General features: G+C 54.5%; 138 protein-coding genes. 68 read left to right on the top strand and 70 right to left on the bottom strand.

The genetic code is table 11. The features are described from left to right. Positions 1-178: 178 nt before the first annotated feature. The 4 genes from OEL83_18325 to OEL83_18310 form a co-directional block, all read right to left on the bottom strand. Complete coding sequence (locus tag OEL83_18325) at positions 179-463, bottom strand: lasso peptide biosynthesis PqqD family chaperone (GenBank protein ID MDK9709005.1); 285 nt, start codon at positions 461-463, stop codon at positions 179-181. A 256-nt stretch (positions 464-719) separates the two neighbouring features. Continuing rightward, on the bottom strand, positions 720-1682 hold the full coding sequence (locus OEL83_18320; GenBank protein ID MDK9709004.1) for a divergent polysaccharide deacetylase family protein: 963 nt from the start codon (positions 1680-1682) through the stop codon (positions 720-722). A gap of 21 nt (positions 1683-1703) precedes the next feature. Beyond that, a complete protein-coding gene (locus tag OEL83_18315) occupies positions 1704-2702 on the bottom strand; it encodes a polyprenyl synthetase family protein (GenBank protein MDK9709003.1) in 999 nt (332 codons plus the stop codon). 83 nt (positions 2703-2785) lie between these two features. Next, positions 2786-4765: an ATP-dependent DNA helicase gene (locus tag OEL83_18310; GenBank protein ID MDK9709002.1), complete on the bottom strand. Its 1980-nt coding sequence runs from the start codon at positions 4763-4765 to the stop codon at positions 2786-2788. 264 nt (positions 4766-5029) lie between these two features. Here OEL83_18310 and OEL83_18305 point away from each other — a divergent pair, with 264 nt between their 5' ends. Beyond that, entirely contained in the window at positions 5030-6883 is a 1854-nt protein-coding gene (locus OEL83_18305; GenBank protein MDK9709001.1) for a response regulator, read from the top strand. Here the strand turns inward: OEL83_18305 and OEL83_18300 are convergent. From OEL83_18300 to OEL83_18290, 3 genes are all read right to left on the bottom strand, one after another. After that, the gene (locus tag OEL83_18300; protein ID MDK9709000.1) at positions 6863-8260 is read right to left on the bottom strand and encodes an MFS transporter; all 1398 of its coding nucleotides are present in this window, start codon (positions 8258-8260) and stop codon (positions 6863-6865) included. The two genes, OEL83_18305 and OEL83_18300, sit on opposite strands and share 21 nt — an antisense overlap. A 104-nt stretch (positions 8261-8364) precedes the next feature. Then, on the bottom strand, positions 8365-9654 hold the full coding sequence (locus OEL83_18295) for a hypothetical protein (GenBank protein MDK9708999.1): 1290 nt from the start codon (positions 9652-9654) through the stop codon (positions 8365-8367). 218 nt (positions 9655-9872) lie between these two features. After that, positions 9873-11615 (bottom strand): FG-GAP-like repeat-containing protein, encoded by a 1743-nt coding sequence (locus OEL83_18290; GenBank protein MDK9708998.1) that lies wholly within the window; start codon positions 11613-11615, stop codon positions 9873-9875. A gap of 369 nt (positions 11616-11984) precedes the next feature. Between OEL83_18290 and OEL83_18285 the strand changes: the two genes are divergently transcribed. Then, the gene (locus OEL83_18285) at positions 11985-12536 is read left to right on the top strand and encodes a hypothetical protein (GenBank protein MDK9708997.1); all 552 of its coding nucleotides are present in this window, start codon (positions 11985-11987) and stop codon (positions 12534-12536) included. 96 nt (positions 12537-12632) lie between these two features. On the opposite strand, the gene OEL83_18280 is transcribed toward OEL83_18285, so the two are convergent. Together OEL83_18280 and OEL83_18275 are read right to left on the bottom strand one after the other, a co-directional pair. After that, on the bottom strand, positions 12633-13427 hold the full coding sequence (locus OEL83_18280) for a uracil-DNA glycosylase (GenBank protein ID MDK9708996.1): 795 nt from the start codon (positions 13425-13427) through the stop codon (positions 12633-12635). Positions 13428-13452: 25 nt separating this feature from the next. Then, positions 13453-13959, bottom strand: a complete 507-nt coding sequence (locus OEL83_18275) for a hypothetical protein (GenBank protein MDK9708995.1) — start codon at positions 13957-13959, stop codon at positions 13453-13455. Between the two features lie 860 nt (positions 13960-14819). Here OEL83_18275 and OEL83_18270 point away from each other — a divergent pair. After that, positions 14820-15266, top strand: coding sequence for a DUF523 domain-containing protein (locus OEL83_18270; GenBank protein MDK9708994.1), 447 nt, complete (start codon positions 14820-14822; stop codon positions 15264-15266). A 6-nt stretch (positions 15267-15272) separates the two neighbouring features. Here OEL83_18270 and OEL83_18265 read toward each other — a convergent pair whose 3' ends face one another. Further along, on the bottom strand, positions 15273-15974 hold the full coding sequence (locus OEL83_18265) for a twin-arginine translocase subunit TatC (protein ID MDK9708993.1): 702 nt from the start codon (positions 15972-15974) through the stop codon (positions 15273-15275). Between the two features lie 299 nt (positions 15975-16273). Here OEL83_18265 and serS point away from each other — a divergent pair, with 299 nt between their 5' ends. Next, a complete protein-coding gene (serS, locus tag OEL83_18260; GenBank protein MDK9708992.1) occupies positions 16274-17551 on the top strand; it encodes a serine--tRNA ligase in 1278 nt (425 codons plus the stop codon). 154 nt (positions 17552-17705) lie between these two features. On the opposite strand, the gene mobB is transcribed toward serS, so the two are convergent. The 4 genes from mobB to OEL83_18240 form a co-directional block, all read right to left on the bottom strand. Then, the gene (gene mobB / locus OEL83_18255) at positions 17706-18359 is read right to left on the bottom strand and encodes a molybdopterin-guanine dinucleotide biosynthesis protein B (protein ID MDK9708991.1); all 654 of its coding nucleotides are present in this window, start codon (positions 18357-18359) and stop codon (positions 17706-17708) included. 706 nt (positions 18360-19065) lie between these two features. After that, positions 19066-19746 (bottom strand): response regulator transcription factor, encoded by a 681-nt coding sequence (locus OEL83_18250; protein ID MDK9708990.1) that lies wholly within the window; start codon positions 19744-19746, stop codon positions 19066-19068. Beyond that, positions 19743-22166 (bottom strand): cache domain-containing protein, encoded by a 2424-nt coding sequence (locus tag OEL83_18245; GenBank protein MDK9708989.1) that lies wholly within the window; start codon positions 22164-22166, stop codon positions 19743-19745. Before OEL83_18245 ends, OEL83_18250 begins: the two co-directional genes overlap by 4 nt. 34 nt (positions 22167-22200) lie before the next feature. Then, entirely contained in the window at positions 22201-23391 is a 1191-nt protein-coding gene (locus OEL83_18240; protein ID MDK9708988.1) for an ABC transporter substrate-binding protein, read from the bottom strand. Positions 23392-23809: 418 nt separating this feature from the next. Here OEL83_18240 and fdhD point away from each other — a divergent pair, with 418 nt between their 5' ends. Continuing rightward, a complete protein-coding gene (gene fdhD / locus OEL83_18235; GenBank protein ID MDK9708987.1) occupies positions 23810-24592 on the top strand; it encodes a formate dehydrogenase accessory sulfurtransferase FdhD in 783 nt (260 codons plus the stop codon). Positions 24593-24612: 20 nt separating this feature from the next. Here the strand turns inward: fdhD and OEL83_18230 are convergent, their stop codons facing one another. Continuing rightward, positions 24613-25563, bottom strand: coding sequence for a D-alanine--D-alanine ligase (locus OEL83_18230; GenBank protein MDK9708986.1), 951 nt, complete (start codon positions 25561-25563; stop codon positions 24613-24615). A 339-nt stretch (positions 25564-25902) separates the two neighbouring features. Between OEL83_18230 and rpsU the strand changes: the two genes are divergently transcribed. The 4 genes from rpsU (at position 25903) to OEL83_18210 (ending at position 30683) form a co-directional block, all read left to right on the top strand. Then, positions 25903-26097 (top strand): 30S ribosomal protein S21, encoded by a 195-nt coding sequence (rpsU, locus tag OEL83_18225; protein MDK9708985.1) that lies wholly within the window; start codon positions 25903-25905, stop codon positions 26095-26097. A 78-nt stretch (positions 26098-26175) separates the two neighbouring features. Then, positions 26176-27111, top strand: a complete 936-nt coding sequence (gene xerD, locus OEL83_18220; protein MDK9708984.1) for a site-specific tyrosine recombinase XerD — start codon at positions 26176-26178, stop codon at positions 27109-27111. Between the two features lie 193 nt (positions 27112-27304). After that, positions 27305-29977, top strand: coding sequence for a CBS domain-containing protein (locus tag OEL83_18215; GenBank protein MDK9708983.1), 2673 nt, complete (start codon positions 27305-27307; stop codon positions 29975-29977). 73 nt (positions 29978-30050) lie between these two features. Further along, positions 30051-30683 (top strand): site-2 protease family protein, encoded by a 633-nt coding sequence (locus OEL83_18210; protein MDK9708982.1) that lies wholly within the window; start codon positions 30051-30053, stop codon positions 30681-30683. A 111-nt stretch (positions 30684-30794) separates the two neighbouring features. Here OEL83_18210 and OEL83_18205 read toward each other — a convergent pair whose 3' ends face one another. The 8 genes from OEL83_18205 to lexA all read right to left on the bottom strand — a co-directional run bounded on the left by OEL83_18205 (position 30795) and on the right by lexA (position 41383). Then, positions 30795-30956: a hypothetical protein gene (locus tag OEL83_18205; GenBank protein MDK9708981.1), complete on the bottom strand. Its 162-nt coding sequence runs from the start codon at positions 30954-30956 to the stop codon at positions 30795-30797. 208 nt (positions 30957-31164) lie between these two features. Then, positions 31165-33207: a molybdopterin-dependent oxidoreductase gene (locus tag OEL83_18200; GenBank protein MDK9708980.1), complete on the bottom strand. Its 2043-nt coding sequence runs from the start codon at positions 33205-33207 to the stop codon at positions 31165-31167. Positions 33208-33327: 120 nt separating this feature from the next. After that, complete coding sequence (locus tag OEL83_18195) at positions 33328-35025, bottom strand: AMP-binding protein (protein MDK9708979.1); 1698 nt, start codon at positions 35023-35025, stop codon at positions 33328-33330. A 97-nt stretch (positions 35026-35122) separates the two neighbouring features. Then, positions 35123-35533 (bottom strand): response regulator, encoded by a 411-nt coding sequence (locus OEL83_18190; GenBank protein MDK9708978.1) that lies wholly within the window; start codon positions 35531-35533, stop codon positions 35123-35125. Between the two features lie 84 nt (positions 35534-35617). Beyond that, complete coding sequence (locus OEL83_18185) at positions 35618-38614, bottom strand: DNA polymerase III subunit alpha (GenBank protein MDK9708977.1); 2997 nt, start codon at positions 38612-38614, stop codon at positions 35618-35620. 36 nt (positions 38615-38650) lie between these two features. After that, positions 38651-39862 carry a hypothetical protein gene (locus OEL83_18180; protein ID MDK9708976.1) on the bottom strand — a complete coding sequence of 404 codons (1212 nt, stop codon included), beginning with the start codon at positions 39860-39862 and terminating at the stop codon, positions 38651-38653. Beyond that, positions 39862-40737: a DUF72 domain-containing protein gene (locus OEL83_18175; protein MDK9708975.1), complete on the bottom strand. Its 876-nt coding sequence runs from the start codon at positions 40735-40737 to the stop codon at positions 39862-39864. The genes OEL83_18180 and OEL83_18175 overlap by 1 nt, the downstream gene beginning before the upstream one ends. Further along, the gene (gene lexA, locus OEL83_18170) at positions 40721-41383 is read right to left on the bottom strand and encodes a transcriptional repressor LexA (GenBank protein ID MDK9708974.1); all 663 of its coding nucleotides are present in this window, start codon (positions 41381-41383) and stop codon (positions 40721-40723) included. Before lexA ends, OEL83_18175 begins: the two co-directional genes overlap by 17 nt. Before the next feature lie 268 nt (positions 41384-41651). On the opposite strand from lexA, the gene OEL83_18165 reads away from it, so the two are divergent. Continuing rightward, positions 41652-42908 carry an HDOD domain-containing protein gene (locus tag OEL83_18165; protein MDK9708973.1) on the top strand — a complete coding sequence of 419 codons (1257 nt, stop codon included), beginning with the start codon at positions 41652-41654 and terminating at the stop codon, positions 42906-42908. Positions 42909-42936: 28 nt separating this feature from the next. Here OEL83_18165 and OEL83_18160 read toward each other — a convergent pair whose 3' ends face one another. From OEL83_18160 to OEL83_18145, 4 genes are all read right to left on the bottom strand, one after another. Continuing rightward, entirely contained in the window at positions 42937-44874 is a 1938-nt protein-coding gene (locus OEL83_18160) for a transglycosylase SLT domain-containing protein (GenBank protein ID MDK9708972.1), read from the bottom strand. Positions 44875-44952: 78 nt separating this feature from the next. Beyond that, entirely contained in the window at positions 44953-45792 is an 840-nt protein-coding gene (locus tag OEL83_18155) for an HDOD domain-containing protein (GenBank protein MDK9708971.1), read from the bottom strand. Between the two features lie 4 nt (positions 45793-45796). Continuing rightward, positions 45797-47665, bottom strand: coding sequence for an ATPase, T2SS/T4P/T4SS family (locus OEL83_18150; GenBank protein MDK9708970.1), 1869 nt, complete (start codon positions 47663-47665; stop codon positions 45797-45799). A 369-nt stretch (positions 47666-48034) separates the two neighbouring features. Next, positions 48035-48979, bottom strand: coding sequence for a DUF1566 domain-containing protein (locus OEL83_18145; protein MDK9708969.1), 945 nt, complete (start codon positions 48977-48979; stop codon positions 48035-48037). Between the two features lie 164 nt (positions 48980-49143). On the opposite strand from OEL83_18145, the gene OEL83_18140 reads away from it, so the two are divergent. From OEL83_18140 to OEL83_18115, 6 genes are all read left to right on the top strand, one after another. Then, positions 49144-51303, top strand: a complete 2160-nt coding sequence (locus OEL83_18140) for an isoamylase (GenBank protein MDK9708968.1) — start codon at positions 49144-49146, stop codon at positions 51301-51303. A 300-nt stretch (positions 51304-51603) separates the two neighbouring features. Then, entirely contained in the window at positions 51604-52125 is a 522-nt protein-coding gene (locus tag OEL83_18135; GenBank protein ID MDK9708967.1) for a GDSL-type esterase/lipase family protein, read from the top strand. 124 nt (positions 52126-52249) lie between these two features. Then, the gene (locus OEL83_18130) at positions 52250-53053 is read left to right on the top strand and encodes a DNA-binding protein (protein MDK9708966.1); all 804 of its coding nucleotides are present in this window, start codon (positions 52250-52252) and stop codon (positions 53051-53053) included. Between the two features lie 74 nt (positions 53054-53127). Beyond that, positions 53128-54063 (top strand): 2-dehydropantoate 2-reductase, encoded by a 936-nt coding sequence (locus OEL83_18125; protein MDK9708965.1) that lies wholly within the window; start codon positions 53128-53130, stop codon positions 54061-54063. A 13-nt stretch (positions 54064-54076) separates the two neighbouring features. Then, on the top strand, positions 54077-54697 hold the full coding sequence (locus OEL83_18120; protein MDK9708964.1) for a hypothetical protein: 621 nt from the start codon (positions 54077-54079) through the stop codon (positions 54695-54697). Then, positions 54694-55122 (top strand): NUDIX hydrolase, encoded by a 429-nt coding sequence (locus OEL83_18115; GenBank protein MDK9708963.1) that lies wholly within the window; start codon positions 54694-54696, stop codon positions 55120-55122. Before OEL83_18120 ends, OEL83_18115 begins: the two co-directional genes overlap by 4 nt. A gap of 232 nt (positions 55123-55354) precedes the next feature. Here the strand turns inward: OEL83_18115 and typA are convergent, their stop codons facing one another. Further along, positions 55355-57154: a translational GTPase TypA gene (gene typA / locus OEL83_18110; protein MDK9708962.1), complete on the bottom strand. Its 1800-nt coding sequence runs from the start codon at positions 57152-57154 to the stop codon at positions 55355-55357. A gap of 219 nt (positions 57155-57373) precedes the next feature. Next, positions 57374-58732 carry a DEAD/DEAH box helicase gene (locus tag OEL83_18105; protein MDK9708961.1) on the bottom strand — a complete coding sequence of 453 codons (1359 nt, stop codon included), beginning with the start codon at positions 58730-58732 and terminating at the stop codon, positions 57374-57376. 168 nt (positions 58733-58900) lie between these two features. Here OEL83_18105 and OEL83_18100 point away from each other — a divergent pair, with 168 nt between their 5' ends. After that, complete coding sequence (locus tag OEL83_18100) at positions 58901-59809, top strand: hypothetical protein (GenBank protein ID MDK9708960.1); 909 nt, start codon at positions 58901-58903, stop codon at positions 59807-59809. Next, positions 59806-60417, top strand: a complete 612-nt coding sequence (locus OEL83_18095) for a hypothetical protein (GenBank protein ID MDK9708959.1) — start codon at positions 59806-59808, stop codon at positions 60415-60417. The genes OEL83_18100 and OEL83_18095 overlap by 4 nt, the downstream gene beginning before the upstream one ends. Before the next feature lie 4 nt (positions 60418-60421). Here the strand turns inward: OEL83_18095 and OEL83_18090 are convergent, their stop codons facing one another. Further along, a complete protein-coding gene (locus OEL83_18090) occupies positions 60422-60967 on the bottom strand; it encodes a DUF2058 domain-containing protein (GenBank protein MDK9708958.1) in 546 nt (181 codons plus the stop codon). Positions 60968-61328: 361 nt separating this feature from the next. Here OEL83_18090 and hisC point away from each other — a divergent pair, with 361 nt between their 5' ends. Then, a complete protein-coding gene (gene hisC, locus OEL83_18085) occupies positions 61329-62390 on the top strand; it encodes a histidinol-phosphate transaminase (GenBank protein MDK9708957.1) in 1062 nt (353 codons plus the stop codon). A 33-nt stretch (positions 62391-62423) separates the two neighbouring features. On the opposite strand, the gene OEL83_18080 is transcribed toward hisC, so the two are convergent. Then, positions 62424-63833, bottom strand: coding sequence for a PLP-dependent decarboxylase (locus OEL83_18080; GenBank protein ID MDK9708956.1), 1410 nt, complete (start codon positions 63831-63833; stop codon positions 62424-62426). Between the two features lie 392 nt (positions 63834-64225). Between OEL83_18080 and OEL83_18075 the strand changes: the two genes are divergently transcribed. Further along, positions 64226-64576 carry a DsrE family protein gene (locus tag OEL83_18075; GenBank protein MDK9708955.1) on the top strand — a complete coding sequence of 117 codons (351 nt, stop codon included), beginning with the start codon at positions 64226-64228 and terminating at the stop codon, positions 64574-64576. Positions 64577-64837: 261 nt separating this feature from the next. Here OEL83_18075 and OEL83_18070 read toward each other — a convergent pair whose 3' ends face one another. After that, complete coding sequence (locus OEL83_18070; protein MDK9708954.1) at positions 64838-65035, bottom strand: hypothetical protein; 198 nt, start codon at positions 65033-65035, stop codon at positions 64838-64840. A 310-nt stretch (positions 65036-65345) separates the two neighbouring features. On the opposite strand from OEL83_18070, the gene OEL83_18065 reads away from it, so the two are divergent. Then, positions 65346-66713 (top strand): sigma-54 dependent transcriptional regulator, encoded by a 1368-nt coding sequence (locus OEL83_18065; protein MDK9708953.1) that lies wholly within the window; start codon positions 65346-65348, stop codon positions 66711-66713. A gap of 59 nt (positions 66714-66772) precedes the next feature. Here OEL83_18065 and OEL83_18060 read toward each other — a convergent pair whose 3' ends face one another. Both OEL83_18060 and trkA read right to left on the bottom strand, forming a co-directional pair. Next, positions 66773-68227, bottom strand: a complete 1455-nt coding sequence (locus OEL83_18060; protein MDK9708952.1) for a TrkH family potassium uptake protein — start codon at positions 68225-68227, stop codon at positions 66773-66775. Then, on the bottom strand, positions 68224-69561 hold the full coding sequence (gene trkA, locus OEL83_18055; protein ID MDK9708951.1) for a Trk system potassium transporter TrkA: 1338 nt from the start codon (positions 69559-69561) through the stop codon (positions 68224-68226). Before trkA ends, OEL83_18060 begins: the two co-directional genes overlap by 4 nt. Positions 69562-69867: 306 nt before the next feature. Here trkA and OEL83_18050 point away from each other — a divergent pair, with 306 nt between their 5' ends. The 5 genes from OEL83_18050 to OEL83_18030 are packed head-to-tail and all read left to right on the top strand — an operon-like array spanning position 69868 to position 74173. Further along, complete coding sequence (locus tag OEL83_18050) at positions 69868-71079, top strand: MBOAT family protein (protein MDK9708950.1); 1212 nt, start codon at positions 69868-69870, stop codon at positions 71077-71079. A 19-nt stretch (positions 71080-71098) separates the two neighbouring features. Then, positions 71099-72679, top strand: coding sequence for an AMP-binding protein (locus OEL83_18045; GenBank protein ID MDK9708949.1), 1581 nt, complete (start codon positions 71099-71101; stop codon positions 72677-72679). Between the two features lie 24 nt (positions 72680-72703). Then, positions 72704-72958, top strand: coding sequence for an acyl carrier protein (locus OEL83_18040; protein MDK9708948.1), 255 nt, complete (start codon positions 72704-72706; stop codon positions 72956-72958). Between the two features lies 1 nt (position 72959). Beyond that, positions 72960-74027 (top strand): hypothetical protein, encoded by a 1068-nt coding sequence (locus OEL83_18035; GenBank protein ID MDK9708947.1) that lies wholly within the window; start codon positions 72960-72962, stop codon positions 74025-74027. Continuing rightward, positions 74024-74173, top strand: a complete 150-nt coding sequence (locus OEL83_18030; GenBank protein MDK9708946.1) for a hypothetical protein — start codon at positions 74024-74026, stop codon at positions 74171-74173. Before OEL83_18035 ends, OEL83_18030 begins: the two co-directional genes overlap by 4 nt. Positions 74174-74395: 222 nt before the next feature. On the opposite strand, the gene OEL83_18025 is transcribed toward OEL83_18030, so the two are convergent. From OEL83_18025 to OEL83_17995, 7 genes are all read right to left on the bottom strand, one after another. Further along, positions 74396-75340 carry a biotin-dependent carboxyltransferase family protein gene (locus OEL83_18025; protein ID MDK9708945.1) on the bottom strand — a complete coding sequence of 315 codons (945 nt, stop codon included), beginning with the start codon at positions 75338-75340 and terminating at the stop codon, positions 74396-74398. Continuing rightward, positions 75337-76026 carry a 5-oxoprolinase subunit PxpB gene (gene pxpB, locus OEL83_18020; protein MDK9708944.1) on the bottom strand — a complete coding sequence of 230 codons (690 nt, stop codon included), beginning with the start codon at positions 76024-76026 and terminating at the stop codon, positions 75337-75339. The genes OEL83_18025 and pxpB overlap by 4 nt, the downstream gene beginning before the upstream one ends. A 13-nt stretch (positions 76027-76039) precedes the next feature. Next, positions 76040-76825, bottom strand: a complete 786-nt coding sequence (locus OEL83_18015; protein MDK9708943.1) for a LamB/YcsF family protein — start codon at positions 76823-76825, stop codon at positions 76040-76042. A 3-nt stretch (positions 76826-76828) separates the two neighbouring features. After that, a complete protein-coding gene (locus OEL83_18010; protein ID MDK9708942.1) occupies positions 76829-78130 on the bottom strand; it encodes a TRAP transporter large permease subunit in 1302 nt (433 codons plus the stop codon). Between the two features lie 18 nt (positions 78131-78148). Continuing rightward, complete coding sequence (locus tag OEL83_18005) at positions 78149-78685, bottom strand: TRAP transporter small permease (protein ID MDK9708941.1); 537 nt, start codon at positions 78683-78685, stop codon at positions 78149-78151. A gap of 85 nt (positions 78686-78770) precedes the next feature. Next, on the bottom strand, positions 78771-79760 hold the full coding sequence (locus OEL83_18000; GenBank protein MDK9708940.1) for a TRAP transporter substrate-binding protein: 990 nt from the start codon (positions 79758-79760) through the stop codon (positions 78771-78773). 110 nt (positions 79761-79870) lie between these two features. Further along, positions 79871-80569 carry a GntR family transcriptional regulator gene (locus tag OEL83_17995; GenBank protein MDK9708939.1) on the bottom strand — a complete coding sequence of 233 codons (699 nt, stop codon included), beginning with the start codon at positions 80567-80569 and terminating at the stop codon, positions 79871-79873. Between the two features lie 292 nt (positions 80570-80861). Here OEL83_17995 and OEL83_17990 point away from each other — a divergent pair, with 292 nt between their 5' ends. From OEL83_17990 to OEL83_17975, 4 genes are read left to right on the top strand one after another with little or no spacing between them, the layout of a single operon-like run. Continuing rightward, positions 80862-81887: an alpha-hydroxy-acid oxidizing protein gene (locus OEL83_17990; GenBank protein ID MDK9708938.1), complete on the top strand. Its 1026-nt coding sequence runs from the start codon at positions 80862-80864 to the stop codon at positions 81885-81887. A 50-nt stretch (positions 81888-81937) separates the two neighbouring features. After that, a complete protein-coding gene (locus tag OEL83_17985; GenBank protein ID MDK9708937.1) occupies positions 81938-83395 on the top strand; it encodes an NAD(P)/FAD-dependent oxidoreductase in 1458 nt (485 codons plus the stop codon). Next, positions 83392-84651, top strand: coding sequence for an NAD(P)/FAD-dependent oxidoreductase (locus OEL83_17980; protein MDK9708936.1), 1260 nt, complete (start codon positions 83392-83394; stop codon positions 84649-84651). The genes OEL83_17985 and OEL83_17980 overlap by 4 nt, the downstream gene beginning before the upstream one ends. Continuing rightward, entirely contained in the window at positions 84651-85040 is a 390-nt protein-coding gene (locus OEL83_17975) for a DUF1667 domain-containing protein (protein MDK9708935.1), read from the top strand. The genes OEL83_17980 and OEL83_17975 overlap by 1 nt, the downstream gene beginning before the upstream one ends. Before the next feature lie 127 nt (positions 85041-85167). Here OEL83_17975 and OEL83_17970 read toward each other — a convergent pair whose 3' ends face one another. The 3 genes from OEL83_17970 to OEL83_17960 form a co-directional block, all read right to left on the bottom strand. After that, positions 85168-88401, bottom strand: a complete 3234-nt coding sequence (locus OEL83_17970; GenBank protein ID MDK9708934.1) for an EAL domain-containing protein — start codon at positions 88399-88401, stop codon at positions 85168-85170. Between the two features lie 236 nt (positions 88402-88637). Next, complete coding sequence (locus OEL83_17965) at positions 88638-89984, bottom strand: hypothetical protein (GenBank protein MDK9708933.1); 1347 nt, start codon at positions 89982-89984, stop codon at positions 88638-88640. A gap of 14 nt (positions 89985-89998) precedes the next feature. Beyond that, positions 89999-90544: a septation protein A gene (locus OEL83_17960; GenBank protein MDK9708932.1), complete on the bottom strand. Its 546-nt coding sequence runs from the start codon at positions 90542-90544 to the stop codon at positions 89999-90001. Between the two features lie 304 nt (positions 90545-90848). On the opposite strand from OEL83_17960, the gene OEL83_17955 reads away from it, so the two are divergent. Both OEL83_17955 and OEL83_17950 read left to right on the top strand, forming a co-directional pair. Then, positions 90849-91403 (top strand): TIGR00730 family Rossman fold protein, encoded by a 555-nt coding sequence (locus OEL83_17955; GenBank protein MDK9708931.1) that lies wholly within the window; start codon positions 90849-90851, stop codon positions 91401-91403. A gap of 294 nt (positions 91404-91697) precedes the next feature. Further along, complete coding sequence (locus tag OEL83_17950) at positions 91698-93578, top strand: ATP-binding protein (protein MDK9708930.1); 1881 nt, start codon at positions 91698-91700, stop codon at positions 93576-93578. Between the two features lie 287 nt (positions 93579-93865). Here OEL83_17950 and OEL83_17945 read toward each other — a convergent pair whose 3' ends face one another. Further along, a complete protein-coding gene (locus OEL83_17945) occupies positions 93866-94966 on the bottom strand; it encodes a pentapeptide repeat-containing protein (protein MDK9708929.1) in 1101 nt (366 codons plus the stop codon). A gap of 694 nt (positions 94967-95660) precedes the next feature. On the opposite strand from OEL83_17945, the gene OEL83_17940 reads away from it, so the two are divergent. Both OEL83_17940 and OEL83_17935 read left to right on the top strand, forming a co-directional pair. Beyond that, positions 95661-95996 (top strand): PadR family transcriptional regulator, encoded by a 336-nt coding sequence (locus tag OEL83_17940; protein MDK9708928.1) that lies wholly within the window; start codon positions 95661-95663, stop codon positions 95994-95996. A 29-nt stretch (positions 95997-96025) separates the two neighbouring features. Continuing rightward, positions 96026-96817, top strand: a complete 792-nt coding sequence (locus OEL83_17935) for a TSUP family transporter (GenBank protein MDK9708927.1) — start codon at positions 96026-96028, stop codon at positions 96815-96817. 55 nt (positions 96818-96872) lie between these two features. On the opposite strand, the gene OEL83_17930 is transcribed toward OEL83_17935, so the two are convergent. Beyond that, positions 96873-97358 (bottom strand): VOC family protein, encoded by a 486-nt coding sequence (locus OEL83_17930; GenBank protein MDK9708926.1) that lies wholly within the window; start codon positions 97356-97358, stop codon positions 96873-96875. A gap of 310 nt (positions 97359-97668) precedes the next feature. Between OEL83_17930 and OEL83_17925 the strand changes: the two genes are divergently transcribed. Further along, positions 97669-98415: an N-acyl homoserine lactonase family protein gene (locus OEL83_17925; protein MDK9708925.1), complete on the top strand. Its 747-nt coding sequence runs from the start codon at positions 97669-97671 to the stop codon at positions 98413-98415. Between the two features lie 197 nt (positions 98416-98612). On the opposite strand, the gene OEL83_17920 is transcribed toward OEL83_17925, so the two are convergent. After that, positions 98613-98921 (bottom strand): hypothetical protein, encoded by a 309-nt coding sequence (locus tag OEL83_17920; GenBank protein MDK9708924.1) that lies wholly within the window; start codon positions 98919-98921, stop codon positions 98613-98615. 385 nt (positions 98922-99306) lie between these two features. Here OEL83_17920 and OEL83_17915 point away from each other — a divergent pair, with 385 nt between their 5' ends. Next, positions 99307-100470 (top strand): MFS transporter, encoded by a 1164-nt coding sequence (locus tag OEL83_17915; protein ID MDK9708923.1) that lies wholly within the window; start codon positions 99307-99309, stop codon positions 100468-100470. 316 nt (positions 100471-100786) lie between these two features. Here the strand turns inward: OEL83_17915 and OEL83_17910 are convergent, their stop codons facing one another. Both OEL83_17910 and OEL83_17905 read right to left on the bottom strand, forming a co-directional pair. Further along, complete coding sequence (locus OEL83_17910) at positions 100787-101875, bottom strand: cache and HAMP domain-containing protein (protein MDK9708922.1); 1089 nt, start codon at positions 101873-101875, stop codon at positions 100787-100789. A gap of 210 nt (positions 101876-102085) precedes the next feature. Then, complete coding sequence (locus OEL83_17905; GenBank protein ID MDK9708921.1) at positions 102086-102856, bottom strand: alpha/beta hydrolase; 771 nt, start codon at positions 102854-102856, stop codon at positions 102086-102088. Positions 102857-104082: 1226 nt separating this feature from the next. On the opposite strand from OEL83_17905, the gene OEL83_17900 reads away from it, so the two are divergent. The 12 genes from OEL83_17900 to OEL83_17845 all read left to right on the top strand — a co-directional run bounded on the left by OEL83_17900 (position 104083) and on the right by OEL83_17845 (position 115958). Beyond that, positions 104083-104658, top strand: coding sequence for a hypothetical protein (locus OEL83_17900; protein MDK9708920.1), 576 nt, complete (start codon positions 104083-104085; stop codon positions 104656-104658). Positions 104659-104672: 14 nt separating this feature from the next. Then, on the top strand, positions 104673-105824 hold the full coding sequence (locus tag OEL83_17895) for a HAMP domain-containing protein (protein MDK9708919.1): 1152 nt from the start codon (positions 104673-104675) through the stop codon (positions 105822-105824). A gap of 52 nt (positions 105825-105876) precedes the next feature. Continuing rightward, entirely contained in the window at positions 105877-106017 is a 141-nt protein-coding gene (locus tag OEL83_17890) for a hypothetical protein (protein MDK9708918.1), read from the top strand. 6 nt (positions 106018-106023) lie between these two features. After that, a complete protein-coding gene (locus OEL83_17885; GenBank protein MDK9708917.1) occupies positions 106024-106959 on the top strand; it encodes a DUF1848 domain-containing protein in 936 nt (311 codons plus the stop codon). Positions 106960-107621: 662 nt separating this feature from the next. After that, positions 107622-110747, top strand: a complete 3126-nt coding sequence (gene fdnG, locus OEL83_17880) for a formate dehydrogenase-N subunit alpha (GenBank protein MDK9708916.1) — start codon at positions 107622-107624, stop codon at positions 110745-110747. Positions 110748-110758: 11 nt separating this feature from the next. Next, positions 110759-111529, top strand: coding sequence for a 4Fe-4S dicluster domain-containing protein (locus OEL83_17875; GenBank protein MDK9708915.1), 771 nt, complete (start codon positions 110759-110761; stop codon positions 111527-111529). Between the two features lies 1 nt (position 111530). After that, positions 111531-112136, top strand: a complete 606-nt coding sequence (locus OEL83_17870) for a cytochrome b/b6 domain-containing protein (GenBank protein MDK9708914.1) — start codon at positions 111531-111533, stop codon at positions 112134-112136. Between the two features lie 193 nt (positions 112137-112329). Next, on the top strand, positions 112330-112485 hold the full coding sequence (locus tag OEL83_17865) for a hypothetical protein (protein MDK9708913.1): 156 nt from the start codon (positions 112330-112332) through the stop codon (positions 112483-112485). A 9-nt stretch (positions 112486-112494) separates the two neighbouring features. After that, on the top strand, positions 112495-112923 hold the full coding sequence (locus tag OEL83_17860; protein MDK9708912.1) for a thioredoxin domain-containing protein: 429 nt from the start codon (positions 112495-112497) through the stop codon (positions 112921-112923). A 4-nt stretch (positions 112924-112927) separates the two neighbouring features. After that, on the top strand, positions 112928-113986 hold the full coding sequence (locus OEL83_17855) for a hypothetical protein (GenBank protein MDK9708911.1): 1059 nt from the start codon (positions 112928-112930) through the stop codon (positions 113984-113986). A gap of 8 nt (positions 113987-113994) precedes the next feature. Continuing rightward, complete coding sequence (locus OEL83_17850) at positions 113995-114762, top strand: formate dehydrogenase accessory protein FdhE (protein MDK9708910.1); 768 nt, start codon at positions 113995-113997, stop codon at positions 114760-114762. 227 nt (positions 114763-114989) lie between these two features. Further along, positions 114990-115958, top strand: coding sequence for an undecaprenyl-diphosphate phosphatase (locus OEL83_17845; protein MDK9708909.1), 969 nt, complete (start codon positions 114990-114992; stop codon positions 115956-115958). A 73-nt stretch (positions 115959-116031) separates the two neighbouring features. Here OEL83_17845 and OEL83_17840 read toward each other — a convergent pair whose 3' ends face one another. The 3 genes from OEL83_17840 to OEL83_17830 are packed head-to-tail and all read right to left on the bottom strand — an operon-like array spanning position 116032 to position 119910. Continuing rightward, positions 116032-116697 carry an arylesterase gene (locus OEL83_17840; GenBank protein MDK9708908.1) on the bottom strand — a complete coding sequence of 222 codons (666 nt, stop codon included), beginning with the start codon at positions 116695-116697 and terminating at the stop codon, positions 116032-116034. Between the two features lie 28 nt (positions 116698-116725). Next, positions 116726-119224, bottom strand: a complete 2499-nt coding sequence (locus tag OEL83_17835) for an ABC transporter permease (GenBank protein ID MDK9708907.1) — start codon at positions 119222-119224, stop codon at positions 116726-116728. Then, positions 119221-119910, bottom strand: a complete 690-nt coding sequence (locus OEL83_17830; protein MDK9708906.1) for an ABC transporter ATP-binding protein — start codon at positions 119908-119910, stop codon at positions 119221-119223. The genes OEL83_17835 and OEL83_17830 overlap by 4 nt, the downstream gene beginning before the upstream one ends. 229 nt (positions 119911-120139) lie before the next feature. Here OEL83_17830 and OEL83_17825 point away from each other — a divergent pair, with 229 nt between their 5' ends. The 6 genes from OEL83_17825 (at position 120140) to OEL83_17800 (ending at position 126467) form a co-directional block, all read left to right on the top strand. Beyond that, positions 120140-121315, top strand: coding sequence for a BMP family ABC transporter substrate-binding protein (locus OEL83_17825; GenBank protein MDK9708905.1), 1176 nt, complete (start codon positions 120140-120142; stop codon positions 121313-121315). Between the two features lie 621 nt (positions 121316-121936). Beyond that, positions 121937-122326, top strand: a complete 390-nt coding sequence (locus OEL83_17820; protein MDK9708904.1) for a PaaI family thioesterase — start codon at positions 121937-121939, stop codon at positions 122324-122326. An 81-nt stretch (positions 122327-122407) separates the two neighbouring features. Further along, entirely contained in the window at positions 122408-122878 is a 471-nt protein-coding gene (locus OEL83_17815) for a GNAT family N-acetyltransferase (GenBank protein MDK9708903.1), read from the top strand. A gap of 93 nt (positions 122879-122971) precedes the next feature. Then, on the top strand, positions 122972-124432 hold the full coding sequence (locus tag OEL83_17810; GenBank protein MDK9708902.1) for a sugar ABC transporter ATP-binding protein: 1461 nt from the start codon (positions 122972-122974) through the stop codon (positions 124430-124432). Between the two features lie 38 nt (positions 124433-124470). Further along, positions 124471-125523: an ABC transporter permease gene (locus tag OEL83_17805; protein MDK9708901.1), complete on the top strand. Its 1053-nt coding sequence runs from the start codon at positions 124471-124473 to the stop codon at positions 125521-125523. Then, on the top strand, positions 125523-126467 hold the full coding sequence (locus tag OEL83_17800) for an ABC transporter permease (protein MDK9708900.1): 945 nt from the start codon (positions 125523-125525) through the stop codon (positions 126465-126467). The genes OEL83_17805 and OEL83_17800 overlap by 1 nt, the downstream gene beginning before the upstream one ends. Before the next feature lie 45 nt (positions 126468-126512). Here OEL83_17800 and OEL83_17795 read toward each other — a convergent pair whose 3' ends face one another. After that, the gene (locus OEL83_17795) at positions 126513-127460 is read right to left on the bottom strand and encodes a DMT family transporter (GenBank protein ID MDK9708899.1); all 948 of its coding nucleotides are present in this window, start codon (positions 127458-127460) and stop codon (positions 126513-126515) included. 16 nt (positions 127461-127476) lie between these two features. Further along, the gene (locus OEL83_17790; protein ID MDK9708898.1) at positions 127477-128154 is read right to left on the bottom strand and encodes a metal-dependent hydrolase; all 678 of its coding nucleotides are present in this window, start codon (positions 128152-128154) and stop codon (positions 127477-127479) included. Positions 128155-128444: 290 nt separating this feature from the next. On the opposite strand from OEL83_17790, the gene OEL83_17785 reads away from it, so the two are divergent. From OEL83_17785 to OEL83_17770, 4 genes are all read left to right on the top strand, one after another. Then, positions 128445-129311 (top strand): zinc ABC transporter substrate-binding protein, encoded by an 867-nt coding sequence (locus OEL83_17785; protein ID MDK9708897.1) that lies wholly within the window; start codon positions 128445-128447, stop codon positions 129309-129311. 105 nt (positions 129312-129416) lie between these two features. Further along, positions 129417-129599 (top strand): hypothetical protein, encoded by a 183-nt coding sequence (locus OEL83_17780; protein MDK9708896.1) that lies wholly within the window; start codon positions 129417-129419, stop codon positions 129597-129599. Positions 129600-129648: 49 nt separating this feature from the next. Further along, positions 129649-130221: a hypothetical protein gene (locus tag OEL83_17775; protein ID MDK9708895.1), complete on the top strand. Its 573-nt coding sequence runs from the start codon at positions 129649-129651 to the stop codon at positions 130219-130221. A 79-nt stretch (positions 130222-130300) separates the two neighbouring features. Then, positions 130301-130918: a DUF2799 domain-containing protein gene (locus OEL83_17770; protein ID MDK9708894.1), complete on the top strand. Its 618-nt coding sequence runs from the start codon at positions 130301-130303 to the stop codon at positions 130916-130918. Positions 130919-131008: 90 nt separating this feature from the next. Here the strand turns inward: OEL83_17770 and sodC are convergent, their stop codons facing one another. Next, the gene (gene sodC, locus OEL83_17765; GenBank protein ID MDK9708893.1) at positions 131009-131542 is read right to left on the bottom strand and encodes a superoxide dismutase [Cu-Zn] SodC; all 534 of its coding nucleotides are present in this window, start codon (positions 131540-131542) and stop codon (positions 131009-131011) included. A gap of 364 nt (positions 131543-131906) precedes the next feature. Here sodC and OEL83_17760 point away from each other — a divergent pair, with 364 nt between their 5' ends. Beyond that, complete coding sequence (locus OEL83_17760; GenBank protein MDK9708892.1) at positions 131907-134990, top strand: PocR ligand-binding domain-containing protein; 3084 nt, start codon at positions 131907-131909, stop codon at positions 134988-134990. 55 nt (positions 134991-135045) lie between these two features. Here OEL83_17760 and OEL83_17755 read toward each other — a convergent pair whose 3' ends face one another. After that, positions 135046-135948 (bottom strand): sensor domain-containing diguanylate cyclase, encoded by a 903-nt coding sequence (locus OEL83_17755; GenBank protein MDK9708891.1) that lies wholly within the window; start codon positions 135946-135948, stop codon positions 135046-135048. Between the two features lie 149 nt (positions 135949-136097). Then, the gene (locus OEL83_17750; protein MDK9708890.1) at positions 136098-138302 is read right to left on the bottom strand and encodes a methyl-accepting chemotaxis protein; all 2205 of its coding nucleotides are present in this window, start codon (positions 138300-138302) and stop codon (positions 136098-136100) included. A gap of 511 nt (positions 138303-138813) precedes the next feature. Between OEL83_17750 and OEL83_17745 the strand changes: the two genes are divergently transcribed. Then, positions 138814-138960 carry a hypothetical protein gene (locus OEL83_17745; protein MDK9708889.1) on the top strand — a complete coding sequence of 49 codons (147 nt, stop codon included), beginning with the start codon at positions 138814-138816 and terminating at the stop codon, positions 138958-138960. 12 nt (positions 138961-138972) lie between these two features. After that, positions 138973-140211, top strand: coding sequence for a multiheme c-type cytochrome (locus OEL83_17740; GenBank protein ID MDK9708888.1), 1239 nt, complete (start codon positions 138973-138975; stop codon positions 140209-140211). A gap of 39 nt (positions 140212-140250) precedes the next feature. Here OEL83_17740 and OEL83_17735 read toward each other — a convergent pair whose 3' ends face one another. Both OEL83_17735 and OEL83_17730 read right to left on the bottom strand, forming a co-directional pair. Further along, positions 140251-141261: an inorganic phosphate transporter gene (locus OEL83_17735; GenBank protein MDK9708887.1), complete on the bottom strand. Its 1011-nt coding sequence runs from the start codon at positions 141259-141261 to the stop codon at positions 140251-140253. Continuing rightward, on the bottom strand, positions 141254-141883 hold the full coding sequence (locus OEL83_17730) for a DUF47 family protein (GenBank protein ID MDK9708886.1): 630 nt from the start codon (positions 141881-141883) through the stop codon (positions 141254-141256). The genes OEL83_17735 and OEL83_17730 overlap by 8 nt, the downstream gene beginning before the upstream one ends. Positions 141884-142489: 606 nt before the next feature. Here OEL83_17730 and OEL83_17725 point away from each other — a divergent pair. Together OEL83_17725 and OEL83_17720 are read left to right on the top strand one after the other, a co-directional pair. After that, the gene (locus OEL83_17725) at positions 142490-143431 is read left to right on the top strand and encodes a universal stress protein (protein MDK9708885.1); all 942 of its coding nucleotides are present in this window, start codon (positions 142490-142492) and stop codon (positions 143429-143431) included. A 275-nt stretch (positions 143432-143706) separates the two neighbouring features. Further along, on the top strand, positions 143707-145728 hold the full coding sequence (locus OEL83_17720) for a glycosyltransferase (GenBank protein MDK9708884.1): 2022 nt from the start codon (positions 143707-143709) through the stop codon (positions 145726-145728). A gap of 74 nt (positions 145729-145802) precedes the next feature. Here the strand turns inward: OEL83_17720 and OEL83_17715 are convergent, their stop codons facing one another. From OEL83_17715 to OEL83_17680, 8 genes are all read right to left on the bottom strand, one after another. After that, positions 145803-147101, bottom strand: a complete 1299-nt coding sequence (locus OEL83_17715; GenBank protein MDK9708883.1) for a phenylacetate--CoA ligase — start codon at positions 147099-147101, stop codon at positions 145803-145805. A gap of 152 nt (positions 147102-147253) precedes the next feature. Then, positions 147254-147979 carry an ABC transporter ATP-binding protein gene (locus OEL83_17710; GenBank protein ID MDK9708882.1) on the bottom strand — a complete coding sequence of 242 codons (726 nt, stop codon included), beginning with the start codon at positions 147977-147979 and terminating at the stop codon, positions 147254-147256. 30 nt (positions 147980-148009) lie between these two features. Then, on the bottom strand, positions 148010-148768 hold the full coding sequence (locus OEL83_17705) for an ABC transporter ATP-binding protein (protein ID MDK9708881.1): 759 nt from the start codon (positions 148766-148768) through the stop codon (positions 148010-148012). After that, positions 148769-149848 (bottom strand): branched-chain amino acid ABC transporter permease, encoded by a 1080-nt coding sequence (locus OEL83_17700; GenBank protein ID MDK9708880.1) that lies wholly within the window; start codon positions 149846-149848, stop codon positions 148769-148771. Between the two features lie 5 nt (positions 149849-149853). Continuing rightward, positions 149854-150744: a branched-chain amino acid ABC transporter permease gene (locus OEL83_17695; protein ID MDK9708879.1), complete on the bottom strand. Its 891-nt coding sequence runs from the start codon at positions 150742-150744 to the stop codon at positions 149854-149856. A 93-nt stretch (positions 150745-150837) separates the two neighbouring features. Further along, positions 150838-151989 (bottom strand): ABC transporter substrate-binding protein, encoded by a 1152-nt coding sequence (locus OEL83_17690; GenBank protein ID MDK9708878.1) that lies wholly within the window; start codon positions 151987-151989, stop codon positions 150838-150840. A gap of 234 nt (positions 151990-152223) precedes the next feature. After that, on the bottom strand, positions 152224-153318 hold the full coding sequence (locus OEL83_17685) for a DUF4388 domain-containing protein (GenBank protein MDK9708877.1): 1095 nt from the start codon (positions 153316-153318) through the stop codon (positions 152224-152226). 253 nt (positions 153319-153571) lie between these two features. Continuing rightward, positions 153572-154222, bottom strand: a complete 651-nt coding sequence (locus OEL83_17680; GenBank protein MDK9708876.1) for a VTT domain-containing protein — start codon at positions 154220-154222, stop codon at positions 153572-153574. A gap of 325 nt (positions 154223-154547) precedes the next feature. Here OEL83_17680 and hoxE point away from each other — a divergent pair, with 325 nt between their 5' ends. Genes hoxE through OEL83_17655 form a run of 5 tightly spaced genes read left to right on the top strand, consistent with a single transcriptional unit; the run spans position 154548 to position 159504 of the window. Next, a complete protein-coding gene (hoxE, locus tag OEL83_17675) occupies positions 154548-155066 on the top strand; it encodes a bidirectional hydrogenase complex protein HoxE (protein ID MDK9708875.1) in 519 nt (172 codons plus the stop codon). Then, on the top strand, positions 155063-156709 hold the full coding sequence (locus OEL83_17670; protein ID MDK9708874.1) for an NAD(P)H-dependent oxidoreductase subunit E: 1647 nt from the start codon (positions 155063-155065) through the stop codon (positions 156707-156709). The genes hoxE and OEL83_17670 overlap by 4 nt, the downstream gene beginning before the upstream one ends. Further along, positions 156706-157473 carry a bidirectional hydrogenase complex protein HoxU gene (hoxU, locus tag OEL83_17665; GenBank protein ID MDK9708873.1) on the top strand — a complete coding sequence of 256 codons (768 nt, stop codon included), beginning with the start codon at positions 156706-156708 and terminating at the stop codon, positions 157471-157473. Before OEL83_17670 ends, hoxU begins: the two co-directional genes overlap by 4 nt. Further along, a complete protein-coding gene (locus OEL83_17660) occupies positions 157461-158027 on the top strand; it encodes an NADP oxidoreductase (protein MDK9708872.1) in 567 nt (188 codons plus the stop codon). Before hoxU ends, OEL83_17660 begins: the two co-directional genes overlap by 13 nt. A gap of 43 nt (positions 158028-158070) precedes the next feature. Then, complete coding sequence (locus tag OEL83_17655; protein ID MDK9708871.1) at positions 158071-159504, top strand: Ni/Fe hydrogenase subunit alpha; 1434 nt, start codon at positions 158071-158073, stop codon at positions 159502-159504. A 25-nt stretch (positions 159505-159529) separates the two neighbouring features. On the opposite strand, the gene OEL83_17650 is transcribed toward OEL83_17655, so the two are convergent. The 3 genes from OEL83_17650 to OEL83_17640 form a co-directional block, all read right to left on the bottom strand. After that, positions 159530-159955, bottom strand: coding sequence for a bacteriohemerythrin (locus OEL83_17650; protein MDK9708870.1), 426 nt, complete (start codon positions 159953-159955; stop codon positions 159530-159532). Between the two features lie 156 nt (positions 159956-160111). Continuing rightward, positions 160112-161392 carry an OmpA family protein gene (locus OEL83_17645; protein MDK9708869.1) on the bottom strand — a complete coding sequence of 427 codons (1281 nt, stop codon included), beginning with the start codon at positions 161390-161392 and terminating at the stop codon, positions 160112-160114. Beyond that, positions 161389-162465: a hypothetical protein gene (locus tag OEL83_17640; GenBank protein MDK9708868.1), complete on the bottom strand. Its 1077-nt coding sequence runs from the start codon at positions 162463-162465 to the stop codon at positions 161389-161391. Before OEL83_17640 ends, OEL83_17645 begins: the two co-directional genes overlap by 4 nt. Positions 162466-162482: the final 17 nt, after the last annotated feature.

Here is a 162482-nt window from a genome sequence, read left to right as displayed (position 1 = left end):
GGCGAACTCCGATGGAAACCCTTGTGGATGGAAAGACAGTATGGCAGGATAAAAACTTGAACTGAATTTGATCTGACAGACACCTGCAAAAAACTGGTAACTGTCAGATCAAGTCGTAACTACTACAAATCAAATTTCCCAAAACTAAATATTCTTTAAAATTTAGTATCTCTAGTATCTACTCTTCAATCAGTAACAACCCTTTTTTATAAAGATCTTCTAGAAAATCCAACACATCTCTTTCGCAATCTCCTCTTTCGACATCATATTTCGTACGGACTGCATCAATCAGAGATGACACCTGAATAGTTTTTCCTATAAGATCATATATATGACTCCCAACAGAATTAAGACCATAATACAGGCCCTTTTCTATGCTCATCATTACCTTTTCTTCATCAATATTGCTGGCTAAAATATCCTTATTTTGCCTGACTCGAGTTTCTATAGTAATTCTTTTCATTTTATCACCGATCAAAGAACTCACTTTTAAAAGATGTCTATGAGATGGTGCCTTATCAAGATCCTTGCCAAATTGTGACGTGTCCGTCCCACTTTCGCAAATGTTTGTTATGCTCCTTTGGATCTGTGGATTACAGGGAATTTTGAGAGTGAGCCTACTTCAATACCTAACACCATTCAACCATCCCTTCTTTCAAATGTGTTAGCATTTCAGCATGATTTCGCTTTCCAAATGTTGTAACTTGCCATAGGCATCCTTACAAAACCTCCCTAACGCTTACATATTTGACCTTCCTGCGATATTTGTCGCCACACGTCAAAAGAGCATTAACAGTAGCACGGCGGGGATGGGCTATACCGATAGCCCATCCATTTCTCTCCGACATTCTAACCAAGCTGTCAAGCTGAACGCAAATCTTTGTCTCTTCCAGGTCATTATCAAGGAAAACACCTCTTCCAGCGCTTTTAATCTCCACCGCCCGAGCAGTCCGCAAACCTTCGCTCTTAGGAGTAGTGATACTGTCTACAAACAGCAAAGACCGACCTTTTATCATTTCCATGATATTGGCCATAGCCAATGTGTTCTCAGTAAAAGCTGATCCCATATGGTTATTAATACCAACCGCATGCGGGACTTCTTGTAAGCATTTTACGAGCTTGTCCTTTTGGGTTTCCACAGAATCTTCAAGAAATAAAGCACCTGGGCCTGGGTTGAATGCACTATCCTTTGGCTCAAGAGGCAAATGGAGAAATACCGTTTTCCCAGCCCGATGCGCAAGCCTTTCGAGCTTTCTGGTATATGGAGCAAAGGGGAGGAATGAGTAAGTCAACTCGATGGGGAATTTCAATAATTGGAGCCCTATCGCCTCATCATATCCAAGGTCATCGATAATGATCGCCACCTTCGGTAGTTCCAGCTTTGGGATAGAGGGCTGTCCTTCGTCAACTTCGACAACATTCCCAACGGCAACCTTTGTTTTGACGCCATCTCTGTTCAGCGATGATTCGGGTTCTTCGAAGGCCAGGGTACTGTTATTATCTGTCGGAATCTCCTGGGCCAAAACCGTACGAAAGAAAACCACATAGCCTACGGCGCACAATGAAAAAACAAGAAAACACAGCAAAGCTATGATGGATACAATCCGCGGGAGCATGGAAAACATAGTGCTGTCACGCTTCGCAGTCTTCTTGATCTGGCGTTTCTGGTTGAAACTATTCATGTGCCGAAAGCTATAGCCCTTTTATTTGTCTCTTGTCAGGACATACCGAGCAACACCTTCAAGGACATTTCGTTCAAAAAGGGTTTTGGGCGATTGGAATTCTTGCAAGCTGGCTATGGCATTTTCAACAGCGGCCTTCGCTTTTTCCCTCGCTGCTGTAAATCCACCTGATCTCGCTATAATATCAGAAACTTCCTGGACACACTCTGAGCGTTCCTCTTTGTTCGCGAGAATTGCCAACAGCCTTTCTCGGTCGCCCGCAGCAGCGCTGTTCATTGCTAAAATAAGCGGCAGGGTAATCTTGCCCTCCACCAGATCGTTGCCTACCGTCTTGCCGGTTCTTGCCGGGTCGCCAAGGTAGTCAAGCAAATCATCGATGATCTGAAAGGCGCAGCCAAGGTTGACACCGTAGTCACGCAAGGCCTTGACCTGTCCAGGGGTTCCACCTCCATAGATTGCCCCTATCTCGCAGGCGGCGGCTATAAGAAGCCCGGTCTTCATCATAATTGCATCATAGTACTCCAATTCGGAGAGATTATGCTTTGATGCATTGCGGAGCTGCATGAATTCACCATCGACCATGCCGGTCGTAGCGCCACAAAAAATCGCCAGGCCCTTATCCCCCGCGTATTTACCAACCGTCGACATAGCGAGCGCCAGAAGGAAATCTCCTGCGAGAATGGCCGGAACGGTTCCAAACTGTTTGCATACCGACTTCTTTCCCCTACGCGTTACCGAATTATCGATAATATCATCGTGAAACAGGGTGGCGGCGTGCAGATACTCGAAGGCACAGCCTAGGCGATATGCCTCTTCACCGCAACTACCGCAGAGTCTCGCGGCAAGTACTGCCAGAAGTGGCCTGATGCGTTTGCCGCCGGTAAATAAGCCATAATCGAGAACCTCAAACAACAGGCCATCGGTAGTCGATTGCAAATCGGCGAGATCCGCTCGCATATATTCATTAATCTTTGTTGCCTCCGACCTGACAGCAGCAAGAACCACATCCATCTGATCCATACCTTACTCTTCTTATATCTGCCGCAAGGGCATAAGTTTCGTTTGAGCCAATTAATCGATCAATTCAATTATATACTGACGCATTAACCAGTTTCAGTCGTTTGAAAAAATGCCTCTACATCACTCAGGTCTCTTGTCACCGGCGAAGGAGGCAGGCTTTTCAAAAACGTCCGTCCATAGCCTTTGGTAACTAGACGAACATCCATGATAGCGATAACCCCTCTATCGGCCGATGAGCGCATAAGCCTCCCTACCCCTTGGCGCAGAGCCAGTATCGCCCTCGGCACCTGAAAATCGAAAAAAGGGTTGCCGCCTCCTTCTTTAATCTGGGCAATCCGAGCTTGGATGACCGGATCGCTGGGAACCTCAAATGGCAGCTTATCGATAATAACACAACTCAGTGATTCGCCAACGACATCAACACCTTCCCAAAAACTTGCCGTGGCGAGCAATACCGAATGCGTCTCCTCCCGAAAGCTTCGCAATAACGAATTTCGCGATGCAGTCCCCTGAAGAAGAATGGGGTAATCAAGGCGCTCTTCAAGAAACGCTGCCAGAGCATCCATCCCTTTGTAGCTGGTACAAAGAATGAGCGCTCGCCCCCTACTGAGCTGTAGCAGTTCAAAAATTCGGGCACAAACACTTTTCAGAAATCCTTCACCCGTCGGTTCTGGAAAGCCAGTTTCCGGTATATACAGCAAAGTCCTATTTTCATAATCAAAAGGCGAACGGAACTGCAGAAACTCGGCAGAATCATTTAAGCCAAGCCGCTCTTTGATATAGCCGAACGAGCCACCGGACGAGAGTGTTGCCGAGGTCAAGACACAGGATGTAACCGCGGCATAAAGCTGCTCTCTCAGTTCATCAGCAACCTTGATTGGGGTGGCTGAAAGGGTTACAGAGCGCTCTCTTTTTTCATACCAATATACAAAGTCCTGACTCTTGATGCCGTCAAATAGGGCAATCTCCCGCAATATGCAATTCAGGTCGTTCGCCCTGCCCGCCAGATGCAACCAGCCCTCGCCATACCCTTCGATGGCCTTGAGACAGTCGATGAGCCCTGTCATCCCAGTGGACAACAGTTCGACCTCCTCATGCCAGCGCTCTTTGGATATTTCCTCAATCAAGGGTTCAAGAGGAAACCTTCCCAAATGGACCGGGAAAATTTGGGCAAAAGCATCTGCTCGCACTTTCAGGCCACTCTGCGCCGACAACAAACGATCGGCAATTGCCGGAAGAAGATCTGTTTTCGCTTGGATTTCGATATCATTAAGTAAGTCCACCAGCTGATACTGGCTAAAACTCTTACCAAAAAACATCGAGGCAATATTTTCCAGGTGGTGTGCCTCATCAAAAATCACCACTTCATAACGGGGTAAAACCTCTCCAAAACCGGCCTTTCGCAGAGCCAGGTCAGAGAATAAAAGGTGATGATTGACAACTATCAACTGGCAAGAGCCCGCCTGTTTCCGCAGCAAGTTAATAAAACAACCTGTCGACTCCGGACAATCTCCACCAAGACACTGACTGCTGTGGCAGGATACTTTTGGCCAAAATCCCGATTTTTCGCCAAGCCAATCCAATTCGGCCCTGTCCCCGGTGCCGGTATCCTGCAGCCAGGTATCGATCTTTTCCACCCAAGGCTCAGCATACAGCGAGAGCTGGGGATTGCTCCGGTATTGATACCACCGGTACAAACAAAGGTAGTTTTGTCGGCCCTTAAGGCAAAGGGCGACTACATCCTGCCCCAGGATACGAGCAACAAGCGGAATATCTTTTTCAATAATTTGATCTTGCAGGTTGAGGGTAGCAGTCGACACCACGACTCTCTTTCCTGACAAGACAGCTGGAATGAGATACGCCAGGGTCTTGCCTATTCCGGTCTCCGCTTCGACTATGAGTATCTTCGAGGAAGGATCGGAGTTGTCCGCCCCAGCCATCGGTGGACATAAAACCGAGGCAACTGCTTTGGCCATGGCTTTTTGCCCTTCCCGGGGCTCGAAGTTCATAAGGCCCGCGGCCAACGTCCCTCCTTCCTTAAAAATGTCCTCAATATCGATCATCGTCAGCCTTGGTCAATTTTTATTTCCGGTGCGCACTATACAATAGAATCCCCAACAGGGTAATACGATTCTGAATCTATCCAAGTAAATGGGCAAAGCTGACGGGCAAATCCGGATTATTATACCGCAAGGGTATCGGTTTCGTTTGAGCAAACAAATTGCTCAACTCAGCTTTATTTTTGCAGAAGAGGAGGTTTTTTGCTACAACAAGCCTAGATACTTTCTCATAATCCAAAGGATACTCAGCGATTTTCTGGAACGCCCATGGTCGAAATCCTCCAACCGCAAGACCCGCGATCACCGCTTGCAAATCCCGATTTGCTTGCACCTGAGGAATGTGTTGCTGTCGTCGATGACTCGCCGGAGATAGTTCTTCTGCTCTCCCACTATCTCGGCAGCAAGGGTTTCCCCGTAGTCCGTGCCAGTAACGCCAGTGAGTTTTACCAGCTTCTCGCGACGAAAAAGATCGCCCTGGCCCTCCTCGACATTGAGCTACCCGACCAAAACGGCAATGAGATCCTCAAAGATATCGCCCCAAAATATCCAGACCTTGGAATAATTATGGTCACTGGGACGACCGACATACAGATTGCTTTGGAGTGCCTGCGCCATGGGGCCGACGACTATCTCATTAAGCCTGTCAATATTAAGCAGTTTCTCCACACCGTTCAAAGCACACTGCAAAAAAGGCGCTTAGCAATAAACAGCCTTATCTTTCAACAAGAACTGCAGAAAACCAACACCCGGATGCGCTTTCTCCATCATCTCAACCTGAAAATGAACACGGCCTACCTGAACACCGTGGAGCTGCGCGGCATCCTGCAAGCGATCCTGGTGGGTATAACCTCTGAAGACGGCCTGCAGTTCAACCGCGCCTTCCTCACACTGTTTAATACTAGAAACGGTTTTCTTGAAGGGCAATTGGCGATCGGTCCTCCTTCACGCGAAGAGGCCGGCCGGGTTTGGAGTTCCATCAAAGAAAAGGGCCTGCAATTAGATGATATCCTCGAAGATATTCAAGACAAGACAATCAACGAGGACATCGCTGTCAATCAGATTATCAAAACATTACGGGTTTCACCGGACGCTCATGACCATGTTCTAATTTATGCCAGCCGCACCAACGAGACAATTCATGTCCAAAATGGCCAAGCCGACAACTGCCTGGTACCGGAGGAACTGATTAAAACTCTCGGAGAGAATTCCTTTGTAGTAGTTCCTTTGTACGCCCCGGGCAAGGCCCTGGGGGCAATGATCGTTGACAATTTTGTCACCGGTGCGCCAATAACCGACGAAGATATCAGCGGCCTGAAAATTTTTGCGAGTCAAGCCAGTCTTGCTATCGAGCACAGCCGGCTCTATGAGGCAATGACCGAGAAGATTGAGGCCTTGGAGATTGTCACACAAGAACTTGAAAAGAGCAAAGATCTATTAATTGAAGCAGAGCGGACAGCGGCTGTCGGTCATATGTCAGCACAACTCCTCCATGCCATCAGAAACCCCTTGACCTCAATCGGCGGCACGTCCCGATTATTGGCAAAAAAGGTGACTGATCAATATCTTATTAATTTTCTGAATATTATCACTCAGGAATCGAACAAGATTGAAGCCATTCTGGAGGATCTTTTCAGCTTTGTCGAAGGGAAGGAACTTGTCCTTGAACAGAAACCAATTTTCTCTATAATCCGCAAGAGTCTCATGATCTACTACATGGTCATGAAACAAAACAAAATCGAATATACCCTCGCTCTGGAGGGTACCGGACCATCAATTCCTGTTGATGAAAACAAGATTCGCCAGGTCTTTCTGCACCTTGTCAAGAACTGCATTGAGGCGATGCCAAGTGGTGGCACACTTCAAATTTCAGCCAAAGAAAACGATACGTTGGTAACCATCTTGGTTGCCGATTCCGGCCCCGGCATACCACCCGAGACACTCCCCCACGTCAAGGATCCCTTCTTCACAACCAAGACCTACGGCAACGGCTTAGGTCTTGCCCTCGTCGAACAAATTGTCCACAAACATGGAGGGTTCTTCACTATCCAAGATGGCCCGGAGGGCGGCACAGTCGCTACAGTTGCCCTGCCAAAGACCCGATCAACCGCGACGAGCGGATAACACACCGCCAATTAACGCACAACAGGCAGACATCAGGAAGGTAGTTTTTAAAGCCAGGATAAAGGCGTTCCGGTCAACAATCGTATAAGCGGCCAATTGCCCGCCACCACTATAGAAGGTAAACCACCAGGAGAAAAGGGCGGCAGCAAGAGTTGCACCGCTTACCATACCAAAATTCCGAGCAGTCGCCAGAATACCCGCAGTAACCCCGGCGTACTCTTCGCTGACTTGCGACAGCACAGAGGCACTGTTCGGCGAAAGGAAGACCGACTGCCCTGCCCCAAGAAGTACGAGCTTGGTCGTTACCTCCGTGATTGAACTATCGGCCGAGAGCGAGGCCAATCCCAACAAAGCCAGGCAGCAGAGCGAAAGCCCCGCAGTTGTCAGAAACCTTGCCCCTATCTTATCGTACATCCAGCCGGAAAATGGTGATAAAAGCATGAGGGCGGCCGGCACTGCCATCATCACCACACCGATTCGGCTAACTGGCAACTCAATCACATATTCAAGATAGAAAGGAACTAATACCAAAACTGTAAACAAGGTGGCGAAAGAAATTGCCGCAGTCAGCACCGCTATCCAATAGTACCTTTTTCGTAATAGACGAATCGGCAATATAGGGGCGCTGGCCTTTTTCTCAACCCGAATGAATACAACCACAAGCAGGCAAAATGCCAAAATGACCAGGAGATTTGCAAAGGTAATAAATCGATCCAGGCGGTGGAAAGTTGTTAATCCGAGGGCAACCATACCGGCCCAGCACAGGCTCCCTTTCCAGTCAAAATCGATAGCTTCACGGTTGGTTGCCCTTGGCAACATGGTAAAAATGTAAAACCGTCCAATAAGCAGCCCAGCGCAACTGACCGGAAGGGTAACAAGGAATATTGCCCTCCAGGAATACGTACTGAGCAACAATCCACTAACAAACGGCCCCGACAAAAGGCCACAGGCGGTGGCAATCCCGACGAGACCAAGGCTTCTGCCTAGATGATCGGCAGGAAAAACCATCTTTATGAGAGCCGGCCCGGAAGACATCATCATCGATGCACCAAGGGCCTGTAAAAATCTGCTCGCAAGTAATAGTTCATAACTTGAGGAAAAGTAACACGCCAGGGCACCGAGACTAAAGAACAGCATCCCTGCCAAATAGATATTGCCACGTCCCACTCGGTCAGCAAATCGCCCCCAAAAAACCAAGGTTACCGTTATCGTCAAGAGGTAAAGGGTCACTATGAATTCAGCGTATTCCAGACTGAGATTCAAGGAGCGCATCATCGTCGGCAGGGCAACATTGATCATACCGCTGTCCATGGTTGAGAGAAAAACTCCCGTCATTACCATGACCAGCACCAACCAACGCTTGGAATTGCTGTGCATCGAATCCATCGCAATACGAATACATATGAAAAAAAAAGCCCGGTGGAGTTTCCTCCACCGGGCTTTTTAAATTAACTACGAACTAACTCGGACAGAATCCCAAATTAGAACTTCAGAGACAAACGTACACCACCTTCCATGACGTCCTCGTCACCAGTTGCATCATCGGAGACCAAGTACGCAAAGATAGCCTCTGCGGTCAGGTTGTCATAGAGATTGTAACCAATTTTGCCATCGAATTCCAAACCAAGCGCTGCATCGCCAGCTGCATTATCCTCAGCAAGAGAAGCATACCAAACATCAACGTCAACTTTCAGTTTATCGATCGGTTTAACGGTCACACCAACATTACCAGCCCAGATATTGGTGATATCATCAGCAGGGGCTCCATTGGAAACATAGTTATCAAATACACCGAAGCCCATGATCTCTGCCCAGTAGTAGGAGCTACCAACGTTACCAGACTTTAACCCGGCGCTATTACCAGGAGCAGAAATGAATTGAGCGTTATCGCCATCGGTAGCATCATCATCGCCACTGGCATAGAAGAATTGTCCATGGACAATACCGGCGTCAACACCAACGGCACCGAGGTACCCTTTGTTGTCCAGACCGTTTATATCGCCACCGTTGTAAATAGCGGTTCCCCAAACACCCACTGAACCGAACTTCAGATCGACATCCGCACCGAGGTACCAGTTGTCGCTGTCCAGAATTGCAGCATTGTCAGTGATCGAATGATAAACAAAGTACGGAGTTACGGACATACCATCATTAATCTTAACCGCTGCCAGGGCTGCCCATACATTCTGATTAAAATCAGAAGCAACAGCCTGATCGAAACCATAAGTTTCGTCATTGCTGACATTGATCCAAACGAGAGGTACAGTAACATTCCCGAATTTGCCAGTTACCATCACGCCTGCTTCGTCATCAGCCCAAATGAAGCCACGAGCAACAACGAAGTTCTGGATACCAACCTTGGCATTGAACATAGGTCCAATATTGAAGTCAGCATAGGAGTTCTTAATTCTGAAGTTGCCTTTACCATCCGCGCCGAGATCGCCACCAGCACCAAGTCCAGAGGAGGTTACATTGTAGCTTGTACCATCAATGGTCACGGTTTGGGTCTTGCTGGTATCACCCCAGCCAGTGTTAAACTCAAACTTGTTAACGAATTTGAAATCATCGCTGAATTTGGCGGTATAGTACAAATGCGTACGGGTATCGACAAATTCCTTGCTTGAGGTATCGGTACCGCTGAAGTTATCCATATAGGTGAAACGAGTACGCCAGTAACCACCAAACTGATTCTCGAGCGCTGCAGAAGCGGAGGTGGCAGCGATTCCACCAGCAAGCATGAGACCTACAGCTGAAGCAATTATTTTCTTCATTTTCTATCTCTCCTGATTAGGTTTTACACCCTTCCTGCGAAGGGCCACTTTCCCTTTACCCGGCTGAACAAGCTGACCACCAGCTCTACCTTCCACACTTTCAGAAAGAAAACCGGAAAAGACACGAAGCTATGGACTAACGTTATACGCAGCCCAAACCTTTGTCAAGATTTTTTTACCTGAAGGTATAATTTTTTATACTCTGCCAATGTATTTTATCATCTGGTATTTCCTGAGGAAAATTCCAGGTCATAGACAGTTAACTGCGTTTCTCCGACTCCCGGCAAAAGACCGGCAAGAGTTCCGCTTTTGGGAAGATGGCCGACATACAAACCGGCTGATCTTTTCTTTTCACCACCTTTAATGGTTTGTCCCGAATTATCGTTTTGTGCCAGAATGGAGAATCCGAAACCTGCAATATATCCTCGAAAAGTACCGGTGCGCCAGGATTCATTTAATGCAGTGCCATCCCAGGATAATCCTACAATCACTCCATCATTATAAATTCGTATTTTTTCAAAAATACTTAGTGATGACAAGGTGTTTTCATTTATTATTATTTCCTGACGGCCGTCGGTGTCGACATCCGCCACAATCAATCTGCCGGGAACAAAGTTCATTTCTCGAAATGCATCCTCTTCTACGGTGAAGTTCTTCCTATCCTTATTATTCACGGCCTCACCACGGCTAGGGCCGATATAAATTTGACTTCCTCCAAAGGTTTTTTTGCTCACCCAAAGCAATTCGTTCGCTTGATTAAATACCTTCATTTTTTCTTTCTTGTCGATAGCTACAATTTCTTGTGTGCTATCACCATCGAGATCGGCGTACACAAAATCAAAGAGATTGACATCATCAGGCAATGGCAATCGCCCACTTTCCTTCGGCATGCCATTGCCGTCTAACGCCAAGACATAAACGCCTGGTTTCACAAGTGATATCCTATCATTTCCTCTTTTTTGCCCAGCTAATTGCCATCCTTTCTTCGGAATGGAAATCGGCCGGATGTACCAAGGGATATTGTCACTAACAATTCGGAATCCCTTTCCTTTATCCCAATCAACGATGAGAGAAGATACATCCAGTCCATGGGTAGCACTGATGTACAATTCCATCCGGCCATTGTTATCAAGATCAGCTACATTAATTGCATGACAATCTACTGTCGGCGGCAAATTGGTTGTGGATATTTTGTTAATTTTGTTTCCTTCAACCTTATAAAGCTCGAGGCTTCGTCCCATCAATACGACTATCTCGTCGGCGCTATCGCCATCCATGTCACCCACCGCAAACAGACGGATCTCACGAGGAATGGTAAGACTCTTTTTACCCTCTTTAGCAGATACCTTTATAGAGCCGCCAGGTGTGCCGGCCACAGTTCCAACATGCACACTTTTTTTATAGGCCATCTCCGGGTGAACAGTAACAAAACCTGAAGACCCCTCCTGTCCTTTGGATGTTGTAGCCCCACCAGATCCGATGTTTTTGTAGCCAAACGCCGATTGTGCGATTTCCTCAACCAGCTTGTCAATATCGCTGATCAAATTCTCCGGGTTCTTGGCTACAACCTCGAAGCGCAAGGTTTCCTTATCGGCGGAAAAAGGATAAAGAGCCACTTGAATATTAAGCCCGCCTTTTAAGGCATACAAAGACCCTGAAACGAGATATTCGGCGAGCGCAGCCTCGGTACCTCCCGAAGGAACAGATTTTTTGTTCTTCAAAGAGAGCAGTTCCTTTTCGGACAGATTACGATCCAGAATCACCACTTTATCCCTTGTTGCAAGACGACTGACCAGCATGCTCTGAATACCGTCTCTCAAATAGGCGTAGCTGCCTGCCGAGCTCGCATCAAAGGTTGTAAATATTACTCGATATTTCTCATTGCTCTCATTACCGAACACCGCCGTCGAACCAAGCACAAAAAAGCAAAGAAAAACCAGGACAATCCCACTTTTACACATAACATCTCCCACTTTTAGATCGCTTGCGGTCAACTCCACCAGCAATTTTAAAACGCAGCCAGAGACACCGGCTTCTTGATTAAAAAGCTATCTATATCTTAATTTTTCTGCACAAGCAAGCCATGTCTCAGGGCTTCAGCTGTCTCAGAAATCGGCCAATCAAAGGGTAGTACTTTTGTTTTATTCCACCGGTGCGGCAAGCTTTCTTCTCACTCCTGCCTGCTCGGGAATCGGCCCCTTGATTCTCCAACGCAATTTTCCCCTTGACTTTTCTTCGACATCGCAGAATTATTAAAGAGTATAGTTTTTTGAACTTTGCATAACCAGCCAGAGCAAGGTTCCCCACCCGCACAATTTAGTTGATGAAACATGAAGAAGTCCGTTCTCTCCGTATTGGCAATTTCCCTCTTGATACTGCAGTGTTCTCCTGCATTTGCAGAGGGACAATCCACCCACAGCGCTTACCGGGTTACCTCTTACAACCTTGGTGCCATCTCCGATCAACAAGAAACCGAAACCTCTCGCTATTCAAGAAATTTCAAGCCGTTGCTCATTACTAGCAACGCTGCAGATATCCTCAACAGCGAACACGAAGAAAAGGTTTCCTGGATTGAAATTATCCCGCACAGCTCCAATGCAAACGGCGTTGCACTGTCCGCCACCCTTGACGCCACCCAAAAGATATCCTTGCAGGGATCTTTCGGGATTACCAGAAATCTTTGGGCACCCGATTCACTGAACTACGAAAACGAGCCCAGCTGGGAAGCCAATCTTGGGATAATATACAAGCTCCTCGAAAATTTCTCATACGAACTCCATTTTGGCTACATGGATACGGGGACTCTTTTCAACGACCGAAGCAGCTATACCAACGTCGAAAGTATCATTATGGTCAGCAACCAGTTGACCATGAGTTTCTAAAGAACGCCCCCGCACAAGCACCCTCTTCTCCTCCACTCGCGTCCGGCCACAGTATGAAGTCGACACTTCTGCCTCTGCACACTGTGACGCACTATACTATTTTACCGAAAGCTCTTTGGCAAGCAATTGCAAATCGGCCCATGTTGCCACTTTCATCTCCGCGTTTTGCAAAAGATAGGTTGGATGATAAGTGGCAATGACCGGGATTTTCAATTCCTTGACCCCTTCATATTCATGCAATCTCCCCCTAAGGCGTGATAGGGGCAGAGACTTTTCCAAAACCGCCCTGGCTGCGACCATTCCCATGGCACAGATCGCTTCGGGCCTCAATACCGCAATCTGCCGGCGGAGAAATGACACGCAACTTTGCACATGAATGGCCTGAGGTTGGCAGGTGGCGGGGACAGCACATTTGATAACATTAGTGACAAATACTGAATTTAGAGGCAGTTGAATAGCGGCAAGCATCCTGGCAAGCATCAGATCCTGTTCAACCCCAAAAAGCTGATTGGGTGGCAACTGCCCGTTATTGTCACTTGCTAGCCAATCGCCAACGATCAGCAACCTGACTTTTTCGGGACCACGACCGGCAACGGGATAAAGCCTTTTGGTATGGAGATCACAAGAGTGGCAAGCGGCCACCTCTTCGGCAATATCGGCAAGGGTGAGCGGTGTTTTTTCTGGTGGCAGCAAACTGCGCTCTCCGGCCGGTGATCCGCCGGTTGATTTTTCCGTTTTATTATATGGCTGCGGATGTACAAGGGAAACCGGCTGAAAACGTAGAAAGCCTTCACAGTCAAGGTTGCGCGGATACCTCGTAATCCCCGTTACCTGGTGATATCGCAGCAGCGCATGAACCGCAGAAAGGAGATTTCTTTTATCTATACTCACTGATTGCCACGCCCCATTCCGTCGATCAGTTGAAGGGGAAATAGTGAATGTCCCACGAGCCATTCGACTCGCGTTGGTTATCAAAGAATCGGCCCTGATACGAAAAGACAATAGCACTGCTACCGGGGGGCCGAACAAAGGAAAGACGAATAGGGATCCTATCCGGAACCGTACCAAAGGTGTTTAATATCGGTGAGAGATCAAACGTTTCCACCACCTTTCCACCATCGTCTACAAAACTTAAATAGAAAATAAAATTAGCAACCTGAGGGTAGGTATAGGTGAGGCTGTCGGTAAAGGTGAGGATCCCAGTCAAGGTATAGGATTGATCTTTTTGCGCCAGGGAGTATTTAAAAATCAAGTCACCCGTTTCCCAAGACTTTGCGGGGACATCGCCGGCAAGAGCGATGCGAGCTCCTTTGCGGGCCACCGCCCCCACTTCGGGTTTTAAATAATTGCTGCAACCCGACCACAACAGAATGCCCAGACATAGGGTAAGGGTAGACAACCTTGCTGCCAATCGTTTAGCCATCGTTTTCACCTCCTGATCAACGATATAAAATACCATTTCTTTTAGGCAAGAGCAAAACCCAAACACCCGACAAGGCACAAATCCTTTAAGGCTAACCTGGCCAAACCTATCGCACTATGCCAAAAAATTGTGGTCACAACCATCAACAACTGGTTTTTCAGGTGGCATGTGCTTATCTTCTCGGACAATCGTAAGCAGATTTATAGACAACGTGGTTCCGCCAAATCCATGGCCCACTAAAAATAACAACTCTTGCACCAAGGAGAATTTCCAATGCCAATCTACGAATATTCCTGCTCATCCTGCGGAAACATCTTCGAACTCCTGACCACTTCAAATAGCAATACGGAAGCGGTGCACTGCAACAAATGCCAAAGCGAAAAGGTTCATAAAATTCTTTCAGCCGGCAGCTTCAGACGTGGCACCGGCACACCACTCCCATCGGCTGGACCATCAGCATGCGGTGGCAAATCCGGCTTTTCCTGAGCCTCATAGGCACGGGCTCAGGGTGATCCCTAAAACAATCATTTTTCCTTAGACTGGGTTTTCGGTGCGAATTCAAAGACCCGTTCGTTTTTTTTCAGGAGCTTATGCTCTCGTCTTGCGACATCTTCGAGGTAGGATGGATCGTTCTGCAACTTATCGATTTCCTGTTGCAATCGAGCGTTTTCCTCTTCAAGCTGAGCCGTTTGTTCTTGGAGAGTTTTGAGTTCGGAACGCTTTTTCCATAGGGCCAGAACTCCTGATCCGGGCGAAAACACAACCCACAACAAGGCCAAAACCACAAGGCAGATTGCAATTTTATAATAACGTTTCTCCTGCAGAGGAGAAAGTTTTTGCTTAGGCTTTGGTTTTTTCCTTTGAAACGACATAAATACCCTTTATTGACCATGCCAAACACAGTCCCCACTTACCTGGTCAGCGCCTGCCTTGTCGGTCTTTGTACCCGTTATGACGGGAAAATCAAAGAAAATCAAAACTGTATAGCCGAACTCAAAAACGCCCACTGGATCCCGGTCTGTCCAGAGCAGCTTGGCGGCCTGCCAACCCCGCGGGAGGCTGCCGACATCATCGGCGGCGACGGCGCTGATGTCCTGGCAGGAACAGCCAGGGTTATTACAAAATCAGGCGACGATATCACCCGGCAATTCATCCACGGCTCCGAACAGGTGCTGCACCTTGCCCGCATGCAAAATGTCCAGGCGGTATTTCTCAAGGCGCGCAGCCCCTCCTGCGCGGTAACAGGCAAGATCGGCGTTACTGCAGCCCTGCTCCGGGCCGCCGGCTTGCCATTACACGAATTCTAACCCCACTTAGTCCTTACCGATCCCTAAGACCCAAAGGACAACAATCCCCGACTCATACAAGAGGTACAGAGGACCACCCATAAACGCCATATTGACGATATCCGGAGTAGGAGTCAGGATCGCGGACAGAAGGGCAATTATCAGAAGGGCATAGCGACGATTTCTTTCATAGAAGCTCCTTTTGAAGATACCCACCTTAGAGAGAAACACCATAAAGATAGGTAATTCAAAGATCGCGCCGAAGGCAAAGATAAAGATCGTAAAAAAATTGACAAACTGGCTGACGGAAATCACCGGCTTCAACTCCTCCGAACTAAAACCAAGGAGAAACTTGATTCCAAACGGCAGGGTGATAAAATAGCAGAATGTCGCCCCGCAATAAAACAGCAAGCATGTAAAAAAAATAAAGAAGAACAGGTGTCCGCCGGTAACATGAAATGGTTTCCCCAAGGCACGCCAGACGACTATGGAAAACCAGGGCATAAGAAAAAACAGGGCGGCAAAGAAGGCCAGCGTAACATGGGCGATAAAGGGCCCGGCGACGGTGAAAAAATAGAGTTTGGTATCCAGGTGATGCTGCACAAACTGCAGCAGGTGAGGTGCCAGGAGAAAAATCGTCAGGGTGGTCAGGGCGAGAAACAGCACCAGATTACGGATGGACTTTCGTAGTTCAAGCAAAAAGACAACAATTGGCGGACGGTCGCTCATATGAAAAATTCTGTGCTGGACTGCTGACGGGCAGACCGCCATTTTGAGTAATTGCGCATAAAGGTGTCAACGTACTGGAACTGGCCACAATGCTCGCCATGCGGCAGTGTGTAAAGCCCTTCCCTTAAGATCCGTAAGCCGCATCAATTTGTGGATGAGCTGACGTCCAGCCAAATCTGCCGCACAAGGTAGCAGAAGCATGACAAAAATGCAATTTGATAGAAGTTGCTTTCCCCAATCAGCCATGCTAAACAATACACAGACGTTTTTAACCACTCAAATCAAACAGATAAAATACTATGCTGGAATTACGATTTATTCGCGAAAACCTTGATCTGGTAAAAGAGAAATCCCTCCGCCGGGGTATGGCGCCAACCCTCCTCGACGAATTTGCAGCCATCGATAAAAGGCGCCTGACTATTCTCGCCGAGGTGGAAGGGTTGAAAAACACCCGCAATACAGTCTCCGAGAAAATCGCCAAGCTCAAAAAGGGATCAGCCGAGATTCAGCAGAGCGCCGAGCCGTTGATTCTCGAAATGCGCGACACCAACCAGAGGATCAAGGAACTTGACGGCACCCTCGCCGAGGTTGAGGAAAGTTTGCAAAAAATCGTCATGAACATCCCCAACCTCTGCCACGACAGTGTCCCCACCGGAAACAGCGATGCCGACAATCTTGAGGTCAGACAATGGGGCGAAAAACCAGCCTTTACCTTTGTCCCAAAAGCCCACTGGGAGCTCGGCGAGGCATTGAACATCATCGACTTCGAACGAGCAGCCAAACTCTCCGGTGCCCGTTTCGCCCTGCTAAAGGGTTTCGCCTCCCGGCTGGAACGGGCGCTCATCAATTTCATGCTTGACCTGCACACCCAGAGGCACGGCTATACCGAGATTCTTCCGCCCTTTATGGTCAATACTCCGACCATGACGGCTACAGGGCAACTTCCCAAATTTACTGAAGATCTTTTCAAGATAGAGGGATGGGATCTCTTTCTCATCCCCACCGCCGAGGTGCCGGTAACCAACATCCATCGTGACGAAACCCTGAACGAAGGGGACCTGCCAATCAAGTACACCGCCTACACCCCATGTTTCCGGTCGGAGGCGGGAAGTCATGGCCGAGACACCCGTGGACTTATCAGACAGCACCAATTCGACAAAGTCGAGCTGGTGAAATTTACCACACCTGAGACATCCGACCGGGAGCTTGAGAGCCTGCTTGCCGATGCAGAAGCCGTCCTGCAACTCCTCGGCCTCCACTACCGGGTTGTTGCGCTGTGCACCGGTGATCTCGGTTTTTCCGCCACCAAAACCTACGACATCGAGGTCTGGCTGCCAGGACAAAACACCTACCGGGAGATCTCGTCCTGCTCCAATTTCCTCGATTTTCAAGCACGACGCGGCGGCATCCGCTATCGCCCGGAGGGACAGAAAAAGAGCAAATTGGTGCATACCTTGAATGGCTCCGGCCTGGCAGTCGGTCGCACCTTGCTGGCAATTCTCGAAAACTACCAGCAGGAGGACGGTTCTGTTCGGCTCCCGCCAGTTCTCGAACCCTATTTTCAAACCCGTTTTTAGTGTCTTACCCTTAAGAAAATGAGTTTGGGAGAATACGGGTGCCACAAGACACCACCAAGGCACTTATACCCGCGAGGGGGCACTAAACAGCGTCCCCTCTGTTGTTGGAGGGGAAATAGCACTTGGGTTGTGGGCGCTAACCCGCATTACTGCCTTATTCTTCGATTTTTATCCTCAACTCGATTTCCCGCATGTCCTGGTTGAGCTTAAGGGTTTTGATAAAACCGTGGATAGTTGAGGCAAGGGCCTCCTGAACAAAATCCTTCAGCGGGATTTTCTCGCCATTGACCAGGAGGGTGGTAATCTCGTTTCGCCCCTTCCTGCGCAGGTATCTTTTTTCAATAAATAAGGCAATATCCCGGGCTGCATCCAATCGGAAAACGTTTTCCCCGGCGACATCGGCAAGATCAGTTGCCACGGCCACCACACCATGCACCTCCTCGCGAAGTTTTTGATCAAGGTCTTTGAACACCTCTATCTTCGGCACCCTTCTCGCCGTCTTAAAACCTTCGCCAACCACCAGATCGACATCCGGGAAATATCTATGGGCAAGGGTTCTGAGCGACAGATCACAGTTTCTGGTTTGCAACACCATCTGATCGGGAGCCACCAGCATGACACTTTCCGCCCCGGCCAGTTTATGTTTGTACGTGTCAGTTCCGGGGGCATCGAATTGAATGCCTTCATCGCTCGTCGATTTAATGACGGCAATCCGGTATCCGAGATTTATCAGTTCGGTAACAACCTGTGTAGCCAGGGTGGTTTTCCCGCTGTCGTGCCAACCAATAAAGGTAATAATCGATGCCATATTTTCCCCTGCAAGATCACCAAAACGATTCCTATGGACAAGACAATCCTTGCCCTTCAGCTGCTCAGCCGCCCCAACGGTAGCATACCCAGGCTCGCTTGCCCAGAGAATAGTCCTGAGATTCCTGGTAGCTCGCCCCCTCCAGGCGCAGGAGTCCACCGGCACGAGCAGTAATCACTGAAAAAACATTACCTTCACAAAGAGAATGGGAGGAGTACGGACAATCGGCAGCCCCCATATGTTGCCCGGCAATGGCTCGGGCATGATCAGAGGCGTTGGTGACAGGGGGAATCCACTTTCCGGTAAACTTGAGGACAGCCCCCGGTGGAAAATTGGCTTTTCCTTGATCAGGGAAAAAACCACCACCGGGGAGGAGGTTGACCTCGACTTTTTAAACCCCGCAGAACAAAAAATCCGTTACAGGGTTTGCAGACGTGTGGGCGAGAATTGCTTGTAAAAACTCAACGAAACTACACAAACCGTTGGAGAATTCACCCCTGCCACCAACATTTTCGGGTTCAGAATCCACAAAGTCACAGCTTATCGACTCAAGGTGCTAACAACCTTCGGCCATCACAAGAAGTGTCTATTGTTTACAGACCTGTTGAATCTTTAAGAGTAGGTGGCAATATATAAGAATTACCTTCAGAAGAAAATCAGACGAACACCTTTAATTATGTAAGCCGGCACCAACGAATGGTGTAAGCTACCAGCCTACATCGTCACGATCGTCAGAATCAAAAAACTCCTGTTCGGTCCAGAGGACCGCCCGGCGAATGAGCTCGGCAGCTGTCTTTATGCCAAGCTTTTGTTTGACCCGGTCCCGATAGGTACCGATGGTTTTCACACCGAGATTCATTCTCTCGGCAATTTCCCTGGTGGACAACCCGGCGCCGATGAGCCGAAACACCTCGAGTTCCCGATCGGTGAGAAGATCGACAGTTGGTGCAGTGGAGGCATCCGGCTTCATCTGAAAGCGATCAAGCAACCGCTCCATGATACTGTTGCTGACGTGAATCTTCCCACCGAGAATATTCCGCAGGGCAAGGATCACCTTCTCGCTCGCCTCCCTCTTCATGATATAGCCACGGGCTCCGGCACGAATGGCCCTTTCGGCCCAGACCTGTTCGTCATGCATGGAAAGCACCAGAATCGGTAGACCGTTTTTATCGCCGGAAAGCTCCTTCACCAGATCAAGGCCATTTTCGCCGGCGAGAGTAATATCAATAATCGCCAGATCCGGATTATGTTGCTGAATGACCTTCCTTGCTCCGGGGATATCTTCAGCCAGGCCGCATACAATAAAATCGTCTTCCTGATTAAGCAACTCCGCCATACCCATCCGGAAAATAGGGTGATCATCGACAATTATTACCCGTGCTTTCATTCCAATCCCTCACCGGAAACCGAGATTATCGTCCCGCTCTTCTCACCGGAATTTATGACAAGAGTCGCCCCAATGGCCTTGGCCCGGTACTGCATGGTATGAAAACCCATCCCGGTTGCCGCTGGTGTCCCGGCAAAACCTTTGCCGTCATCGACGATCTTCACCGAGAAACCGGAATCGTCATGCCGCATATATACCCCGATATTGTTGGGTTTTCCATGCCGGGCCGCATTAAAGACCGCCTCCCGGATGATATAGTGTAAATGGGTGGCGGTGTTCTTGCCAAGGACCTTCCCCCCGTCTTGCCAAGACAGATCGAAGTGTATCTTAAACATCTTTTTCACCTCAGCAATCAGTTCTTCAATCGCTGCCTCTAAACCATACTCGACGACATGCACCGGGTACAGGCCTTGTGACAGGCGACGGGTTTTTTCAATGGCATCGAGAATAAGGCTGCGGATGGTCCCCAACTGTTCGGCTCTCTCCGGCGCCTCTTCCCGGAGGTTCTGCTGAAGTGCCTTACTGAGAAGCTCAACACCGGTGAGATGGGAACCGAGATCGTCGTGGAGGTCGCGGCCAATTTTGCTTCGCTCCTCCTCGCTGACGGCGATAATTTGCCGCTCCAGACGGGCAAGTTCTTCCTCTGCGGATTTTTTCTGACAGTGCATCCATAAGCCCTCAAGAAGCAGGGTGACTTGGCGGATATCTGCGTTGTCATAATTCTCGCGGTTATTGCAGACCCCGGCGACCATCACGATTACTCCATCATTGTAAATGGGCACATCAAGATGCCGTTTAATGTCAACCCGGTACGGATAGGTATTCTCCTTCATTTCCTCTGGAAAATCGTTTTCGACGAGCGCCGTCTTGCCGACAACTGCCTGTCCGGGAAAACCACTTTGATGAACAGGGGTGGAAACTTCGGGAACCTCGACAAGCTTGTAGCCTCCCTCATCGGAAACGAGGCGGGCACAGAGTGTGATGTGGGTCTGGTCCGGATTGACCACGGCCAGATAACCCTCCCGGCTTCTGGTAATCTGGGCAATTCGTTGCAAAATAAACCGGTATTTATCCTGCAAGGACTGCTTGTCCATCATCCCCAATTTCAGCAGGGAATCGAGGCGCAGCTCGTCACGGTGCAGAAGCATTTCATTGTTGATGCGATACTCCACCATCCTATTGGCCAAGCGGCCAAGGTCCTCAAACTCTCGGAACGTGAGGTTTTTCTTGCTGATTTTGACATTTGAATCGGCGGCTTTCTGAAAAAAATTGGTGAACAGGCTGATGCCCTGTTTGATTTTTAGGGAGTAATAAAAGGTGCTCGCCAAAAGAAAGACCACAGCGATGGCAAAAAGGACAATAAAGGTCAGGACATTCTTAAAGGCAATTCTCTGATAGGTCTCGGTTTCATAGGCTATCGCCTGCTCCATGCTGTCCATGAACATCGATGTGCCAACGACCCAACCCCAATTTTCATAGCCGGTAACATAAGCAAGCTTTTGATGCACGACGCCCTGCACACTATCAGCCACCGCATAATGAACGTATTCGGCTTGCTTTTTCTTCAATCCGGCCTCAAGAAAGGCCATGCCGTATTCCAGGCCGTTATGGTCGACAAGGTCTCGCACCGAGCGGCCGATGAGCCGCTCGTCCTGATTACTGATTATGGTGCCATCGGCCCGTAGACAAAAGACCTCGCCGTCGGCGCCGAACCGAATGTTCTGAATCCGCCCAAGAACCTCACGCTGCAGATTTTCTTCCAGGTCATTGCTGTAGATACCAGCCCCAATAAACCAATCAAGAGGCTGAAAATACTTAACAAAAGCAATCTTTGACAGCTGTTCTGTGGTAAACAGTGGTTTGGTCAGGTTATAGCGAACCAATCCGGCCTCCTTGTCCCGTACGACAGAGGTAATATTGCCAACCACGTCCTGGCCGATCAAGGCCTGGAATTCGGCCGCCGTCTTCCCTTCAAAAAAAGGCTCATCGGCGAAGAGATCAATTACCCCTTCATTGACCCTGCCGAGAAAATAATAGCCTCGACCGTTATTCCAGCGCATCGGCCGCAATAACTCAATGACCATAGAACGCAATTCGTCCGGGCTCTTGTCATCTTTATAGAGACGATAATTATGGGAAGCAATGGTGTAGGCCGCCTGAACCCGCTCCCGGAGATCATGCTCAACCCGCAAATTGTTTTGCATCTGCAGATGGCTGATCAGTTCAACCACCTTGCCAAGCTCCTCCTTGAGCCGGCTTTCGTATTGATGTTTATAATTGGATTTTATGACTTCAACACTTTCCTTATAGGCCTGATACTCATTGACGGCCCAAAAACTGCCGATAAAGGTGGCAAGTGAGGTAATTACCACAAGCGACGCATAAAAGGGCGCCGAGGAAAGGGTGATCTTTTTAAACATGTGTCTGATTATTCATTAAAAACAACTTTGAAGTTCATTCCCCATCCTGAAGCTTGCGTACTACCGGATAAATCCTGGTCAGATACACTGCATCCATGCCCTGGTGATCCTTCGGGCCAAACTGGAGGACCAGACCACCAAGGTCGAATCTGCCCACCGACTCCATGGTCGTGATAAATTTTTCCCGGGTCAGTTCACCTTCCACCGCCCGGGCGATCTCCCCGAACAGTTTACCGACGATATATCCCTCCAAGGAGACAAAGGTTAAGGGCGAGTCGTGTTGATACTTGCTCATGGCCCGCTTATATTCCCTGGTCAGTGCAATGTCCATTTCATGGGGATAGGGAACAACCTGGGAGACGATAACGTCCCGGCCATAGCCACCCAGCACCTCCTTCAGACTCTCGGTGCCGACAAAGGAAATATTGCAGAACAGGACATTGCCGCCGACCTTGTTTTTGCTGAGTTTGATAAATTCGGCACAAGCGGCGTAGGCACCGACAAGCACCACGACCTCCGGCTTGGCCTCGTAGATGTCCTGCAGGGCACCCATGACGGCAACCGTATTCCTTTCATAACTGCCCTGCGACACCAGCTTCATACCCCGTTTTGCCAGGGCGATCTCGATGCCGCGCAAGCCGTCATAGCCGTAGCTGTCGTTTTGGTAAAAGCAGGCGATACGGCGGATCTTCTTGCCGTCGACCAGGTAGGAAGCCAGCCGTTCCAGTTCCTCGTAGTAACTCGCCCGGACATTGATGATATACGGCTGAAAGGGGGAACGGAGAATCTCCGCGCCGGTAAAGGGGCCGAAAAAAGGGATCTGCGCCTCGTTGACGATGGGCACCACCGCTTTGGCGGTTGGCGTACCGACCGCCCCTATCAGGGCGAAGACCATATCGTCGGAAATCAGCTCTTTGGTGTTTCTGACCGCCTTATCCGGTTCGTAGCCGTCGTCCCGGCTGAGCAACACCACCTCCCGTCCTTTGATCCCGCCACTGTCGTTGATCAGGGAAAATGCCGCAAGGAGTCCTGCCCGCATCTCTAAACCAAGATTTTGCGCCGGGCCACTGAGAACAGCAGACTGGCCGAGCACCAGTGGACGGGATCCCTCGGCCGCCGCGGGCGAGGACTGACACCAGGAAAGACAAAGAGCCAAAAGGGCCAAAAGACACCTAGCCGTCATCTCTGCCCCCGGTCGGCCGACAATCCAGGGCAAAAGGCCCATGATCGGCGATTGATCCTCTGAGTGTGCTGTTGTATGCAATCATTGGCAAGATAGAACGTTGTCTGTTGCGAGTCTGTTTAGAAGCATCCTCAACCTTCCTCTTCATATAGTATTGCGGCACTGAAGACCATATTTTTTTCCGCCCCGCAGGGTATGGAGCAGGCAAAACCAAGACAAAGAACGAATGGACTCGCGGCCATTTCCGCAGTATTGACCTACAAACCGGCCAAGGGTCGTGTCCAGAAGCTGACAAAGGGCTTGCTTCCGCCCGCAGTGGATTTACCTATTGAGCGACCTCTTTGAACCTGCTATAACTGCCGGTGCAAACACCTCCCGAGGTATCCGGAAAATCCATGGCCTCTAAGGCTGGACCATCCCTCTTCACCACGTTTATCCCCATTACCGGAAAAAGAGCACCATGACCACTTCACCGTTGAGCACGCAACTCACTCTCAGCCAAACGACAACCGTCATAAGCCCCGACGGTATCACTATGCAGGAAGAAAGCCTGGCCATTGAAACCCCGTACAGCATCGCCCTCAACGACGAAACTATCGGTTCTTCAATGGTTCTGCCTATCGGTCTTGAAGAATTCGGTGCCGGCTTTCTTTTTGGTCAAGGCTATATCAAGACGCCGGAAGAGATTAAAGAAATCATCGTTTGTCCGGAAGGCCGGATCTCCGTCTATGCCGATGTCGTCAACACAGCGCCCAAAGAGGTCATCATCACCTCCGGCTGCGGCGGCACCGGCAGGATCTCCAAGGAAATGCTGGAAGGGGCCTTTGAACCCCTGCAGGAATGCACCATCACCTTTCCGGAAATCGCCAGCTTTATCCGCCAGGCCCTGCAATTTTCGCCCCTCGGACCGCAAACCCACTGCGTCCACGGCTGCGGCTTATGGCAGGACGGCCGGCTCCAGGTTTTCTTTGAAGATGTCGGCCGGCACAATGCCGTCGACAAGGTCCTCGGATCGATTCTCCTCCGCCGTGCCACTCCGCGGGCGGCCATCTACACCACCGGGCGGCTGACCTCCGACATGGTGCTGAAGTGTGCCCGCATCGGTATCCCGATCATCATGTCGCGGACCGCCCCCTCTTCCCTCGGCCTGGCCATCGCCCGGCGGGCCGGAGCAACACTCATTGCCTACGCCAAGCCGGAGCGGCTGAACGTCTTTAATGCCCCGGAACGCATCATCTGCTGACAACTCAGAAAGAACCCCGGCTATTTTTTCGACCGCCCCTCCAGACCAAGTTCGATAAGCCGTTCGAGAAATTGCGGAAAGGGCAACCCATACACGGCCGCCGCCTGGGGCATCAGGCTGGTTGCAGTCATGCCGGGAATGGTATTGGTCTCAAGGAGAAACAACCGGCCATTCGGCGCAAGAATCATATCGGTCCGCGAATAACCACGCAACCGGAGGGCCCGGTGGGCAGCCAGGCCGTATTGCTGGGCTTGGCCGGTTATCTCGTCGCTGATCTCCGCCGGGCAGATCTCCCTCGTGGCGCCCTGCTGGTACTTGGCTTCATAGTCGAAAAAGTCATAGCCCGGACCTGGTACGATCTCAATTACCGGTAGGGCAACAAGGTCGCTGTTGCCGAGTACACCGACGGTGAGCTCCCGGCCTTTGATATATCTCTCGACCATCACCTGGCTGTCATGGCGCAGGGCGCGGGCAAGCCCCTGGAGCATTTCTTCCTCGGTTTTGGCGAGGGTCAAACCAAGACTCGATCCTTCATGAACCGGCTTGATGACCACGGGCAGGCCAAAACTGCCGACCAATTCCGCGCCATCGACCTTGTCATCAGTGCAGACAATACGCCAGTCGGCAACGGGCAGGCCACTGAGGCGATACAGTTCCTTAGCCAGATGCTTGTCCATGGCAATGGCGCTGCCCAAGACACCAGATCCCTGATAGGGCACGTCAAGGAGATCGAGAAAGCCCTGCATGGTACCGTCCTCACCATGCAGACCGTGCAGGAGGATAAAGGCAAAATCGATCTCCGGGGCATCGATCGCCAGCCGCGCTAAATCGGTCGCCGGATCATAACGGCGCACCAGAAATTTCTCCGGATCGAGGGCCCTTTCAACGCCGACGGCGCCCTTGAGGGAAACCTCTCGCTCCCCTGATGTCCCGCCTGCCACCAAGGCTACGTGCAGTTTTTTGCTATGCATGGTCATCTCTATTAATGAAAAAGTTACCAACGATTTTGCCGTCAGAAAAAAACTTGATCAGCTTTAAAATCCCCCCTGACAATGACCGAACAACCGGCCCCACACCGCTGCCCCCACGAATCTCGGTGGCTTACGCCAATGTAACACAGGCCGGGAGAGGCTGCACGAAAAGGTGAGCAATCCCTCGCCCAGCTCCCAAGAAAAATCCATTGACAAGTGTTCCACGTCTTTAGTATATAAATCCGATTGTTGTCATGGAATTGCAGGTATTTCCTGAAAACTTGATAAGGGTTCAATTTTTCTACACATATTATATTAATTCGTTAAACGGAGTCGCAAATGATCGATGTTGAAGTCCGAGGGGATCTTGAGTACGCAATCCGCCAGCTGAAAAAAAAGCTGCAGATAGACGGCATTAAAAGAGAATTGAAGCGTCGTGAGTACTACGAGAAACCAAGCGTGAAAAAGCGCCGCAAGCAGGCTGAAGCCCGCCGCAAACTCCGCAAGTTCAACCGCATCAAGAAAACGATGTAATATGGCTGCCCCTTTAAAAGTCCGATCCCGGTCGGGCTTTTGAAACAGCCCGCCAGTACCCATTCCTAAAGAGCGGCCATGGTTTCCAACCGAGGCGCCAGCGAATCTGTTGATCTTCCGCACGAATTCTCGGCAGCTCGCGAGCTGTATCTGCATTATCTGATCTCCGAGAGACGCCTGGCCGAGAACAGCATTGAGGCCTACGCCGCCGATGTCTTTTTGTTCCTTAGCTTTCTTGTAACCGGCAAACATCCCCACCTGGGCGATGTCGATCTAGCGCTTATCCACGGTTTTCTTGAAGAACAGGGGCAGCAAAAAATCTCCAAACGCACCAATGCCAGACGTATCTCAGCCCTGAAATCTTTTTTTAATTTTTTGGTGCGCGAGGGCCTGGCAAAAGACAATCCCTTCCTCGCCCTCGACCTGCCGCGCAGTGGCAAAAGCCTGCCCAAGGCATTGTCGCAGGCCGAGGTTATGAGCCTGCTCGCCCCGCCGAATTGCCAGACCCCCATCGGCAAACGGGACAGTGCGATGTTTTTTATCCTCTATGCCACCGGGCTGCGGGTCTCTGAGCTGGTCGGTCTGCCGCTGTCGGCGTGCAACCTGAGCGCCGGTTTTATCCGGGTGCTTGGCAAGGGCAATAAGGAGCGTCTCATTCCCTTTGGCGAGCAGGCCCGCGATAAGATTACCGACTACCTGCAAACCGCCCGGCCCCTCATCCTCAAGAACAAGCGCAGCAACTATCTCTTTGTCACCCGCCGCGGCACCTGCATGACCCGTCTGCGCTTTTGGCAGATAGTTCGGAAGACTGCACTGGCCGTGGGCATTACCAAGGAAATTTCACCGCACATGCTCCGTCACTCCTTTGCCAGCCACCTTCTCAGCCACGGCGCCGACCTGCGGTCGGTACAGATGATGCTCGGCCATGCCGACATCGCCACAACCCAAATCTATACCCATATCGACCAGGACCGCCTGAAGAGCATCCACAAAAAGTTCCATCCCAGGGGCTAGGCTGAAATGTGCAGCCTGTCTGCTCAACCGAAACCTGCCCATACGTTATAGCGAAATATACACCCGCCGTGCGCCACCTTCTTCCCCGCCAAGAAAGAACGGGAAATTTCACTGCAATTGTAGATAATTCCTAAGAAATCGCCTACAATGGCGAATACTGCAATTCTAGCGAAAGGGGAATAAGCCGACAACCATGCGTGTAATAACCACCCACCAGAACGCCGACTTCGACGGCCTGGCAGCGATGATCGCCGCCCAAAAGATCTATCCCGATGCGCTCATGGCCTTTTCCGGCTCGCAGGAACGCAATGTCCGGGAATACATCGCGCAAACCCTGGTTTACAATTATGAATTTCACAAGATTAAGGATATCGACCTCCACGCCGTCGACACCCTCATCCTGGTTGATACCCGTTCTTCCGAAAGGATCGGTTCCTTCGCCGACTGCCTGAACAATCCTGGAATCGTTCTGCACATCTACGATCATCACCTGTACAACCCGGGCGACCTCAAGGGCGATATCGAGAAGGTAGAGGACTTTGGTTCGACCACCACCATCCTCACCAATATCCTCATGGAACGGCAGATTACCGTCACCCCGGCCGAGGCGACCATCTTTGCCCTGGGAATTTATGAGGACACCGGCTCACTCACCCATCTGACCACGACCCCCGAAGATCTCATGGCGGCCGCATGGCTCCTGCAAAAAGGCGCCAAACTCGACCAGGTGGCGCAGTTCCTCACCCACGAGCTGACCTCTTCCCAGATCGGTCTGCTCCACGAGCTGATGAAAAGCGCCAAGCAGTACACCATCCAGGATATCCCGGTGGTGGTCGTCACCCACTCGCTGCCGCATTATGTCGATGAATTCGCCCTGATTGTCCGGCGCTTCATGGCCATGGAAAATCTCAATGTGCTCTTTGCCCTGATTTCCATGGCCGGCCGTATCTACCTGATTGCCCGAAGCCGGATCGCCGATGTCAACGTCGGCAATATCGCCCGCGATCTCGACGGTGGTGGCCATGCCACCGCTGCTTCGGCAACCTTGAAGGACGTCAACCTCATTGAGGCGGAAGAAAAGCTCATTCTGACCCTCCACCGCCATATTCGCCCGCAGCCCATTGCCAGCGAGATGATGTCAACACCGGCTATTACCCTTCTCCCCGAAGCCACCATTACCGAGGCCAAGGCCCTGCTTACCCGCTACAACATCACCGCCGCGCCGGTCCGGGAAGACATTCGCACAGCCAAGAATCCCCTTCCGGCGATCCTCGGCATCATCACCCGGCGGGTTCTTGAGAAGGCGGCGCACCACAACCTGAGCAATCGGCCGATCAGCGAATATATGACCACCGAGGTAAAGACCCTGCCGCTGCATGCAACCCTTGCCGACATCCAGGAATTGATCATCGACAATCGCCAGCGCCTTATCCCCATTGTCGAGAAGCAGGAACTGATGGGGGTAATAACCCGGACCGACCTTCTTAACCGCCTGGTCAACGACCCGGCCCACCTGCCCACGGATCTGCTGCAGGAAGCGGAACACCCATCGCTTGCCAGGATGCGCAACCTCAGCGCCCTGCTGGTCGAATGCCTGAGTCGCGATATCGTGCAACTTCTCCAGGCCATCGGCGAGGTTGCCAAGAAACAGGGCTTCAACGCCTTCGCCGTCGGCGGCTTTGTCCGTGACCTGCTACTGAAAAAGGCCAACCTCGATCTTGATGTCGTAGTCGAGGGGGACGGTATTGATTTTGCCAAGGCCCTGGCCCAGCACCTGGGGGGCAGGTTCCGCACCCACGAGCGCTTCAAGACCGCCATGGTGCTCATGCCCAGTGGCTTTAAGATCGATATCGCCACGGCCCGCCTTGAATACTATGAATATCCGGCGGCCATGCCGACGGTTGAGCTGTCATCGATCAAGCTCGATCTATCGCGCCGCGATTTCACCATCAACGCCATGGCCATCCATCTCAACCCGGAACATTTCGGCACCCTGATCGATTTCTTCAACAGCCAGAACGATCTCAAGCAAAAGACCATCAAGGTCATGCATAACCTTAGCTTTGTTGAGGATCCCAGCCGAATCTTCCGGGCTGTGCGCTTTGAGAAACGCATGGAGTTTGAGATAGCCCCGCACACCAAGCGGCTGATCGTCAATGCCGTCAACATGAAGCTGTTCGGCAAGGCCAATGACTCCCGTTTCCTCGCCGAGCTGAAATATATCCTCTCCGAGGAGAACCCGCTGCCGGCAATCCAGCGCCTTGCCGAATTCGATCTTTTCCAGTTTCTTTGGCCAAACCTCAAGCCCCATTATAAAATCGACCGGCGCTTCATGCATGTCCTGGTCCAGGCCCAGCTGGCGATCTCCTGGTACAGGTTGCTGTATCTCAATGATTCCTGCCAAAACTGGATGGTCTACCTCCTGGCGATTATGTCTAGGTCCGGCCAGGAGGAATTAGCCGACTTTTGCCGGAGATTCGAGGAAACCGCCAAGATCACTGAATTCCTGCTCGACCAGAAGGACCTTGCCGACAATGCCGCCAACCAACTGGCCCGGGAATCGCATCTAAAAAACAGCCGGATCGTTGTACTGCTGGAGGAAATCAAGATCGAAGGCCTGCTGTATATCATGGCCATCGCCAGGAAAAATCACGTGAAAAAGGCCATTTCCCTCTATGTCACAAACCTTCAGCAGATTGAACCGACGACCACCGGCAATGACCTGATCCGCATGGGATACCGGCCCGGACCGCAATTCAAGAAAATCCTCACCTACCTGAAAAACGCCCGCCTCGACAACCTGGTCAGCGACAAAGAGGAAGAGGTAACACTCATCCACCGGTATTTTCCCCTGGGCACAACTTGATCGCCCCGGGGCGATGCTTATCGTTGTAGCTCAACCGACAGAAGTTGCTCATTTCTCCAACTGATGCCCCCCCATGGACAAATTCCTCACAGAACTGATCATCCTCGGCCCGCCGCTGCTCTTTGCCCTCACCCTGCATGAGCTTGCCCACGGCCTGGTTGCCAACCACCTCGGCGACCCAACCGCGCGCCTCGCCGGCCGCCTTACCCTCAACCCACTCAAGCACCTCGATCCGATCGGCACCATCGCCTTTTTCTTTATCAAGTTCGGCTGGGCCAAACCGGTTCCGGTCAACCCCGGCTATTTTCGTAACCCCAAGCAAGATATGCTCTGGGTGGCCCTGGCCGGACCCGCCACCAATCTCGGTCTGGCGGTGATCAGCGCCATCCTGGTCAAGGCCCTTTGGCTGCTTGGCGCCTTCCTCCCCGCTTCCCCCTTGGCGGAGGCGGTTTTCCGGCCTTTAATCGCCATGCTCATTGCCAGTGTATGGATCAACCTGGTGCTGGCGATTTTCAACATCCTGCCCATCCCACCGCTTGACGGCGGCAAAATTCTCGCAGGGCTTCTCCCCGACCACCTGGCCGGACCTTTCCGCCAGCTCGAACGCTACGGCTTTATCCTTGTCATCATCCTCGCCCTGACCGGAGTTCTGTCGGCGGTGATCCTGCCGATCATCAAAAACGTCAACAGCCTGTTGCTGTCATAGTGAGGATTTGCCGGGTGAAGGCTTTGGTGGAATAGCAACAGATTCTGCAGTCCTGTGATGCCGAAACATCAGGCAGAATGAATTATTTCGTCTAATCGGCTCGGGGTGGCCTTATTTGTCCGATGCCGCGCGAATATCCTTGATGAGCATAAAAAGGTGACGGTCATCTGTCGGGGACGGCACAAATCCGAAGTGCCGGTAGAATGCAGTTGCCGCAGGGTCTTTTGCATGCACGGCGAGTGCGCGCACCCCGATAATATCGGCAACTTGCAACGTACGTCCTAAGGCATCTAAAAGTAGTCCAGCACCGATACCAGGCCTTGCCATTTGTTGTGCACAGCAAGACGTGCCAGAACAAGAAGGGGTATCACCTAATTGGGGTCAGAGTAAATTAAAACCTCAATATTGTATTTTACTCTGCCCCTTTCATCCTCGCTCTGACAGGTATTCTTGGCGGTGATTCTGCCGATTATCAAAAGCGTCAACAGCCTGTTTTTGCCATAGGGTCTCCAGCATGGGTCCCAGAGTCAATGGCTACCAGGGTCTCATGAAATGTCCCCCCGCCACCGATATCGGTGTGCCTTTGCGAGGTGAGATCATTAATCGTAGAACCCGAGCCGTCCACCGGCCAGAACAGCCCCGGGGCGACAAGCACACCCTTGCGGGTGTCGCCGGTTATCCGGGCGATCCTCGTCACCCGGCCGCGGCGGTTGTAGAGAGTGACTTCCTCACCGTCAGCGACCTCGCAGCGCGCCGCGTCATCGGGGTGGATCTGCAGCTCGCCCTTCCGTCCCGGATACCTCTCGCCAAAAGTGGTGTTGAGCAGGTCGGGATGTGGTGGGGTAATGAGACGAAAGGGAAACCGGGCAAGGAGTTCGAGGTCGGCGAACTCGCCCATTGGGGTGAGCCGCGGCACATCCGATTCCCCTCCTTCCAGCCCTGCAGCAAAGGAGAACCTGCCGCAACCATTGACAAGCACCCGCCCGTCCCGGCAGCTGTTACTCGAATGCACCAGGCGGCCGTTAAGGATCTCGGAGAGAGTACAGCCCTCGGGGATGCCCTCCATACCGCGCAGATAGTCGGCGATCCTTTCAGTACAGCTCTGGTAAAAGGGCTGGTCGGTAAAGCCCATCCTCAGGGCAAGCTCTTGGAACAGTTGGAAATTACTCCTTGCCTCGGCATACGGCTCGATCACCGGCTGCGCCAGTCCGAGGTAAAAATGGCCGTATGCCGTATAGACATCATGGTTTTCAAGAAAGGTTGTCGCCGGCAACAGGAGGTCGGCGTACCGCGCCGTCGGCGTCAGCACCTGTTCATGAACGACCGTGAACAGGTCCACCCGCGCAAGACCCCGGCGAACCATGGCGGAATCGGGGCTTGCGCCAAGCGGATTGGCATTGTAGACGAACAGGGCGCGAACCGGCGGTTGCAGGGCGGTGAGGGCATGGCCGAGGTCAATCATATTCACCGTTCTGGTGGCAGCAGGAGCCAGGGACGGCCAAGTCAACCTTGCCTTGTCGCCACGAAAGGCGCCACTGGTCATAAAGACACCCCGGCCGGTGCCACCGCCAAAGAGGCCAAGGGCCCCTGCAAGGGCGGTTATCGCCCGCACCGCCATGCCGCCCCTGCTGTTGCGGGACAGGCCGATGCCGATGCGCAGAAAGGTTCTGGGTGACCGGGCGAGAAGTCTGGCCAGGTCCTCCATGGCCTGGCGCGACAGGCCGCTTTCCCGGGTCAGCTCGGACCAGTCCTGGCGGCGCAACTCCTCCTCAAGGGATGCAAAACCTTCCGTCTCTTCCTCAATATACCTCCGGTCGAGGAGATCGCCGTCGACGAGGGCCTTCAGCACCCCCAGGGCCAGGGCAAGGTCGCCGCCGGGCAGCACCGCCAGATGGCTGTCCGCCGCCCGCGCCGTGTCGTTGCGGCAGGGGTCGATGACCAGGAGCTTCCCGCCCTTTTTCCGGGCGGCGGCGACATAGGGCCAGAAATGGCTGTTGGTGACTTTAATATCGATGCCCCAGGCGACAATAAGCTCGGCATCGGCGGCGTTCTCCGGCGGACACCCCGGGGTATTGCCCAGCTGCCGTGACCATCCGGCACTTGCCGCCGCCGAGCAGATGGTCTGATCGAGCTGCGAGGCGCCCAGCCGGTGAAACAGGGGATATCCGGCAAAGCGGTTCACCGCGCCCATGTTGCCGGCGTAGGAGTAGGGAAGGATCGCCTCACCGCCATAGCGTGCGCGGATGTCAGCAAGGCGATCGGCCATGAGGTCGAGGGCCTCGTCCCAAGCAATTCGCTTAAACCTTCCCTGCCCCTTAGCACCGACCCGCAGCTGGGGATACAGGACACGGTCGGATCCGTAGAGACGCTCCGGATAACGGCGCATCTTCCGGCAGATGAAGCCCCTGGTATAGGGATGCCGGGCATCGCCCTTAAGGCTGGTGACCCGCCCGTCGACAACGGTGGCAATCATGGCGCAGCTGTCGGGACAATCGAGCGGACAGATAGTCTTCTTGTGTATCATGGTGCACACAGTTCTTGGGGCGCCGTCCCGGTCTCTATGAAGACGGCGGCCGCTGGTTGATGTGGCTGGTGAAGGAGGGCCGGACCGTAAAAGCACCCGGTCCGGCAAGTCCGCAGTCTCTTAGCCGACCATGGCGGTGCCATGGTAGAGATACCGCTTGATCTTATGGGTGGCGGTTTTGATGAAGGGTTCGCGGCGTTCAAAGACCTTCGACAGCCGCGATGATTTGGGAAGCTGCTCGTTTAATTCGATCCGCGTGTTTTCCAGGAGGCTTTCTATATACGACCTTCGGTCGATGCGGGAACCGCCCGCGGTCTGCTCGTCGATGAACTCATAATCGGGATAGACCCAGGCCTCGACCTGGCCGTTATTCTCAAGCACCAGGCTTTCAACGACCCAGTTGAAGGTGTTGATTTTGTGCTCGATGGCCTCCGGGTAGACGTTCTCGCCGCTTGCCAGGACAATGACGTTTTTCGAGCGACCGCGAACATGCAGATTGCCCTTTTCGTCAAAGACCCCGAGGTCGCCGGTGGAAAGCCAGCCGTCAACGGTGAGCACCGCCTGGGTCGCCTCGGCGTCGTTGTAGTAACCGCGCATAACATTTGCCCCGCAAACAGTGATCTCGCCGATCCCCGACTCCGCGTCGGCCCCGACGATCTTCACCTGTACCCCGGGGATGGGCTTGCCGGTCGAGCCAATGGTGATGGTCTTGTCGCCGGCCGGCCCGCCGGCGATGAGCGGTGCCGATTCGGTCATCCCGTAGCCGACCAGATAGGGGAATCTCGCCTCATAAAGAAACTTCTCCACATCCGGATTGAGCGCCGCCCCGCCGACCCCCATGAGCTGGAGATTGCCGCCGAAAAAGGCACACAATTTCGCGCCGATCTTCCGGTAGATCAACCTTCTCGTCAACCCGACCTTGCAGAGCATGCCAAGCAGTCGGCTCTTTTCTATCTGCGGCAGCACCCGTTTCTTATAGATCTTTTCGAGGACCAGGGGCACGGCGAAGATGGCAAAGGGCTTTTCATGTTCGCAGAGCTTTTGCAGGATCGCCGGGGTCGGCGTCTTGCCGGCGTAAGCTATACGGGCGCCGCACAGCAGGGGCAGAATAAAGCCGCAGGTAAATTCGTAGGTATGCGACATCGGCAGGATAGACAGCCACACCGCTCCCGGAGGGATCTCTTTCAGGCTGGACGCCGCATAGGCATTGGCGGTGAGATTTTTATGGCTGAGCATGACCGCCTTGGAATACCCGGATGTCCCCGAGGTATAGAGGATGGACGCCAGATCGTCCTCCATGACCTCCGGAAATACCGGCCGTTCAGGGTTGCCCCGCAAAAACGTCAGGGCCTCTTCCAGATAGGCGGACATGGTAATGACAGGGAGCACGCCGATCTCGGCGGCATAATCATCAAGGGTAATGACCGGCCCGGTGATTACCTGGCGCAGTTCATAGAGTTTTTCGATCTGCTTCTGGGTGGTAAAAATGACCTTGACCTGCATCTCACCCAGAATATGGTGGACATCGCTTTCCGGCAGATCAGGGAGAATGGGTACGGCAACGGCGCCCAAACGGGCAGTGGCCATGTAGGCGATCGCCCAGTTGTGAGAGTTCTCGGCGAGGATGGCGATGCGGTCGTCCTTTTTCACCCCTTCCCGGAGAAACCTGGCGGCAAGGGCGATGATCCGGTCGTGGAACTCGCCGTAGGTGAGCGGCGTTTCCATGGCCATGCCGATTGCCGGTGTGTCCCGGTATTTCGAACAGCTGGAATCGATCACATAGTTGAGGGTCATCCCGACTTTTGCCACCGCATTCATTGTCCACCTCTGTGGTTATGAGGGCCGCCCGACGACCTTTGGCACGGCCAATTTTTCCTGTTACGCTCCTACTCCCTTCTTCTTTGACGAAGCATTTTCAAACAACGTTCGTGTCGTCCGCCGGGGGATTATCTTGGAGAAGAAGCTCCGCCACCGCGGCGAGAATAACGTCAACGGCAAAAGGCTTGGCGATGGTGACGACTTTATCCAGATATCCGGCAACGGTGAGATACCGTTCCTTGGATATAGTCCCTCCCCCCGATATGGCAATAAACGGCAGCTCAGGCGCTTCTTTGCGCAGTTCGAGAATGGTCTGCAATCCGTCTTTTACCGGCATAACCATATCGGTTATGACCAGATCGCAGGGCTGGCTGCGAAAGAGCCTGATCCCCTCGGCGCCATTGCCTGCCAGAAGGACCTCATAACCCTCACTTTCGAGAATCCTTCTCAACAAATCCAGGGCCGTAGCCTCGTCATCTATAACAAGAATACGCTTTGTTTTTGTCATGTTATCACTATATATTTTGTCAGGAAACAACTCCCTAGTCCCTCTGTCCTTATACGCTACTTTGCAACATTTTCAAACACTATTTCACTGACGCATGGCGGTCACCTGCTCGACGGTAAAGGTCAGAGCGCCATAGTCCTCCTCGACCAGTCCCGCCAGGATATAGCCGCGGCCGCTGCGCAGCAGATGGGCATAGGTCCGGTAGGTCTCCGGAAAAAACGTTGTTTCCACCTGGCCGGTCTCGTCCTCGAAGGTGAGAAACTCCATGACCTCGCCGGTCTTCGTCGATACCATCTTGCCGGTGAGCAGCCAGGCAGCGAGGGACACCCGCCTTCCCACTTGGTGGGGCAGGTCCTCAACCTTCGTGCAGCCCCTCGCCGGCATCTTGAGAAATCGCAAGGGATGACCCTCGCAGAGAAAGCCGAGGGCGGCAAACTCCCGGCGCGCCTTAGCCAGGGCGTCCGGAGGCGGCAGGGGCGGCGGTGGCGGAAGACGGACAGCAAAGAGCGAAAGGCAGCCCTTGTCCTGGGTGGCCCGTTGAAAACTTGCCCATTGCCAGAGAAGAACCGTACGGTTGCTCCCCGGTGCAAGGCCATCCAGTGCCCCGGCATGGATGAGGGCGGCAGCCTCATTTTCGGCCGGCCTGGTGCGCTGAAAAAAATCGCCGACATCCTCGAACCGCCCCTTCTCCCGAGCCGCCAGCAGCCTTTCAAGAAAGCCCGCGGACAGCCCGTGCACGTTCTGCAGCCCGACCCGCATCTGCCGGCCCTTGCCGGTCCAGGCAACAAGGCTTCTCTGCACATCCGGGGGAAGGATCTGCAGACCCAGCCTTTTCGCTTCGGAGACATAGGCAAAGGTCGAATAATAGCCACCCTGGTTGGAGATCACCGCCGCCATGAACTCCGCCGGATAGTGCCGCTTCAGATAGGCCGCCTGAAAGGACACCCGGGCGTAGGAGGCGGAGTGGGGTTTGCAGAAGGAATAGCCATCAAAGCTCTCGATCATCCGCCACATATCGGCCACCGCCTCTGGCGCCACACCGCGGTCGGCGCAACCGGCAAAAAACATCGCCTTGTAATTGGCGAGTTTTACCGCCTTATCCTTTTTGGCCATGGCCTTGCGCAGGCCGTCGCCGTCGACATGGCTGAATCCGGCCAGGGCCACCGCCACCTTCGCCACGTCCTCCTGATAGACCATCAGGCCGAAGGTCTCGTCGAGGACGTCACCCTGCTCCGGGCAAAAGGGCTGCCAGGCGCCGCCGTGCAGGCGCCGGACATACTCGCGGACGAACTCGTTGGCCGCCGGACGGATGATCGACGACTGGATGACCAGCTGCTCGAAGTCGCCGGTTCCGGCCTTTTTCTCCAGAAGCCGCATGGCAGGACTCTCTATATAAAAGCAGCCCATGGTCGCCCCGGCGGCCACCGCCAGCTTTGTTGCCGGATCGTCTTCCGGCTGCCAGGTGATCTCGTCGACATGGCCGCCGCCGGCGTGCACTGCCGCGATGCAGTCGCGGATCACCCCGAGGCTGCGGTTGCCGAGGAGATCGATCTTGACAAGACCTGCCTCCTCGGCGCCGTCCTTTTCCCACTGGATGATCGGCACCCCTTTGGTCGCCCGTTCAACCGGCACATACTCGCTGATCGGCCGCGGGGTGATGACGACTCCGCCCGGATGCACCGACAGATAGCGCGGCAGGCCGATGAGCTTTTCGGCAAGGGCGAGGATCTCCGGCCAGGGCGGCGACAGATCCTGGTCGCGGAACACCGGCAGGCCGGCGAGGCTTTCTGCCAGGGTACCACCGCCGCTGTGCAGCCAGGGGATGCGTTTGGTCAGTTGGGAGATCTCAAAGCCCGGCAGGCCGAAGGCCTTGGCGGTTTCGCGAATGGCCATGCGCGGCTGAAAGAACACATGGTTAGAGACCATGGCGGCGTATCCCTGAAAATCGCCAAGGACATCGCGGAGTACTGCGTCCCGCTCGTCCCAGGAAAAATCGATGTCGATGTCCGGCGGATCAGTGCGGCCGGGGTTGAGAAAGCGCTCGAAGTAGAGATTGTACTTGATCGGACAGACATTGGTGATATCAAGGCAATAGGCGACCAGCGAGGCAGCCCCCGATCCGCGGCCGCAGATCCGCCGTTTTTGCCGTTTGCCATCCGGCCCCTTGCGATGGACGATGTCGCGGACCACCAGGAAATAGGTGGAAAAGCCCATGGTGTCGATGACTCGCAACTCGTGCTCCAGACGTTCGACGACCGGCTCGCCGAGGTCGTCGCCGTAGCGGCGCCGGGCCCCGAGATAGGCCTTTTCCCGCAGCACTGCCGCGGCATTCCGGCCGTCGCCACCGCGCCACGGCGGCATAACGATACCGAAATCCGGACCGGTAAAGGTGCAGGTGGCGGCCAGGTCGTCGGTGGCGGCAATCGCCTCCGGCCAGATCGCCAGTTTTTCTTGATAGTCCCCGGGACCGAGGAGAGAGTGGATAGTGTCGCTGGTCTTCTGCTGCATGCTCCGACTGATGGTGCTGCCGGTGCGGATCGCATGCAGCAGGCAGAAAAGCTGGCGGTCGCGGTCATCGCCCAGATCGCTGTCCGGGGTGATGACCGCCGGGAGGTCGTTTTGCCGGGCAAAGGTTCGCAGTGCGCGGGCGGCGGCACCTGCCCGGGGACCGAGATCGGCGACGGCGGCAAGGCCCTGGCTCTTAAAGCCTGCAAGCAACCCGACATCGCGGCAGAGAAGGAGGAGACCTGCGGCAAGGGGTGGCAGATCAACCGCCAGAGTGAAGGTCTTGGCCATGTGCCGCCTGGTCAGCAGCCGGCACAGGTTGGCGTAGCCCTCCGGGGACTGTACCAGGCAGACCACCACCAGGCCCGTCCCCGGTTCGGAGACCTCGGCGCCGACAATCGGTCGCAGTCCCTGGCGATGGCAAGCCTTCAAGAAATCCCAGAGCCCATAGAGATTATCACGGTCAGTGAGGGCAAGGCCCTGGTAGCCCAGCTCTTTTGCCCGGCGGCACAGGGCCTGCGGCGAGGCGGTGCCCTGCAGGAGGGAATAATACGACCTGACACGCAGCGGAAACATTATCGGTATCCTGAGAAATAAGGAGGATATGGTGCGTCAAACGCACCCTACCACATCCCCCAAACTCTGCTTCCCGGCGCCGATGACCGCATGACCGAAACGGCCGCGCAGCGCGTCCATGGCCGCCAGCACCCTCTTTTCCCGAAGCTCCCGGCCCTCCGGTTCGGAAAAGAGGAGGAGTTGAGGCGACTGGCGCTGCAGGCGGTCGCAGACCAGGCGGCAGCTGCGAATCCTCGTCCGCCGCGTCCAGGCCCGGTGCAGGGCGTCCATGGCCAGTTTCTGGAGATGAAAATCTCCGGCGGTGCCGCCCCGGCAGGGAGCTTGGCGGATGACATGGCCGCCGTCCGAGTAGCGCAGCCAGATGCCCACCCGGCGGGTCACCTGCCGCCTGCCCCGCAAACTGCTCCCCGCCCGGCCCACCAGAGCGGCGACAACCCCTTCCACCTCCTCCTGATCGTTGCTGTCACCGGCAAAGGTATGCTCGAAGTCGATGGTCTGGCTGGCCACGTTCGGCCGGCAGATAACGGTGTCGTCGATGCCGCGGCTGATATCGTGGAGATAATCGCAGCGGCTGCCGAAGGGCACCATGAGCTGCTGCCGGGAAAGTCCGGCCAGGGAGCCGATGGTGGCCAGGCGAAAATCTCGCAGCTGTTCAAGCTCCCGGCCGGTCAGGCCGGGCAGGACCGTCACCGGCAAAGGGGCAAGAAAGGCCGCCTCCTCCCCCGGGTTGACGATATATTCACCGACCGGTTTCACCAGCCGCGAAGCAACCTTTGCCACCAGTTTGCTGGTGCCAAGCGTCCAGATGGGATTGACGCCAAGGCCTGCGCGGGCCTGACGGCGGACCCGCCAGCCGATGTCCGGAGCCGGTCCGTGCAACCGGTGGGTACCGGTGACATCGGCAAAAAAATGGCCGTCGGCCTGGCCACATTCAATGAGCGGCGAATAGCCCTGCAGCTCCTTGTAAAAGGCCTGCATTGCCTTGTGATACAGACCTGCCCGGGGCGGCAGAACCGCCGCCCCCCGGCAGATCCTGGTCGCCTGGCGAAGCGGCATGCCCTTGCGCACCCCCTCCCGGTAGGCCTCCTCGCTCATATCGTAGACCACCGCCCGCGCCGCCTGCAGCGGGGCGATGAGCAGCGGCCTCTGGCGCAGGCGGCAGTCCTCCACCCGCTCGACGGCGACGGCGAAATCGGCGACATTGAAATGGAGGACGGCCCGCTCCCGTGCCCGAAACCCGCCGCCCATCACCCTTCTCCGTCGCCCAGTTCGCCAAGGATCGCCGCAAGCCTTGCGGCATTGCGCGGCGCCTGGGCCCGGACGTGGTTGTTAAAGACCAGGATGCCGCGGTCGGCGCGGGCGACCATGACCGGCAGATGCCCGGCGCACCAGGTGCGCAGCTCCTTGTCGGTATAGTCGTAATTAAATTTTTTCTGCATATTGCCGGACCGCCAGCCCTCCCGGTTGCGGCCGTGGAACCGTCCGTAAAAAAGACCCGGGTTGGTGACCACATCAAGGGCCGGAAAGAGCCCCGGCAGGTCCGGGGCATCAACTGTCACCAGACTCACCCGCCGCCGGGAAAGCTCGGCAAATACAGAGTCAACCGCCCAGGAGTGATGGCGGAACTCCACCGCCACCGGCAGGCCCTCAAGACCATCGAGGAGGGCGGCGAGATAGCCGCGGTTGGCGAGACTGCGGTCAAAATCCGGCGGCAGCTGAATCAGCACGGCAACCAGGCGCTTGCCGAGCGGGGCAATGCCCTGCCGGTACAAAACCAGCTGCTCGCGCCAGTTATCGTCGCGCTCATGGGTCATGGTCCGGGTCAGTTTGGCGGCAAAGAGCAGGTGCGGCGGGGCACCCTCGACCATGCGGGCAAGGGCCTCGGCCCGGGCCATCTGGTACCAGGTGTAGTTGAGCTCGACCACCGAGAAACAGCGGCCGTAGAGACCAAGCATCGCCGCACTCTTGGTGCCCTCCGGGTAAAAACCGCTGTCCACCCATTCGCTATAGGAATAGCCGCAGGTACCGACGTAGACCGGGCAGACCCTTTCCGGTCCGGCAGCGCTTGCCGGGCAACGGATCTCCACCCGGCCAGGCGCCCCGCCGCTAGTCCCGTTTGCCATTGAACTCAGCATGGTTCCCCCGAATCACCCCGACCACCTTGCCCTGAATGAGGACATCGCTAAACGGGTAGCACATGACCGCAAAGTCCTCGTTGGCCGGCCGCAGCTCAATATGGTCGCTGTAGAGAAAGAACCGTTTGACCGTCGCCTCCTCGCCCTTGATGAGCACCGCCACGACCTCGCCATTCTCGGCATACTGGCGCGGCTCGCAGACCACCAGATCGCCGTCGAGGATCCCGGCATCGCGCATCGATTGCCCTTTGATGTGCAGGCAAAAAAGGCTGTCGCCGGCAAAGATCGCCGGATCGACGACAACCGTTCCCGCCCACTCCTGCTGGGCATACATCGGCAGACCGGCGGTGACCTGACCGATGATCGGCAGCTCGCGGCCCCGACGGGCCGGGCGGTGCTCGCCGCCATCCGGACAGAGGCGGATGGCCCGGCCATAGCGGCCGGGGCGCTCCACCACTCCCTTCTTCTCCAGCTGGTTCATCAGCTGCGCCACCGCCGTATGGCTGACCCCGAGATCGGCGGCGGCCTGACGCAGGGTCGGCACCCGCCCCTCGCCGTCGACTCGCTCACTGAGATACTCAAAAAACTGCCGCTGTTTTGCCGTAAGCTCCATAAACGCCCTCGCTATGTACATATACATTCACCTTTTACGGTAATTATACATATACATATCCTGTTGTCAATACACTTTTCCCGGCCGACACCGCGTCACGGGCAGGGTTGAAAGGCGGAAGGAACTGAGTACAGAGAGGGGGAGAGGGCCGCCCGGGACCAGGGCGGAGGACAAAAAACTCCTTTTGACTTTCGCGGGCGGGGGACGCATACTGTACCAGAAGTCACCCAGCAACAGCGGCACGTCGGCCCAAGGCCACCTGGGAACACCCGCACCGGGAGAGACATCGATGATCACGCCCACCGGTTTCAGCGAATACTTCTACTACTATCTTGCCAGACAGCCGATTTTCGATCGCCGTGGCAACACCTACGGCTATGAGCTGCTGTTTCGTTCGGCCGCCGGCATGGATTCGGCGCTCATTGACGACGGCGATTTGGCCACCATGCGCATGGCCACCTCGGGTTTTATCAAGGCGCAGGAATCGATCGACCAGTCAAAACGGATCTTTGTCAACTTCACTGAAAAACTGATCCTCGACGGTGCGCCAAGAGCCCTGCCGCCGGCAGTAACGGTCGTCGAGGTTTTGGAGGACACCGTGCCGGTGCCGGCGGTGACCGCCGAACTCATCCGCCTCAAGCAGGACGGCTATTTTATCGCCATCGATGACTATACCGGCAACACCAGCCAGGACGTGCTGCTCGATCTCGCCGATATCATCAAGGTCGACGTATTGGCCAGGAGTTTTGCGGAAATAGAGACGATCTTCCACACCATCAGTTCGAAAAAGGCCCTGAAGGTCGCGGAAAAGGTGGAGGACCGCGCTACCTACAATTTTCTCCTGCAGCTCGGTTTTGATTTCTTTCAAGGCTACTTCTTCGCCAAACCGGAGAACCTCTCCGGCAAGACCCTGCACTCCTTCCAGGCCTCGCGGATGCGCATCCTCACCGCCCTCAACGACCCCAACCTCGACACCGAGAAAATCATCGACATCGTCAAGGTCGATCCGGCCATCACCTACCGCCTGCTCCGCCTCCTCAATTCGGCGGCCTTCGGTTTTTCGATGAAGATCGACTCAGTCCGCCATGCGGTGGTCCTGCTCGGCAACAACCGCATGCGCTACTGGCTGCGGATGATCGTCCTCTCCGACCTGGTGGCCCCCGGCAAGCCGCAGGAACTTCTCTTTCTCGCCCTCAGCCGCGGCCGGCTCTTTGAGGAACTGGCTCTGGCCGGCAAGATCCCGGCAATACCCCATGAGGAGATGTTCCTCTTCGGCATGCTCTCCCTCATCGATGTCATGCTCGACATGCCGTTTACTAAAATCCTCGATAATCTACCGCTCTCCGACAGGCTCAAGGAGGGATACACCACCGCCGGTTCGCGGATGGCCGGCTACCTCCACCTGGCGACGGCCCTGGAAATGGGCGACACCGAACAATTCGCCCAGTTCTGCAACTTTCTCGAACTGCCGAAGGGCAGCGTCGCCGAGGCGTCCCTCAAGGCCGGGGAGTGGGTACTGCAGGTTGCCAGCGCGCTAACACCTTAGCTTAATCCCCCGCAGTAGCCGATATTTCTCAGCTGCCGCTGCCTAAACATTCCCTGATCTGCTCCCAATCCCGCTTCTGGACCCATTTCAACTTTTCAGCGAAATACTGGTCGCTGGGGAAGGTCTTGCCGCTCTTTTGTCTTGCCAGGTATTTCTCGTGCTGGCCCGGCCCGCCGTTGTACATGGCGTAGACAATCGCCGGCAGGAGATCGGCCCGAGCGCCGGGCGCCAGAGCCTTGCCCTGGAGGGCGTAGCGGCGCAGATACAGATCGGCAATCTCGCATCCGGCCAGGGCATTGTAGCGGATATTCCAGCGCAGTTTATTGCGGTCGTACGTGCCGCGCCATACCCGTTCGTTGATCTGCATCACCCCGACCGAGGTCTGGTTGTAGGACAGCAGAAAGGTGAGCTTCTTGCCCTTTTCGATAAATTGGCGAAAGCAGCTTTCCTGCCAGGCCATGGCGACAATTGTCGTCCGGAACATAGAATGCAGGTTCTCGGGGATCTCCCCTTTAGCGAGAACGGTTGCCGAGGCCTCGGCGAGAACCGCCCTCACCCGCTCAACATAGCCGGCGATATCATCATCCGGCACCTTCCATTCGAGCAACTCAGCAACCTGCGGCATCTCGGCGGCATAGGCCGGGCCAAAGAAAAAGTTGGTGACCTTCGAGAAGGGATCGGGTTCTTCCTCCTCGGCCGGCAGATCGATTTCCAGAATTTCTTCTTCCTCTTCTCCCTGGGCCGGGGGCTCAACCGGTGGCAACATCAACAGCTTGCGCAGTCCCGGATCGACCTCGGAGGTGTAGGGCAGCTTCTCCGTCTCCTGGCCGGTCAGCATGCCGGCCAGACGCAATAAGCCCTGCTGACTGATCTCGATGCCGAGGGTCGGCCCCATCTGGTCAAGGACCAGCAGGGCGTCGGCGGCGGTGAAGAAGGCCAGGAAACCAAGGGTATTTGCCGAGGGTTTGGCGTACAGCTGCCTCCTGAAGAGCGGTGCCAGATTGCGCCAGGCCCAGATGAACTGCGTCCGGACGAAATCCTTTTCAAGATCGGGCTCTTCCAGCGCCGCCGCGAAGGCATACCGGGTATCAAGCAGGACATCGGCGAGAAGCAGCTGGTCCTCCGGCGTCAGTGGTTCCGAGGCGATAAGGCTGACCAGGCGGACGAGGAAGACGTCCCAGGTCTCCCACAATTGAATGAATTTCTTGCGCTCGGCAGGGCCCATGGTCTTGCCGAGATCTTTACCTTCCGGCATATAGACTTCTTCAACCTCGGCCTGCAGTTCGACGATAACCCCGTCTTTACCAACGGTCATCGGCCCGCCGCGCAGGCTTGCCAGCATGTTCTGCGTGGCCTGACGGGCCTTATCGTGGAACATCGGCGCCAGGAACTCGCGCATGTCGCGAACCGGCGGGGCCAGATCGAGGCGCACCCGGTTGAGGTGGTCATAGACCCGTGGTTTGGCAAATTCCCAGAGAAAACCGGCGATCTTCGCCGGCTGCCGGTTGAGGTTCGAAAGGCTGGAATCGATTGTCCGAAAACCGAGGGAGAAGGTCCGACCGTCAAAAACCGGCTGCTGGACCAGGGTCAGATAGCCCTGCCACTCAACCGGCACAAGACATTCCCCGCCCACTCCGGTACCGAGGCGAATGGCCAGGCGCATATCGAGGCGAACGTTCTTGCCGGCGGAAGAAAACTTCGGTTCGGAGATGCCCAGGTACATGCATTCTCCCGGCCGCCCGACGATTGCCGCAGTTTGATTCTTGCCGGGAAAGGCCTCGCGGACGATCAGCGAGGTGAGGAGCTTGAAGTCAAGGGTCAGGGGCAGGGTAACCTGTTCGGCCCGCGCTCCGGAAACAGAGAGCACAACAAAAAAACATGCGGACAGCAATACTTTCAGTACCTTGCCCATAGGTATTCCGGTCCTTCGGTCAGCCGGCCAACGCCGCTCCTGCCAATCTTTCACGAATTCTCTCCTCTCCCCGGCAAAGGGGTTCATATGCACATCCCCGACGGGATGCCCTGCGTACCTACTCCCTACCTGTCATCCCGCGAGGATGGCGGTATCTTCCAGCATGATCTCCAGCTCGGCAAGATCGACCTCGGACAGATTGAGAAGGCGGGCCTCTTCCCGTGTCGACAGCACGATGGACTCATCCTTGGTCACGCCAATTCCCAGTTTTATACAGGCCACATCAGCCAGACGCACCAGCACCAGCAAATAATTTTTATTGTCGTAGTCTTTGCGGTGGTGATCCCTGGTGACGACACAATACTCCTCCGGCAGATTCCACTGCCTCATGAGCTTATAGCCCTGGTCGCAATGCAGGCTGCCCATGGCTTCGAGGAGGAGGGCATGGGTGACCGGCAGCTGTTTGTTCTTTTCCTTCATCTGGTCAACGACCATAAGGACAAACAACTTGCCGATATCGTGAAAAAGGCCGGCAAAAAAGGCATGACTTTCCAGTTCATCAAATTTGCAGCGCCGCATCAACCACTTCACGCCAAGGGCGCAGCCGACCGCATGCTGCCATAACTGCTTCATGAGGACATTCAGCTCCGGATCTTTACTCCGGAATTGATTGCGGGTGGCCACCAGCAGAACCAGTCGTCCCACCTCCTGCATACCCAGGCGGACTATGGCCGACCGAACCGTGAGAATCTCAACAAGGCCTTGATAAAATGACGAATTCGCCATTTGCAGCACCTGGCTGGACAGCGACTGATCGCCGGACAACAAGGTCTCAAACACCTTCATGTCCGGATCTTTTTTAATCAGTTCCTGCTGAATCCGCAGCGCCGCCGCACTGAATACCGGTAACACCACATTGCCGGAGGCAATGCTTTCATTGATTACATCGAGAAACGAGGCGCTCTTCTGCATCCGATTATTCTCCCGAGATACGACGTATTTCCATAAGCGGCCGGGGTGGACAAAGTCTCGGCAAACAACGCAGGACCTCCTCAATACTGGTAATCCCCGCCGCTGCCTTCAACAGGCCATCCTCCAGGAGGGTTACCAGGCCGGCGTGATCGATGCTGATCTGGCGTATTTCATAGCTGGTTTTTTGCTCAAGGATGGCAGTCCGTACCAACTCATTGAGCACCAGCACCTCAAAGATCCCTACCCTGCCTTTATAGCCGGTTTGTTTGCAGAGCTCGCAGCCCCGGCCTTTCTTGAATTGCGCCCCCATCAGGTCCTGCGCCGAAACGCCAAGACGCTGCAGCTGGGTCGGGGTCACCTTGGTTTCAGTGGCACAGGCCTTGCACACCCGCCGCAAAAGCCGTTGCGCCAGGACACTTACCACCGTTGATGAGATCAAAAACGGGGCAATATCCATATTCAAGAGGCGGATAAGACCGCCGATACTGTCCTCGGTATGAAAGGTACTGAGCACCTTATGCCCGGTCAGCGCCGCCTGTACCGCCATTTCCGCCGAGACGCTGTCGCGAATTTCGCCGATGACGATGACATCCGGATCCTGGCGGACGATATGCCGCAGGGTTTCCTCAAAGGTGACGTTAATCGATGGATCAATGGAGCACTGGGCAATGCCGTCGATGAAATATTCCACCGGCTCTTCCGCCGTGATAATGCTTATCTGCGGGTTCTTGATGTGATTGATACAGCTGTAGACGGTGGAGGTCTTGCCCGAACCGGTGGGGCCGGTGACCAAGAGCACGCCACTCGGTGGATAGACCGCGTCCTCAAGGAATTTATGCAGCATCTTCGGGGCCATGCCGATTGTCTGGATGTCGAGGAGCTCCCGTTTCTGATTGAGGAGGCGAAGGACGATCTTTTCGCCGTGCACAGTAACGTAGAAGGAAACGCGGATATCAACGCTGCCTTCCTCATAGTTGAAGAGGATTCGCCCTCCTTGGTGGCGCCGCTTTTCAGCGATATCGGCATCACAGAGTATCTTCAGTCTGCTACTCAGCGGGGGAATGATATCCCGTGGGAAGTCCTTGTAATGGCAAAGGATACCATCCTCACGAAAACGTATCTGCAGGCGATCGGCCATCGGTTCGATATGAATATCCGAACAGTTCACCTTTATCGCCGCAATAATCATCGAATTGACAATACCGACGACAGTCTTGCCATCGACATCAACCCTCTTCCCGGCCTGCAGATTCGCCAGGAGCTTGAGGGTGTCGCCCAAGGCCTTCTTCTCGACAATGGCCGGTGCGATGGTACCGCCAAAGAACTTCTTGGCAACCTCGATGCTTTTCCGGTCAAGCGGATCGGCAAAGGCGACCAGTATAGTCTTATCGTTGGTTTTCAGGGGAAGGAATTGATGATCGACGAGGGTCTTCATCGGCACCCGGCTGGCAAGCGTCCGCTCTACCAGGGACATATTGACATCCACCAGGGGAAACCCCAGCTGAATGGAGAGAATCCTGTTAAAGAGCTTTTCATCGATAAAATTATGCTTTACCAAGACTTCGCCAAAGCGCAGCCCTTTTTCCCGCTCCTGTTGAATGCGGAAAGCGGCCTGCAGATCATCCTCGGACAGATGCCCCAACTCAACCAACAGTTCACCGATCCTGATGGTCGTGGCGGTATCCATCAAGGCCTTCCGCACCATTTCATCGGTGACAATCCCCAACTCTTTCAGGACATTGAGGAGCGAGGTCGGCGTTGCCAGCTTTTTGCGGATTCGATCAGCATGCTGCAGCTGCTTTTCGCTCACCAATCCCGACTGCAGCAGCAGAGAGGCAATTTCGCCGTATCCGGAACCCTTGTCGTTTGCCATGCAAACCCACTGGTAAATATCATTGGGACGAGTTGGCCGCTGTCCTGCCGCCCTACGTTATATGCCCATCCCGGAAAAAACTGCTGCCCATAAAGCTGCGTTGAGCAGCTCGTTTGCAGAAACGAAACCTACTTTTGCGGTATAATAACCAAATTACCCGGCAACAATCAAAACAATACTCCGGGGATTGGGGGATGTTGCTAAATTACTTGAGTTCTTTTCAACAACTTCGCCGCAACTCTCTAGCATCCGGCTCCAAAAGAGCCGTAACCCATTCGTTTCCAGACAACGACTTTTCAAAAAAATGCCCGCCTGAAAAAAACTTTTCAGGCGGGCATCGCATGCAACAACTCGCTAAGCATGCAGCAATCAGGGTAAAGATCGCACCAAACGGCCAAAACCTCCGGGGATGGTCCCCGAGGACCAAAAGGCCCGGCCCTGCTTGAAATCGACAAACCAGTAACCGCCGGGTTTGCGTTGCGCGGCAACGAAGATAAAGGGCTGCTCCTTGGAAAAACCTGGATGAAGATATATCCCCTTGGCGTTTCTCTCGGGTTCCATAAGCGACATCGCCTCCTCCATGGTCGGCAGGCGCCAATCGCTGAAACCGGCAAACTCGCTGCCATTTAACTCTTCAATAGCCCGCTGGATATGGCGGATGGAACCGATGTCTATGCCGCTGCTTTGCCACATCAAGCCGGTGCGCTGGTCGACGATGACGCCGGGGATGGCCGGGTCGGCCAGGGCATTGGCAAACCTGCCGGACGGATGCAACTCCGCCTCGAAAAAGTTCCATTTTTGCAGAACCGCGGCGATTTCGTCGTCGTTGATAATAGCCGGTTCGTGGGGCAGCTGAACCTTCTCCCCGGCAAAGGGATGCTGGTCAGCAAGCGGCAGCAGCGGCCCCATGTCCTCCTTACGAACCGCCTCAAGTTTTGGCACAACAAGGCTGGCATCGCCGTTGTCATCCAGGACCTTGGCGATCAGCCATTCCTTAATCTGGTCGTTGATGGCGTAACTCTTTTCAAAAACCGAGGATTTTCCTTGGTCGGCCACGCACTTTTTGACCATTTCCATGGGCGCTTTAATCTCGGCGACGATCCGTGCGTGCTTCACCGCCCTTTCCATCAGGCAAAGCTTCGGCTCGTCGCCCCAGTTGTCGATAAAGAAATAATAGACGCACTCCTTGTTGTTGCGCACCCTCTCCCGCCCTCCCCAGGACTCAAAGGTTCCGAAAGAGATATCCGGAGTCATCTCCCAATCGATAGGACTGATAGCCAAATCACCTATTTGTATCTTGTGATACATCCCCATGGGTACCTCCACGTTATGGGTAAAACACTGCACTCTTTGAGGTCACACATTGACCCGGTCCTGAACTCTATCTACGGTCGGCAAAATATTTCGCGGGAGAATACCCTTGAAAACAAATTTCCATGATACAAATTCCCCCACCTCGGGTAACATGGGATATCAGAATGCCACCGTCGTACCTTTCCCGCTATTTCTGTAACAGTAAACCAACAATACCTATTATCAATATGCCGACCGCAAAAAACCAACGTATCCGCAAAAGAGGCTACCCGCTGCCCGCCGGAGTCACCATCCTCAGGGAGGGTATCAATTTTTCCATATTTGCCCGGCATGCGACCAAGGTCACCCTGGTTATCGATCACCTGCCCAAGGACGCCACCCAGTTCATCCGCCACGAGTTTGTCCTTCATCCCCACGAGAATCGAACCGGTGACATGTGGCACATCCTTCTGCTCACCCAGCAGCAAAGTTTCCGGTACGGCTACAGGTTCGATGGCCCGGCGGAGGGAAACAGCGAAGGCCTTGCCTATGATTTCCGCAAGATTCTCATTGATCCCTACAGCCGTATGCTGGTACCGCGTGGCTGGGGGGAAGCGACCAAATACGGTATCAAGCCCTGTTGCGTAATCACCAATCAGGATTTCGACTGGCAGGAGGACCGCCCGCTGAAAACGCCGCTGGCCGAGACCATCATCTACGAGCTTCACGTTCGCGGTTTCACCAAGGATCCAAGCTCAGCGGTGGCCGCCCCCGGCACCTACCGGGGAATCATCGAAAAAATCCCCTATCTCCTTGACCTTGGAATCACCGCTGTCGAACTCATGCCGGTCATGGAATGCGATGAAAACGACGTCACCTTCACCAATCCGAAAACCGGTGAACGTTTGAAAAATTTCTGGGGCTACAACCCGGTGTCCTTTTTTGCCCTCCGCTCAGGCTACGCCAGCGATCCGTCCCGCGCTACAGTGGAGTTCAAAGAGATGGTCCGGGCCCTGCACCAGGCGGGGATCGAGGTTTTTCTCGACATGGTCTTCAACCATACCGGCGAAGGCGGCTATCAGGGGACAACCAGCAGTTTTCGGGGTATCGACAATCAGGTCTACTACCTTCTAGGCCCGGACCAGGAATACCTGAACTTCTCCGGTTGCGGCAATACCATGAACTGCAATCATCCGGTGGTTCGCGAGTTGATCCTTGAATCCCTGCGTTTCTGGGTGACCGAGATGCATATCGACGGCTTTCGTTTTGACCTTGCCTCCATCCTTGGCAGAGACCGGCAGGGCCATGTGCTTGCCAATCCGCCGATGATAGAAATCATCGGTGAAGACCCGGTGCTCCGCGACACCAAAATGATCGCCGAGGCCTGGGACGCAGCCGGCCTGTATCAGGTCGGGTCCTTTTCCTCCGATTCCCGCTGGGCCGAATGGAACGGCCGCTTTCGCGATGATGTCCGCAGTTTCATGCGTAGTGACGATAATACAGTGACCCACCTCGCCACCCGCATTGCCGGCAGCTCCGATCTCTACCAGCCAAGTGGCCGGGGACCGCTCTGCTCCATCAATTTTCTCACCAGCCACGACGGCTTCACCCTTGCCGACCTGGTGAGCTACGACCGGAAAAACAACCTCGCCAATGGCGAAGACGACCGGGACGGTGAAAAGCACAACCTGTCGTGGAACAGTGGCCATGAGGGCAGCGGCGCCCCGGAAGAGGTCGCCCAGTTGCGTCTGCGGCGGATGAAGACCTTTGCCGTTCTGCTTTTATTATCGCAAGGGGTGCCGATGATCTCCGCCGGTGACGAATTCGGCCGGAGCCAGGGGGGCAACAACAATGCCTGGTGCCAGGACAATGAAATCAGCTGGCTCGATTGGTCGCTTCTGCAAGAACATGCCGGATTCTTTCGCTTTTTCAAGGAATGCATCGCTCTCAGAAAACGCCACCGCGTTTTTCGCCGAGACGATTTTTTCCACCACGATCAAGGCCCTGACCAGGGGCAACTACCGGAGATTACCTGGCAATACCTGAACCCTTGCGAGCAGAACTGGGCAGCCGACAGCCACGGCCTGGCCTTTCTCCTCAGAGCCCCGGATGGCGACCGGTTTGGCGGCGACTTTTTTGTCATGGTCAACAGTGACCGGCAAAAAATACTCGAATTTACCGCCCCCCCACCGCGCGGCAAGGGGGCATCGTGGTATAAAATAATTGACAGTGCCGCAAATTCTCCCGGCGATTTCCAGCGGATCAGCGAGGCAAGGCGGCACCCGCACTCGGCACCCGCCGTTCTTTTGCCGTTTTCCTGCGTTGTCCTGCAATCCTTGGTATAAAAAGCTTGCGGGACCGACCCGGCCGGCAATAAAGATGGAGAAAAACTTTGGCACGGGTTTCGTCTTATGCTACTGTAAGAGAGGCATCGAGGAAATCATGCTGCGTCCCCCGGTGGCCATTCTTTGTTGTTCTAAGCCTAATGAGAATTCTTGGCTGTAGCCCTCTTGGGTGGGGCATTGTTTCCGTGCCCGCCTGAGGCGAACCATTCCTCAGGCATTCATCCTTCATAACTCATTCCGTAACCCGTATCGGGGTGGGGAATGCAATCATTTTCACTTACCAACTGACACCATAACACCATGATTAAACTTCTCTTTCTCGGCGATTCACTTGTTGCGGATCACAACTGGCAGGCCCATATGTCCGCCTGTAAGGTCGAAAATTTCGGCGTCCCCGGCGCCACCGCGGAGGATCTTCTCGCCTCCCTGCCAGCTATAAAGGCCAAGACACAAGGCCCTGAAGTCATTGTTATAATGGTTGGCACCAATGACCTGCTCGCCGGTAACAACGACTTCCATGCCAGCCTGAAAAATATCCTCATTGAACTGAGTAATGATTATCCTGCCGCGGAAATCCTGGTCACGAGTCTTCTGCCCATGCTCCTTCCGCATCTGCCGGAAAATGCAATCTCCAGTCTTAACGCACACATAGAAGCACTGACCATGGTTACCGGCAGTTGTTTTCTCGATATCCACAAACGCTTCGCCAGTTCCGACAAACAACTCTTCCAGGAAGATGGGGTGCATCTCACCGAAGCGGCATATGCCATCTGGACACGCAGTTTAATTGAGCATCTGGCCTTTCTAATTGAAAATGATTAGTCTTCAGGGGATTGTTTTTGTTGCCAAAAACCAAGAACAAAAATTCACCAGAAAAGCGGCCTGCGCCCGATCAATCCACTCACGGTGTCAACTGTCAATTTTCTTGATCTTTAGGAGTACCACAATGCTTCGCAGATGCATCCTATTCGCCATCACCTTGTTTTTTGCCACGAACCCGGCTTTCTTGCCAGGGCCGGCGGCGGCCATGCCACAGACAGCGGCAGCCGGAGAAGCCAAAACCGTAACCGGCACGGTAATCGACACCGTGAATGCCTCCGGCTACACCTATATGCTCGTTGCTACGGGGACCACGGAGACATGGGTGGCAATCCCCGAGACCGCAGTGAAAAAGGGCGGGATCGTCAGCTACTATGAGGGAATGGCCATGGCTAATTTCACCAGCAAGTCCCTCAACAAGACCTTTGAACGGATCATCTTCTCCGCTGGACTTGCCGAAACTGCCGGGACAGTGGCCGCTGCTCCGGCCTCCGGCGATTCCTTTGCCGCTGCCCTGCAGGCCGAACAAAAATCCGCAGGCCCCTCGGCACCGATTGCCGAGCAGGTTTCCGGCGGCAGTTCCATGGCCATTGCCCCTTTACAGGAAATCTCCGTTCCCAAGGCGGAAGGTGATAACGCCTACACCGTTGCCGAAATCTTTGCCGGCAGCAAGGACCTCGCCGGCAAGAAGGTTCGTCTGCGCGGCAAGGTCGTCAAATTCAGTCCGAGCATCATGGGCAAAAACTGGGCACACATCCAGGACGGCACCGGCGACCCGCTGCACAACACCCACGACCTGGTATTCACCACCGATGCCACCCTGGCAGTCGACACTATCGTCGTTATGGAAGGTATATTGGCGGCTGACAAAGACTTTGGCGCGGGCTACAAATATGCAGCGATTGTTGAACAGGCGACGCTGAGCAAATAGCGGGCTGCAGAGGCAAAGCACACGCCCACGGTATCCCACAGCCCACTATGGCACCAATTTAAAGAAGGCTTTTCATGCATATCCTCCTCGTTGGTCCCGGCGCCCTCGGTTGCCTGCTCAGCTCGGTCATCACCAGGGGCCTGGCCGCAACCGAAGACGTTTTGACGATCCTCGACCATAACGATGAACGCGCCAGCTACCTTACCGAACACGGTATTGTCTACCAGTTAGGCGATCGTTGCCAAACCGTCGCAATCAACGCAACCTCTGACCCCGCCCGACTGGGGCCGGTTGACGTGATACTGCTCTGCGTAAAATCCTACGATGTCGAGGCCAGCCTCACCTTCTGCCGCCCCTTACTGACCGCAACAACCCTGGTGGTCTTCCTGCAAAACGGCATCAGCCACCTGTCGATGCTTGATCTGCTCGGCGAAGCCACCGGTGCATTCGGCACTACCACGGAAGGGGCGACATTGCTGCAGCGCGGGCATGTCCGTCACGCCGGCAGCGGCGCAACATATCTTGGTTTTCTTGAAAAGCCAGGCGAGCACCAGGCGTATCTCCTCGAAAAACTGCAGGCGGTCTTTGCCGCCGGTGGCCTGCAGGTGGAAGGCTCCAGCAACGTCTTGGCAAGGATCTGGGCCAAACTGTTTATCAATGTCGGCATCAATGCCCTCACCGCCATTCTGGCCTGCAAGAACGGCGAACTACTGACCATTGCCGGCGCCGACCTGCGAATGCAGACCGCGGTCGATGAAGCGATGCGGGTTGCCAGGGCGGAAGGCGTCGACGTCATGGGCGACCCGTATCTCGCCACCCGCACGGTCTGCAGCAAGACCGCCGAGAACGTCTCTTCGATGCTTCAGGACGTACGCAATCGGCGGCGCACGGAAATCGAGGCGATCAACGGCGCGATTGTCGTCAAGGGACGCAATTATGGAATCCATACTCCGGAAAACGACCTCCTCTGCCGGCAGGTGAAGGCGATTGAAGCCGGCTACCTCAAGTAAGGCAATTTTTCCAATGACCACAGCCGTCTCCACCTCCCCCATCCCGCCCATCCAGGTAAGCGAACTCGGCTTCGACTTCGACGGGGTCATTGCCGACACCGCCGAGGCCTTTATCCGTCTGGCCTGCAGGGAACACGGCTACTGCACCTTCACCGCCGAGCAGATAACCAACTTTGAGCTGGAGAACTGCCTGAATATTCCCCAGCCGCTGGTGGAAAAGATCTTCACCGATATCCTCACCGACTCGGTAGCGGCCGAGCTGCAGCCCCTGCCCGGGGCGGTGGAATGCATCAGCCGCTTTACGGAGATTGGCCCGGTAACGATCATCACCGCCCGACCGATTACCAAACCGGTGTTCGCCTGGCTGGAGCAGTTCTTCACCGGCGAAACCCGGGAAAGAATCCGGGTTGTCGGCACCGGCGACCACAATGACAAAGTCCGCCATATCCACCAGCACGGCCTGAAATTCTTTATCGACGACCGGGCCGAGACCTGTATCCAACTCGCCAAAGAGGCCATTATCCCCTACGTCTTCAGCCAGCCCTGGAACAGAAATCGTCACGACCTGCAGACGGTTGCCGATTGGCATGAAATCAGGGCGCTGGTTGCCCTGCCCCCTGAGGAATTGTCATGAAATGCCCGAACTGCGGCCATGAAGTGGAAAAACACCGGAATCCCCTGCCCACCGTCGACATCATCATCGAGATAGGTGAGCGGATTGTTTTAATCGAAAGAAGAAACCCGCCCTTTGGCTGGGCCCTACCCGGTGGTTTTGTTGATTACGGCGAGTCGTTTGAGACGGCGGCGCTGCGTGAGGCCGAGGAGGAGACGGGACTTACGGTGACCGGCCTTCGGCAATTTCATACCTATTCCGATCCGGGAAGGGATGCCCGGCACCACACCGCCTCAACCGTCTTTATCGGCCAGGCGAAAGGCGCCCCGCGAGCGGGCGACGATGCCGCCCGAGCAGAGCTTTTTGGAAAGAACAACCTGCCCGATCTGGCCTTCGATCATGCCAAGATACTGGCCGATTATTACGCCGTTAAGGACAAGAGTTAGAACACGGTACTCAACAGCCAGTAACCTAAAAGACCCATACCTATGGATCCGTAGGCCATGACTCAGGGTGGGCAGCTGCCGCCGAACCTTTTGGCGACAAATCCGATAGTCGCCAGACCGATTACCACTGCCCCAAACAAAATCGCCCATTCTTTCATGTGGCACCTTATTTCATTTGTCAATCAAGATGGCCAAGCCGCAAGCGGAAGGTGCTTTTTGATTGACAATGAAATTACCCTTTAATCTTCACCTCTGGTCTCTTCCGCAGACGGATCGAGGCCGGTGTCACCTCGACCAGTTCGTCGTCATTGATATAGGCGATGCAATCTTCCAGGGTCATGGCCACCGGCGGCGTCAGAACCACCGCCTCATCGGTGCCCGAGGCCCGCATATTGGTGAGCTTTTTGCCTTTTCCCGGATTGACCACCATATCGACCGACCTGCTGTTTTCGCCGATTATCTGCCCTTGGTACAGGGGAGCGCCGGGATGAATGAAGAGTTTGCCGCGCTCCTGGAGATTAAATAAGGCGAAAGCCACCGCTGTGCAAGGGTCCTTGACCACCAAAACACCGTTGACCCGGTTGACGATGTCGCCGGCGTAAGGTCCGTATTCGGAAAAGACATAGGCCATCATGCCCATGCCCTTGGTATCGGTCATAAACTGTGAACGGTAGCCGAGCAGGCCGCGGGTCGGGATGGTGAAAACCAGGCGGACCATGCCGCGGCTGGTATCCATCTCTTCCATCTGGCCTTTCAGTTTGCCGAGCTTTTCGATTACCGCGCCCTGATACAGTTCATCAACATCGACGGTAAGCCGTTCGTAGGGCTCAAGCAATTTGCCGTCTTCCTCCTTCATGATGACCCGCGGCCTGGTGACCTGGAATTCATAGCCCTCACGGCGCATTTTCTCAATGAGGATGGATAGATGCAGCTCGCCGCGACCGGAAACCTTGAAGCCCACCGCATCGGTCAGCACCTCGTAGTGCAGGGCGACATCGGCCAGGACCTCGCGCTGCAGACGATCGCCGATATGCCGGGAGGTGACGAATTTCCCCTCCTTGCCGGCAAAGGGCGAATCGTTGGGGATGAAGTTCATGGAAATGGTCGGCGGATCGATGGTGATCAGCGGCAGCGGCTGGGGATTGTCGGGATCGGTAAAGGTGACTCCGACGGTCACATCGTCCATGCCGGCAACCGCGACAATCTCGCCGACACCCGCCGACTCGACCGCCACCTTGGCATCACACTCGAAACGGAAGATCTTGGAGATCCGCACCGGGCTGATGGAGCCGTCGCGCCGGGCGACAACGATGGGTTGATTGAGGCGCATCGTGCCGTTAACCACCTTGCCGATACCAAGGCGTCCCAGGTAGGGAGAATAATCGATGGTTCCGACCTGCATCTGCAGACTCGCCTCGCTGGAGCCACTGGGGGCGGGGGTGTGATCGACGATCATCTGGCTGATATGGGCCATACCGGTCGCCTTCTCCACCGGATCCTCGGGATTAAGGAGGGAGTAGCCATTCTTGGCCGAGGCGTACACCACCGGAAAATCAAGAACATCATCCGGGGCGTCAAGTTTGACGAAGAGATCGAAGACCTCGTTGACCACCCAGCTGCAGCGGGCGGCCGGTTTGTCGATCTTATTGATGACGACAATGACCGGCAGCTTGTTCTGCAGGGCCTTTTTTAGAACAAAATAGGTCTGCGGCATCGGCCCTTCCTGGGCATCGACGAGAAGCAGGGCGCCGTCGGCCATCTGCAATACACGCTCAACCTGACCGCCAAAGTCGGCATGGCCCGGGGTATCAATAATGTTGATCCAATAGTCTTTGTACTGGTAGGAACCGTTTTTGGCGGTAATGGTGATGCCGCGCTCCCGCTCCAGATCCATGGAGTCCATCAACCTTTCGGTGACCTCCTGGTTGTCGCGGAACATCCCGGATTGTTTAAAAAGCTGGTCTACCAGGGTTGTCTTGCCATGATCAACGTGGGCAATGATCGCCACGTTGCGAATCTTCTTCTGTTCCATCCTGCATCCTTCAAGGTCCGCCGAGAGCGATGACCTTGCACCGTTGCCACAAAGACTATAACAACTTGAAATTAGAAATAAAAAAAGCACTCTCCCTAACTAGCAGTGCCTTGAAAGTCCAAATATGATTGTTTGAAACTCGACAGGATACCTTATTCACACGAAAGATGCAAGAACAGTTTCATCGGCAACCGAGCATCGGGCTTTCCCGATAAGCCATTAAAGTTGCGACAAAACAAGGCTCCTGGCCTTGGCTGAACGGCGAAGGGCTGGAACATTTTCATCCAGATAATCAAAGACCCTGGCCCGCTTATTGGCGGCAGGGCGGAGGATGCGGCCAATGACCTGCAGCAGCCGCCCCTCAAAGCTGATGGGCGTGGTGAGAAACAGGCTTGACAGCCCCGGACAGTCAAAGCCCTCACCGATCAGCTGCAGGGTGGCGACCAGTACCGCAATCTCGCCACCCCGTACCGCCGCGACCACGGCATTGCGCTCATCGGGACTTATGCCGCCGTACAGTAGCGCCGCCTTCACCCCCCGCCCCTGCAATTTCTCGACGAAAAAGCGGCAATGGCTGATCCGGTCGGACACCACCAGCACCGTGCCGCCCTCCCCCTCGCCGACGATCTTGATGATATCGCCGAGGATCTGCATATTCCGACCTTCATGCTGCACCAGGGCCTTGATCAGCGCCTGGTAATCGCCGCGATAGCGATAGGTAAAGGCAGTCGGCGTCCGGATAACCAAGGGGGCGAGAATGGCCCCGGTCGATTTGAGTTCGTCGCGGTCGACCCGGTGCAGACAATCACCCATAAAGTAATAGATCAGCTTGGTGGTTTCCTCGTCGCTGCGAAAGGCGGTGGCCGACAGTCCAAGGAGATACTGGCAGTCAAACTGCGAAACCACATCGGTGAAGAGATTGGCGGGGACCCGGTGGCATTCATCGACGACCAGGTGACCGAAATGGGGGATGAGTTCGGCCAGATGGCTGCGCACACTATTGACGATACCGACCGTTACCGGCAGGAGTTCAAATTTACCGTCACCCACCAGGCCCGGCTCCTGACCGAGAAAGCTCTGCACCCGCTCCTGCCATTGATAAAACAGCTCCTTGGTATGAACGACCACCAGGGCAGGCTGCCGCCGCAGGGCAATGAGGGCAAGGGCCATGACCGTTTTGCCGCTGCCGGTACCGGCCTCGATGACCCCGAAGGATTTGCCGGTGGCCGCCGCCACCGCCGCCTGCTGGTAGGGGCGGAGTTCACCTAAAAAGGTAAAAGCGACCTCCGGCAGAAGCCGCCGCTTGTCGACGATCTGCGGATCGCTGCCACAGTGGTCCCGGCAAAGCAACACCGCCTGGTTGGCAAAGCCCCTGGGAAAACGCAGGCCCTCGGGCACCGGCTCGTAGTATTTCAACTGCGGTTTGAGCTTTTTGCCGATCCACCGGCCATAGCGTTTGGCCGCGGTATACTGTGGATTGGTGATGGTCAGACGGTCTTTAAGGGCCTCTTCAAGGGGGATATCAATGCCGGTTAAGAGACAATCGGCGGCGACGGTGAGGATCGGTGCCTGGCTCATGACCGGCACCTCACAGCAGAAATGCACACTTGCGGTAAAACAGAGGCCTTGTGCAGGCCGCGACGATGCACTAGAGTGTTGCCGTCAATGGCCGGGCAGGATACCTCCACGCAGGACCAATTTATTTTCCCCTTGCCCATATTCCACCCCCAAATTACCACGACAGCCTTGCCAAACACCCTTTGCCACATCGGCATCCAGGCCCCACTGAGCGGCCTGCTGCTGCGAAGAGACCAGCTGATCTGGGTGATCATTGCCTGCATCATCCCCGACCTGCCATGGATTGTCCTAAAATGCCTCATCCCCCTGGAGATCTTCGACCCCTACGACCTGCGGCTGTACTGCACCGCCCAGGCCAGCCTGTTCTTCTGCCTATTCGGCTCGGCGGCCCTCGCCTGCTATACTGCGCAAAGCGGCAGGATATTCATGATTCTCGGCAGCAACTGCCTTGTGCACCTGATCCTCGATAGCCTGGAGATAAAATGGGGCAACGGCGTCCACTTTATTGCCCCCTATTCCTGGACGATGCAACACCTCGACCGGGCCTGGCCGGAGCATCCGGTGATTCTCGGCCTCACTCTGGTGGGCATCGTTGTCCTTATCTGGTGCTGGAAAGGCAGCCTCCGCTGCAGCGCACCACTTTGTCAACCGGGCCCGGCAAAGGCCGCCAGTGGCCTTGTTCTCCTTGCCTGCTATCTCCTCGGACCGATCCTTTTCCTGCCACAACTGGAGGCAGCTGACACCTATTCCATCCACACCCTGCGCCTGAAAGAAGCGCGTCCGGGCAAACCCATCGCCTTTGATCGCGCCCATTATTTTGCCGAAAGCCAAACCTTACGAACATTTGCCGGAGAACAGATTCGCGTCATCGGCAGCCAACCGATGGACTCCGGCCGCGTTTCCTTTCGCGGCCATTTTCTCACGCCTACCAGCTTTTCCAGCACAAGCCATCATTATCACAGGGATTACCGGGACCAGGCCACCCTTGTCGGACTTTTTATGGCTTGCACTTTATTGCTGCAATCGTTATTACTACCGCATTTTCAAGCACGCAAAAACAACCAGGGACCGCCATGATTCGAAAACTCTCGCTTGTAATACTTACCATTTCATTGATCTTTTCCGCACAGATATCACGGGCGGCCGTCGAGGATGTTATCACCCTCATGCTGCCGGAATCGGTGATTGCCAAGGCAATCACCGCTATCCTGCCCCTGCGCGTCGATGCCCGCTCTAAAGTCGTGCAAGGGGACATTATCATCAAAAATATCCGCGACTTCCAGTTTGGCAACAATCAGCTGGCCTGCCGTCTGCAGTTGGCGGGCAGCAATCTCGGATTTGCCACCGAGATTTCCGGCCATGAAATAAAACTGAAGGTCGGGGCGGTGGAGATAGATGTGCAGGCCAATGCTACACTCCGTTACGACGCCGCCCAGCAGATCCTCTTTGTCAAACCGGTGGTAAAAAACCTCACCCCCGGGGGCAGAGATGCCAACGCCGACATCGGCCAGGCACTGGTTGCCATGCTCAACGGCCAGGAATTCCCCATCACCCTGCAGAATCTTGACCCAATCATTGCCAAGTCCGGGGCCAAGATCGTCACCATCAAAACCCGGATCACCGACATCAGCGCCCAGCCGCAGGCCCTGCGTTTGAGCCTTGTACCGCACGTCAGTGCCAAATAGCCGGTTACCACATAAGGTCGTCGGGGATTTTGTAGGCGGCGTAAGGGTCGTCCGGGTCCTGTTCGGTCCCGGCGGGTGGGGCATTAAGGATGATAAAGAGTGTGTCGTTGATCGTCTGTATCTTCTCGGCGATGGTCCGTGGAATGATCTCGCACCGGTCACCAAGGACAACAATGCCTAAACTGCCATTGCTTAAACGGTCGGCGACATCCTGGGCAACAAAGATCCGCTGGATTATCCCCCGGACATTGAAACGGTAGGCAACTCCCTTTTCGTCCCTTGCCAGCTTGTGCTCCTCGATAAGCTGACGGACCCTCGCCTCCTCCGCCCTTTTCTGCAGTTTTGCCTCACGCTCAAGATTCAGCTCCCGCGCCCTCGCCTTCTTTTTTTCCATCGCCTGTTGCGCCAGCAGGGCATTTTCATCAACAATCACCGCATTCTTGGCAACCTGCTGTTTTTTCTTTTGATGCTGCTCTTTCTTGGCCTCTTTCACCTGCTTCTTTTCGACCAGCCCAAGTTTCAGCAATTGTTCCTGAAATGACTTTCCCATATCGCTACACCGTGTACCAATTTATGAGTCCCCCACGGCAGCCGGCCGCTTACAGATCGACAGCCGGCCTCGGGATCTCTTGAATATACCCGCCTGCTTGAAAACACCTCATGGCCATTTCCACCGGCCATGACGGCGCTATTGTAGCTGACTCCCGGCAAATTTGCAAAACCCCTCGTTATGTTTTGCCAGATACCCTTATCCTTGCCGAGATAGCCGAAACTACCCAACCTGCCGTCGGAGCTTTGCCCATCACAAAATGCTTGCTGAAAAGCCGGGAGAGAGATAGTTTGCCGCACATGAGGCAATCCTTTCTCCGATAGTTTTTCGATAATGACTGGTGATTAACAAGGAACTTTTTATGAATAAGTTTTACAGCGATACCGTCAAAAACATCAAACCCTACGTGCCGGGCGAGCAGCCGAAAGACCGGCGTTTTATCAAACTGAACACCAACGAAAATCCCTATCCGGCCTCACAACGGGTCATCGAGGCGATGCATTCGGTGACCGGCCTGGAGGCGCGCTTGTACCCCGACCCAACCGCCGCCGCCCTGCGCGGCACCCTGGCCGATTACCACGACCTGGCGATAGAGCAGGTTTTTGTCGGCAATGGCTCCGACGAGGTCCTGGCCATGGCCTTCCCGGCCTTTTTTAATCGCACCGACACCATCGCCTTCCCGGACATCACCTATTCCTTTTATCCGGTCTACGCAGCGATGTTTGCCATTCCCCACCTGACCGTTCCCCTGACCGAAGATTTCACTATCGATTTCACCGCCTACCCTAACAACCTCAAGGGCTTTCTCCTCACTAATCCCAATGCCCCGACGGGTATTGCCGTCAGTGCGGAAAAGATTGAGGAACTGTTGCAGCACAGGCCGGACACCCTGATTATCGTTGATGAGGCCTATGTCGATTTCGGCGCCGAATCGGTCATCCCCCTCACCAGCCGCTACGACAACCTGCTGGTTATCCAGACCATGTCGAAGGCCCGGTCGCTGGCCGGTCTGCGGGTGGGTATGGCCTTTGCCGAGCCCGGTCTGATCAAGGGCCTTGAAGCGATCCGCGACTCCTTCAACTCCTACACCGTCGATGTCGTGGCCCAACGGGGGGCCAAGGCGGCCTACGAAGACAGGGAGCATTTCGAGACGACGCGGCGGGCGATCATCGCCACCCGGGACAGAACGGCCACGGAATTGAGTGCTCTTGGCATGCAGGTATTACCGTCGTCGGCGAATTTCGTCTTTTGCAGGATGACGGGAATGGCCGGAGCCGAGGTGCAACAGTATCTGCGCGACAACGGCGTGCTGGTACGCCGCTTCCCCATGGAGAGGATCAAGGATTGGCTGCGCATCACCATCGGTTTGGCTGACGAGATGGCGGAAGTCATCCGCCTGCTGCGGCTGCTGGCGGGGAAATAGCGGCAGGGCAAGCTGGGCTCAACGGCGAGACCCTCAGAGCCCCGCCAGCAGTTCCCGGCCCTTGACGATCAGGCGGTGGAAGAAGGTGTCAATGTCGGCCCGTTCCATCGCCGGATTGATCACCAGAAGGCGCATGACGGCTTTCTCTTCGAGATAGGCAATGCCGACCATGCTGGTCCCTTCTTCATAAAGCGCAGTGCGCAGGGCCAGATTTAAAGCGTTGCTGTTCTTTTCATCTACCTTGAAGCGAAAGCAGATATTAAAGGAGGTTCGCGGTACAACCAGCTCCAACTCCGGGCTCCTTGTAACCACTTCCTCGGCGTAGGCACACAGGTCGAGAGATCTTTCCACCCGGGCGGCAAGGCCTTCCCGGCCGAAAAATTTCCAATCAAGAAACCATTTCAGGCTGTCGACCCGCCGGCCGCATTGCAGCGACGATGGCCCAAGGTCTTCCATGCCGGCGGTGTTTTCGTGGCGGAACAGATAACTGCCATCGCCGGCGCTGAGTGCTGTCGCTAGGGCACGATCCCGATTGTTGATAAGCAGAACGTTGCACATCAGCGTCGACCCGAGCATCTTATGAAAATCCCAGGTAAAAGAGTCGGCATTCTCCAGCCCCTGCAGGTATTTCCGACGCAGCGACGGACTGAGAACGACCGAACCGCCCCAGGCCCCATCGACATGCAGCCAGAAGCCATAGGTATCGCGCAGCGGCAGCAGCTCCTCGATCGGATCGTAACTGCCACGGACGGTGGTTCCGGCGGTGGCGGCGACAAAAAACGGCTGGCCGCCGGCGGCAATAACCCGGCTTATCGCCCGCTCAAGCTCGTCCGGCAGCATTGCCCCAAAAGCGTCGAGGGGAATCTTGATCAGCTGATCGGCGCCAATCCCCAAAATATTGGCCGCCCGGTCCATGGAGTAATGGGCATCCGCGCCGACAAAGGCAAAGAGCTTCTGCTGGCCAAAGAGGCCGGCCTGCTTGACCGACCGGTTGGCGCAATTGCGTGCGGCCATCATGGCGATCATGTTGGCGTTACTCGAACCGGTAGTCATCTGGCCCTCACCTTTTTTGAAGCCGACCAGATCCAGCATCTCCCTAAACATGTATTTTTCCATGAGGGTTGACACCGGGGCCGACTCGAAGGTACAGGCCGAGGCGTTGGTGACGGCGGCAACAATCTCGCCGACAATAGCCGGAAGATTTGCTCCCACCCACATCCGGTTGACAAACATCGGATGGTTGGTCTTTACCGAGTAGGCGAGATACTTCTCCACCCAGGCAAAGATCTCAGACCAGTCACCGGTCTTCCCCGGTGCGTCCAGACCGAGGATCCGGCGCAACTCGCTTGGACTGTGGTAGTCAAGAAATTTGCCGTCCTGCTGCCCGGCGTAATACCTTTCTAGTATTTTGAACAGTTCGGCAAAGACCTTCGTATCATTCATAGCTGCCGGCTTTACTGGATGTGACCTGGTTGACTTGCGCCATTTCGCCAACAACGGCGCGCTCCTCTGTTTTGCCCCCTGTTACTGCGGAAACCGAAATTTATCAAGATAATTATCGGCCGCGGCACTCCCTTCCCTGTCAGATATCCGGCTCCAGGAACTCTTCCTCCGACACTTCAGCCCCTTGGCTAGTACGACAATGTGATAACAAAATGTTTGAGCGGAGACTGCCCCCTGAAAAACCCGCAAAATCCCCCTCATTCTCTCCGATAACATACTAAAATACCATTGAAAGAGCTAACTTATGGGGTATATTAATCTTAACCATTTCCACCCCTTCCGGGCAGGCGGCAAACCTGCCTCTTTCCCCCCATTCTACCGATGAGGATGCCATGGCAAATTTTCTCTTTGTACTCAGATCGAACGACAACGAAAAGGCCACCCGCTGCTTTCAATTTGCTAAAATCGCCCATGGCAAAGGTCACAAGGTGAATATCTTCCTGATCGACAGCGGCGTTGACTGGGCGGTGAAGGGCCGGGATGGCTCGGCAAAGACCACCACCGGCGACTGCGTCAGTGACTATCTCCCCTATCTTATAGAAAACGAAATACCAGTCGGGGTCTGCACACCCTGCGCGAAAAACCGCAAACTTGACGAAGCACAGTTCAACAACAACATGGTGCTCGACGGCGGGCCGCACCTTATCGATATGGCGGCGGAGGCAAAGATTTTTAATTTTTAGGATTCCACGTCCAACATCGCCGAGGGAGCGCAGGTTGCTTTCGGACTAATTTTTGAAAAAAACGCGCGGAAATTACTTCAGAAGGGATTCCTCCCATAAGAAAAGCCCGTGCGGTCCATTCGGAAATAGTTCTGGTGGAGAGGCGTGCCATAGTATTGTCGCCCAGATTAGCATGAGGGCTTTTGCTGTTGCCCTCATGCCGGGTAACGAATGAAGACGCAACAATCAAAGTTGCGTTCTTGAGCTGGTGTGTCCTGAAGTTCAGTTCCGTTCTGCAGATGACATATCCATTTCTTGAATAGGTTTGTTTATGTCCGGACAATTGTCGAGGGTTGCCACTTCCGGTAGACTCCTGTTTAACCAGGTCGGATCTCGATTTTCGTAGGCGTTAGCAGTGGCCAGACTGAGAACAACAGTCCCGGCAATAACAGCAATCATAGTCATTACGGTTGTTTTCATGACTTTGGTCTCCTTGTTCAATATTTTATTCGGATAGCTAATTATTTATTGGCAGCCATTGGCTGATGCCCAAGCTATCGCAACTCTCGTGCCACTAATCATAGTGTTCAACAACAACTGGTAATATTTGAATATATTTTGGATGTTTATTTTTCTGCCATGAACACCCGTACTCGTAACAATGATTACTGTCTAAAAACTGGACGGACGACATACGGCAGGTGATGTGTTTTTAATCACTGGTGACGCAGAGGGTAGTGAAAAAAGCAAGAAAAGCTGGAAGGGAAAACCAACAACCAGGGAGGGCATGATGAGAAAAGGCAAGATCCTCGTTGTTGACGATGATAGTGACCACCTGGGCATGCTTCGGGCCATGGCAAAAAGTCTCGGCCATACGGTGGATTGTGCCATCGATGGCCAGGATGCCGTGAAAAAGATACAAGTCAAACCCGTCGACCTGGTACTGATGGACGGGTGTATGGCCCATCTCGATACCCTTGAGGCCCTCCGGCGAATCAAGGACTATAACCCCACCGTGCCTATCATTATCATGACTGACTTTTCTTCCGTTGACACGGCTGTGGAGGCAATGAAAATGGGGGCCTACGATTACCTAACCAGGCCTCTCAATTTCGAAGAAATGGCACGCATCGTCAACCGGGCGATGAATCATCTCCAGTTTGCTTCCGAGAACCGTATTCTCAAGGAAAAAATTGCCACAGACAAGGGTTTCCACAATCTCATCGGCTCAAGCGCAGCCATTCTTCAGGTGGTGGAACTGGCGCGAACCGCCGCCCCCACCGAAGCCACGATCCTTATTACCGGCGAAAGCGGTACCGGTAAGGAGATTTTCGCCAAGGCCATTCACGCCAATAGTTCCCGAAAAAAAGGGAGCCTAATTACAGTGAACTGCGCCGCCTTAAGCGAGACCCTCCTTGAATCAGAATTGTTCGGCCACGAAAAAGGGACTTTCACTGGAGCCGACCGCCAACGGCATGGCCGGTTTATGCAGGCTAACCATGGCACAATATTCCTCGATGAAATCACCGAGATCCCTCTGCCGATGCAGAGCAAGATTCTTCGCGCTATCCAGGAACGGGAAATCCAGCGTCTGGGAAGCGACGAAGTACTGCATGTCGATATTCGAATCATCGCCGCCACCAATCGTAATCTCGAAGAAGAGGTGCGCCTTGGTCGCTTCCGCGAGGACCTCTATTACCGTCTGAACGTGGTGAACATCCACATCCCGCCCCTGCGCGCACGAATGGAGGATATCCCACCGCTCGCCAACCATTTCCTCCATAAATACATGGAAAAAAACCGTAAGGAGCTGAAGGGGTTCACACCCATGGCCATGGATATCCTCTGCAAGAGTCCTTGGCCCGGCAACGTCCGACAGCTTGAAAACGTCATCGAGCGGGCAGTGATTCTCTCCAATTCACCCTCTATTTCAGACAAGGAATTACCGGAGGCCTTGACCACCAGTTATCACCAACACAACGAAAATGAAGGAGAAATCCTCGGGCTGGGCGGAAAATCGCTTAAAGAGATTGAAAGCAAGGCCATCCAAGAAACGCTGGAGCAAACACGAGGCAATAAAAGTGAGGCGGCAAAACGCCTCAACATCACTCGAACAACCCTCAACAATAAACTGCGTAAATATAATCCTTACCGCTGAGCATTTTGCCAGAAGCCCGGTTGTAAATCATTGAACACGTATCATCCGCCATCGGGACATCAATTGCGGCCCATGGTCCAGAACTCGGGGCAGAGCATGGCGAGGAAGGGAATCAACTCCAGGCGGCCGACGATCATATCGACGATGAAAATGGTTTTCGAGGTCCAATGCAGCCCGGCAAAGCTGCCCATGGGACCGATTTCGCCAAAACCGGGGCCGATGTTGCCAAGGGTTGCCGCCGTGCCGACGAAGCCGGTGACGGCGTTCTGCTCGATCATGGTCACCACCAGGCCGGAGGCGAGGAGCAGGATTAAATAAAACAATAAGAAGCCAAGAATTTGTCGCTGAATATCATCCGGCACGGTGGCCTTGTCGATTCTTATCGGCAAAATTGCCTTCGGATGAACGATCCGATCGATCTCCCGCTTTAGGAACTTTGCGGTAAAAAGCACCCGCACCACCTTGACGCCGCCACCCGCCGAACCGGCACAGCCGCCGACCAGCATCACCGCAAAGAGCACCGTCTGCGCCGGTACCAGCCACAGCGCAAAATCCGCCGAACAAAAGCCGGTGGTGGTGAGGATCGACACCACCTGGAACATGCCGTCGCGAAGGCTGTCGTTGAGTGAAGACGCCTGCTGGCCCCAGAGGAAAGCCGCGCAGAGCAGTGAGGCGCTAGCTGTAATAGCCAGGTAAAAAAGAAACTCTTCGTTGGTGAAGAGAACCCGGAACTTCCCCTTGAGAAAGCATTTATACTGGAGGGCGAAGTTTGCCCCGGCAAGGACCATGAAGACCGTGGTAATCCAGGTGATGGTCGGGCTTTGATAGCCCATGATCGATTGCGGGTGGGGCGAAAAACCACCGGCCGCCATGGTGCCGAAGGCGTTGCAGACCGCGTCGAAAATCGGCATACCGGCCGCCACCAGGAGGACGACCTGGAGGATAGTGAGCAACAGGTAGATTAGCCAGAGGGCCTTGGCGGTATGGGCGACCCGGGGGGTGAACTTATCGTCGGTTGGCCCCGGGGCCTCGGTAAAGAAGATCTTCCGCCCGGCCACCCCCAGCTGCGGCAGGATGGCGACGAACAGAACGATGATCCCCATACCGCCCAACCATTGGGTGAGGTCGCGCCAGAAAAAGAAGGCCTTTGGGTAGGGGGCAAAATCGGCAAGGATAGTCGCCCCCGTCGTGGTAAAGCCGGATACCGACTCAAAATAGGCGTCAACCGGTGAAAGCCCGAAAAACAGATAGGGAATCGCCCCGATACCGGCGGTGACCACCCAGGTGAAGGTAACAATCAGCAGCCCTTCGGTATGCTTGATGGTATCGAAATTCCGGTTCAGCTTGCCGAACAAACGGCAGGCAAGGCCAAGAATGAACGACACCGCCGAGGCGGTGAGAAAAGGCAGGATGAGGCGATTATCGCCGCCGCTGAAAACAATCGGGATAAGGACAATGGCCCCAAAGGCGAGGAGAATGATGCCGAGGGCGCTGGCAACAAATGACGGCCTCATGCGAAGAAGAACTCCTTAATCTTTTCCGAATCTTCCTTCATGGTAAAGATCTGCAGGCTGTCCCCGGGCAGCAGATGGCTCTCACCGTTGGGGATAAGCACCTTATGCCCCCGGAGGATTACCCCGACCAGGGCATTGACGGGCAAATGCAGGTCTCGAAGCCGGACCTTGGTGAAGGTCTCCGGCAAGGTGAAGCGGAGCATTTCCCCCTTGCCACCCTCAATCAGGGCGACAACGTTGACATTAACTCCCTGCACCCGGTTTATCACCTCGGTCAGGGCCGAGGCCTTCGGCGATACCACCACATCTATTCCGACATGTTCAAAGAGATTGTAGTTCTGAATGTTGCCGACCCGAGTGACGATGCGTTTTGCACCGAGCTGCTTCATCAACAGGGAGCAGAGGAGATTTTTCTCATCGTTGTCGGTGATGCAGATGCAGGCGTCGGCCGCGGCAATCGCTTCGCTTTCGAGGAGTTCCAGATCGGTACCGTTGCCTTGCAGGACCAGGGTTTTTTTCAGTGAGTCGGCAAGAAAGGCACAACGTTCCGGACTATGTTCGATAATTTTAACCTTGATACCGGTGCGTTCCAGCATCTCCGCCAACATAAAACCGACGCTGCCGCCACCGATTATCGACACGCTCTTTACCTTGCGATCGTGCTTGAAAAAATCCGCCGCCAGATTATCCAGGGCAATGCTTGTGCCGATGAAAAAGATCTTGTCGTTTACCTTGATGGTTGTCGAACCATTGGGGATGAAGAGTTTGCCATCGCGGGTAATACCCGGGATCAGAACGTTGGTGGGGAATTTGCACTCCTTGATGGTCCTGTCGACGATCTGTGAATCCTCTTTGATCCGGTATTCAAAAAGCTTGGCCTTGCCGCCGGCCAGAAATTCCACATCAAGGGCCTCCGGCACTGAGATGATGCGGAAGATGTCCTGGGTCAGCAACTGTTCTGGCCAGATGATCGAGTCGATGTCGTAGCGGGTCTGATACTGGCTTTGCGTCTGTGAAGCAAAGGTCTTGTACAGTGAGGGTTTCGAGATAAAACAGATGGTTTCGGTGTCAGCCATCTTCTTCATGGTCCAGCAGGCAACGATATTGGCCTCATCGATTGCCGAGCTGGCGATAAACAGTTCGGCTTTTTGGGCCTCGATCTTTTCGAGGATGGCCAGGTCGCCACCGCTGCCCTCTACCACACTGACATCGAGGTTGGCGAATTTCTCTCCCAGCTCGCCAGGATTATGGAGGATGGTGATATTGTGATTGTGCTGCAGCCGCGAGGCCACCAGATAACTGATATCGGTGGTGCCGTAGATGAGTATTTCCATAAACACAGGCAAGGTTGAGTTAAGGAGAACTGGGAGTTTCCATTTCTCCCCGCATAGGCCGACTCTAAATCCTGCGATGGTACCAGTTTTCAGCCCATGCTGCATGGCATTTCTTCTTGCCGGGAAGCGACTTAGGTGGAGTTAGAGTCGATGTTGACCAAGCCGGTAAACCTGCTGCAAAATGTCTATAAGAAGAGGACTGGCTGGCCGAATTGATGGTTCTTGCAAAATAAAAGATAAATGGCTACCTTGACCTTCCAGTGCACCATACCCTAAGTAGCTTTTGATTTAGGTGTTATTTCCCTCATGATTACCTCCTATATATTTTGGTTGTTTGTGCTGATCGGCCCTTTTGTCTTCTGGTTCCTGCCGGCCGCGCTCAAATTCCCTCTGTTGGCATTGTTTTCGGTTGGTGTCATCGCTTTTTTTGATCTCACCAGCGCCGCTCTGCTCGTCGGTGCCATTATTTTCATCGATCTGGCCCTCAGGCTTGACCGGCACAACGCCCCAATGGGCAAAAGGGCTCTTCTGGCTCTCAGTGGATTGATCGCTTGCCATCTTATTATCTGGAAACTTGTTGCTGTCCGCGAGGGGGTATCGGCGGGCAACATCGACCACAATATTATTCTCCCGCTTGGCATCAGTTATTTTTCGTTTAAGTTGCTTCATTTCATTATTGATGCATACATCAGGCGGATATCCGGCTATCGACTTGATCTTTTCTCGGTGTACATTTTTTTACCCACCACCTTTTCAGCTGGACCAATCCAGCGCTACGACAGATTTCTTTCCGACATGCTGCCACGTTTCGATTGGTCGCATGTGTTGCACGGTGCTACTCGGGTCTGTTACGGAATAATTAAACAATTTGTGCTTGTCTCGATCATCCTCGGCGGCCTTCAGCCGGACCTTAGCGGCAAAGCATTGCTCACTGAAATCAATACCCTCAGTACAGGGGGGCTTTGGCTCTTTCTCTTCATCTTTTATCTCAAACTCTATCTCAACTTCAGCGCCTACACCGATATTGCCATCGGCACCAGCAGATTATTCGGGTTTGTTATTATGGAAAATTTCCATTTCCCGCTTCTTGCCACCTCAATTGACGAGTTCTGGCGCCGCTGGCATATGACCTTATCCGACTGGTGCCGTGAGTATATCTACCAACCCATTCTTGGCCTGTTCCGGCGGCCGGTTCTGGCAGCATATGCAACATTTGCCGTTATCGGTCTTTGGCATGCGCTTACCCTCAACCGATTGATCTGGGGACTCATGCACGGAACTGTTCTTGTGGTGTATTTTTACCTCAAGAGGAAAAACAGGCGAAACCGGCGAACTCCGCGGCAGGTTGGCAGCGAGCAAAACAGCTGGCTACACCCTCTCACCTCCCTCAAATCCGTATGGAACTGGGGTTTGACACAAAGCTTTGTCGTGTTGAGTATGACTGCCCTGGTCGTTGAGGGAAACGATCCGGTCGCTATCGGCAAGATTCTCTTGCGTCTTTTTTCAATAACATCCTAACCGGAAAAGAGATGTAAGGATGACAAACAACTCAAACCAATGCAACACCCTCTGGGATCTCCTGGCGCGCAATGTCGATGCCACTCCCCACCGGGTTTTTTTAAGGGATCGCGGCAACGATGTAACCTTTCAAGAAGTAGCTGCTCTTGCTGAACGGATGGCCGTGTGGTTGGCCGAACGGGGGGTACAACGAGGAGATCGGGTTGGTATCCATCTCCTGAAATCGACGGGCGAAATTGCCGCTATGTTTGCCGCTGCCCGACTGGGGGCAGTCTTCGTTAATATCAATGCCGGTTTGAGTCCACGTCAAGTCGCCCACATCGCCAGCGACTGCGGCCTGACTGCATTCATCAGTGATGCACCCAGGTTAAAGCGCCTGCACAATGCCGCCGTCACCGCCAACCTCACACCGCATATTCTCCAGGCCGATAATCGACCTACCGTTGGCTCGGCAACCGCCCTGCTGTCGCTGCAGGCGTCGGTGTGCCCACTGGCCTGTCCTGCCCTTGCCGGTGATCTGGCAGCGCTCATTTACACTTCCGGCTCGACGGGCAAACCAAAAGGCGTCATGCTCACCCACGAAAACATGTGCCAAGGGGCAATGTCAGTTGTCAGCTATCTTAAAAATACCAATGAAGACCGGGTCCTCAGCGTGTTGCCGTTCAGCTTTGATTACGGGCTCAATCAATTGACGACGATGCTCTTGATAGGGGGCACTCTCATACTCCAACCGGTTCCGATGGCAACCGAGATTATTCGAGCGATCCGTAGCGAACGGGTTACCGGGCTTGCCCTTGTTCCTACCCTCTGGGTCGATTTTATCCATACTCTTATGGCCGGACCGGTCCCCTTCCCCAAGCTGCGTTATATCACCAACAGTGGTGGCAAAATTCCGGCTGCAACACTCAAGAACATGGCACGCCTGCTGGCCGATGTAGAGATTGTACTGATGTATGGCCTGACCGAATGCTTCCGCTCAACCTGGCTCCCTCCCGGCTTGTTCCGCCAAAAACTCGGAGCCATCGGCATCGCCATCCCCAATGCCGAAATCTTCGTCGTTGACAGCCTCTCCGGCTTATGCGGCCCGAATGAGGTTGGCGAACTTCTCCACCGCGGGCCTTTGGTGTCGCAGGGCTATTGGCAACAACCCGAATTGACCGCCGAAAAAATCCATGCCAATCGACATCTCTCGCATCTTATCAGCGATGAGCCGGTTGTTCACAGCGGAGATCTGGTGCGCCGCGATGAGGACGGGATTCTCTGGTACGTCGGCCGCAATGATTGCCTTATCAAGACATGTGGTTACAGGGTCAGCCCGGATGAGATAGAGGAGGCCTTGCTCGCCTCCGGACTCTTGGCGGAGACCATCGTTTTCGGCTTACCGGACGACCGACTGGGACAATCTATTGTCGCCATTGTCAGGCCAAGGAGCGAAAAGGAGTTTAGCCGGGACGAGCTGCTACATTGGTGCCAGAAAAATATGCCTGGTTACCAGATTCCACAAACAATCAAAGTTCATCCCCAGCCCTTCCCCCGCACCCCCAACGGCAAGATTGACAGGAAACTGCTGCAGGAAAGTTTCATGCCGCCAACAACCTAAAATACTCAGACAGGGATACAGAAAATGACCGCAGCCCTTACATTTGATGCACTTCTTAGAAGGTATCTTGCATCCGAGTTCGCTTTACCGGTCGCTGAATTAGAGGCCACGACCGGCATCTTCAGTGAAGGCTATCTGGATAGTTTCAGCATGGTGGAACTTGTAGTATGGCTCGAAAAAACGTTCGGTGTGAAATTTGGTGTCCTGGATATCAATCTTGAAAATCTCGACACCATCGAGCGCATAAACACGTTCGTAACAAGCCGACAAAACGGATAATATGCAACAGATACGACTTTTTTTGCATGGATTGCGGCTTGGGCTTTTTTCCATGAACCCATATACAACCGTAATCATGTTCACCGTGTCGGCAGTACTGCTATATATCTTGCTCCTTTCGCCGCCGCGCATTTTAGTTGCCCTTTTACATGTTTATCCAGGTATTTCCCGAGCCCATGATAATCTCTATATATTCATGCGGGCGATCGACAGCAGGGAAAGGGCAACAACCAATCCTGTGCTGTTTTTCCTTGGCGCATCTACTCTCAAACGATCGATAGAAAGTGAAAAATACTTTGCCGATGCCCTGGCGGAGCGTGGATTTCCCTTTAACCCTGTCGATCTGACTTCACGGGGTCAACCATTTTGGTATGGCCAAAAAGTCATCGAGGCAGCGGCTCACGGCCGTGAAGGGCTTGTTCTTATATCCGTCAACTATGATCGCCTGCTAAACCATCCCGAAACTAACAAAAGGGCACAATTGTTCGATCCCCCTCTGTCGAACGAATGGTCTTTGGCCGGTCTAAAGAACCGGGCGGCCTTCCTGCGCCAACAAGTATCTGAAGCCACTCTTCGTGAAGATCTACGAAATGTGCGCAGGGACAAAAAATCCACGTTAGAGAGCAATTATGATTATGTCATAGGGCGACTTCGGTTAGACAATGGACCGGGTGATCCAATTTATCGTAACAAAAGGGTTACAAGCACTATTAACCGATTTCTTGCCAAGGGCGCGACAACCTATGAGAAAGAATTTACCGAGGCAATTGTTTCGCTAAAAAAGAATCTTAACAGCACTGGCAATTTCAAACTAATTCTGGTGGATACGCCAAGAAACCCGGCGATTGATTCCTTTCCGGAAATGCGGCCGATTTTAGCGCGACACAGGGAATGGCTGGTGACTCTCGCTGCTCAACTAGATGCCGGTCTTATTATCTTACCGGAACTTGTTGATTACCAGGAATCAGATTTTTCCGATCACAGTCACTTTCGAACAAGAGAAGCGGTAAAGCATACAAGTGATATCCTGATAGAAAAAATCGCCGGCGCATGGAGGAAGCACCCATGAACCTGCAATCACAACTCGCTCGATATGGTTTTTTCTGCGGATGTGTCATCACCGGCATCGTTCTCGGTATTTTATTATCAGTGGGAATTATCGAATTACTCTCCCTCTCCGAAGGAGTTCGTATTTTTAGGTACGAAGGGTTTTAAAACTTATACCTTGGAAAGCCGAGCCTGGAGTTGTAAGCCCTTTGCAATCCTGCCGTGATTAATAATGCGAGGAAATAACTTCCCATGAAAAATCTTATCCGTTTCCAGGGAAACAAAATCAGTACCGGGGGCCGGCGACCCGTTCCCTGTTGCATAAGGGCCACGACATGGCAAATGATTCCATGGCGTCATCCTGGAATAAGACATGACCACAGTCGGCAGCTAGCAACCGGCCAGTAAACTTTCTATCCCCGCCAGAAAAGCCTGCCAATCCCGGTACAATGCATGTGCTTCGTGCAAATCAATCCGCACAAAACGCACCTGATCGCCGGGTTTGGCCTGACCCATTCGCCAGATATCCGACGATACCACCGTGGCAATATTGGTGTATCCACCGATGGTCTGTTCCTTGAGGAGAACGATCGGCTGGCCACCGGCCGGAATCTGCACATTGCCAGGCGCTATCGGCTCGGACAGGATACTCTCCGGGGCATCGGCATCGCGCTCGATGGCGTCGCCGGCAAGTCGTACGCCCATGCGGTTGCATTGGCTGGAGACGGTGAAGGGAGTAGAAAAGAACCGTGCGAGTTGATTGCAGAAATAGCCGTCATGCGGCCCGGCGATCGCCCGGAGAAAGATGGTCTCGGGATACAGCGGAAACCACGGCAGGGTTTTCGGGGCTTTCTGTAGCGGCCCGGCCCCTCGCGCGAGAACGTCTCCCGCGGCAAGCATCCTGCCCTGAAAGCCGCCAAGCCGGCCGCCAAGATAGGTGGCCCGGCTGCCCAAGACCAGGGGGACATCAATGCCGCCGGTTATCGCCAGATAGGCACGGCATCCGTTGTCAGCCGCTCCGAGTTCAAGAATATCGCCCGGTTTAACAAAGAACGACGTCCATTGCCGGCAAGGCCTGCCATTCAGCTGCGGGTTCATGGCGGCGCCGGTGATGGCGATGTCGGAAGCGGCAAGGATTTCCATGCTTGCACCGATCATCGACATTTCCAGGGTCGCAGCCGTTGCCGGATTACCCACCAGCCAATTGGCCACCTGCCCGGCGTAGTCATCGAGCTCCCCGGAGGCTGGCACCCCCATGTGATAGGCATGAAACCGCCCGAGATCCTGAACGGTGGTACAGAGCCCCGGCGTCAATATGCGCAGTGCGGTGGTCATGGGTTGTCCAATTGGTAGATGTGCCGGAATTCATCCTCGGCAACCGGCCGGAAGCGAATGCTGTCGCCGGGTTGATACAGTATCGGCTGCTGCCGCTCGGGGGCAAAGAGGCGAAGCGGTGTCCGGCCGATCAGCTGCCAGCCGCCGGGGCTTGCCAGGGGATACACGCCGGTCTGGCTCGCGGCAATACCGACCGAACCGGCGGGGACATTCTGGCGGGGTGTCATCAGGCGCGGCGCGTGCAACCGTGGATCAAGACCACCCAAATAGCAAAAGCCCGGGGCAAAGCCGATCGCATAGATGTGGTAGCTCACCGCGCTGTGCAGGGCAATGACCTCGTTCGTGCCCATCCCTGCATGCTGGGCAACGAAGCTCAGATCGGGGCCGAATTCACCGCCGTAGCATACCGGGATTTCGACGGTTTTAGCCCCTTCGACAACAACCTCGCCAAGGGTCTTTTCCAGGTCGAGAAGGTGCCTGGTCAGTTCCTCAAAACCGATATGTAGGGGATTGTAGTGGAGCATGAGGGTGCAATACGACCCGACAGCCGCCTCGATGCCCGGATGCGAACGGCCGGACAAAAGGGCGGCCATCTGCCGCACCTTTTCATTTGCCGCCTGATCGACACCGCTGCCGTATACCGCCAGAAGAGAGCGATCACCGCTTGCACGAAACTCTGTTTTCATAGCAATTTCGCCGTTAAACTGCCTGGGGCAAGGCCATCGGTCTGACGACAACTCCGGCATCCTCCAGCCGGCTGCGGATAGTTGCCGCCAAGGCAACCCCGTTCGGGTTGTCGCCATGGACACACAGGGTATGAACTGCCAGAGGCACCCGCGTGCCGTCGATGGCGATAACCTCGCCGTCAACCACCATACGTACCGCCCGGTCGGCTGCCACTTCAGGGTCGTGGATAACCGCACCCGGCAGACGCCGGGACGCCAGTGCTCCCTCGGCGGTATAGGCCCGATCCGGAAAGGCCTCGAAAAGGGTGCGTACTCCTTCTTCTCCCGCGATGGCAGCCATCCGCGACGCCTTGCCGCCGGCCAGTATGACCATAACCAGGCTGGGGTCGACTTTAGCGATAGACCGGGCAATGGAACGAACCAGAATCTCGTTGCCGACAGCCATGTTATAAAGGGCGCCGTGCGGTTTAACATGGCCGAGACGGGTGCCGTGGGCGGTGCAAAAGGCTTGCAGCGCGCCTATCTGGTAGATCAGGTAGGCCTCAATTTCATCGCTACTGCAGTCCATATTGCGCCTGCCGAAACCAAGGAGATCGGGGAATCCCGGATGGGCACCGATACCAACCCCATGTTCTCGCGCGAGTTTTACGGTGCGGCTCATGACCTGGGGATCGCCGGCATGGAAGCCGCAGGCAATATTGGCGGAGGAAATCGAGGCGATGATCGCTTCATCCATCCCCAGGGTATAGGCCCCGAAGCTTTCCCCCATATCACAGTTGAGATCAATGTTCATCTTCATCTCTCACCCCTTCATTAGATTCGGCAAGAACAACACAATTTTGGGAAAGACGGTTATTATTGCGGTCATTAAGGCCATCAAGAGGAAAAACGGCATGGCATCCCGGGCAATTTTTAGAATGTCGTCGTTATTGAGCGAACTGATAACAAAAAGGTTGAAGCCGACGGGCGGGGTGATCTGCGCCAGTTCGATCATTAATACCAGATAGATACCAAACCACACCGTGTCAAAGCCGGCGGCGGTTACCATCGGCAAAACGATGGGAGTGGTCATGACGATCATTGAAAAGCCGTCGACGAGACAGCCGAGGACCACATACAGCACACTGAGGATGATGATGAGCATGAACGGCGACAGCCCCATTTCGGTGACAAGCAGCGTCAACTTGCGGGTAATGCCGAGATAGCCGACAACCACCGACAGATAGGAAGCGCCAAGGACGATGAGCATGATCATGGCCGTGGTCTTAATCGAGCCCATGAGGCTGGCGCGAAACACCTCGAAATTCATGCTCCTGGTTAGTACCGCAAAGATCATCGAGCCAATAACACCCACCGCCCCTGCCTCAGTCGGCGTCGCCCAACCGGCATAGAGACTGCCGAGCACCAGCAGAATGAGAACAAGCACCGGGAGGATTTCCGGAATGGCCTGAAAGCGCTGCAACCAGGTGTGCCGATCAGCACCAGCCGGGGCCATGCTCGGGGTGATCAGGCAGCAGATCATAATATACAGGCTGAAAATTCCAGCCAGCATAAAACCGGGTATGACCCCGGCGATGAACAATTTACCGATGCTGACATCGCCGATAATGCCGTATACCAGCATCATCATGCTCGGCGGGATAAGAAAGCCGAGGGTCCCGGCACCGGCCAGAGAGCCTACCGAAAGGCTGTGATCATAGCCACGTTTAGTCAGCTCGGGCACGGTGATTTTGCCGACGGTCGCGGTGGTGGCCGCCGAGGAGCCGCTGACCGCCGCAAAAAAGGTGCAGGCGAGGATATTGACATGCAGCAGCCTGCCGGGGATGCGGTCCATCCACGGGGTCAGACCCTTAAAGAGATTCTCGGAGATCCGGCTGCGGAAAAGGATTTCGCCCATCCATACGAACATCGGCAGGGCCATCATCGCTGATCCGCTGGTATTATTCCAGCCGGTGGTGGCGAGGATGGAACCAAAGGGCAGCTCGGTGAAGATAAGGAATCCGCCGAAGCCGACGAGAAAAAGTGAAATACCGACCCAGATCGTTCCGCCCATGAAAATGACCAGCAAGGCGCAAAGGGTCAGAGAAATGCTTGCAAGTTCCACAGTAAGGCTCCTTAACTCTTATCGTCCTAAATCTTGTATCTCTTCACGAAGAACCAGTCCGGCGGTATCTCCCTTGAGAATGAGGATGCTTTTTAGAAACTCACTGAAAAACTGCAGGGTCAGGATAAGCGCGCCAAACGGCATGGCAAATTGCGGTATCGCCAGGTAGGTGGCCGACAGTTGCATCGACTGCGAACTGGTGGCGATTGAATCCCGGAACAACTCCCAGGTATAGAAGGTAATAAAAAGGGAAAAGATGCATCCGAGAGCAAAGCAGATTGTATCCAGGTAGTCGCGTTTTCTGCCCTTGATGATGCCGTGCATAATGGTCATGCGGATATGGCCCTTTTCCTTCAGGGTATAGCCGAGGGCGCAAAAGGTCAGGCCGCACATCAGATAGCCGGAATATTCATCGGTGATATACAGAGTACGGTCAAAGGCGGTTCTCAGAAGAATCTCAGCGCAGGTAAGCAGCAGACCGAGGCAGAGCATTGCTCCGGCCAGGCCGCCGACAAATGTTGAGATTGCATCAATGATTTTGATCAGTTGCTTCATTGACCCCTCCCGGGCCTAAAGGGGCCGTTCGCCCCGGAAGGAGCGAACGGCGAAAAAATACAGATTACGCAGACTCCACCGGCAATCAGCGTTTAACCTTTGCCATGAACTCGGCATACAGGGCTTTCGCCTCTGGGGAGGCGTCCTGCAACCAATCGGTACGGATTTTTTCGGTAATGACAGCCAGGGCCTTCATAAACTCCACTGAAGGAACAACCGTTTCCATACCGTTCTTGATGCATATATCGATTTTTTCCTGATCGATCGAGGCCTGCTTTTTCCACATCATCTCTTCCATTTCCCGGCCGGCCTGGACGACCGCGTCCTGGGTTTTCTTGTCGAGTTTTTCGAAGGCCTTGAGGTTGACGTTGATCATGTCGGTGGCGATGGTGATATTCATCGGCTGATGATACTTCAGGACCTCCCAGAATTTCGCATCGACGGCGGTCGGCGAGGAGGTGATGACCGAGTCGATAACTCCGGTAGCCAAGGAGGAATACACCTCGCTGAAGGCCAGGGTATACGGGGTACCGCCGGCAGCTTCAACGACCAGAGAACCGTTTTTATCGTAGGTACGGGTTTTCAGGCCTTTCATTTCCGCAACCGAGGCGATCGGCCGCTTGGTCCACAGTCCAGCACCGGGCCAGGGGGAAATAAAGAGGATCTTCTGGCCCCATTTGGCGGCGGCTTTATCGAAGTACGGTCGAGCGGTTTCGTTGAGCAGTTTTGATTCCTCGAAATTGAGTGCCAAAAACGGCAGGGTGACAACCTGGAAGATTTTGTCCTCACCGGCCACGCCGCTGATCAGCATATCGGAGACCTGCACCATGCCGTCACGGACAACTTTCAGGAGTTCCGGGCCTTTATAGCCAAGGGCGCCACCGCTTGAGACGGTGATCTCCAGTTCTCCATTGGTCAGCTGTTTGACCTTGGCGGCGAATTCATCAAGGGCGATGGTTTGATGATTATTCGGTGGCCAGACGGAGTTGGCGGTCCAGGTCGTCTTGGCCTGGGCAGTGCTGGCGATAGCAAATACCAGCGCCATTGCGAAAACCAGATGCGTCAGTTTTTTCATGGTGTTTCTTCCTTTTTGGTGAGAGGTTGATCGTTATGCTTCCCTGTTATAGTTTGCAGGCCTTGTAGTGCCTTGTTGCCACCGGTTGCATTCCTCCATACTGTACCAGATCAGGAACTCATCATATAGGCAATAATCCGTCCCTGAAAGGCATTGATATGCTGAACTATGACTTCTTTGAGACCCGCCTCGTCTTTGCGCATCAGGCAGGCGATTATCTTCTCGTGTTCGTCGACCACCGCCGCATAATGCCCGTGCAGGGAGCGGTTCATGCCGATATCGCCGGCGTAGGATAAATAGGCCAGACGTTTGGCCTGGTTGCGCACCTCAAGGCAGGCCCGGGTGAGAAAGGCATTGCCGGCGCATTCGGCATAGGCCAGATGAAAGGCATGGTTGGCGACCACCAAGTGGAGTACGTCATTACTGGCAATAGTTTCCTGTACCAGGGCACTGGCCCGGCGCATGGCGACCAGCTGTTCGTCGATATTCTGGTTGACGGCAAGGCCCGCCACACCGAGTTCGAGGATCTTCATGGCCTCGAATACCGCCTTAGTCCCCTGGATGGTGATCGGCGGGACCACTGCGGCCCGGTTGGGCCGGGTTTCGATCCAACCCTCGCCGGCAAGACGCAGGAGTGCTTCGCGGATCGGAGTCCGGCCAAACTGCAGGTCGGCCATCAATTGCTTTTCATCGAGGATTGCCCCGGGTTTATAGGCAAGGGTGATGATCTTTTGGCAGATCTGTTCGTAGGCTGCCACCCCCAAGGGTTGCCGGGTTCCTTTGTTGTCTTTAGTGCGGCGGTTTTTCATGGTCTCGGGGAGCGAAGATAAAGGCGGCCATATGGCGAAGAAACACGGAGTATTCGTAAGCTCCAGCGGTTCGGCAGCATGCACGGCACTATCGCTGCAGTAATTACAGGTAACAAAATATATGTCAAATATATTTTTGATATTTAGCATCCTGCAGGCTCAACCTGCCCCGCCTGTTCACCGATTTGTCTTGCCGACCGGCATTTTTTTTAATAAATCTGGTCTTTCGGGTGGTGTGCCACAACAGGGTGCGCCGGAAGAAATGGTTCTCTGCCGACTGAAGGACAAGAAAATGAAAGAGTTTCGCGACAATGCCAGAAAACTGATGGGAAAATACTGCCGGGTGTGCCCGGTCTGCAATGGCCGGGCCTGCGCCGGTGAGGTGCCGGGCATGGGCGGGCTGGGCAGCGGTTCGAGCTTTATCGGTAATGTTTCGGCGCTTGCCGGCATCAAATTCAATATGCGCCTGATCCACGATGTGATCGAACCGGATACGGCGGTGCAGATCCTCGGCAAGTCCCTGGCCTTGCCGGTTCTCGCCGCCCCGATCGGCGGGGTATCGTTCAATATGGGCGGAAGGGTCTCCGAAGAAGACTATATCAAGGCGGTTATCAATGGCTGCAAGGCGCAGGGGACCATCGGCTGCAGCGGTGACGGTGTCCCGGAGTTCATTCATAAGTCGGGCTTCGCTGCCATCCAGGAGGCAGATGGCCATGGCATCCCCTTCGTAAAGCCCTGGGAAGATGACGAACTCTATGCCAAGATAGAGCTTGCCAAAGCAACCGGCTGTGACACTATTGGCATGGATATCGACGCCGCCGGACTGATCACCCTACGGCGCATGGGCCGGCCGGTTTCCCCCAAGTCTCCGGCTAAGCTTGCCGAGATTATCAAGAAGTGCGGCATGAAATTTATCCTGAAAGGGATAATGACCGTCGACGATGCCGAACTGGCCCTCGCGGCCGGCGCCGATGCCATAGTCGTCTCCAACCATGGCGGTCGGGTACTCGATTACGCCCCGGCCACGGCCGAGGTCCTGGCGGATATTGCCGCCAAGGTGAAGGGCCGGATGACCATCCTCGTTGACGGCGGGGTGCGTTCCGGTGGCGATATCCTCAAGATGCTCGCCCTCGGTGCCGATGCCGTCATGATCGGCCGGCCGTTTTCGGTGGCGGCGGTCGGTGGCCTGCAGGCAGGTGTTGAAAAATACCTTGAAACCCTGCAGGGTGAACTGAAACAGGTCATGGTACTGACTGGGACCCAGTCGGCAGCAGACGTTGACCCGCGTATCCTCTTCGCCGGCAATCAGGGACAGTAATCTCCACCCTTTGTCATAACAACGTCTCAAACCGGACCCAAGGAGCATCTATGCTTTATGACGTGGTAATTATCGGTGGCGGCGTGGTGGGCTGCGCGATCGCCCGGGAACTCTCCAAGTACCGGCTGAAAATTGCCCTGACCGAGGCCTATTGCGAAGTCGGCTTCGGCACCACCAAGACCAACAGCGGCATCATTCATTCCGGCCATCACTCGCCGCCCGAGTCACTCAAGGGCAGGCTGGTGGTGCGCGGCAACCGGCTCTACGACGATTTGCAGAGAGACCTGAAATTTGGTTTCAAACGCATCGGCGAGCTGGACATCGCTCAAACCGAGGAAGACCTGCAGATCCTGATGGAGCTCAAGGCAAAGGGCGAAAAAAAAGGCGTTACCGGCCTTGAGCTGTGGGACCGCAGGCGCCTGCTGCGCGAAGAGCCCAACCTCAGCGCAAACCTCCTGGGAGCCCTGTATGCACCCGGCGCCGGGGTCATCAATCCTTACGAATTAAGCTTTGGTCTGGCCGAGAGCGCCGAACTCAACGGCGTCAAGTTCTTCCGGGAAAACCAGATCCATGCCATCGACAACCAGGACGGCGTCTTTATCGCCAGGGGTTCGCGGCTGGCAATAAAGGGCCGCTTCCTGGTCAATGCGGCCGGGATTTTTTCCGACAAGATCGCCGAAATGGCCGGTATGAACGACTTTCAGATCCGCCCCCGCAAGGGCGAGGAGTACATGCTCGACAAGCGGCTGCAGGGTGTGGTCAAACATCTCATCTTTCCGACCCCCCAGCCAAAGAGCAAGGGCATCCTCATCATCCCGACCTTCGACGGCACCATCATGGTCGGACCGACCGCTGAGGACGTCGAAGACCGCTACGACTCTTCTACATCCCTTGCCGGAGCCCACACCGTTTTCAACCAGGTGCGGAAATACTGCCCATCGATCTCTGAGCGTGATGTTATCACCGAGTTTGCCGGCCTGCGGGCAGTGTCCAGCACCAACGACTTTATCATCGGGCCGGCAAAGGTCAAGGGCTTCATCAACGTCGCCGGCATCCAGTCGCCCGGCCTGACCGCCGCCCCGGCAATCGCCGAATACGTGCGGGAGATCCTCTTTGATGAAGGACTTACGGCCGAGGAACGAAACGACTGGCAACCGGCGATCGACGGCCCGGCCCGCTTCGCCCTCATGGACAATGAACAGCGCCGCCAGTGGGTAAACAGCCATCCGAAACGGGCGAAGATCGTCTGCCGCTGCGAACTGGTCACCGAAGCCGAGGTCCTTGACGCGGTGCGACACGGCGCGACCACCCTCGACGGCGTCAAATTCCGGGTGCGTGCCGGCATGGGCCGCTGCCAGGGCGGCTTCTGCACCTCGCGGGTCATGGAGATCCTCGCCCGCACCCAGGGGGTTCCCCTGCACACCATCTCCAAGCGCGGCAAGGGATCGGAGATGTTCTTTCCCCGCCCCGAGGATGAAGGCTCTGACGATAAAGGAGGGGAAAAATGACCGTTTTGAAAGCGCGTTATGATGTGGTGGTGGTCGGCGGCGGACCGGCCGGCCTGGCTGCGGCAATCGGGGCCCGGGACGCGGGCTGCGGCGAGATCCTCATTGTCGACCGGGAAAAAGAGATGGGCGGCATCCTCAACCAGTGTATCCACTCCGGCTTCGGTCTACATAATTTCAAGGAGGAGCTGACCGGGCCGGAGTATGCCGACCGCTTTATTCGCCGCGTCTACGCCGAGCCGGGGATAGAGATTCTTCCCGAATCCTTCATTCTCGACATCTCCCCGGATCTGCAGGTGACCCTGATGGGCGGCACCGTCGGCCTCTCGGAGATCAAGGCCGGTGCCGTCGTTCTGGCCATGGGCGCCAGGGAGCGCTCCCGCGGCGCCATCCGCACCCCCGGCTTTCGCCCGGCAGGGGTCATGACCGCCGGTCTTGCCCAGCGGATGGTCAATATCGAGGGCCTGTTGCCGGGTAGGCGCATCGCCATCCTCGGATCAGGCGACATCGGCCTGATCATGGCCCGCCGCCTTTCTCTCGAAGGCTGTGAGGTCACCGGGGTCTACGAGATCATGCCGTACTGCAACGGCCTGACCCGCAACGTCGTGCAATGCCTGAAGGACTTTGACATCCCACTGCATCTTTCGACGACCATGGCCTTTATTCACGGCCGCGACCGGGTCAAGAAGGTCACCGTCGCCCCGGTGGCGGGCGATTTCCAGCCGTTCATGGACAGAGCATGGGATGTCGATTGCGACACCATCCTCATGTCCATAGGCCTGATCCCCGAGAACGAGCTATCGCGGCAACTGCGCCTGCAGATGGACCCCATTACCGGTGGTCCTCGGGTTTCCAGCACCCTGGAGACCTCCCTGCCGGGGGTCTTCGCCTGCGGCAATGTCCTGCATATTCACGACCTCGTCGACAACGTCAGCGAAGAGGCGCTGCGGGCGGGGGCCTTTGCCGGGGAGCTGGCCCAGAACAGGCGCCGCCCCCAGGACAATATCATTCTCCAGGCCGGCGACAACGTCCGCTACTGCCTGCCGCACACCCTCTCGCCCGACCGGGAAAATTCGATCTATCTGCGCTGCATTCATCCGCAGAAGGATTGCATCCTCCGTCTCGGCAATTTCTTTGAAAAACCGCTGCGGCTGGTCATTCCCTCGGAGATGATCCGCCTGACAATAGGACCGGAAGTCCTTGAGCGCTTTTATGGAACTGCCTTACGGATAGATATCGTCGCCAAGGAGGATGCGTGATGAAGAGCCAAGTGGAACTGGTATGCATAAGCTGCCCCATGGGCTGTCAGATGCAGCTTGATATTGAGGATGGGGTCATCAAGGCGATTGAGGGCAACAAGTGCAAGATCGGCCCGAAATACGCCAAACAGGAATTCGCTGATCCGCGGCGCATGCTGTCTACCACCATTGCCTGTAAAAACGGCTTATGGCCGAGATTGCCGGTGAAAACCGCCGAAGCCATTCCCAAGGCCATGATGCGTCAAATCGCCGGCAGTCTGCACGGTCTGACGGTTACGGCGCCGGTTGAGATCGGCGCGGTCATTGTCGAAAACGTCGGCGGCACCGGCATCAATGTCGTCGCCACCCGCTCCATGCCCAAGGCCGGAGCGGAGACGGGCGGCAGGTAAGCAGATACCTGGCAGATTACCAAAAGGGACATCGCCGACAATGAGGACAGCCGCCGGAACCGTGTACGCTATCATTTCCAAGATTTACCCCGCAAGGCACAGCGGATGTGTACCGACACAGTCGGCATTACTCCCAGGGAAAATTGCCCCGCCGCAGTAGCGCCTCAAACTCAGCCGCCGGCACCGGGCGGCTGACAAGGTATCCCTGAATGAGCATCTCACTGATTTCTGTCAATACCCGCCTCTGGTCGTTGGTTTCAACGCCCTCGGCGACGATGGCCAGGTTAAGGGTTTTCGCCAGGGACACCACCGCCGCGGCAATCGCCCTGCTCTCGGTGTTTTCGACGATATCGTTGATAAAGGATTTATCAATTTTCAGGCCGTCGATGGGCAATTTTTGCAAATACGACAGCGATGAATAGCCGGTGCCGAAATCATCGAGATAGAACCTCATCCCGAGTTCGCGCAAATCGCCCATTGTCTTTTGAGTATGTTTAAAATCGCCGATGAGCATGGATTCGGTGACTTCAAAATAGAGTTGCCCGGGAACCAGGCCGACGAACTGATACATATTGCGGAGCAGCGCCACCAGATCCTGACCGCGAAACTGCCGTGAGGAAATGTTGATTGATATGGCAATGTCAAAGCCGGCATCATGCCATCGTTTTGCCTGTTTTGCCGCTTCGATGATGATCCATTCGCCGAGACTGATGATCAGCCCGGATTCTTCCGCTATGGGTATGAATTGCCAAGGGGCGATTACCGAACCCTCACTGTGCCACCTGATCAGCGCCTCCGCGCCGACAATCCTGCCGTCGGTGCTGTCGACAAGAGGTTGATAATACAGCTGGAATTCGTAGTTTTCGATTGCCTTTCGCAATTTCGATTCCATGGCGATCCGGTTATGCGACTGGCGATCGAGCTCGGCGGTAAAAAATGTGTAGGTATTTTTGCCGAGCCCCTTGGCCCTGTACATGGCAATATCGGCGTTCTTCACCAGGGTTACGGCATCGACGCCGTCATCCGGCGCAAAGGTGATACCGATGCTGGCCGACACAACGAACTCCACGTCCCGGTGATGAAAGGGTTTTCCCAGGCTCTCGATGATCCGCGCCGCCACGTAGCTTACGGTGTTGATGCTGTCGACATCGGTAAGTAAAATGAGAAATTCATCGCCGCCAAGCCTCGCCAGGGTATCTCCTGAACGAATGACCACCGAAAGACGCCTCGCCAGTTCTATAAGTAAATCATCACCGGCGGTATGGCCGAAGGCATCGTTGACATACTTGAAATTATCGAGATCAAAATACAACAGGGCCAGTTTGTAATTGGAACGCGACAATTTCGCCAGGGCCGTCTCCAGACGATCAGCCATAAGAACGCGATTTGGCAATCCGGTCAGGGCGTCGTGCTGGGCCTGATATTTAAGAGCCTCTTTTTGTTGAAAGTTCTCCGAGATATCGTGAAAGAGTGAAACAAAATTGGTTATTTTGCCGCCTTGATTGCGCACGGCGCTTATTGTCAGCCATTCAGGATAGGCCTCGCCATTTTTTCTCCGGTTCCATATTTCACCCGCCCATTTCCCCTCACCGGTGATCTTTTCCCACATGTCCCGGTAAAATTCGGCAGGATGCTTGTCCGATTTCAGTATCCGGGGATTTTTCCCTATGGCTTCTTCGGCGCTATAGCCGGTTATTATGGTAAAAGCTGAGTTGACCTGGAGAATTTTCCCGGCAGCATCGGTGACAACAATACCTTCTATGGAATTGTCAAAGACCTTTGAAGCGAATACCAGATGCTCTTCAGCACTCTTCCTGACAGTAATATCTCTCAGCACCACCAAAAAATGAGTGGGGGTTTGATTTTCGCTCCACAGCGGCGAAACGGTGAGCAAGCCCCACACCAGTTCTTTGTTTTTTCGGAAATACCGCTTTTCCATCGTAAATTCGGCAATTTCGCCAGACTTAAGACGCGCCAGATTGGTCTCTTGCCTTCCAACATCATCCGGATGGGTGATATCGGTATAGGAAAGTCTTTGCAGCTCCTCGGCGGTATAGCCCAGGATATCGCAGTATTTCTTATTAACCCGGACAAATCTGCCTGTCGAGACCTCGACCTGCCCCACCCCGACACTGGCCATCTCAAAAAAAGCCCGAAAATTATTCTCGCTGGTGGCAAGGGATTCGGTACGTTTCTCAACCTCCTTGGCAAGTCTTCGGTTAAAAAAGACCAGGCTGAGCCACAGGAAGAGACTCACTCCCGCGATACCTATCCACAAGAACAGGACATTACGCGACTTCTGCAATTCTTCTCTTTCAATCCGGTCCCGCAGGTCGCCGTATAAAAAACCGGACAGATCGAAATCGCCATCCATCATACCAAGCTGCAGAAAGACATCGGCGATATGTTTCCACCGTTCCCGGCTCATATGGCCAATCTCGACAAGTTCAGGGCGGATGAGGGCAGCCATGGCCTCTGCCTCGAAGAGCAGGTGCTCAAATGATTTTTCCTTCGAGTATTTGTCGAGGATCAAGGCGGCAATTTCTTCGGGATTGGCCATGGCGTATATCCATCCCTGCTGTACTGCTCTGCGAAAGGCCTTGACGCGGTCGTGATGGGTTCGTACTTCATGGGCGAGGGTAATGATGCAATCGCCGTAAAAGTCTATGCCATAATCGCTTGGCTGAATAATGGCAGGCTCGACCCCGGCTTTTCGCATGAGATACGGCTCGTTGGTGATGTAGGCGGTTTGGCCGTCAACCTGCCCCTCAATCAACGACCGAAGGTCCCAGTCGTGGGGAAATACATTGATCGACCCCAGCGCCACTCCCTGCCGGTTCAACATCGTAATGCTTTCCGGATCGGTTTCAGGGGTGATTTTTATACGTTTGCCGACAAGGCTTTTCGGGGAGGTCAGGCCGCTGTCGGCCCTGGTGAGGATGATAGTCGGCGAATGCTGAAAGATGGCGGCGATGGCAACGATGGGAATGCCATGCTGGCTCTTGGTGATGATGGCCGGTGACTCGATTGCAAATTCAACCTTGCCCGATAAGAGTTCGGCAAATGGCGTTATACCGGGCCTGCCCTCGATAAGCTCAACCTCCAGTCCGGCATCGCGGAAGTAGCCTTTCTCCACGGCTGCGTAATACCCGGCAAACTGAAACTGGTGCCGCCATTTCAGCTGCAACCGTACCTTCTGTAACGGTTGAGCATCATTAGCAATTGAAAACACAGGAGAAAATATTACAAAAAGAATTGCGAATCCGGCAGAGAAAAGAAAACCGATCTTCAAGAAGGCATCTCTGAGAAAAGACCCCTGAGGACTGGGAGTCCAGAACAGCAGTGTGTTATACCTTGCCATTGCCGAATGCCAGCTTTTACGCCGACAACAATCCGAAAATTTGTTTTAGAAAGCCCTATTCTGCAACGCTGAGAGGACGCCGATTGAGAGTGATACTCTGGAAAAATGGCAGGTGCTGTACCCTGTCGAAAGATCACCTTCGGCTATATTCTCTCACAATTCAAGGTGTGATCATAAGTATTTCTTGAAGAGGATCAAAAAGGTAGACAATTGCCGGAGGGAACAGAGGGAGTTTCCTATTTGTCCTTTTGAAAGGTATTGCGCATCCAGCGGACGATACCGGCCAGGTAGCCTTTCTCGTTTTTGCTGACGCCTTTTTCCAGCCAGCCCATCTCGGAGAAGAGAGACAGGTTCCAGAGGGAGCCGCCGAGGCCTTCATGCAGCAGGGCCATTTCCGCCTGCTGGACGGAGAGGATGCCCCCGGTCTCGCTGTCTCTGGTGAAGAAGGTGACATTGCCGTCCTGGGAGGCGACAATGGAGATTGCCCCCGGTTGGTCAAAGGCAAACTGGGCGGCGGAGATGTGGCGGGTGCCGCCAAGGCTGGAAAAGGGCCGGGCGGTCGGCTCATGACCTTCAAACGGCTCGATAACCCTGAGGTTGGTGGCCAGGATCCGGGTGTCGATAGCCTCGATCTTGGCGCCAAAGCAATAGACATAGCGGTCGAAGTTCATGACCAGGGCGCCATCCACCGAAGTCAGGCGGGCGATGCGCGCGCACTGCTGCTGAACCTGCTGCCAGTTGCGCAGCCAGTCCTTGTGCAGGTTGAGATTCATTTCCTTGACGATGCGCAGCAGGTTCTCCGAATCCGCCAGATCGGTGCGGGTCGGCGGCGTCATGACCGCGTCGGCATCGAGAAAGCTGGCGCCGCCGGTGTACTGGATGGGTGCGGTGATCGAGTTTTTCCAGTTCATGTCCGCCGGGACGATCAGGACGGTGCCGCCGCGGCCGTGGTTGCGCATCTGCTGGGCAATCTTGAGGATGGAATTATAGCGGAAAAGATTCAACAGGCTGATATCGGTATTCTGCGCCTGGGCGGCGATCTTCGGCATGATCGAGTGGAGAAAACTCCGCGAATCGATAAACACCGCCCGGTTGGCGGTAACCGCCGCCACCGTCCTGCCGCTATACATGATAAGGATGCGGCCGGGCCCGAGAATCTGGATCCACAGATCGGATTTGATGACCATCTCATAGGAAATGGCGGTAAAACCCCAGATCTTCAGCTGCCCCTTGTCATCCGGCCAAACGCCGATATCCGCCTGCGGGTTTTCCAGCGCTGGGCCGAGCTTGACGAGGGTTCTGGCGGTCAGGTCGATGGGGGTGTCAAAGTAAAAGGTATCGGCGGTATGATCAGGCTTGCGGAGGATGAGCGAGGCGGTGACCGAATAGCCCTCCTCGGTGGAGAAACTGGCCCAATGAGCGATGTTAAGAAGCTCTGCCAGATGCTCGGGCGACGGGATATTGCCGCGCAGAAACATATCGCTCAGGGCGGAATTGGGGACGATAACCTCCTTCGAACCATTAATGCGGTCGAAGAGCTCCTGAACAAAGGTCTGGTTAAGCTGAAAGGCCTGGTTATACATAGTATGTTACGACTCTATTGGGGTTTGTCGCCGGAATCCTTTATGTAGCGCGACAGAAAGATCGACTGGAGGATAATAAAGACCACCGTCAGGCCGAGCATACCAAAGAGTTTGAAATTGACCCAGGTATTGCTGTCAAAGTGGCTCATTACATAGAGATTGGCACAACCAACGGCGAAAAAAAACACCACCCAGCCGAGGTTCAGGCGGCGCCAGATAGTTTTTGGCAGGGTCAGGGCACTGCCCATCATCCGCTCAATAGCGGTCTGCTCACCAAAAAACTGCGTGGCAAGAAAGGCCGCGCCGAACAGCCAGTTGATAACCGTTGGTTTCCACTTGATGAACAGCTCATTCTGCAGGTAGAGGGTGAGTCCGCCGAAGACGACGATAATCGCCAGAGTCACCAGCTGCATGGTTGCCACCTTCCGGGTATTAAACCAAATAACGGCAACTTGCGCAAAGGTCGAGGCAATGGCCACTGCCGTGGCAACGTAGATATCAAAAAACTTGTAGGCCAGAAAGAAGAACAGAATCGGCAAAAAATCAAAGAGAAATTTCATGGATACTCGTATACAGAGGGAAATGAAAACGTGTCGCTCGGTTTAAAGCCATATCGGTTGACGGTCATGGGGCGAGCTGCACACAGCGAAAATTATCCCGCATATGTGTATATCAGTCACGGAGCGATGGCAAGCCCCTTGGCCATAAGCGGCAAAGATTTCTGCTGCAAGATGATGAATTTTGCCGGGGAACGCCGTTGACTCAGCCAGTCACAAACTGCCAGCTGGGGATCTTGTAAGGACTTGCGCCACCGGCAGGGCAAGGATAGCAAACACTTACCAACACCAACCAAGAGACGATTCAATGAAATCAATATGCGTGTTCCTCGGTTCAAGCACCGGCAAGCACCCGGTCTATATGGAAGCCACCGCCGCCCTCGGCCGTGAACTGGCCAGGCGACGGATTACCTGCATCTATGGTGGGTCCTGCACCGGTCTCATGAACCAGCTTGCCGAGAGTGTCCTTGAGAGCGGAGGAAAAATCATCGGCGTTACTGTCCAGGCCTTGAAAGACAAGGAGGAGTTCCACAAAGGATTGACCCACCTTCATGTCATGCCAACCATGCACGAACGCAAGACACTGATGATTGATCTCTCCGACGGGTTTATCATTCTCCCAGGGGGCATTGGCACCTATGACGAATTTTTCGAAATCTACACCCTCAGGCAGCTGGGATTCCATTCAAAGCCCTTTGGCTTGCTGAACATCAACGGCTTTTTCGAACCCTTGAAGCAGATGCTCGACAAGGCCGGGCAGGAAGGCTTTATGAAGAAGCCGTACCGGGAGACAATCGCCGTAACTTCCGACCCATCGGAGATAGTGGACCTGTTGATGGCCGCCAAGGGGCTTTCCCTGTAGGCTGGAGATTGGCTGTAAAGCCTTGGGCTTGGGCTTGGGCTTTCGAAGAGCCTTACCTGCGGATAATCAAACCCGGAGGCCGACATCGCCTGTTGAGAAACAATCCCAACAGAAATACCTTGATTTGCCGAAACAACATGCGAGTTCGCTTAATACAGGATACAACAAGCAGTGAACGGAACGGTTTTTGATGTGAGGCTTGTTGATTTTAAAAACCTTAAAACCGTTTAGCACTCGCATTCACTATTTTGCAGCGAAAAACCGAAGCATCATCAGCGGAGTTGTACCAAGGAAATGCACTTTTTTCATTTCAAGGGGATTCGAGAAGAATACGACAGTGAAACCTTGCGCAAGGTTATCCTGCTGTACGTTTTTCTCGGCGTGGGGTGCCTGTTTCTTATTATCATGGGGATAATCGCCTTCGTGCAACGGGCCGTGTTGCTTGGTCTTGCTGATTTTGTGACGGCCGCCCTCGGTATCACCCTTCTGCTGTACCTCAATAAAACTGGCGACGAGCCAACCTGTTCGAAGGTTGGCGTGCTTGGTTTAGGGCTCTTTTTCGGCGTTCTGTTTTTTATCGGAGGGGTCCATGCCACAGCCTTCATGTGGCTGTATACCTTCCCTCTGATATCTTTGTATCTTCTTGGCCTCCGGCAAGGAATATCGCTCGCCCTCCTTCTTTTGGTCTATTGCGCAGGGTTTCTTGCCTTCGATTTATCCTCCGACTTGATCAATGTTTACAGCCGGGATTTTGCCATCCGTTTTATCCCCAGCTACCTGATGGTTTGTCTTCTGGCCTTTCTTGTGGAAAAAAGCCGCTACCAAACCTGGAAATCCTTGTTCGATAAGCAGCAACTCCTGGCGAAAACCGTGCAGGAGTTACAGGTCAAGGAGACCGAGCTTCAAGAAAGTCGAAACAATCTTGAGTTGCGAGTTGCCGAAAGGACCGAAGATTTAGAAAAGGCCAACGAGCAACTCAGGGTAGAAATTGAGGAACGGGAACTGGCGCAGCAGGAACGCTCTCGTCTCGAAGCAGAACTCCTCAGGGCTCAAAAAATGGAGGCCATCGGTCAGCTGGCAGGTGGAGTCGCCCACGATTTTAACAACATGCTCGGGGTGATCGTTGGGTACTCGGAAATGATCCTTGAGCAGGTCGACTCGTCACAACCGTTTCATGCCGAACTGGAGGAAATTCTCAATGCATCCAGACGCTCCGCCGACCTGACCCGGCAACTGCTGACCTTTGCCCGCAAGCAGACCGTGGAACCCCAGGTTCTTGATCTCAACAAGACCATCGAAGGGATGCTCAATATGCTGCGCCGGCTCATCGGTGAAAACATCGATCTCATGTGGATTCCCGGCTCCGATCTCTGGCCGATCAATATGGACCCATCGCAAATCGACCAGATTCTCACCAATCTCTGCGTCAATGCCCGCGATGCTATCGGCGGTGTCGGTAAACTTACCGTTGCAACGAAAAACGCCATTTTTAACCAGGACTACTGTGCCACTCATGCGGGGTCTCTGCCCGGGGAGTATGTGACTATTGCCGTAAGCGATACCGGCAGCGGCATGGACGAGGAGACCTTGACACACATCTTCGAACCGTTCTTTACGACCAAGGATATCGGCGAGGGAACCGGCCTGGGCCTCGCCACGGTGTACGGGGCAGTGAAGCAGAACAACGGTTTCATCAATCTCGCCAGTGAGCCGGGACAAGGAACAACCTTCACCATCTGTATCCCCCGGCATGTCGAGACGGCCACAGAGGCGCGACCTGCACCATCTGCGGAGGCTGTTGTACATGGCGATGAAATCGTCTTGCTGGTCGAGGATGAGCCGACCCTTTTGCACATGAGCACGTCGATGCTCGAACGCCTGGGCTATACCGTATTGGCGGCAGGTACTCCGAGCGAGGGCATCCGCCTGGCCAATGAATATCCTGGTCAGATACACCTATTGGCAACTGATGTGATCATGCCCGAAATGAACGGCCGTGAACTGTCGGCCCGCTTGCTGGAGAGCCGGCCGGAGATGAAATGTTTGTTCATGTCAGGCTACCCGGCCGATATCATCGCCAATCAGGGGGTGCTGATAGAAGGGGTGTCATTTCTCCGCAAACCTTTTTCTAAAGGTGAACTGGCCGCCAAGGTGCGGGAGGCTTTGGAGAGTTGAGGTTGAGCCTTTGGCATACCGAATATTGCCAAGGCATCTCATGTAAGTTTTGATTCAAGCAGTTTTTCAGTGGGCATATGAGATGCACCAGGGCAATGTTTGTTGGATAAGCACAGCCTAAATATGAGGTTGCTGAGTTCTTTTCGGGAACTATTCGGTTAAACTATATATGAGATATGTGGACCATGGGAACACGATAATCACCGGTTAATCCGGTGCATTTTGATGTTGGTACAATGTGACTGTAATAAATTGTAAATAAGTCAAGCCTGTCCTCTCTATTTTTGCTATCTACCCTTTAAATAATCATCGACATGCCTGTTGCTTATTGCTTGATTTCTTCGGATATCAAATTCTTTAGCACGTTCAAGGGCTGGGTTAACTATGGCATCTTTAAAAACTGCTACCAACTTCTCAACCGAATCGTATTTGAGAAGTTCAAACATCCATGGATATTTTGTTAAATCTTGAAACATAGAAAATGGTTTTTCATCTTCTTGGATAATAGGAACGAAAGGTATCTTATAATCAGGAACAGTTGCTTGAAGTTCAAGCGGACATGATTTCGGGCTCGTTATATCTGCAATAATGAAACGACTCATTCCCGCCAGTATTTTGATTGTCTCAGTGAAGTCTCGCTGGACCGGTTTTTCGAAGTCGAACATAATGGGTACGAAGCCAAGTTCTCGAAGCTTGTTCCGGATAGCATCAAGGACTGCTTTTCTTTCGGGAGGATTAAACCGGCCGAGGATAAGAACCCCTTTCATGCCGATGGTATCAATAACAGAACGAATTTTTGCGCTGTGGAGGAGTAGATATACAAACTGCGCAACCTCAAGATTATCAATGGTTATTGCAGGTTCATTCGGTGGAGTAATTAGGAGATTTGATTGTTCTTTCACTCCTTCCAAAATTACTCCCCAAGCTGAAACGCCGTATACATAACAACCGGTGAGAGTTGCCCCTGAAAAAATCGTTCTTAATAGCAAAGCTCCGGCGAGATTGGCTCCGGCGAGATTGGCTCCGGTAAGATTGGCTTCGCTGAGATCGGCATGTGCGAGACTGGCTCTTGTGAGATTGGCCCTACTGAGATTGGCCTCTGCGAGACAGGCCCTACTGAGATCGGCACTACTGAGTTTAGCCTGTTCAAAATTAGCCTTAACGGGAAAAGACTCACCGAGATCTGCACCGGTTAGGTCGGCCCCTGCTAGATTGGTTCTCATGAGGATTGCCTTTCTAAAAATAACATTGCTAAGATCGGCCCCGCTAAGATCAGCTTTGGTGAGATCGACACCCGAAAGATTCCATGGACCGAAAGGGTCATAGGGCATTGTCCCTTTTGCTGCTCCTAACTCTATAAGTCTTTGCCACGTTTCGGCTCTGTCCATAGCGATCAATCCCATCGACTAAGCTTAGCACATAATTGGAAAAACAAAGGGACATCTCACCAATTTTTCGTCACTTCCCGTGCTTACCATTCAAGAGTGTAGAAATCCATATCTAACAAGTGATTAGCTGGACGGAATTCGTCCAGCTAGTAAGCAAAATTGTGGTGTTAACTAAAAAAGCAAAAAACCTACCTAACTTGGAATATTTTGCATGGATAAAGGTCTACATATTTCCAAGATATCATAACAGAAATAAGTGGCGGAAAACAGTATATTTTTATCCTAATCCCCTTGTCAGTCAGTACCTGGGAAAAGTACGATGAAGAACAAAGCACCTTAGCCCTTCGATGAAGCTCCTTTCGCCAAGGCACGACTTCCAACCACGACCACGAGCACGGCAACGATAAGGATTGTCGCGACAGCAAACGTGATCCGCAGCCGGTGACTACGGTCTCGAACTGGATCGTTGTGATGCTGCTTGTTGCCGATGCGCGCACAAAAGACAGGGCACACCCGCATTCGGTCGCAGAGGACTTGAGTGCCTGAATAATCTTCACCTCATCTTCTCTCATCAACATGCGTCTAACGCCACTTACTCACCCTTTCCACGATTGCCGAACAACTGACGTGTTTCTGAGTTTTCTGCAGAAAAAATCGATTGACTCAATTACGTTTATCGTATACGTTTTTCGTTATGAAGACAAGCACAGATGACATGACCACAATCAACAAGGAGATCCTCCTCGGCTTCTGGAAGATCCACATTCTCCACCACGCGGCGGAAGGCCCGGTGGTCGGCCAGTGGATGCTGCGGGAACTGCAGCGGCACGGTTACCAAGTGAGTCCGGGCACCCTCTATCCCATGCTGAAACGGATGGAAGGCCATGGCTGGCTGCGGAGTGAGGTGGAAGCGGAGCGCGGCCCTAAGGCGCCGCGCCGCTATTATCTGACCGACAAGGGGCGGGAGGTCCTGACCGTGGTCGAGTCACAGCTTGCGGAACTGCTCGGGGAGTTGCAAACCAGCTCCTAAAAGATCATGTATACCAAGGAGATGGGCCCATGACCCTTTATCTGACCCTCAGCCTTGCCTCGCTCGCCGTGGCGGCACTGACCTTCTATTCCGGCTTTGGTCTCGGCACCCTGTTGATGCCCGTTTTCGCCATCTTTTTTCCGGTGGAGGTGGCGGTTGCCGCAACGGCCGTGGTGCACGGGGCCAACAGTATCTTCAAAACGATAGTGGTCGGCCGCAAAGCGGACCGGGCCGTGGTTGTCCGCTTCGGCCTGCCGGCCATTGCCGCCGCCTTCGTCGGTGCTTCGGCCCTCGCCTATACCGCCGATTTCGGCCATCTCGTCGAATATTCCCTGGGGCCCCATCTTGCGGTGATCACCCCGGTAAAGGTGGTCATGGCTTTATTGATGACGGTCTTCGCCCTGTTCGAACTGCTGCCGGGCCTGCGCAAGCTCACCTTCAGCGGTCGCCATCTGGTGATCGGCGGCCTTCTTTCCGGCTTTTTCGGCGGTTTTTCCGGCCACCAGGGCGCCCTGCGTTCGGCCTTTCTCGCCAAGGCGGGGCTTTCCGCCGAGAGCTTTGTCGGCACCAACTCAGTCATCGGCTTTATGGTGGACATGGTACGGATACTTACCTACTTCGCTGCCTTTATCGCTGCCGGGACAGGTGCCTCAATGGTAACGGACCAATGGCCGCTGCTCATGGTTTCCGCCCTCTCCGCCTTTCTCGGGGTCATGATCGGCAAGCGTTTTTTGAAAAAGGTCACCATGACGGCCATCCAGACCCTGACCGGGTTCTTTCTTCTAGCCATCGCCCTCTTTCTCGGGCTGGGGATTATTTGACGGCAAGGACTGCGCCCATCAGGGATGCACCGGTAATGCGTCCAAGATGGCACGCTCAACCGCGGCAGGCTGCCTCGATTGCCGCGATGTCGATCTTGGTCATCTGCATCATCGCCTCGAAAGCGCGTTTGGCGGCAGCGGGATCGGAATTGGTAATCGCCTTTATCAGGGCGATCGGCGTAATTTGCCAGGATACCCCCCATTTATCTTTACACCAGCCGCAATCACTTTCCTGGCCGCCGTTGCCGACGATTGCCTGCCAATAGCGATCGGTCTCGGCTTGGTCAAGGGTTGCGACCTGAAACGAGAAGGCTTCGTTGTGCTGAAAAGCCGGCCCACCGTTTAGTCCAATGCACGGGATCCCCATCACCGTAAACTCGACGGTCAACACATCCCCTTGTTTTCCGGACGGATAGTCGCCAGGTGCGCGGTACACAGCGCCAAGGCATGAATCGGGAAAGGTCTCGGCGTAAAACCGCGCCGCGTCCTCGGCATCGCCATCGTACCAGAGACAAATCGTGTTCTTTGCTTGCTTAATCATGTCGCTCCTCCATGGGTATGATCCTGATGACACAGGGATTTAATACTCCACAAACAGGTGCCCTTTTTAGTCGCCCTTTGCCGCTTCTGGTGCGGCATTGACTGCGCACTGTATAGCCAATGTAAGGTGGATGTCCGACAAGTCAAATCGGCAGGACCCGATATATTCCGCGCCATTATTCGTTGCAATTTCTTGTCTTGAGGTTTCTCATTGCCAGGGCATAGATTATGATTGACATTTCTCCCCGCGCTCAGCATTTTTCAAGGAAGTGAAGCTGTAATCCGCCTTCAATCACCAAGGAGAGGTACCCATGACCACCTATAAAATCCATCCCATCGTTGTCGGCACTAAGGTCTTTGACAAAGGAATGATGACCTACCAGCATGATTATGGCACCCCATTCACCATCCCTATCTACAGCTGGTATATTGAAGGCGGGAACAAGAAGATACTGATTGATACCGGGGAGATGCATCCTGTTCAGTCAGGCGAGAGGGAGGTGGCGATCGGCGGCAAGATTACCACCATCGAAGAAGGCCTGGGCCGCTTCGGTCTTGCCCCGGCCGACATCGATATCGTCATCCATACCCATCTCCACGCCGATCACTGCGAAAACGATTATAAATGCAGCAAGGCGCGGTTTTATATCCACGAACAAGAACTGGTGGCCATCAAGAACCCCCACCCCCTCGATTTCCGCTATGTGGAGGATTTCATTCTGGAGATAGAGGAGAACCAGCAGATAGAGGTCGTCAAGGAAGACCGGGAGATCCTGCCAGGTATCAGCGTCATGCACACCCCGGCCCACACCCCTGGCGGAATGACGGTCTTTATCGATACCGCAAAGGGTAAGGCGGCAATTACCGGCTTCTGCGTGATCATGGAAAATTTTGAACCGCCAGCGAAAATCCGGGCCATGGAAATGGAGGTCATCCCGCCAGGCACCCATATCAACACCTATGAAGCCTATGATATGATGGTGAAAGTACGGGATATGGCGGACATTATCCTGCCGCTGCACGAACCGAGGTTCGCTGCGGTCGACACCATTGGCTGATTCCGGCTGCAAGAAAGCGACCGGTAGCCGACAAAGCGCTCACCCTCTTGAAACAGGAACCAGGCTTGACATACGGGCTTTTCGCCGTCAGGAAATACCCGAACCAAGCCTGGCTGCTGTGCTCGGTAACAAGAAACCGCAGATTGGTATACCAACACTGCTGCAATCTTCTAATAGTGTTCGCAAACCTCACCTTGTTAATGCTCTGCCCGTGAGCTCATTCCCTGATATTTTGCGTAGAGATCATGCAGTCTGCGGCGGCTGTTTCGCAGGGTCCGCGAATAATCGTCGGCCATCCACCGTGGCTCACTGATCGAGTAGAGATCCTTGGCAAGTTCGTCCAATGAAAACTCGATTGCCCGGCACCATTCTCCGGTGCACACGCTATCGATCTGGCGCGAATCCTCGATTTCTCTTTCAAGCAGGCTCAGGCTATCAATGAGATTTTTTATATAGGCCCGGTGGGTGATCTGAAAAGATTCAACCATCCTTTTTTGCGTATCCATCGCTATTCCTCCTCATTCATGAAACCACATTTCTGCGGTCGAAAAAGTATTATCGCAGCCCATGTCCAGCGAGCTGTGTCAGTTTCAATAATAAGCATTCTCAAACTTACCGCTATGTCGAATGGTGCCGCACTGAGGAAGGAGGTATGAGGATTTTCGCTGCCCGCATTTCTGCGCAAATCCGAGACAAAGCAAGCAACCCCGCAGCCACCGCCCCATAGAAAATCAAAATAGCTGAGTTTGAGACTAAGGGTTTCTCCGAATCACTAAAAAGTGTAGAATCCCCGGGCTGGGCAGAACGCCCACTCTCTTAAATCAGAAACTAACCGCCCATATGCAATGAAAGAAACCAGGACGAATTCCCCTGGCAGATAAAGGCATAAATATGCAACGATATCTCATCTTGGCTGCCGCCGTACTCATGCAGGTCTGCCTTGGCGCCACCTATTCCTGGTCAGTGTATGTTCGGCCAATCCGCGATATCACCGGCCTACTGCAGGGACCGGTGCAAGTGCCCTTCACCGTCTTCTACTTTGTCTTTCCGGCAACAATGCTCCTGGCTGGCACCCTCCTGCCTCGATTTGGCCCCCGCTTCTGCGCGGTCAGCGGAGGTCTGCTTTTCGGCGGTGGTTGGATGCTCGCCTCCCTCGGACAGTATCATTTTGCCTTGACCGTCGCCGGAATCGGAATTTGTGCCGGAGTTGGCGCCGGCCTGGCCTATATCGTTCCCATTGCCACCTGCATCCGCTGGTTTCCGGACAATAAAGGCCTGGTAACCGGCGTTGCGGTGGCTGGATTCGGGGGTGGGGCGGCCCTTGTCAGTCAAACGGCGGGGCGCTTAATGAACGGCTTTTCCTGGTCGCCGTTTACCACTTTTTTCTTTTTTGGCGCCATTTTTCTCGGCTGTGTCGTGCTCGGCGGTCTGATGATGCGCAACCCGGCGGACGATACAGCACAACAAAGCGCCCCCCTTGCCTTCAAAAAGGTCCTGGGAGAACCACAATTCCGGCTTCTCTACCTGGCGATGATAGCCGGCCTTGCCGCCGGGTTCACCATCAATGCCAACCTCAAGGAGCTCTTTCCCAACGGGTCAATACAGACGGGGATAACCGCCGTGGCCCTTTTTGCCCTGGCTAACGCCCTGGGCCGAATTTGCTGGGGATGGCTTGCCGATCAAATACCTGCCCTGACCGCCATCCGCTGGAACCTCGCCGGCCAGGCAGCTGTACTCCTGGCGGCACCGCTGATACTGGTCAGCGAAAAAGGCCTGCTGCTGTATGCCCTGCTCGCCGGCTTCCATTACGGCGGCGTACTCGTCCTCTACGCCGCGACGGTTGCCGGCATCTGGGGCCACAGACATGTCGGTCAGGTTTACGGCTGGCTGTTTTCCGCCAACATCCCGGCGGCCCTTGCCCCACTTCTTGCCGGGATGTATTTCGATCATGCGCGGAGTTTCACCGGTTGCCTGCAGATTCTCGCCGCCCTCCTGAGCGTCGCCATTCTATTGACCTTTCGATTAAGAAAGCTCTCCGGTTGCACCAAGCCCTGAAAACGGTGTCGTCGCCGAAAAGCCTGAAAAACTGAAACCGACCCGAAAAGGTTCAAAAATATATTTCGGTACCGAAAGGAAAGGTATAGCCAGCCGGCATCCATTTAAAATCAAGACCGGGACTCTGCAGAGAAGCGGTTTGAAGAACGGGAAAAATCTGGCAAGAATCACCCCGCAAAAAAGGCCGACTATGTTGCCTGCTGTTTGCGGGTAACATAGTCGGCCTAGGGTGGAAGCACATCTCAGATGATGGCAAACAAACGTACTAATTTAAAAATAATCTGGAAAATACGCGAAAGTAACGGGTCGTAACCACCTACCTTCTCTTTATCCTTTCAAAGGCCATTTTAAGACTGACCCCCATTCGCTCAATCGCCCTGGCAAGAGCGCCTATCTCATCGTTGCGTCCCGCCTCTTTGATCGTGGCCTCCAAATTGCCTCGACTGATTTCATCGGCTATCTGGGTGAGATTCTGAATCGGAGTACTGAGGCGCTTGGCAAGCAAGAAGGCAATAAGCATAGCGGTCACCAAGGTAACTGCCAGAAGCAAGAGGGCATTTCTCTGCGCTTCGTCGGCTGCAGCATAGGCCTCCTCATAATCCTGTTGAACGATAAGGGTCCAGCCCAATTTTGTCTTCTGGCTAAAGGCCACAATTTTTTTACCCTCATCGGTAAATACAAAGGAACTCTGATCAATTTTTCCAGGCCGCCCCAGGACAGGATGGGTAAAATCCTGCAATTTTGAGGAAATTGCTCCTTTACCATGGGCAATCAACCTGTTTTTATCATCAAGTAAAATTGCATAGCCGGTACGGCCAATCTTGATTTTTGTTATGGTTTTCGACAGGTCCTCAAGGGTCATGGCGATGGCAATAACGCCGAGATTTCTATCCTTTTCTCCTTTAATCATTTGCGCAAGGATAAAAGCCGGCTTATTGGATGTCTTGCCCATCAGTACCTGTTGCCCAATTGGGTTACCACCCCACACCTGCTGGAAATATTCCCGGTCACCATAGAAGGTTGGAGGATTGTCGTCACTTCGCCCGAGGTTCTGGCCATTTGGCAGAATGGTGAAGGCTAGATATATCCATTCATAGGTAGAAATAATCGTCTTCAAGACTGGAGCCTGGGTAGCAGCCTCCATGCCGAGAATATCCGGAGACGCCGCATTTTGCGTGAGTAGCCGCAGATTCATCGATGTCCAATCATCAACACTGCGGCTTAAGCTTTCGGTGTTTTGCACGAGGTTATCAAAGATGTTGTCAGTCCACCCCTGTTTGGACTTGTAAATACTGATATACCAAAGGCCACCCAGAGGAACGAGGGAGACAATAAACATGGTTATCAATATCTGATATACAATCTTGAACTTCACCTTTTGTCGATCTACTGTTATCTCTGCCACTTTAATGCCCTCTCTTTATTACTTTTTAAATGACGAAAGCCGTTTGCTTTCGACCCTGACTGGATACTGATATACAACTGAAATAATTTGGTTTTCGTTGGAAATATTTGTAAAACCAAACCATTTATGGTACATCCGCCAAGGCTACCCTGTCAAGGCTGGCCATGCAATTATTTTTACGCTAAAACAACTAGTTTAGCAAAAACTGCATCAATATCCCATCCTCTGCCTTAAGAAACTGCTCATAAGCCGCAGGACAAGATCGGTCTTTTCGTGATGCGGGACATGGCCGGATGCCGCGATCATCACCTTCTCGGCGGCCAAAGCCTTCGAGGCAATTGATTCCACTTGGGCAATTGTACCATATCTATCTTCACTACCTTGCAAAATTAAAGCCGGACATGCGATCGACGGCAGTAGGTATTCGATATTCCACGATCTAAAATTTTCGTTGCGCCACGTTTCAGACCATGCCCTAAAGAGGTCGGCGGTTTTTTCGCCATGGTGACCGGACAGCCTGTGCAGCTTCCCGGCATAAAAAGCATCTGTGGCGGTCTCAATGCCGGCCAAGGTCTCTTGTTCAACAAAAACATGCGCCGCTTCGGTTATAATTCCTTTCAGATAAACCGGTTTTCCCGAGGCGTGAATGAGGGCTATACTTCCACCATCGGAGTGCCCAACTAGAAAGTACCTGGTGGCGGGGATCAGCAAGGTTATAATCGCCGGCAACTCGACAAGTGCACACTGGTGCAGGTAATGTATTGTTCTGGAACCGGAAAGTGGCGAGGATTTACCGTGGCCAAGGCGATCATACACAAGCCCCGGACAACCCGTTTTTTCGCACAGCAGACGCGGGAAATCCTTCCACATCGCGCTACACCCCAGAGCGTCGTGGAGAAAGATCAGATAGGGCTTATCGCGCTCCCCATCAAGCAACTCGTAATAAATGTGCTGTACTGAATCTATACTCAGGCTTGCCACTCCAATGGTCCTCCATACACAAAATCTGGCACAGATGATTGCGCATTAGCGATCGATTTACCAAAAAATCACCTGTTCTTTTTGGCCAGCTGAATCGCCTGCTGATGTTTAGCTACATAGCCGCAGCTCGGCTCCCCACCGCACCTTCTACACCGGGAATCGTAAGCGGAGTTGATGGTCCGGCATCGCGGGCAGGTATAATGTTCCCGAACAGCCGTAAGCCATTGTTCACATCCCATGGTTTTGATCTGCGCCAGGTTATCCCAAAGTTCTATCCTGTGCGGCCTCTCGGATTGAAACTGTATGAGATCCGTGCAAGGATATTCAGCACATTCGCTACAGAAATCTTTCCCCCGCCTGGACGCGCAGGCAAATATCGTGCACGTCGCGCAATACGTCGTTCTCTTATCCGACCGGCAGCCATTGCACCTGACCTCCTCCTCGGAAAGACCGAATCGCCCAGCCAAAGCCTTAAGCCTTGATGGATCTTCCTGAGTGGCGATGAATAAAGTGCATGCCTCGCAGAAAAGGCCGCATACAGCTGCCAATGTTTTATCGGTTTTTCCACGGAAATTTTTGCCTTTTTGCATGGTGAGCCTCCTCTTTTCCAACTCCCAAGACCTTTCGATATCATTGGCCCGGCCATGGCCATGCAGAGAATCGCCGACAGCGAAGGCAGTCGCAAGCTGGATTTCTATCCTGGGTACCGACGGTGATCCGTTCCTTGGCCCACACAATCAATCTTCCCAACATTGGCACTATGGGTCTTGCTCGTCAAGCCTGATCCCGGGCCATTGCTCAATCGATGATGAACAAGACGATACAGGTGAATACAAACGCTACACTCAGTTTCATTCGGACTTCCTGCACTTCTGGAGTGAGTGGTAAAAATCCTCGCCAGAAGACATCAATGAGCTATAAACTTTTTGATAACTGCCTGTATTACCGATATTGTTATATGGTAGTATAGTTGCCGAAAACTTCCAACTACATTGTTACTGTCACCCAACAAGTGGTTTATCCGCGTCGTTGATATCTTCTCTCCGTAATTCCTCCTGCAGATTCTCAGACCTCGACCTACTGCAAACGCTTTTTGCACATATTGCACATTACGCACATCTTTTACCCCGGTTCCCTTGACTTTCCATTCTTGTTCGATATAGTGACGATAGGGTTAGGCTTTTTTACCAACGGTCAAGAAACGCTGCCACGCAAAGGGGGAATTTATGAAGGTAGATTTGTCGGAAATTCTCTCCGATCTACTTCGGAACAAGAAAACGGGCCTGTTCTCCATCTCCGTAATTGACTCAAACCGTCTGTTTAAAATTTTTATCAGAGAAGGTGATGTCTACCGGCTATCATATGGAAATCTCAGAGGTGCAGGTTGCCTTGCGCAGTTTGATGAGCTCGACTTCAGGTCATCATTTTTTATACCCAATGTCGATTTATCCGGTGAACGGGAACCCATTCCGCCAACACCGGATCTTCTCTCGCTTATCAAGTTCGCCGACAAAACCGTTTACCTGAAAAGGCCGGACGAAAACGGCAAGGATTCCTCTAAAGGAGATCCGGTCAGCAACCTGAATGGAATTCTTGATGAAATGCGGGAGGCATTCGTTGAGCAAGTTGGGCCTGCCGGGCTGAAATTTTTCAAACGCATCGTCGATGAAAAATGGCTACCCGGCCCGGCGCCGGTGAAAAAGGATCTCGAAAGGCTCTCCGATCTTCTCAAGGATGTAATCGAAGACACCAGGGATAAACAAACCTTCGCAGCAGAAACCATTAGAATATTATCTTCATAGGAGGCGACACCGTTATGACCTTTACCCACATCTTGCCCTCGGGACTGAAAAAAAAGACTATTATGCCGGTCGCCTTCATTTTGATTCTTTCAATGACATGCGTTGCTGCCTTCAACTATTACTCCCAGGTTTCCATCTTAAAAACCGACGCTGAGGACTCCGTGGCAAGTGCCTTGAGTACTGCCCAGGGTTTTATCGAAAGCCATCTCAACATCTACAAGCAAATGGCTACATTGCTTGCCAACACCCCTGACGTAGGCGAGGCGATTGGCAAGGGTGACCGGGCCAAGCTCACAAGTGAATATCAACAATCCTATGAAGCCCTTAAAAAGGGCTTCCATCTGAACCAGATGAATTTTCACCAGCCTCCCGGCGTGGCCCTCCTCAGGTTGCAGAATGTCGATCATTATGGCGACAACCTTAGAGATGTCCGGAAAACCATTGCTGATGTGTACAAAAACAAGACAGGCGTCAAGGGTCTTGAATTTGGCCGGACCGGGCTCGGCCTGCGGGGTGTTGAGCCGGTTTTCTCCAAGGGCAACCTGGTCGGATCTCTTGAATTTGGTGGCGATCTGGCCCCGGCCCTCCATGACACCAAACGCGCCAATAATGTTGAATGCGGTATTCTGATTGCCAAATCAGCCACATCGGTCGCCCAATCCTTGCCGGATTGGCAGGGCAAAGCCAAGCCGATCGGTGACTATCTGGCACTTTATTCAACCGATTCAACACTGACCATGGCAATCATCAATGCTACAATGATTGACAAGGCCAAAGCCCAGGGATCATTTCCCTATATCGACACCGCATCCTACCAAGGAAAATCTTATTCTCTAGGCATTGCCCCTCTCAAAGATTATTCCGGTGGAATTATCGGCTATATTTACGTAATGAAAGACAGGACAGTGGTGCTCAGCAAAATATACAAAAGTCTGGCGATCAACGTAATTGTCTTTATACTGGTGCTGACAGCTATCGTCTATGCGATCAGCAGAAGCATTAACAAGACGGTAATTGAGCCGGTTGTAAGACTTTCCAGTGCCACCAACGACATATCCAAGGGCAAGGTCGGTGAAAAGATCGAGATACCAACCGGCGACGAGATAGAAACCCTCGCTAAATCAATAGATCGCCTGCGGGTGAGCATGAAGCTGTTTCTTGGATAAAGCTGAGTTGAGCAGCTTGCCTGCTCCAACAAAACCGGCCCTTGCGGTATAAATGTTTTCACAGGATATCTCTTTAAAGCAGGAAGACCACCTTCTGCTCCTCGCAGTGACCGTTGATGACTTGCTGCTGCAAGTCATCAACGGTCTTACTGCGCGGATCTTTACCACCGTTCCTGACAGCCAGGACCAATAAACCTTCATGATACTCAGCGCCAGCAGACGAACCGATATTCCCGCCTTTTACGCCGAATGGTTTATCAAAAGGCTTCGGGCAGGTTTTGTCCTGGTTCGTAATCCCCTGAATTTCCATCAAGTTTCTCAGATTTCCCTGATGCCTGAGGATATTCAATGCGTGGTATTCTGGACCAAGAATCCGGCTCCGATCCTCAATAGGCTACCTGAACTTGACGATCGTCAGTACCATTACTACTTCCTTTTTACCCTCACTCCGTATGACAACAGTATTGAGGTGAAAGTTCCACCTATCGACGAACGGATTAGTACCTTCCAGGCTCTGGCTGGACGGATCGGTCACGACCGGGTGTTTTGGCGTTACGACCCGATCCTTTTCACTAATCGCTACACTCCCGCCTTCCACATCTCGGCATTTACCAAGCTAACCAAGATCCTTGCGGGCTTTACAAAGGTTTGTATAATAAGCTTCGTTGAGATGTACCGGAAATGCGTTCGCAATATGCGTAACCTACGTCTGATGGATCTGCCGGTTGGCGAGCGCATTGCAATGATTCAGGCCATGCAGGAAATCGCTGGGCAGTACTCTATTACCTTACAAACATGCTCTGGCAGCGGCCTTGAACTCTCTGGGATAAAGCCCGGGAAATGTATTGACGACAAAAGGATCGCCAAACTCACCGATTTTGCATTTCACGGTAAAAAGGACAAGAATCAGCGCCGCAATTGCGGCTGTATAGAAAGTATCGACATAGGAGCCTATAATTCCTGCCCCCATAATTGCCTCTACTGTTATGCAAACAATGACAATAACGCCACGGTACGTAACTTTTCCACTCACAACCCTGAGTCTCCCTTACTCTGCGGCACTCTCGTGGCGGGTGACAAGGTTACTCAAAGGAAGGTAAAGCCAATCACAAGGATACAACGTAGCCTCTTTTAGTTCACAGGAGTTGTTATTGGCCCCCAAACTAGAAAAGACTCCGCCAAAGACATTTCTGCCTCACCTCTGAGATATCGACCCAGTTACCACCCGGTTGACTGGGTCAATCATGCCGGCATGTCCGCTTATTGCCTTTTCCCACACAACCTGTCGTTGTTTGTATTTGTCAGTATTCATCCGTTTTCGTCTTCCATATAGACACAGAAAAAAAACAGGATATTATCGCACTCACGACCTACTTCAAGACATTCCAACAGGTTATGTAGGTTTTAAACCTACTTTTTTCTCAGCCATTCTCCTACTAATTATTGGGTTTATTATTTACTCATTTTTAGAGTGCATCCCTACGCCCAACACCCCGTTTACCCTACTTAAAAATAAGCACTCGGCCGATTTTCATTGCTCAGGCATTCCTCTATAGTGCTCCGAACAATCAGGGAACCATTCTCTGTTGACTGCGAAAGCGAGATTTCCTTGATTTTCTCGTCATTACCTGGAGGCTTTTTTCAGATTCGTGGCGGGAGCTCTTTTTCCGGTTCCCCTATGCCGGAGCGAAGAAGAGTTGACGGACGTGGTTGTATGCTACGGGATACGGTTCGGTCTTCATGTACCGGGCTTCACACTTCTCACCTCACTTGTGACAAGCAAGAAAGGAGTCTTAAATGGGAGTATCAAGGCGGGATTTTCTTAAACTGTCAGGCGGCACCGTTCTGGTTGCAACGCTTGGCGTGAATCTCGATCCTGCAAAGGCCTATGCAAAGGATTTGAGGATCAAAAACGCCAAGCAGAGTACGACAATCTGCCCCTACTGCTCAGTAGGATGTGGAATTATCGTCTACACGGAGAATGGCAAGATCATCAACACTGAAGGTGATCCGGATTCCCCGATCAATGAGGGTACTCTCTGTGCCAAGGGTTCTTCTGTCGCCCAGCTCGTCAACAACGACACCCGCGTCAAGAAACCGCTGTATCGCGAACCAGGCGGCACCAAATGGAAGGAAGTGGAATGGGACTGGGCTCTCGACAGAATCGCCCGCCTCGTTAAAGACTCCCGTGACAAAAGCTTCCAGAAGACCACTAAGGTCAAGATCAAGGAAAAACAAGCCGACGGTACCGAGATCGACGTCGAAAAAGAAGTCGTCGTCAACCGCACCAACGGCATTGCCCATGTCGGCAGCGCCGCCCTCGATAACGAGGAGTGCTATATCCTGCAAAAACTCGTTCGGTCCTGGGGCCTGGTGCATATAGAGCACCAGGCGCGTATCTGACACAGCGCAACTGTTGCGGCTCTGGCAGAGTCGTTCGGACGCGGTGCAATGACCAATCACTGGATTGACCTGAAAAACGCAGACGTCATTCTAGCTATGGGCGGCAATCCAGCCGCCAACCATCCTGTTTCCATGAAGTGGATCATGCGTGCCCGGGCAAAAGGCGCAAAACTGATCTGCGTCGATCCCCGTTTCTCGCAGACCGCTGCGAAGGCTGATCTTTATGCCCCACTTCGTTCCGGAACGGATATCGCCTTTCTCGGCGGTATGATCAACTACATCCTGGAAAAAGACCTGATCTTTAAGGAATACGTCCTCAATTACACCAACGCCGCATTCCTTGTGAATGGCGATTTCAAAGGGCCTGGTGATCTTGATGGTTTATTCTCCGGTTACAACACGGAAAAGAGAAATTACGACAAGAAGACCTGGTCATTCCAGATGGATGCCAATGGCATTCCTCTCAAGGACCCAACCCTGCAGAACCCCAACTGCGTTTACCAGCTTCTGAAGAAACACTATTCCCGCTACAACGTCGACAAGGTAGTGAGCATCACCGGCACCCCCAAGGAAAAACTGCTGGCGGTGTATGAACTCTACGCCTCCACCGGCAAACCGGATCGCGTTGGAACCGAGTGTTACGCCATGGGTTGGACCCAGCACACCGTCGGTGTGCAGAACATCAGGGCGATGACCATCATCCAACTGCTGCTTGGTAATATGGGTATGGCCGGCGGCGGTATCAACGCCCTGCGCGGCGAGTCCAACGTCCAGGGTTCCACGGACTATGGTCTTTTGTTCCATATCCTGCCCGGCTACAACCCAACACCCACTGCAGCCTTCCCTGATCTTGCGACCTATATCGAAAAAAACACCCCGAAGACCAAGGAACCGCGCAGTGTAAACTGGTGGGGCAACCGCAACAAGTACATCGTCAGCTACCTGAAAGCGATCTACGGCGATGCGGCAACCAAGGAAAACGATTTTGGCTATGGTTGGCTGCCAAAAACGGATGTCGGTCAAAACGCCTCATGGCTGATGATCTTTGACAAGATGCTCAAGGGAGACTTTGAGGGTTTCTTCGCCTGGGGCCAGAATCCGGCATGTTCGGGTGCAAACTCCAACAAGACCCGCCAAGCCTTGACCAAGCTCAAGTGGATGGTCAACGTCAATCTCTTCGACAACGAGACCGGCTCCTTCTGGCGCGGCCCCGGCTTGAACCCCAAGGATGTGCAGACCGAGGTATTCATGTTGCCGTGCTGCTCCTCCATGGAGAAAGAGGGAAGTATCATCAACTCCGGACGCTGGGCACAATGGCGCTACAAGGCCGTTGAACCACTTGGACAGTCAATGCCTGATGCCGAGATCATCAACGAACTGTTTTTTAAAGTAAAAGAGCTCTACAAAAAAGAAGGTGGCGCCAATCCCGATCCTATTGTCAACCTCAGCTGGGATTACGGCAAAAAAGAGACGACAGGCAAGATCAAGCACCTCGACGTCCACTCCATCGCCAAAGAGATCAACGGCTATTGGCTTGAAGACGTATATGACAAAAAGGTCGATCCGCCAAAACTCATCGGCAAAAAGGGTGATCTGGTTACCAGCTTCCCCTCGCTGCAGGCTGATGGAACGACCTCCTGCGGCAACTGGGTATATTGCAACTCCTATATCCTGAAAGACGGCAAGGAAGTCAACATGATGGCCCGCCGCGACAACAAGACCGATCCAACCGGTCTCGGCCTCTTCCCGGGCTGGGCCTGGGCATGGCCGGTCAACCGCCGGGTCATTTACAACCGTGCCTCGGTCGATCAAAATGGCCAGCCCTGGGATCCAAAACGACCGATCCTCAAGTGGAACGCCGAGAAGAAGGCCTGGGAAGGTGACGTACCCGACGGTCCAGCACCGCCAATGGCCGCAGAAGGAGGAAAGTTCCCCTTCATCATGAAGCCGGACGGAGTGGCCTCAATCTTTGGCCCCGGTCTTGTGGAGGGTCCGTTCCCAGAGCACTATGAAGCACTTGAGTGTCCGGTCGAGAAGAACTCGATGTCCGGTCAGCGCATCAACCCGACCATCAAGATCTTCGGCGACAAGATGGACGCCTTCGCTTCCTGCGATATGCGCTTCCCCTTTGTTGGAACCACCTACCGGGTTGCCGAACATTGGCAGACCGGCCTCATGACGCGGCACTGCTCGTGGTTGTTGGAGATGCAGCCGCAAAACTTTGTTGAGATGAGCTTCCAACTGGCCAAGGAGTTGAAGATCGACAATGGCCAGACGGTCATCGTTTCTTCTGCTCGTGGTGAGGTTAAAGCCGTAGCTGTCGTCTCTGAACGGTTCCAGCCGTTCAAGATAGCGGACTCGACCGTCCATCAGGTCGGTCTCCCCTGGCATTTCGGATGGCAGTACCCCGAAGACGGCAGCGGGTATGACAGTGCCAACCTGCTGACGCCGAACGTTGGCGACGCGAATACAATGATACCCGAGTCGAAGGCCTTCATGGTCAACGTCCGGAAGGCATAGGGGGTGTAACTATGGCAAATGAAACTACAACAAACCGTAAAGCGCTTCTGGTTACCCCTGAGGCCTGCATAGGCTGCAGGGCTTGCCAGGTAGCCTGTAAATCCTGGAACCAACTGCCGCCGATCAAAACCAAGAACAACGGCACGTACCAGAATCCGCCTGATTTGGCGAGTGGCATCTTCAATATTATCCAGTACAGCGAGGTTCCTTCCAAGGAAACTCCTGTTCGCTGGCTGTTCGTCAGCAGGCGGTGTATGCACTGCGACGACGCCGGATGTATTAAAATCTGTCCCTCCGGCGCTCTGTACAAGACCGCCGAGGGCGCTGTGGCCTATGACCGCAATAAGTGCATCGGCTGCAAGCTCTGCGTCAATGCCTGCCCGTTCGATGTCCCCCGCTACGATACCGAGGGCAAGATCGCCAAGTGCCATCTTTGTGTCGACCGGATCAGCAACGCCATGAAACCCGCCTGCGTCAAGACCTGCCCCACCGGCGCTCTGCAGTACGGCGATCGGGCCGAGCTTATCGCCAATGCCAAAAAAGATGGTTTTAAAACCATCTACGGCGAAAAGGACCTGGACGGTCTCGGTTCAATCTATGCCTTTAAAGAAGAACCAAAGATGTACGGGATGAAGGAAAATCCAACCATCCCAAGCAGTGTGGTCTTCTGGCATACCTACTTGAAACCGCTGTCATTGATCGGCCTTGGTGGCGTAGTCGCTGCTGCGGCGATCCATTATCTGGCCATCGGCCCCCACAAGGAAAAGGAAGAGGAGGTGTAACATGGTCGAGATGATAAGAAAGTCACACGTCGACGAGATCATTAACCACTGGATACTTGCTGGAAGCTGCATCCTCTTGACCATCAGTGGATTCGCTTTCCTGTTTCACCTGGATCCCGTTGCCGCGGTGTTTGGCGGTTACGAGACCATGAAGGACGTCCATAACTGGGCCGGAGTGGTGTTCGGCGCCTCGTTGTTCTACACCATGAAACACTACCTGCTCGACGCCCTGAAGTACGACGCCGACGATATCGGCTGGTTCAAAGTAGCAGGTGGCTACCTGTCGCATAAGGTGACCGTGCCACCGATGGGTAAGTACAACCCCGGCCAGAAGCTCTACTATCTTGGGGTCCTCGGCGCCGGCATTGCCATTCTGCTCTCCGGACTCGGCATGTGGCTGATGAAGGACAACGCCATGGTGATGTTGCTGTCGCACCTTGTCCACAACATCGCTTTTGTCTTCTTCTGCATCATGGCACCGGTACATATCTATCTCAGTACCCTCGCCAATCCCGGCACTGTTGGCCTCATGCTGAGCGGCACCCTGCCGCTCGAAGAAGCCAAGAAGCGCTACCCGAAATGGATAAAGGCGGAAGGAAAGATGTAAGCTTTGGCCTGATCCCCCGGAACAGTTTCTTCAGCGACTCCGGAGGATCAGGCTCTTCACGAAATTTTTCTCGCGGTCTTTTCATTATCGGCATTCTCGGGTAAAAAAGAGACAGAGACTTTTTCGATGAAACCGTTACCAACCTCAGATGAGGAGGAAGGGGGATACCACGGTATCCCCCTTTTTATTTGCTATGATGAAAAATCTCCTGAGTCTATTCTTCGTCCTGATCCTTGCAGGGACGGCCTTTGCCGATGAAAATAAGGTCAATATTCCGATCGGTAATTCTCCTACCTTCGGTCCGGCCAATGCGCCGGTAACCATCATCGAGTTCATTGATTTCCAATGACCGCACTGTGTGGCGTCCGGTCCGGTCGTCAAGCGGGTTATGGAATCCTACCCCGGTAAAATTCGCCGGGTGGTGAAAAACTACCCCTACAAATACCGTGATTTCTCAAAAATCGCCGCCGAGGCCTCCCTGGCCGCCCTCGATCAGGGTAAATATTGGGAAATGCACGACATCCTCCTGACCCGGTCGCCAAAGCTTGACCGCGCCAGCCTGATAACTTATGCCGGCGAACTGGGACTCGATGTGCAAAAATTTACCGAGGCCCTGGATGGCGGCAAACACGCGAAAGCGGTTGAGGCCGATCTCGCCCTCGCCCAGTCAATCGACCTCTACAATACCCCGACCTTCTACATCAACGGCAAACAGGTGGTAGGCGAACGGCCCTTTGAATTCTTTCAAAAAATTATCGACGAACAGCTCCAGCAGGCGGGGAAATAGGCCGATGAAAGCAACAGCAATAGTCATTTTCATCTGGTCTCTCCTTTTGCCATGCTGGGGGTACAGCGGCCAGCTCGAACCGATCAAAGAGCCCCCCGTCCCCCAGGAGAACCCGCAAACCCCTGCCAAGGTCGAGCTTGGCAAGAAGCTTTTCTTCGACCGGCGGTTGTCCGGGGACGGCACCATGAGCTGCGCTACCTGTCACGATCCCAACCAGGGGTACAGCGACGGGCTGCCGCTGTCACTCAATTATCCGACAACCCGTAACTGGCGCAATTCACCCACCCTTATCAATGTCGCCTACCAAAAACATCTGTTCCATGACGGTAGGTCGGCATCTCTCGAAGAACAGGCGCTGTTTCCGATGATGTCGGCCTTCGAGATGAACCAGAACCTCGACTTCATGGAAGAGGAACTTCGTTCCGTTCCGGAATATCTGGAGGAATTCGCCAAGGTTTTCGGCGATCCGGATATAACCCGGCAACGTGTGGCCATGGCCATTGCCGCCTTTGAGCGGTCCCTGGTATCCCGGGACGCGCCCCTCGACCGGTATCTCAAGGGCGACAAAAAGGCCCTTTCGCCGCAGGCGGTGCAGGGCTATGAACTTTTTACCGGCAAAGGCAAATGCTCCGAATGCCACAGCGGTGCGGCTCTGGCCGACGGCCGGTTTCACGCCCTGAATGTCGCCGAGAATCCCGAACACCTGAAAGACCCGCGGATTGCCGCAACCCGCCGCTTTGTCGGCAAGGTCTCTGATTTCGCCGATTTCCGGACCCTGACCGAAGACCCCGGCAGGTACCTCGTCACCAAGGACAAAAAGGATTGGAAGGCATTCAGGACACCAACCCTTCGCGAGATCGCCAGCACCCCGCCGTATATGCACAACGGCATTTACACGACCCTGGCCGAGGTCATTGACTTCCTTGACGCCGGTGGCGGCCAGGGCAATACCTCCGTAACCCCCCTGCACCTCACCGCTGCCGAAAAGGAGCAGCTGCGAATCTTCCTCGAAGAAGGCCTCAACGGAAAAGCAACCGCCTTCAGCTACCCCAAAATCCCATAAGGAGTATTATGACCATTGATATTCAGGCGGTTATCGAAAAACGCCCGCACCTCAAAGAACCTCTCGAACTCTACGCCAGATGGCAGCGCTTTCACTCCGAGGCCTCAGCCCTTTTGCCGGAACGTAAAGCCGGACCGGCCGATGACACTAAGGCATATCCTCGCGCTATTGCCGGCCAGATTTTTAAGCTGTTTGCCTCGATCTTTGAATTGCCGGAAGAGGCCTTCGCGCAGCTGGGCGAGGCCGTGGAAAACGGCGAGGTCGATTTTATGCGCCTGCCTCTTGGAGAGCTGCCAACAATCGCCTCCCTTACCGGTAACGAGGAAGAACTTGCCAAGGTCCTGTATTTGTTTTGCCGGCCGTTTTTCCAGGCACTGCATGCGAGTTTTCCCCTCGATGGCGAGGAATGGCAAGGCGGCCGCTGCCCGCTCTGCTCTGCCCAAGCGGCCGTTGCCACGATTATCGAGGGACCGGCGCGCCTCCTGCACTGTACCTTCTGCGGCACATCCGGGCCGTACCGCTTTATCGGCTGCCCGAACTGCGGAACAATCGATACTGAAAAACTTAGCACCATCATGTCCGACGATGAACCAGGCTACCGGGTCTCCACCTGCGATGCCTGCCACAGCTATGTGAAGGTCTTCGAACACCAGACCTTGACCGATATAGCCCTTGATCTCGCCGACATAGTAAGCCTGCCTCTCGATATCGTCGCCCAAAGCAAGGGCTATGCCCGTTTGGCCCCGAACCCGATCAGCCTCAAAAAGATGGGCTGATTTTCCGGGCCCTGCTGCCGTTTTCCTTGTGCCTCAACGAGGAATGTCCCAAGGGGCTGTTCGTTTCGAACGGCCCCTTTTTAATTCGCTCGCTTTCTTGGTATTTTCCGGTTTATAAAGTTGAGTCGAGCAGCTTGTCTGCTTGTACGCAACGTATGCCCTTGCGGTGTAAGATCTTGCTGCCTTTTGGGGCAGCAATTATTTTTTTCAACCATCAGGACCTCTTCATGACCGGCAAGAACCAGCTGATATCGGCAACCGCCACAGCCCTCCTCCTTATCGCCTGCTGGGCAGGAGCAACATCCCAAGAAGACTCCTCCAGCCCCCACAAAAGCGACATGACCACCGGCCAGGCAATAGTCCTTGGCGTGGTGGAAGGCTTGACCGAATACCTGCCGGTCAGCTCGACCGGACATCTGCTTCTTGCCCAACGGATCATGGGTATCGGTGAGGACCGGGATCTTTCGGCCGGTGAAAAGGCCCTCGGCAAAGAGGCTGCCGACGCCTACGCCATCTGCATTCAGGCGGGGGCGATCATCGCCGTGCTCGGTCTTTATTTCGGAAGGGTCAGGCAAATGGTCATGGGCCTGTTCGGCCGCGATCCGGTCGGTCTGCGCCTGCTCATTGGTATGGCGGCGGGTTTTTTACCGGCTGCAGTTCTTGGCCTGATCTTTAATCGACAGATCAAGGAATATCTCTTTGGGCCCTGGCCGGTGGTAGTGGCCTGGCTGGCCGGTGGCCTGGCCATTCTTGCGGTCAGTTACCGCAACCGCTACAACCCCACCGTGCGTCTTGGCGGAGCACTCGAAAATCTCACCTGGAAAATGGCCCTGATTATCGGCTTTGCCCAATGCATCGCCATGTGGCCGGGGGTAAGCCGCAGTTTAGTAACCATCGTCGGCGGGGTACTGGTCGGGCTTGGATTGCCGGCGGCGGTCGAGTTCAGTTTTCTCCTCGGCGTCGTCACCCTGGGCGCTGCCACTGTCTACGACGGTCTCAAGCACGGCCAGGCGATGCTGCAGACCTTTAGCCCCCAATCGCTGGCCATTGGACTGTTTTTCGCCTTTGTTTCAGCGGTGATCTCGGTCAAATGGATGGTCGCCTATCTCAACCGCCACGGCCTGGAGATCTTTGGCTATTACCGGGTGGTTTTGGCCTTGGTGGTTGGTGTCCTTCTTGCCATGCAGATAATTTAAAAGACGGCCGGAAAACCTCGACACCAAGGGGAAACAAGGCCTTTTGCGTGGACCTTTATCACCTTGCCCACCATCACTCTCGCCCCTCTCTTCTTTTTATTACTTCAAGCACATAGGGGTAGATATTGTCGGTGATTTTTTTATAGCCGGCGCCATTGGGGTGGACGCCGTCTTGCTGGTTGAGGCTCGCCTCCATGGCAACGCCTTCGAGGAAAAACGGCATAAAGACCGCACCGCTTTCTTTGGCCAGACGCGGATAGATGGCGTTGAATTCCGCCACGTACATCGGCCCGAGGTTCCGCACCATCCGCATCCCGGCAAGCAGCACGACTACATCGTGATCAGCCAGGATCTTCAAAATCTCCCGGATATTTTTTTCGGCAAGCTGCGGATCGATGCCGCGCAGCCCGTCATTGGCGCCGGTTTCAAGGATGACGATATCCGGCTGAAGGGTAAGGATCCACTCTATCCGGGCTAAAGTGCCGCTGCTCGTCTCGGCGGTGGCCCCGGCGTTGATCACCCGGTATTGATGACCATCGGCCTGCAACCTTTTTTCAAGGAGGGCCGGATAGCTTTCCTCTTCGCCAAGGCCATATCCGGCAGTCAAACTGTCGCCAACCGCGACAATGGTCTTTGCCGCGCCCGTGGTCTCCTGCCGCGCCTTTTTCTCTGGCTGATCGCCCCGGCAACCGGCAAGGGCAAGGGCCGTTACCAGTACCGTAATGTAAAGTATCTTCACTGATTTTTCCTCATGGGCCTCGCAAGGTTTATGCCTGTTCGCGGAGATATCGCCCCGGTTTTTGACGGATAATGGTTACCGAACTGAGTAAGCCAAGTAGTACCACCAGCAGTGCCGTTCCGGCAACGAGGATAAAACCGGCCTGCCAATAGGATTCGGCCTGGAAACCCAGATAATAATGGCACAGCGCCCAACTGCCGAATTCGGCGACAAAGACGGCAGCGATGCCGGAAAAAAGTGCGAGGAGGAGGTTTTCGAGCAGAAAGACCCTGAGGACAAAGAAGGTGTTGGCCCCGAGTATCTTATAGTGCACCGCCTCCTCCATCCGCGCCATCCGCGTCGCAAGAATCGAACTCACCAGGATGAGCCCCCCGGCAAGAATGGAAAATGAGGCAAAAAATGTCACCATGACCGACAGCTTTTCCATCAGCCGGCCGAGCTCAGCCGCTGATTCGCCGACATTTATCGGGCTGATGTTCGGATAGGTATTGACGATGGTATTCTCCAGCTGAGCGACCTCATCCTGGGTGACCTTGAGAGCGGCAAAGGATGTCTGGGGGGCGGCCCGCAGATACTTTTCCGGAAAGACAAAGTAGAAAAACGGATAGAGCATCGACTTGGTGCGGCTGCGAATCGAGGTCACTTCGGCCCGCAATGGCACACCCTGGATATTGAAATCGAGGATATCGCCGATCTTGAAATCACCCATTTCAACCACCGTATCAAGAAGCGACACCGGCGGCAGGTCGTCGCCGGGCCGATCGCGACCCCCGAACAGCCCCTCGCCCGCTACCAGGACCTCGTCGGCCAGCAGGGTCTCACGATAGGTCAGACTAAACTCCCTGGCGAGACTGTCCCCGCGCTTTTGCAGCTCCGCCTCACGGTTGATCTTACTGCCGTTAATCGCCTGCAGCCTGCCGCGGACAACCGGAAAAAGCTCCACCTCCCGGCCAACCAGCTGGACGAAGCCCTGTTGCTGCTCCTTCTGAATATCGAGGCAGAAGAAGTTCGGCGCATCGGCCGGATAGGAGTTGATATAGGTGGCACGGAGGTTTTCTTCGACCAGATAGATGGCAAAGAGCACCGCCAGGGCCGAGGCGAGGGTAACGATGACCGCCCGGCTGGCATTCCCCGGCCTGAGGAGGCTGCGCACCGCCTGGCGCAGGGCGAGCGTTCGGAAGGTGCAGCGGGCCAGCAGTCGCAGCAAAAGATCAATGGATGCGGCGATACAGACCACCAGAATAGCCACACCGCCGACAAAATACAGGCCGCTGCGCACGTCGTCGAGCTGCCGCGCCACCAATGCAAGGAGCAGGAGAAGCCCGCAGCCGAGAAGTATCCGGGTGGTCTTGCGGTGCAGACCGGCTCCGGCCTCCTTCCGGAAAATAGCCGAGGGTTTGACGCCTTCTATGCCGCTCAGCGGCAAAAAGGTGAAAAATGCCACCACCACAAGCCCCAGCCCCAAACCTTCGAGGAGATCGCGAAACGAGACCCCGAGGGCAATATTCTCGGGAAGGAGGCCAGCGAGAAGGCCAGTAAAACTCTGTTTGACAAGAAGCCCGGCGACAATTCCCAGGCTGGAACCAATGACGCTGAGGAACAGCACCAACAGCAGATAATGGCCGAGCAAAAAACCGCTGGTCGCCCCAAGGGCGCGGATGATGGCAAAACTCTTCACCTTTCGCCGCAACAGGGCGGCAAGGGAACTCTGCATGCCGATTCCCGCCAGCAGCAAGGTAAAAACGGAGATGAGCGACAAAAAGAACAGCAGGTTATCAAAGAACCGCTTGACCCGGGAACCGGCGTCGGCAGCGGTGCTGACCCGCTCCTGCCCTGGCGCCGCCTTTGCCTGCAGGCGGGCGACGATGGCTTCCTGCCGGCTCTGATCAGCAAGTTTTACGAGGGTCTTGTAGGAAACCCGGCTGCCCTTGCCGACCAGATCCATGGCCTGCAGGTCGGCGGTCGAGACGATGATCCGCGGACCAAAGTTAAAAAAATCGACGGGCCGCAGTGACTCTCGGCCGACCACATCGACGATCTCAAGGCTTGCACCGCCCAGCAACAAGGGGTCGCCGACGGCAAGCCCCAGTCGCTGGAGAAGGGTCTCGGCGACGATGGCCTTGCCGGGACCAAGAACCGCCGCCAGCTCGCGGCCGGAGCGCAGCTCCACCCGGCCATATAGCGGATAGCCGTTCTCCACCGCGGTAATATTGCTGAAGAGGGTGGCCTTGCCGTCCTGCCGTCTCGCCACCGAGTAGAACTCCCAGGTACTGACCGCGGCGATGCCCTCTTCCCGGCGCAGTTCCGCCAGTTCAGTACTGAGGGGCGGCGACAGCTCGGCGTTCGAGCGGACGATGACATCGCCGCCGTGCAGGCTTCGGGCATCGCCGGCGATGACGCCCTGGACATCGCGGCGAAAGCTGTTGATGGCGACGATACTCACCAGCGATAAGGCAACGCAAAGCACAAAGATGGCCGCCTGGCCACGGCTATGGACGATTTCCCGGAACAGGAAGCGTAGATTCATAGTGCCGCCGCTCCAACGTCTGCAATCCTGCCGTCGTGCAGGCGGATTATCCGATCGGCCCGCGCCGCCAAGGCCTGACTGTGAGTGGCCATGACCAGGGTGGTTTGGCGCGCGTCGTGGAGATCAAGGAGGAGCTTGATGATCCCCTCGCTATTGCCGGAGTCGAGATTGCCGGTCGGCTCGTCGGCAAAGACGATCTCCGGCCCGTTGATCAGTGCCCGGCAGATCGCCACCCGCTGTTGCTCGCCGCCGGAAAGCTGCTCGGGGAAATTATGGCGGCGCGGCAGTAGCCCCACCCGGTCGAGAAGGCCTTCCGCTTTTTGCCGGGCCTGCGGATCTTTTTTCAATTCCGCAGGAAACATGACGTTTTCCAGGGCATTAAGCGATGGAATGAGATGAAAGGCCTGAAAGACAAAACCAGTCAGGCCATTACGCAAAGGGGCCAGCTGGTCTTCGCTGAGTCCGGTGATATCGCGTCCGGCGATGGTTATCTTGCCGCTGGTTGGCAGATCGAGGCCGGAGAGGATACTCAGCAGGGTGGTCTTGCCGCTGCCGCTGTTGCCGCTGATCACCACGAACTCGCCCTTTTTAATAGATAACGAGACGTCGTTTAAGACGGCGATTTTCTGCCCGCCAAGGTAGTAATGTTTGCTCAGCCCGTCGGCTGCCAAAATGATATCGACCATAAATCCCTCTTGTTATGACTCCCCGATCCCTGCTTCTGCACGCTTCTCGCCTACGGTAAACATTCCCTGCGGAATTTCGAGCAATAGGTCGCATTTTTCCAGGCCTTGCCGGTACCGGCATGGCCTCTTCCCGCACCTTTTTTTCCGTGAATCTCAGGGTAATATTGATTATGATCGAGGTTTCTTCGGCAAAAGCATTACTTTATTCAATCCAACAAGGAGCAAAAAGATGAAGAGTATCTCAACGGTCTTCCTGGCACTGCTGTTTTCGTGCGTTCTCCTCTGTCCGGCAGGCAGCCACGTGTTTGCCGCCGACTACCCCTTCGGCCTGCTGCTGGTTGGCCCGGCGGGCGATCACGGCTGGAGCCAGGCCCATTTCGAGGCAGGCCAGGCCATGGAGAAGGTCTTCCCGGGCGCGAAAATGCTGTATATCGACAAGGTCAATCCAGCCGACCGGCAGGGAATCACCATCCCAATGCTGGTGGACGATCTGGTGTCAAAAGGCGCCAAACTGATCATCGGCAACTCCGACGATATGAAGGACGGCATCCGCGAGGCGGCGGCGATGCATCCGGATGTGCAGTTTATCCACATCTCCGGTGACGACGCCCTGACCGGCAAGTCGGGCGCCAATCTCAGTAACCTCATGGGCCGCATGGAATACGGCAAAATGATGGCCGGCTTTGTCGCCGCCATGACCTCGCAAACCGGCAAGATCGGCTACCTCGGACCGCTGATTAATGCCGAAACCCGCCGACTGACCGCCTCCGCTTACCTCGGTGCCCGCTACGCCTGGACCAAGGTCTTGAAGAAACCGGCCGCCGATCTGAAATTCAAGGTAAGCTGGATAGGCTTCTGGTTCAATATCCCCGGTGTCACCTCCGACCCGACGCTTGTCACTAATAGCTTTTTCGATGCCGGCCATGACGTGGTCATCTCCGGTATCGATACCACCGAGGCCCTGGTGGTCGCCGGCCAGAAGAAAAAGGACGGCAAAGCGGTTTGGGCCATCCCCTATGATTATCAGGGTGCCTGCGCCTCAGCACCCGACGCCTGCCTCGGCGTGCCCTATTTTAACTGGATTCCCGGCTATACCAAGCTGATCGGCGAGGCCATGACCGGCAAATGGAAGCAGCAGTTCCTCTGGCTCGGCCCGGATTGGCAGGCAATCAATAACCCCGCCACCACCACCATCGGCTTCATGCCGGGCAACGCCCTCGGCGACAGTCAGAAACAGGCCCTTGCCGACTTCCAGAAGGCCCTGGCCGGCGGCCTCAATCTCTTTACCGGTCCCATGAATTTCCAAGACGGCTCACCCTTCCTGAAAGACGGAGTTGCCGCCACCGACGACCAGGTCTGGAACCTCGCGCAACTGCTTGAGGGGATGGACGGGGCGTCTAAGTAAGGCATGGAAAATGTAGTAGGTTAAACCCTAGAGGTTGGACAACACTGTGAAATACCTTGGCTGTCCAACCTCGCTCCTTTTTGCTGACTGACATCTCCTTTCATGTCCCTTTCACACAACATCAGTGTATTTTTCAGAAATTGCGTGCTTTTATTTTCATAATTTTGCTCTTTCAATTAAGCACTCTGTCCTGGTGTGGTTTTCTGATCCGTTGAACTGTTAGTTAACTTTACGAATACCTTCGACATGAAATAATATATGTAATTACTAGAGCTTGGACCTAAAAATATTAATTGGATGGCCAGTTGACATCTCGTTTGGGTTGGAAGAGTTGCTTTCTTTTGTATTAAATTTTTCAATGGAGGTAATTATGGAAAACACAAACGCTGGCAGCTTTATAAAAAAGGCATGCGGTTGGTGTGGAAAAGCGCTCCTGTAGAGGTCTGGTGACTATTTTCCGATCCAAGCGAGAGATGGACTGACTTAATAATTTATTACCTACCAAGAGCGAGCGCAGGGAGGTTCGATTCCTCCCCTCTACACCATTTTAAAAATCTAAAAATTAACAGACTGTACGCCAAACGTCGTTGAAAAATTGTATTGGTCAGTAGGAGTTGTGTAGTGAAAAACGAGTTATTCAATAACGTTCGAAACGATCAATTTGCAAAATACTTGGGAATTGAAATACGCGAAGCACGGGATGGATACGCAGTCACCGAGTTGATACTTAATGAAAATCATCTGAACGGTGTCGGCAGGGTTCAAGGTGGCGTCATCTTCACCTTGGCGGATTACGCCTTTGCGGTCGCTGCTAATTCCGATGGCTGTCCAACCGTTGGCATGAATGTCAATATCACCTATTTCAAGGCCCCGACAGGCAAGAAATTGCGAGCAGAAGCCATTGAGATTACAAAACAAAAAAGAATCAGTGGCTATCAGGTGAGCGTCTTCGATGAAGATGGATCGCTTGTATCGATTTTTTCCGGACTAGGGTACAGAAAGACTCCCTAAAAGTATCAAGGGATGGCAGAATGGCCGATGATGGCCGAATCCGAGAATTGGCCGTACATCCAGGTGCCCTGAGAAAACCACATGATCGAAATCAAGCAATGCGTAACGGAGATGGATTTCTCCATCGCAATACAAATAACGAGAGACTATATTTCCTGGTTGAACATGGATCTGTCTTTTCAAGATATTGACAAAGAATTCTCTGGTTTCCCTGCCATGTACGGCCCTCCGCAGGGAATATTTCTTCTCGCCCGGCACGATGGCGTTCCCGCCGGCGGCGTAGGGCTGCGGGTATTTGCAGCTCCCATTTGCGAAATGAAGCGGTTGTTTGTTTACGACCAATTCAAGCACCTGGGCCTCGGCCGCAATCTGTGCACGCGACTTATCCAGGCAGCAAAGGGGCTTGGCTACCGGAAGATGCGGTTGGATACCCTCGGGCATATGCAGGCGGCAATAGGGCTGTATAAGGACTTGGGCTTCAAGGAGATCGAGCCGTACCGTTTTAATCCCGATCCGACGACAAGATATATGGAATTGGATCTGGGAAAATGATAAAAACCACACCAGCAAGCGGGCACGGCCAGGCCCGGACACCGCTGGCCAGCATAATTGGCAATCGGTAAAGACCCTGACTTTTAGCGTACAATGATCGAACTGACAGATATCCATAAAAGCTTCGGCAAGGTTCAGGCCCTGCACGGGGTAAACATGAAGGCCGAAGCGGGGTCCATCCACGGCATTGTCGGGGAGAATGGGGCCGGCAAGTCAACCCTGATGAAGGTGCTCACCGGCTTCATCACCAGGAGCGGCGGCGAGATCTTGTATAATGGCGGGAAGGCCCGCCTTGATGGACCAAAGGACGCGCTCCGTCTGGGTATAGGCATGCTCTACCAGGAACCCCTCGACTTTCCGCAACTGTCGGTCCTTGATAATTTCATGGCCGGGCGGTCGGTCTTTGCCCCAGCCGCGGCGCGCGCCGAACTGGCCGAACTGGCTGACACCTTCGGCTTTTCCCTGCATCCGGACAGCCGGGTGGAAGAGCTGACCATCGGCGAACGGCAGCAACTGGAGCTATTGCGATTGGTGAGTCTCGGAGTCATGACGCTGATCCTCGACGAACCAACCACCGGCATCTCCGAAAAGCAGCAGGAGCTGCTCTTTGCCGCCCTGCAACGCCTGAAGGCAAAGGGCGCTGCCATCCTTCTCGTGTCCCATAAGCTGGAAGAAATCGACCTGCTCTGCGATACGGTGACGGTGCTGCGCCATGGCCGGGTGGCAGCGACCCGGCAGCGGCCCTTCGACCGCGACGCCCTGCTCCATGCCATGTTCGACAGCCTGCCCGAACACCATCCGCCACCGGAGAAAGCGGCCGGAGGCGATGCGGTCCTCGAATTTACCAAGGTTAGCGGCGGTGGCGGTAGATCCCGGTTAGAGGAGATGTCGATCACCATCTGCGCCGGCGAGGTTGTCGGCTTGGCGGGGATCGACGGCAGTGGTCAAACGATCTTTCTGAAAACCGCCTGCGGTTTATTGCCACCGGAATCCGGTGAGGTCAGGCGTTTCGGGGCCCCGCTGCGGGGCGTCAGCAGCCTGACCGACAGGGCGACGGTCTTCCTCCCCGCCGACCGGCTGGCCGAAGGGCTCTTTCCCGGCATGACGGTGCGCGAGCATCACCTTCTGGCCGCGCCGGGCAGGGCCCTCATTACCTCTTCAACAGGTCTTGCCGGCACCCGCCAGGCGATTGCCACCCATAGCATCAAGGGCCAACCGGAGACACTGGTCGAGGATCTTTCCGGCGGCAACCAGCAGCGGCTGCTGCTTTCCCTCATCCCCGAGGGGGTACGGCTGATCCTCATGGAAAACCCGACCCGCGGCCTCGACGTCCACTCCTCCGCCTGGACCTGGAGCCATCTCCACCGCCGCTTGCCGGCCGATGGGGCCATCGTCTTCGCCTCCCCGGACCTTGAAGAGCTGATGAGCCAGGCAAGCCGTATCCTGGTTTTTTACAACGGCAGGATCGTCCTCGACACCCCGACCAGGGACACCAGCTACCACGCGCTTTCCCGGGCCATAACCGGCCAGGTCGAACCGACAGGGGATCGTTAGATGCCGCCATCACCCATTAGGCCATGCGGCCCGCAATCATGAAAACACCCCAGCTTGTCAACCGGCTTCTTTTTTCAAAAATCTTTACCGCCCTGTGGATTATCGCCCTGGCGGCCGGTGCAGTGAGCCTGTTGCTGCTGGCCCTCGGTATTGCCCCGGGGACCATTGTCACCACCATCGGCAAGGGCTCCGTCGCCTCCTGGCAAAAGTTCAGCCACGTTTTGTCGGTGTGGATTCCCCTGCTCCTCTGTTCCTGCTGCCTGCTCTTTACCTTTCGCGCCGGGCTGTGGAATATTGGCGTCGAAGGCCAGATGATCCTGGGGGCAATCGCCACAACCGCCATTCTCCGCTTGGGCGACCTTGGACTGCCGCCGATGCTGACTCTCAGCCTGGCGCTTGCCATGGGTTTTGTCGGTGGCGGGCTGTGGGGCGGGCTTGCCGGGCTCCTTAAGAACCGCGGCGGGGTCAACGAGATCTTTGGCGGCCTGGGCCTGAACTTCGTCGCCCAGGGCCTGATCATCTGGCTGATCATGGGGCCGTGGAAACGCGCCGGAATCGCCTCAATGAGCGGCACCGACATGTTTGCCAGGGAATTATGGATGTACACCCCACCCGGCTGGCGCTTTGCCCCGGCCGCCCTGGCCATCGCCCTGTGCGCCTTTGCCGCGACCGCTCTTATCCTCGGCGCTACCCGCTTTGGCCTGAGGATCACCGCAACAGGCAACAACCCCATGGCGGCACCGCTCTTTGCCATTCGCCCCGAGCGCACCGGACTTGCGGCCATGGCCATCGGCGGCGGTCTTGCTGGCCTTGCCGGTGGCCTGCAGGTGGCCTGTGTGTATCATCGCCTCCTGCCGCCGATATCCAGCGGTTATGGCTATCTGGCGCTTCTCGTGGTCATGCTCGCCAACTACCGGACCAGCCCGGTGCCAATCATCTGCCTGTTCTTTGCCGGTCTTGCCGCCGGTTCCATTCAACTGCCGATCGTCCTGCAGCTCGATTCGGCCCTGTCCGGGGTCATCCAGGGGGCCTGCGTGGTCAGTGCCCTGCTGGTGCACGGCCTGCAAAAACGCCAGCGGGGGGCAAGCTGATGGATATCTCTTTAGCCTCCTTTGTCGCCGCCATCGTGGTTATGGCGGCACCGCTGGTACTTGCCGCCCTCGGCGAAACCCTGACCGAGAAGGCCGGTGTCGTCAACCTGTCACTGGACGGCACCATCCTACTCAGCGCCATGACCGGTTTTGTTGTCGCCAGCCGGTCGCAATCCCTGGCCCTCGGATTTGTCGCGGCGGTCCTGGTCGGCGGCTTGGTCGCGGCTCTTCTGACGGTTATCGGCGTGTGGCTTGGCCAATCGCAGGTCGCCGTAGGCTTTGCCCTGACATTTTTATGCAGGGATCTCGCCTACTTTCTCGGCAATCCCTATGCCAGGCAGCAAGGGCCGCAACTGGCAACCATGCCCCTGCCCTTCCTGGCCGACATCCCCTTTTTCGGCAAGGTGCTGTTCAGCCATTCCCTGGTCGTCTACCTCAGTTTTCTGGCCATCCCCTGCTGCTTCTATTTTCTCTACCACACAAGATACGGCCTGCTGGTCAGGGCCGCCGGGGAAAACCCGGAGGGCTGCTGGGCCCGCGGTATCAACCCGACAAAGGTACGAATACTTGCCACCATCGCCGGCGGGATGCTCGTCGGCCTTGCCGGCGCCGCCTTTTCCCTGGCCGTCAAACCGGGCTGGGGCCAGCCCCAGGGCTGCGAGGGCATCGGCTGGATTGCCCTCGCCCTGGTCATCTTCGGCAGCTGGAACCCGCTGCGGGTCATCGCCGGGGCCTACCTCTTCGGCATGTTGCAGCTGCTCGGCATCTATTTTCAGGATTTTTTCCCGGCCATTCCGGGCCAGATCTTCCAGGTGGCACCCTTCCCGCTGATGATCTTTGCCCTGATCCTCATCCACCTCAGCTCGAAACGGCCGGGCCGGATAACCCGCCTCTTCAGCGGCAAACCGCCGAAATGGTTGGGCAAGGCCTATCGGAGATCGTAGGTTACGAAGGGTGCAGGTTGTGCGGTTGAGGTCACCTGAGCTGGCTTACGCCCCTGATCCGGCAGCCTTTTCCGAGCGCCCCGCCCCCCGCCGATTGACGACAATCAATCCTGCCGTAACCAAGAGAATCGCCACAATAAGATTGGCGGTCACCGGTTCGTCGAGCAGGACCACACCGAGAAACACCCCGGAAATCGGCATGACAAAGACGAAGGCGTGGAGAGTCGTCGCCCCGTATTTGGCGATCAGGGTGTTCCAAGCGACAAAGCCGAAGGAGGCGGTGACCAGGGCCTGGTACAACATGGCGCTCACCACCGGGGCGTCCAGGGTCCTGATCATCTGGCCATCGAAGAAATACCCGCACAGCAGATAGGCCGGGACGGCCATGGCCATAGGATAGATGGTGACCTGCAGAGGATGAAACCCGGAAATGATCTTTTTCATGTAGACGACGTTACAGGACCAGACCAGTACCGCCAGCAAGATCAAAAAATCACCATGCAGGGCTTCACCGGTCAGGGTGGCGCTATCATAAAACAGCAGGGCCACCCCGGCAAAACCAAGGACCAGGCCAGCCGCCTTGCCCAGACTGGCCCTTTCGCCGGGAATGAAAAAATGGGCGAGAATCATCACTACAAAGGGCAATACATTGGAAATGAGAGTGCCGTGCGCGGCGGTGGTCATGCTCTGGCCGAAATTAAAAAGGGCCAGCTGGCAAAAGAAAATCACACCGAGCGGCGCCAGCTGCCGGACCTGATGGCGGGTAAGGGCCAGCGGTTTGCCGGTGCAGGCTGCCCAAAACATCAGCACCGCCGTCGCCACACCAAAGCGCAAACCGGCGGTGGTAAAGACCCCGATGCCGGTGAGGCTTATCTTCACCGCCACCGTGTTGGCACCGAACAGCATACACAAAAATACGGTGTACAAGGATACCGCAAGGGGCAGTCCGCTGTCGGCCGCTACCGGCATACTGGTAACGCTCTCTGTTTTCAATGAATCTCCAAGGTCCCTACAGGACCATTTCTTCACCGTAGCCCATGACCACGGCCTTCTTGCCGATCGCCTCGACCTGCCTTTTAAATTCTGCCGGATCGGCCTCGATGACCGGGAAGGTGTTGAAGTGCATGGGGATGGCGACACCCGGCGCTGCAAGTTCAACCGCCTTCACCGCATCACCGATGCCCATGGTGAAGTTGTCGCCGATCGGCAACAGCATATAATCGAGCGGGGTCATTTCGCCAATCAGTTTCATGTCGTAAAAAAGGCCGGTATCGCCGGTATGGTACAACGACTTGCCGTCGATGGTCAGCACCACCCCGGCCGGCGACCCGCCGTAGGTGTTATCCGGGGTCATGGAACCGTGATGGGCGATGGTGAACTTCAGCCGGCCGAAGGGAAAGTCATGCCCCCCGCCGATGTGCATGTTATGGGCGCGAAAGCCCTTTTCGATGCAGTAATTGGCCAGCTCGTTGACGCAGATAAACAGCGGATTGGTGCGTTTGGCGATCTTGAAGGAATCCCCCACATGGTCGCCGTGGGCATGGGTCAGGATAATGAAATCGGCGGCAACATCCGCCGACCCGACCGGCGCAGTCGGATTGCCGTCAAGGAAGGGGTCGATAAGAATGATCTGTCCGGCATCGGTGGTAATCTGGAAGGACGAATGGGAAAAGTACCTGAGTTTCATGTCTTTCTCCTTGATGATTAAATTTCCACGGGAAGGATGTTCTACAAAGGACCAATGCATCCGGGACACTCCATTTAAAGATCGTTCCTATGATACCCCTGTACCGGCAATCACTTCAAAAGAAATTCCATTGGGACAGCAATTGATGCTCCGAACCGGCAGAATTTCTTGGGCAACCTGGACTTGAATGGGAGTGTTCCTAAAAAAATCTTGTCTGTCGGTGATAATGCAATATAGTTGCATAACCTAATTTGCCCAACATGTATTTCCCCTCTTGCCGGAGAACTGCAATGAGACATCTCACCTACACAATTTTTTTCTTATTATTTGCATTGTTATCTTCCCAACCCCAGGCTGCCGCCCGGCCTGAGGAAATGGTCTTTGTGTCGATCCTGCCGCAGAAATTTTTTATGCAACAAATTTGCAAAGACAGCCTCAATATCGAGGTCATGGTCGCGCCGGGGGCCAATCCCCATACCTACGAACCAAAACCCTCGCAAATGCGAAAACTGGCGGCGAGCCGGGCCTATTTTGCCATAGGCATGCCTTTTGAAGCGACCTGGCTGGACAAGTTTACCGGTGTTAATCCGAAGCTGAAGATTGTTCATACCAACGCCGGCATTGACAAACTGGCCATGGTCGAGCACCACGACAATGGCCACGGAGACGAGGGATCTGATCCACACATCTGGCTGTCGCCTACCCTCGTCAAAAAACAGGCGGAAACGATGACCGATGCACTCTCCGGCCTGTTCCCCGACAAGGCCTCGTTTTTCCGGGAAAATCTTGCTGCCTTTACCAAAGAGATCGACATCCTTGATGGCGAGTTGCGGTCTACTCTCAAGGGCAAGGAGGGTCTGCGCTTCATGGTCTTTCACCCTTCCTGGGGATATTTTGCCAGGGATTACGGTCTGGAGCAGGTGGCGGTGGAGATCGAGGGCAAGGAGCCGAAACCCGCGCAACTGCATGCCCTCATCAAAGAGGCGCGGGCACAAAACATCCACGTCATCTTTGCCCAACCGCAGTTTTCCTCGAAAAGCGCCAAGCTACTGGCGAGGGAGATTGCCGGCGAAGTGGTGCTGATCGATCCGCTGTCGGAAAACTGGTTCGACAATATGCGGCAGGTTGCGGGCAAACTGCGCATAGCGGCGAAATAGGCTATTCCAGGGGCAAAGCCCGGCATTGCGACTTGTCCCCTTGTGCCGCCACGATTTTTTATACATACTAAGGAAAAGCCACACCGTGCAAAAGGGAGACCCACAATGAACTGGAAAAATGCAGTCTCAGGGCGGACAGTAGCCCTCACCTGCGTATTTGCCTTCCTGCTCGCCCGCCTACTCCTTGGTTGCGACCGGGAGCCGCCGCAGGGTGTGCACAATCCCAGTAATCCCGTGGCAGGACTTTCGGCAACAGATGGCCAAACAAAGCCAGTAGAACCGCAATGATGGATACAGGCCGAGAGACCCAAGCCCCCATCCTTGGAGAGGAAATACAATGAAAGCATCCGTCCTGGTATTTTGTCTCGGCCTCTTGCTTGGTGGCTGTTCCTCAGTCACCTCCCAATTTCCTGTCGGCCTGGACGATTACCAGGTAACGGCCAAGGACTGGGCCGGCACATGGCTCTGCGGCGACGCCCTGATTACCATCAAGGTGAAGGACGAGGCCAAGGGCATCCTGCAACTTGCCTGGATTGAGGAAAAATCCGGCAATCTGCAATTCGAATCAATAATATGCCAGGTCAGCAAGGGCCGCAAATGGTTGTTTGCCAACGTCCTGGAAGAGTCCGGCAAGAAGGCCGACGGCACCTATTTTTGGGGAAAAATCGCCAAGGAAGACAGAAAGATTGTCATCTGGCGGCCATCGGTGGCTGCCTTCCGCGAGGCGGTGGCGGCAAAGCGCTTGCAAGCCATGGCCAGCACCACCGATCCCAACAAGACCGACACCTACCGGGATGACTCCGTGCACCTTCTCGATAAACCGGAAACGATTATTGACCTTGTGGAAAGTGGCGGCAGCACCTATTTTGAATGGGAAGAACCGATGATACTGATAAAGTTCGGCAATTAACCTGAACTCCACGAAGAGGAAAACCTGTATTCCCGTAAATTCCTGCGAAACCAAAGGTTGCCTTGCAAGATGAAGGTATTTGGCGGCCCAGGAGGGAATTATCAAGGTGCTCCTCGACAGGGGACTGCAACCCGGTGAATACTACATGAAACCACAATGGCTGCTCTATTTGGCAATGGCGGGGCTTGTCGGTTGTGCCTCAATGACCAAGGAACAATGTCTTGAGGCCGGATCGACCTCATGGGAACACATCGGCTGGGCAGATGGCCGGGATGGCTGGGACCCGGAACAGCGCCTTGCCATGCACCGCGAGGCCTGTCAGGAGGTTCGTATCCTGCCGGACCGGAAGACCTATATGCACGGCTGGCATAACGGCGTTATCGAATACTGCACCCCGGACCGTGGCTATGAAGTCGGCCTGAGCGGCAGCAGCGGCAACAGCAGGGTTTGCCCCGGCGATACCGGCTACCTGTTTGCCGAAAATGTCGAACTTGGTCTGCAAATCTATAACTTACGTTCGGAAATCGCCCGGCTGGAAAGCGAGATATCCAGCTACGAACAAAGACTTACCGACAAAAAACTCGACCGCGAAACCAAACGCGATCTCCACACCATGATTCGCAATCGCGATACCGAACAGTCCCATCTAAGGATGCTCCTCAATGAGGCCCTGGCAAGACCGATCATTCGCAACTGAACCGGGTAACCACCGAAGGCTAGTAGTGCGAAGCGCTCGATGGTAACAATGCAGCCACTTGCAAGGACTCCCAGTTTTCCCTGTAGCTGATCAGTTCCCGACCACCCCACAGGCTACACGCGCACCACCCCCGCCCAGCTGTTTGGGGGCATCGGCATAGTTGTCACCACCGGCATGAATCATCAAAGAGCGGCCTGCCAGATCGTCAAGCTTCAATCTAGGTGCCAGAACCGGATGGACAGCCATCCCTCCGGCATCGACGAACAAGGCGGGCAAATCGCCCAAATGGCCGGCACCGTATGGCCCGGCATGAACATTGGTCTGGCCTGGATCATAATGACCACCGGCTGCCATGCCGGCTACCTTATTACCATCCTTTTCCATCGGCCCGCAATTGCCGGCCGCATGGACATGGAATCCGTGCAAACCAGGAGTCAGCCCCGATAGATTAGGGGTTAAGAGTGTCCCGTAGGGGGTCTGTTCGGCCTTGATGGCACCGATTTTAGTCGCAACCCCTTCGTGGGAAACATGATGGATGTCAATGACCATTTCCGCTGCTCTTCCTCCTGCCGCCAATACCATGCCTGCTAGAAAAACGGCAGTTACTACCAGTTTCTTTTTCATAATATTCCCCTTTTCGGTGGTATTGCCTGACGACTGTCGTGAAATATAGGTTTACACGGTCTTGATCTGCCGAAACTGCCATCTACGGCATGCCCGCTCATTCGAAACCATCGTTTATGGCATACGGATCGAAAAACCGACCGCCTGGCAAATCGCCCGCCGGTCATCCCCACAAGGTAATGCGCCCGGCAATTCGGTCAACAAAGAATTTTGCTGTACTTTGACCATGACCACCGCCTACAATACATTGACCAGGACAATGCGGACCTAAAGCCGAATTAAAAAGCCTGCCTGCCCAAACGAAAGCTATTCTTTTGGGTATAAGGCTTTTTTGCAATAGCTTGAAGAAATATCAGTGCGGACCATGATCAAAGACCCTTCACATCAAGAGTTGCAGGAAAAAATTATCGACCTGGAACAGCAATTGTTCGCCTGCCGGCAACATCAAGGGATTCTCGTGGAGAGCGAGAAACGGTATCGAACCATCTTTGAACAGGCTGCCGTCGGCATTGTCCACTGCAATCTCAGCGGCCAAATACTCTCGGCCAACAGTGGTTTTGCCAATTTTCTCGGCTACTCGACAGAGGAACTGCTAAACCTGTACATCAAGGAAATAACCTTTCCTGAGGATATCGCCGCCGATTCGCAGAGCATAGGCGAACTGGCCGCCGGTAAAGCCACTCGCTTTGCCAAGGACAAGCGGTATGTGCGGAAGGATGGCTCTGTCGTCTGGGGCCATGTCACCGTCTCGGTGCTGGACGATGAGAAGGGTAAGCCAATGATGTTGCTGGCAACCACCCAGGATATTCATAGCCGGAAAATGGCAGAAGATGTCATCGCCCGGCGAGTTCTCTCCCTGACCCAACCACTAACCGGCGCCGCCTCGGTGTCCTTTGAGGACCTTTTTAATCTGGATGATATCCAGCGCCTGCAAGATCAATTTGCCAAGGCCACCGGCGTTGCCTCAATCATCACCCGCACCGACGGCACTCCCATCACCAAACCCAGCAATTTTACCAGACTGTGCAGTGAACTCATCCGAACATCAGCGAAAGGTTTGGCCAACTGCCGCAAATCCGATGCAGCACTTGGCCAGCTATTAACCACCGGGCCAATCGTCCAGCCCTGCCTCAGCGGGGGCCTTTGGGATGCCGGAGCGGGCATTTCCGTCGGCGGCCGGCATATTGCCAACTGGCTGATCGGCCAGGTTCGTGACGAAACCCAGACAGAGGAGGCAATCCGCCGGTATGGGCGGGAAATCGGCATCGATGAGGAGCAGATCGCCAAGGCCTTCCAAGAAGTGCCAGCCATGTCGCGCCGGCATTTTGAGGAAATCTCCGAAATGCTCTTCACCCTTGCCAAGCGTTTATCGGCAACCGCCTACCGAAACCTGCAACAGGCCCGTTTCATCGCCGATTTAAAAGGCACTGAAGAAAAATTGCGGCACAGTGAGAACCGTTTGCGCTTTGCCCTTGAGGGTGCCAATGACGGCCTCTGGGACGCAGACCTTAAGACCGGAACGGTTTTCTTCAGCCAACGGAGCCAGGAGATCCTCGGCCATTCGAGTGATGACGCCGCCAACGCCCTGTCGGATTGGCGATCCCTCGTTCACCCCGATGATTTCGAGAAGACCTGGGCGCTGATTGTCGCCCACATGAAAAAACGGACCCCCATTCTCCGCATCGAACACCGTTTGCACATGAAAAACGGCAGTTGGAAATGGGTCCTGACCCGCGGCAAGGTCGTTGAATGGGCGGAAGATGGCCGTGCCCTCCGCCTTACCGGCACACTCACCGATATCAATGACCGGAAGAAAATCGAGGAGGCGCAGATGTTCCTCCTCACCTGCGACCGCACCAACCCAGGCGAGGATTTTTTCAAATTGCTGGCCAGGTTTCTCGCCGAATTGCTGCACATGGATTTTGTCTGCATCGATAAACTTGAAGGCGATAATCTGTCGGCACGGACAGTGGCAATTTTCCACGACGGCCAGTTTGAGGACAATATCAGCTACACCTTGGAGGATACGCCCTGCGGTAAGGTCGTTGGTGAAACGATTTGCACCTTCCCGAGCGCCGTGCGCCACCTCTTCCCGAGTGATTCAGTGCTCCAGGAAATAGCCGCAGAAAGCTACGTTGGCACCACCCTTTGGGGCTCCAGCGGCACGGCAATTGGATTGATTGCCGTAATCAGCCGCCAGTCCCTGGAAAATCCCACCCCGGTTGAATCTGTCCTGAAACTGGTGGGTATCCGCGCCGCCGCCGAGCTTGAACGCCGCGAGGCCGAACACGAAACGGCCCTTCTGCAGACGCAGCTTATTCAGGCCCAGAAGATGGAGTCCATTGGCCGCCTCGCCGGAGGGGTCTCTCATGATTTCAATAACATGCTGGGAGTGATCCTCGGCCATGTGGAGATGGCCGAGGAGTATGTCGATCCGGCCAGCCCCATATCTATCGATCTCCGCGAGATTAAAAAAGCCGCTAGCCGCTCCGCCGACCTCACCAGGCAATTGCTCGCCTTTGCCCGCAAGCAAACGGTCTCCCCCAAGGTGCTCGATCTCAATGAGATAGTGGAAAGCCTGCTGAAAATGCTCCGCCGCCTGATCGGCGAGAATATCGACCTGACCTGGCTACCCGGCAAAAATCTTTGGCCGGTACACATCGATCCCTCTCAAATTGACCAGATTCTCGCCAATTTGACCATTAATTCCCGGGATGCTATTTCCGGTGTCGGCCGGATGACTATTGAAACAGCCAATATGGACATTGACGAGGATTACTGTACCAACCATGTAGGTTTTATGCCGGGCAGCTATGTTACCCTGACCGTCAGCGACACCGGCTGCGGGATGGACAGAGAAACCCGGGAACACATCTTTGAACCGTTTTTCACCACCAAGGAAGTCGGCCAGGGAACCGGCCTCGGCCTGGCGACAATTTACGGCATAGTCAAACAAAATGAAGGGTTTATAAATGTCTACAGTGAACCGGGCGAGGGTGCAAGCTTCCGCATCTTTTTCCCGAGATATCGTGGAGAAAGCCTGAAGATCGACCAGTACAAACCGCTTGAATCCCCGGAACAGGGGCGAGAAACGATCCTTCTTGTCGAGGATGAGCCTTCCATCCTGCAGCTCGGCATTCGCATGCTGGAAAGGCTCGGCTACCACGTCCTTCCGGCCCCAACCCCAAATGAGGCACTAAAGGTAGCGGAGCGCTATGAGGGAGAAATCCACCTGCTGCTGACCGATGTGATTATGCCGGAGATGAACGGCCGCACCCTGGCAAAACAACTGCGCTCCCTGCATCCCCGGATGCGACAGATGTTTATGTCAGGCTACACTGCCGATGTCATCGCCCACCATGGGGTCCTTGATGAAGGGGTGCAGTTCATCCAAAAGCCCTTTACCAAGGCGGAACTGTCCATCAAGGTTCGCCAGGCCCTGAAATAGGTTCATTGGGCCAGCTTCCTGCGGCAACTTTCATGTTCAACACTTCTTTTCTGGTTCAGCCAAAAGTAAGGCGATTTCGCCCCAGCCGTTTACTGTCATATAAGAGGGTGTCGGCCCGCTTTACCATGCTATCAATGGTATCGGTTTCTCGAACCATGGTCGCCCCAAGGGAAATAGTCACGCTGAGTTTTTCCCCGGCATGGACAATGTAGGCCTGCTCAACCAGAACCCTGATTCTGTTGCCCATAAGCTCCAAGTCCTCCGGCTCGATGTTGCGGATGATGCCGATAAACTCCTCGCCACCCCAGCGGCCATAAATATCAAAGGGCCGGGAGCTGGCAATAAAGGTACCGGCGACAAATTGCAGAACTCGATCCCCTACATCGTGGCCGTAGCTATCATTGACTTTCTTAAAATTGTCGATATCGATAAAGAGGATGCCAAACGGCACACTGAAGCGTTGCATCTCTTCAAACCTGGCCAGCAGTTCCCTTTCAAGATAATGCCTGTTTGCCAATTGGGTGAGGTTGTCGAGGAGGGCCAGTTTTTCCAACTCTTGGACCCTGGCGTTATTGAGCAGTATGGAACTTAAATCGGTAAATAATTCAATGCCGCCAACTACAGTGCCCAACGGATCCTTCAAGACACTGACCCGGACAAACACCGGCACCCGGTGCCCATCCTTGTGATGCAGAAACACCTCGGCCTCCCGGTCCTGGCCATCAGCAACAGTTGCCGCCAGGGGACAGCGGCCGAGGCAGAGGCTACAGCCATCACTGTCGACGTGGGTGAGGATGTTATCAAAGCACGACCTGCCAACGACCTCGGCTGAGGAAAAGCCGGTAATCCGCTCTGCCGACTTATTCCAATAGGTAATCATCCGGTTCGTATCGACCACATACAAGCCATCATGGAGGCTCTCGATAACCTGGGCGAAGGATTCCTCGCTGACCTGCATACCTGTTCCCCCTCGGCGCACAGCCAAGCCATCCGCCTTGACATCAAGCCCCAGCCGGCAGCCGTGTTGCCGGCGTTTAGGCGTTACAAACCATGGCGGTCGCTGTCAGCAACGGGACCGGCCTGACCTGACCGGCCGCCGCCCGGCTCTTACCTCACCTTGAAACTGCCAACCAGACGGCTCAGTTCCCCGGCCATAGCCTGCAGTTGTTTGGCGCTTTCCTTGACACTGTTGCTGCTGCCGGCAATCGCTTCCGATGCCGCATTTACCATGGCGATATCCTCGGCCATCTGGGTGGCGACCTGGGAACTGAGTCCGACATTCTGGTTGACCTCCTGGATGCCAATCGAGGCCTGGGAGATGTTTTCAGCAATCTCCCGGGTGGTTACCGATTGCGATTCGATGTCACCGGAAATACTGGAAACAATGGCGTTGACCCGGGTAATAACCTCGGCAATCTGATCAATCTCCTGCACCGTCTCCGAGGTTGTCGCCTGGATGCTTTCAATCTGCTTTTTGATATCCAGGGTGGCGATCGCCGTCTGCCGGGCCAGGTCTTTGATTTCATTGGCGACAACGGCAAAACCCTTACCGGCATCCCCTGCCCTGGCCGCCTCGATGGTCGCGTTCAGGGCCAGGAGATTGGTCTGTTCGGAGATCTCGGTGATGGTCTCGGTGACCTTGCCGATAGAAATTGCCGCCTGCCCGAGAACCGCCATCTTACTGGCAGTTCCGTTTGTCTGTTCAACCGCCTTGCCGGAGATTGCCGAGGCCGACTCGACATTTTCAACGATGGCGCTGAAGGTACTTGCCATCTGCTCAGCGGCATTGGACACCATGGAGGTATTGGTGGACGACTCCTCCATCGAGGCGGCAACCGCCGTGAGGTTTGAACTCATCTCCTCGGCTGCTGCCGCCACATTACCGGCACGGCTGGTTGCCTCATCCGATTTCTCCGCCATATCCGCCGAGATATCCAGTAATTGATGGGACGATTTCTCCACCTCGACGGTATTGCTGGAGACCTGGGAAATGATCCCCTGCAATTTCTCGACAAAGACGTTGAACCATCGCCCCATTTCGCCGATTTCATCATTGCTGGTTTGTTCAAGCCGCATGGTCAGATCGCCCTCGCCCTCGGCGATGTCACGCAGACGGTTAGCAGCATTCTGTACCGGCCGGGCGATTCCCCTGGCGACAAAGAACCAGATAATAGCCGCCACGCCAATGGAAAGGAGGATGAGACCGATCATGGTGTACATGCTTTTCTGTGCCTTCTCCTCTATCAAATGCGCAGATCCGAGAATCTCGTCCTGATAGGTCCCGGCAAGAATGACCCAGTCCCACTTTTTAAAGTAACTGTACTTGTATAGCCTGACGCGCGATTGCCGCCCCCCATCTTCTTTCCAGGTCGCCTGCAAATCTCCGACTTTACCCGAGCCCAAGGCCATTGCCCCTTCGATAATCTTCTTGATGTAGGGCTGACCATCAGCATCGACTTTATCAAGAACGACCTTGCCGTCATTGGTGCCGCCCTGGGAAATGACATAAGCACCTTTGCCGTCGAGGACCTCGACATTACCGGTTTTGCCGACGACAATCTCCATTATCGCCTTGCGCAGGGAAACCGTGCTTTCCTGAGGGACACCGACAAACAGCATACCGACAATCTGCTTGGAGGCGTTGATGATCGGCTTATAAGCCGTGATATACCAGGCGTTGACCACAAAGGCCCGGCCGACATAGGTTTCTCCTTTCATCACCGCCTGGATGACGGCACTGGCTGTACCATCAGGGTTTTTGCTCGGGATGAAGGTGCCGATCGCCCGTTTGCCATCGGCCTTCATGACGTTCGTCGCCACCCGGAGCATGTCGCCAGCGTCATTCATCTTCTGAAAGATAGTGCAGGTGGTGGTGACCAGATTTTTCACCTCGTCGACCACCGGCACCACCATTTCCTTCTCTTTGATTTGGCCCAGCCATTCGTCGCCAACCTGCATTTTCGGCAGGGCTATCGTCAATTTTTCACTGGAAAGCTGATTAACCGCATCCCAGTTCACCGTTTCCTCGCTGAGGTTGATCCCGCCCTTCTTGCGGGCGATATCTTCGGCAACATTGAGAGAGGAGGCAATTTCCTTTTCGATCAGTTCCTGCTGCGTTGTCGCCAAGGTGTACACACTCTGCACAAGATGGCTGAAATCGGCATCCGCCAGGCGCATGCTCTCTTCCCTGGCGGTTGCAGTGCTCTGCTTGTTTTGGATAATAACCACAGACAAGGCAAAAATCAGGGGCAGGGCGGTGAGGGTTATCCCCATCAGAAGCAGCCGCATCCGCAGCTTGAGTTTCTTGAACATCTCGACCTCACTGACAATAAAAGATTGCAAATTCCGCCCTACCCATTGCCCCCACTTGACCCAGGGAAAGAGCGCTTAACCCGGGGCGCCATTCCACCCCCTGCAGCAAATCCTTGCTGCACCACTCTCGGAAACCACTTTGTGCTTTCTCAGCACTTTTTCCGTGAAGGAAACTTCCCTTCCAGAGGCGTCGAAAAATCCCCACCGCCCGTGAGAAATTTCCCATAACCGGAAAATATTCGTATATATTCTTATATGTTAAAAAAAAAGGCAAAGCAAGGAAGCGCCCCGATAAAAAAGCAAAAATTTCCCAAAGTTGCCCTGTATTAGCTGATGTAAGGAGTAGGTTCCGCTCTTTCTTTAGTTGACACTTTGGCAATTGTCGCGGATCATGGGGGCGTTTGCATCCGGCCGTGTCAGGGTTCCTGACTGAGTGGCCGGTACACATCACGACCTCGAGCATAGGTCTTGCCAAAACCGGGGCGTTTCCTGTCAACTAGCGAGAATTTCTATGGAACAGCAGCTGTCCTTCACCCGAATTTTCCTCATTTTGCTCCTTGTCTGCCTTTCCGGTGCCGCCCAGGCAGGCACGCCACCAGAAAAGATCCGCATATTCTTTTCCGGCAATGTCCTGGCCGAGCTCGGGCCCTGCGGCTGAAGCAGCAATCAAATGGGCGGTCTGTCCAGAAAAGCACAGCAAATCAGCCTACTCGGAAATAAGGACATAAGCCCGGCGATCCTCCTCGATGCCGGCAATGTTTTGTTCAAACAGCCGGTTATTGCCCGTTCCCAAGAACTGCTCACCGCCTCGGGAATGATGAACATTTACCAACAGATGGGTTATGACGCCGTCGCCGTCGGACCGCATGATGTTGCCGCCGGCATAGCCTTTTTAAAGACCGGTCAGGCCCGTAATTTCCCCTGGCTGTCGGCCAATCTCACCGATAAAGATCATGCGCCGATCTTTCCCGGCAACAGGATCCTGCAGCGGGGTGCCATGAGAATCGGCGTTATCGGACTCACCGGTCCGCTGCCCAAGACCTCGCGGGAAACCCTGGTCGCCGACTGGCGCAAGGTCCTGCCCGAACACCTCGCCCAGGTGGCGAAACAGTGTCAGCTGATCATCGTCCTCTCCAGTCTCTCCGCCGAAGACAATGCGGAAATCACCCGGCAGTATCCCCAGATCAACCTGCTCATCACCGCTGATCTGCGGCAGGGCAATATCGACCCGCAGCTTGACAACAAGACCCTGATCACTCAGACCATGGGGCAGGGGAAATACCTCGGCATGTTAAACCTCGATTGGATCCCCGGTAGTTCCTGGGCAGGCACCCGGAAACAGGAGCCGAATACCAGCAGTTATGCAGGCAGCTTTATTGCCCTTGGCAAAAACATCGCGGAAGATCCGAAGATCGCGGCCCGTGTTGACCAGATTAAGGAGCAGATTGTTACCCATAATAAAAAAACCGCGGCCAATGCAAGCATATCGAATACTTCTGAGGACAAGGCCATGGCCGGCCTGGCCGGTTCCAGCAGCTGCCGGGAATGTCATCCACTCCAGTCCGGGTTCTGGCGGTCAACCAGACACTCCGAGGCCTACACGGCGCTACAACAGCAGCAGCAAAACTTTAACCTTGATTGCCTGCCCTGCCATACCACTGGCAATCGCCCCCTGCCAAAGGCAACTGCCCCACCGGTTGAGACCCTTCTCACCCTGCCCTCTGATCTGCAGGCAGTGGGCTGCGAGACCTGCCACGGTGCCGGATTGGCCCATGCCAAGTCCCCAAAACAGATAAAACTCCGGGGTAAGGTGGAAGAAAAGACCTGTGTCGTCTGTCACACCAAGGAAAGGGACCCGCTCTTTGATTACCGGCGGAAGATCGACATGGTCAGTTGTCCCGCCGGATAGCGGATAGCTGGAGAGGAATTTACGATCAGCAGCGGCGAATCACTGGCCAACGCCGCAGGCATGGAGGATAAAATAAAAGAGACCGGCGACGATAGCCGCCGCAGGAATGGTCACCACCCAGGCAAGGGCCAGATTGGCGGCAAGCTCCCAGCGGACCGCCGACAGGCGCTTACTTGAACCGACCCCGAAAATGCAGGCGGTGATGGTGTGGGTCGTGGAGATGGGGGCACCAAACATCGAGGCGCCGGTGATGATCAGAGAGGCTGAGGTCTCAGCGGCCAGACCTTGCACCATCTCAAGCTTAGTGATCCGGCTGCCCATGGTCTTGATGATTTTCCAGCCGCCCATCGCCGTGCCGAGCCCCATGGCCAGGGCGCAGGACAATTTTACCCAAAACGGCACCTCGATACTGCCGATTTGATGAAAAAGAAACAGTGCCAGGGTGATAACCCCCATGGTCTTCTGGGCGTCGTTTAAACCATGGCTGGTGGCCATGAAGGCCGCCGATAGGATTCGGACCTTTTGAATCCTCTGATTGACGGTCTTGCGATCGGCCCGGCTCAGCATGAATTGCAGCATCATGGTCATGCCGTAGCTGACGGCGAATCCGGCCAGGGGCGAAAAGATCAAGGGCAGAATGACCTTGGTGAAGATACTCGCGCCATTGAGACTGGCCATGCCGGAATGGGCAACCGCCGCACCGATCAAGCCGCCGATGAGGGCATGAGAAGATGAGGATGGAAAGCCGAAATACCAGGTCAGCAGGTTCCAGGCGATGGCCCCGATGAGGGCGGCAAGCACCAGGATCTGACTGCCCATGACAATATCGGTATTGACGATGCCCTTACCGAGGGTATTGGCAACCGCGCTTCCGAGAAGCGCCCCGACAAGGTTCAACACCGCCGCCATGATAACCGCCGTTCGTGGCGCCAGCACCTTGGTGGTAACCACGGTGGCTATGGCATTGGCGCAGTCATGCACACCATTGGTAAAGTCAAAAACCAATGCGACAACAACTATGACAACAAGAAGCAAAGGGATATCAAGCATTTTTCAGTACAACTTCTTCGATGGCATCCACCAGATCGTCGATCCGTTCGGTGACCTGTTCGATACGGTCGTATATCTGTATCCATTTGATGATTTCAACGACCCCGCTTATCTCGGTGATAACCCCGTCCTGGAGCTCCGAAAGACCGGTGCTGAGCAGCATCTCGCACTCCAGCTTAAGATCCTTGCCTTCCCGAACCAGAGGCCCCACTTCCTCCTTGCCCTGCAGCGCCGAGATCAGCCTTCCGGTGGAAATGGCCATGAGGCTGATGTTTTCCAGCATTTTCTTGGCGGGAAAGCGTATCCGGCTAAACCCCGACACATGGGTTCGGGTGGCGATGCTTTTCAAGACATTAATCGAATCTTCCTGGGCAAGGCTGATGCGGTAAATATCCTCACGATCAATCGGGGTAATAAACGACCCGGAAAGCTGCCGGGCAATCTCCCGACAGAGTTCATCTCCCTCCTCTTCCTTGAGGGTTATGCGCTTGTAGTTCTCATCTATAGCGGTATAGTCGCTGAATAGCCGGCTCAGCTCGCTGGCCACATCCTTAAGAATTTCATTTTGCTGAATAAGCAGATCAAAGAATCGGATCGATTTGGGGAAAAGTGTAAATACCATAACGATGCTCCTGTCAGGCTATTTTAGTCACCTGCAAAAAATAGCCGCGGCTTAAATTTCTGCAAGTGATGCATACACCCACAAGGGATACCTCAAGAAAGTCCCTTTTATGGGGTTCGGGGGATGAACCAACAAGGTGCCAGCAAAACTATATCTCCTTACTCTTTTTCGCAACGTTTATCTGCTTTTTTACTGTCACCGGATCACCTTAAGCTATGGCCGCCGGACAATTTGAGGATGTTACCATTACTGCACAAGAAATGTGTCCTTTCGCCGGCCGTGTAACTTTCCGGACACATAGAAAAAAACCCGGCAATACAACAGGATCTCCTCACCAGGGGATGATCTGTTACCAACTCCACACAGATTTCTCTGTTACCACCCCTTTGCCATATCCCCGCTTCCAGGCTAGAGCGAACCGGCATTACACGAAAATTCGGCAAGTTACCTCTTTTCCTCCAGGACTGGCATCTCTTTTGAAAGGACAAAGGAATAACACCGTTGCCGGAAAGCAGCAGACTGCCCCCGCCATGAGGGATATGGACCTTCATAAAATGGTTCTGGCGCTTGAGCAACACCAAATATGGGTCAATGGAGGAGTAAAAGATGAGTGTACAGAAAAGAAAAATACTCGTAGCTGTCGATGGATCGGAACAATCCTTGGACGCGCTTCGTTATGTTTCTGCGACAGTCCCCCCCAGCAGAGTGGAAATCGTTGTTTACCAGGTCATGAGTAAGGTGCCTGAGGTTTTTTGGGATCTCGGCAATGATCCAGCCTGGCAGGAAAAGATAGAGTCACTACGTGCCTGGGAACAACAACAGGAGGCCATCGCCAACACCTTCATGGACAACGCCAAGATTCTCTTCCAGGAGGCCGGATTTAACCAGTCGGCAATTGTCACCCAAATCGGCAGGCAAAAAGAGGGCATCGCCCGGGATATCGTCGCCCTGGCCCGGCAAGGATATGATGTCGTGGTACTCGGCCGCGGTAAGGCGAGCGCCGAAGAAGGCACCCCCCTTGGTAGTGTCGCCAGTAAGGTCCTCGGTGCCGCCAGCACCTTTTCCCTGTGGCTGATTGGCGGTAAGCCCAACTCGAACAAGGTTCTGATCGCCATGGATTCCTCGGATGGCGGGCAAAAGGCGGTTGATCACAGCGCCGATCTGCTCAACCACAACAACAACTCCATGACCCTTTTCCATGCAATCCGGGGCATTAATATCTCCACTGAGGGAATGGAGGATATCTTTCCCGAGGCCTATCGCCAGCAACTGCTGCGTGATGCCGAAAGCAAGATTCAACCGGCCCTGCAACTCGCCAAGGAGCACCTTGAGAAAATGAACATTGCCCCATCCAGGGTCTCCAGCAAGATCATCACCTCGGTAAAAAGCCGGGCGGCCGCCATAGTCCAGGAGGCCCGACAAAATGGCTACGGGACGATCGTTGTTGGACGACGTGGCATGACCAAGGTCGCCGAATTTTCCATGGGCAGGGTCACCAATAAGCTGACCCAGATGGCACGGACAGAGGCACTGTGCATTGTTGTTTGACCGAGGCCGGCTTCTTCCTTTTACTCCCGAGGGGCCGGTGCGCCGGCCCCTCGCGCCTCCTTTGAACGATCCTTTCCTGCCGCCCTCAGTTTCCCGCCAGCTACCTCCACCCAGACGCCAGGAGGATTCCGGGCAGAGGCCAAAACACCGTCAATGAGCTAAGCAGCTTGCCGTAGAAATCAGATTCTGGTAAGAAGATCGAGATACTGCGGCATCATGCCCCGGTAATTTCTTGCCCATCCCGCCTGCCATTTACCCGGGCCGGGATACCGCCCATGACGACGACTGGAGGCAAACGCGTGCCAGGGTCTTTAGCCATCCCCATCCCCTTCCTCTGCGGGGGAATCCTTTCTCTTAGCGGGATATGCTTACTCTTTGTCGGTCAGTTCGCCGGCGGCGGTTCCCTGGTATGGTTTTTTGCCGGTTTATCGTTGATGACCGGCGGCATGGTATTGCTGTGGCACTACCGACCCGGCAAACACGCCCTGCCAACGATCCTCCTCTTCGCCCTGATGCTGCGGCTGATCTTTCTTTTCTGGCCGCACAACTCCGACCTCAACCGCTATGTCTGGGAGGGGCATCTGCAGCATGCCGGAGTCAATCCCTACCTGGTTGCACCCTCTTCGCCGATGACCGAGCCCTTCCGCAATCCGGGCTGGGTGGAAATCAATCATAAAGACTATCCAGCCGTCTATGGCCCACTGGCCCAGCTGATCTTTCGTGCCGCCCAGCTGAGCGACCACCCGGTTCTGGTCCTGAAGCTCCTCTTTCTGGCAGGCGACATGGCAGTCCTCTGGCTCCTGCTGATCGCCCTGTACAGACACGGCATGGACCGGCGCCACGGCTGGCTGTATGCCGCGCATCCCCTGCCGCCGCTGCTGCTGGTTGGCGAAGGCCACCTTGAACCGCTCCTGGTGCTGCCGCTTTTTGCCGGTCTTCTCGCCCTCCATTGGGGCCACGCCCGCCGCGGACTTTTTCTGGTGGGCCTTGCCGCAACCGTCAAGATATCGGCGGCGGTGCTGCTGCCCTTTGCCATGAGACGTGTCGCAAAGCGTTTCTGGCCGCTGGCCCTTCTGCCCTTTTGCCTGTGGCTGCCCTTCGGCGACGGCTTTCTCGCCCACTGCTATACCCTCAGCCGCTTTGCCGGCGCCGAGACCTTTAATTCCCTGGTGCAGCTCCTCTTTGCCCCGTTCCTCACCCCTTCAGCAGCAGGCATGGCCGGAATTGCCATCTTTGCTTTGGGCTACTGCTGCCTCTGGGTCCTCGATCCCCACCAGCTGCGGGCAGGGATGCTGGTGCTTGGACTCCTGCTGCTGTGCAGTCCGGTTGTCCACCCCTGGTATTTCGCGATGGTCCTGCCCTTCGCCGTCCTGTATCGCAGCATTCCCTGGCTGATCCTCGCCACTACCGCGACCCTGCTGCTCTCTGTCAGCCTGCGCCATGCCGGGACCCAGCACTGGCAGGTGCCCTCCTGGCTGCTTTTTCTTGAATTCGCACCCTTTCTGCTGGCGGTGGCCGGTGGCCTTTATCGCCGTTCCCCCGTAGCCCCAGCCGTCTTCCCCCCTCCCGGCAGCCTCTCAATCCTCGTGCCGGTCTGTAACGAGGCGGAAAATATCGGTGCGTGTCTTGATACCATCATCATTGCCCCGGAGATTCCGGCGGAGATCCTGGTCATTGACGGCGGCTCGACCGACGCAACCATTGCCCTTGCTGAAAGCGACCGGCGGGTCCGCATCCTGCACTCTCCCCCTGGGCGCGGCACCCAGATAGCCGCCGGCTACCGCGAGGCCAATGGAGATCTGTTGATCATCGTCCATGCCGACAGCCGCCTCGGTCCGGCAACGGTAGAGCGGATTTGGCAGCATTGTCTGGGGCATCCCCATGTTGCCGGGGGGGCCTGCACCGCCCGTTACCTGCATCCGGCCATGCGTTTTCGCATTACCGAGGTCCTCAATGACCTCCGCGTCCTTTGGTGCGGCATCGCCTTTGGCGACCAGGTGCAATTTTTCCGCCGAGCGGCGATAGCGCCGGAGAATTTTCCCGATTACAAGCTTATGGAGGATATCGAACTGTCTATTGCAACCCGCCAGGCCGGGGCACTGACCCTCCTCCGCACCCCGGTCATCGCCTCGCACCGGCGTTGGGAAAAGGTCGGCTACGGCCGCAACACCCTGCAGGTGATCAGTCTTTCGGCGATGTATTTAATACTGCGCAGTCTTGGTCTGGTGCGCGATAAGGGCAAGGCTTTTTATCGGTATTATTATAGGGGGCGGCGCAAAGCCGTTCAGAGACAATAACTTGAACGCAGTGCCCCCTGAGACGGTATCCTTGGCCATAAAGAAATGGGGCAAAGGTTCAAGTTATTTCGTTTCTAAATCTTGCGGTTATCGATGACTTTTTTGCCCTTGCTGTCGATCCGTTCGAGGGTCTTTTCTTCGACGAGTTTGACATGGACATGGATGCCCAGGTCGGAGATCAGGCGCTCCTGCAGGGTGTCGGCCAGGGCCCACTGCTTTCGTACCTCGTCAAAGAACAGCGATTCGGTGACCTCGACCATGACGGTCAGCTTATCCTCATGATTCTCCCGGTCGACAATGATCAGGTAGGGCGGTTCGGTGCCGTTGATGTCGGACAGTACCGCCTCGATCTGGGCGGGAAAGACATTGACGCCCCGGATGATGAGCATGTCGTCGGTACGACCGAGAATTCGGCTAATCCGGGCGAGGGTCCGGCCGCAGGGACAATCCCCCGGCAGCTGGCGGGCGAGGTCGCGGGTGCGATAGCGGATGATCGGGAAGGCCTCCTTGGTCAGGGTAGTAATAACCAATTCGCCGATCTCACCGGGGGCAACCGGTTCAAGGGTTACCGGATGCAGCATCTCCACCAGGAAATGGTCCTCGTTGATATGCAGACCGTTGCATTCCCGGCACTCGCCGGCGACCCCCGGTCCCATAACCTCGGACAGCCCGTAGTTGTCTGTGGCGATAATGCCGAGGCGGGAAGAAATCTCCCGGCGCATGGTTTCCGACCAGGGCTCCGCCCCGAATACCCCGTACTTCAGGGACAATTCGCTGGAATTAATACCCATATCCATCATCACGTCGGCAAGTTTCAGGGCATGCGAGGCGGTACAGACCAGAGCCGTGGTCTTGAAGTCGCGCATGATGCGGATCTGCCGTTTGATATTGCCGGAGGAAATGGGAATGACCGAGGCGCCGAGCCGTTCGGCACCGTAATGCAGGCCGAGGCCGCCGGTGAAAATGCCGTAGTCATAGGCAACCTGCACCACATCCTCGGCGGTCACTCCGGCGCCACGCAGGACCCGCGCCACCAGATCCGACCAATTCTTGATGTCGTTGCGGGTATAGCCGACGACCGTGGTCATGCCGGCGGTGCCGGGTGAGGAATGAATCCTCACCACATCCCGCAGCGGCACGGCAAAAAGGCCATAGGGGTAGCTGGCGTGAAGGTCTTCCTTCATGGTAAAAGGCAGACTGCGCAGGGCGTCAAGGGAGGTTATGGCTTCGTAGTCGACCTTGGCTTCGCGCAGTTTCCGCCGGTAAAAAGGCACATGGGTCCCCAAGCGGTAGAGGGTTGACTGAAGCCTCTCCAGTTGCAGTTGCTCTAGTTCCTCGCGGGGCATGCATTCAAATTCCTTTTGCCAATACATCGTCCACCTCCAATTCCTCTGCTATATTTGGAAAAGAACTCTTCTTTCTGAAAAGAAGGAATTATCAATTAAGAGCCGTCATGGTTCTTCTATTGTCTAGGATAATGGCAAATTCTGGAAGGAAAAAGTACGATTCACTGCAAGAAGACCTTTCACTCCTCCAGTTTTTCCCGTCCAAGGTAGGCCCGCTGGACATCTTTATTGGCCAGGAGGTCCTCGGCAGGCCCCTGGATGATGACCTTGCCGGTCTCAAGGACATAGCCGCGGTCAGCGATGGCCAGGGCCGCCTTGGCATTCTGTTCGACCAGCAGGACCGTATTGCCCTCCGCCCGCAGCCGGACGATGATCTGGAAGATATCGCGGACAATGAGCGGGGCAAGGCCCGTCGAGGGCTCATCCATCATCACCAGCGACGGCTTGGACATGAGGGCCCGGCCCATCGCCAACATCTGTTGTTCGCCACCGGACAAGGTGCCGGCGAACTGCGACCGGCGCTCTTTGAGGATCGGAAACAACTCGTACTGGTGGTCAAGAAGGCGGTTCAGGTCTTTTTTGTGCTGCCTTGCCAGGGCATGGCCGCCAAGGATGAGGTTGTCGGCCACGGTCATCGAGGCGAATACCTGCCGACCCTCCGGCACCATGACACAGCCCCTGCCGGGGATCTTGGCGGCGGCAAGCTTGGAGATATCCTCGCCCTGAAAACGAACCTCCCCGGAGGTGGCCCGGATCAAGCCGGCGATGGTCGCCAGCAGTGTCGTCTTACCCGCCCCGTTTGCCCCGATGATCGCCACGATCTCACCGGCCTTGACATGCATCGAGATATTTTTCAGCACCCGCAGCTTGCCGTATCCCGCCTCAAGATTTCGTATCTTTAACATCCTGCACCCATCACAATTGGCCGCATAGGGCTACTCTCCAAGATAGACCTTGATGACTTCCGGATCGCCTTGAATCACCTTCGGCACGTCCTCGGCAATCTTCCGGCCAAAGCTGAGAACCACTATTTCATCAGAGATATCCATGACCAGGGACATATCGTGTTCCACCAGGAGGACGGTGATCCCTAAGTCACGTATACGGACGATCAGCCTGCCGAGCTCCGCCGTCTCGTAGATATTCAGGCCCGCCGCCGGTTCGTCGAGGAGGAGCAGCGAGGGCTCCAGGGCCAGGGCCCTGGCCATTTCCACGGCACGTTGCTGGCCGAAGGCGAGGTTGGTAGCCAGGGTATCGGCGCAATTGGCGATACCCAAAAAATCGAGGAGTTCCAGGGATTTTAGCCGAATGGCCTTTTCTTCCCGGCGGCAACCGGAACTGCGAAACATCGAGGCGAGAAATCCGGAATGCGAACGTACATGCCTACCAACCATGACGTTTTCAAGCGCCGTCATGCCGGCGAACATCTTGATATTCTGAAAGGTTCTGGCGATCCCCAGTTCAGCCACCCGAAACGGCCGCATGCCGCCTATGGCCCTGTCCTGAAAACGGATGGTCCCCGAGGTGGGGGGCAGCATCCCGGCAATCAGGTTAAAAAGTGTCGTCTTGCCGGCGCCATTCGGGCCGATGACCGCCTTGATCGCCCCCTGCTGCAGCGAGAAACTGACGCCATCGACCGCCTGCAGGCCACCAAACCGCTTACTGAGCTCATCCACCTGAAGAATCGTCGTCATCTAGGCCTCCTTTGCCGCAGGCTTTTTCCGCCGGAGAAACGGCAGATACTGCCAGACCCGGCCAAGCTGGAGACTGAGGATACCATTCGGGGCAAAGAGCATGATAGCAATAAGAATGGCACCGAAGACCGCATCGTCGTAAGTGCCGAAGAAGCCACGCAGTGACAGGAAATTAAGGACGATGCCCATGGCCAGCGCCCCCCAGAGGTTGGCCATGCCGCCGACCGCAACGATGGCCACATAGCGCACCGATTTCATGACACCCGCCTCGGAGGGCCCGATCCCCCCGTTATAGTGGGTGAGCAGCACCCCGGCCAGGGCCGAAAACACCGCCGACAGCATGAAGGTCTGCAGTTTGAAACGGGCGGTATCGACGCCCATGGCATCGGCCGCCTCCGGCGAGCCGTGAATGGCCCGAAGTGCCCTGCCCACCCTGGAGTCGATGAGATGCCTGAGGAGGAGCACGGCCAGGAGGAGCACGGTCCAGGCGATGTAATAATTCGGCACCCGCCAGGCGGCATCGCCGCTGATCTGCAATCCCGGCACCAGCATGAAACCGGGAACACCGGAGATGCCGTCCGCCTCGCCGAAATAGGCGCTGGCCAGGACGATCCGGTAGATGATGATGCCAAATCCGAGGGTAGCCATGGCCAGGTAGTGGCCTTTTAACTTCAGCACCGGAATGCCGAGAACAAAGGAAATTCCCAGGGCGACGAGAACCGCGATGATGCAGGCAACCCAGGGCAGGACCACCAGCAGTGGCTCACCGTAGATATCCTGGCCGGCCTGCAGACAGCCGAGGGAGTCGAGCAGGCGCACCGGCCATTGACCGGCGTATGGCATGAGGTTGCGGGTGGTCAGGGCCGCCGAGAGATAGCCGCCGATGGCAAAGAAACCGGCATGACCGAGGGAAATCTGCCCAGCGTAACCCATCAGCACACAGAGACCGACAATGAGCAGCGAGTAATAGGCGGACATGGTCAGCTGCGTCAGGTAATAGGCACTGCCGGTCCAGGCGGTGAGGAGTTGCACCAGGACCACCGCGGCGATGATGGGAAGGAAGATCAGATTTTTACCCATGGCCGTCAAAACTCCTTCAAGCCGGCCGCGGCACCCGAGCCGAACAGGCCGTGCGGCCGGACAAAAAGAATCACCAGGAGGATGGCGATGGCAATGGCATCCTGGAAAGCGAGCGGCACAACGGAGACGGAAAAGGCCTCAATGACCCCGAGGAGGAGCCCGCCGGCCACCGCCCCGAGGGAGTTCCCCAGGCCACCGAGGATGGCAACGGTAAAGCCTTTGATGGCCAGGCCGGTGCCGATATCGTATTGAGTGTAGGTAATCGGCGACATCACCGCTCCGGCCAAGGCGCCGATGCCGGCGCTGAGGACAAAGGACAGGGTCACCATATTCCGGGTATCGATACCGCAGAGCACGGCGGCCACCCGATTGGCGGCACAGGCCCGCATCTCCCGGCCGATGGAGGTGGCCTGAAAAAAGACATTGAGGCCGAGCACCATCAGGCCGCAAACACCGATGACCCAGACCACCTGCGGTGAAACCCGGGCGCCAAGGATATTGATGGTACTGATTTCATTGCCGAAAAAATAAGGCAGCGAACGGACATTGGAACCCCAGAAGTGCAGGGCCGCCTCGCGAATGATAATCGACAGCCCTATGGTGATGATAATCATCCGCAGGATTCCCGGGCTCTTCAGCCAGCGGATAAACAGCATCTCAATCCCGGCGCCGATGACCATGGTGATCAGCACCGCCAGGCAAATGGCCAAAGGTAGAGGCAGAAACTGCAGGCAGGTGATCGACAGCATGCCGCCGAGCATGACGAACTCGCCCTGGGCGAAGTTGATGATGCCGGTGGTGTTGTAGATGATATTGAAACCGATGGCAACAATGGCATAAATGCTGCCGTAGGTGATCCCGGCCACCAGATACTGGATAAATAATTCGGTTGTCATACGCTGGGAAACGTCCGGGGAAAGTCCTGGCCCCTTATGAGCGCAACCGGAGCGGGTATCCGCTCCGGTTGCCAGTGATCGCTGCGGTTTCGGTTATTTGCTGGAATAGGGAACGAACTTGCCATTCTTGACGGTCATCATCTCAAAGGCGTCCAGATCAAGGCCGTTATGGTCGGTGGCGGAGAAATTATAGATACCGCTGGTACCGGGCAGGTTTTTCAGTCCTTCGATGGCCTCGCGGACCTTGGCCTTGTCGGTCCCGCCGGCCAGGATCGCTTTTTCGAGAATCATGAAGGCATCATAGGCATAGCCACCGAAGGCAGAAGCGGTCTCCTGAAATTTTCCTTCATAATCTTTAATATACTTCACCAGAAGGGCCTTCTGCGGGTGACCCTCCGGGAGAAGATCGGCCATCAGCAGGCGCCCAACGGGGAAAATAACGCCCTCAGCCGCCGCGCCGGCCGCCTCAACGTACTTGATATTGCCAAAGCCATGGCTCTGGAAGATCGGCACCTGCCACCCGGCCTGGCGGATATTTTTGACGACGATGGCCTGGGCCGGAACGACCGACCAGTTGATTATTCCCTGCACCGCTGGATTGGCCTTGATCTTGGCGACCACGGCGGAGAGGTCGGTGGCCTTGGCGTCATAGACCTCGGCCTCGACGACCTCAATCTTGTAGTCGGGGGCGATCTTCTGCAGCTGTTCCTTGCCGGCCTTGCCGAAACCGGAGTTATCCACCAGCACGGCGATCTTGTTTATGCCGAGCTTGTTCATCTCCATGAAGATCTTGATCGCTGCCGAGGAATCGTTCTGGGGGGTTTTGAATACCCAGGAAGCCAGCGGATTGACGATGACCTCGGCGGCGGCGCAGGAAAGCAGCGGGGTCTTGGCATCCTCGAAGATCTTTTTAATGCTCATGGTTTCGCCGGAGCTGGAGGGTCCGATAACCGCCAGGACCTTTTCCTCTTCGAGGAGCTGCTTGGCAAGCGAGATGGCCTTTTCCGGATTGCCGGCAGTGTCCTTCAGCAACAGCTCCACCTTCTTGCCGCCGATACCGCCTTTGGCGTTGGTTTGTTCAACCAGCATTTCCAAGGTACGGGCCTCGGGACCACCAAGAAAGGAGGCCGGACCGGTAACGGCCAATAAGGCGCCAAGCTTGATATTCTCAGCCCACGCGGAAGGAACCGCGAGTAAACAGACGGCTGCAAACCCACAAAGACACATGGCCAACTTCTTTTTCATGCACTTCCCCCCTTGCAATTTCTGCGCAATCTTAATGGTTGATGAATTGACAAAAAACGCCACAATCGGTCATACCAATACGATCAGAACAGCGAAGAAACACCGAGTTCCAATCATGCTGGCATACTTAAAAAGCAGTATGACCACACCGTGAAAAATCATTTCGAGCAACCTACTCTGAAAAGGAAGCAACAGGCAAGTGTTTTCCAACAACGGGCTACGGGGAGAAGACAGTCATGATGGTTGATGCTCATCGATTCGCTGCAGGCCTTCCATGAGCATCCCCATGAAACCGCCTATAGGCGGCAGATTCTCAATCTCTTTGGGAATACCCTTTGCGTAACTGAAATGACCACTCTTGACCTTGACAAGGGCATAGACCACGTCCTTGTTGCGCATATTGAGGAGACGGGCGTGAATAATCTCGCCCTCTTTGAAGAAAACCATGGCCTTGCCCTGTTCAAGTGACAGATCAAGCCGCCCGGTCTTTTGTGAGGAATTGATAAGCTGGAGAAGGTCAACGATGGATATTTCCGCCAATTCTCCAGACATACCTGAGGTGATATTGCCCGACCGGAGGGTCATGGTCTGGGCGCGAATGACCAGGAGTTTGAAGAGGAATATCTGGAGAATCGGATACTTCTTCAGGACGTGCTTAAAGTTCTTGGCGCTCAGTTTGGCTACCTGGGTCTCGGCCAGGGTATAGATGGAGCTGGAGGCCGGTTCACCGGACAACAGACTCATCTCTCCAAATATCTCCCCCGCCCCCATCTCGGCAATCTTCGCCCCGTCCTCGGCCACCACCGACACCATCCCGGACAAGACGATAAACAGGTTGTTGCCGGGATCACCCTTTTTTATAACCACCTTATCGATGGGAATGGTGGCCAGTTCGAGGAGGAGGGTCAGATCGATCAGGGCATCGTCTTCAAGAGACTCAAACATGTCCAGGTTACGCAGCACACCAAAGAATTTTTCCAGGTGCTGCCGGCGTTTTCGCTCTTCCGTCTCATTGAGCAGCTTCATCTGTACTGTGGCGAAATCGCGTTCTTTTTTAAATTCAAAACGGATCAGGCCATCGCCGCAGCCGCCGCCGCAGTCGAATCGCGATTTTTGGCCGCCGATTTTGGCAAAGCCGCTGTACCTGTCAATCGATGACATGATATCGGCGATGACCTTCGCCAGGAACAAACAGCCCGGTTTGAGCGCCGGAACGGTCAGCCCGAAATTCTCGACCTTGAATTCTTCACCGACGTTGTAAATGGGACAGGAGCGCTCCTCGGTAACAACGAAGATGGCATCACGAAATTTGCTCGTTGGTTTTTTCACGATATACCCTGATTATTCACCGGCGAACCACTATCACACGCACATTCCGCCGCGCCATGTGCGTGCCCTGAAATGAAACCGTGTAGGGAGATAATAAACATCGTCTCCTTATAGCACAAACATGAGATGTTTATCCAGGATGGCAACAGACTTTCCCTGGCGGAGAGAAAAAGGAGAATACTCCAGAATTACCCCAGAAAAGCCTGAGCTAGTTCTGGGAAATTGAAGAAGATTTGAGGAAATGACGGTGTTGTCAGTTTAACGGTTGCGCCTTCGCCCGGCTCTTGAAAAATTCGATAATAACCGGCACGACCGAGATGGCGATGATAGTAAGTACCACCAGTTCGAAATGCTTTTTGATAAAGGGGATATTGCCGAAGAAATACCCGGCGGTAACACAACTGAAGACCCAACCGGCACCACCGATTATGCTCCATGGCAGGAAGACCCGCCACTTCATCTCCGCCATCCCGGCAATAAAGGGGATATAGGTCCGGAAAAAAGGTATGAAACGGCAGAGGGTTACGGCCTTTGGCCCGTGTTTTTCGTAAAACGTCCGGGCCTTTGCCAGGTTCTTCTGGTTGAAAATGATTCCATCTTTGCCACTGAAGGCCTTATGGCCAAACCAGACTCCCATAAGCCTGTTGAAGTTGTCACCGAGTATCGCGGCTACCGGGAACAAAGTGAGGACAATGGTCAAGTCCATGGAACCGGTGGCACACAGCGCGCCGATGGCAAAGAGCATGGAATCTCCGGGGAGAAAAGGCGCAACGACGAGACCCACCTCGGAAAAAATGATAAGGGCAATCAGACCGTATATCCACGGGCCGTACAGGGCGACCAGCTCGGCGAGATGGGTATCGAGATTCAGAAAATACTGCAGAACAATGTGAAAGTATTCCATATTGGTAAGCTTTGGAAAGAAGGTCCCCAGAGAGGAAATAAAAGCAGCGCCGAATGAGGAAGATGGCGTAATGAGCCATCCCTTTTGACCTGCGAAATAACAACCGCGGTAGACTAGCCGTTCCCCGGAGTTTGTGCAAGTTTTTATACCCAAACGGGTATAAGTTTCATGAGAGCAGTCAAGCTGCTCAAATCACCTGCATAGTAACCTGTAGCCAACAGGTATTTCTGGCGATATGTCACTTTAGGAAAGTGACTGTTTCTGTGGTATACTGACAGTATGCGGTTTGAGAAAAACAGCTATCAGGACACAAGGAGAGCCCTTTATGAGAGATGACTCGACCCCCGGCATCAATCCCCCTGCATCCGAAAGTCCACCTGAGGATCACCGGTTACGTATGGTGAATCGCACTATGCGCCTGTATCACAACGAATCACACGCCCTTATCGAAACCCTGCACACCGTTCAGGAAACCTTCGGCTATCTTGAAGAGAGCGTCCTGAAGTACGTGGCGAGCACCCTGCGGGTGCCCCTCAGCCGGGTCTATGCAGTGGCCACCTTCTACCACTCCTTCACCTTGAAGCCACCGGGTGAACATACCTGCGTCATCTGCCTGGGGACCGCCTGCTATATCGGTGGATCAGGAGATATAATCGGCGGTATCAAGGAAAAAGTCGGCATTGCCGCAGGAGAGACAACCCCAGACGGCAAGGTGTCCCTGCTCGTTGCCCGCTGCCTCGGCTCCTGCGGCCTGGCGCCTGCTGGAGTCTTTGACGGCGAGGTGGCCGGGAAGCTGAAAACAGGCGATGTCCTTGACAAAATCGGGAGGTGGCAAAACCCATGACTCTCAATATCGAAGACCTGCGGCAGATTGCCAAAATAGAACACGACACCCGAAGCGGCTTCCAGCATCGCATCAGGGTCTGCATCGCCGCCGGCTGCCTGTCCTGCGGCAGCGCCAGGGTCAAAGAGGCCCTGGAAAGAGAGGTCGGCAAACGCGGCCTCGACAACTGGTGCCAGGTAAAGGGTGTCGGCTGCCTCGGCCTGTGTACGGCCGGGCCACTCATTGCCATGGAGGCCAGCGGTACCTTCTACCAGGGGGTGAAGGTCGCCGATGCCTCGGATATCATTGATGCCCTGAGCGGTAGCCCGGTGGAGCGTCTGGCCTGTTCGAACGGCGGCGCCTTCTTTAAACGCCAATTACGCATCGTCACCGAGAACTGTGGCACAATTGATCCGGAGCGCATCGAGGAATATATCGCCGAAAACGGTTATGAAGGGCTGTACCTTGCCCTCACCCAGATGACGAGAGCTGAAGTCCTCGAACAGATGGTGACGAGCGGTCTGCGTGGCCGCGGCGGTGCCGGTTTTCCGACCGGGTTGAAATGGACGACGGTGGCAAAGGCCGTCGATTCCACCAAGTTCGTCATCTGCAATGCCGACGAGGGCGATCCGGGGGCCTTTATGGACCGCAGCGTCCTGGAAAGTGATCCGCACCGGGTCATTGAGGGTATGGCGATTGCCGGCTATGCAACCGGGGCGAGCCATGGCTTCATCTATGTCCGGGCCGAATATCCCCTGGCGGTAAAAAGACTGCGCCTTGCCCTGAATCAGGCGGAGCGGATGGGAATTCTCGGCAACAACATCTTCAACACCCCTTTCAATTTTTCCATCAAGGTCCGCCTCGGCGCCGGGGCCTTTGTCTGCGGCGAGGAAACGGCGCTGATCGCCTCCATCGAAGGCCGCATGGGCCGTCCCCGCCCCCGGCCGCCCTTTCCCGCTGAATACGGCCTTTGGGAACACCCGACCCTTATCAATAATGTCGAGACCTTTGCCAATGTGCCGCCGATCATCCGCAAGGGCGGCAAGTGGTTCGCCGGCGTCGGCACGGAAAAAAGCAAGGGAACCAAGGTCTTTGCCCTGGCCGGCAAGATCAACAACACCGGCCTGATCGAGATCCCCATGGGCACCTCGCTGCGTGACATCGTCTTTGATATCGGCGGCGGCATCCCCGGTGGCAAGGGCTTTAAGGCGGTGCAGACCGGCGGCCCTTCCGGCGGCTGCATCCCCGAGCAGTTCCTCGACATGCCGGTTGATTACGAGTCACTGATGCAGGTCGGTTCGATCATGGGCTCCGGCGGTATGATCGTCATGGACGAGACCTCCTGCATGGTCGACGTGGCAAAATTCTTCATGGAATTCTGTATGTCCGAGTCTTGCGGCAAGTGTGTGCCCTGCCGGGTGGGGACACGGCAAATCTACGATCTGCTCTGTAAAATTACCGCCAATCAGGCAACCCTTGAAGACCTGGCGACCCTTGAAGATCTCTGCGATCTGGTAAAAAACACCAGCCTCTGCGGCCTTGGACAAAGCTCGCCGAACCCGGTCCTCACCACCCTCAACTACTTTCGTAACGAATACCTGGCGCATATTGGCGACAAAAAATGTCTGGCCGGAACCTGTAAAATCGTCAAGGAGGCCGCATGATTTCTCACGCACCGAAGAAGGTCCGCACCGACCTCAACCCATCGCGGCTCATCACCTTCAAAATCGACGACCGCGACGTCACCGCCCGCGCCGATGAATCAATCCTAACCATCGCCAGGCAAAACGGCATCAACATCCCGACCCTTTGCCACCTCGACGGCCTGTCCGAACGGGGGGCCTGCCGCCTGTGCATCGTTGAGGTGAGAGGCGCCACCAAGTTGCTGCCCTCCTGCGTCACCTTTCCCCGCCAGGACATGGAGGTGGTCACCAACTCGCCGCGGGTCGTCACTTACCGCAAAAAGATCCTCGAACTGCTCTTTACCGAGCGCAACCATGTCTGCTCGGTGTGTGTCTCGAACGGCCACTGTGAACTGCAGAACCTGGCGGTCGACCTGGGCGTCGATCATGTCCGTTATACCTACCTCTACCCCCGCCACGCCGTCGACGCCTCGCACCCCAGGTTTTCGGTGGACCATAACCGTTGCGTCCTATGCCTGCGCTGCGTCCGGGTCTGCGATGAGATCGAGGGTGCCCACACCTGGGACATCATGGGCCGGGGCATTACCTGCAAGGTGATAACCGATCTCAACCAGCCCTGGGGCACCTCGGAAACCTGCACCGGCTGTGGCAAATGCGTCCAGGTCTGTCCGACCGGGGCCTTATCGGAGAAAGGCAGGTCGGTGGCGGAGATGATCAAGCGCCGCCAGTTCTTGCCATACCTGCAAATGATGCGCGAAAAGCAGGAGGAATCATGGCAAAAATAACGCTTGCGACCACATGGCTGGATGGCTGCTCCGGCTGTCATATGTCCCTTCTCGATATCGATGAGCTGCTCCTCGACCTGGCTGACAAGATCGACCTGCTCTACGGGCCGCTGGTCGACGGCAAAATCTTTCCGGATCACGTCGATGTGACCCTTGTCGAAGGGGCGGTGAGCAGCGAGGCCGACCGAAAAAACATCGAGAACATCCGCGATAAAACCGGACTGCTCGTGTCCTTTGGTGATTGCGCCATCACCGCCAATGTCCCGGGCATGCGCAACCGCCATCCGGTGGAGGCGGTGCTGAACCGGGTATACGTTGAAAACGCCGAGACCACTTTGCTCGACAAGGGCGGGGAAAGCTCCGGCATGGAGAAAATGACCTTTCATACCGTGCCGAGACTCTGCCGGATGGCAAGGCCAGTGCATGAGTTTGTCAAGGTCGATGTCTTTCTGCCGGGTTGTCCGCCGCCGCCGGCGGCAATTGCCTTTGTGATTACCGAGCTACTGGCGGGCAAAATTCCCGAAATAGGCCAGTTGTCACGGTTTGGAGCATAGATGCTGTTTTGCAGGTCTCATTACCTTTTGTGGAGGTATCAGCATGGGCGGTACGATAACCATTGAGCCGATTACCCGCGTTGAAGGGCATGGCATGGTCACCATTTTTCTGGATGATGACGGCAATGTCAATGACGCCAAGTTTCATGTGACCCAGGTCCGGGGCTTCGAGAAGCTCTGCGAAGGCCGCCCCTACTATGAAATGCCGTCGATCACCGAAAGAATCTGCGGCATCTGCCCGGTAAGCCATTCGCTTGCCTCCGGCAAGGCCTGCGATGCCATTCTCGGCATCCATCCGCCGGAAACCGGCCTGCTGTTGCGGCGGCTCCTCAACTGCGGCGAGTTCATCCAATCGCATGCCCTGAGCTTTTTCCACCTCTCCTCCCCCGATCTGCTGCTCGGCATGGATTCGGAACCGGCCAAACGCAATATCCTCGGCATTGCCGAGAAATACCCCGAGATTGCCAGGGACGGCATCCGCCTGCGCAAGATCGGCCAGCAGATCATCGAGATGGTCAGCGGCAAGAGGATTCATCCGGCCTGGGTAGTACCGGGCGGGGTAAACGCGGCCCTTGACCCTTCGCACCGGGAAGCCATCCTGCACATGCTGCCGGAGGCCTTGGCGATCATCACCCGCACCCTGACCATGTTCAAAAAATCGCAGGAAAACTATCGTGAAGAAATTCAGACCTTTGCCAATTTCCCCACCCTCTTTATGGGGATGGTCGACGAAAACGGCAATCTTGAGCATGTCCAGGGGAATCTGCGCATCCTCAATGCCAAGGGACACATCATTGCCGACAACATCGACCCGGTGAGCTACCAGAAATATATCGGTGAGGCACCGCTGCAGTGGTCCTATTTAAAATCACCATTCTATAAGCCAATGGGCTATCCCGAAGGCATCTACCGGGTGGGTCCGGCCGCCCGCTTAAATGTCTGCAACGGTTGCGGCACGCCTCTTGCCGATCAGGAATGGGCGGAATTCAGGAGTCTTGAACGGGGCCCGGTGATGAGTTCATTCTACAACCATTACGCCCGGTTGATAGAAATTCTCTTTTTCGTGGAAACTGCCAAGATGCTGCTGAAGAATCCGGCAATTACCGGATTGCGGGTGCGGGCCTTCGCCCAGCCGAATTTTCCGGAGGGTGTCGGCTGCGTCGAGGCGCCACGGGGCACGCTCATCCACCATTACCGGGTCGATGAAAACGGCCTGATGACCTGGGCCAACCTCATTGTGGCGACGGGCCACAACAACCTGGCAATCAACCGGGGGGTCTTGCAGGTCGCCAAACGCTTTATCAGCGGCACCGAGGTTTCGGAGGGGGCCTTAAACAGGGTCGAGGCGATTATCCGGGCCTTTGACCCCTGCCTGAGCTGTTCGACCCATGCGCTTGGCCGGATGCCCCTGACCATCGCTATCAGGGACAGTCACGGCAATATCCTGCGGCTGATAGGCAGCGGAGACCGGGGCTAACCGAGACAACTCCGACAGGAAAAGATCACTTTCCCGTATTCTTTTCCTGCCGCAGATATTCGCCAAATTTCAGATCTTCAACTTGAATATGGTGCAGCAGCCAGTTCCTGATAAGCGCCAGCAACTCGGAAGTGAGAACCAGATCACCGTTTTCAAATTCGCGGTATCTTTCGTAGACAACCTGGTCGAATTCCTTATGGAATCGCCAATGGACAGGAATGCCGGGCCAGGCCGCCGCCTGCATGACCTTCTCTTCACAGGCGAAGTGATAGCGGGTGTAATCGCGTATCCGCTGAAAGACATCCTTCTGCACTTGGGTCAGATCTTGGCTATCTGCCGAGCCAAGAAAGGCTCTTTCCAATTGATTGAAGAGCTCAACCCATCGCTGGTGTTGCTCATCGATTTCCACATGCCCGATATTCCAGGCAGAGTCCCATTCGATTTGTGCCATACTTCACACCTTTCTTTATAAAATCGGGAACTATTGGAGAATTCAATAAAACTCCCAACTATTCTATCAACCTGGCGGGAGATATTCAAGCCAGCCACCCCTGAAATGGCACAGCTGCGCCTCGGAATGCCAGAGGCGCAAAATCGTAGCGAGTTTTCACAGGGCTCCGCAATCCAAAACCCGGAACACCACCCGCCGGTCGATCGCATCGCGGATGTCATCCGTGCCAGTTCCCACGATGTTTTCCTCAAAGCCCCGCCCCACTGCCGAAGTCTTTTTAGCAATCGCCGAAGAAACATCAAGCAGTCTCTTTTGGATTTTATGGGCCCTCTTGTCCGACAATTTCTTGTTGTAATCAGCACTGCCCGAATGGCTGGCGTGGCCTGAAATCTCTACGCATGACTGCGATTCGATAATTTTTTTAGCAATCTGACGAAGCCAAATGTCGTATTCGGCCAGCTCTTCGGGTTGACCAAAAAAGTTGGTGTCATTGACCTGAAAAAGAAATTTCACACTGAGGGTGCCGTTGCGAATTCCAAGTTCGGCGAGTTTGCCAAACGCCCCTTCGGCTTCGGCCATTAGTTTCTGTTTCCAATAGGCCTGATACAGTCCGGCATAGGTTTTCATAACCTGGCCGTCTTCACGAGCTGCAGCCTTATTGAACAACTCAATCGCCAGCGGGTAATTCCCACTATCATACGCCTTGCTGGCTTCGGCCAACAGGGCATTGGTAGCCATAGTGGCAAGGTATTCCTTGTCAACCGCCACACCGGCGTTGGCTTGGGCGGTCGCTATAACCTTTTCCGAACGGGTATCCTTGATAAACATCGGGCTGTCCGAATACAGAGGTGTCGGCAGCAACTTGAGGTCCTGTTGGGAAAACCAAACATCGGAATGTGCCAGAACCTGGCCAGTCTTCATATCAACCGCAGAAAGATACAGTCGAGGCAGTTTAGTCGGCTGATTATTGTAAATCTCCTGTTTGATGACTCCGATAATAACAAAATTCGTTTGATCGATATTTGTTGAATTCATCTCGACAACAGTAAATTTGGGGAAACTGTTACCGGCGGTGGCTTTGATAATCTCGTTTATCTGAGCGCTGAGTTCGATTTCCTCGCCGGTATCAGCATTCATCACCACATCTGTCGAAAAGACCAGCGGCTGCTTTCCATCATCTTGATTTTGTTGAGCATTCATCTTCTCCGCCAGGGTCTTCTTGGCAGGCTTTTGTTGATTGCTGATTTGCGCAAAGAGATCAAAAGCAATCATTCGAACAGCCACCTCAAGAGACATTGGCGTATCAAGAGCCGGCCGGGTCAGAGGTTTTGCCCTTTTCACACAGCCGGCGAGGAGCATACTGCCGATCAAAATGACCAAAATGGCCCCAAAAGATCTCTGCCAAAAGCTGAATCGTTTATTCATCCCTTTTTTCATTTTGCGCACTCCCGTAAGTAGCGTTCCATAACCGACGAATCTCCAAGTTGCCATTCCTTCCTTAGATCCTGACAGTTGGCATTCGTATCAAGCACTTGTGGCTTAATTGTCTCACTTTTTTTCTGCCGGACACGTTTTCCTTCGACTGATTCTTCACTGTAAGCTGACATCACTTGCGGTGACACCATTGACTCTGCTGATTTGGGAGACTTGTCTGCGACCACCGTCCTGCCTTCGACAGCGGCCTCCTGCGACTTACTTTCCTTAACAAGCGCCGGGGACATTCCCTTCACTTTGTCGATCTCGGCAACGCACTTTTGAACCAGCCTTTGCACCATCGAATCGATTGTCATCCCGCCTTTTTCAGTTTGCTTGATACCGAGAAAGCTGGCGCTCGATGCCCCTACCTCCATTTTGTCCTCGACATAGCCTGTCTTGACAATGACACTGTCGGAGGCATCGATTATTTTATAACGAAGACCGATTATCCAGATTTTTGCGTCCTCGCTTCCTCCCGCCGAGGCGATTACACCACCGGCAACCCGTCCGCCGAGGTTATCGCCGGCGATGGCCGTGACAATATTGCCAATCGCCTTGCCGTCAAATTCCGTTCCTGCTTCGGCAACCGGTTCAGCCTTCAGGACATCAAACTGCAGAAACCAGCGAGTCGTGACGAACTTGCCCTTGCGAAATTTCCTCAGGCCCTCTGGATCGCCCATATTGACAGCAAGAACAACCTCTTGCAGGAGTGGTCCAAGATCGCCCCTTTCCAAGACCTTAAAGTTGGCCTTATCGAGCTCTAATTCGGCAAAGTCGGCGATATTATTGGGCGTAAATTTTTGGGTAAAAGTCGCGTTGGAAATCTTGAATTGCCCCGGGAGAACCACGAGGGCAGGGCCCTGCTGGCCGGCATTTTCATAGACAACCGGTTGCACTACGGCCTTGTCGGCAATCGCTTTAGCAGTGGATGAGGCATCACCTCCGGCCATTTCCCCCGAGGTAGATCCAGATCCTGTTACACAGCTGCTAAGAACGCTAATACTACCGGCCAGGCCAAATAATATCAGAAACATCCGGCAGATTGCTTTAC

The sequence above is a fragment of the Desulforhopalus sp. genome, from assembly GCA_030247675.1.
GTDB lineage: Bacteria > Desulfobacterota > Desulfobulbia > Desulfobulbales > Desulfocapsaceae > Desulforhopalus_A.
This window is presented reverse-complemented; position numbering and strand designations above follow the sequence as displayed.

Excerpts from the sequence above, each read along its gene's own strand:
- OEL83_18140 (MDK9708968.1), top strand. The coding sequence starts at position 49,144 with ATGCCACCGTCGTACCTTTCCCGCTATTTCTGTAACAGTAAACCAACA.
- OEL83_17845 (MDK9708909.1), top strand. The coding sequence starts at position 114,990 with ATGACCGGCAAGAACCAGCTGATATCGGCAACCGCCACAGCCCTCCTC.
- OEL83_17775 (MDK9708895.1), top strand. The coding sequence starts at position 129,649 with ATGAAAGCATCCGTCCTGGTATTTTGTCTCGGCCTCTTGCTTGGTGGC.
- OEL83_18105 (MDK9708961.1), bottom strand. The coding sequence starts at position 58,732 with ATGAGCCAGGCACCGATCCTCACCGTCGCCGCCGATTGTCTCTTAACC.
- OEL83_17800 (MDK9708900.1), top strand. The coding sequence starts at position 125,523 with ATGGATATCTCTTTAGCCTCCTTTGTCGCCGCCATCGTGGTTATGGCG.
- OEL83_17960 (MDK9708932.1), bottom strand. The coding sequence starts at position 90,544 with ATGAAATTTCTCTTTGATTTTTTGCCGATTCTGTTCTTCTTTCTGGCC.
- OEL83_17900 (MDK9708920.1), top strand. The coding sequence starts at position 104,083 with ATGAAGGTAGATTTGTCGGAAATTCTCTCCGATCTACTTCGGAACAAG.
- OEL83_17885 (MDK9708917.1), top strand. The coding sequence starts at position 106,024 with ATGATACTCAGCGCCAGCAGACGAACCGATATTCCCGCCTTTTACGCC.
- mobB (MDK9708991.1), bottom strand. The coding sequence starts at position 18,359 with ATGGCATCGATTATTACCTTTATTGGTTGGCACGACAGCGGGAAAACC.
- OEL83_17865 (MDK9708913.1), top strand. The coding sequence starts at position 112,330 with ATGATGAAAAATCTCCTGAGTCTATTCTTCGTCCTGATCCTTGCAGGG.
- OEL83_17955 (MDK9708931.1), top strand. The coding sequence starts at position 90,849 with ATGAAATCAATATGCGTGTTCCTCGGTTCAAGCACCGGCAAGCACCCG.
- OEL83_17695 (MDK9708879.1), bottom strand. The coding sequence starts at position 150,744 with ATGACAACCGAATTATTTATCCAGTATCTGGTGGCCGGGATCACCTAC.
- OEL83_17830 (MDK9708906.1), bottom strand. The coding sequence starts at position 119,910 with ATGGTCGATATCATTTTGGCAGCCGACGGGCTGAGCAAACATTACTAC.
- OEL83_18195 (MDK9708979.1), bottom strand. The coding sequence starts at position 35,025 with ATGAATGCGGTGGCAAAAGTCGGGATGACCCTCAACTATGTGATCGAT.
- OEL83_17690 (MDK9708878.1), bottom strand. The coding sequence starts at position 151,989 with ATGAAAAAGAAGTTGGCCATGTGTCTTTGTGGGTTTGCAGCCGTCTGT.
- OEL83_18035 (MDK9708947.1), top strand. The coding sequence starts at position 72,960 with ATGCAACAGATACGACTTTTTTTGCATGGATTGCGGCTTGGGCTTTTT.
- OEL83_18290 (MDK9708998.1), bottom strand. The coding sequence starts at position 11,615 with ATGTGTAAAAGTGGGATTGTCCTGGTTTTTCTTTGCTTTTTTGTGCTT.
- OEL83_18015 (MDK9708943.1), bottom strand. The coding sequence starts at position 76,825 with ATGAAGATGAACATTGATCTCAACTGTGATATGGGGGAAAGCTTCGGG.
- pxpB (MDK9708944.1), bottom strand. The coding sequence starts at position 76,026 with ATGAAAACAGAGTTTCGTGCAAGCGGTGATCGCTCTCTTCTGGCGGTA.
- OEL83_18190 (MDK9708978.1), bottom strand. The coding sequence starts at position 35,533 with ATGACAAAAACAAAGCGTATTCTTGTTATAGATGACGAGGCTACGGCC.
- OEL83_17870 (MDK9708914.1), top strand. The coding sequence starts at position 111,531 with ATGGTCGAGATGATAAGAAAGTCACACGTCGACGAGATCATTAACCAC.
- OEL83_18300 (MDK9709000.1), bottom strand. The coding sequence starts at position 8,260 with ATGCACAGCAATTCCAAGCGTTGGTTGGTGCTGGTCATGGTAATGACG.
- OEL83_18165 (MDK9708973.1), top strand. The coding sequence starts at position 41,652 with ATGATCACGCCCACCGGTTTCAGCGAATACTTCTACTACTATCTTGCC.
- OEL83_18250 (MDK9708990.1), bottom strand. The coding sequence starts at position 19,746 with ATGAAAGCACGGGTAATAATTGTCGATGATCACCCTATTTTCCGGATG.
- OEL83_17785 (MDK9708897.1), top strand. The coding sequence starts at position 128,445 with ATGAGACATCTCACCTACACAATTTTTTTCTTATTATTTGCATTGTTA.
- OEL83_17640 (MDK9708868.1), bottom strand. The coding sequence starts at position 162,465 with ATGTTTCTGATATTATTTGGCCTGGCCGGTAGTATTAGCGTTCTTAGC.
- OEL83_17740 (MDK9708888.1), top strand. The coding sequence starts at position 138,973 with ATGGGCGGTCTGTCCAGAAAAGCACAGCAAATCAGCCTACTCGGAAAT.
- OEL83_17985 (MDK9708937.1), top strand. The coding sequence starts at position 81,938 with ATGCTTTATGACGTGGTAATTATCGGTGGCGGCGTGGTGGGCTGCGCG.
- OEL83_18120 (MDK9708964.1), top strand. The coding sequence starts at position 54,077 with ATGACCACAGCCGTCTCCACCTCCCCCATCCCGCCCATCCAGGTAAGC.
- OEL83_17805 (MDK9708901.1), top strand. The coding sequence starts at position 124,471 with ATGAAAACACCCCAGCTTGTCAACCGGCTTCTTTTTTCAAAAATCTTT.
- OEL83_18210 (MDK9708982.1), top strand. The coding sequence starts at position 30,051 with ATGGACAAATTCCTCACAGAACTGATCATCCTCGGCCCGCCGCTGCTC.
- OEL83_17750 (MDK9708890.1), bottom strand. The coding sequence starts at position 138,302 with ATGTTCAAGAAACTCAAGCTGCGGATGCGGCTGCTTCTGATGGGGATA.
- OEL83_17670 (MDK9708874.1), top strand. The coding sequence starts at position 155,063 with ATGACTCTCAATATCGAAGACCTGCGGCAGATTGCCAAAATAGAACAC.
- OEL83_17705 (MDK9708881.1), bottom strand. The coding sequence starts at position 148,768 with ATGACGACGATTCTTCAGGTGGATGAGCTCAGTAAGCGGTTTGGTGGC.
- OEL83_17780 (MDK9708896.1), top strand. The coding sequence starts at position 129,417 with ATGAACTGGAAAAATGCAGTCTCAGGGCGGACAGTAGCCCTCACCTGC.
- OEL83_18040 (MDK9708948.1), top strand. The coding sequence starts at position 72,704 with ATGACCGCAGCCCTTACATTTGATGCACTTCTTAGAAGGTATCTTGCA.
- OEL83_17890 (MDK9708918.1), top strand. The coding sequence starts at position 105,877 with ATGTTTTCACAGGATATCTCTTTAAAGCAGGAAGACCACCTTCTGCTC.
- OEL83_17945 (MDK9708929.1), bottom strand. The coding sequence starts at position 94,966 with ATGGACAGAGCCGAAACGTGGCAAAGACTTATAGAGTTAGGAGCAGCA.
- OEL83_18060 (MDK9708952.1), bottom strand. The coding sequence starts at position 68,227 with ATGAGGCCGTCATTTGTTGCCAGCGCCCTCGGCATCATTCTCCTCGCC.
- OEL83_18305 (MDK9709001.1), top strand. The coding sequence starts at position 5,030 with ATGGTCGAAATCCTCCAACCGCAAGACCCGCGATCACCGCTTGCAAAT.
- OEL83_17895 (MDK9708919.1), top strand. The coding sequence starts at position 104,673 with ATGACCTTTACCCACATCTTGCCCTCGGGACTGAAAAAAAAGACTATT.
- OEL83_17965 (MDK9708933.1), bottom strand. The coding sequence starts at position 89,984 with ATGTATAACCAGGCCTTTCAGCTTAACCAGACCTTTGTTCAGGAGCTC.
- OEL83_18150 (MDK9708970.1), bottom strand. The coding sequence starts at position 47,665 with ATGGCAAACGACAAGGGTTCCGGATACGGCGAAATTGCCTCTCTGCTG.
- OEL83_18030 (MDK9708946.1), top strand. The coding sequence starts at position 74,024 with ATGAACCTGCAATCACAACTCGCTCGATATGGTTTTTTCTGCGGATGT.
- OEL83_18285 (MDK9708997.1), top strand. The coding sequence starts at position 11,985 with ATGAAGAAGTCCGTTCTCTCCGTATTGGCAATTTCCCTCTTGATACTG.
- OEL83_18200 (MDK9708980.1), bottom strand. The coding sequence starts at position 33,207 with ATGATACACAAGAAGACTATCTGTCCGCTCGATTGTCCCGACAGCTGC.
- fdhD (MDK9708987.1), top strand. The coding sequence starts at position 23,810 with ATGACCACTTCACCGTTGAGCACGCAACTCACTCTCAGCCAAACGACA.
- OEL83_17970 (MDK9708934.1), bottom strand. The coding sequence starts at position 88,401 with ATGGCAAGGTATAACACACTGCTGTTCTGGACTCCCAGTCCTCAGGGG.
- OEL83_18320 (MDK9709004.1), bottom strand. The coding sequence starts at position 1,682 with ATGAATAGTTTCAACCAGAAACGCCAGATCAAGAAGACTGCGAAGCGT.
- OEL83_18005 (MDK9708941.1), bottom strand. The coding sequence starts at position 78,685 with ATGAAGCAACTGATCAAAATCATTGATGCAATCTCAACATTTGTCGGC.
- OEL83_17735 (MDK9708887.1), bottom strand. The coding sequence starts at position 141,261 with ATGCTTGATATCCCTTTGCTTCTTGTTGTCATAGTTGTTGTCGCATTG.
- OEL83_17655 (MDK9708871.1), top strand. The coding sequence starts at position 158,071 with ATGGGCGGTACGATAACCATTGAGCCGATTACCCGCGTTGAAGGGCAT.
- OEL83_17745 (MDK9708889.1), top strand. The coding sequence starts at position 138,814 with ATGGAACAGCAGCTGTCCTTCACCCGAATTTTCCTCATTTTGCTCCTT.
- hoxE (MDK9708875.1), top strand. The coding sequence starts at position 154,548 with ATGAGAGATGACTCGACCCCCGGCATCAATCCCCCTGCATCCGAAAGT.
- OEL83_18275 (MDK9708995.1), bottom strand. The coding sequence starts at position 13,959 with ATGGCTAAACGATTGGCAGCAAGGTTGTCTACCCTTACCCTATGTCTG.
- OEL83_18080 (MDK9708956.1), bottom strand. The coding sequence starts at position 63,833 with ATGAATGATACGAAGGTCTTTGCCGAACTGTTCAAAATACTAGAAAGG.
- OEL83_18240 (MDK9708988.1), bottom strand. The coding sequence starts at position 23,391 with ATGGGCCTTTTGCCCTGGATTGTCGGCCGACCGGGGGCAGAGATGACG.
- OEL83_18045 (MDK9708949.1), top strand. The coding sequence starts at position 71,099 with ATGACAAACAACTCAAACCAATGCAACACCCTCTGGGATCTCCTGGCG.
- OEL83_18265 (MDK9708993.1), bottom strand. The coding sequence starts at position 15,974 with ATGAGCGACCGTCCGCCAATTGTTGTCTTTTTGCTTGAACTACGAAAG.
- OEL83_18310 (MDK9709002.1), bottom strand. The coding sequence starts at position 4,765 with ATGATCGATATTGAGGACATTTTTAAGGAAGGAGGGACGTTGGCCGCG.
- OEL83_17760 (MDK9708892.1), top strand. The coding sequence starts at position 131,907 with ATGATCAAAGACCCTTCACATCAAGAGTTGCAGGAAAAAATTATCGAC.
- OEL83_17975 (MDK9708935.1), top strand. The coding sequence starts at position 84,651 with ATGAAGAGCCAAGTGGAACTGGTATGCATAAGCTGCCCCATGGGCTGT.
- OEL83_18050 (MDK9708950.1), top strand. The coding sequence starts at position 69,868 with ATGATTACCTCCTATATATTTTGGTTGTTTGTGCTGATCGGCCCTTTT.
- OEL83_17730 (MDK9708886.1), bottom strand. The coding sequence starts at position 141,883 with ATGGTATTTACACTTTTCCCCAAATCGATCCGATTCTTTGATCTGCTT.
- serS (MDK9708992.1), top strand. The coding sequence starts at position 16,274 with ATGCTGGAATTACGATTTATTCGCGAAAACCTTGATCTGGTAAAAGAG.
- OEL83_18090 (MDK9708958.1), bottom strand. The coding sequence starts at position 60,967 with ATGGGAAAGTCATTTCAGGAACAATTGCTGAAACTTGGGCTGGTCGAA.
- trkA (MDK9708951.1), bottom strand. The coding sequence starts at position 69,561 with ATGGAAATACTCATCTACGGCACCACCGATATCAGTTATCTGGTGGCC.
- hoxU (MDK9708873.1), top strand. The coding sequence starts at position 156,706 with ATGATTTCTCACGCACCGAAGAAGGTCCGCACCGACCTCAACCCATCG.
- OEL83_17650 (MDK9708870.1), bottom strand. The coding sequence starts at position 159,955 with ATGGCACAAATCGAATGGGACTCTGCCTGGAATATCGGGCATGTGGAA.
- OEL83_18115 (MDK9708963.1), top strand. The coding sequence starts at position 54,694 with ATGAAATGCCCGAACTGCGGCCATGAAGTGGAAAAACACCGGAATCCC.
- OEL83_17935 (MDK9708927.1), top strand. The coding sequence starts at position 96,026 with ATGACCCTTTATCTGACCCTCAGCCTTGCCTCGCTCGCCGTGGCGGCA.
- OEL83_18130 (MDK9708966.1), top strand. The coding sequence starts at position 52,250 with ATGCTTCGCAGATGCATCCTATTCGCCATCACCTTGTTTTTTGCCACG.
- OEL83_18245 (MDK9708989.1), bottom strand. The coding sequence starts at position 22,166 with ATGTTTAAAAAGATCACCCTTTCCTCGGCGCCCTTTTATGCGTCGCTT.
- OEL83_18070 (MDK9708954.1), bottom strand. The coding sequence starts at position 65,035 with ATGAAAACAACCGTAATGACTATGATTGCTGTTATTGCCGGGACTGTT.
- OEL83_17980 (MDK9708936.1), top strand. The coding sequence starts at position 83,392 with ATGACCGTTTTGAAAGCGCGTTATGATGTGGTGGTGGTCGGCGGCGGA.
- typA (MDK9708962.1), bottom strand. The coding sequence starts at position 57,154 with ATGGAACAGAAGAAGATTCGCAACGTGGCGATCATTGCCCACGTTGAT.
- OEL83_17835 (MDK9708907.1), bottom strand. The coding sequence starts at position 119,224 with ATGAATCTACGCTTCCTGTTCCGGGAAATCGTCCATAGCCGTGGCCAG.
- OEL83_17720 (MDK9708884.1), top strand. The coding sequence starts at position 143,707 with ATGACGACGACTGGAGGCAAACGCGTGCCAGGGTCTTTAGCCATCCCC.
- OEL83_17680 (MDK9708876.1), bottom strand. The coding sequence starts at position 154,222 with ATGGAATACTTTCACATTGTTCTGCAGTATTTTCTGAATCTCGATACC.
- OEL83_17925 (MDK9708925.1), top strand. The coding sequence starts at position 97,669 with ATGACCACCTATAAAATCCATCCCATCGTTGTCGGCACTAAGGTCTTT.
- OEL83_17950 (MDK9708930.1), top strand. The coding sequence starts at position 91,698 with ATGCACTTTTTTCATTTCAAGGGGATTCGAGAAGAATACGACAGTGAA.
- OEL83_18000 (MDK9708940.1), bottom strand. The coding sequence starts at position 79,760 with ATGAAAAAACTGACGCATCTGGTTTTCGCAATGGCGCTGGTATTTGCT.
- OEL83_17915 (MDK9708923.1), top strand. The coding sequence starts at position 99,307 with ATGCAACGATATCTCATCTTGGCTGCCGCCGTACTCATGCAGGTCTGC.
- OEL83_17725 (MDK9708885.1), top strand. The coding sequence starts at position 142,490 with ATGAGTGTACAGAAAAGAAAAATACTCGTAGCTGTCGATGGATCGGAA.
- OEL83_17815 (MDK9708903.1), top strand. The coding sequence starts at position 122,408 with ATGATCGAAATCAAGCAATGCGTAACGGAGATGGATTTCTCCATCGCA.
- OEL83_17875 (MDK9708915.1), top strand. The coding sequence starts at position 110,759 with ATGGCAAATGAAACTACAACAAACCGTAAAGCGCTTCTGGTTACCCCT.
- OEL83_18215 (MDK9708983.1), top strand. The coding sequence starts at position 27,305 with ATGCGTGTAATAACCACCCACCAGAACGCCGACTTCGACGGCCTGGCA.
- OEL83_18125 (MDK9708965.1), top strand. The coding sequence starts at position 53,128 with ATGCATATCCTCCTCGTTGGTCCCGGCGCCCTCGGTTGCCTGCTCAGC.
- OEL83_18180 (MDK9708976.1), bottom strand. The coding sequence starts at position 39,862 with ATGGGCGGCGGGTTTCGGGCACGGGAGCGGGCCGTCCTCCATTTCAAT.
- OEL83_17755 (MDK9708891.1), bottom strand. The coding sequence starts at position 135,948 with ATGCAGGTCAGCGAGGAATCCTTCGCCCAGGTTATCGAGAGCCTCCAT.
- OEL83_17660 (MDK9708872.1), top strand. The coding sequence starts at position 157,461 with ATGGCAAAAATAACGCTTGCGACCACATGGCTGGATGGCTGCTCCGGC.
- OEL83_17810 (MDK9708902.1), top strand. The coding sequence starts at position 122,972 with ATGATCGAACTGACAGATATCCATAAAAGCTTCGGCAAGGTTCAGGCC.
- OEL83_18230 (MDK9708986.1), bottom strand. The coding sequence starts at position 25,563 with ATGCATAGCAAAAAACTGCACGTAGCCTTGGTGGCAGGCGGGACATCA.
- sodC (MDK9708893.1), bottom strand. The coding sequence starts at position 131,542 with ATGAAAAAGAAACTGGTAGTAACTGCCGTTTTTCTAGCAGGCATGGTA.
- OEL83_18145 (MDK9708969.1), bottom strand. The coding sequence starts at position 48,979 with ATGGGGATGTATCACAAGATACAAATAGGTGATTTGGCTATCAGTCCT.
- OEL83_17995 (MDK9708939.1), bottom strand. The coding sequence starts at position 80,569 with ATGAAAAACCGCCGCACTAAAGACAACAAAGGAACCCGGCAACCCTTG.
- OEL83_17710 (MDK9708882.1), bottom strand. The coding sequence starts at position 147,979 with ATGTTAAAGATACGAAATCTTGAGGCGGGATACGGCAAGCTGCGGGTG.
- OEL83_17700 (MDK9708880.1), bottom strand. The coding sequence starts at position 149,848 with ATGGGTAAAAATCTGATCTTCCTTCCCATCATCGCCGCGGTGGTCCTG.
- OEL83_17825 (MDK9708905.1), top strand. The coding sequence starts at position 120,140 with ATGAAGAGTATCTCAACGGTCTTCCTGGCACTGCTGTTTTCGTGCGTT.
- OEL83_17990 (MDK9708938.1), top strand. The coding sequence starts at position 80,862 with ATGAAAGAGTTTCGCGACAATGCCAGAAAACTGATGGGAAAATACTGC.
- OEL83_18135 (MDK9708967.1), top strand. The coding sequence starts at position 51,604 with ATGATTAAACTTCTCTTTCTCGGCGATTCACTTGTTGCGGATCACAAC.
- xerD (MDK9708984.1), top strand. The coding sequence starts at position 26,176 with ATGGTTTCCAACCGAGGCGCCAGCGAATCTGTTGATCTTCCGCACGAA.
- lexA (MDK9708974.1), bottom strand. The coding sequence starts at position 41,383 with ATGTACATAGCGAGGGCGTTTATGGAGCTTACGGCAAAACAGCGGCAG.
- OEL83_17850 (MDK9708910.1), top strand. The coding sequence starts at position 113,995 with ATGACCATTGATATTCAGGCGGTTATCGAAAAACGCCCGCACCTCAAA.
- OEL83_17930 (MDK9708926.1), bottom strand. The coding sequence starts at position 97,358 with ATGATTAAGCAAGCAAAGAACACGATTTGTCTCTGGTACGATGGCGAT.
- OEL83_18095 (MDK9708959.1), top strand. The coding sequence starts at position 59,806 with ATGATTCGAAAACTCTCGCTTGTAATACTTACCATTTCATTGATCTTT.
- hisC (MDK9708957.1), top strand. The coding sequence starts at position 61,329 with ATGAATAAGTTTTACAGCGATACCGTCAAAAACATCAAACCCTACGTG.
- OEL83_18075 (MDK9708955.1), top strand. The coding sequence starts at position 64,226 with ATGGCAAATTTTCTCTTTGTACTCAGATCGAACGACAACGAAAAGGCC.
- OEL83_18295 (MDK9708999.1), bottom strand. The coding sequence starts at position 9,654 with ATGAAGAAAATAATTGCTTCAGCTGTAGGTCTCATGCTTGCTGGTGGA.
- OEL83_18325 (MDK9709005.1), bottom strand. The coding sequence starts at position 463 with ATGAAAAGAATTACTATAGAAACTCGAGTCAGGCAAAATAAGGATATT.
- OEL83_17920 (MDK9708924.1), bottom strand. The coding sequence starts at position 98,921 with ATGGATACGCAAAAAAGGATGGTTGAATCTTTTCAGATCACCCACCGG.
- OEL83_17855 (MDK9708911.1), top strand. The coding sequence starts at position 112,928 with ATGAAAGCAACAGCAATAGTCATTTTCATCTGGTCTCTCCTTTTGCCA.
- OEL83_18155 (MDK9708971.1), bottom strand. The coding sequence starts at position 45,792 with ATGCAGAAGAGCGCCTCGTTTCTCGATGTAATCAATGAAAGCATTGCC.
- OEL83_18025 (MDK9708945.1), bottom strand. The coding sequence starts at position 75,340 with ATGACCACCGCACTGCGCATATTGACGCCGGGGCTCTGTACCACCGTT.
- OEL83_17790 (MDK9708898.1), bottom strand. The coding sequence starts at position 128,154 with ATGAAACTCAGGTACTTTTCCCATTCGTCCTTCCAGATTACCACCGAT.
- rpsU (MDK9708985.1), top strand. The coding sequence starts at position 25,903 with ATGATCGATGTTGAAGTCCGAGGGGATCTTGAGTACGCAATCCGCCAG.
- OEL83_18315 (MDK9709003.1), bottom strand. The coding sequence starts at position 2,702 with ATGGATCAGATGGATGTGGTTCTTGCTGCTGTCAGGTCGGAGGCAACA.
- OEL83_17715 (MDK9708883.1), bottom strand. The coding sequence starts at position 147,101 with ATGTATTGGCAAAAGGAATTTGAATGCATGCCCCGCGAGGAACTAGAG.
- OEL83_18065 (MDK9708953.1), top strand. The coding sequence starts at position 65,346 with ATGAGAAAAGGCAAGATCCTCGTTGTTGACGATGATAGTGACCACCTG.
- OEL83_18185 (MDK9708977.1), bottom strand. The coding sequence starts at position 38,614 with ATGTTTCCGCTGCGTGTCAGGTCGTATTATTCCCTCCTGCAGGGCACC.
- OEL83_17940 (MDK9708928.1), top strand. The coding sequence starts at position 95,661 with ATGAAGACAAGCACAGATGACATGACCACAATCAACAAGGAGATCCTC.
- OEL83_17645 (MDK9708869.1), bottom strand. The coding sequence starts at position 161,392 with ATGAAAAAAGGGATGAATAAACGATTCAGCTTTTGGCAGAGATCTTTT.
- OEL83_18175 (MDK9708975.1), bottom strand. The coding sequence starts at position 40,737 with ATGGCAAACGGGACTAGCGGCGGGGCGCCTGGCCGGGTGGAGATCCGT.